This is a genomic window from Streptomyces sp. NPDC026246 (assembly GCF_055567995.1).
Genome location: NZ_JBVHPJ010000012.1, coordinates 1 through 230686, shown reverse-complemented (window position 1 = coordinate 230686; position 230686 = coordinate 1). Strand labels below are relative to the sequence as shown.

The 230686-nt window shown below is 68.9% G+C and carries 194 protein-coding genes and 7 pseudogenes (1 of these 201 cut by a window edge); 96 read left to right on the top strand and 105 right to left on the bottom strand.

Features of this window, described 5'->3' with window-relative positions; translation table 11 throughout:
• Positions 1–912 carry the 3' portion of a glycoside hydrolase family 125 protein gene (locus tag ACZ4M5_RS27670; RefSeq protein ID WP_467740571.1) on the top strand. 420 nt of this gene lie to the left of the window's left edge, so 912 of the gene's 1332 nt are visible here — the last part of the coding sequence; its start codon lies beyond the left edge, outside the window; the stop codon is at positions 910–912.
• Positions 913–1090: 178 nt separating this feature from the next.
• On the opposite strand, the gene ACZ4M5_RS27665 is transcribed toward ACZ4M5_RS27670, so the two are convergent.
• Positions 1091–1552, bottom strand: coding sequence for a hypothetical protein (locus ACZ4M5_RS27665; protein WP_467740569.1), 462 nt, complete (start codon positions 1550–1552; stop codon positions 1091–1093).
• Between the two features lie 472 nt (positions 1553–2024).
• On the opposite strand from ACZ4M5_RS27665, the gene ACZ4M5_RS27660 reads away from it, so the two are divergent.
• The gene (locus ACZ4M5_RS27660; protein WP_467740567.1) at positions 2025–5669 is read left to right on the top strand and encodes a S8 family serine peptidase; all 3645 of its coding nucleotides are present in this window, start codon (positions 2025–2027) and stop codon (positions 5667–5669) included.
• 103 nt (positions 5670–5772) lie between these two features.
• On the opposite strand, the gene ACZ4M5_RS27655 is transcribed toward ACZ4M5_RS27660, so the two are convergent.
• The 5 genes from ACZ4M5_RS27655 to ACZ4M5_RS27635 all read right to left on the bottom strand — a co-directional run bounded on the left by ACZ4M5_RS27655 (position 5773) and on the right by ACZ4M5_RS27635 (position 11404).
• Entirely contained in the window at positions 5773–6564 is a 792-nt protein-coding gene (locus ACZ4M5_RS27655; protein WP_467740565.1) for an amino acid ABC transporter ATP-binding protein, read from the bottom strand.
• Positions 6561–7394, bottom strand: coding sequence for an amino acid ABC transporter permease (locus ACZ4M5_RS27650; protein WP_467740563.1), 834 nt, complete (start codon positions 7392–7394; stop codon positions 6561–6563). The genes ACZ4M5_RS27655 and ACZ4M5_RS27650 overlap by 4 nt, the downstream gene beginning before the upstream one ends.
• Positions 7391–8236: a transporter substrate-binding domain-containing protein gene (locus ACZ4M5_RS27645; protein WP_467740561.1), complete on the bottom strand. Its 846-nt coding sequence runs from the start codon at positions 8234–8236 to the stop codon at positions 7391–7393. The genes ACZ4M5_RS27650 and ACZ4M5_RS27645 overlap by 4 nt, the downstream gene beginning before the upstream one ends.
• Positions 8237–8373: 137 nt before the next feature.
• Positions 8374–9828, bottom strand: a complete 1455-nt coding sequence (locus ACZ4M5_RS27640) for an MFS transporter (protein ID WP_467740559.1) — start codon at positions 9826–9828, stop codon at positions 8374–8376.
• A gap of 124 nt (positions 9829–9952) precedes the next feature.
• Complete coding sequence (locus tag ACZ4M5_RS27635) at positions 9953–11404, bottom strand: aldehyde dehydrogenase family protein (RefSeq protein WP_467740557.1); 1452 nt, start codon at positions 11402–11404, stop codon at positions 9953–9955.
• 340 nt (positions 11405–11744) lie between these two features.
• Here ACZ4M5_RS27635 and ACZ4M5_RS27630 point away from each other — a divergent pair, with 340 nt between their 5' ends.
• Both ACZ4M5_RS27630 and ACZ4M5_RS27625 read left to right on the top strand, forming a co-directional pair.
• Positions 11745–12248: a cupin domain-containing protein gene (locus ACZ4M5_RS27630; protein WP_467740555.1), complete on the top strand. Its 504-nt coding sequence runs from the start codon at positions 11745–11747 to the stop codon at positions 12246–12248.
• Between the two features lie 192 nt (positions 12249–12440).
• Positions 12441–13304, top strand: coding sequence for an alpha/beta fold hydrolase (locus ACZ4M5_RS27625; RefSeq protein WP_467740553.1), 864 nt, complete (start codon positions 12441–12443; stop codon positions 13302–13304).
• Between the two features lie 141 nt (positions 13305–13445).
• On the opposite strand, the gene ACZ4M5_RS27620 is transcribed toward ACZ4M5_RS27625, so the two are convergent.
• From ACZ4M5_RS27620 to ACZ4M5_RS27605, 4 genes are all read right to left on the bottom strand, one after another.
• Entirely contained in the window at positions 13446–13832 is a 387-nt protein-coding gene (locus ACZ4M5_RS27620) for a fic family toxin-antitoxin system, toxin component (RefSeq protein WP_467740551.1), read from the bottom strand.
• Positions 13829–14125 carry a type II toxin -antitoxin system TacA 1-like antitoxin gene (locus ACZ4M5_RS27615; RefSeq protein WP_467740549.1) on the bottom strand — a complete coding sequence of 99 codons (297 nt, stop codon included), beginning with the start codon at positions 14123–14125 and terminating at the stop codon, positions 13829–13831. Before ACZ4M5_RS27615 ends, ACZ4M5_RS27620 begins: the two co-directional genes overlap by 4 nt.
• A 54-nt stretch (positions 14126–14179) precedes the next feature.
• Positions 14180–14956 carry an NPP1 family protein gene (locus tag ACZ4M5_RS27610; protein WP_467740547.1) on the bottom strand — a complete coding sequence of 259 codons (777 nt, stop codon included), beginning with the start codon at positions 14954–14956 and terminating at the stop codon, positions 14180–14182.
• A gap of 125 nt (positions 14957–15081) precedes the next feature.
• Positions 15082–17259, bottom strand: a complete 2178-nt coding sequence (locus ACZ4M5_RS27605) for an alpha-galactosidase (protein ID WP_467740545.1) — start codon at positions 17257–17259, stop codon at positions 15082–15084.
• A 177-nt stretch (positions 17260–17436) separates the two neighbouring features.
• Between ACZ4M5_RS27605 and ACZ4M5_RS27600 the strand changes: the two genes are divergently transcribed.
• The 10 genes from ACZ4M5_RS27600 (at position 17437) to ACZ4M5_RS27555 (ending at position 32499) form a co-directional block, all read left to right on the top strand.
• Positions 17437–18612 carry an ROK family protein gene (locus ACZ4M5_RS27600; RefSeq protein WP_467740543.1) on the top strand — a complete coding sequence of 392 codons (1176 nt, stop codon included), beginning with the start codon at positions 17437–17439 and terminating at the stop codon, positions 18610–18612.
• 18 nt (positions 18613–18630) lie between these two features.
• Entirely contained in the window at positions 18631–19944 is a 1314-nt protein-coding gene (locus ACZ4M5_RS27595; protein ID WP_467740541.1) for an ABC transporter substrate-binding protein, read from the top strand.
• Between the two features lie 22 nt (positions 19945–19966).
• The gene (locus ACZ4M5_RS27590) at positions 19967–20878 is read left to right on the top strand and encodes a carbohydrate ABC transporter permease (RefSeq protein ID WP_467740539.1); all 912 of its coding nucleotides are present in this window, start codon (positions 19967–19969) and stop codon (positions 20876–20878) included.
• Positions 20875–21801 carry a carbohydrate ABC transporter permease gene (locus ACZ4M5_RS27585; RefSeq protein WP_467740537.1) on the top strand — a complete coding sequence of 309 codons (927 nt, stop codon included), beginning with the start codon at positions 20875–20877 and terminating at the stop codon, positions 21799–21801. Before ACZ4M5_RS27590 ends, ACZ4M5_RS27585 begins: the two co-directional genes overlap by 4 nt.
• Before the next feature lie 48 nt (positions 21802–21849).
• Positions 21850–23685 (top strand): alpha-galactosidase D, encoded by a 1836-nt coding sequence (locus ACZ4M5_RS27580; RefSeq protein ID WP_467740535.1) that lies wholly within the window; start codon positions 21850–21852, stop codon positions 23683–23685.
• A 65-nt stretch (positions 23686–23750) separates the two neighbouring features.
• Positions 23751–26120, top strand: a complete 2370-nt coding sequence (locus ACZ4M5_RS27575; RefSeq protein ID WP_467740533.1) for a glycosyl hydrolase family 95 catalytic domain-containing protein — start codon at positions 23751–23753, stop codon at positions 26118–26120.
• Positions 26117–27334: an SGNH/GDSL hydrolase family protein gene (locus tag ACZ4M5_RS27570; protein WP_467740531.1), complete on the top strand. Its 1218-nt coding sequence runs from the start codon at positions 26117–26119 to the stop codon at positions 27332–27334. The genes ACZ4M5_RS27575 and ACZ4M5_RS27570 overlap by 4 nt, the downstream gene beginning before the upstream one ends.
• Before the next feature lie 375 nt (positions 27335–27709).
• Entirely contained in the window at positions 27710–31525 is a 3816-nt protein-coding gene (locus tag ACZ4M5_RS27565) for a S8 family serine peptidase (protein ID WP_467740529.1), read from the top strand.
• Positions 31526–31809: 284 nt separating this feature from the next.
• The gene (locus tag ACZ4M5_RS27560) at positions 31810–32232 is read left to right on the top strand and encodes an Ohr family peroxiredoxin (protein WP_467740527.1); all 423 of its coding nucleotides are present in this window, start codon (positions 31810–31812) and stop codon (positions 32230–32232) included.
• A gap of 87 nt (positions 32233–32319) precedes the next feature.
• On the top strand, positions 32320–32499 hold the full coding sequence (locus ACZ4M5_RS27555; protein WP_467740525.1) for a hypothetical protein: 180 nt from the start codon (positions 32320–32322) through the stop codon (positions 32497–32499).
• 291 nt (positions 32500–32790) lie between these two features.
• Here the strand turns inward: ACZ4M5_RS27555 and ACZ4M5_RS27550 are convergent, their stop codons facing one another.
• The 6 genes from ACZ4M5_RS27550 to ACZ4M5_RS27525 all read right to left on the bottom strand — a co-directional run bounded on the left by ACZ4M5_RS27550 (position 32791) and on the right by ACZ4M5_RS27525 (position 42570).
• The gene (locus tag ACZ4M5_RS27550) at positions 32791–33255 is read right to left on the bottom strand and encodes a MarR family winged helix-turn-helix transcriptional regulator (protein WP_467740523.1); all 465 of its coding nucleotides are present in this window, start codon (positions 33253–33255) and stop codon (positions 32791–32793) included.
• Positions 33256–33717: 462 nt separating this feature from the next.
• Positions 33718–37116 (bottom strand): S8 family peptidase, encoded by a 3399-nt coding sequence (locus tag ACZ4M5_RS27545; protein WP_467740521.1) that lies wholly within the window; start codon positions 37114–37116, stop codon positions 33718–33720.
• Between the two features lie 204 nt (positions 37117–37320).
• A complete protein-coding gene (locus ACZ4M5_RS27540; RefSeq protein WP_467740519.1) occupies positions 37321–38058 on the bottom strand; it encodes an alpha/beta fold hydrolase in 738 nt (245 codons plus the stop codon).
• A 592-nt stretch (positions 38059–38650) separates the two neighbouring features.
• Entirely contained in the window at positions 38651–40018 is a 1368-nt protein-coding gene (locus tag ACZ4M5_RS27535; protein WP_467740517.1) for an MFS transporter, read from the bottom strand.
• A 108-nt stretch (positions 40019–40126) separates the two neighbouring features.
• On the bottom strand, positions 40127–41608 hold the full coding sequence (locus ACZ4M5_RS27530; protein ID WP_467740515.1) for an NAD-dependent succinate-semialdehyde dehydrogenase: 1482 nt from the start codon (positions 41606–41608) through the stop codon (positions 40127–40129).
• A gap of 161 nt (positions 41609–41769) precedes the next feature.
• The gene (locus ACZ4M5_RS27525; protein ID WP_467740513.1) at positions 41770–42570 is read right to left on the bottom strand and encodes an IclR family transcriptional regulator; all 801 of its coding nucleotides are present in this window, start codon (positions 42568–42570) and stop codon (positions 41770–41772) included.
• A 210-nt stretch (positions 42571–42780) separates the two neighbouring features.
• On the opposite strand from ACZ4M5_RS27525, the gene fae reads away from it, so the two are divergent.
• Genes fae through ACZ4M5_RS27500 form a run of 5 tightly spaced genes read left to right on the top strand, consistent with a single transcriptional unit; the run spans position 42781 to position 48130 of the window.
• Positions 42781–43320, top strand: coding sequence for a formaldehyde-activating enzyme (gene fae / locus ACZ4M5_RS27520; RefSeq protein WP_467740511.1), 540 nt, complete (start codon positions 42781–42783; stop codon positions 43318–43320).
• Entirely contained in the window at positions 43317–44429 is a 1113-nt protein-coding gene (locus tag ACZ4M5_RS27515; protein WP_467740509.1) for a mandelate racemase/muconate lactonizing enzyme family protein, read from the top strand. The genes fae and ACZ4M5_RS27515 overlap by 4 nt, the downstream gene beginning before the upstream one ends.
• Positions 44426–45946, top strand: coding sequence for an aldehyde dehydrogenase (locus tag ACZ4M5_RS27510; RefSeq protein WP_467740507.1), 1521 nt, complete (start codon positions 44426–44428; stop codon positions 45944–45946). The genes ACZ4M5_RS27515 and ACZ4M5_RS27510 overlap by 4 nt, the downstream gene beginning before the upstream one ends.
• A 50-nt stretch (positions 45947–45996) precedes the next feature.
• The gene (locus ACZ4M5_RS27505) at positions 45997–46935 is read left to right on the top strand and encodes an NAD(P)-dependent oxidoreductase (protein WP_467740505.1); all 939 of its coding nucleotides are present in this window, start codon (positions 45997–45999) and stop codon (positions 46933–46935) included.
• 34 nt (positions 46936–46969) lie between these two features.
• Positions 46970–48130 carry an iron-containing alcohol dehydrogenase family protein gene (locus ACZ4M5_RS27500; RefSeq protein ID WP_467740503.1) on the top strand — a complete coding sequence of 387 codons (1161 nt, stop codon included), beginning with the start codon at positions 46970–46972 and terminating at the stop codon, positions 48128–48130.
• A gap of 404 nt (positions 48131–48534) precedes the next feature.
• Here ACZ4M5_RS27500 and ACZ4M5_RS27495 read toward each other — a convergent pair whose 3' ends face one another.
• Positions 48535–49185: a cytochrome b/b6 domain-containing protein gene (locus ACZ4M5_RS27495; protein WP_467740501.1), complete on the bottom strand. Its 651-nt coding sequence runs from the start codon at positions 49183–49185 to the stop codon at positions 48535–48537.
• Positions 49136–49801: a molybdopterin-dependent oxidoreductase gene (locus ACZ4M5_RS27490; RefSeq protein WP_467740606.1), complete on the bottom strand. Its 666-nt coding sequence runs from the start codon at positions 49799–49801 to the stop codon at positions 49136–49138. The genes ACZ4M5_RS27495 and ACZ4M5_RS27490 overlap by 50 nt, the downstream gene beginning before the upstream one ends.
• Positions 49802–50159: 358 nt before the next feature.
• Here ACZ4M5_RS27490 and ACZ4M5_RS27485 point away from each other — a divergent pair, with 358 nt between their 5' ends.
• Positions 50160–51152: a helix-turn-helix domain-containing protein gene (locus tag ACZ4M5_RS27485; RefSeq protein WP_467740499.1), complete on the top strand. Its 993-nt coding sequence runs from the start codon at positions 50160–50162 to the stop codon at positions 51150–51152.
• A 110-nt stretch (positions 51153–51262) separates the two neighbouring features.
• Here ACZ4M5_RS27485 and ACZ4M5_RS27480 read toward each other — a convergent pair whose 3' ends face one another.
• The 3 genes from ACZ4M5_RS27480 to ACZ4M5_RS27470 form a co-directional block, all read right to left on the bottom strand.
• Positions 51263–51661 carry a PGPGW domain-containing protein gene (locus ACZ4M5_RS27480; RefSeq protein ID WP_467740497.1) on the bottom strand — a complete coding sequence of 133 codons (399 nt, stop codon included), beginning with the start codon at positions 51659–51661 and terminating at the stop codon, positions 51263–51265.
• Positions 51662–52098: 437 nt separating this feature from the next.
• The gene (locus tag ACZ4M5_RS27475) at positions 52099–52863 is read right to left on the bottom strand and encodes an SDR family NAD(P)-dependent oxidoreductase (RefSeq protein WP_467740495.1); all 765 of its coding nucleotides are present in this window, start codon (positions 52861–52863) and stop codon (positions 52099–52101) included.
• Positions 52864–52979: 116 nt separating this feature from the next.
• Positions 52980–53597 (bottom strand): ester cyclase, encoded by a 618-nt coding sequence (locus tag ACZ4M5_RS27470; RefSeq protein ID WP_467740493.1) that lies wholly within the window; start codon positions 53595–53597, stop codon positions 52980–52982.
• A 278-nt stretch (positions 53598–53875) separates the two neighbouring features.
• Between ACZ4M5_RS27470 and ACZ4M5_RS27465 the strand changes: the two genes are divergently transcribed.
• From ACZ4M5_RS27465 to ACZ4M5_RS27455, 3 genes are all read left to right on the top strand, one after another.
• Entirely contained in the window at positions 53876–54493 is a 618-nt protein-coding gene (locus ACZ4M5_RS27465) for a TetR/AcrR family transcriptional regulator (protein ID WP_467740491.1), read from the top strand.
• Positions 54494–54870: 377 nt separating this feature from the next.
• Complete coding sequence (locus ACZ4M5_RS27460) at positions 54871–55587, top strand: SDR family NAD(P)-dependent oxidoreductase (protein ID WP_467740489.1); 717 nt, start codon at positions 54871–54873, stop codon at positions 55585–55587.
• A gap of 86 nt (positions 55588–55673) precedes the next feature.
• On the top strand, positions 55674–56543 hold the full coding sequence (locus ACZ4M5_RS27455) for an oxidoreductase (RefSeq protein WP_467740487.1): 870 nt from the start codon (positions 55674–55676) through the stop codon (positions 56541–56543).
• 228 nt (positions 56544–56771) lie between these two features.
• Here ACZ4M5_RS27455 and ACZ4M5_RS27450 read toward each other — a convergent pair whose 3' ends face one another.
• Complete coding sequence (locus ACZ4M5_RS27450; protein WP_467740485.1) at positions 56772–57617, bottom strand: alpha/beta fold hydrolase; 846 nt, start codon at positions 57615–57617, stop codon at positions 56772–56774.
• Positions 57618–57825: 208 nt separating this feature from the next.
• On the opposite strand from ACZ4M5_RS27450, the gene ACZ4M5_RS27445 reads away from it, so the two are divergent.
• Both ACZ4M5_RS27445 and ACZ4M5_RS27440 read left to right on the top strand, forming a co-directional pair.
• Positions 57826–58317: a MarR family winged helix-turn-helix transcriptional regulator gene (locus tag ACZ4M5_RS27445; RefSeq protein ID WP_467740483.1), complete on the top strand. Its 492-nt coding sequence runs from the start codon at positions 57826–57828 to the stop codon at positions 58315–58317.
• 589 nt (positions 58318–58906) lie between these two features.
• A complete protein-coding gene (locus ACZ4M5_RS27440) occupies positions 58907–59734 on the top strand; it encodes a helix-turn-helix domain-containing protein (protein ID WP_467740481.1) in 828 nt (275 codons plus the stop codon).
• Positions 59735–59974: 240 nt separating this feature from the next.
• Here ACZ4M5_RS27440 and ACZ4M5_RS27435 read toward each other — a convergent pair whose 3' ends face one another.
• The 7 genes from ACZ4M5_RS27435 to ACZ4M5_RS27405 all read right to left on the bottom strand — a co-directional run bounded on the left by ACZ4M5_RS27435 (position 59975) and on the right by ACZ4M5_RS27405 (position 67382).
• Positions 59975–60622 carry a DsbA family oxidoreductase gene (locus ACZ4M5_RS27435; RefSeq protein ID WP_467740479.1) on the bottom strand — a complete coding sequence of 216 codons (648 nt, stop codon included), beginning with the start codon at positions 60620–60622 and terminating at the stop codon, positions 59975–59977.
• A 242-nt stretch (positions 60623–60864) separates the two neighbouring features.
• Positions 60865–61764 (bottom strand): alpha/beta hydrolase, encoded by a 900-nt coding sequence (locus ACZ4M5_RS27430; RefSeq protein ID WP_467740477.1) that lies wholly within the window; start codon positions 61762–61764, stop codon positions 60865–60867.
• A gap of 121 nt (positions 61765–61885) precedes the next feature.
• On the bottom strand, positions 61886–62704 hold the full coding sequence (locus tag ACZ4M5_RS27425) for an enoyl-CoA hydratase/isomerase family protein (RefSeq protein WP_225651894.1): 819 nt from the start codon (positions 62702–62704) through the stop codon (positions 61886–61888).
• Positions 62705–63087: 383 nt separating this feature from the next.
• Positions 63088–64365, bottom strand: coding sequence for an MFS transporter (locus ACZ4M5_RS27420; RefSeq protein ID WP_467740475.1), 1278 nt, complete (start codon positions 64363–64365; stop codon positions 63088–63090).
• Positions 64366–64630: 265 nt separating this feature from the next.
• Positions 64631–65116: a lipocalin-like domain-containing protein gene (locus tag ACZ4M5_RS27415; RefSeq protein ID WP_467740473.1), complete on the bottom strand. Its 486-nt coding sequence runs from the start codon at positions 65114–65116 to the stop codon at positions 64631–64633.
• A 62-nt stretch (positions 65117–65178) separates the two neighbouring features.
• Positions 65179–66756 (bottom strand): aldehyde dehydrogenase (NADP(+)), encoded by a 1578-nt coding sequence (locus ACZ4M5_RS27410; RefSeq protein WP_467740471.1) that lies wholly within the window; start codon positions 66754–66756, stop codon positions 65179–65181.
• The gene (locus ACZ4M5_RS27405) at positions 66753–67382 is read right to left on the bottom strand and encodes a cysteine hydrolase family protein (protein WP_467740469.1); all 630 of its coding nucleotides are present in this window, start codon (positions 67380–67382) and stop codon (positions 66753–66755) included. Before ACZ4M5_RS27405 ends, ACZ4M5_RS27410 begins: the two co-directional genes overlap by 4 nt.
• A gap of 175 nt (positions 67383–67557) precedes the next feature.
• Between ACZ4M5_RS27405 and ACZ4M5_RS27400 the strand changes: the two genes are divergently transcribed.
• The 5 genes from ACZ4M5_RS27400 to ACZ4M5_RS27380 all read left to right on the top strand — a co-directional run bounded on the left by ACZ4M5_RS27400 (position 67558) and on the right by ACZ4M5_RS27380 (position 70945).
• Positions 67558–68148, top strand: a complete 591-nt coding sequence (locus ACZ4M5_RS27400) for a TetR/AcrR family transcriptional regulator (RefSeq protein ID WP_467740467.1) — start codon at positions 67558–67560, stop codon at positions 68146–68148.
• Positions 68149–68675: 527 nt separating this feature from the next.
• Positions 68676–69089 (top strand): SsgA family sporulation/cell division regulator, encoded by a 414-nt coding sequence (locus ACZ4M5_RS27395; protein WP_467740465.1) that lies wholly within the window; start codon positions 68676–68678, stop codon positions 69087–69089.
• Positions 69090–69264: 175 nt separating this feature from the next.
• Positions 69265–69825: an NADPH-dependent FMN reductase gene (locus tag ACZ4M5_RS27390; RefSeq protein WP_467740463.1), complete on the top strand. Its 561-nt coding sequence runs from the start codon at positions 69265–69267 to the stop codon at positions 69823–69825.
• A gap of 473 nt (positions 69826–70298) precedes the next feature.
• Positions 70299–70667 carry a DoxX family protein gene (locus tag ACZ4M5_RS27385; protein ID WP_467740461.1) on the top strand — a complete coding sequence of 123 codons (369 nt, stop codon included), beginning with the start codon at positions 70299–70301 and terminating at the stop codon, positions 70665–70667.
• A gap of 86 nt (positions 70668–70753) precedes the next feature.
• Positions 70754–70945: a hypothetical protein gene (locus ACZ4M5_RS27380; protein WP_467740459.1), complete on the top strand. Its 192-nt coding sequence runs from the start codon at positions 70754–70756 to the stop codon at positions 70943–70945.
• Between the two features lie 110 nt (positions 70946–71055).
• Here ACZ4M5_RS27380 and ACZ4M5_RS27375 read toward each other — a convergent pair whose 3' ends face one another.
• From ACZ4M5_RS27375 to ACZ4M5_RS27355, 5 genes are read right to left on the bottom strand one after another with little or no spacing between them, the layout of a single operon-like run.
• Positions 71056–71949, bottom strand: coding sequence for a Gfo/Idh/MocA family protein (locus ACZ4M5_RS27375; RefSeq protein WP_467740457.1), 894 nt, complete (start codon positions 71947–71949; stop codon positions 71056–71058).
• 32 nt (positions 71950–71981) lie between these two features.
• The gene (locus tag ACZ4M5_RS27370; RefSeq protein WP_467740456.1) at positions 71982–73181 is read right to left on the bottom strand and encodes an ROK family protein; all 1200 of its coding nucleotides are present in this window, start codon (positions 73179–73181) and stop codon (positions 71982–71984) included.
• Between the two features lie 17 nt (positions 73182–73198).
• Positions 73199–74083, bottom strand: coding sequence for a carbohydrate ABC transporter permease (locus tag ACZ4M5_RS27365; protein ID WP_467740455.1), 885 nt, complete (start codon positions 74081–74083; stop codon positions 73199–73201).
• Positions 74080–75099: a carbohydrate ABC transporter permease gene (locus tag ACZ4M5_RS27360; protein WP_467740454.1), complete on the bottom strand. Its 1020-nt coding sequence runs from the start codon at positions 75097–75099 to the stop codon at positions 74080–74082. Before ACZ4M5_RS27360 ends, ACZ4M5_RS27365 begins: the two co-directional genes overlap by 4 nt.
• A 30-nt stretch (positions 75100–75129) precedes the next feature.
• Positions 75130–76533: an ABC transporter substrate-binding protein gene (locus tag ACZ4M5_RS27355; protein ID WP_467740453.1), complete on the bottom strand. Its 1404-nt coding sequence runs from the start codon at positions 76531–76533 to the stop codon at positions 75130–75132.
• A 125-nt stretch (positions 76534–76658) separates the two neighbouring features.
• Between ACZ4M5_RS27355 and ACZ4M5_RS27350 the strand changes: the two genes are divergently transcribed.
• From ACZ4M5_RS27350 to ACZ4M5_RS27330, 5 genes are all read left to right on the top strand, one after another.
• Positions 76659–77705: a zinc-dependent alcohol dehydrogenase gene (locus ACZ4M5_RS27350; protein ID WP_467740452.1), complete on the top strand. Its 1047-nt coding sequence runs from the start codon at positions 76659–76661 to the stop codon at positions 77703–77705.
• 42 nt (positions 77706–77747) lie between these two features.
• Positions 77748–78548 (top strand): sugar phosphate isomerase/epimerase family protein, encoded by an 801-nt coding sequence (locus ACZ4M5_RS27345; RefSeq protein ID WP_467740451.1) that lies wholly within the window; start codon positions 77748–77750, stop codon positions 78546–78548.
• Positions 78545–79909 (top strand): MGH1-like glycoside hydrolase domain-containing protein, encoded by a 1365-nt coding sequence (locus ACZ4M5_RS27340; protein ID WP_467740450.1) that lies wholly within the window; start codon positions 78545–78547, stop codon positions 79907–79909. Before ACZ4M5_RS27345 ends, ACZ4M5_RS27340 begins: the two co-directional genes overlap by 4 nt.
• Entirely contained in the window at positions 79906–81843 is a 1938-nt protein-coding gene (locus ACZ4M5_RS27335; RefSeq protein WP_467740449.1) for an amylo-alpha-1,6-glucosidase, read from the top strand. The genes ACZ4M5_RS27340 and ACZ4M5_RS27335 overlap by 4 nt, the downstream gene beginning before the upstream one ends.
• An 87-nt stretch (positions 81844–81930) precedes the next feature.
• The gene (locus ACZ4M5_RS27330; protein WP_467740448.1) at positions 81931–82932 is read left to right on the top strand and encodes a D-cysteine desulfhydrase family protein; all 1002 of its coding nucleotides are present in this window, start codon (positions 81931–81933) and stop codon (positions 82930–82932) included.
• A gap of 154 nt (positions 82933–83086) precedes the next feature.
• On the opposite strand, the gene ACZ4M5_RS27325 is transcribed toward ACZ4M5_RS27330, so the two are convergent.
• From ACZ4M5_RS27325 to ACZ4M5_RS27310, 4 genes are all read right to left on the bottom strand, one after another.
• Positions 83087–83743 carry a mycothiol-dependent nitroreductase Rv2466c family protein gene (locus ACZ4M5_RS27325; protein WP_467740447.1) on the bottom strand — a complete coding sequence of 219 codons (657 nt, stop codon included), beginning with the start codon at positions 83741–83743 and terminating at the stop codon, positions 83087–83089.
• 234 nt (positions 83744–83977) lie between these two features.
• On the bottom strand, positions 83978–85285 hold the full coding sequence (secY, locus tag ACZ4M5_RS27320; RefSeq protein ID WP_467740446.1) for a preprotein translocase subunit SecY: 1308 nt from the start codon (positions 85283–85285) through the stop codon (positions 83978–83980).
• 209 nt (positions 85286–85494) lie between these two features.
• Positions 85495–85950 (bottom strand): acyl-CoA thioesterase, encoded by a 456-nt coding sequence (locus ACZ4M5_RS27315; protein WP_467740445.1) that lies wholly within the window; start codon positions 85948–85950, stop codon positions 85495–85497.
• Positions 85947–86477, bottom strand: a complete 531-nt coding sequence (locus ACZ4M5_RS27310) for a winged helix-turn-helix transcriptional regulator (protein ID WP_467740444.1) — start codon at positions 86475–86477, stop codon at positions 85947–85949. Before ACZ4M5_RS27310 ends, ACZ4M5_RS27315 begins: the two co-directional genes overlap by 4 nt.
• A gap of 366 nt (positions 86478–86843) precedes the next feature.
• Between ACZ4M5_RS27310 and ACZ4M5_RS27305 the strand changes: the two genes are divergently transcribed.
• On the top strand, positions 86844–87542 hold the full coding sequence (locus ACZ4M5_RS27305; protein WP_467740443.1) for an SDR family oxidoreductase: 699 nt from the start codon (positions 86844–86846) through the stop codon (positions 87540–87542).
• Between the two features lie 256 nt (positions 87543–87798).
• On the opposite strand, the gene ACZ4M5_RS27300 is transcribed toward ACZ4M5_RS27305, so the two are convergent.
• Positions 87799–89139: an epoxide hydrolase family protein gene (locus tag ACZ4M5_RS27300; RefSeq protein ID WP_467740442.1), complete on the bottom strand. Its 1341-nt coding sequence runs from the start codon at positions 89137–89139 to the stop codon at positions 87799–87801.
• Positions 89140–89600: 461 nt separating this feature from the next.
• Between ACZ4M5_RS27300 and ACZ4M5_RS27295 the strand changes: the two genes are divergently transcribed.
• Together ACZ4M5_RS27295 and ACZ4M5_RS27290 are read left to right on the top strand one after the other, a co-directional pair.
• Positions 89601–90758, top strand: coding sequence for a sensor histidine kinase (locus ACZ4M5_RS27295; protein WP_467740441.1), 1158 nt, complete (start codon positions 89601–89603; stop codon positions 90756–90758).
• Positions 90759–90829: 71 nt separating this feature from the next.
• Positions 90830–91477, top strand: coding sequence for a response regulator (locus ACZ4M5_RS27290; RefSeq protein ID WP_467740604.1), 648 nt, complete (start codon positions 90830–90832; stop codon positions 91475–91477).
• Positions 91478–91946: 469 nt separating this feature from the next.
• On the opposite strand, the gene ACZ4M5_RS27285 is transcribed toward ACZ4M5_RS27290, so the two are convergent.
• Together ACZ4M5_RS27285 and ACZ4M5_RS27280 are read right to left on the bottom strand one after the other, a co-directional pair.
• Complete coding sequence (locus tag ACZ4M5_RS27285) at positions 91947–92792, bottom strand: prephenate dehydratase (protein ID WP_467740440.1); 846 nt, start codon at positions 92790–92792, stop codon at positions 91947–91949.
• Positions 92789–93610: a hypothetical protein gene (locus ACZ4M5_RS27280; protein ID WP_467740439.1), complete on the bottom strand. Its 822-nt coding sequence runs from the start codon at positions 93608–93610 to the stop codon at positions 92789–92791. Before ACZ4M5_RS27280 ends, ACZ4M5_RS27285 begins: the two co-directional genes overlap by 4 nt.
• A gap of 538 nt (positions 93611–94148) precedes the next feature.
• Between ACZ4M5_RS27280 and ACZ4M5_RS27275 the strand changes: the two genes are divergently transcribed.
• Positions 94149–95216 carry an alpha/beta fold hydrolase gene (locus ACZ4M5_RS27275; RefSeq protein WP_467740438.1) on the top strand — a complete coding sequence of 356 codons (1068 nt, stop codon included), beginning with the start codon at positions 94149–94151 and terminating at the stop codon, positions 95214–95216.
• A gap of 394 nt (positions 95217–95610) precedes the next feature.
• Positions 95611–97725, top strand: coding sequence for an AfsR/SARP family transcriptional regulator (locus ACZ4M5_RS27270; protein WP_467740437.1), 2115 nt, complete (start codon positions 95611–95613; stop codon positions 97723–97725).
• A 63-nt stretch (positions 97726–97788) separates the two neighbouring features.
• Here ACZ4M5_RS27270 and ACZ4M5_RS27265 read toward each other — a convergent pair whose 3' ends face one another.
• Positions 97789–98319 carry a sigma-70 family RNA polymerase sigma factor gene (locus tag ACZ4M5_RS27265; protein ID WP_467740436.1) on the bottom strand — a complete coding sequence of 177 codons (531 nt, stop codon included), beginning with the start codon at positions 98317–98319 and terminating at the stop codon, positions 97789–97791.
• Between the two features lie 455 nt (positions 98320–98774).
• On the opposite strand from ACZ4M5_RS27265, the gene ACZ4M5_RS27260 reads away from it, so the two are divergent.
• From ACZ4M5_RS27260 to ACZ4M5_RS27245, 4 genes are all read left to right on the top strand, one after another.
• Entirely contained in the window at positions 98775–99377 is a 603-nt protein-coding gene (locus tag ACZ4M5_RS27260; protein WP_467740435.1) for a hypothetical protein, read from the top strand.
• A gap of 305 nt (positions 99378–99682) precedes the next feature.
• The gene (locus ACZ4M5_RS27255) at positions 99683–100138 is read left to right on the top strand and encodes a MarR family winged helix-turn-helix transcriptional regulator (protein ID WP_467740434.1); all 456 of its coding nucleotides are present in this window, start codon (positions 99683–99685) and stop codon (positions 100136–100138) included.
• Positions 100139–100724: 586 nt separating this feature from the next.
• A complete protein-coding gene (locus ACZ4M5_RS27250) occupies positions 100725–101192 on the top strand; it encodes a MarR family winged helix-turn-helix transcriptional regulator (RefSeq protein WP_467740433.1) in 468 nt (155 codons plus the stop codon).
• A 240-nt stretch (positions 101193–101432) separates the two neighbouring features.
• Positions 101433–102146, top strand: coding sequence for an SDR family NAD(P)-dependent oxidoreductase (locus ACZ4M5_RS27245; RefSeq protein WP_467740432.1), 714 nt, complete (start codon positions 101433–101435; stop codon positions 102144–102146).
• A gap of 221 nt (positions 102147–102367) precedes the next feature.
• Here the strand turns inward: ACZ4M5_RS27245 and ACZ4M5_RS27240 are convergent, their stop codons facing one another.
• Both ACZ4M5_RS27240 and ACZ4M5_RS27235 read right to left on the bottom strand, forming a co-directional pair.
• Positions 102368–102970: a GPP34 family phosphoprotein gene (locus ACZ4M5_RS27240; RefSeq protein WP_467740431.1), complete on the bottom strand. Its 603-nt coding sequence runs from the start codon at positions 102968–102970 to the stop codon at positions 102368–102370.
• 237 nt (positions 102971–103207) lie between these two features.
• Positions 103208–104155, bottom strand: coding sequence for a LysR family transcriptional regulator (locus tag ACZ4M5_RS27235; RefSeq protein ID WP_467740430.1), 948 nt, complete (start codon positions 104153–104155; stop codon positions 103208–103210).
• Positions 104156–104467: 312 nt separating this feature from the next.
• On the opposite strand from ACZ4M5_RS27235, the gene ACZ4M5_RS27230 reads away from it, so the two are divergent.
• Positions 104468–105589: an AI-2E family transporter gene (locus ACZ4M5_RS27230; protein WP_467740429.1), complete on the top strand. Its 1122-nt coding sequence runs from the start codon at positions 104468–104470 to the stop codon at positions 105587–105589.
• 381 nt (positions 105590–105970) lie between these two features.
• Here ACZ4M5_RS27230 and ACZ4M5_RS27225 read toward each other — a convergent pair whose 3' ends face one another.
• The 7 genes from ACZ4M5_RS27225 to ACZ4M5_RS27195 form a co-directional block, all read right to left on the bottom strand.
• Positions 105971–106687 (bottom strand): NADPH-dependent F420 reductase, encoded by a 717-nt coding sequence (locus ACZ4M5_RS27225; RefSeq protein WP_467740428.1) that lies wholly within the window; start codon positions 106685–106687, stop codon positions 105971–105973.
• A gap of 9 nt (positions 106688–106696) precedes the next feature.
• Positions 106697–107737, bottom strand: a complete 1041-nt coding sequence (locus ACZ4M5_RS27220) for an LLM class flavin-dependent oxidoreductase (protein WP_467740427.1) — start codon at positions 107735–107737, stop codon at positions 106697–106699.
• Positions 107730–108779 carry an LLM class flavin-dependent oxidoreductase gene (locus tag ACZ4M5_RS27215; RefSeq protein ID WP_467740426.1) on the bottom strand — a complete coding sequence of 350 codons (1050 nt, stop codon included), beginning with the start codon at positions 108777–108779 and terminating at the stop codon, positions 107730–107732. The genes ACZ4M5_RS27220 and ACZ4M5_RS27215 overlap by 8 nt, the downstream gene beginning before the upstream one ends.
• Positions 108780–109384: 605 nt before the next feature.
• Positions 109385–109756, bottom strand: a complete 372-nt coding sequence (locus ACZ4M5_RS27210) for a nuclear transport factor 2 family protein (RefSeq protein WP_467740425.1) — start codon at positions 109754–109756, stop codon at positions 109385–109387.
• A 75-nt stretch (positions 109757–109831) separates the two neighbouring features.
• Positions 109832–110125: a muconolactone Delta-isomerase family protein gene (locus ACZ4M5_RS27205; protein WP_145828889.1), complete on the bottom strand. Its 294-nt coding sequence runs from the start codon at positions 110123–110125 to the stop codon at positions 109832–109834.
• A 257-nt stretch (positions 110126–110382) separates the two neighbouring features.
• Positions 110383–110994, bottom strand: a complete 612-nt coding sequence (gene wrbA, locus ACZ4M5_RS27200) for an NAD(P)H:quinone oxidoreductase (protein WP_467740424.1) — start codon at positions 110992–110994, stop codon at positions 110383–110385.
• A gap of 231 nt (positions 110995–111225) precedes the next feature.
• Positions 111226–111798: a TetR/AcrR family transcriptional regulator gene (locus ACZ4M5_RS27195; protein ID WP_467740423.1), complete on the bottom strand. Its 573-nt coding sequence runs from the start codon at positions 111796–111798 to the stop codon at positions 111226–111228.
• Positions 111799–112150: 352 nt separating this feature from the next.
• Here ACZ4M5_RS27195 and ACZ4M5_RS27190 point away from each other — a divergent pair, with 352 nt between their 5' ends.
• Positions 112151–113170 (top strand): alcohol dehydrogenase catalytic domain-containing protein, encoded by a 1020-nt coding sequence (locus ACZ4M5_RS27190; protein WP_467740422.1) that lies wholly within the window; start codon positions 112151–112153, stop codon positions 113168–113170.
• A 200-nt stretch (positions 113171–113370) separates the two neighbouring features.
• Here the strand turns inward: ACZ4M5_RS27190 and ACZ4M5_RS27185 are convergent, their stop codons facing one another.
• From ACZ4M5_RS27185 to ACZ4M5_RS27175, 3 genes are read right to left on the bottom strand one after another with little or no spacing between them, the layout of a single operon-like run.
• Entirely contained in the window at positions 113371–113772 is a 402-nt protein-coding gene (locus ACZ4M5_RS27185; protein ID WP_145828893.1) for a DUF6009 family protein, read from the bottom strand.
• A complete protein-coding gene (locus tag ACZ4M5_RS27180; RefSeq protein WP_467740421.1) occupies positions 113769–115295 on the bottom strand; it encodes a DNA primase family protein in 1527 nt (508 codons plus the stop codon). Before ACZ4M5_RS27180 ends, ACZ4M5_RS27185 begins: the two co-directional genes overlap by 4 nt.
• Entirely contained in the window at positions 115292–116401 is a 1110-nt protein-coding gene (locus ACZ4M5_RS27175) for a bifunctional DNA primase/polymerase (RefSeq protein ID WP_467740602.1), read from the bottom strand. Before ACZ4M5_RS27175 ends, ACZ4M5_RS27180 begins: the two co-directional genes overlap by 4 nt.
• 1927 nt (positions 116402–118328) lie before the next feature.
• Between ACZ4M5_RS27175 and ACZ4M5_RS27170 the strand changes: the two are divergent.
• The 4 genes and pseudogenes from ACZ4M5_RS27170 to ACZ4M5_RS27155 all read left to right on the top strand — a co-directional run.
• Positions 118329–118911: pseudogene (locus ACZ4M5_RS27170) on the top strand (transposase family protein); the annotation flags it as partial.
• 871 nt (positions 118912–119782) lie between these two features.
• Positions 119783–120541, top strand: a pseudogene (locus ACZ4M5_RS27165) (IS5 family transposase); the annotation flags it as partial.
• Between the two features lie 657 nt (positions 120542–121198).
• Complete coding sequence (locus tag ACZ4M5_RS27160; protein ID WP_467740420.1) at positions 121199–122461, top strand: ParA family protein; 1263 nt, start codon at positions 121199–121201, stop codon at positions 122459–122461.
• Positions 122458–123603, top strand: coding sequence for a ParB/RepB/Spo0J family partition protein (locus ACZ4M5_RS27155; RefSeq protein WP_467740419.1), 1146 nt, complete (start codon positions 122458–122460; stop codon positions 123601–123603). The genes ACZ4M5_RS27160 and ACZ4M5_RS27155 overlap by 4 nt, the downstream gene beginning before the upstream one ends.
• Before the next feature lie 225 nt (positions 123604–123828).
• Here ACZ4M5_RS27155 and ACZ4M5_RS27150 read toward each other — a convergent pair whose 3' ends face one another.
• Entirely contained in the window at positions 123829–124923 is a 1095-nt protein-coding gene (locus ACZ4M5_RS27150) for a DUF475 domain-containing protein (RefSeq protein WP_467740418.1), read from the bottom strand.
• Positions 124924–125623: 700 nt separating this feature from the next.
• Between ACZ4M5_RS27150 and ACZ4M5_RS27145 the strand changes: the two genes are divergently transcribed.
• Positions 125624–127555, top strand: coding sequence for an N-acetylmuramoyl-L-alanine amidase (locus ACZ4M5_RS27145; protein ID WP_467740417.1), 1932 nt, complete (start codon positions 125624–125626; stop codon positions 127553–127555).
• A gap of 222 nt (positions 127556–127777) precedes the next feature.
• Here ACZ4M5_RS27145 and ACZ4M5_RS27140 read toward each other — a convergent pair whose 3' ends face one another.
• Entirely contained in the window at positions 127778–128398 is a 621-nt protein-coding gene (locus tag ACZ4M5_RS27140; protein WP_467740416.1) for a TetR/AcrR family transcriptional regulator, read from the bottom strand.
• Between the two features lie 285 nt (positions 128399–128683).
• Here ACZ4M5_RS27140 and ACZ4M5_RS27135 point away from each other — a divergent pair, with 285 nt between their 5' ends.
• The gene (locus ACZ4M5_RS27135) at positions 128684–129856 is read left to right on the top strand and encodes a YbfB/YjiJ family MFS transporter (RefSeq protein ID WP_467740415.1); all 1173 of its coding nucleotides are present in this window, start codon (positions 128684–128686) and stop codon (positions 129854–129856) included.
• A gap of 295 nt (positions 129857–130151) precedes the next feature.
• Here the strand turns inward: ACZ4M5_RS27135 and ACZ4M5_RS27130 are convergent, their stop codons facing one another.
• Together ACZ4M5_RS27130 and ACZ4M5_RS27125 are read right to left on the bottom strand one after the other, a co-directional pair.
• Positions 130152–131609 carry a dihydrolipoyl dehydrogenase family protein gene (locus tag ACZ4M5_RS27130; protein ID WP_467740414.1) on the bottom strand — a complete coding sequence of 486 codons (1458 nt, stop codon included), beginning with the start codon at positions 131607–131609 and terminating at the stop codon, positions 130152–130154.
• 89 nt (positions 131610–131698) lie between these two features.
• Positions 131699–132142 carry a VOC family protein gene (locus ACZ4M5_RS27125; protein WP_467740413.1) on the bottom strand — a complete coding sequence of 148 codons (444 nt, stop codon included), beginning with the start codon at positions 132140–132142 and terminating at the stop codon, positions 131699–131701.
• Positions 132143–132523: 381 nt separating this feature from the next.
• Here ACZ4M5_RS27125 and ACZ4M5_RS27120 point away from each other — a divergent pair, with 381 nt between their 5' ends.
• The 4 genes from ACZ4M5_RS27120 to ACZ4M5_RS27105 all read left to right on the top strand — a co-directional run bounded on the left by ACZ4M5_RS27120 (position 132524) and on the right by ACZ4M5_RS27105 (position 135552).
• Positions 132524–133219, top strand: coding sequence for a type 1 glutamine amidotransferase domain-containing protein (locus ACZ4M5_RS27120; RefSeq protein ID WP_399705048.1), 696 nt, complete (start codon positions 132524–132526; stop codon positions 133217–133219).
• Between the two features lie 112 nt (positions 133220–133331).
• The gene (locus ACZ4M5_RS27115) at positions 133332–133877 is read left to right on the top strand and encodes a YbhB/YbcL family Raf kinase inhibitor-like protein (RefSeq protein ID WP_467740412.1); all 546 of its coding nucleotides are present in this window, start codon (positions 133332–133334) and stop codon (positions 133875–133877) included.
• 218 nt (positions 133878–134095) lie between these two features.
• Positions 134096–134854 (top strand): hypothetical protein, encoded by a 759-nt coding sequence (locus ACZ4M5_RS27110; RefSeq protein WP_467740411.1) that lies wholly within the window; start codon positions 134096–134098, stop codon positions 134852–134854.
• Positions 134855–134859: 5 nt separating this feature from the next.
• Entirely contained in the window at positions 134860–135552 is a 693-nt protein-coding gene (locus ACZ4M5_RS27105) for a DedA family protein (protein ID WP_467740410.1), read from the top strand.
• Between the two features lie 219 nt (positions 135553–135771).
• Here ACZ4M5_RS27105 and ACZ4M5_RS27100 read toward each other — a convergent pair whose 3' ends face one another.
• The 11 genes from ACZ4M5_RS27100 to ACZ4M5_RS27050 all read right to left on the bottom strand — a co-directional run bounded on the left by ACZ4M5_RS27100 (position 135772) and on the right by ACZ4M5_RS27050 (position 147186).
• Positions 135772–136284, bottom strand: coding sequence for a cupin domain-containing protein (locus ACZ4M5_RS27100; RefSeq protein ID WP_467740409.1), 513 nt, complete (start codon positions 136282–136284; stop codon positions 135772–135774).
• A 195-nt stretch (positions 136285–136479) separates the two neighbouring features.
• Positions 136480–137280 carry an enoyl-CoA hydratase/isomerase family protein gene (locus ACZ4M5_RS27095; protein ID WP_467740408.1) on the bottom strand — a complete coding sequence of 267 codons (801 nt, stop codon included), beginning with the start codon at positions 137278–137280 and terminating at the stop codon, positions 136480–136482.
• Positions 137281–137359: 79 nt separating this feature from the next.
• Positions 137360–137953 carry a TetR/AcrR family transcriptional regulator gene (locus tag ACZ4M5_RS27090; protein ID WP_467740407.1) on the bottom strand — a complete coding sequence of 198 codons (594 nt, stop codon included), beginning with the start codon at positions 137951–137953 and terminating at the stop codon, positions 137360–137362.
• 48 nt (positions 137954–138001) lie between these two features.
• A complete protein-coding gene (locus ACZ4M5_RS27085) occupies positions 138002–139348 on the bottom strand; it encodes an MFS transporter (RefSeq protein WP_467740406.1) in 1347 nt (448 codons plus the stop codon).
• A 139-nt stretch (positions 139349–139487) separates the two neighbouring features.
• Positions 139488–140099, bottom strand: coding sequence for an FMN reductase (locus ACZ4M5_RS27080; protein WP_467740405.1), 612 nt, complete (start codon positions 140097–140099; stop codon positions 139488–139490).
• Positions 140096–141196, bottom strand: a complete 1101-nt coding sequence (locus ACZ4M5_RS27075; RefSeq protein ID WP_467740404.1) for a CE1758 family FMN-dependent luciferase-like monooxygenase — start codon at positions 141194–141196, stop codon at positions 140096–140098. The genes ACZ4M5_RS27080 and ACZ4M5_RS27075 overlap by 4 nt, the downstream gene beginning before the upstream one ends.
• A gap of 199 nt (positions 141197–141395) precedes the next feature.
• A complete protein-coding gene (locus ACZ4M5_RS27070) occupies positions 141396–141635 on the bottom strand; it encodes a hypothetical protein (protein WP_467740403.1) in 240 nt (79 codons plus the stop codon).
• 455 nt (positions 141636–142090) lie between these two features.
• Positions 142091–142798 carry an NAD(P)H:quinone oxidoreductase gene (wrbA, locus tag ACZ4M5_RS27065; protein ID WP_467740402.1) on the bottom strand — a complete coding sequence of 236 codons (708 nt, stop codon included), beginning with the start codon at positions 142796–142798 and terminating at the stop codon, positions 142091–142093.
• A gap of 310 nt (positions 142799–143108) precedes the next feature.
• Positions 143109–144599: a flavin-containing monooxygenase gene (locus tag ACZ4M5_RS27060; protein ID WP_467740401.1), complete on the bottom strand. Its 1491-nt coding sequence runs from the start codon at positions 144597–144599 to the stop codon at positions 143109–143111.
• A complete protein-coding gene (locus tag ACZ4M5_RS27055) occupies positions 144596–146176 on the bottom strand; it encodes a class I adenylate-forming enzyme family protein (RefSeq protein ID WP_467740400.1) in 1581 nt (526 codons plus the stop codon). The genes ACZ4M5_RS27060 and ACZ4M5_RS27055 overlap by 4 nt, the downstream gene beginning before the upstream one ends.
• A 455-nt stretch (positions 146177–146631) precedes the next feature.
• Complete coding sequence (locus tag ACZ4M5_RS27050; protein WP_467740399.1) at positions 146632–147186, bottom strand: ester cyclase; 555 nt, start codon at positions 147184–147186, stop codon at positions 146632–146634.
• Positions 147187–147271: 85 nt separating this feature from the next.
• Between ACZ4M5_RS27050 and ACZ4M5_RS27045 the strand changes: the two genes are divergently transcribed.
• From ACZ4M5_RS27045 to ACZ4M5_RS27030, 4 genes are all read left to right on the top strand, one after another.
• Positions 147272–147886, top strand: a complete 615-nt coding sequence (locus ACZ4M5_RS27045) for a TetR/AcrR family transcriptional regulator (RefSeq protein ID WP_467740398.1) — start codon at positions 147272–147274, stop codon at positions 147884–147886.
• 121 nt (positions 147887–148007) lie between these two features.
• Entirely contained in the window at positions 148008–148286 is a 279-nt protein-coding gene (locus ACZ4M5_RS27040; protein ID WP_467740397.1) for a hypothetical protein, read from the top strand.
• Between the two features lie 124 nt (positions 148287–148410).
• The gene (locus tag ACZ4M5_RS27035) at positions 148411–149310 is read left to right on the top strand and encodes an ABC transporter ATP-binding protein (protein WP_467740396.1); all 900 of its coding nucleotides are present in this window, start codon (positions 148411–148413) and stop codon (positions 149308–149310) included.
• Positions 149311–149357: 47 nt separating this feature from the next.
• The gene (locus tag ACZ4M5_RS27030; RefSeq protein WP_467740395.1) at positions 149358–150311 is read left to right on the top strand and encodes an ABC transporter permease; all 954 of its coding nucleotides are present in this window, start codon (positions 149358–149360) and stop codon (positions 150309–150311) included.
• A gap of 102 nt (positions 150312–150413) precedes the next feature.
• Here ACZ4M5_RS27030 and ACZ4M5_RS27025 read toward each other — a convergent pair whose 3' ends face one another.
• Both ACZ4M5_RS27025 and ACZ4M5_RS27020 read right to left on the bottom strand, forming a co-directional pair.
• Positions 150414–151262 (bottom strand): methyltransferase domain-containing protein, encoded by an 849-nt coding sequence (locus tag ACZ4M5_RS27025; protein WP_467740394.1) that lies wholly within the window; start codon positions 151260–151262, stop codon positions 150414–150416.
• A 178-nt stretch (positions 151263–151440) separates the two neighbouring features.
• Positions 151441–154422, bottom strand: coding sequence for a S8 family serine peptidase (locus ACZ4M5_RS27020; protein ID WP_467740393.1), 2982 nt, complete (start codon positions 154420–154422; stop codon positions 151441–151443).
• Between the two features lie 274 nt (positions 154423–154696).
• Here ACZ4M5_RS27020 and ACZ4M5_RS27015 point away from each other — a divergent pair, with 274 nt between their 5' ends.
• Positions 154697–155707 (top strand): helix-turn-helix transcriptional regulator, encoded by a 1011-nt coding sequence (locus ACZ4M5_RS27015; RefSeq protein WP_467740392.1) that lies wholly within the window; start codon positions 154697–154699, stop codon positions 155705–155707.
• 108 nt (positions 155708–155815) lie between these two features.
• Here the strand turns inward: ACZ4M5_RS27015 and ACZ4M5_RS27010 are convergent, their stop codons facing one another.
• Both ACZ4M5_RS27010 and ACZ4M5_RS27005 read right to left on the bottom strand, forming a co-directional pair.
• Positions 155816–156535 (bottom strand): hypothetical protein, encoded by a 720-nt coding sequence (locus ACZ4M5_RS27010; RefSeq protein ID WP_467740391.1) that lies wholly within the window; start codon positions 156533–156535, stop codon positions 155816–155818.
• Between the two features lie 426 nt (positions 156536–156961).
• Entirely contained in the window at positions 156962–158104 is a 1143-nt protein-coding gene (locus ACZ4M5_RS27005; RefSeq protein ID WP_467740390.1) for an MFS transporter, read from the bottom strand.
• A 691-nt stretch (positions 158105–158795) separates the two neighbouring features.
• Here ACZ4M5_RS27005 and ACZ4M5_RS27000 point away from each other — a divergent pair.
• The 4 genes from ACZ4M5_RS27000 (at position 158796) to ACZ4M5_RS26985 (ending at position 161925) form a co-directional block, all read left to right on the top strand.
• Complete coding sequence (locus ACZ4M5_RS27000) at positions 158796–159515, top strand: SDR family oxidoreductase (protein ID WP_400005820.1); 720 nt, start codon at positions 158796–158798, stop codon at positions 159513–159515.
• Between the two features lie 66 nt (positions 159516–159581).
• Entirely contained in the window at positions 159582–160337 is a 756-nt protein-coding gene (locus ACZ4M5_RS26995; RefSeq protein WP_467740389.1) for an SDR family oxidoreductase, read from the top strand.
• 151 nt (positions 160338–160488) lie between these two features.
• The gene (locus ACZ4M5_RS26990; RefSeq protein ID WP_467740388.1) at positions 160489–160965 is read left to right on the top strand and encodes a winged helix-turn-helix transcriptional regulator; all 477 of its coding nucleotides are present in this window, start codon (positions 160489–160491) and stop codon (positions 160963–160965) included.
• A gap of 357 nt (positions 160966–161322) precedes the next feature.
• Entirely contained in the window at positions 161323–161925 is a 603-nt protein-coding gene (locus ACZ4M5_RS26985; RefSeq protein ID WP_467740387.1) for a GPP34 family phosphoprotein, read from the top strand.
• Positions 161926–161994: 69 nt separating this feature from the next.
• Here ACZ4M5_RS26985 and ACZ4M5_RS26980 read toward each other — a convergent pair whose 3' ends face one another.
• Together ACZ4M5_RS26980 and ACZ4M5_RS26975 are read right to left on the bottom strand one after the other, a co-directional pair.
• Positions 161995–163458 (bottom strand): dihydrolipoyl dehydrogenase family protein, encoded by a 1464-nt coding sequence (locus ACZ4M5_RS26980; protein ID WP_467740386.1) that lies wholly within the window; start codon positions 163456–163458, stop codon positions 161995–161997.
• Between the two features lie 225 nt (positions 163459–163683).
• Positions 163684–164127 carry a VOC family protein gene (locus ACZ4M5_RS26975; protein ID WP_467740385.1) on the bottom strand — a complete coding sequence of 148 codons (444 nt, stop codon included), beginning with the start codon at positions 164125–164127 and terminating at the stop codon, positions 163684–163686.
• 378 nt (positions 164128–164505) lie between these two features.
• Between ACZ4M5_RS26975 and ACZ4M5_RS26970 the strand changes: the two genes are divergently transcribed.
• A complete protein-coding gene (locus ACZ4M5_RS26970) occupies positions 164506–165126 on the top strand; it encodes a TetR/AcrR family transcriptional regulator (protein WP_467740384.1) in 621 nt (206 codons plus the stop codon).
• A 64-nt stretch (positions 165127–165190) separates the two neighbouring features.
• On the opposite strand, the gene ACZ4M5_RS26965 is transcribed toward ACZ4M5_RS26970, so the two are convergent.
• The 4 genes from ACZ4M5_RS26965 to ACZ4M5_RS26950 all read right to left on the bottom strand — a co-directional run bounded on the left by ACZ4M5_RS26965 (position 165191) and on the right by ACZ4M5_RS26950 (position 169841).
• Positions 165191–167452, bottom strand: a complete 2262-nt coding sequence (locus ACZ4M5_RS26965) for a SpoIIE family protein phosphatase (protein ID WP_467740383.1) — start codon at positions 167450–167452, stop codon at positions 165191–165193.
• A 65-nt stretch (positions 167453–167517) separates the two neighbouring features.
• A complete protein-coding gene (locus tag ACZ4M5_RS26960) occupies positions 167518–167922 on the bottom strand; it encodes a tautomerase family protein (protein ID WP_467740382.1) in 405 nt (134 codons plus the stop codon).
• Between the two features lie 22 nt (positions 167923–167944).
• Entirely contained in the window at positions 167945–168757 is an 813-nt protein-coding gene (locus tag ACZ4M5_RS26955; protein ID WP_467740381.1) for an MBL fold metallo-hydrolase, read from the bottom strand.
• A 145-nt stretch (positions 168758–168902) separates the two neighbouring features.
• Positions 168903–169841 carry a LysR family transcriptional regulator gene (locus tag ACZ4M5_RS26950; RefSeq protein ID WP_467740380.1) on the bottom strand — a complete coding sequence of 313 codons (939 nt, stop codon included), beginning with the start codon at positions 169839–169841 and terminating at the stop codon, positions 168903–168905.
• A gap of 251 nt (positions 169842–170092) precedes the next feature.
• Here ACZ4M5_RS26950 and ACZ4M5_RS26945 point away from each other — a divergent pair, with 251 nt between their 5' ends.
• The 9 genes from ACZ4M5_RS26945 to ACZ4M5_RS26905 all read left to right on the top strand — a co-directional run bounded on the left by ACZ4M5_RS26945 (position 170093) and on the right by ACZ4M5_RS26905 (position 178837).
• A complete protein-coding gene (locus tag ACZ4M5_RS26945) occupies positions 170093–171124 on the top strand; it encodes an NAD(P)H-dependent flavin oxidoreductase (RefSeq protein ID WP_467740379.1) in 1032 nt (343 codons plus the stop codon).
• 242 nt (positions 171125–171366) lie between these two features.
• Positions 171367–171987, top strand: coding sequence for an RNA polymerase sigma factor (locus tag ACZ4M5_RS26940; protein ID WP_467740600.1), 621 nt, complete (start codon positions 171367–171369; stop codon positions 171985–171987).
• Positions 171984–173042 carry a CU044_5270 family protein gene (locus ACZ4M5_RS26935; RefSeq protein ID WP_467740378.1) on the top strand — a complete coding sequence of 353 codons (1059 nt, stop codon included), beginning with the start codon at positions 171984–171986 and terminating at the stop codon, positions 173040–173042. The genes ACZ4M5_RS26940 and ACZ4M5_RS26935 overlap by 4 nt, the downstream gene beginning before the upstream one ends.
• 360 nt (positions 173043–173402) lie before the next feature.
• Positions 173403–173996: a hypothetical protein gene (locus ACZ4M5_RS26930; RefSeq protein ID WP_467740377.1), complete on the top strand. Its 594-nt coding sequence runs from the start codon at positions 173403–173405 to the stop codon at positions 173994–173996.
• Between the two features lie 392 nt (positions 173997–174388).
• Positions 174389–174787, top strand: coding sequence for a 6-pyruvoyl trahydropterin synthase family protein (locus ACZ4M5_RS26925; RefSeq protein WP_467740376.1), 399 nt, complete (start codon positions 174389–174391; stop codon positions 174785–174787).
• Between the two features lie 151 nt (positions 174788–174938).
• Entirely contained in the window at positions 174939–175700 is a 762-nt protein-coding gene (locus ACZ4M5_RS26920; RefSeq protein ID WP_467740375.1) for an MBL fold metallo-hydrolase, read from the top strand.
• Positions 175701–176508: 808 nt separating this feature from the next.
• Entirely contained in the window at positions 176509–177567 is a 1059-nt protein-coding gene (locus ACZ4M5_RS26915; protein WP_467740374.1) for a hypothetical protein, read from the top strand.
• 97 nt (positions 177568–177664) lie between these two features.
• Positions 177665–178141, top strand: a complete 477-nt coding sequence (locus ACZ4M5_RS26910; RefSeq protein WP_467740373.1) for an SsgA family sporulation/cell division regulator — start codon at positions 177665–177667, stop codon at positions 178139–178141.
• 147 nt (positions 178142–178288) lie between these two features.
• Positions 178289–178837 (top strand): CGNR zinc finger domain-containing protein, encoded by a 549-nt coding sequence (locus ACZ4M5_RS26905; protein ID WP_467740372.1) that lies wholly within the window; start codon positions 178289–178291, stop codon positions 178835–178837.
• Between the two features lie 117 nt (positions 178838–178954).
• Here the strand turns inward: ACZ4M5_RS26905 and ACZ4M5_RS26900 are convergent, their stop codons facing one another.
• From ACZ4M5_RS26900 to ACZ4M5_RS26885, 4 genes are all read right to left on the bottom strand, one after another.
• A complete protein-coding gene (locus ACZ4M5_RS26900) occupies positions 178955–179923 on the bottom strand; it encodes a hypothetical protein (RefSeq protein ID WP_467740371.1) in 969 nt (322 codons plus the stop codon).
• On the bottom strand, positions 179907–180932 hold the full coding sequence (locus ACZ4M5_RS26895; protein WP_467740370.1) for a 2-hydroxyacid dehydrogenase: 1026 nt from the start codon (positions 180930–180932) through the stop codon (positions 179907–179909). The genes ACZ4M5_RS26900 and ACZ4M5_RS26895 overlap by 17 nt, the downstream gene beginning before the upstream one ends.
• A 214-nt stretch (positions 180933–181146) precedes the next feature.
• Positions 181147–182007 (bottom strand): Bax inhibitor-1/YccA family protein, encoded by an 861-nt coding sequence (locus ACZ4M5_RS26890; protein ID WP_467740369.1) that lies wholly within the window; start codon positions 182005–182007, stop codon positions 181147–181149.
• A 204-nt stretch (positions 182008–182211) separates the two neighbouring features.
• On the bottom strand, positions 182212–183264 hold the full coding sequence (locus tag ACZ4M5_RS26885; protein ID WP_467740368.1) for an alpha/beta fold hydrolase: 1053 nt from the start codon (positions 183262–183264) through the stop codon (positions 182212–182214).
• A gap of 956 nt (positions 183265–184220) precedes the next feature.
• Between ACZ4M5_RS26885 and msrA the strand changes: the two genes are divergently transcribed.
• Positions 184221–184736, top strand: coding sequence for a peptide-methionine (S)-S-oxide reductase MsrA (gene msrA, locus ACZ4M5_RS26880; RefSeq protein WP_467740367.1), 516 nt, complete (start codon positions 184221–184223; stop codon positions 184734–184736).
• 317 nt (positions 184737–185053) lie between these two features.
• On the opposite strand, the gene ACZ4M5_RS26875 is transcribed toward msrA, so the two are convergent.
• Positions 185054–186574: a GMC family oxidoreductase gene (locus ACZ4M5_RS26875; protein WP_467740366.1), complete on the bottom strand. Its 1521-nt coding sequence runs from the start codon at positions 186572–186574 to the stop codon at positions 185054–185056.
• A 92-nt stretch (positions 186575–186666) separates the two neighbouring features.
• Between ACZ4M5_RS26875 and ACZ4M5_RS26870 the strand changes: the two genes are divergently transcribed.
• Complete coding sequence (locus ACZ4M5_RS26870; RefSeq protein WP_467740365.1) at positions 186667–187428, top strand: TetR/AcrR family transcriptional regulator; 762 nt, start codon at positions 186667–186669, stop codon at positions 187426–187428.
• Between the two features lie 505 nt (positions 187429–187933).
• Here ACZ4M5_RS26870 and ACZ4M5_RS26865 read toward each other — a convergent pair.
• Both ACZ4M5_RS26865 and ACZ4M5_RS26860 read right to left on the bottom strand, forming a co-directional pair.
• The gene (locus ACZ4M5_RS26865) at positions 187934–189631 is read right to left on the bottom strand and encodes a peptidase dimerization domain-containing protein (protein ID WP_467740364.1); all 1698 of its coding nucleotides are present in this window, start codon (positions 189629–189631) and stop codon (positions 187934–187936) included.
• A gap of 247 nt (positions 189632–189878) precedes the next feature.
• Positions 189879–190223 carry a hypothetical protein gene (locus tag ACZ4M5_RS26860; protein WP_467740363.1) on the bottom strand — a complete coding sequence of 115 codons (345 nt, stop codon included), beginning with the start codon at positions 190221–190223 and terminating at the stop codon, positions 189879–189881.
• Between the two features lie 320 nt (positions 190224–190543).
• On the opposite strand from ACZ4M5_RS26860, the pseudogene ACZ4M5_RS26855 reads away from it, so the two are divergent.
• Positions 190544–190797, top strand: a pseudogene (locus tag ACZ4M5_RS26855) (GNAT family N-acetyltransferase); the annotation flags it as partial.
• Positions 190798–190993: 196 nt separating this feature from the next.
• Positions 190994–191158, top strand: a complete 165-nt coding sequence (locus ACZ4M5_RS26850; RefSeq protein WP_467740608.1) for a hypothetical protein — start codon at positions 190994–190996, stop codon at positions 191156–191158.
• Positions 191159–191176: 18 nt separating this feature from the next.
• Here ACZ4M5_RS26850 and ACZ4M5_RS26845 read toward each other — a convergent pair whose 3' ends face one another.
• Positions 191177–191950 carry a FadR/GntR family transcriptional regulator gene (locus ACZ4M5_RS26845; protein WP_467740362.1) on the bottom strand — a complete coding sequence of 258 codons (774 nt, stop codon included), beginning with the start codon at positions 191948–191950 and terminating at the stop codon, positions 191177–191179.
• 80 nt (positions 191951–192030) lie between these two features.
• Between ACZ4M5_RS26845 and ACZ4M5_RS26840 the strand changes: the two genes are divergently transcribed.
• The 3 genes from ACZ4M5_RS26840 (at position 192031) to ACZ4M5_RS26830 (ending at position 195604) form a co-directional block, all read left to right on the top strand.
• Positions 192031–192900 carry a carbon-nitrogen hydrolase family protein gene (locus ACZ4M5_RS26840; protein WP_467740361.1) on the top strand — a complete coding sequence of 290 codons (870 nt, stop codon included), beginning with the start codon at positions 192031–192033 and terminating at the stop codon, positions 192898–192900.
• A gap of 45 nt (positions 192901–192945) precedes the next feature.
• Positions 192946–194310, top strand: coding sequence for an APC family permease (locus tag ACZ4M5_RS26835; protein ID WP_467740360.1), 1365 nt, complete (start codon positions 192946–192948; stop codon positions 194308–194310).
• A gap of 535 nt (positions 194311–194845) precedes the next feature.
• Positions 194846–195604, top strand: coding sequence for an enoyl-CoA hydratase/isomerase family protein (locus tag ACZ4M5_RS26830; protein ID WP_467740359.1), 759 nt, complete (start codon positions 194846–194848; stop codon positions 195602–195604).
• Between the two features lie 481 nt (positions 195605–196085).
• Here the strand turns inward: ACZ4M5_RS26830 and ACZ4M5_RS26825 are convergent, their stop codons facing one another.
• From ACZ4M5_RS26825 to ACZ4M5_RS26815, 3 genes are all read right to left on the bottom strand, one after another.
• Complete coding sequence (locus ACZ4M5_RS26825) at positions 196086–196898, bottom strand: alpha/beta fold hydrolase (protein WP_467740358.1); 813 nt, start codon at positions 196896–196898, stop codon at positions 196086–196088.
• Between the two features lie 147 nt (positions 196899–197045).
• A complete protein-coding gene (locus ACZ4M5_RS26820; RefSeq protein ID WP_467740357.1) occupies positions 197046–198083 on the bottom strand; it encodes a hypothetical protein in 1038 nt (345 codons plus the stop codon).
• 131 nt (positions 198084–198214) lie between these two features.
• Positions 198215–198625, bottom strand: a complete 411-nt coding sequence (locus ACZ4M5_RS26815) for a peptidase inhibitor family I36 protein (RefSeq protein WP_467740356.1) — start codon at positions 198623–198625, stop codon at positions 198215–198217.
• Positions 198626–199735: 1110 nt separating this feature from the next.
• On the opposite strand from ACZ4M5_RS26815, the gene ACZ4M5_RS26810 reads away from it, so the two are divergent.
• Positions 199736–200185: a peptidase inhibitor family I36 protein gene (locus tag ACZ4M5_RS26810; protein WP_467740355.1), complete on the top strand. Its 450-nt coding sequence runs from the start codon at positions 199736–199738 to the stop codon at positions 200183–200185.
• 233 nt (positions 200186–200418) lie between these two features.
• Positions 200419–204165: an endonuclease/exonuclease/phosphatase family protein gene (locus tag ACZ4M5_RS26805; RefSeq protein ID WP_467740354.1), complete on the top strand. Its 3747-nt coding sequence runs from the start codon at positions 200419–200421 to the stop codon at positions 204163–204165.
• Positions 204166–204775: 610 nt separating this feature from the next.
• Here ACZ4M5_RS26805 and ACZ4M5_RS26800 read toward each other — a convergent pair.
• Positions 204776–205888 carry an epoxide hydrolase family protein gene (locus ACZ4M5_RS26800; protein WP_467740353.1) on the bottom strand — a complete coding sequence of 371 codons (1113 nt, stop codon included), beginning with the start codon at positions 205886–205888 and terminating at the stop codon, positions 204776–204778.
• Between the two features lie 536 nt (positions 205889–206424).
• Here ACZ4M5_RS26800 and ACZ4M5_RS26795 point away from each other — a divergent pair.
• A complete protein-coding gene (locus tag ACZ4M5_RS26795) occupies positions 206425–206577 on the top strand; it encodes a hypothetical protein (protein WP_467740352.1) in 153 nt (50 codons plus the stop codon).
• A 94-nt stretch (positions 206578–206671) separates the two neighbouring features.
• On the opposite strand, the gene ACZ4M5_RS26790 is transcribed toward ACZ4M5_RS26795, so the two are convergent.
• Both ACZ4M5_RS26790 and ACZ4M5_RS26785 read right to left on the bottom strand, forming a co-directional pair.
• Positions 206672–208066 carry a homogentisate 1,2-dioxygenase gene (locus ACZ4M5_RS26790; RefSeq protein WP_467740351.1) on the bottom strand — a complete coding sequence of 465 codons (1395 nt, stop codon included), beginning with the start codon at positions 208064–208066 and terminating at the stop codon, positions 206672–206674.
• Between the two features lie 547 nt (positions 208067–208613).
• Positions 208614–209423, bottom strand: a complete 810-nt coding sequence (locus ACZ4M5_RS26785) for a TetR/AcrR family transcriptional regulator (protein ID WP_467740350.1) — start codon at positions 209421–209423, stop codon at positions 208614–208616.
• Positions 209424–209823: 400 nt separating this feature from the next.
• On the opposite strand from ACZ4M5_RS26785, the gene ACZ4M5_RS26780 reads away from it, so the two are divergent.
• From ACZ4M5_RS26780 to ACZ4M5_RS26765, 4 genes are read left to right on the top strand one after another with little or no spacing between them, the layout of a single operon-like run.
• Complete coding sequence (locus tag ACZ4M5_RS26780; protein ID WP_467740349.1) at positions 209824–210777, top strand: D-2-hydroxyacid dehydrogenase family protein; 954 nt, start codon at positions 209824–209826, stop codon at positions 210775–210777.
• A 25-nt stretch (positions 210778–210802) separates the two neighbouring features.
• Positions 210803–211285, top strand: a complete 483-nt coding sequence (locus ACZ4M5_RS26775; RefSeq protein ID WP_467740348.1) for a nuclear transport factor 2 family protein — start codon at positions 210803–210805, stop codon at positions 211283–211285.
• A gap of 55 nt (positions 211286–211340) precedes the next feature.
• Positions 211341–211640, top strand: a complete 300-nt coding sequence (locus tag ACZ4M5_RS26770) for a putative quinol monooxygenase (protein WP_467740347.1) — start codon at positions 211341–211343, stop codon at positions 211638–211640.
• 33 nt (positions 211641–211673) lie between these two features.
• Positions 211674–213845, top strand: coding sequence for a CocE/NonD family hydrolase (locus ACZ4M5_RS26765; RefSeq protein ID WP_467740346.1), 2172 nt, complete (start codon positions 211674–211676; stop codon positions 213843–213845).
• A 246-nt stretch (positions 213846–214091) separates the two neighbouring features.
• Here ACZ4M5_RS26765 and ACZ4M5_RS26760 read toward each other — a convergent pair whose 3' ends face one another.
• Together ACZ4M5_RS26760 and ACZ4M5_RS26755 are read right to left on the bottom strand one after the other, a co-directional pair.
• Entirely contained in the window at positions 214092–214247 is a 156-nt protein-coding gene (locus tag ACZ4M5_RS26760) for a hypothetical protein (protein ID WP_467740345.1), read from the bottom strand.
• Between the two features lie 202 nt (positions 214248–214449).
• Entirely contained in the window at positions 214450–214998 is a 549-nt protein-coding gene (locus ACZ4M5_RS26755) for a phosphatase PAP2 family protein (protein WP_467740344.1), read from the bottom strand.
• A gap of 471 nt (positions 214999–215469) precedes the next feature.
• On the opposite strand from ACZ4M5_RS26755, the gene ACZ4M5_RS26750 reads away from it, so the two are divergent.
• The 4 genes and pseudogenes from ACZ4M5_RS26750 to ACZ4M5_RS26735 all read left to right on the top strand — a co-directional run bounded on the left by ACZ4M5_RS26750 (position 215470) and on the right by ACZ4M5_RS26735 (position 218073).
• Positions 215470–215718 (top strand): DUF6355 family natural product biosynthesis protein, encoded by a 249-nt coding sequence (locus tag ACZ4M5_RS26750; protein WP_467740598.1) that lies wholly within the window; start codon positions 215470–215472, stop codon positions 215716–215718.
• A gap of 504 nt (positions 215719–216222) precedes the next feature.
• Positions 216223–216525 (top strand): annotated as a pseudogene (locus tag ACZ4M5_RS26745) (M55 family metallopeptidase); the annotation flags it as partial.
• Between the two features lie 59 nt (positions 216526–216584).
• Positions 216585–217070 (top strand): annotated as a pseudogene (locus ACZ4M5_RS26740) (Gfo/Idh/MocA family protein); the annotation flags it as partial.
• Positions 217071–217230: 160 nt separating this feature from the next.
• A complete protein-coding gene (locus tag ACZ4M5_RS26735) occupies positions 217231–218073 on the top strand; it encodes an SDR family NAD(P)-dependent oxidoreductase (protein ID WP_467740343.1) in 843 nt (280 codons plus the stop codon).
• Between the two features lie 691 nt (positions 218074–218764).
• On the opposite strand, the gene ACZ4M5_RS26730 is transcribed toward ACZ4M5_RS26735, so the two are convergent.
• Positions 218765–220201 (bottom strand): hypothetical protein, encoded by a 1437-nt coding sequence (locus ACZ4M5_RS26730; protein ID WP_467740342.1) that lies wholly within the window; start codon positions 220199–220201, stop codon positions 218765–218767.
• Positions 220202–220559: 358 nt separating this feature from the next.
• Positions 220560–220820 carry a hypothetical protein gene (locus tag ACZ4M5_RS26725; RefSeq protein WP_467740341.1) on the bottom strand — a complete coding sequence of 87 codons (261 nt, stop codon included), beginning with the start codon at positions 220818–220820 and terminating at the stop codon, positions 220560–220562.
• Positions 220821–221310: 490 nt separating this feature from the next.
• On the opposite strand from ACZ4M5_RS26725, the gene ACZ4M5_RS26720 reads away from it, so the two are divergent.
• Positions 221311–221658 carry a hypothetical protein gene (locus ACZ4M5_RS26720; RefSeq protein WP_467740340.1) on the top strand — a complete coding sequence of 116 codons (348 nt, stop codon included), beginning with the start codon at positions 221311–221313 and terminating at the stop codon, positions 221656–221658.
• Between the two features lie 389 nt (positions 221659–222047).
• On the opposite strand, the gene ACZ4M5_RS26715 is transcribed toward ACZ4M5_RS26720, so the two are convergent.
• Positions 222048–222305, bottom strand: a complete 258-nt coding sequence (locus ACZ4M5_RS26715; RefSeq protein WP_467740339.1) for a hypothetical protein — start codon at positions 222303–222305, stop codon at positions 222048–222050.
• Between the two features lie 298 nt (positions 222306–222603).
• Here ACZ4M5_RS26715 and ACZ4M5_RS26710 point away from each other — a divergent pair, with 298 nt between their 5' ends.
• Positions 222604–223413 (top strand): class I SAM-dependent methyltransferase, encoded by an 810-nt coding sequence (locus ACZ4M5_RS26710; protein ID WP_467740338.1) that lies wholly within the window; start codon positions 222604–222606, stop codon positions 223411–223413.
• A 219-nt stretch (positions 223414–223632) separates the two neighbouring features.
• Here the strand turns inward: ACZ4M5_RS26710 and ACZ4M5_RS26705 are convergent, their stop codons facing one another.
• From ACZ4M5_RS26705 to ACZ4M5_RS26695, 3 genes are all read right to left on the bottom strand, one after another.
• Positions 223633–223785 carry a hypothetical protein gene (locus ACZ4M5_RS26705; protein ID WP_467740337.1) on the bottom strand — a complete coding sequence of 51 codons (153 nt, stop codon included), beginning with the start codon at positions 223783–223785 and terminating at the stop codon, positions 223633–223635.
• 82 nt (positions 223786–223867) lie between these two features.
• Positions 223868–224194: a hypothetical protein gene (locus ACZ4M5_RS26700; RefSeq protein WP_467740336.1), complete on the bottom strand. Its 327-nt coding sequence runs from the start codon at positions 224192–224194 to the stop codon at positions 223868–223870.
• A 481-nt stretch (positions 224195–224675) separates the two neighbouring features.
• Entirely contained in the window at positions 224676–227249 is a 2574-nt protein-coding gene (locus tag ACZ4M5_RS26695) for a carboxypeptidase regulatory-like domain-containing protein (RefSeq protein WP_467740335.1), read from the bottom strand.
• Positions 227250–228049: 800 nt separating this feature from the next.
• Here ACZ4M5_RS26695 and ACZ4M5_RS26690 point away from each other — a divergent pair.
• Positions 228050–228181 (top strand): annotated as a pseudogene (locus ACZ4M5_RS26690) (alpha/beta fold hydrolase); the annotation flags it as partial.
• A gap of 162 nt (positions 228182–228343) precedes the next feature.
• Here the strand turns inward: ACZ4M5_RS26690 and ACZ4M5_RS26685 are convergent.
• From ACZ4M5_RS26685 to ACZ4M5_RS26670, 4 genes and pseudogenes are all read right to left on the bottom strand, one after another.
• Positions 228344–228511: pseudogene (locus tag ACZ4M5_RS26685) on the bottom strand (MerR family transcriptional regulator); the annotation flags it as partial.
• Positions 228512–228846: 335 nt separating this feature from the next.
• Positions 228847–229110, bottom strand: coding sequence for a hypothetical protein (locus tag ACZ4M5_RS26680; RefSeq protein ID WP_467740334.1), 264 nt, complete (start codon positions 229108–229110; stop codon positions 228847–228849).
• Positions 229111–229117: 7 nt separating this feature from the next.
• Positions 229118–229357: a hypothetical protein gene (locus tag ACZ4M5_RS26675; RefSeq protein WP_467740333.1), complete on the bottom strand. Its 240-nt coding sequence runs from the start codon at positions 229355–229357 to the stop codon at positions 229118–229120.
• A gap of 380 nt (positions 229358–229737) precedes the next feature.
• Complete coding sequence (locus ACZ4M5_RS26670) at positions 229738–230520, bottom strand: lysostaphin resistance A-like protein (RefSeq protein WP_467740332.1); 783 nt, start codon at positions 230518–230520, stop codon at positions 229738–229740.
• Positions 230521–230686 lie beyond the last annotated feature (166 nt).

Sequence of the window (230686 nt, the reverse complement as noted above, 5' to 3'; positions counted from 1 at the left end):
CCCCTCCTGCTGGCCCACCGCTTCTGGGCTGCGACCGGCCGGACCGACCACCTTCCCGAGACACTCCGGACGGCCCGCACCGTCATATCGGTGTGGCGCACGGAACAGGACCATGAGCGCCTCTCCCCCTATCGGTTCGTGCGTCAGGACGGACCAGTGAGCGACACCCTGCAGAACGCGGGACGAGGAACACCCGTCGCCCGGACCGGGATGACCTGGAGCGGATTCCGGCCGAGCGACGACGCGTGCCACTACGGTTACAACGTCCCCGCGAACCTGTGCGCCGCTGCCGCCCTCGACGGCACCTCCGAACTGGCACAGCTCATGCAAGACTCGGAACTCGCCGAGACCGCCGCACGGTTGGCGACAGAACTGCGCGAGGCCACGGAGCGGCACGGCACAGTGCTTCACCCCGACTACGGCGTGATCTACGCCTACGAGGTGGACGGCCACGGCAACGCGCTGCTGATGGACGATGCCAACATGCCCGGGCTGCTCTCGCTGCCCCTCGTCGCGAACGTCCCCACCACCGATCCCGTGTACCTTGCCACACGAGATTTCGTCCTCTCCCCGGCGAACCCGACCTGGCACCGGGGAACGGCAGCGGAAGGCATCGGCAGCCCTCACACGCCCGACGGGCACATCTGGCCCATCGCCATCGCCGTGCGAGGCCTCACCAGTACCGACACCACAGAGCGGACAGCGGCTCTGCGGACCCTGCTGGCCACGGACGCCGGCACGGGCGCCATGCACGAGTCGTTCCACAAGGACGATCCGAGCCGGTTCACCCGCCCGTGGTTCTCCTGGGCCAACGCGATGTACGCCGAACTGGCGTTGGACATCGCCGATCTCGGCACCCGGCCACTGTGGGGCTCTCCGCCCGACTCCCACGTGCGACGAACGCGAGCCTGACGGGACCGAGCATCGAAGCGGCCAAGGAGGCGGCTTCCAGCAGCTGCGACGCCGGGCCTTGGCCTCGCGCGAGAAGGCGTCACCCGGAGGCGTCACCTGTGCGTCGGCTCAGCCGGCACGGTCCGGCGCGTCGTCCAGTGATCCGTGGGCAGTCTCCGGCCCGTCACCCGCCCATTGCTCAATTGTCGCAGCCGACTCTGCCACCTCCGGAATACCTGGTGCCGTCGACCTCCACCCACCCGGTGACTTCAGCGCAGTAGGTGTTGGCGCCTGAGACGTAGACGCCTCCAGCGAAGGTCGAGTAGGAGCCCCTGTCGTACCAGGACGTCTGCCAGACGTAGCGGCGGACGCGAATCTCCAGGTTGTGCGATCCGGACCGGTTGTCGAAAGCCATCGCGCAGTAAGTACCACTGCCCGCATCGTCGTACCAGACCTGGAGGTACCCCACCCCGTCCGACAAAGGCATGCGTGTGACCGCAGTCCCCTTGCACGACGAGAACGGACCGGCATAGCCGGGGGGAGCGTCGGCCGGGTCGGTCGCCGACGCGGCACCCGACCCACCGAACACGGCACCCGCCACCAGCCCGCACACCGCGGCGACGGGTAGGGCTCGCCTTGTCATCATGTCGATCCAGCTCACCGGAAGCCCCCTGCTCTGTGTGGCCGACGGTCCATGGCGCCCGGTCAGGAGGAGGCGGACGTGGCATCCCCCGGCAGGGCCCGTCAATCCGTAAGTGACCGGCCTACCGTAGCCCAGCACTCCCGACGGCGGGTGCGCACTCCGGACAGCACGATGCCCCAGCACGATTCCCCGAGGCCAGCCTCCTCGCGCCGGCTCCCTATCTGAATATTATTGTCAAGTCAAGTACTTTACACTGTTGCTCCAGGGTGATCGGATCTGATCAATCATCAACTCTGGAGACCCCGTGCGCATATCCTCCACTCGAAGATCGACCGCATCGCTCGCCGCCGTCCTTGCGGCCACCATGATCACGCCTGTCACAGCACACGCCGCTCCTCCTCCCCGACCGAACACGGTCACGACGGCCGAGACCGACGGCCCGCAACGCGCGCCCCTCGAAGTAACGCTGATCACGGGCGACAAGGTGACGATGGCTCAGACGCCCCGGCGGACGGCCCCCTCGGTGGACGTCCAGCGCCCGCCCGGCGCACAGGGGTCGGTGCGCATCGCCACCGAGGACGGCGACACCTACGTCTACCCCGACGACGCGGTGCCCTACATCGCGACCGGCCGCCTCGACAAGCAGCTCTTCAACGTCACGCAACTGGCAGCACAGGGCTACGACGACGCCCGCTCCAAGGCACTTCCCCTGATCCTGACGCACACCACGAACTCCTCGACACCGAAGCGGGGTGTCACACCGCAGCCACCAGCCGCGCCCCACGCCGCGCTCCCGGGAGCCGAGACCACGATGAGGCTTCCCTCCGTGCACGGCGAGGCGGTCCGCACCACCCGGTCCAAGGCCGCGGCCTTCTGGTCCGCTCTGACGGGCAGCGGCCCGGTAACGAGCCGTTCCTCGGCGGGCAGGACCGTTGACGCCCCCGACGCCTCTGGCGCAGCACCGCGCTTCACCGCCGACGTCGACCGGGTGTGGCTCGACAGCAAGGCACGTGCGACCCTCGCCGACACCACTGCGCAGATCGGCGCCCCCGACGCGTGGGCCGCCGGAGGCACCGGCACCGGGGTGCGGGTGGCCGTCCTGGACAGCGGGGTGGACCCCACCCACCCAGACCTCGCCAAGCGCATCGTGGCGTCGCGCAGCTTCGTCCCCGGCGAGGACGTCGTCGACCGCAACGGGCACGGCACCCACACCGCGTCCACCGCCGTCGGCACGGGAGCCGCATCCGGCGGCAAGGAGCGGGGAGTGGCCCCCGACGCCGACCTGCTGGTGGCCAAGGTGCTCGGCGACTCCGGGTCCGGCGCCGTATCGGGAATCATCGCGGGTATGGAGTGGGCGGCCCTCACCCAGCACGCCAAGGTGATCAGCATGAGTCTCGGCGTCGGCGGCTGGCACACCCAGGACGATCCGATGAGCCAGGCCGTGAACCGGCTCAGCACGGAAACGGGAGCGCTCTTCGTCGTCGCCGCGGGCAACGACGGTCCCGGCCCGCACAGCCTCGCCGCGCCGGGAACGGCGGACGCCGCACTCACCGTCGGCGCGGTGGACACGGCCGATCGGCTCGCCGAGTTCTCCAGTGCCGGGCCGCGTATGAACGACGACGCCCTCAAGCCCGACCTGACCGCTCCCGGCGTGGACGTGCTGGCAGCGCGCTCCCAGTACATGACCTGGGGCGAGGGCTACTACCACTCGAACAGCGGCACCTCGATGGCCACACCTCATGTCGCGGGGGCGGCCGCCGTGCTGGCGCAGAAACACCCGCACTGGACCGGGCGACAGATCAAGGACACGCTGATGAGCACCAGCGTGGCCACCCCTCGATACACGCCCTACCAGGCGGGCACCGGTCGGGTGGACCTCGCCGCCGCCTACCGCCACGATGAGGTGATCGCGACCGGATCCGTCGACGCGGGACTCGTACCGTGGCAGCCCAACACGCAGCCCCAGCCGGTCAAGCGCGAGATCACCTACGCCAACACCACCGACCGTCCGATCGAGTTGCGTCTGTCCGTTGCCGACGGTGACTCGACGGCGGAGGTGTTCACGACCGTGACCGACCATGTCACGGTGCCGGCACGCGGAACCTCGACGGTCGGCATCGTGGTCGACCCGAAGGGACTTGGCGCAGGCCAGTACGCCGCACAGGTCACGGCACGGCACGCAACCGGTGCAGTGCACACGGCCGTAGGCATCTCCGTCGAATCCGAGAAGCACAATCTCACCATCGACCTGAAGGACCGCGACGGCCGACCCGTGAGCGGCGAGGTCGAGATCACGAGCGCGGACGGGCGCTCCACCTTCCTGTGGATCCCCGACGGGAGACACACCAGCCGCTGGGCGCCCGGTACGTACATGGTCCACTCCCTGATGGACGTCCAAGGCACCCACGGACGCCACTCCCTCGGGCTCGCGGTGCTCACGGCACCCGAAGTGGACCTGACCGCCGACCGGCTCGTGAACCTCGACGCCTCCCGCGCACGGCAGGTCAAGGTGGCGACACCTCACCCGACGACGGTCGCTCACAGCAGGGTCGACCTGTACCGCTCCTTCACCTCGAGCACTCCGACCCCCGGTGACGGCAGTGCCCTGCGGGAGAGGATCCGTCCCTCCGCCATGTACGACAGCCTGTGGGCGTTGCCGACCAGGGACAAGGTGACGAAGGGCAGCTTCGTCCTCGCCACCCGGATCCGGGCCGAACAGCCACCTCTTCAGGTGAACGCCCGGGGTTTCCACGTCGAAGACCCGGTCGTGCAGCCGGGGTCCCGGCCGATGGCCGACGGCACTTCGCGCCTGGACGCCGTCTTCGCCGGCACCGGGTCACCGGCGGAGTACGCCGGCTTGTCCGTCCGGGGCAAAGCCGTGGTCGTCCGCCGGAGCGACGCGGTGGCGCCCACCGATCAGGCAGCGGCGGCGCACGGCGGCGGTGCTGCGCTGCTCCTGGTGGTCAACGACGGCATCGGCCGCAGCAGCGACTGGTACGGCAGCCCCGACGGCGTCGCGAAGGGGCCGATTCCGGTCGCCTCGATGACACAGGACCAGGGCAGCGAGCTGATCAAGAAGATCGCCGCCGCACACAAGCACACCATCCGGCTGGCCGTCGAGGCGCACCCCGCGCCGAAGTACCTCTACGACCTCGTCGATCACCACGTCGGACGAGTGCCCGAGGACCCTTCCGCGACGACGGACCCCCGCAGGCTCGCCCGAATCGATCTGGACTTCGCACCTCCTCCGGGACGACAGGTCACCGAGTCGCGACTGGACTTCCCGGCTTACGACTACCCGCCGTACAAGGGCATGTCGCCCAACGCCCTGCCCGTCGAGGCGGTCGCCCCCGGGCGGCGCACCGACTGGGTGTCCGCCGGCGACGGCATCACCTGGCAGCAGTCCGCCGCCCTGGACGGCTGGGGACATTCCCAGACCGACCAGCTGACCTACCGGCCGGGCAGCGTGCACAAGGACCGCTGGTTCGGGCCCATCACACGGCCGCGCCTGATCAGCACCGACATCCCGTTCCGGGGAGAGAACGCACTCAGCGCCTACATCCAGGGATTCGGCGACGCGGGTTCCGCGCACAGCGGCGGTTCCGGCATGTACCAGGCGATCTCGTTCCACCAAGGTGACAGGCAACTGACCAAGGTCGAAGGCTGGCCCACGCTCAGTGTGGGTGACCTGGCACCCGAGAAGCGCGCCTACCGGCTGGTCGTCGACACCAAGCACGACGGCACGATCTCCCCCTACTCCACCAGGACCCACACCGAGTGGCGTTTCACCTCCGGCGCCGCCGAGGGCGTGCAGGCCGTCCCGCTCGTCCAGCTGGACTACGAAACGGTGCTGGACCGCGAGGGGCGGGCCGAGCGGACGGGACGCTTCGCCATCACGCCGGCAGTGCTCGGCAGTGACTCCCCGCATGACGCGGCGTCCTCGCTCGGGCTCGAGATCTCCTACGACGACGGCGCCACCTGGCAGCGCCAGGGCCTGAAGGAGAGGCAGGGCACGTGGCGCGCAGCCCTGAACGCGCCGCACCGGGCCGACTACGTGTCCCTCCGCGTCACCGCCGACCAGCGCAACGGCGGCGGCGTCGTGCAGACGGTCGTCCGGGCCTTCGGCCTCCGATGACCCACGGGGGGCCGGTGTCCGCGGCGCGGGTACCGGCCCTTTCCCGTGGGCGTCGTCCGCCGGCGCGCCGACGGGCCGGGCCCTGTCGGCGGATCGGCGACCGCTATCCGGCCCTGTCCCCCGGCTGGACGGTGCCCTCCTCGACGTCCGCCATCGCGGGGTCGAGAAGACGGGACAGGAAGTGGCGGGTGCGTTCGTGGCGGGGACGGGCGATGACCTGCTCGGGGGTGCCGTCCTCCACGATCACTCCCCCGTCCATGAAGACCACCCGGTCGGCTACCTCACGGGCAAAGGTCATCTCGTGGGTGACCACCATCATGGTCATGCCGTCCCGGGCGAGCATGCGCATCACCGCGAGGACATCGCCCACCAGCTCCGGGTCGAGCGCGGACGTCGGCTCGTCGAACAGCATCACCTCCGGGCCCATCGCCAGCGCACGGGCGATGGCGACGCGCTGCTGCTGACCGCCGGACAAGGACGAGGGATAGGCGTCGGCCTTCTCCGCGAGACCCACCCGCGCCAGGTTCTTCGCGGCCACCTTCGCGGCCGCCGCCTTGTCCCGTCGCAGCACCCGGCGCTGCGGCAGCGTCAGGTTCTCGGTCACCGTCAGGTGGGGGAAGAGGTTGAACTGCTGGAACACCATGCCGATCCGGCGCCGTACGGCGTCGATGTCGACGTCGGGGTCGGTGATCTCCGTGCCTCCGACGAACACCTGCCCCTTCGTCGGCTCCTCCAGCAGGTTCACGCAACGCAGCAGCGTGGATTTCCCGGAGCCGGACGGGCCGATGACGCAGACGACCTCGCCCTGGTCGATCTCCAGGTCGATGCCGCGCAGGACCTCGTTGTCACCGAAGGACTTGTGCAGGGCGCTGACCCGGATCTCCGGTCGGCTCATTTCACGGCCTCCTGGGCCTTGGCCTCCATGCGGCGTACGACGAAGCCGAGCGGGATGGTGACCAGCAGGTAGCACAGCCCGGCGACGAGGATGGGCGTGGAGTTCGCGGTCTGGCTGGCCAGGTCGCGACCGAACTTGGACAGTTCCCGTTCTTCCAGGGTGACTCCGAGGAAGAGCACCAGCGAGGAGTCCTTGAACAGGAGCACCAGTTCGTTGGTGAGCGGCGGGAGGATGACCCGGAAGGACTGCGGGAGGATGATGGAGACCATGGCCCGGGCGTGCGAGAACCCCAGCGAACGGGCTGCCTCCATCTGCCCCTTGGGTACGGCCTGGATCCCTGCGCGGAAGGTCTCCGCCATGTACGCGGCTGCCACCAGGCCGAGCGCGAGGGCCACCTTGCCGTAGGTGCCGCCGATGATCTCCGTGCCGGGGAAGGCCAGCGGGACGGCCACACCGATGAAGATGAAGATCAGCAGGGCGGGCAGGCCGCGGAAGATCTCGATGTAGACGCCGGCCAGCCAGCGGTAGGGGCCGACGGACGACAACCGCATGAGTGCGATGACCATGCCGAGCACCAGGCCGACGGCGAAGCCGGACACCGTGTACAGCACGGTGTTCTTCAGTGCCAGCGTGATCACTTCGGGGAACATCTGCTCCGCGATGGCCCGCTGGGCGAACTGGTTGCGCAGCCGGTCCCAGTCGGCCGCTACCGCGAAGGCGATCACGGCCGCGACGAAGACGACGTACTGGACCCCGCGTGAGAGACTGCGCCGCTGACGGCGGGTGAGTCCCTTCCTCTTCGGCTGGAGCGCTGTCTCGGGCTGGGTCATGAGGCGGACGGGGAGGCGGCGGACTCGTCGTACGGACCGATCCACTGCTCGTACAGCTTCTTGTAGGTGCCATCGGCCTTGGCGTCCGCCAGCGCCTTGTTGATGGCCTCCCGCAGCTTGTCGTTGCCCTTCTTGACGGTGAAGCCGTACTGCTCGCCGGTGTTGATCTGCTCGGCGACCTTGAAGGCGTCGGCGTTGGCCTTGTCCTTCAGCCATCCCTGGACCACCGGGTAGTCGATGACGACTGCCTGGACCTGGCCGGTGCGCAGGCCGTTGAGGACGGCGTCGGAGGACTCGAAGGAGACCGGGTCGAGGCCCTTGCTCTTGGCGTAGTCCTCACCGGTGGTCTGCGCCTGGGCGCCCACCTTCTTGCCCTTCAGGTCGGCGAAGGACGAGATCCCGCTGTTCTTGTCGGCCAGGACGGCCTGGGTGGCCTGGAAGTAGGGGTCCGAGAAGTCGACGTTCTTCTTGCGCTCTTCGGTGATGGTCATGCCGGCGGCGGCCAGGTCACACTGACCGGCGTTGAGCGACCCGCCCGTCTTGAAGTTCTCGAAGGGCTGGTCGACGATGTCCTGCTTCACACCCAGGTCCTTGGCGACCAGGTCGACCAAGGACACGTCGAAGCCCTGCACCTTGCCGTCGATCTCCGACTGGAAGGGCGGGTAGGGCAGATGGGTGCACGTGGTGAGCTGTCCGGCCTTGACGAGCTCGACCCCGCCGGTGGCGGTCTTCTTGGCGCCGTCGCCGTCGTCGCTGGAGGTGCATCCGGCCGCCAGCACCAGCCCGGCCGCCGCGGCGGTGGCGGCCAGAAGACGGGCCCGGTACCTGAGGACGGTGTTCAAGGGGACCTCCTGTGAGGAATCGAGGTCTCCGATTATAAGGAGAGGTTTGAGGCGCTCAAAACAAATGGAGGCGTCTGAGCCGATCGGCTTCCAAGAAGTCCCCTTAGCCCGGTCTGGTCCCTGTGAGACGGGGACCCTCACGATGCGGGTGTCGTCGGCGCCGCTTCGGCGGGTCGCGACGATCGGTGCGCGGCCACACGGACACCACTGTCCCGGCTGGGCCGGGGCATCAGCAGGACGGCGAGCACAGCGATGAGGAGGGCTCCACCGAGCATGCCGAAGCCGTGGGTGTAGCCGGATTCCCGGGGCAGGCCCGTCGGGGCGAGATCGGCGGTGACGACGCTGGTCATCAGGGCGGCACCTATGGAGCCGCCCACGGTGCGGATGTTGGTGTTCATGCCGCTGGCGACACCGGTCTGGTCGGGCGGCACGGCACCTACGATGAGGCTGGACATCGCGGCGAAGGCGAGACCGAAGCCCCCGCCCAGGAGCCCGGTGGCGACGTAGAGTTCCCACTTCTCACTGTGCGCGAAGGTGAGCACGGCCACAGCGAGGAGGCTGGTCAGCAGACCGCACGCGATCACGGCTCGGCCGCCGATCCGTGCGGTCATCGAGCCGCTGGCCATGCCGCTGAGGAACATCATGACGGTGAGCGGAAGCAGGATCAGCCCCGACTGGGTGACGCCGGCACCGAAGCCGTAGCCGGAGGAACGGGGGGTCTGGACGAACTGCGGCACGAAGGCGAAGAGCGCGTACATGCTGACGCCCATGAGCAACCCGACCAGATTGTTGGTCCACACCGCCGGAAGCCGCATCATCCGCATGTCCACCAGCGGAGCCGCGGACCGCTTCTCGACATGGACCCAGCAAGCCGCGATGACCACGGCGCCGACGAGAAGGCTGACGGTTCTCCCTGAGGCCCAGCCCCAGCCCGGTGCTTTGCTGAGTGCCACGAGCAGGGCCACCAACCATGCCGACAGCAGCAGGGCGGGTAGGGGGCTGATGCGCCCGGGGGTGCGCAGTGAGGATGTCGGGATCACCAGGTGGGCGGCGACCGCGGCGACGGCGGTGAGCGCCATGGGGATCCAGAACAGCCAGTGATAATCCAGGGTGTTGACGATCGGCCCCGCGAGGACGACCCCGGTACCGGCCCCGACCGCCGTCAGGGAGGCGAGGGCCCCGACCGCCCCGGAGACCTTCTCCGGTGGGAACTCGTCCCGGAGCACTCCGAAGGCGAGGGGGAGGATCCCGCCCCCGATGCCCTGGATGACCCGGGCGGCTGTCAGCACTGCGACGTTCCAGGCCAGCGCTGCCAGCAGGGCGCCCAGGGAGAGGGCCACCAGGGCGGCCACGAAGACGGGCTTTTTGCCGAGGATGTCGCCGAGCCTTCCCATGATCGGGGTGAAGATCGATGCGGACAGAAGGTAGGCGGTCAGTACCCACGTCACCGTGGAGCGGCTGGTGTGCAGTTCTTCCTGCACGGTGACCAGCACGGGGGTGAGCAGCGACTGCAGGAGGGAGAAGGCCAGGATGCCCACGGCGAGCACGGCGAAGACGAACTGGTGGCGGGTGCGTGAGGTGGGCTGGGGCATGGAACGTTCTCCGAGCTGGTGGTGGGAGCGGCTGTCAGTGCTCGGCCGCGAAGGTGAGCCACCCCGGCGGTGCCGAGCCGGCCCTGGCACGGCACCCGTGCGGGACAGGAGGGCCGTGGCAGTGTCAGACGCTGATGGCCTTCGTCTCGAGGTATTCCTCGAAGCCGGCACGACCGTTCTCCCGGCCGTTCCCGGACTGCTTGTACCCGCCCCAGGGGGCCATGAAGTTGTACTGCCCGCCGTTGATGATGACCTGGCCCGCCCGGATCCGCCGAGCCAGGGCCAGTGCGTGGTCGTCGTCGCCGGCGATCGCGGCGCTGAGGCCGTAGACGGTGTCGTTGGTGATGGCCACGGCCTGATCGTCGCCCGTGTAGGGGATGACCGTGAGGACGGGCCCGAAGATCTCCTCCCGGGCGATGGTGGAATCCGGATCCACGTCGGCGAAGATCGTCGGCTTGACGTAGGCACCGGTTTCCAGGCCTTCCGGCCTGTCCGGGCCTCCGGCCACGAGCGTGGCGCCGTCGGCGATGCCCTTCTCGATGTACTCGTTCACCCGCCGGCGCTGGGCTTCGGAGGCCAGAGGGCCCAGGTCGGTCTCCTCACGAGTGGGATCCCCCGTCGTGTATGCGGCGGCGGCTTCCCGCAGCTTCTCCACCACCAAGTCGTGCGCCTCGGTCGGAACCAGCATCCGCGTCCAGGCGCCGCAGGCCTGACCGCCGTTGACCCAGGCATTGGCGAGGCCCTGGCTGACGGCTTCGTCCAGGTCGGCCTCGGGCAGGACGACGAGCGCGGCCTTGCCTCCGAGTTCCAGGGACACACGCTTGACGGTGTCGGCGGCGACGGCGGCAACGCGCTTGCCCGCCATGGTGGAGCCGGTGAAGGACACCATGTCGATGCCACTGTGGCGGGCGATCGCCTCACCCACGACGGCTCCTGTGCCGTGCACCAGGTTGAAGACACCGGCCGGAACGCCGGCTTGGGCGGTGACCTCGGCGAATATCTGAGCCGACAGCGGTGACACCTCGGACGGCTTGAGAACGACGGTGTTGCCCGCCAGCAGAGCGGGGACCACCTTGTTGACGACCTGCTGCAGGGGAAAGTTCCACGGCGTGATCGCTCCCACGACCCCGATCGGCTCACGCACGACGGTGGAGTTGCCCACCTCCTCCGACCACACGTATTCCTCGGCCACGGTGATGGCCGCCGCTATGGCCTCGGCGGGGAAGCCCGCGTGCGCCAGCCGGGAGAACGAGATCGGCGCGCCGATCTCCGCCGTGATGACGGTGGCGAGTTCCTCCTGCCGGGTCTGCAGGCCCTCGGCCACCCGGCGCATGAGCGCGATCCGGTGGGCGAGGTCGGTCGTCGACCAGTCGGCGAAGGCCGCCGTCGCCGCACCGACCGCACGGTCGACATCCTCTGCCGTGCCCTCGGGGACCGAGGCGATCACCTCGCCCGTGGCGGGGTTGACCACGTCAAGGCCGGGGCCGACCACCGGAACTGAGTGCCCGTCGATCCAGTGTGCGGGGACAGGGAGATGGGTCTGGGCCGAACTGTTTCCTGATGCCGTAGGCGACATGGGCAGGCCTCTCTGGGTGCGGACCTATGGGTGGCTGGCAGGCGATCATCGACTTGATTTACTTGCTTCAGCAAGCATCTAATCAGGATGATAGTTGCTACGTCAAGCACCTAGATGGATCAATTCTTCGTTCAGTACGGCGCGCCAGAACGACGGGAATCACCCCAAGGTTCGCGAAACATCGAACGACTGCGCCCTACTTGCCCCTTGACAACCCGCCAGACCCGAGTATTACTTGCTGAGTCAAGCAACGATCTGTCCGATGGCTCAGGCGTGACCACACCACGTCGGCGCCATACGTGTCCGCAACAGGCGGAGCGTGTAAGAGAGGACCATCACCTTGTCCGAGACAGGATCGAAGACGTACGACAGTGATGCGATGTACGTTCCCGAGAGCGACGGCACGGTCAAGTGGGTCGTCGGGGACGAGTACAACATCAAGCTCAGCGGTGAGCAGTCACACGGGACACTCAGTTTCGTCGTCGCCACTGTCCCGCCCGGCAACGGCCCCGTCGCGCACATGCATGAGAACAGCGACGAAGCGTTCTACCTCATAGAGGGTGAACTGGAGTTTCTGAACGGTGAGACGATCCTCACCGCGAAGGCCGGCGACTTCATCTATGTGCCTCGTGGCACACGGCACCGCTTCAAGAACCGGAGCCCTCGCCCCACCAAGATGGTCTTCCTGTTCACGCCTGCAGGGCCGGAGGAATTCTTCCTCCGGTACGGTGACGACCCGCTGCCGGGCCACGAGCCGGAACTGTGGACCGCCGAGCGCTTCACACCGCAGATGCTTGAGTTCTCCCGCAAGCTCGGCACTGTACAAGCGCCGGAGCGGGACTAGCCGCACACACCGCGAGCCGGCGGTTCCTCCTCACCGTTCCCGGACGGTCGAGCGAGGTCATGGACACCGGACGCATCGGCAACACACCTGCCGCGGACGACTGCGGCAGCAGGTCACGTCATACAGCCGTGCCCCTTTCGCAGCCGGACGCGCTGCGCGAGATCAACAGCAAACAGAACGGATGAATCCCCCATGGCCAACACGCCTGAAGGTTTCGAGCACGCGTACGCCGATGTCAACGGCACTCAGCTGCACTACGTCATCGGCGGAGAGGGGGAGCCCCTCGTTCTCATGACCGGCTACCCGCGCACCTGGTACTACTACCAGCGGGTCATGCCCAAACTCGCCGAGCACTTCCGCGTCATCGTGGTCGACATCCGCGGCATGGGGGACTCGGCGAAGCCCGAGTCCGGGTACGACAAGAAGAACATGGCCAAGGACATATACGAGCTGATCCGCTCCCTCGGCTACGAGCAGGCGTACGTCGAGGGCGAGGACATCGGCGGCATGGTCGCCTGGAGCCTGGCCATCAATCACCCCGAGGTGGTCAAGAAGCTGATCATCGCCGACGGTGTCCACCCCAACCCGGGCATGCACAACTTCTCGATGGTCCAGCCCCCCGAGGCGCGAGAGGTGATCTTCCCGTTCTGGTGGGTCATGGGTCAGATTCCGGACCTTCCCCACAAGCTCTTCGCCGGCAAGGCGCGCGAGATCATCGACTGGAACATCAAGAACATCGGCGGCGACCACCCCGAGGTGTTCACCGAGGACGTCCGCTCCATGGCCGCCGCCGGCTACGACACCGCCGAGTCCATCATCGCCACCAACAAGTGGTTCGACACGTTCTACCAGGACATCATCGACTTCGGCACCTACCCGAAGCTCTCCATGCCTCTGGTGTACTTCAGCGGCTATCTGCTGCCGGTCTCGAAGGCCATGGTGGATCCGATGGTGGACGACGTCACGTACGTCGAGTTCCCGGGGGCCGGGCACTTCCTGGCGGAGGAGCGTCCCGAGGAGTTCGTGGCCGAGGTGCTGAAGATCTTCGGCGCCTGACACACTCTCGACACGCAGCCGTGTAGCCGCGGAGGCGCCGGTCACGAGCGACGTGGCCGGCGCCTGCGGGGCGAACTGCCCTCCCCCTGATCACAGCCGAACGACCCCGCCCTTCGCGGATGTCGCGTCCGCACCTGGGGGTCAGGTGACGGTCCAGTCGCGTAGCTGCCGGGCGATTCCGGCGACTCCGAGCGCGCCTGAGACAGCGTCGCGGACAAGGGCGAGGGCCGCCTTGGGCGGGTACTCCAGCTCCCGTCCGTTGAGGAACAGAAAGGCCTCGCTCGCGTGCCAGGCGAAAGCCTCGTTGGAGTGTTCCAGACAGGGCAGCCTGGCCAGTGTCTGCAACAGCGCGGCGGCCTTGAGGTGCAGGGATCCGTAGATGTCCCGCTTCATGGCCTTGGCGTTCACCCGGGCTGCGGCGGCGTAGAGCGGTCCGTAGTCGTCGACTTGGGGATCCCCGGCGAGGATCTCGGCGGCGTGCAGCAGGAACGTGACGTCGATCGGGTGCAGCGGTTCCTGGTCGGTCACGCGGCGTGTCCCCGCTCGTGCTGGTCGATTTCCCGCTTGGCCTCACGCTCGGCCGCCCGCTGCTCCGGGCTGGGATCGGTGCTGCTCGGTTCGGCGGCGAAGGCGGCGCCGCTGCGGGTCATGGACGCCTTGAATCCGGCAAGGAACCGCTGCTCCACGGCGGTCGCACGGTCGTAGGCGGCAGAGAGGATGTACTCCTGCATGCTGACACCCGCCTGTTTGGCGGCCGCCGCGATGGCTTCCCGCTGCGCGGGGTCGGGAAAGCGCAGACTCATTGCTTTGGTGTCCGACATGGTATGGATGGTATCAGTGGTGTCGTCCTGGGGTCCCGTCGTGGCTCCTCCTTCTCAGGCGCCCGGGTCGAACGGGATCCCGGCGGGCTTGGACTGGGTGAGTGCGTACGCGAAGTCCCCGTCCTTGATCTTGATGGAGGCCGCGCCGAAGTCGGCGCTCATGAGCTTGTCGCGGTAGCCGGCCGGATAGCCGTTCCAGCCGACCAGGCGGGGATAGAACCAGCCGCCTGTCGCGTTCTCCGGAGGTTCGTCGTTGCCGTCGGCAAAGCGGAACGCATGCGTCGAGGCGCCGTCCTTGTGATAGACGATCTTGGGGTGGGTGCCGTCGAAGCGCACGGACGAGCGTGCCGCGATCACGTACGTGCTGTGGTGCGAGGCGGCGACATACCGGACTTCGTCGTCGCTGATCCACACCACGACGTGCTCCCAGTCGTGGGTGTGTCCGATGGCCAGAGGTCCGAGGGTAGCCTGGTCCTTCTCGAAGTAGCTGGCGTACACGACGGCACACCAGCCGTTGTTGCACTTCTCGCGGGAGTAGGTGTTCGCGTTGGCCAGCTGGGCCTGGTCGTGACACTTGCCGTTGACGTCGCCGCCCAGCGGCAGACCGGGATTGACGGTGCCGTCGGCGCCGATGGCGGCGGTCGCGTAACAGCCGTCGGTGTCGTAGTCGTAGGCAGGAGAGAAGGTCTGCTCCAGGCCGTCGGCGTTCTGGGGCAGGAGTTGCAGGACGCTCGCGTGGGCCGGGGCGGGCGAGGCAGCCACCAGCGCCATCGCGCCGAGGACGCCGGAGAGGGCCGACCACCGCGTCCGCCGCGTCCGTCGTGCGCGCATGGTGCGCTCGTCCGATTCAGCGTGCCGTGTCGTCGAGCGTGTTGAGTTGCGCACGTCAGCTCCTCATCCAGGGCGGAGGGTAAAGCGGTGCTGCGGCCCGGGAGACCGGCTCCCGGGCCGTCCGTTCAGATGTCGTCGTGTCCGGCGAACCGGGACCGCCGCCGACGGGGCAGGTCCTCGGGCACACGGGTGAGGTGCACGGCTGTGCTGGCCCAGTCCCCGGCCGGCAGGTCGAGACGCAAGCCGTACTCGGTGAGCACCGTCGAGTGGTGGACGGCACCGGTGCGGCTGTCGCGGTACCGCGCACCGGCAGGCAGGGCGGCCAGCCGCACCGGCAACCTGGGGCTTCCGTGGCGCGGCCCGCGCTGCCACGCGAGGATCAGCACCTCGCCGGCGTCCTCGGCCACGTACTCCACGACGGTGGGGGTGTCGTCCAGCGGCGGCGCGGACAGCCGGTACAGCGCACCGTGCTGCACGAGGTGCCGCACCTCCTTGTACTCGGCGACCAGCGCCGCCCCCTCGGCGAGTTCTTCCTCGGACCACGCCGTGAGATCGCCGCCGATGCCCAGCAGCCCGGACATCGCGACGTGGAAGCGGAAGCGCAGCGGAACGGACCGGCCGGTCAGCTGGTTGGGCACATCGGTCACCCAGGCGGACATCGCACGCGCCGGATACAGCTGGGTGAAGCCGTGATGGATGGACAGCCGGTCGACGGCGTCGGTGTTGTCCGACGCCCATGCCTGGTCGGTGCGGGCGAGGATGCCCAGGTCGATCCGGCCTCCACCGCCGCTGCACGTCTCGATCCGCAGGTCCGGGTGGTCGGCACGCAGCCGGTCGATGACGTCGTAGAGATTGCTCACGTAGCGGGTCCACAGCCGGTCGGCGCCGTCGGACTGTCCCGGCCAGCCGGCTTCTCCGAAGGACCGGTTCATGTCCCACTTGAGGAAGTCGATGCCGTGGTCGGCCACGAGACGGGTGAGCCAGTCGTAGGCCCAGTCGGCGACGTCCTGGCGGGCGAAGTTGAGGACGAGCTGGTTGCGCAACTCGGTGCGCTGCCGTCCGGGGATGTGCAGGACCCAGTCGGGGTGGGCGCGGTACAGGTCGCTGTCGGGGTTGACCATCTCGGGCTCGACCCAGATGCCGAAGCGCATCCCGAGGTCGTGGACGGCTCGGGCCAGGGGGCCGAGTCCATCCGGAAAACGGTCGGGGGCGGGGGCCCAGTCGCCGAGGCCGGCGGTGTCGCCGCGGCGGCCGCCGAACCATCCGTCGTCGACGACGTAGAGCTCCACCCCCAGTGCGGCGGCCCGTTCGGCGAGCGCCTTCTGGCCGACCTGGTCGACGTCGAAGCCGGTCGCCTCCCAGGAGTTGTACAGCACCGGGGCCGTCTCGTGGGCGTGGGGCATCACGTAGGTGCGGATGTAGGCGTGCCAGGCGCGGCCCGCCGCGCCGAATCCGCCGTCCGTGTACAGCCCGGCGAAGACCGGAGCGGTGAACTCCTCCCCCGGCGCGAGAGGTACGGGGACGCCTTCGTGGCCGGCGCCCCCGGTGAGGCCGACGCGGCCGTCGGGAGTGCGCTGCACGGTGATGCGCCAACTGCCGCTCCACGCCAGGGCGGTGCTCCACACCCGGCCGTGCTGCTCGGTCGCTTCGCCGGAGTCCAGCATCACCCAGGGGTTGGCGTGATGGCTGGTGACACCTCGCCGGCTGGTCAGCACGGTCTCGCCGTGCGGCAGCCGGTCACGGTGCAGCCGGCTCTCGGCCGACCACTGGCCGGTGACGTGGCTGAGGCGGTAGTCCGGCAGCGGGGGCAGGGCCCAGGCGGCGGAGTCGGCGCGCAGCAGGCTCAGCTGCTGGTCCCCGCCGTTGCGCAGTACGGTGCGGCGCTCGATGACGTCGGTGTCGTCGCGCACGCGGTAGTGGAGGGCCACCTCCAGCGGGTACAGCCGGTCGCGGAATTCGAGGATCAGCTCGGCGGTGCCCGCGCAGGGTTCGACGACCGTGTGCCCGGTCGGCTGCCATTCGAACGCGCGGGTGCCGTCCTCGTAGCGGATCTGCAGCGAGGGGGGCCCGTAGCGGGTTCCGCCGTCGACGGGCAGTTCCTCACCCACCGGCGGCCGGCCCTCGAAGCTGCTGGCCGACGGGCCGGGCGGGGTGAGGAGTTCCTCCGCCTCGTCCAGGGTCAGCCGCGGGCCCCAGGCCACGTGGCAGGGCGCGCCGCTCTCGTCGATCCGCAGCGCGTACGACGTGCCCTGGGTGTTCAGCAGCCACGTCCCGGTGTCGGGGGAGCGGGAGATCAACGGCATGGGGCCTCACGTTCGGGCTTCGGGGATGCTGCGGCAGAGACAACCGCGACCTTGGATCATGTGTCAACCCCCCACGCCTGAAGAGGATTTGCATGCCTAATACGGGCCCGAGCTTCACATCGAGCGATCTCTGCTTCTTTCATTGACAGCAGAAAATAAGCAACATAGGTTCCGGCCATGCAACCCGCCCTCCACCCCGAGACGTTCCCGGTGAACACACCGGCCGCCTCCCAGATCTTCACCACCGTCCTGTCGCACGGCCCCCTCACGCGCCTCGAAGTGGGCCGCCGAGCCGGGCTGTCGCCCGCCGCCGTCACCAAGGCGGTCCGTCCTCTGATCGAGGCCGGTTACCTGGTGGAGGGGGCCGACGAGGACGCCCGTCCCTCGCTCGGGCGGCCGGCGAACCTGGTCCGGGTCGACGGTGGGCGAGCGTTGTTCGTCGGCCTGAAGGTGACCGGTGACGAGATCATCGGTGTCCTCACCGACCTGTGCTGCCGGATCCTCGTCTCCCGTCACACTCCGCTGGAGGGCCGGGACCCCGGATCGGTCCTGGCCTCGGCCGCCGACCTGGTGCAGGAACTGCTCGCCGAGGCGGCCGGCCTCGGCGTCGGGGTCCTGGGCCTCGGCGTCGCCGTGTCCGGAGACGTCGACCGCGGGGAGGGCACCGTCCGCTACTCGCCGTTCCTTGAGTGGCACGACGTGCCGCTGGCCGAACTGGCCGCCACGATCACCGGTCTGCCGGTCACGGTCGACAACGACGTGCGCGCGCTCACCGTCGCGGAACAGTGGTTCGGCGCCGGAGCGGGCCTGTCCGACTTCGCTGTCGTGACGGTCGGCGCGGGCATCGGCTGCGGACTCGTCGTACACGGCCGGGTCGTCGCCGGTGCGCACGGTGTGGCGGGTGAGATCGGCCATGTGACCGTCGATCCGGCCGGCCCACCCTGCCATTGCGGCAACCGCGGCTGTGTGGAGGCGATCGCGTCGGACGCCGCGATCATCCGCCGTATCCGGGAGGCGACGGGGGCCGAGGTCGCCGATCCGCTCCACGCCGTCGAGCTCGCCCGGCAGAACGTGGCCGGCGTCCGGAAGGTGTACGCGGCTGCAGGTGACGCCATCGGCCGCGGCATCGCCACGGTCGCCAATCTGCTCGGCCCCGAGCGCGTGATCATCTCCGGTGAAGGGCTCGCCGCCTACGACCTGTTCGCCGAGCAGATCCGCGACGCCTTCACCGCGGCCGCCTTCGGGTCCGCCGCCCGGTGCGACGTCCGGACCCGCCCCCTGCCCTTCGAGGAATGGGCCCGCGGGGCCGCGGCCACCGCGATCCAGTCCTTCATCAGATCAGACACGAACTAACACGCACGAGGAGCAACGATGACGCAGCAGAGCCGCACTCCCCTGGCTGCGCAGGGTCCCGGCCGTCGCAGAGTCGTGGGCGGGCTGTTCGGTCTCGGAACCGCCGTCCTGTCCGCCCCGCTGCTCACCGCATGCGGCGCAGGAGCGGCAGCCGACCCCAAGACGGTCACGTTCGGCTCCAACGGAGCCGACGCCACGCCGAAGTCGGCCTACGCGGCCGTGACCAAGGCGTTCACCCGGGACTCGAACCTGAAGGTGTCGACCAACACCGTCGACCACGACACCTTCCAGAAGAGCATCACCAGCTACCTGCAGGGCACCCCGGACGACGTCTTCACCTGGTTCGCCGGCTACCGCATGCAGTACTTCGCCAAGAAGGGCCTGTGCGCTCCCGTCGACGACGTGTGGGACACCATCGGCGGCGGATTCAGCGAAGCCACCAAGCAGCTCTCGCGCGGCGAGGACGGCAAGTACTACTTCGTCCCGCTGTACAACTACCCGTGGGCGGTCTTCTACCGCAAGAGCGTCTTCGAGGAACGCGGCTACGAAGTGCCGCGTACGTGGGACGAGTTCACCAGGCTGGCCAAGCAGATGAAGAAGGACGGCCTGGCGCCCATCGCCTCCGGTTACGGCGGCGGCGACAGCTGGTCCGTGCTCGGTGCCTTCGACTACCTGGACCTGCGGGCCAACGGCTACGACTTCCACATGCAGCTCATGCGCGGCGAGGTCTCCTGGACGGACAAGCGGGCCGCCCGCGTCCTGGACCTGTGGCGTGAGGTGACCCCGTACTACCAGAGCGGCGCCGGCGGGCGCTCCTGGCAGGACGCCGCACAGTCACTGATCGACAAGAAGTCGGGCATGGCCGTCATCGGGCTCTTCCTCGGCCAGCAGGTGACCGACGAGAAGATACGCGCCGACATCGACTTCTTCCCCTTCCCGGAGATCGACGGCAGCCATGGGCAGGACGCCGTCGAGGCGCCCACCGACGGGTTCATGCTCAGCCGCAAGCCCAAGAACGACAGCGGCGCGCGGAAGTTCCTGGAATTCCTCGGCGGCGCCCGGGCCGAAGAGCTGTACATGGGCGTCGACCCGAGCAACCTCGCCGTCAACAGGCAGGCGTCCACCGCCTCTTACAACGACCTGCAGAAGAAGTCCGCCGAACTCATCGCCTCCGCCAAGCACATCAGCCAGTTCGCCGACCGCGACAGCGACCCCGGCTTCATCTCCACCGTCGTCCTGCCCGGCCTCACCGAATGGCTCGGCCACCCCGACGACGGAGCGTCGACGCTGAAGAGGATCGAGTCCCAGCGCTCGCGCTTCTTCTCCGCCTGACCAGGACCGGAAAGGCCCCGCCGTGTCCTCCGCGACCTCCCCCTCCCGGCTGAGCAAGGGCGACCGTCTCTTCCTGACGGCCGCCATCGGCCTGCCCGTCCTCGCCCTGCTCGTCTTCGTCTGGCTGCCCGCACTCGCCTCGGTCGGGCTGTCCTTCACCACCTGGGACGGCATCCACCTGAGCGACATCCACTGGACGGGCACGGAGAACTACCAGCAGATCTTCACCAACTACCCGCCGTTCTGGCCCGCCGTACGGCACAACGTCGTCTGGCTGCTGTTCACGGCGCTGCTGCCGACCCCGTTCGGCATCTTCCTGGCCTACCAGCTGGACAAGAAGATCCGCTTCACGCGCTTCTACCAGACGGCGATCTTCCTGCCCATGGTGCTCTCCCTCGCCGTCGTCGGCTTCATCTGGGAGATCATCTACAACCCGGACACCGGCCTGCTCAACAGCCTCCTGGGGGCGACCGGTTCGGCCCACCACATCGACTGGCTGGGCAACCCCGACCTGAACCTGTGGGCCGTCCTCGTGGCGTCCGGCTGGCGGCACACCGGCTACATCATGATCCTCTACCTGGCCGGCCTGAAGAGTTTCGACCCGGCTCTGAGAGAGGCGGCCTCACTCGACGGCGCGAACGGCCGCCAGACGTTCCTGCGCGTGGTCTTTCCCGCGCTGAAGCCGGTGAACATCATCATTCTGGTCGTCACCGTCATGGAATCCCTGCGGGCCTTCGACATCGTCTACGTCCTCGGCGGCGGCATCGGCAGCAAACCCGGTATGGAACTGCTGTCCCTGCTCATCACCGACAACATCATCGGCGAGTCGAGTCACATCGGATACGGCTCCGCCCTCGCAGTCGTCCTGCTCCTGGTCTCCCTGGCCGCCATCGGGGCGTTCCTCTTCCAGACGTTCCGCAAGGAGGACCAGTGACCACGACCGCCCCCCGGCCCGCTCAGCGGTCCCGGCCGGCGCGCCGGCCCGAGCCGCACGACGGCCCCTCCCGCCCGCCCCGCAACCTGGGCCGCCACCTGCTGCTCGGCGGCGTCTCCGTGCTGTGGCTGGTCCCCCTGCTGTGGGCCGTCTACACCTCCTTGCGCTCCTACGGCGACACCTCCGAGCACGGGTACTTCTCCCTGCCGCACAGCTTCGGCCTGGAGAACTACAGCGACGCCTGGAACGAGTCCGGGATGCCGCACTTCTTCTGGAACTCCGTCCTCATCACCGTCCCCGCCGTCCTCGGCACGCTCCTGTTCTCCGCGGCCGTCGCCTTCTTCGTCGCCCGCTTCGACTTCCGCTTCAACATCGCCCTGCTGATGCTCTTCACCGCGGGCAACCTGCTGCCCCCGCAGGTCCTGATCACCCCGCTGTACCGGCTGTACCTGCAGATCCCGCTCCCGCCGTGGATGAGCGACTCCCTGCTGCTGTACGACTCCGCCTGGGGCATCATCGCCATCCACATCGCCTACCAGTGCGGCTTCTGCACCTTCGTCCTCAGCAACTACATGAGGACGGTCCCCAAGGAGATCTTCGAGGCCGCCGTCGTCGACGGAGCGCAGGCCTGGCGCCAGTTCTTCCAGATCGTGCTCCCCCTGTGCCGCCCGGCCTTCGCCGCCCTGGCCACGCTGGAGTCGATCTGGATCTACAACGACTTCTTCTGGCCCCTCCTCCTGATCGACACCGGTGACAAGCGCCCCGTCACCTCCGCGCTGGCCAATCTCCAGGGGCAGTACTTCACCAACCCCAATCTGATCGCGGCAGGTGCGCTGATGACCGCGATCCCCACCCTGCTGGTCTACTTCGCGCTCCAGCGCCAGTTCATCAGCGGTCTCACCATCGGCTCGGGCAAGGGCTGAGCCGCCCCGCTCCCCCGACGGAAACCGAACCCACAGGAGGCACGACCCATGCGGTCATCCTCGTACACCGTCCTGCCCGCACGCACCCTCAGAGCCCTGGTGGTCCTCGCCCTCACCGCGGGCGCCACCACCGCCGTCGCCCCCACGGTCCACGCCGGGACCCGGACGACGTCCGCCGCGGCCTCCACCCCTGCCGAGGTCTCCTCCTCCCTGGCCGCCAAGCCCTACATGGGCTGGTCGAGTTGGAGCATGCAGTCCTCCAAGTACCCGGGTCTCAATCCCGACGGCGACTACAGCTACCTCACCGAGGCCAACGTCCTGAAGCAGGCCGACGCCCTGGCCGCCAAGCTGAAGAAGTACGGCTACGAGTACGTCAACATCGACGCCGGCTGGTGGCGCGACAAGACGTGGAAGCCCGAATTCGACCAGTACGCCCGGCAGAAGGCCGACCCCGTCCGCTTCCCGCGCGGCATGAAGGCCGTCGCCGATCACCTCCACGCCAAGGGCCTCAAGGCGGGCATCTACCTGCCGGCCGGCCTGGAGAAGGAGGCGTACAACGACGGCAGGACGCCGATCTGGAACACCGACGACTGCACCACCGCCGACATCGTCTATGACGACCTGCGCACCACCAACGGCTGGGACAGCTCCTACAAGCTCGACTTCTCCCGCCCCTGCGCCCAGAAGTACATAGACTCCCAGGCCCAGCTGTTCGCCGACTGGGGCTACGACTTCCTCAAGCTCGACGGCGTCGGACCCGGCTCCGGCAAGAGCGGCGAGCAGTACGACAACGTCGCCGACGTCGCCGCCTGGCACCAGGCCATCGCCGCCACCGGCCGCCCCATCCACCTGGAACTGTCCTGGTCCCTCGACATCGGCAGGATCGCCGACTGGAAGAAGCACTCCCAGGGCTGGCGCATCGACACCGACGTCGAGTGCTACTGCAACACCCTCGTCAGCTGGGAGAACTCCGTCGACGACCGCTGGGACGACCTCCCGGCGTGGACCCGGCACGCCGGCCCCGGCGGTTGGAACGACCTCGACTCCCTCGACGTCGGCAACGGCGAGATGGACGGCCTCACCAAGGCGGAACGGCAGAGCTACGCCACCCTGTGGGCCATCGCCAAGTCGCCCCTGTACACCGGTGACGACCTCACCCGCCTGGACTCCTACGGCCTGTCCCTGCTGACCAACCGCGAGGTCATCGCCCTCAACCAGGGCCCGAACCCACCCGCGCACCCGGTCACCCCCTCCGACCCGCAGCAGGTGTGGGCGTCGAAGAACCCCGACGGCACCTACACCGTCGCCCTGTTCAACCTCGCCGCCAAGCCAGCCTCGGTGACCGCCGCCTGGGCCGCCCTCGGCTTCACCGGCAAGGCCGCGGTCCGCGACCTGTGGAACCACGAGAACCTCGGCACCTACAAGGACAAGATCACCCAGGCCCTGCCCGCCCACGGCTCGCGCCTGTTCACCGTCGACCCCAAGGGCGAGGCCCTGACGACCACGGCCTACGAGGCGGAGCGATCCGCCAACACGCTCGCCGGCAACGCCTCGGTCGCCGACTGCTCGGCCTGCTCCGACGGCAAGAAGGTCGGCAACCTCTACCAGGGAGGCAAGCTGACCTTCAACGACATCGTCGTGGCCAAGGCCGGCACCTACCAGGTCAAGATCGCCTACATCAGCGGTGACGCCCGCTCCGCGCAGGTTTCCGCCAACACCGGCGGCGGAACCGGCCACAAGTTCCCCTCCACCGGGGACTGGGGAACCGTCGCGACGGTCAGCGTCCCGGTGACGCTCAAGGCCGGCAGCAACACCATCACGATCGACAGCGGTACCGGCTACGCCCCGGACATCGACCGGATCGACGTACCGAAGACGCTCTGACACCCATGAACACGGGGGCCCGGCCACCCGCCGGGCCCCCGCCCGACGTCCCCGGAGCCGCCCCCATGAACCTCCGCCCGTCACACCCCAGCAGAAGAACCCTGCTCTCGCTCACCGCCACGGCCGGCCTCGCCGGAGCGCTCGGCACCCTGCCCGCCTTCACCGCCTCCGCCGCGCCGCAACGCCCCACCGACGCGCCGTCCCTCCCCGCGTCCCCGGCCGGACGTCTGTGGTGGCAGGCCCCCGCCGACGACCACTCGATGATCGAACAGGGCCTGCCCGTGGGCAACGGCCGCCTCGGCGCCCTCGCGAGCAACGACCCCGGCCGCGAACTGCTCCTGATCACCGACGCCACGATGTGGACCGGCGGGCTCAACGACGTCCTCGACCAGGACGGCCAATTCCCCTACGGCCGTGACGACTTCGGCTCGTTCACCCTGCTCGCCCGCCTCACCGTCGATCTCGACGGCCACGATCTGTCCACCGTCTCCGGGTACCGCCGCACACTCGACCTCGAGCGGGCCGTCGTCACGACGTCCTACGAGCGCTCCGGTGTGACCTACCGGCGGGAGATCTTCGCCAGTCGCCCCGACGACGTGATCGTGCTGCACTTCACGCAGAGCGGCGGCGGGCGCTACAGCGGCACGGTCACCCTGGCCGGGACACACGGCGAGGACGCCGCGACCTCCTTCGGCGCCTCTTTCCCCAACGGACTGCGCTACGGCGCCGCGGTCACCGCCCGCGGCAAGGGCGGCCGCGTGACTGCCGACGGCAAGCGGGTCTCCTTCGCCGGCTGCAGGGAGCTCACCGTGGTGGTGAGCGGCGGCACCAACTACAAGCCCGACGCGGCCACCCACTACCGCGACGCGTCCCTCGACCCCGAGCGCCTGGCCCGCGCCAAGGTCCGTGCCGCCGCCGCCCACACCGTCGGCGCCCTGCTGCGGACCCACGTCACCGACTACCGCGCCCTGTACGGCCGCATGGACGTCTCCCTCGGCACCTCCACCGCCGAGCAGCGCTCCCTGGACACCTGGGAACGCATCCGGGCACGCGCCCGCAACGGGACACCCGACCCCGAACTGGAAGCCGCCTTCCTCCAGTTCGGCCGCTACCTGATGATCTCCGGCTCCCGGGGCAGCCTGCCGCTGAACCTCCAGGGACTGTGGCTCGACGGCAACGACCCCGACTGGATGAGCGACTACCACACCGACATCAACATCCAGATGAACTACTGGCTGGCCGACCGGGCCGGCCTGTCCGACTGCTTCGACGCGCTCACCGACTACTGCCTCGCCCAGTTGCCCTCCTGGACCGACCTCACCCGCGAGCACTTCAACGACCCGCGCAATCGCTACCGCAACTCCACCGGCAAGATCGCCGGCTGGACGGTGGCCATCTCCACCAACCCCCACGGCGGCAACGGCTGGTGGTGGCACCCGGCGGGCAACGCCTGGCTGTGCAACTCCTTGTTCGAGCACTACGAGTTCACCGCCTCCCGCGCCCATCTGGAGCGCATCTACCCCCTCCTCAAGGGCGCCTGCGAGTTCTGGGAGGCGCGGCTGCTCACCACCACCCTGCCGGGCAGCTCGAAGGAGGTGCTGATCGCCGACAGCGACTGGTCACCCGAGCACGGCCCGCTCGACGCCAAGGGCATCACCTACGCCCAGGAACTCGTATGGACCCTGTTCGGCAACTACTGCGCCGCGGCCGCCGAGCTGCGCAAGGACGGCGCCTACGCGGACACCGTCGGCACCCTGCGGCGAAAGCTCCACCTGCCCGAGGTCAGCCCGAAGACGGGTTGGCTCGAGGAGTGGATGTCCCCCGACAACCTCGGCGAGACCACCCACCGCCACCTCTCCCCGCTCGTCGGCCTCTTCCCCGGCGACCGCATCCGCCCCGACGGCTCCACCCCGCCCGCCATCGTCGAGGGCGCCACCGCCCTGCTCACCGCACGCGGCATGGAGAGCTTCGGCTGGGCCAACGCCTGGCGCGGCCTGTGCTGGGCCCGCCTGAAGGACGCCGAGACGGCCTACCAGCTGGTGGTGAACAACCTGCGCCCCTCCTCCGGCGGCAGCAACGGCACCGCCTTCAACCTCTTCGACATCTACGAGGTCGAGAAGGGCCGCGGCATCTTCCAGATCGACGCCAACTTCGGTACCCCGGCGGCGATGATCGAGATGCTGGTGTACTCCCGTCCCGGCCATGTGGAGCTCCTGCCCGCCCTGCCGAAGGCATGGGCCGAGTCCGGTTCCCTCACCGGGGCAGGCGCCCGCGGCGGCTTCGTGGTCGACCTGGAGTGGCGGCAGGGCAGGCCCACCGAGGTACGTGTCCGCAGCGTCGGAGGCCGGACCACGACGATCGCGCACGGGGGTAAGTCCCGCACGGTGTCTTTGAAGCCCGGTGACTCGGTCACACTCAAGGACTTCACCCGATGACGCGCCGGCTCATCCGCGCCGGCGGGTTGACGGCCGCGGTGCTGGCCGCCGTCGCCCTGCAGCCCTCGCCGGCTCCCGCGCAGGCCGCGGGTCAACGGGACGACGTGGTCACCTGGGCGGCGAGCGCGGACCGGATGGGCGAGGCCGTTGCCGACCGGAGCTACCGCCTGGTCGTGCGCACCAGCGTCGCCGGCACCGATCTGCGCATACGGCTCTCCAACGCGTTCGGGGACCGCCCGGTGTCCTTCGACAGTGCCTACGCCGGCCTGCGGGCGGAGGGCGCCGCGCTCGTGCGGGGCAGCAACCGGCGGCTGACCTTCGGCGGAACCCGCTCCGTCACCGTCCCCGCCGGAAAGAGCGTGCTCAGCGACCCCCTGCCCGGCAAGCTGCCCGCCGGGAGCGACCTGGTCGTCAGCATCCACACGCCCGATGCCGCGGGCCCGGCCACCGGCCACGGCATGGCGATGCAGACCTCCTACGCCGCGAAGGGCGACCACACGGCGGAGGCGGGCGCCGAGGCATGGACGGACACGATCGGTTCGTGGTTCTACCTCGACGCGGTCTCGGTCCGCCCACAGGCCGGCACCGGAGCCGTGGTGGCGCTGGGCGACTCGATCACGGACGGCTGGCAGTCCACGACCGACCTCAACCGACGCTGGCCCGACTACCTCGCCCGCCGCCTCCAGAAGGCAGGCACTCCCGTCAAGGGCGTCGCCAACGAAGGAATATCCGGCAACAAGGTCCTGGCCGACGGCGCCGGGCAGAGCGCCCTCGACCGCCTGGACCGGGACGTCCTCTCCCACCCCGGCGTGCGCACCGTGTTCCTGTTCGAAGGTGTCAACGACCTCAAGGCCCACACCGGCGTCACCGCCCAGGACCTGATCGCCGGATACCGGCAGATCGCCGACCGCGCGCACAAGGCGGGCAAGTGCGTCGTCGGAGCCACCGTCGCTCCCTTCAAGGGCTGGTCCGAATGGGACCCGGCCGCCGAAGCCGTACGCCAGGAGGTCAACACCTACATCAGGACCAGCGGCGACTACGACGCGGTCACCGACTTCGACCGGGTCCTGCGCAGCCCCTACGACCCGGAGCGCCTCCTGCCCGTCTTCGACGGCGGTGACCATCTGCACCCCAACGACAAGGGCATGCAGGCCATGGCCGACGCGGTCGACCTGGACCGCCTCGACTGCGACCGCCCGCGCCGCACCGGCTGAACACGCGGTGCGCAGCAGGGCTGGTAGCCGAGCACCAGCCCTGCCACGCCGCGTGACGTGCCCGGCTCGACGCCCACCGGGTGACCGCGTCATGGCGGCTTTCGCGCCATGTCCGTTCATCGGTGCTGCCCGTGGACGACCCGTCGCCCGCCGGAAGCCCGGACGGTGCCGGCCGGACCGGGCCGGCCTGCTTTCCGACCGCACGGATGCCGGGTGACTGCCGCGACGAGCGGCTGCACAGCGGCGGCGGTCCACCGGCCTGTCGCCGTTGCGACATGTCACTTCTACGCCAGCGGATGGTGCTGACATGCCCGCCGTGTGCACGGAGTCTGTCCTACACACGTGATCTCGTGTTGTGCGAAAGGCATTCGACTGATGGCATGGTTCCGCTTGTCCGCGGCGATATCGACGGTGCTGGTGGTGACACTCGGCGGCGTGGCACCCGCCTCGTCCAGCACCGGGGCGAACGAGGCGAAGGAGTTCACCGGCGGCCACGAGCAGGTGGCGTCCGCCACCGTGCGGCTGTTGACCGGTGACCGGGTGACCGTCACCTCCCTGCCCGGGGGGCGGCGCACCGCGTCGGTGCAACCGGGCCCCGGTCGTGAGCGCATCTCCTTCCGGACTCTTGAAGGCGATGACAAAGCGCTGATCGTCCTGCCCTCGGACGCCGAGGCTCTGGTGACCTCGGGCACCTTGGACCGTCGGCTCTTCAACGTGACGGAGCTGGTGGCCCAGGGCTACGACGACGCCCACATGTCCGCACTGCCGGTGATCGTCTCCTCGCGGCCCTCCCCCGACGGGGCCAGGAGCGCTGCGGGGGCGGCGAAGACCGCTCGGGTCACCGCGGACCGGCTGGTGGCGCTGCACACGACAACGGCTCCCACGCGCAGGCTGAGCAGTATCGGAGCGCGGTCGATGCGCATCGCCGGTGACGATCTGGGCCGCTTCTGGAAGACCCTGAACACTGCGGGAACGGACAGTGCCCGTGCGGCCGTCACTCCGCAGATTCTCCTGGACGGCAGGGTGCGGGCCGTACTGGACCGCAGCACGGCGCAGATCAACGCGCCTGCCGCCTGGAAAGCCGGCTACGAGGGTCAGGGCGTCAAGGTGGCCGTCCTGGACACCGGAGTCGACGCGAACCACCCCGACCTGGCCGGTCGCATCATGGAGACCAGGAACTTCTCCACCAGCGTGGACACGAGGGACGTCTTCGGCCATGGCACACACGTGGCATCGACCGTGGGCGGCACCGGTGCCGCGTCCTCGGGAACCCGGCGGGGTGTAGCGCCACGCAGCGGCCTGCTGATCGGCAAGGTGCTGGGTGACGACGGTTACGGCAGTGAGTCCGCCGTCATCGACGGCATGGAGTGGGCCGCCGCGCAGCACGCCGAGGTGGTCAACATGAGTCTCGGTTCGGACGGGCCGGCCGATGGCACCGATGCCATGAGCCGGGCCGTCAACACTCTGACCGCCTCCACGGACACCCTCTTCGTCGTCGCCGCCGGCAACGCGGGTGAGTCGGGTCCTTCCTCCGTCGGGTCGCCAGGCGCGGCCGACGCGGCTCTGACCGTCGGCGCGGTCGACCGCGACGACTCCCTCGCCTCCTTCTCCAGCCGTGGCCCGCGCCTCGGCGACGGTGCGGTCAAGCCTGACGTGACCGCGCCCGGCGTCGACATCGTTGCCGCCCGCGCTGCCGGGACCACCATGGGCAAGCCCTTCGACGCCTACTACACCGGTGCATCCGGCACTTCGATGGCGACTCCCCATGTGGCCGGTGCTGCCGCGCTGCTCGCGCAACAGCACCCGGACTGGGGAGCGCGGCAGCTCAAGGACGCTCTGGTCAGCACTTCCCGCACCGTGCCCCGCACCAAGGTGACGGAGCAGGGCGGCGGACGCGTGGACCTGGCCGCCGCCATGGGCTCCCTGTCAGCCACCGGATCCGTCGCCCTGCCGCCTCTCGAGGCCGGCAGCGGGGGCGGCGAGCAGAAGCCGGCAGGCACCATTCGCTACACCAATGGCGGTGACCGACCCCTGGTGCTGACGCTGTCGGTCCGGCTGGCCACCGATTCCGGGCGCGCGCTTGCGGATGACGTCGTCCGCCTCGGGTCCAGGACCGTGGTTCTGGCGCCCGGCGCCAGAACCGAGGTCCCCGTGCGGGTCGACGCCGCGAAGGCCCCCCGGGGCCGATACTACGGATACGTCACCGCCACGTCGGCTGACGGCAGCGTACTGACGCACACCACGGTGTCCCTCGCCGTCAGGGGCAAGCAGCACAAGCTGACCGTCGTCTACCGCGACCGCGACGGACGCGTGGTGCCCGGCGCGCTACCGAACATATGGGGTGCCACCGAGGGGAACGGATTCGTGGAATACACGGACCGGGACGCGGCTGTCGCGGTCGTCGAAGAAGGTACCTACCACGTCACCTCCGGCTTCCAGGACGAGAGCACCGAAGGTGCCGAGGTGGGTGAGCTCGTCAGTCCTGACGTCGTGGTCACCAAGGACACCACGGTGACCCTGGACGCCTCCGACGTCACGGAGGTGAAGATCCGTACACCTCGCCCGGCCGAGCAGCGAGGCGTACTGGGGACCACCTTCTACCGGCGGATCGACGGTCGTGGGCTGATTCAGGGCCACTTGATGTTCGACCTCGTCAAGCACCTGTACGTGAGCCGTGTCGCTCCGGTCACCGACGGCACCTTCGAGTTCCACTCACGGTGGCAGATGACGGCCCCGCAGCTGCGGATGCACGTGTCCGGTCGCGCGCTCGGTCTCTCTCCCTACTACGACCAGGATTCCGCCGTCTTCGACGAACACGGCGCGCGCCTGACCGCCGTGGACGCGGGCACCTCGACGGCCCCCGCGTTCGGCGGCGCGCGCGGCAGAACGGCCGTGGTCCGCGTTCAGTCGATCGCTGATGACACCCGGAGGCTGGCGCAGAAGGCCGGGGCGGCGGGCGCCGAAGCCCTGTTGCTGGTGTGGCCCCCGGGTGAACTTCCCTGGACCAGGTGGCGTCCGGACGGCCCGCGGACGGCTGTGCCCACCGTGCGCATCTCGTTCGAGGAAGGCACCGCCCTGCTGGAACGGGCGCGCAAGGGCTCGGCCACGCTCGACGTCTCCGGCACCGTGCGCAGCCCGTACCTCTACGACGTGGCGCAGGTGTCGAAGGGGTTCATACCGGCGAACCTGGTGCACACCGTCTCCCTGCGCAACAGCGCCGTGGCTCACGTCTCCTACAGCCGCACGGGCCGTTCGACCTGGGGGAGTGAGCAGCGTTTCGCGTGGAGGCCTTATCAGGACACCGCCTGGAACCAGCACAGCCGCTATGTCCCTCTGGACGCGACGCGTGTCGAGTACATCAGCGGCGGGGACACTCTGTGGAGGCACGTCGTGCACCACAACATCATCGACCGGCCCGATGAGACGCTTCGTGTCGGGATGCAGGACCGTCCCCGCTCCTACCACCCGGGCCAGCGCGTAACGGAACGATGGTTCGGCGCCGTGATCCGGCCGTCGATCCCACGCGACGCGGCCTGGCCCTCGGTCCGGGTCGGTAACACCCTTTCTGTGTTCATCCCCGAGTTCACCGACTCCGGCAGCGGTCACTTCTCGCCGGCCGAGATTCCCTTCCTCGGCTCCCAGCCCGACGTGGCCACAGCACGGCTGTACCGCAACGGTGAGCAGATCGCCGCGTCCGACGAAGGGGCCTGGGGCGACATCGAAGTGCCCGCGGGTCACGCCGACTACCGGCTGGATCTCACCACCGCCCGCGACCCGAGCGACTGGTCCTACGGCGTCACCACCCGCACCTCGTGGTCGTTCCGGTCGGACACCACCCCGAGCGAGTCCCGGCTGCCGCTGCTCCAGCTCGATTACGACGTACCGGTCGACACCCGGAACGCTGTGAGCCGGGCCGAAAAGCACACCCTGGGGCTCTCCGTGCGCATGCAGGACGGCATGGCGCAGCCGCGTGGCGTGCACGTGAAGGTCGAAGCGTCGTACGACGGCGGGCGGTCCTGGGCCGCCGCCGTGACCGCGCGCAAGGGAAGCGGGTACACCGCCGCGGTGGAGCGTCCGGCACATCTGCGCGGGAATGCCTATGTGACGTTGCGCGTCACCGCCAGGGATGCCGACGGCAACACCGTGCAGCAGCAGGTCGATCGCGCCTACCTGCACCCCGGTCCTAGGTGAAGAGAGGGTTCTCCGTCTCCGGCCGTGGGTGACCGGAGACACGTCCTCGGCCTTGCCGCCGTCGTGCGGCTGGGCCGGCCGGGGCGGCACCCACGGCAGGGCCGACAAGGACCGTCCCGGCGTTGCCGACGGCGGTGGAGGCTCCGCCCAGCAGCTCGCACCAGTCACCCTCATCGTCACCGGCTTGACAGGTGACGACACGGTCCGCCAGTATGGCGTCACCGATCGAGACGGTGACGCGGCGGTGACGCTGCACTCCTCTCCCCTTCCCGAAAGGCCATTCCATGTCGAACGATTACACCGCCCACGTCAAGGTCACCGGAGAGGGCCGCAACGGCGGTCGCGCCAGGTCCGATGACGGCCTGCTGGAGACGGATCTAACGCTGCCGAAGGAACTCGGCGGCGCGGGCACGGCGACCAACCCCGAGCAGTTGTTCGCAGCGGGGTGGGCGGCCTGCTTCCTGGGCGCGGTCCGGCTCGCCGCCGCCGAGCGCAGGATCAGGCTGGCCAGCACGGAGATCGACACCGACGTGACGCTCCAGCACGGCGAGGAGGGCTTCTCCCTGGCCGCCGTACTCAATCTTCAGGTGGGGGGCGTCAGTCAGGAGCAGGCCGAGGAGCTCGCTGCCGCAGCCCACCAGATCTGTCCCTACTCCAAGGCGGTGCGCGGCAACATACCCGTCACCATCCACGCGGTCGCCGTCTGACCACCCCCGGGCCCGGTTCGATCGGGCCCGCTGTGCGGCAGACCCTTCGGCCGCGCAACCTCTACCGCGCTCAAGGAGATGTCGAAAATGGAGCACGAAGGCGAATCTGCCGATGCCGCTCAGGTGCGACGCAACCCGCGGTTCTCGAAGCTTCCGGAGCCCATTCGGCTGGAGGACACCACAGAGGAGCGGCCGGCCACGCAGCACGATACGGCCAGCGGGGCCTACAACCCGGACTGGTGGCTCATCCGCATGGGAGGGCTGTGACCTGCGGATTCCTCGTCGATCGGGTCGACGGACCCACTGGGGAACGCGGGTATGGCGGCAAGACACGACTATGAACACCCGGCGCGCTGAGGTTCGGCTTCACGGCGCTTCACGAAAGAGGTGCGCTCTTGCAGCCCCATAGGCTCATCGTCAAGCTGACATCGATCGCCGCCGCCGGCGTGGTGACGATCGGGTGCTTCCTGCACATCTTCTGACAAGCCGGAAGTCGCGGACGCCTTCCCGAAGGTCGCCCGGCGCGGGAAACCGCGCCGGGTCGAGGCTCGGCGGGCGTCACGTAGCGATGTTGCGCAAGGCGACTGCGAGCTTTTTCAGGTCCAGTCCTGTGAGGTGATCCAGGAAATGGCGGCGCACGGCGGCCAAGTTGGTCGGCCACGCCTTCTCGAGACGGGCAAAGCCTTCATCGGTGAGGATGGCGTGGTAACCGCGAGCGTCCTCGGTCGACCTCACGCGCCGAATCAGGCCTTGGGCCTCCAGCCGGCTCGCCAGGCGCGTGATGCCGCTGAGCGACATGTCGATGGCGGCAGCGAGATCGCTCATGCGCAGTTGCCTGTCCGGAGCCTCGGAAAGATGCGCCATCGCCAGGTACTCGATGAGCGAGAGCCGTTGCTCACGGATCATGTCGGCGTCGATCGCGCGAGGCAGCGTGTAGATGACACGGCTGAGCGATCGAACGACGGCTTCTTCGTCCGGACTGAGCGGCTTCGGCGCTTCCGGCTGCGGTACGAGGCGTGACATGACCCCTACTTTACTTGCTCCGTAAAAGATCTTTACCGGACACGGCCGACTTGGGCCGACTCTTGGACAATATTGCTGAGCGAAGCAAAATGATGCCACGGTGCACTGCTGGCTCCAGGAGGGCGACGTCTCGTGCCGCGCAAGGGCACGCGCGCACGCTTGCCGGACCGTCGTTTGTTTGCTCAACTATATGCTTGGTGGTGTCTGCCGCTTCTGTCGGCGGAAGCGGCAGGCACCCTGAAGCAATGTGTGAGTCGCGGCTCAACGGCCCCCCGTCCGTTGGGCCGCATCACATTTCGTCGTGATCCGGCGGCGCGACGGCCGTCGTCAGGGTCCCCCGTGGACGGCTCCCCGTCCTGGCACCTCCGGCCTCGCCGGGTTGCGATGAAGGCCGGGCCGAGGCACATGTGCCTCGGCCCGGCCTTCACGGGCTCTACCCCTCCGCGCTCAGGGCGCCGCGGGTCACTTCGTCAGATAGGCGTCGATGATGGTTTCGTCGACCGTGTTGCCTTGTCGGTCAACGGCCTTGGCTTTGAAGGAGACACTGCCCCCGGCCTTGGGGTTCACAACCTGGACGCTGCCGTTGTGCACGCGCAGTTCCCGCCAGTGCTCTCCCCGGTCATAGGAAGCCCACACGGTCAAGGCCCCGAGGTTCCGCCCCGCGGCGGAGCCCTTCACAGTCACAGGCACGCGCACCCTGACCCCTGCCTTGCTCGTGTTCTCAAGGGAGAGCGCGGGAGTGAAGCGCACGACGGAAGTGGGGATCTCCGTCCGTCCCGGCGCGTACTCGGAGGTGAACGTCCAGCTCGTGGTCAGGCTCGTCGATACGTCCGCCACCCCCCCGCGGTCGACCGTCACCGTGACCCGGTAGTCGGCGCGCTCGTGGTCGGCGATGTAGAACAGGTCCATCGGGTAGATGCTCGTCCTGACCAGTTCGCCGTCGCGGTAGACGGAAGTACGCGAGCTCTCGATGGGCGATTGGTTGTCACTGCTGTTTCCTCTGCGATCCGAGAACAGCGGAAGGTCGCCGTCCAGTGCCTCGTCTGCGCGGAAGAGACCCGCACGGCCGTTCGGGAGGTCCGGTCCGAAGACACCGACGTTGAATTCCTGCTTGTAGGAATGGCCGGGCCGGAACGTGCGCGCGGGCGCGCCGTAGGCGGTTTCGTAGGCGCCGTTCGCGTCGATCTGCTTGAAGGTCATCCACCAGGAGGTGTCGGTCGACAGCAGGTGGAGGGTGCCCCGGTAAGGCAGGGGATGCTCCGCGCCATAGCCGGAACCGCCTTGCACGGGTGTCGGAGTGACGAAACCGGACTTGTTCTTGGCCGCGGCTCCCAGCGACTGCTCCACCTCCGCGTACTCCCGGGGCCTGGTGTGGTGGGTGAACCCCGTCAAGTACTCGTCGCCCTCCGGCAGATACACCAGGTGGTACTCGTCCTCACCCGTGGCACCGGTGGAGAACGACAGTGAGAGCTGCTGGCTCAGCTTGTCCCCGGGGTAGCCCTTCGGGCCGAGGTGAGCCGTGCGGAAGTCCTCGAAGGAAGCGGTCATGTACGAGAAACCGGCCATGGTTCCGTCGGGGAGATCGTTCGCGACGCCGTAGTGCCCCCAGGTCTGGTACGCGGAACGATCCGGGACAGTGACGTCGATGGGCTCGGCGGTCCGGGCGTCCACGGTCACCGTGATGTCCTCGGTTACCTCGAGGCTCGGCTGGTTGATCCAGTCCACGCCGCGGGTGGTGGCGCCCTGCGACTCCGACCGGATCAAGCTGTTGAGGAAGTAGCGGCCCTTGGGAAGGCGTACCGAGTCCCTCGCCGCGGACAGATCGGTGGACAATCCCCTGTCGGGTCCGGTCAGACCTGCCAGGGTCGCGGCCCAGGACGCGGCCGGCTTGCCTGTGCGGTCGAGCGTCTTGAGCGTGACCGTGTAGTGCTCCGACTCGCGCTCCACGGCCATCGCGGTGCCTACCGTCTGTCCCCCGCCGGTGGCTGTGATTCGTCCGGTGAACGCTCCGGTGACATCGCCGGTCCGCGTGTCCACGGTCACCTTCACCGTCTCTTGTCCGTGGGCCGGGACAGTGACCTGATCGTCCACGGTGAACATGCCGCGGGGAGCCGGTTCTCCGTCCGGGCCGGTGGCGTCCACCGTCAGCTTCAGGGTGACGGGAGCGTCTCCGGTGTTGCGGTAGGTGAGGTTCTTGGCAAGCGGTTGATCATCGGTGTGCGGCCACTGGGCGATACCGAACGAGAGCGATGCCTCACGAGCGAAGACGCTCTGCTCGATCGCCTTGTGCAGGTCGACCCGGCCCGATCCCTGCTGGAACGCCGAGTACTCCCCCGCAGTCGTCGAACCGACCAGGGCGGCCTTGAGGTCACCGCCGTCCCAGTCGGGGTGCTGCTGGGCCAGGACCGCTGCGGCACCGGCGACGTGGGGGCTGGCCATGGAGGTGCCGCTGAGTGCCACATAGCCCTCGGCGACATGATGGCCGTATCCCTCCAGACGGCTGCCCTTGGCGGAGGCGGCTCCGATGTCCACTCCGGGCGCCGTCAGGTCGGGCTTGATGGCTCCGTCACCGTTGCGCGGACCGACGCTGGAGAAGGCGGCAAGGTGGTCCTGCTTGTCGACCGCGCCGACGGTGAGAGCGGCGTCCGCGCTTCCGGGCGTGGTGACGGAGCCCGGTCCCTGGTCGCCGGTGTTGCCGGCGGCGATGACGAAAAGGGTCTCGCTCTCGGCCGACAATGTGTTGACGGCCGCCTCCATCGGATCGGTCTCCTGACCGTTGTAGTGACCGAGGCTGAGGTTGGCGATGTCCGCCTTCTCACCGACGGCCCATTCCATCCCTGCGATCACCTGCGACATGGTCCCGCTGCCGGTGTCGTTGAGGACCTTTGCGCTGAGGATGCGGGCTCCGGGAGCCACTCCCTTGTACTTGCCGTCGGACTTGGCGCCGGTGCCGGCCGCGATGGAAGCGACATGCGTGCCGTGACCGTACAGGTCCCTTGTATCCGGTGCATCGGAGAAGTTGCGCTCTGCGACCACTTGGCCGGCGAGATCCGGGTGGGTGGCGTCGACACCGCTGTCCAGGACGGCGATGCGTGAGCCGGTCCCGTCGAAGCCCGCCGCCCAAGCATCCGGGCCGCCGATCTGCGGCACGCTCTTGTCCAGGTCCGCCTGGACGACGGCGTCAAGCCACACCGATGCGATACCGGCCGCGACAGTGCGGTCGGTGGCGCGAGCCGGTCCGTCGGTGATCTCGGACCACAGCCGCGCGCTGCCGCTCGCGGGCGTGGTGATGGCGTCGGCGTTGATACTGGACAAGGTGCGGTGCACCTCTGTCCCAGGGACGGAGCGCAGTGCCGTCCTGACGACCGGACGAGCCGACTCGTACATCACGATGAGCCGTAGTCCGCCCTTCGCGTTGGCGGGTTCGCTCAGGGTGGTCACATCGAACAGCCGGCGATCCAGACGGCCGCGGGCGATCGAAGACCGTGCGTCCTCGGGTACGGCGTAGGTGTGTCCGCCGGTGGTCTCCACCCGCACGGGTATGCCTTCACGCCCTTTCGCAGGGCGCAGGGACACGACGTCGCCTTCGGCATCGACCGAGATCCGGTCACCGGTGATCAGCTGGATCCACCGGTGAGCCGAACCGTCGGGCGATCGGCCCGGGGCCCGAGATGCAGGTTCCAAGGTCGCAGCGGAAGCCGCCGTCTGGGTCGCCGCATCAGGGTCGGCACGTACCTCGGCCACCGCCGACGGGGTTCCGGCGGCGAGCACCATGCTCATCCCGATGACCGAACTGAGCATTGTGCTCATGGACTTGAGTTTCACATTTCCCTCTCGCTCTTCCACCTTGCGCCAACTCATGGGTCGCATGGTCGACTTGGTGGTGCGACTTCCTGCACCTCACGTCTATAGCAGTGGGTAGTTGCCCAATCAAGCACATGTGGCTCATGCACCCGTCATTGCCGTGGAGAGCAGCGCGTCCACCAAGCCGGAGAGCAGATGCCGCGATGTCGCCGCAGGAAGGGAGGATCGCTCACGCCGTGTCGGCCGTCGCGCCGGACCTGATCAGCGGACGATGTCCTGAGCAGCTTGTTCGATGATCCGGGCGACGACGTCGGGCTGTGAGACGGTGACGGCGTGGGACGCCTTGATCTCGACGGTGTGGGCGTCGGCGCGCTCAGCCATGAAGCGCTGGGCCGCCGGGGGGATGTTGCGGTCCTCGGTGGCGATGAGGCTGTAGGAGGGGATCGCCTTCCAGGCGGCGGCGGACGCTCGGGCTTCGAGAGCCGAGGCGGCCACCGGGCGCTGGGTGGCGGCCATCAGGCCGGCGATGCCGGTGGGGGTGTCGGCGGCGAACTGGTCGTGGAACCTGTCGGGCTTGATGTAGAGATCGGTTCCGGTGCCGCCGTCAGGCAGGGGGAAGGGGACAGCGTCCAGGGTGGGGCCCAGCGTGCTGCCCGGGTACATGTTGGACAGTTCCAGTGCGCTCTCACCCTGGTCGGGGATGAAGGCGGCGATGTAGACCAGGGCTTTGACCTTGGACGAGCCGTGTGCGGCTGCACTGATGACGGCGCCGCCGTAGGAGTGGCCGGCCAGCACGACAGGGCCCTGCACGTGCTCGAGGACGCTGCGTACGTAGTCGGCGTCGCCGGCCAGGTCACGCAGCGGATTGGCGACCGCCAGGACGGGATGGCCGCCCCGACGCAGGCGCTCGATCACACCGTTCCAGCTGGACGAGTCCGCGAAGGCACCGTGCACCAGCACCACCGTCGGCTTGCTCTGAGAGATGTTCTGACCACTCATCACTGCACTCCTCGAACGCTCGGGAACGAACGGTCAGGCCCTCGACGGGGCCGGGCCTCTTGCTCCGCAAACACTAGTGCGCGATTATCTTGTACGCAAGTTAATCTCCCGCGATGGTTTCTGTACCCATCCCCGCCCGCCGCCCGCCGCCTGCTCCCCGGGCCTCGCGAGCGAGGCGGCACACCGCCTCGCTCGCGACAAGGGCTGGTGCCCCTTCGGGACATCGGCTACCGACATGCCGGGCGCGGGTCACCACCGTCACTGCGGCAGGCACCACCCGGTCGGAGGAGGCGCCGCGCCTGCGACGGAAGGGGCAGGCCCGATTCGAGATGAGCTACGGCGTCGACGAGACGGCCGAGCCGCGCGCCTCGCTCGGCCCCATCCGCACCCCGGGATCGAACCCTGGGCAGACCCACTCGGAGCCGGGCAGCGCGATTCTCGCGGTACCGCCACCGACAGGCGCCGCACATCAGGGGGCGTCACGCGGACCGATCCCGAGGACCGGTAGGCGCAGCGTTCGGCAAGGCCGGCCGCCGTCCGGTAACCGCCGGCGTGGAAGCCGGGTCCTCCGGGCCGTTCGCAGGCCCGCGGGTCAGCCCTGCCCCTCAGCTCGCGCGACGCGAGCCGCCGTGGCCAGGTCCATGTCCGTCGTCTCGGGTGCGAGCCACTGGGACACCAGGCCGCCCAAGGCGAGGACACCGGCACCGACCAGAAGGACGAACTCCGCACCGAAGCGGTCCAGGCCCATCGGCAGCAGAAAGGTCCCGATGGCGGCGCCCACCCGGCTCATGGCGGTGGCGAAGCCCACGCCGGTGGTCCGCAACGACGTGGGGAACACCTCCAAGGGGTAGATCGCGGTCAGCGCGCTGGAGGCGGCGTTGAGGAAGATGAAGAACAGGAATCCGCCGACGACGACCGGGGTGGAGGACGGCCACACCGCAACCATGGCGAGACAACCCGCGGTGATCCAGAACGGTGGGATCAGCAGTCGGCGGCGCCCGATGCGGTCCACGACCAGGCAGCCCGCTGTCACACCGGCGACGGCCGTGAAGGAGTACACGAGCAAGGCGGCGACGGCGTTGTCCCCCATGTTCAGGGCCTCGAACACCGGGGTCCAGAAGGTGCCGATGGCGAAGTACGGCAGGACGAGCGCCGCCCAGAAGACACTGGCGAAGACGGTGCTGCGCAGGTGGCGTCGGCTGAACAGGGCCCGGAAGCCCTCTCGTTGCGGCTGTGCGGACTCCTCGATCTCGGCGTCGACATCGACTTCGATGCCGTACTTCCCGATCAGTGCCTCGGCCTCCTCCCTGCGTCCCCTGCTGAGCAGCCATCGGGCCGACTCCGGGACGCCGCCGCGCAGGGCCACGCACACCATGGCGATCACCGCACTGCTGGCGAGCGACCAACGCCAGCCTCCGTCGACGTCCGCGAAGAGGGCACCGACGACGGTGGCCAGCGCGTAGCCGACGTACCAGCTGATCTCCAGACTGGCGAGGAGCCGGCCGCGACCCTTGCGAGGTGCGTACTCCGACAGCAGCGGGGCGCCGATCGCGTACTCGCCTCCGATGGCCACGCCCATCACCAGGCGGATGAGGAAGAGCTGGAGTCCGTCGGCGACGAAGAACTGCAGGACCGAGCCGATCAGGAAGATCAGCATGTCGAAAAGGAAGACGGGGCGTCGCCCGAACCGGTCCGCGAGCCGACCGAAGAGCGGGCCGCCGATGAAGATGCCGATGAGCGGGGAGGCGCCCACCAGCCCCTGCATGAAGGTGGAGAGGTGCAGATCGGTGGTGAGGGCGGCCATGGCCATGCCGATGCCGCCGATGATGTACCCGTCGATGCCCTGCCCTATCTGGGTGGCCAGCTTCAGCTTCATGTGAAGGCGGCGGCGCTCACGGTGGTCCGCGGCAGCAGGCTGGGGGTCGCTCGGGTGGTGCCTGGTCGCAGGCGTCATTGCCATGTGCGGTCCTTTTCTGGTGGGTCTGCGGGCAGCGCGGACTGAACGGAGGTCCGTGTCGAAGGGAGCTGAGCGGCAGGCGGGAGTAAGGGTGCGGGGAGGAGTGGTCGTTCAGAGGGCCGTCGGCCAGTCGACGGCGATGTACTGCGTCTCGAGGAACGCCTCTATACCCTCGCGGCCGCCTTCGCGGCCGAGCCCCGACTGCTTGACGCCGCCGAAGGGTGCGGCCGGGTCGGACAGCAGGCCCCGGTTGAGGCCGACCATGCCGACCTCCAGACGCTCGGCGATGCGCAGGGCGCGTGCCAGATCGCGTGAGTAGACATAGGAGGCCAGACCGTGGACCGTCGCGTTGGCCCGGGTGATCATCTCCTCCTCGTCGGTGAAGGTCGTCAGCGGCGCCACCGGGCCGAAAACCTCGTCATGGAGGATGGCGGCGTCGTCAGGGACATCGGTCAGGACCATGGCGGCCTGGAAGTGACCCGGCCCGTCCGGGACTTCGCCGCGTGCGACGATCCGCGCGCCGCGGGCCACCGCGTCATCGACCAGGGAGCGGATCTTGTCGACGGCGGCCCGGTTGATCATCGGGCCGAGCTCGACGCCCGGCTCCAGTCCCGGCCCGGTACGGACGGCAGCCATGGCGGCACCGAACTTCTCGGTGAACTCGGCGGCGACGGAGGCGTGGACGTAGAACCGGTTGGCGGCGACACAGACCTCGCCCCCGCCGCGCATCTTGGCGTCCATGGCGCCGCGGACGGCGGCGTCGACATCAGCGTCCTCGCATACCACGAAGGGAGCGTTGCCGCCGAGTTCCATGGTCACGTTGACGACGTTCTCGGCGGCCTGCCGGAGCAGGACCTTGCCGGTGGCGGTGGAGCCGGTGAAGGAGAACTTGCGTACCCGTTCGTCGCCGAGCCAGACGGACACGACCTCGGGGGCGCGGTCGGTGGGCAGGATGTTGAGCAGGCCGTCGGGCAGGCCGGCCGCCGTGAGGAGCGTTGCGACCGCGAGGGCGGTCAGCGGGGTTTCCGGTGCCGGCTTGAGGAGGACGGGGCAGCCGGCGGCCAGTGCAGGTGCGATCTTGCGGGTGGCCATGGCGGCCGGGAAGTTCCACGGGGTGACGAACGCGGTTACTCCGACGGGGTGTTTGCGCACGACGTGGCGGTAACCGCCCGCCGGAGCGTCACCGAAGGAGGAACCGATACGGACGGCCTCCTCGGCGAACCAGCGGAAGAACTCGGCCGCGTAGCCGACCTCGGCGGCCGCGTCCCGGTATGCCTTGCCGTTCTCCAGGACGATGAGGCGGGCAAGGGTGTCAGTGTGCTCGCGCATCAGTGTGTACGCGCCGTGCAGGATCTCCGAGCGGCGCCTTGCGGGCGTCGCCCGCCACGCCGCGGCCGCGACCTGGGCCGCCTCGACGGCGGCACGTGCGTCGGCCGGTCCCGCTGCCGACACCTCACGGATCAGCTCCCCGGTGGCGGGGTCGAACACGGGATACGTCCGGCCATCCTCGGCGGCGCGCCATTGCCCGCCCACCAGGACATCGCCTTCGGCGAGCGGGGCCTTGGCGAGTGAGTCGATGCCGGCGAAGGTCATGAGCTGCTCTTTTCTCCGTTCCGGACGAGGGTCCGCCCGGTTCGCGGTGAATTTACGAGCGCGTCATACGGCCGACAAGGCTGCTTCCCGTATCGCAACGGGGGTTGCTGTGAGGGCAACTCGGTCGCGGGTGGCGATGGGTCGAGCTGCGCGCCGCGGCGTCACGTCAGCTGCGCCCTGCCCAGCGGTGTCCGCCGCGGCTCCCAGCCGAGAAGTGAGGAGACGCGGCCGGCAGCGGCGGAGGTGGCGCGGCCGGCCTCCTCCAGGCGTTCCCCCAGTCGGGCCTTGGGTGCCGAGATGTTGAGGGCGGCGACGACCCGGCCGCGGAAGTCGCGGATCGGAGCGGAGACCCCGACGAGGCCCGGCTCGAACTCCTCGCTCACCCGCGCGTAGCCGCGCCTCTTGGCCTCCTGGATCAGCGCCCACAGGTCGGGCACCGGCATCTCGCCTGCTGTGCCGAAGCGGACGTACAGCTCGTCGGGGGTGGCGTCGGCCAGCAGGACTCGTCCGGCCGAGGTCTGCCAGGCGGGCACCCCTCGCCCTTCCCAGCCGTGCACGCGGAAGGAATGGCCGGAGACGGACAGAAGGGTGAGCACTTCACGGTCGCTTAGCACGCACAGGTGACTGGTTTCCTCCAGGTCCGCCGACAGCGCGTGCATGACCGGCTCGGCCATGCGTACGAGGCGGCTCTCCGAGGTCCGTGCGACAAGGGAGAACAACCGCCAGCCGAGGCGGTACTCCAGGGTGTCGGGGTCGCGCTCGACGATCCCCTCCGCGGCGAGCACCTTCAGGGCCCGTGAGATCTGCGTCTTCTCGCGGCCGACCAGTTGGGAAATGCGTACGACTCCGAGGCCGCCGGCGTTCTGTGCCTCGTCGGAGGCGAGGGCCTCCAGCAGGTCGATGTCGCGCCGCAGGCCGTGGCCGCGCTGCGAGTTTGGTGCGGACGAGGGGGTCTGCGTCACGCACCTCATCCTAAGCTCATGTCCGCGGAATGGAACCGCAGGTCAGAGCCCTGGTTGCCAGCAGAGCAACCGGCATTTCGATTCTCGTCGGAGCCTTGCAGGAGGGTGCCGACCGACCTAGATTCGCCGCATCGAGCCGGATGAACTGCACGGATCGCGGCGTTCGTCCCGTCCCCGGTAGGCCCCCCCTTCCAGAGGTCCAGGAGCTTCATGTCCTCCCCCATTACCCCGACCGCGCTCATCGGCGAGTCCTTCGTCGGTGAGGGTGTCAATGCCGCGCACACGAACGTCGTCATCGGCCGCAAAGGCGGCCCGGTGGAGACGGCGTGGGCGACCGCGCTGGCCACGCCCAGCGTCGGTCACGTCCCGTTCATGACGGTCGTGCGCCCGTCGGTGCCGGTCAAGCCCTTGACGTTGTTCGTCAACAAGGCCGCAGCCGGCGGAGAGCTGCACCAGCGGGCCACCTGGGGCTCGGCGCAGGCAGGTCTGGCCCAAGGCGTACTGGATGCCGTTGCGGAGGATCTGCTGCCCGCACAGGAGGCGGACGACCTGCTGATCATCGCCGCCGTGTGGGTCAACCCGGAGGTCGACGACCTCGATGTCTCCTTCCGTCACCAGCGTGCCGCCGCCTACGGCGCCGTCCGCGCCGCCGTCACGGGTACGCCGACCATCCGGGAGGTCCGCGACGCCGCCCAGGACGGGCCCGCGAACCCGTTCTACACGCCCTCCGCGGAGGTACTCACCCGATGAAGATCACCGACATCAGCCTGGACCGGCTGCGCCTGGAACTGGACCCGCCGTTCCGTGCCGCCTGGGACCCCGAGCCGCGCCGCCACTTCGACGCCACGATCGTCCGCGTCCACACCGACGAGGGGATCACCGGCATCGGCTCGGGTGATGTGATGGACGGATTCGAGACGTACAGGCACCTGTTCGTCGGTGAGGACCCGCTCGACATCACCCGGCACGTCAGGGCGATCGAGACGGCCAACTTCCACGGGGCCTATTACTGGCCTCTGGAAGCCGCGCTGTGGGACGTCATCGGCAAGGTGCACGGCCGCCCGGTGTCGGAGCTGTTCGGCAACGCGACGCGCAGACTGCCCGCGTACGCGTCCTCCGGGGAACTCAAGTCCCCGCAGGAACGGGTCGCGACGGCGCTGAAGGTACGCGAGCTCGGCTTCCGCGCCATGAAGATCCGCATCGACCGGGACCGGGTCGACGAGGGCATCGCCGCGGTGCGTGCCGTGCGCGAGGAACTGGGCGACGACTTCGAGATCATGGTCGACCTGAACCAGTCCTGGCGGATGGCCGGCGACACGGCGAACGCCTCCGACCTCGTCAAGACCCGCAGGACCGTCGCACGCCTCGCCGAACTCGACGTCTTCTGGGTCGAGGAACCGCTTCCTTACGCGGACCTGGCCGGCTTCAAGCGGCTGCGCGCCGAGAACCCGGGCGTGCGCATCGCCGCCGGTGAGATGCACCACTCCCCTACCGAACTGCTGCGCTACCTGGAAGAGGATGCTCTCGACATCTACCAGCCGGACGTGGTGCTCGCGATCGGGATGCACCGCGCGCGCACCCTGGCCGAACTGGCACAGCTGAAACACCGGCACTTCACCCCGCACAGCTGGACCAACGGCATCGGCGTCCTCGCCAATCTGCACGTGTGCGCGGGCGTCGGCGGCGGGCCCTACTTCGAGTACCCCTATGACCCGCCCGGCTGGACGCCCGAGCGCCGCGACTTCATGCTCGCCGAGCCGGTGCGCGTCCATGCCGACGGCCACCTCGAAGTGCCGGACAAACCGGGCCTCGGAATCGAACTCGACGAGGACGCGATCGACCGCTGGAGAATCAAGTGACGTATGACGTCAATGAGTTGCTGGCACGCACGCACGACGAATGGCTGACCGCGGCCGGCAGACTGTCCTTCGAGACCCGGCTCTTCATCGACGGCTCCTTCACCGGCGCCACCTCGGGTGACAGCTTCCCGAGCATCTCCCCGCGCGACGGCACGGTTCTCTGCCAGGTGCAGGCGGCCGGCGTCGAGGACGTGGACCGGGCGGTGCGCTGCGCACGCGCGGCCTTCGAGGACGGCCGCTGGCGCGACCTCGCCCCCAGGGAGCGCAAGCGCGTCCTGCTGCGCTGGGCCGAACTGATCCTCGCCGACGCCGAGCAACTGGCCCTGCTCGACACCCTGGAGATGGGCAAGCCCATCACGGAGTCGGTGCGCATCGACGTGGTCAAGACCGCCGAGACCATCGCCTGGTACGCGGAGGCGATCGACAAGACGTACGACGAGGTCGCGCCGACGCCCGGCGACGCCCTGGCTCTGATCACCCGGGAACCGCTGGGTGTGGTGGCGGCGGTCGTACCCTGGAACTACGCGCTGCTGATCGCCGGCTGGAAGCTGGGACCGGCGCTGGCGACCGGCAACAGCGTGGTCCTGAAGCCCGCTGAGCAGACGTCCCTGGCAGCTCTGCGGCTCGCCGCGCTCGCTACGCGGGCGGGGCTGCCGGACGGGGTGCTCAACGTCGTGCCCGGCCGGGGCGAGGTCGCCGGACAGGCTCTCGGAAGGCACCACGAGGTCGACAAGATCGCCTTCACGGGATCGGCCGAGGTCGCCCGCCTGTTCCAGGTGTACGCCGGCGAGTCCAACGGCAAGCAGGTCGCGGTCGAGGCCGGCGGCAAGTCCCCGCAGCTCGTCCTGGCCGACGCCGACATCGAGGCCGCCGCGTCCGCCGTCGCCTGGGGCATCTTCTACAACGCCGGCCAGACCTGCAACGCCGGGTCGCGGGTCGTCGTGCACGCGTCCGTCAAGGAGCGACTCCTTGACGCGGTACGCCGGATCACGGCGGAGACCTTCCGCGTCGGTGACCCGCTCGACCCCACCACGGTGATGGGACCCGTGGTCGACGAGGCACAACTCGGCAAGATCCTGGGGTATGTGAAGCGGGGTGAGCAGGACGGCGCGAGGGTCCTGCTCGGCGGCCGCCGCATCCTGCCCGACTCCGGTGGCACGTTCGTCGAGCCGACCGTGCTCGACGGAGTCGCCAACATGTCCGTGGTCGGCCAGGAGGAGATCTTCGGGCCCGTCCTCGCCGTGATCTCGTTCGACGGAGACGTCGACGAAGGCATACGCCTCGCCAACGAGAGCGACTTCGGCCTCGTCGCCTCCGTCTGGACCCGGGACGTCACCCTCGCGCACCGCACCGCGCGGCGGCTGCGCGCCGGAACGGTCTGGATCAACACCTTCGACGCGAGCGACGTCGTCACACCATTCGGCGGGTTCAAGGCCACCGGCGCGGGTCGTGACAAGTCGCTGCACGCGCTGGACGCCTATACCGCGCTGAAGACCACCTGGATCAATCTGGCCTGAACGGCCACCACTTCCCCTGACTCACCTCTAGAGCCGTAGCGAGGACAGCGATGAGGATCGGTTTCATCGGCCTGGGCAACATGGGCCGCCACATGGCCCGTCACCTGATAGACGCGGGACACCTGGTCACCGTGCACGACGCTCGCCCCGAAGCCGCCGCAGAGCACCTTGAACTCGGGGCTCGCTGGGCGAAGACCCCGGCGGACTGCGCCCGCGATGCCGAAGTGCTGATCACCATGTTGCCCGATCCGCGCATCGTCGAGGACGTGCTGTTGCGCGGTGGTGCGGCCCGGGCGCTACCCGAGGGCGCCCTCTGGCTCGACATGTCCACTTCCACCCCGGCCGCCGCCGCGCGGGTCGCGGCCGAGGTGCTGGACCGGCGGGGAGTGCGCCGTCTGGACGCACCGGTCAGCGGGATGGCCCGTGGCGCCGAGGCCGGCATGCTGCAGATCTTCGTCGGCGGGGCGGTGGACGACTTCCGCATGTGCCTGCCCGTGCTCGAAGTCATGGGCGACCCCGACAAGGTGCTGCACGTCGGTCCCCTGGGTGCCGGTTACACCGTCAAACTGATGATCAACCTCCTCTGGTTCAGCCACCTCGTCGCCACCTCCGAGGTGCTCGCCATGGGCGTCAAGGCAGGCGTGGACCTCGGAGTGCTGCGCAACTCGCTGCTCGCCAGCCCGGCGGCGTCCAACTTTTTGGAGAACGACATCCTCTGCGTGCTCGCCGACGGCGACTACGACGACTCGTTCGCCATGATGCTCGCCTGCAAGGACCTGGGACTGGCCGTCGACCTCGGTCGCGACCTGGGCGTGTCCACCGAACTGTCCGCGCTGGTCGAGCAGATCTACCGCCGCTCCAAGGCCCAGCACGGCAACCTGGCCGGCGAGATGAGCCCGGTGCGCCTGTACGAGGCTCTGGCCGGGCGTGAGTTCCGGCTCCCCAACCCCGCCTCCACTCGGGACGACGCCGCTCTCAGCGCCGTCTGAGCCATCCCTTCGCCTCTCCGAGGAGCAGCACACCATGGGCGAGTCCCTCCCCAGTCAGCTGACCGTCGATCCGACCTGCCGCATCGAGTTCGGACCCGGCCGCGTCGACCACCTTCCCGACCTCATCGCCTCCCTCGGCATGGACCGCGCCTTCCTGGTCACCGACCGCGGTCTGCGCGCCGTCGGCGTCGTCGACCAGGTCCTCAAGGTTCTCGACGCGGCCGGGGTGGAGCACGCCGTGTACGAGGGCGTCGGTGCCAACCCGTCCACCACCAACGTCGACGAGGGCGCGACATGTGCGCGGGCCTTCGGGCCGGCGGTCGTCATAGCGCTCGGCGGGGGCTCGGTTCTCGACGCCGCGAAGGGCATCTCACTGCTGGTCGGCAACACCGACGCGCAGGCCGCCGACGCCGACAGTCTGTGGGACGCGCTCGACGGGCTGCCGCTGATCGCCGTGCCCACCACCTCGGGAACGGGCGCGGAGACCAACGGCTTCGGCGTCATCGAGGACACCGCCGCGCGCCGCAAGATCTACATCGGCCATCCGTCGGTCAGACCCCGGATCGCCCTCCTCGATCCGGTGCTCACGCTCGGTCTGCCCGCATCGATCACCGCTGCGACCGGCATCGACGCGCTGGTCCACGGCATCGAGTCGCTCGCCTCGCGCGGCGCCAACCCCGTGTCGGCGGCCTTCGCCGCGCAGGCCGTCGCCTTGGTCGGACGCTGGTTGCCGATCGCCCACCACGACGGGTCCGACCTGGAGGCCCGCTCGCAACTGATGCTGGGCGCCCACCTGGCCGGGCAAGCCCTCACCCTTTCCGGTCTCGGCCTCGTCCACGGCATCGGCCACTCCCTCACGGCCCACACCGGCACGCCCCACGGCGTCGCTCTGGCTGCCGTTCTGGAGGAAGTACTGGAGTTCAGTGCTCCGGCAGCCTCCGACGCGTACGAGCACGCAGGCCGGGCCCTTCGTCTGCCCCCGCCCGCCGACGGCGACTGGGGACGGATCACTGTGGGCGCGGTCCGGGAGATCAGCGGCGCCCTCGGAATCAAGCGGCCCCTGCGCGAACTGGGCGTGAGCCGCGACATGATGACAGCCATCGCCCGAGGGGCCCTCGCCGACGTGGTGACCCGCAACGCGCCGCTCCAGCCGACCGAGGAGCAAGTGAGGGACATCCTCGACAAGGTCTTCTAGTCACGGACGCCGGGCTCGGGCACGGGGTGCTGCAAACGGCTCCGGTCCGGGCGGTCTCCTGACCAAGGCGTGCGGTGGCCCCGGAACGAATTCGCCCGCCAGGCCGGCGGCCGGCCTGGCCGGCGGCCCGGCGGGCTCACGCCTTCAAGTCCGGTGTGCGCAGCCATCTCGGCGCGGCGGACTCCGCGCCGATCGGTCGGCGAGTCGCGGTCGCATCCCGGACATGACCCTCCGGGGTCGTGGGCATGCAGCATTCCCGGCTCCCCGCGCTCACCTCACCCCGTCGGACCGGGGAGATCGGCCACCCCTGCGAGGGCGACCACGGCTTCGCCATCGACCGCAACGCCCTCGAAGCTGCGTCGTCCCTCGCCCCCCGGGGACACCCGTACGGGCGCGCGATCGCACTATTCCCCCAGCCATCGGGAGTGCTCTCGCTCGGCCCAGGACCGACTGACGTACCCGGTACGCATCCCAAGGCGGGCCTCCGGGTCCTCGTACGCCTTGCGCATATGTCCGAGGACGGCGATGGTGATCGTCCAGGCAACCAGGTCGTGGACGAAGATGGCGCTGGTCCGGGAGATGAAGGGCAGCAGCCCCAGGAACCACATCAGCAGGCCGGTGAACATCATCACGAGCAAGGCACCGGCGATCCAGCCCGCGTAGATCTTCTGCCCGGCGTTGAACTTGCCGGCCGGACGCGCTTCGGGCTCCTTGCGGCGCCTGCGTACGGCCCGCAGCCACTGGCGGTCGTACACCGCGAACCGGTTCAGTCTGCGCAGGTCGGCCCGGAAGTCGGCGGAGAGCAGCCCGAGCAGGAAGGGAAGCGGGAGCAGGATGCCCGACCACTCGTGCAGGAAGATCATCACGTGCCGCCGCCCTACCAACTGGGCCAGCGGGCCGAGGTAGAGGCACGCGGCGGTCACCAGACAGACCAGCATCAGGTACCCGGTGGCCCGGTGCACCCAGCGCTCAGCGGTGCTGAACCGGCGCACCCGCCCGGGAGGGTCAGGCCGCCCCGTGCCGGTCGGCGCCGTCGAGCCAGCCGTCGATCGCATATCCGCGTTCCTCCCAGAAACCGGGGACGACCTTGTCGGTGACCGAGATGCCGGACAGCCACTTGGCCGACTTGTAGAAGTACATGGGCGCCACGAAGAGGCGGACCGGGCCGCCGTGTGCGTGGGTGATGGGTTTGTCCTGCATCTTCAGGGCCACCAGGATGTCGGAGCGGCGGGCCTGCTCGAGGGTGAGGCTCTCGGTGTAGGCGCCGTCGAAGCAGGTGAAGTGGACAGCTGTGCCCGGGGAGCGCACCCCGGCGTCGTCCAGGATGTCCGCCAGCTTCACACCTTCGAAGGGTGTGTCGTCCACGCGCCAGCCGTCCGTGCACAGCACGTCGGCGACGACCCTGGTCTGGGGCATCGCGCGCAGGTCGGCCAGCGTGTAGGTCTTCTTCCTGTCGACCAGGCCACCGACGGTGAGCGCGTAGTTGGTTTCATCCTTGCGCGGCACCGAGCCGACCACGCTGTAGTACCGGAAGCCGCCCGGATTGGGCAGCAGGCCGGTCAGCCCGGTCCCGTCGACCTGGGAGGCCGCACCTAGGGCGTTCTCCCAGCCGCGCTGAAGGTAGGGGGCGGTGGCCAGCGCCGCGGCGCCGGCGCCGAGCATGCCCAGCATCGCTCGTCGCCCCACCGGCGCACCGTGGTCTGCCCCTGGCTTCGGCTGCCGTCGTGCCATGGTCCGTGTGCTCCTCACCGTGGTGGCTCCCCGGTGACGTGTGCGGTTGCCGCAAGGGCCGCCCGCGTAGGTGAGTCCTGTCGAGCACAAGACACACACGAAGCAGAAATCACCGGTTCAACTGGTGACGATCCTGGCATGCGCTTCGTCCGGTGTCAACGGCGACGGGGGGCAGACTGCTGGATCGGGCAACTACATGGATTGCCGCCTCGGGCTGACGTAGGGTGCGCACGTCCGAAACCGACGCGGCGGAGAAGGCGCCCATGCTGATCGCTGAAGCGCCGGGGAAGGGTGCGCGATGCTCGAAGCGGTGGGCCTGTCCTCCTCGGAGGAGTCCGTCTACCGGCTTCTGGTGCGGTCGGCGGGCCTGACCGTCGCCGAGGCGGCCGAGCGTGCGGCGCTCCCGCCGGCCCGGGCGTTCCGGGCTCTGGAGTCATTGACCGCTCAGGGTCTCGCCGTGGCCGTTGATGGCGCCCGACGGGCGTACCGGGCCGTCCCGCCCGACGTGGCTCTGCTGGCGCGGGTCAAGAACAGTGCGGACGCCGTCGACCGGGCCCGGGCTGAGGCCGCCCGGCTGATCGAGGCCTATCGCGAGACGGTGCGCCGGCACGATGCCGGGCAGCTCCTCGAAGTGATCACCGGGGCGGAGGCGCTGCGCCAGCATCTGCGACAGATCCAGGACGGCGCGCAGCGCGAACTTCTGTGGTTCTGCAAGGCGCAGTACGTCGCGATGCCGTCCGGCACCAACGCCGAGGAGTACGCGGCGCTCGCCCGCGGGGTGGCCTACCGCGTGGTGTACGAGCGAGCGTTCTTCGAGGACGAGGGCGCGCTCGGCAACGTCGTCACCGGGGTAAGGGCAGGGGAACGGGCACGTATCGCTCCCGCGGTGCCCTTGCGGATGGCCATAGCGGACCGCTCCATCGCCGTGTTCCCCCTGGTACCCGGCGGGCCGGGTGGCGGCCCGGACGTGCCGACCACTGCCCTGGTCCGGGACAGCAACCTGCTGGGGGCGTTGGTCGCTCTCTTCGAGAGCTACTGGGAGCAGGCACTGCCCGTCGGACTGTCCGACGCCGGTCTCACCACCGAGGACGACGCCGAGGGAGAGCTGACCTCCGTCGACCGCGATGTGCTGTCCCTGCTGATCACTGGGGTCACCGACAAGGCCGTGGCCACCCAGCTCGGTCTGAGCCGCAGGACCGTCCAGCGCCGCATCCAGCGCCTGATGGGGTTGGCCGGGGCCGACACGCGTATGCAGCTCGCCTATCAGGCAGCCCGGCGCTGCTGGCTCTGACGGCAGCAGAGGCAAGGACCACGCACTTGGGGGAGGTACCCCCAACCGTACGCACACCGCACGAAAGCCGGACGGAAGCCGTACGTAGCGGGCGGCCAGGCACGTGACGTCTACTCTGCATTCCGGAGTCTATGACGGCTCCACACCAGCAGGGACAAGAGGATGAGACCGGACAGGATCAGTCCGGTTCCCGTGGCCCAGCCACCGAACGGCAGCGCCGGGATGATGCCCCACACCGCGCCGGCCGCCAGCAGCCCCGCCCCCGCCAGGACGGAGCCGGCCAGCCGCAACGGTGAGGCGACGCTGTCTGCGGCTGCACGCAAGGCGCGGTCTCGCACCGGGTCGACGTACCGGCTCACGGAGGGAAATTGCCGCGAGAGGACGACGAGTCCGGCGAGGACGAGCAGCAGTCCGGGCCCCGGCAGCACCAGCAGGGCCACGCCGGTCAGCAGCAGCACACCGCCCGCCAGCACGGTTGCCGCCCGGTTCACTGCGTTGTTCTTGCGCATGGAGCCCTCCGTACGGTTCGACGTGCTATTGTCCGACCACTTGCGTCACCAGTCAAGACGGTTACACGCCGGTCACCGGCAGCGATGCCGAACGACCGAGCAAACTGTGAAGAACAGTCGCTTCGGTCGCTTCGGTCGCTGGGCACTGCTCACCCCGTGGTGTGACCGAGCACTCGCCCAGCCTGGCCGAGTGACGCGAGGTCCGCACGGCCGACTGGGGAAGGGCCAATCCCTGCCCTCGGTCGCTTCGGTCGCTTCGGTCGCTGTCGCGGTCTGCTCCTGTGCGGGTGGTGATTACGACGTAATGGCCGAGCACCCCGGTGACAGCACGCTCGAGGGGGAAGAAGTGCAAGGCGGGGTTCGATGGAGACATCGAACCCCGCCTGACGTGGGAGGGCGAGCAGTGACCATGCCCGGACCCGGGCCTCTCTGCGGTGTCACCAGGCGCTGGCTCCACCGTCGACGGGGTAGTTGGCTCCGGTGATGTAGCCGGCGCGGTCGGAGGCGAGGAAGGCCGCGAGTTCGACGATCTCCTCCGGCTTGGCGAAGCGCTTGAGGAGGGTCTTGCTGATGATGGCGTCGCGTGCTGCCTGGTTGTCGCCGAGGTCGCGGTCGCTGGCGGGGGTGAGGACGGGGCCGGGGCTGATGGCCACGGCGCGGATGCCGTGCGGGGCGCCCTCGAGGGCGAGTTGGCGGGTCATTCCGATGACGCCGGCGTTGGCGGCGGTGTGGGCGACCATCGGAGGAGTGGAGCCGGCGATGAGACCGGCCTCGGAGGCGACGTTGATGATCACTCCGCCGCCGCGGCGGACGAGGTGGGGCCAGGTGTACTTGGAGACGAAGAAGGGGATGTCGAGTTCTCCCGCTTCGGTGGCGCGCCAGTCCTCGACGGAGAAGTCGGGCATGGCGCCGAAGCGCTGCATGGCGGCGTTGTTGTAGACGACGTCGAGCCCGCCGTAGGCCGCGGCGGCTCGGTCGGCGAGGTGGTGGACCTGGTCGGGGTCGGTGAGGTCGACCGGTGCGATGGCGGTCATCTCGCCGCCGGCGCGTCGGACCAGGTCGGCGGTCTCCTCATTGGCTTCGGTCTGGATGTCACATCCGACGATCTTCGCTCCCTCTCTCGCGAAGACGAGCGAGGCGACGCGGCCCATACCGCTCGCGGTGCCGGTGACAAGGATGACCTTGCCCTCAAGAATGCCCATGGAACGTCTCCTGCTTCCTGCGCTTGCATCTACTGGGTGCGGCGTCCCGCTCGTGCGGGACGCCCGCGGCGCGGCCTCGACCGGTCGGACGGAGAAGGCCGCGCCGGGTGTGACGCCTATGCGGCGTCAGGGGTGACGGTGCCGGGGGGCTCTTCGCCCCGGAGTTCATCGAGGAACACGCCGAAGTTCCCCTCCGACCAGTGCTCGACGGACTGACCGTCGATCACACGGTCGATCGAGATGCCGCTGAGCTGGACCGACCGCCCGGAAGCCGGGATGCCGAAGATGGTGCCCCGGTGCACACCCGCGAAGCTCCACCGGGTGACGACCTTGTTGCCCTCCACGATCTGGTCCAGCACGGTCATCTTGAAGCCCTCGAGCCCTGCCTTGATGTTGAGGTCGCCCTTGAGCCAGTCCTTGCGCTGTTCGGGGCCGTTGAAGCCGTGGAGTACCAGATTCTTGGAGATGTAGCGGTTGAATCCGGCCTTGAGGTCCCCGTTGTAGCTGGCGTAGAACGCCGAGGTGACCTGAAGCGGCGAAAGGTGCTGTCGCGCGGACTGCCCGGTCTTGGCAGCGGTCGGGCTCTGGTCCCGCGCCATGGCGGGGACGGCTGTGGCGGTCAGGGCGACGGCGACGGCGAGGCCGGTCACGACGCCGATCACCGTCCGGCGCTTGGACGGGTCGTGGTGGGCGGTTCGTGCGGATGCGGTCTCGCTGTCGTTCTCGAGCGTCATGAGAGCACCTCTGCTGAACGGGTCGATGGCTTGCCGTCATCGACATTTACTTGACGCGTCAAGTAGTAACTCTCGGCCTGACACTTGTCAAGCGGTGGAGAAACGCATTCCGCGGGTGCGGTCGGCAGGTGTGGGAGACTGGCGTCTGCCCGCGTGGGCCCCACCTGGTGATCGGCCCCTGGCGCGGTTGTTGCACGCGAGCTGGTGAGGACGATGCCGACGTGACCGACAGCAGACCAAAAGCTGCGAAAGCGCCGGGCCGCGGGAAGTACGCCCCCGTGCAGCTGGATGAGAGCGAGATCCTCAGACGCGGGCTCGACACCTTCGCGGAACTCGGCTACGCCGCGACGACGATGCGGGAGCTGGCCCGACGGCTCGGCGTCAGCCACAACTTCATCAACGAACGCTACGGCTCGAAGGAGGGGTTCTGGCGCGCGGTGGTCGACTTCGCCCTGCTGGGCGTCCAGTCGGAATTCGACCTTCGGCTGACGGAGGCCCGCGACGATGCCGATCGGCTCAGAAGCGTCGTCGTGCAGATGTACCGGCTGTCCGCCAGCGCCTCGGCGGTGAACCGGCTGGTCGCCGACGAGTCGACGCGTGACTCGGCTCGCCTGGACTATCTGCACCAACGGTTCATCCAGCCCCTGTGGGACAGCATCGAGACGGCCGTCGACAACCTCGTCGCGGCCGGACGCATACCGCGCGTGCCGCCGCACATCCTGTACTTCGCCATCACCGGCCCCGCGCTCGCCCTGGCACAGGACCCGATCGCCGACCGGCTGAACCCGACGGCCGCTCCGGTGTCGCAACAGCACACGAGCGGCATGGCCGACATGCTCTCCAGCCTCGTCCTGAACGGTCTGCTCCCGAACGGAAACGGGCACACCTCGGCTTGACCTCCGGCCGGTGCGCATGGCCGCCTCGACAACCCTCCGACCACCCAGGACACGGTCCGAGGTCCGCAGGGTGACGGCGCCGAGGACCGCGTGACCCGTGGGCGGCCCCACCTGGCACCGCCCGCCGACGGCTCACCCGGCACCTCACGCGGCGACCTGCCCGGCCTCCATCGAGGGATCTCGGAGCGGCCCGACGGCCGAGAGGCGGGACCGTGACTGACTCATGTGCTCCCACCTGATAGGCCGAGCCTCCCGATGCAGGTAGGGGCAGTCGCACGTCCGACACGCCGATTCTCGACCACTGGAATTTTGTCGACCGGTCGTCTAGTTTAGAGAGCGGACGCAAGACACCGCTCGATCCCCCTGGAGAGACACCCATGAGCACCTCCGGCCAGAAGAAGGTCGCCATCATCACCGGCGCGTCGCAGGGCATCGGCGCCGGCCTGGTCGACGCCTACCGCAAGCTCGGCTACGCGGTCGTCGCCACATCCCGTGGCATCGCTCCCTCCGAGGACCCGGACGTCGTCACCGTTCAGGGCGACATCGCCGATCCGGCCACCGGCGAGCGCGTGGCACGTGCCGCGATCGAACGCTTCGGCCGCATCGACACCCTGGTCAACAACGCCGGCATCTTCGTGGCCAAGCCCTTCACGGACTACACGCCCGAGGACTACGCCGCGGTAACCGGCGTGAACCTGGACGGCTTCTTCCGCATCACCCAGCTCGCGGTCGAGCAGATGCTCCGCCAGGGCAGCGGCCACGTCGTGCAGATCACCACCAGCCTGGTCGATCACGCCAACTCCTCCGTCACCTCGGTCCTCGCCTCACTGACCAAGGGCGGTCTGCAGTCGGCGACCAAGGCCCTGGCCATCGAGTACGCCACTCGCGGCATCCGCAGCAACGCCGTGGCCCTCGGCATCATCAAGACGCCGATGCACCTGGAAGAGCACCACTCCACCTTCGCCGCGCTGCATCCGGTCGGCCGGATGGGAGAGGTCAGCGACATCGTCGATGCGGTCGTCTACCTGGAGAACGCCCCCTTCGTCACGGGCGAGATCCTGCACGTCGACGGTGGCCAGAGCGCCGGTCACTGATCTCCGACTCCCCCGCCCACAGGGTGGGCCGCGGGCTCCAGGCGTGTCCACGCGGAGCCCGCCCCCCTCCCATGACTGGAGCACTCATGAGCAGAACCTTTCTGATCACCGGCGTCAGTACCGGCCTGGGGCGCGCTTTCGCCCGAGAGGCGCTGGCAGCCGGTCACCGGGTCGTCGGAACGGTGCGACAGGCGCACCAAGCAGCCGAGTTCACCGACCTGGCCCCGGGCCGCGCCGTGGGGATGCTCCTCGACGTGACCGACGAGCACGCCGTCGACGCGGTGGTCCAGAGGATCGAGGAGGAGACGGGACCCATCGACGTACTGGTCAGCAACGCCGGTTACGGGCTCGAGGGGACCGTCGAGGAGTCGTCACTGGCCGATCTGCGCCGGCAGTTCGACGTCAACGTCTTCGGGACCGTGGCGGTCGTCAAAGCCGTCCTTCCCCATATGCGGCGCCGGCGCAGCGGCCACATCGTCACGCTGTCGTCCATGGCGGGGCTCACTGCGCTGCCTGGTGTCGCCTTCTACGGCGCCAGCAAGTTCGCCGTCGAAGGGTTCTCGGCCTCCTTGGCACAAGAGGTGGCTCCGTTCGGCATCCATGTCACCTCACTCGCCCTCGGATCGTTCCGCACGGACTGGGCCGGACGCTCCATGGTGCGTGTCCCTCGCACCATCTCCGACTACGACACCGTGTTCGATCCCATCCGGGACGCCCGCAGGGGCAAGGACGGCAAGCAGCTGGGTGACCCGGAGCGTGCCGCCAAGGCCCTGATGACGGTTCTGGAGGCGGAAGATCCGCCCGTGCACCTTCTGCTCGGCAGCGACGCGCTGCACCTCGTCCGGAAGGGCCGCCGACAGCTCCAGGAGGACATGGACGCCTGGGCCTATCTGACGGCCTCCACCGACTTCCCGGCCGATGAGCCCTCCCCGGCAACCGGCCCCGGTGCGACCTGACCGAGAGGATCGGGCGCCCGCGTCCATGCCGCGCCGCTCGCCTTGGAGGTCGTGGCGGCGGTGCCCCGGGCCCACCGCACAGCGGGCCACCTGCCTTGCGGACCTGCCGGCAGCGTGTCGCACGGCGGGCGTGGAAACGGTCCCCGCGGCGCCCACGGCCCGTCGAGGGCCGCGGGCGACCGTGCCGCGCCGCGGGCACCGCGTACCTGCGGTGTCCTGGTGAGCAGTTCAGTTACCGGCGGTGGCGCGTGCGGCCTGTTCGATGACCCGGGTGACCGCGTCCGGGCGGGAGACCGTGACGGCGTGGGAAGCCTTGATCTCCGTGGTGTGGGAGTGCGCCCGCTGGGCCATGAACCGCTGTGCGGCGGCCGGGATGTTGAGGTCCTGGGTGGTGACGAGGTTCCACGAGGGGACGGTCTTCCACGCGGCGCCGGTGGCCGGCTCCTCCAGGGCGGAGGCGGCCACGGGGCGCTGAGTGGCGGCCATCAGGTCGCTGACCCGGCTGGGGACGTCGGCCGCGAACTGCTGACGGAACTTGTCGGCCTTGATGTAGAGGTCGTTGCCGGTGCCGCCGTCGGGCAGCGGGAAGGGCACGGTGTTCAGGGTCGGTCCGAGCGTGCTGCCCGGGTACTTGTTGGACAGCTCCAGGGCGCTTTCGCCCTTGTCGGGGGCGAAAGCGGCGATGTAGACCAGTGCCTCCACATTCGGTTCACCCTCGGCGGCCTTGCTGATCACCGCACCGCCGTAGGAGTGGCCCGCCAGGACGACGGGGCCCTTGACGCTCTTCAGGAAGCTCTTGACATAGTCCGCGTCACTCGTGAGGCCGCGCAGCGGGTTGGCCGGGGCGACCACGGGATAACCGTCCCTCTTCAGCCGCTCGACCACGCCGTTCCAGCTGGAGGAGTCGGCGAAGGCACCGTGCACCAGTACGACGGTCGGCTTCTTCTCCGGGGCGTGGTGCGCGGTCGTCGCACCTGCCGGCGCCAGGTTGGACAGTGCGAGCGCGGCGGCTCCCGTCAGTACGCCGACGACGGCGACGCGCTTGCGGGTGGGGCGGAAGAGAGAGGCGTTCATCGAGATCTCCTTCTGAGCGTGTACATGAGGCGGGTCAAGTGCCGTCCGGTGGCCTTGGCCGCTGGCGACGAAGAGAAAGCTAGCGCACTATTGTCTCGTGCACAAGTTAAGTGGAGGCGAGTGTATAGTGTTCACCGGAAAACGCGTCAATGTCCGAATTGCCGCAAGAGAGGCCGATCGGGCCGATCCGAGAGACGAGGACGGAAAGATGACCGACGACGTGAGCGCGCCTGAGCCGGCACACTCCGCTCCCGTGCTTGAACAGCATCTCTGCTTCACTCTGTACGCCGCCTCGCGCGCGATCACCGGCGCCTACCGGCCCCTGCTCGATCCGCTGGGGCTCACTTATCCGCAGTACCTGGTTCTGGTCGCCCTCGGCGAGCACGGCACCATGTCCGTCAAGGAACTCGTCGCCGTACTGCAGTTGGACTACGGAACGGTCACGCCGCTGATCAAACGCCTCGAGACGAACGGGCTGCTCAAGCGGGAGCGCCGGGCCGACGACGAACGGGTCGTCCAGATCGCGCTCACCCCGGAAGGCCTGGCGCTCCATCAGCACCTGTCCAGCGTTCCGCCCGCGATCGGCGAAGCCGTGGGGCTCGCGCCGGACGAGATCGCCACCATTCAGGAACTCGTGCGGCGGCTGACGGTCAATGTCAACCGGCACAACCACGCCATGGCGGCCCAGCGGACGGCCTGAGGCCACGCCGGTCCGACCTGTGCGGCCGAAACGGCCGTGCTGAGACATAGGTGCTGTCCGCGGTGACGGTGACGCACTCCGCGCAGTCATGCGCTCGGGCCCGGGCGGTCGCGCCGAGGCTCACCGATCAGGCCCCGAATTCGTGGTCGGAGCTCCGCACCGAAGTGCCGCCGGCCTCCGGTCGCTGCCCACTCCCCCGGCGCGGCAGCAAGGGGGCGTGAGTAGACCTCGTCGCGGCCACCGGCTTGCCCCTCTGGCCGGCCGGTGGCCGGGAAGTGTCGCCGTCCATGGTGGTGCCTGGCCTCCCCGCAGACTCTGCGTCGTGACGAGCTGTCAGGGCCGTCCGTGAGGCACAATCGCGCGGCCCATATCCATTTCCCTCCCACCGACGCCGGCGGGCGGTCACCCCACGGACTTATACGCAGTGCGCACTTGACCAGCAGTGAGGCGATTTCACCGAGCCGCCGAGGTGCAGACCGATCGCGTCAGCTTCGGCGGCGCTCGGAACAAGGGCTCAACATAATTGATTTGGCAAAAACCGGAGACCGAAGAATACGACCACACATGCGCACGCATTACAGTGGAGGTTATGAGTAGTGGTGCGCACCCCGGGGAACTGGGTGCCTTTCTGAAGGCCCGCCGGGCAGCTCTCAGTCCCGCAACCGTCGGACTACCCGACAGCGGAGGCCGTCGTCGTGTCAGCGGACTCCGGCGCGAGGAGGTCGCCAATCTGGCGCAGATCAGCACGGACTCGTACATCCGACTGGAACAAGGCCGCAGCCAGGCGTCAGCGCCGGTGCTCGACACACTCGCGCGTGTCCTGCATCTGGACGACGAGCAGCGCACTCACCTGTACAACCTCGCCGGACGGATTTCCGACCGCCCCGTCCGGCGGGCTACGCAAAAAGCGCACCCCCGACTGCTTCGCATTCTCGGCGATCTGAATACCAGCCCTGCGATGATCCTCGGTCGTCGAATGGACATTCTCGCCTGGAACCCACTCGCCGCAGCGCTGATCACCGACTTCTCGGAGATACCGGAGAAGCACCGGAACTACGCAGTATTGCTTTTCACCGATCCGGCCGTGCGAGCGCTGTACGTCGATTGGGAGGGCGTTGCCCGAGCCTGCGTGGCCCAGCTGTGTATGGAGGCCGCACGCGACCCCCACGACACGCGCCTTTCGGCTCTCGTAGGGCAACTGTCGGTACAGGACCACGATTTCCGTACCTGGTGGGCCGCCCGGCATGTGTCGGTCCACGGCGTCGGGACGCAGACACTCGATCATCCGGTCGTCGGCGAGCTGACCCTCGGCTGGGACACTCTCACCTCGACCACCAGTGGCGAGCAGCAACTCGTCGTCTGGTCCGCCGAGACCGGCACCCCGTCCCACGACAAGCTGCTCACGCTGGCTTCGTGAAGCGGGGTGCCGGACCGGCAGCGCACTGATTCCAGTACGCGCGACTCACCGCCCGAGTGCCCCCGAACGATCAGCCCTTATAGGGGCGGTTGCTGCCACCGAAGTTCAGGGAGCGTCGACCACGACGCGGACATGTCCCGGGCGACATCATCACTTCGACCGGTCGCTTTCGCCGCGGCACGCATGGGGGCGCACCATGGCATCACCGACGGCCGAACCGCGGGCAGCCGGAGGGACGCGTCACGCGGCCGGACGATCCGCCCATGCCTGCTCCAGCGCCTGCGTGAACATGCCGGGCGACTGAACCCCGCTCACGCCGTAGCGCCGCTCCAGCACGAAGAAGGGCACACCGTTGGCGCCCAGTTCGGCGGCCAGTCGCTCGTCGGACCGCACGTCCTCGGCGAACGCTTCGGGATTGTCGAGCACGTCGCGCACTTCCGCCTCTTCCAGCCCCACCTTCACGGCCAGGCCCAACAGGGTGTTCCGATCGTAGATCGACGCCTCTTCCGCGAAGTTGACCCGGAAGGCTTCGTCCAGGAATTCGCCCTGCAGGCCGTGCGTCCCGGCGAAGTGCGAGAGGCGGTGCACATCGAAGGTGTTGCCGAAGACGCGTCCACCGATGCGGAAGTCCAGCCCCACGGCGTTCGCCATGGCCGCGGCCTGCTGCTCGCGCGCGACCTGCTGCTCGCGGGTGCGGCCGTACTGGGCCGCGACCGCGTCGATGATCGGCACCGTGCCGTTCTCGGCCTTGGGGTTGAGCTCGAAGGACCGGTGCACGACCTCCACCTGGTCACGATGCGCGAAGGCCGCAAGCCCTTCACTGAAGTGCTTCCTGCCGACGTAGCACCACGGGCAGGCGACATCGGTCCACATCTCGACACGCATCATCTGTATCTCCTAGGGGTGGAGGTGGCTGGCATCCGGTGGCCGGCCGCTCGGTCGTCCTGGCGATGACCCCTTGGCCGTCACCTCGCGGACCCTTCTCCACCATAGTAGACGACCGACCGTCTTGCGCGCGTTCCCCGGTGAGGGAGCCGTGTCACACCGCGGCGGTACCGGCTCCAGCAGCGGTGCCGCCCACTGGACGAGAAGGGCAACGGCGGCCGGCCCCCGCACTCGAAGAGAGCCGTTCAGGACAGATGCTTCCCGAACCATTCGACGGCCGCCGCGCGGGCTGAGTCGAACTCCTCGAGGTAGGGCGCGAAGTGCCCGCCGGGGATCAGTTCGAGCCGCTTGGGTTCGAGAGCACGCTCGTAGGCCGCGAGCGCGATGTCGGTGGGGGTCATGGTGTCGTGAGTGCCGACGATCATCAGCAGGGGTGTCGGGGACACCTTGTCGATGTAGACCCCGGGCTCGTACATACGGCTGTTCCGGCTCGACCGGAGAGTCAGCTTGTTCTCCCACGGGACGTCCGAGTCGTACGGCCGCAGGTAGAAGTCGACGACGTCGGGGTCGCGGTAGAGGGCGGGGACATCGGGGTCCTTGCTGACGATGGTGACCGTCGCCGGTGCGCTGCCTCGCAGCTGGGCGCGCTCGTCCTCGTCGTAGCGCCGCTCGACCGCCGCCTGGTGCTCGGGGAGAGCGCGACGCTGTCCGATCTGCAACCCGCTGATCATGGGAACCTGCGCCACGACGGCACGCAGCCGGCGATCCGTCGCGCCGAGGACCAGCGCATGACCACCGGCGAAGCTCGTACCCCACAGGCCGATGCGCCGCTCGTCGACCTCGGGACGCGACTCGAGGTAGGAGATCGCGCGGCGCCAGTCGGCGACCTGCTGCCACGGGTTCACGTCGTGCCGCGGGGTACCGCTGCTGGCTCCGAAGGTGCGGTGATCATGGGCCAGCACGACGTAGCCCTCTTCGGCGAAGGCCCTGGCGAAGGGTTCGAGCCCTTGATCCTTGATCCCACCGAGGCCGATGGTCATGGTGATGGCCGGCAATGGCTCCTCTGCACCATCGGGTATGAACAGCCATCCCCCCAGGGTCGCGCCCTCGGCCGGTATCTCCACGTCACTTCGCGTGAACGTCACGCCCTCTGCCCTTCCGCGTCAGCCAGCACTGCGGGGCCCTCGGGTACTGCTGGACGGTCGCCGCGGGCCCCCTCGTGGCGGCGACCGTGATCCAGCCGGACGGGTCTGCGCCCGCCGCCGTTCACTCGGCCAGGCGGCGGCCGAGGTCGAGCTCCACCCCGTCGGGACGCTGGAGTCCGCGCTCGAAGAGGGAGCGGACGCGGTGAGCGTTCTCGGGACGTCCGGAGGTCTGGAAGAAGGCCTGCAGACTCGCGCCGTACGACTCCTCCGTCGGCAGGGACTCCACGTCCACCAAGGACTTGATTCGGGCCACGGCGACCTTGTCGAAGCCTGCGATGCGCCTGGCGAAGCCGTCCACGAACTGCTCGAGTTCGCCGCCGGGCACCACACGGTTCACATAGCCGTACGCGGCAGCGAGGTCGGCGGGGAAGTCGTCGCCGCCGAGCAGGATCTCCAGGGCCCGCCCCCGGCCCACGAGCCGGGGGAGGCGGCCGGTGGGATTGCCGCCGGGTACCGCTCCGACGCCCACCTCGAACTGTCCGAGGACGGCGCCCGGCCCGGCGAAACGGATGTCCGTCGCCAGGACGAACTCACTGCCAGCCCCGCGAGCACGGCCGTCGATCTCGGTGATGGTGGCGGCCGGAACCCGCGCGAGCCGGTACAGGTTGTCGGCGAAGGGGTGCAGTCCGGAGGGCGCGGGCTGCATGGCGGCGACCCGGGCGCGGTCGGACTGCATGTCCCAGTGCGCCATGAAGAAGTCCGGGTTGGCACTGCGGAAGACGACGGCCGTCAGCTCGGGTGCCTGCTCGATGCGGGTGATCAACGCGGCGAGCTGCTCGATGGTGTCGGGGTCGATCAGGTTGATCTCCCCGTTGGAGAAGGTCACCCGCCAGTAGGAAGGGCTGATCTCCTCGACCGTGAACTGGTCCTGGGCACTCATGTGGATCTCCTGACGATCGCGCGGGCGGGTCGCGCCGCGGGCCGGTGATGAGGGGGGAGGTGGTTGCAAGCGGACGCCGGTGATGAGCGCCGACCCGGCCGAGCCGGGCAGGAGAGCCGCTCCCGCGTCGCGGTCAGCGGACGCCTGAGCTGGAACCTGTAATCCAATCTAGCACCTGGATGGGAAAAAGAGTCTCAGGGTGGGCAGCGTGCCCAGCATGAGCAAGGTGCAGTCGCCGGACACGCTTCGTTCCCTCGTCCGCGTCGTGGACTTGACCGGCCATCGCCGGAGTCCGCGGGCCCGGACGCTTGGAAGTCGTAAGGCAGCTGTCGCTGCATACACGCGAGGAGCGCCCGTCCCGCGGTCACGTCGGGGTGTCGGCGTCACCGGCCACCGACCCGCGCCGTGCCGCTGTCGGTCACGGCTTCCCGGCCGGACGCGGCCTCGGCGGGCCGACCGGCCGGGCCGGGGCCGGTTCGCTTCGTGTGCCAGGTGAGGGCGATCGCCGCGAGCAGGAGGAAGCCCAGGCCCGTCGCCACCACACCGGCCCAGCCGAACGTGGAGAAGGCCGCCGCCGCGACGGAGGAACCGGCGGCACCTCCGGCGAACACCGAGAACATGTAGACGGTGTTGAGGCGAGCCCGGATGGCCGGCTGTGCGGCGAAGATGCGGGCTTGATTGGCCACCTGACTGCTGGTCGTACCGAAGCCGAGCAGATTGCAGCCGACGGCCAGGATGACCAGTGACCGGTCCGCTACCGCGAACAGGACGAACGCGAACGCCGCCGAAGTGAGCGCCAGGACATTGACCCGCAACGGACCCCACCGGTCGGCCAGTCGCCCCGAGTACCGCGCGGCCAGGGCACCCGGGACACTGAACAGACCGAACAGCCCGATCACGGCGGGTCCCAGTCCGATCGGGGGCGCGGTCAGGTGGAAGGCGAGTGAGGACCAGAAGGCGGAGAAGGCCGCGAAGACGGTCGCGCCCAACGCCGCCGAGACGCGCAGCGACGCGTGCTGGGTGATCAACGGGGGCAGGGAGCCCAGCAGACGGGCGTACCTCACCTTGTGCCTGACGAGTGCCGGTGGGTCAGCCGGCATGTAGCGCGGCAGCACCAGGAGAAGGGCGCCGGTGGCCAGGGCCGCGACGGCGTACCCGGCTCGCCAGGTTCCCGTCGCCTCGGCGATGAGCCCGGCGGCGGTGCGAGACAGCAGGGCACCCAGAGTGAGCCCCGTACCCACCGCCGCGAGGACGCGCCCCGCGTTGCCGGCGGAGGCCATGGACACGACGGTCGGCATGATGACCTGCGGCAGTACCGTGCTGGTGGAGAGCACGAGGGCCGCCAGACTCAGGAGGGCGACCGAGGGAGCGAGCGCAGCCGCGAGGAGGCCCACGGTCGTGATCACGAGCAGCACGGTGGACAACCGGCGGAGCCTGGCTCCGTCGGCGAGCGGCACGACGGTGACGATGCCCAGCGCGTAGCCGATCTGCCCCGCGGTGGACACCAGCCCGGCGGTGGAGGCCGAGGTGTGGAAGCTGTGCGCGATCTCGTCGAGGAGCGGCTGGGCGAAGTAGATGTTGGAGACGGTGAGTGCGGTCGCCGTGGCGAAGACCGGGATGGTCCCCCGCTTGACGCCCGGGCGGGTGGCTGCGCTGGACATTGTTTCCTCATGAGCACGGTTCGGGGTGGGCGGGAGGAGGCGTCGTGGCCCTGCCGGGACGCCGACGCGTCCTCGTGCGGAGGTGACGGCACCGGGCGACGCGACGTTGGGACCGGGACAGCCGGGGCCGAGCCGTGGTACCGGCCGCGACCGGAGTTCCGATCACCTCTGTGGCCGCCCGGGCCGGCGCCGGCTCGTTCGAGGAGGACGGCGGCGGCCGGGGCCGGCCAGGACGCTCACCTGAGACCTTCGAGTGGACTGCTCGTCAGACGAGCCGGTTCCAGGTCAGCTCGGCCGTACGTTCGGCACCCCAGATGCGCGTCGGAGTGCTGACGCCGAGTCGCAGGAACGAGCCGGCGAACCGCACCGTGCGCACCTGGGTCCGTCCGATCCAGTTCGGGAAAAGACTCGTGGTGACGTGGTGCTCCACCGTGTGCCGATCGACCACCTCGAACGGCCCGCCGTAGGCCACGTATGCGGCGGCCGCCCCGGCGAGCTCGTCGGGGGTGGCCTCCTCCAGCCGTGGCGTGCTCAGCGGGAGCCGGTCTCCGCGTCCCAACTGGGCCGACATGTACCCCTCCGGGGTGTAGACGATCAAGCCGTACGGGGTGCGCCCGAGAGGGTGGATGACCTCCCCGTCGGCGCCGTGGGCCGTGTACGAGACGAGCTGCCACGCGCCGAGCAAGTTCATGCGGACGTCCTCGCGCGCCCGACGCTCGTCGTCTTCGGCGGCCGGGTTCCTTGCGGTCATGGAGTGCTCCAGTTCTCACGGAGGGGCGGGTCCCGCCCTCAGGGGCGGGACCCGTGCCGGGGTCAGCGTCGGGTGAGTTCTCCGTCGACCAGACGCCAGAGGCCGAGGGGGTTGTCCTCGCGCAACGACTGCGGCAGGAGGTCGTCCGGGAAGTTCTGGTAGGTGACCGGACGGATGAAACGGTCGATCGCCCCCATGCCGACCGAGGTGAAGCGGCTGTCGGAGGTGGCCGGGAAGGGGCCGCCGTGGGTGGACGCGTACGAGACCTCCTGGGGAATCGAGAAGGCGTTGAACACGATCCGCCCGGTACGGCGTTCCAGGATCGGCAGGAGTCGTTCGGCGACGGGACGGTCGGCGCTGTCGGCGTGGAGGGTGGCCGAGAGCTGTCCGCGGAAAGCCCGGGCCGCTTCGAGCAGTTCCTCCGTATCGGCGACCCTCACCAGCAGGAGGGCGGGACCGAAGACCTCCTCGCGCAGGGTCGGTTCGGCGAGCAGCTGCTGCCCTGTGACCTCCAGCAGAAGAGCCTGCCCGTCCGCCTCTCCGACGGGGCCGGCTCCTTGACCGAGCCGGATGGCGCCGTTGTCCTCGTGGCGCTGGGCGTTGTGCGTGTAGGCGTCGTGTATGCCGGGGGTGAGCATGGGGCGTGCGGCCCACTTCTCCACCTCGGCGACGGCCGCGTCGCGCAGTTCGGCGTAGCCGGGCCCCTCGACGGCGAGGAGGATCGCGGGCTTGAGGCAGGCCTGGCCGACGTTGTACATGCCGCGCTGCACCAGGCCGGTGCCGATCTCGGCGGCGCGGGCCGCGAGGGCGGCGGGCAGGACGAACGTCGGGTTGACGCTGGTCATCTCGGTGAAGACCGGAATGGGGTCCGGGCGCTGCTGGGCGCGGCGGTACAGGGCCATGCCGCCGGCCTCGGACCCGGTGAAGGTGACCGCCTTGACGAGCGGGTGGTCCACGAGCGCTTCGCCGATCTCGTTGCCCGGGCCGCGTACCAGGGAGAACACGCCGGGGTGCAGGCCGGATTCGGCGACGGCGTCCTGAATGATGCGGCCTTCGATCTCGGCGGCCCCCGGGTGGGCGTTGTGGGCCTTGAGGACGACGGGGCAGCCCGCTGCCAGAGCTGAGGCGGTGTCACCGCCGGCCACGGAGTAGGAGATCGGGAAGTTGCTGGCGCCGAAGATCACCACGGGGCCGAGGGCCACCTTCTGCAGCCGGTGGTCCTGGCGCGGGGTCGGCTGCCGATCCGGTTGCGCGGGGTCGATGGCCGCCTGGAGAAAGCGTCCTTGGCGGACGACGGCGGCGAACTTGCGGAAAACTCCGGCGCTGCGCACGGCCTCACCCTCGAACTGCGCGGCGGGCAGCCCGGTCTCCAGTGAGGTCCGCGCCGCGAGTTCCTCCTTGGCCGCCTCGAGCTTGTCCGCGATGAGTTCGAGGAACGCCGCTCGCTCTTCCAGTCCGGTGCGGCTGTAGGTGTCGTACGCCTCGTCCGCGAGGCGCAGGGCACGGTCCACCTCGGCGGGTCCGCCGAAGGCGAACTCGGGCTCGATGAGCTCTCCGGTGGCGGGGTTGAACGCCTTCATCGTGCCCGCGGTGGCGGGCACACGGCCTCCGCCGATGAGCAGGTCTCCGGTCAGTGTCATGCGCTTGCTCCTTCGAACGCGGCGATGAGCTCGTCGGTGGTGGTGATGGCGTGGGCGTAGGTCGGCCCGTTCAACTCGTGGGCGGCGTGCATCATTTCGGGCAGGAAGGCGGCGGTGGCGTCGCGCACCAGCGTCACGTGGTAGCCGAGTTCCATGGCGAAGCGGCCGGTGGACTCGATGCAGGTGTTCGCCAGCAGGCCGATGAGCACGACGTGCGTGATCTCGTGCTGCTTGAGCTGGAAGTCCAGGTCCGTGTTGGCGAAGCCGCTCTGCGCCCAGTGCTCCGCGACGACGATCTCGCCGGGCTGCGGCTGGAAGTCGGGGTGGAACTCCCCGCCCCAGGTGCCGCGGGCGAAGGTGTGACGCTCCATGATGCCGAGCTGGGTGGGGTTGGGGTGGCTCCACGTCTCGTAGTCGCCCTTTTCCCAGCGGCGGTGCGGGACGAAGACGAGGCGCGTGCCGGTCTCGCGTGCGGTGGTGACGACGGCGCGGAGGTGATCGAGCAGGCCGATCTTCTCCGCCAGGGGTTCGAGGCGCGGCCAGATCTTGCCGCCCTCGGACAGGAAGTCGTTGAAGGGATCGACCAGCAGTACGGCCGTGTGGCGTGGGTCATAGGTGTGGGTCATGGCGTCCGATCCGGTTCAGGATTACTGACATCATCCTGATTCAGGATTACGCTCATCATCCTCAAAGTCAATCGAGGGCATCTGCAATCCGCCCATCAAGGGCAAAGGTGTATGATGCGTGTCATCCAGATGCGCAGTCCCCCCGCTGCGCCGCCGCACGAAAGGCAGGATCGTCATGGGTCACTCGCAGGCGGAGAAGGCGGCGACCCGCGAACGGGTACTGCGGATCACGTCGCGCCGGATCCGCGAGGACGGCGTCGATCGACCCGGCGTCGCGGAACTCATGAACGAGGCCGGCCTGACGCACGGCGGCTTCTACAAGCACTTCGACTCCCGGGACGACCTGATCAACCAGGCCGCCGCATTCGCCCTGGCCGAGGGAACGGCCAAGATGGAGCGCTCGGCGCGCCGGAACGAGCAGAACGCACGAGCCGGCCTCATCGACGCCTACCTCGCCAAGCAGCACCGGGACGGACCGGCCACCGGATGCGCCCTGGTCACACTGGGCGCCGCCGCCGCACGCGGTGAGCGGGACGTCAAGCAGGCCTACGAGAAGCAGGTCCGCACCTACCTGGACCTGATCGCAGGCCTGGACGACGACAGCACGGACGCCGGACCCGAGGCCATGCTGACACTCAGCGCGCTGGTCGGCGCCGTGCTCATCTCCCGGGCGGTGGCCGACAAGACGTTCTCCGACGAGGTACTGGAAACCGTCGCCGAGCAGCTCGTGCACCGCACCGCCCGCGACGTATCAGCCGACGCCTGACGAAGGCGTCCGTGGGCGAGGCCGACCCCCGGGGCGCACGACCGCTGCCCCGAAGCGCCTTGCGCCTGTCCACGCGGGCGCGCGATCGGCGCTACCCCCTTCAGGGGCGGGTCGGCGCAGACACACTCCCCTTTCAGCGCCGGATCGGCACGGACGCGGTACCACCTGCGGCCGGGTGGTTGTCCGCGGCCGAGTTCGGTTCGTGCCGCCGCCGTCCGGCACCCCTCCACATGCGGCGCCCCACGGCGACCACATGTGAGTGCTCCCATGCCCCTCCCTCGCCTGCTGAACCTGTCGTATCCCCTGACGCGCAGGAATTAAGTCGACCGGTCATCTGTTTTCGATGTCGTCTACGGATCCACCGAACAGGCCCCGGGGCATCGGCGCGGGCTTCACGCGCCAGGCACATCCGTCCGGCACTGCGACGAAAGCGAGACGAGCGCTCCATGAGCCATCACGCCTCCCCCGGTATCGGACCAGCTCCCGCACCGGAACCCGACGTGTCCTGCCGGTGCGAGGGATCCGCGATGCTGGAAGGGCCGGTCACCGTGCCGGTCACCATCGCTTTCCGCTACACCGCCGCCGATCCCTACGCGGTGCGGATGATGGTGGAGACGGGTGTGACACCGCCGGTGCAATGGGTGTTCGCCAGAGATCTGCTGACGGAAGGCCTGTCCAGGCCGGCCGGACTCGCGGATGTACAGGTGTGGCCCGTACCGCGCAGGCCACGACGCCTGGGGATCGGCCGGGGTGCCGTACGGATCCGGGTGAGCTCACCGGGAGGGACCACCGCCCTGACGGTACGGGCCGCCTGTCTGCACGCGTTCCTGGACCGGACCCTGGAGAGGGTCGCGGCCGGCACCGAGAGCACCGAGCCGCACCTCGACGACGCCCTGGCCTCCTGGCTGGGCATGCAACGACGGGACGACGGGGTGGTGTGACCCGTCCCGGCGACGATCGAGCACCTGGTTCGGATGCACGGGATGCCCCTCCCGTACGCCGGGGCGGCTGCCTTCTCAACGCTTTACTTGACTGCGCAAGTGATTCTGGTAGGTTACTTGTCGCAGCAACTACATCTCGTGCGGTTCTCGGGATGAACTTCAAGAAGGGCTCAGCATGACCAAGATCGGCATTATCCTCGGCAGCACCCGTCCCGGCCGTAACGGCGAGGCTGTGGCCCGCTGGGTGCTCGACGTCGCTGCCAAGCGCGGCGACGCCGAGTACGAGCTCGTCGACCTGCTCGACTACAAGCTTCCGCACCTCGACGAGGCCCTTCCGCCGTCGATGGGCCAGTACTCCCAGCCGCACACCCAGGAGTGGGCGCGCAAGATCGCTTCCTTCGACGGCTTCATCATGGTGACGCCCGAGTACAACCACTCGACGTCCGGCGTGCTGAAGAACGCGATCGACTACCTCTTCGCGGAGTGGAACAACAAGGCGGTCGGGTTCGTCAGCTACGGCGCCATGGGCGGTGCCCGCGCGGTCGAGCACCTCCGTCTCATTGCCGGCGAACTGCAGATGGCCGACGTGCGCGCCCAGGTCGGGCTGTCGCTGTTCCACGACTTCGAGAACTTCAGCGTTCTCAAGCCGGGCGACCACCAGGTCGACGCCCTGGGCGCCACCCTGGACCAGGTCGTGGCCTGGAGCAAGGCCCTCGCCCCGCTGCGTGCCGCCTGACGGCTCCATCGAATGCCGAAGCCCGGCGGCAGGCGGGACGCGTTTCCCCGCACATCCGGGTGGGGAGGGCCGTCTCACGAGGACGGCCCTCCCGCGGTGCGGGAAAGGGACGTCGAGGGCACAGCCGTTCAGCCCGGGAGGCCGGCCCGCCCGCTCCGCTGTTCGGTCAAGGCTGGGCATGCCTTGACCGGCCGTGAGATTCCGCCGGCGCACTTGCCGGCGGGTGCAACATCGGGACCGTCACGCCATCCGCATCCTGCGCCGGCAGCGTGCCGCCCGCTCCGCCGCCAGGTCCCACACGGCCGGGAAGGGATCCGGCGCAGCGCCCGCTCCGGCAGGAACGGGCATCGACACCGCACACCACTGTGACCACAGCCCGTGGGCTGCACCGGACAGCCCGCCCCTCCCGGGCGAACGCCTTCACACCCGACGCGGCCACCTCAGCCGTTCGACTTCATCGACAAAGGACCACCGTGTACATCGCCGCTGTCATCCTCAGCGTTCTCCTCGCCCTTGCCTCTCTCGCCGCGGGCGCACCGAAGGCGCAGCTCAAGGGCAGTGTGCCGGACGAACTCATGGCCAAGGGCCTCAGCTCCGGTCTCGTCCGGCTCATCGGCGTGTCCGAGGTGGCCGCGGGGATAGGACTCGTCGCGGGCATCTGGTGGCAGCCGCTGGGCATCGCCGCCGCTGCCGGCATGCTCGTCGTGATGCTGGGTGCGATCGGGTACCACGTGAAGTGGGGCGACTACGCGGACGCCGCGTCACGTGGTGCCGCGACCGCCCCTGTTCTGTTCTCCCTCGTGGCCGTGGCGGCGGGCGTCACCCTGGCCGCCTCGCAGTGACCGTCTCGGATTCGCGGGCCTGACAGCCGTCACTCGAGCCCGCCACGAAGCCGGAGCTGTTCCGGAAGGGGCGTACGCCATCGCGCGTGCGTCCTTTTCGCGCGTACGCGCTGATCAAAGAGGTGTTCTTCCACTGCCTCGCCTCATTGCGGGCGAGCGTCGACGCCAGGTGGACCCGCTCCCCCTTCATTTCGTACGACTCGCTGCTGGTCGACGGCCGAGCTGCTGGAACGGGCCAGTGGATGAGACGCACCGGCTGCGCCCGCCCGACCGGGTGAGCGGCGGAGTCAGGCGGGACACCGAGTGCGCCTGCACCCGTCCGTGGCTGGAACCGCCCGCCACCGTGATCCTCGCTCACGGTGGCGGGCGGAGCTGATGGCCGGGGACCTCAGGCGAACACGATGCCGTCCAGCAGCCCCTGCAGGCGCAGTCCGTATTGCGCGTCCAGCTCGGCGGACGTCCCGGAGCGGACGGCGGTGGCGAACTCGCGGCGCAGGATCGGCCAGCACTCCTCGTGGTCGATCCCGGCCGTGTCGTACACCACGGGCTGTGCGGGGCCGAAGAGTTCGACCCGGGTGATGGCCCGCTCCACGTTGACGGACCCGGACAGCGAGGCCTGGCTCACGGCACCGTTGGTGTGTTCGCAGGTCAGCTCGACCCATCGGCGCGGATCGCCGGTGGCGCGGATGGTGGCGATGGGCCCGACCGCGGTGTCGAGGAGGTCGATCAGATGCGGTCCGAGGTCGAGGAGGGCGCCGTGTTCCAGGCGCCAGCCGGTGGCCATCTCGCCGCCGAGGAAGGCTCCGTGGAGGTAGCAGGAGCGGGCACCGGAGACGTCGGCGTTGCGTGCGGCCTCCAGGAAGGCGCGCGTCGTGGGGTGGTAGCGCTTGGTGAGGACGAACTGGGACACCACGCCCGCCTCGGCCACGGCGTCCGCCACGCGCCGGGCGGAGTCCAGATCGGGACCGAGGGGCTTCTCCAGCAGGACGGCCTTGCCCGCCTTCGCGGCCAGGGGGGCCAACTCGGCCTGAACGGCGGGCGGCACAGCGAAGGCCACGGCTTCGCAGTGCTCCAGCATGTCGTCGAAGCTCGCCGCCACATGCGCCGCGTAGGGCGCCGCGGTCTCCCGCGCCGCGTCGGAACGGCGGGCCCAGACGGCGGCCAGCCGCGTCTCGGGGCCGGTCGCGAGGACACGGGCGTGCATGGCACGTGCCCAAGGTCCGGCACCCACCAGGCCCACCTCGACGGGGCGGTGGGTCCAGGGCGAGTTGTCGGTCGTCACGGCTGATTCCTTCTTGGCTTCGGGTGGCGAGGTCACGGTGCGAGTCGGGTGAGTCGCTCGTCGGCGTGTTCCGGGGAGTAGAGCAACCTGACGACCATGGCGGCTGCGCCCACGAGGCCCGCGCGGTCGCCGAGTCGCGAGGAGACGATGCTGAGGTTGGCGGTGGTGCGCGGCATGGCCCGCTGGTAGAGGACCTCGCGCACGCCGCTGTTGAACGGCAGGCCGGCGAGGTCTCCGGCGATCATGAGAACGCCGGGGTTGAGGAGGGTGACGACGGTCGCCAGCACGGCGCCGACCAGGCGTCCGGCCTGCTGGGCGAGCTGGATCGCCTCGGGGTTGCCGTCGGCGAGCAGGCGTCGGACGTCGGAGCCCGAAGCGGTCGGCAAGCCCCGTTCGGACAGGGCCCGTGCAAGGGCCCGGCCGCTCGCGACCGCGGCCAGGCAGCCGTGGGAGCCGCACATGCACAGCGCGTCGGAATGATCGTGCATGCGGATGTGCCCGATGTCGCCGGCGCCTCCGTCGATGCCCCGGTACACCTCGTCGCCGATCATGACACCGGCTCCGATGCCGGTGGAGACCTTGACCAGGACGAAGGAGCCGCAGTCGCGGTGGTTGGCCTGCTGCTCGGCCAGCGCCATGAGATTGGCGTCGTTGTCGACGAAGACGGGCACCGGTCCCGGTTCCGCGCTGTCGCCCACGTGCTGGGCGTATGTCTCCTGCAGACGCTCGCGGATGGGGTACTGGTCCCAGCCGGGCATGATGGGCGGCTGCACGACGCGGCCCGTCTCCCAGTGGACGGGGCCCGGCACGGACAGACCGATGCCGCAGACGGCGGCCGGGGTGGTGCCGGCCGCCCGGATCAGGTCGGGCAGCCGGCCGGCCACCCGGTCGAGGACCTCTTCGGGGCCCCGGGCGATGTCGAGGTCTCCGGTGTGCTCGGCCAGGACGTTCCCCGCGAGGTCCAGGACCGCCGCGCGGGCGTGCCGGGTCTCCAGGTCGACCGCGATGACGGACGCGTGGCCGGGGTCGAACTCGATCTGGTCACAGGGCCGGCCGCCTGTGGAGGTGCCGGTGGTGTGGCGCAGCCAGCCGGCCCGGTTGAGCAGGTCGAGACGCTGTCCGACGGTGGAGCGGGAGAGCCCGGTGGCACGCTGGAGGTCGGCGCGGGTGTTGGCCCGGCCGCTGCGGATGAGCTGGAGCAGCCCGCCCGCGCTGACCTGATTCGATGTCATCGGCTCTTCCTCACGGCTCAGCTCTTGTCGGCGCCGCTGGTCAGGCCCTCGGTCAGGAGGCGTTCGGCGGCGAAGAACAGCAGTACCACGGGGATCGTCAGCACCACCGAACCGGCCATGAGGACGGTCTTGGGCACCTCGATCCCGTTGGACAGCTGGGCCAGTCCCAAGGAGACGGTCCACTTGTCCGGGTCGGCGGCGAGGAACAGCAGGGCGAAGAGGAACTCGTTCCAGGCGATCATGAAGACGTACAGGCCCGTCGCCATCAGCGACGGCAGGGCGAGCGGCAGGATCACCTTGCGCAGGGTCTGCAGCCTGGAGGCTCCGTCGAGCGCCGCGGCCTCCTCGATGGAGGCGGGGATGGTGACGAGGTAGTTCTTCAGCATGTAGATCGTCACGGGCACGGTCTGGGCGACGTAGACGATGGCCAGGCCGACCAGGCTCGAGGACAGTCCGATCTTGGCGAAGACGACGAAGAGCGGGACGGCCAGCAGCGTCGTCGGGAAGAGGTACACGGCCAGGAAGATCGCACTGATCTGGCGGTGCCCGAAGAACTTCAGCCGGCTGACGGCGTAGGCGCCGGGCACGGCGGCGATGAGGGTGAGGATCACGGTTCCCAGCGACACCAGCGCCGAGTTGAGCAGGAAGTTCAGGAAGCCCTGTCCGCCGTCCTCGGTGGAACGCAGGACGTCCTGGTAGGTGGTGAGGGTGAAGTCCTTCGCCGAGATCCACAGGGAGCCGGGGTCGAGCAGGAGCGCGTCGATGGGCTTCAGCGACAGCAGCACCATGTAGTAGAAGGGCAGCACGGTGATCACTACGAGGAACGCGATGACGAACCAGCGCAGGACACCGAAGAACCTGTCCTCGAACCGGGCCCGGGTCAGGGCCGTCTTGCGGGTCACGCTTCCTCCTGGACCTTGTTGCCGAAGAACTTGAAGTAGAGGCCCAGCAGGATCACCAGACAGGCGGCCAGGACGAGTGCCTGGGCGGCTGCGGCTCCGACGTCGTAGCGGGCGGTGAGGAAGTCGTAGACGCGCACGGCGGCCACGTCGGTGCCCGCGCCGCCCCCCGTGAGCAGGTAGACGTCGTCGAACTTGTTGAAGGTGAGGATGAATCGCAGCACGGACAGCAGGGCGATGACGGGCATCAGCTGGGGCAGCAGGATGTGCCGGAAGCGCTGGGTGGGGGTGGCGCCGTCGACCAGCGCCGCCTCCTCCAGGCCGTCGGGTACCGCTTGCAGCCGGGCCAGGATGAACAGGAAGGCGAACGGGAAGTAGCGCCAGGTCTCGAAGGCGATGACGGTCAGCAGCGCCAGCGGGATGTCGAAGTGCAGGCCCAGCAGGTGCACGTCGTACGCGCGGGTGGACAGGAAGGCGATCGGGTCGTCCCAGCCGAACAGGCGCCGCCCCCAGTCGTTGACGATGCCGTACTGCGGGCTGAGCGCGACCTCCCAGACGAAGGCGACGGCCACGACGGGCGCGCAGTAGGGCAGCAGCATGGCCGCGCGCAGCAGTCCGCGTCCCCGGAAGGGCTTGCGCAGCGCCAGCGCGGCGATCAGGCCCAGGGCGATGGAGCCGAAGGTGGCGCCCGCCGTGTAGAGCAGGGTGGTCCAGAGGCTGGACCAGAAGCCGGCCGAGTCGAAGACCTGCGTGAAGTTGTCCAGGGACCAGTTGCCGAGCAGGCCCATGCCCTGGATGTCGACGAGCTTGGCCTTCTGGAAGGCGAGCAGCACGGTCCAGGCGATGGGCAGCACCACCACCACGAGGACCACGAGGAAGGTGGGTGAGACGAACGCGATGCCCGCACGGTTCTCGCGGCGGCTGGCGGTCATCGGACGCCGGGCCGCGGGCGCGGAGCGCGCCGCGGACCGGGGGTCGGTGTCCCGGCGCTGCGGTGCGCCGGCTGGGGCTGTAGTCATGAGGGACCTTCGTGAGGTGCAGATGGGCGGCTACTGCAGGGACTTCTTCAGGGCGGCGACCTCTTCGTCGGCCTCGTGCGCGGCCTGCGAGGGTGTGGTCTGCCCGCCGGACATCGCGCCGATGGCCTTGGGGACGGGCAGTTCGCCGTTGGTGGCGCCGACCAGTGCGCCCTCGCCCTGGGTGATGCCCCAGCGGCGCATGTTGCTGACGCCGTCGGCCAGCTGGTCCAGCAGGCTCTCGGGGAAGACCTCGTCGAACGGCTTGCGGGTGTCCACGCCGATGTCGCTGTGGCGCCAGGCCTCGACATAGCGCTCGGGGTCGGCTGCCGTGCCCTTGCGGACGGGGATCTTGCCTTCGGGCGCCAGACCGATCCAGGACTCGTAGCCGGTGCCCATCATGTACTCGATGAACTGTCGCGACGCCGCGGTCTCGGCGGTCTTGGTGGTGACCCAGGAGGTGATCTCACCGAACTGGGCCGCGTCCTTCGCGTCGGGCCCCCGCATGGCGGTGACGATGCCGCTGTGGTCCGAGAGGTACCGCGGGTCCTTCTTGCACTCGGGGCAGCTCGGCAGGGCGTCCTTGCGCAGCCCGGCCAGCTCGTCCAGCAGGAACGAGGACCAGATGATCATGGAGGACTGGCCGGCGAAGTAGTTGGCGCGAGTGGAGTCCACGGTCTGGGTTCCGGGAGCACCGTAGTCGCGGGTGAGCCGGTCGTAGGTCTTGAAGGCGGTCTCGCACTGCGGGGAGTCGAGGGCGACGTCGTGCCGGTCGTCGACCAGTTGGCAGTCGTTGGCGAGGGCGATGCTCTCGAAGCTCTGGGAGGTGAAGGCGTCGCTGGGGTCGGTGGCGGCCGAGATGCCGTCGTGGCCCTTGGTGGTGAGCGCCTTGGCGGCGGCCAGTGTCCTGGCGTAGGTGTCGGGGGTGGCGAGGCCCTTCTTCTCCAGCTGGTCCTTGCGGTAGACCAGCAACTGGAGCCAGGCGTCGGAGGGCACTCCGAGGCTGGTGGAGCCGTCGGAGGTCAGCTCCAGTGCGTTGGCGTTGAAGGTGTTCCGGCCCAGCTCGTCGACGATCCGCTTCGGGATGTCCGTGTTCAGCAGCCCGTTGCTGTACATCTGCCAGACCTGGCCCATCGGCGCCGCACCGATGACGTCGGGCAGCTTCCCGGAGGCCGCCGCCGACATGATCAACTGGGGCATCTGCGCCTCGTCGACCCCGACGAGGTTGACCTTGATCCCGGTCTTCTTCTCGAACCCGTCGATGACCTTCCGCGTCGCCGCGACACGGTCCGGGAGGTTCTCCTGGGACCAGACGGTGATCTCGCGGTCCGGCTTGCCCGGTCCGGTGCTGCCCGCGCAGCCCGACAGCAGCCCGATCCCCAGGGCTGCCGTGATGCCGGCCGCGGCCGTCCTCGACCTCAGGGTCCTGTTGCGCATCGCATGTCCTTCGCTCCCACTTATGCCGATCAGGAACGCATCACAGCATCTGTTTTGCGTGTTGACAAGACATAACTTCGAGATATTGTCGCCACAACCTGTTTCGCAACCTTCCGGAGCCCCCCGTGGAACGCGTCGTCCAATTCACCGGTCCCCGTCAGGTGGAGGTGGCCGAGCACATCAGTGCCGAGCTGCCGCCCGGCCACCTGCGAGTCCGCACCCGCTACTCGGGGATCTCGGCGGGCACGGAACTCACCGCCTACCGCGGCACCAACCCCTACCTGACCCGGACCTGGGACCCCGAGGCACGGCTCTTCCGCGACGGCGCGGCCGGCATCGAGTACCCGGTCGCCGGCTGGGGCTACTCGGAGGTCGGCGAGGTCCTCGAGGTGTCTCCGGAGTTGGCCGGCACCCCGGGCCTGCCCTCCCCCGGCGACTTGGTCTGGGGCATCTGGGGCCACCGCAGCGAGGGCATCGTCCCCGTCGAGCGCATGATCGGCCACACCCTGCCGGCCGGGCTGGAGCCACTGGCCGGCGCCTTCGCCCGGGTCGGCGCCATCGCCTACAACGCGGTCCTGGCCGGTGACATCCATGTCGGCGAGGACGTGGCCGTCTTCGGCCAGGGCGTCATCGGACTGCTCACCACGCGTCTCGCCCAGCTGAACGGCGCCCGCGTCACCGCCGTCGACGCTCTCGACGGCCGCCTGGAGACCGCCAAGCGCTACGGAGCCCATCACACTCTCAACGCGCGCAACGACGCCGTCGCCGAACGGGTCCGCGAGGCCACCGACGGCCTCGGCGCCGACCTGGCCATCGAGATCAGCGGTGTCTACCCCGCCCTGCACGAGGCTCTGCGCTCGGTCGCCGTCGGCGGCCGGGTGGTGGCGTCCGGCTTCTACCAGGGCGACGGCATCGGGTTGCGCCTGGGCGACGAGTTCCACCACAACCGCGTGCAGCTGATCTGCTCCCAGATCGGCGGTGTGCCCCCGCAGCTGTCGAACCGCTGGAGCGTCGATCGCCTCCAGCGGACCTTCCTCCGCCTGGTCGCCGAGGGCCAGGTCGACGTGTCGGCCCTGGTGAGCCATGTGGTTCCGGTCGCCGACGCCGCCGACGCCTACGTCCTGCTGGACGAACGCCCCGCCGAAGCCCTGCAGGTGGTCCTGGAGTTCTGAGACCGCACGATCAAGACCGCACCCCTCACGAAAGGCCCCCTCATGCTCAAGACCGCGGTCCAGGAACAGCTCCTGCCCGGAGACACCCTCCAGGCCAAGTGGGACTTCGCCCAGCAGGCCGGTTACGACGCCATCGAACTGCGCGGCAAGGGTGACTTCCACTTCGCCTCCCGTCTCGACGAGCTCCGCCAGGCCCGCGAGGACGGGGTGGTCATGCCGACCGTCTGCGTGGACATGCTGCACTTCCTCGGCGCCTTCGACGACGACCTGCGCCGCGACGCCGTCGCCCAGATGAAGTCACAGCTCACCGTCATCGCCGAGATCGGCGGCGTGGGCGCCCAGACCCCCGCCTCCTACGGCATGTTCTCCCGACGGCTGCCGCCCTTCGAGCCGCCGCGCACCGAGGAGGAGGACCGCGAGGTGCTCCTCACCGGCCTCACCGAGCTGGGCGAACACGCCCGCAAGGAGGGGGTCACGCTCTTCCTGGAGCCGCTCAACCGCTACGAGGACCACATGGTCAACCGCCTGGACCAGGCCGCCGAGCTGATCCGCGCCGTCGGACTGGACTCGGTGCGGATCGGCATCGACAGCTACCACATGAACATCGAGGAGACCGACCCGGCGGCGGCGATCCTCGCCCACGCCGATGTCATCGGCCACGCCCAGGTCTCCGACTCCAACCGCTTCCAGCCTGGCGCCGGCCACCTCGACTGGCCCGCCTGGCTCGGCGCCCTGCACACCATCGGGTACGACGGCCATCTCGCCCTGGAGTGCCGCCTGACCGGTGACCCCCTCGAAGCCGTCCGCTCCGTCCCCGGCTTCCTCAAGAGGTCCGGCGCGTGAACTCGCTCGAGGGCCTTCTCGACCGGCCCGTGCCCGCCGCGTCCGCAGCCCTGACACTGCGGCGCGGCGCGGCGCGGGTCCTCATCGACAACTGGACCGGTACCTCCACCGTTCCCTCCCGCACCCTCTACCCCCACCAGTGGAGCTGGGACTCGGCGTTCATCGCCATCGGCCAGCGCCACGTCTCCGCCCGCCGGGCCCAGCGCGAACTGGAATCCCTGCTGGCCGCGCAGTGGGCCGACGGGCGCATCCCGCACATCGTCTTCAACCCGGCCGTGGCCGCCGACGCGTACTTCCCCAGCCCCGACTTCTGGCAGTCCTCCCGGGCCGGCCGGGCGGCCGGTGCCCCGCCGGCCCCGCAGACCTCGGGCATCGTCCAGCCGCCGGTGCACGCCCTGGCGGCCTGGCTCGTGCACCTGGCCGACCCGGCCGAGTCCCGCCGCAGGGGCTTCCTCGAACGGGTCCACCCACGTCTGACGGCCTGGCACGACTACCTGCTCACCCGTCGCGACCTCGGTGGGCACGGGCTGGCCGCCGTCGTGCACCCCTGGGAACCCGGCATGGACAACAGTCCCTGCTGGGACCGGGCCCTCACCCGCGTCGAACCCGCCGACCCGAGCACCTTCCGGCGCGCCGACCTCCACCACGGCCACCCTGCCGACCGGCCCACCGACCTCGACTACGGCCGTTACGTCCGCCTGGCCGCCGACTACCGCGCGGCGGGCTACGACGACCGCGCCGCACGCCATGCCTTCGCCATGGAGGACCCGGCCTTCAACGCGCTGCTGATCGTCAGCGAACTGGCCCTGGCCGCCATGTCCCGCGAGCTGGGCCGGCCTCACGAGCGGCACACCCGGCGGGCCGACCGTCTCACCCGCACGCTCGTGGAGCGGCTGTGGGACGAGGAAGCCGGCCTGTTCCGGGTGCGCGACCTGCACGACGACGCCCTGGTCGACGAGAGCAGCGTCAGCGGGCTGATCCCCCTCCTCGTCCCGCACCTGCCCGCGGACACGGTCCGGCGCCTGCGCGCCACGCTCGTCGGCCGCCGCTTCAGCGCCCCGGCCACGGAGCTGGTCCCGAGCTACGACCTGACCGGCCACGCCTTCGACCAGCACCGCTACTGGCGCGGGCCGGCCTGGTTCAACACCGCCTGGCTGATCCACCGGGGCCTGCGCACCCACGGCCTCCAACCGGACGCCGAGCGGATCCGCGCAGGCTTCCTCGACCAGGCGAAGCACTCCGGGTTCGCCGAGTACATCGACCCCGCCACCGGCAAGGGGCGCGGCACCCGGCACTTCTCCTGGACCGCCGCCCTCGCACTCGACCTGCTCTGCGCCGAACACGAGGAGCTTTGGCCATGACCGCCGACACCCGCATGCAACTGGTCCGGGACGCCACGTTCGTGCGCCTGACGGCCGACGGGTCGATCACCGGAAGCCGAGGCACGGCCCCCGACGGACTGTTCTTCCAGGACGCGCGGCACCTCAGCCGCTGGCAGCTCACCGTCGACGGCACCGACCCGGTCGCCCTGGTACCCGCCACCGCCGAGAGCGACGACACGGCCGTCTGCGTACTGACCCCCGAGGGCACCCGGGACGATCCGCCGGCCTACACGGTCTTCCGGCGGCAGAGCGTCACCGAGGGCACCTTCATCGAACACCTGCGGCTGGTCAGCAACCGGCCGGACGCGGTGACCGCCCGTGTCGAACTCACCGTCGACACCGATTTCGCCGACCTTTTCGAACTCCGGGCCGACGACCGCAAATATGAGAAGTCCGGCGCCGAGCACGGGATCCACGCCACCGGCGACGGCCTGCGCGTCTCCTACCACAGAGGGGACTGGCACGCCGACACCGAGGTGGTCTGCCGTCCCGCCCCCGACGCGGTCGCCCCCACCCGATCCGGTACCCGGGCCACCGCCCGGATGCTGAGCTGGCACCTTCCCCTCGACGCCCACGGCGAGACCGACCTGCACCTGACGGTCCGCGCCCGGCCCCATGGCCGGCCGCTTCCCACCTCCGGCCCGGAGCAGACCCCGCGGCCCGCGGCGGACACGAAGGCGCCGGGATCGGACGACCTGAGCCTCGCCTGCGAGCGGGGCCTCGCCGACCTCGACCTGCTGACCATCCCCGTCACCGGCGTCGACGGGGAGGAGGTGCGTGTCCCCGCCGCCGGCATCCCGTGGTTCCTCACGTTGTTCGGCCGCGACTCGCTGCTCACGTCGTACTTCCTGCTGCCGTACCGGCCCGCGACGGCGGCCGCCGTGCTGAGCGCGCTCGCCGCCGCTCAGGGCCGCACCCACGACCCCTTCAGCGGCGAGCAGCCCGGACGCATCGTCCACGAGACGCGGCACGGCGAACTCGCCCACTTCAAGCAGGTCCCGTACGGCCGCTACTACGGTGCCGTCGACGCCACGCCGCTCTTCCTGGTCCTGCTGCACGCCCACCACGAGCAGACCGGCGACCCGTCGCTCGCGATACGCCTGGAGGCACACGCCCGGCGCGCCGTCGACTGGATGCTCACCGACGGTGGCCTCGACGAGCACGGCTACCTCGTCTACAGCCCCGACCCCGGTGGACTGGTCAACCAGAACTGGAAGGACTCCGACGGCGCCATCTGCTTCCGGGACGGCACCCAGGCCGACGGGCCCATCGCCGTCTGCGAAGCACAGGGCTACGCCTACGACGCGCTCCTGCGCACCGCCGCCCTGGCCCGGCACCTGTGGAACGACACGCTGTACGCGCGAAGCCTGGAAGAACACGCGCACCGGCTGCGCGAGCGGTTCCTGACGGACTTCTGGATGAAGGACGAGGACTTCCCGGCGCTCGCCCTGGACGGCGGCGGCCGTCAGGTGGACGCGCTGGCCTCCGACGCCGGTCATCTGCTGTGGTCGGGCATCCTCGACGAGGAACGCGCCCTGCGCGTGGGCCGGCGGCTGCTGGAACCGGACTTCTTCTCCGGGTGGGCGATCCGCACCCTCGCCGCGGGCCAGCGGCCCTACCACCCGCTCTCCTACCACCGGGGCAGTGCCTGGCCCCACGACAACGCGATCATCGCCCTCGGGCTCGCCCGTCAGGGGCTCACCGATGAGCTGCGGACGCTCGCCGAGGGGCTCGTGGCAGCGGCGGCCGGGCACGGATACCGCCTGCCCGAAGTCCTCGCCGGCTACGCCCGCTCGGCCACCGCGGGTCCGGTTCCGTACCCCCACTCCTGCTCACCGCAGGCGTGGGCGGCCGCCACCCCCCTGGCCCTGCGCACAGCGCTGGAGCAGGAGCGAGACGACCCCTCGTCCTGATCGAGACGACCCCTCGTCCTGATCGCGTGAGACCGTCGCCGCAGCCGGCGGGTACGCGAGGAGCACCGAAGCAGCGATCATATGATCATGACCTCTCTGCGTGATGATGCTCGGCCCGTCCGGCTCGGCACCTGGCCGACCCCACTGGAGCCCATGCCGCGATTGGCCGAGTCACTCGGTCTCGGCGCCGAAGACCTGTGGATCAAGCGCGACGACCTCGTGGGGCTGGGCGGCGGCGGCAACAAGATCCGCAAGCTCGAGTGGCTGTGCGGTGCGGCGGTCGCCGAGGGAGCCACCCACCTGGTGACCACCGGCGCACCCCAGAGCAACCACGCCCGGCTCACCGCGGCCGCCGGTGCGCGTCTCGGCCTGGAGACCGTACTGGTGCTGGCGGGCACTCCCGACACGGCGGCCCGGGGCAACCTCGCTCTGGACGCGCTGTTCGGCGCGACCTGCGTGTGGGCCGGTGCCGTCGACGGTCCGGCACTCACCGCCGCGGCCGAGGAGGTCGCCTCACGTCTGCGGGCCGAGGGCGCCCTTCCGGCCGTCATCCCCTTCGGTGGCTCCAGCGCGCTGGGAGCCCGCGGTTACGCCTCCTGTGGTCACGAGTTGCTCATGCAGGACCCCGGCCTGGACACCGTGGTCGTCGCCGTGGGGTCCGGTGGCACCATGGCCGGTCTTGTGCACGCCCTCGGCCCTCGGCGGGTTCTCGGCGTCCACTGCGGTGCGGTGAGCGATCCCGCCGGAGCCGTGGCCACGCTGGTCTCCGAGTTGTCCGGCGCCTCCCCCGCGCCGGACTCGTTGCGGCTGCGCACGGACCAGGTCGGGGAGAGTTACGGCGCGCTGGCCGAACCGGTCATGGACGCCATGAACCGGACCGCTCGCGCCGAGGGGATCGCGCTCGACCCCGTGTACACGGGAAGGGCAGTCGCCGGCCTCATTGCGGCCGTGGCCGACGGCGACATCACACCCGGCCGGCGCACCGTCTTCCTGCACACCGGCGGTCTGCCGGGCCTGTTCGGGCACTCCGGCGCACTCGAGGCGACCGCGGCGGACCTCGCCGCGCGGAGTGTCACTCACACTCACTGACGCCGGCGCGTGCATCCGGCCGGCGGCAGGGGTGCGGGTGCCGGGGCCGGGTGGAGGAGGGTCCTCCCGGGCGGCGCACCGTCCGTGACCGGGCGGTGCGCCGAGCGTCCGGCACGGGCGCGCTGCGCGGACTCCCGAACGGCACCTGCGCGGATCAGCCGAAGTCCGGGCCGCCGGCCCGTGTGCGCTTGATCTCGTAGAAGCCCGGCGTGGAAGCCGCGGCGAGCACGCCGTCCCAGAGTCGAGCCGCCTCCGCTCCCTTGGGCGCGGGACTCACGACGGGCCCGAAGAACGCGACCGGGTCGCCGGCCTCATCGGGCCCGGGAACGGCGATGATCGGGCTGCCGACGTCCTGGCCGACCAGGGTGATGCCCCTGTGGTGGGAGGCACGCAGCTCCTCGTCGTACCGGTCCCCGTCACCCGCGTCGGCAAGGTCCACGGGCAGTCCCACCTCCCGCAGGGCGGCCTCCAGCGTCGCCCGGTCCTTGGGCTGCTGCTGGAGGTGGTAGCGCGTACCGAGCGCGGTGTAGAGCGGCTCGAGCACCTCGGGACCGTGCTGCAGTCTCGCGGCGGTCAGGACCCTCACGGGTGCCCATGCCTCACCCATCAGGACGCGGATGCGTTCCGGCAGCTCGTCCAGCCGGTTCTCGTTCAGGACGGAGAGACTCATGACGTTCCAGGACACCCGGACGGGCCGGAGCGCGGCCACTTCCAGCATCCAGCGGGAGGTCAGCCAGGTCCACGGACATACGGGATCGAACCAGAACTCCACGGTGCTGGGCGATGCGGAGGTCGTTTCGGCTGTGTTCAAGGCAAACTCCAAGGGCTGTTGCAGCACGTTTCTCGTCGCCCGGGCCCGGAACGGGCGAAGGCCTCGCAGGGTGTTCGGGCAGGGCGGTCCGTTCCCTTGCACCCGCATGACGGCCGTATGAGCGACTCCACGCCGCTGGGCCGAGAGGATGACCCCCTCACACTACCCCATAGGTGACCGGTCGGCTATCAGTTCGTCGCAGCGCGCCGGCAGTCTTTCACCGGGTACGCGCGCCTATCGCAGAAATCCCTCATACCGGTGCTGCTCGATCTTGCTGCTGATCTGCTTGACCGTCTCCAGCCCGACACTGACGATGATCAGAATGCTGGTCCCCGTCAGCTGATTGGAGCTGCCGAAGTTCCCGAGGGCCACCGTGGGCACGAGTGCGATCAGTCCGAGGTAGATCGATCCGGGCCAGGTGAGCCTGTTGAGCACATAACCCAGGTACTCCGCCGTGGCCTTACCGGCACGGATGCCCGGAACAAACCCCCCGGCCTGCTTGATGTTTCCCGCGATCTCTTCCGGGTTGAACGTGATCGACACGTAGAAGAAGGCGAAAAAGACGATCAGGAGGAAGTAGACCGCAACATAATAAGGGTGATTCCCTCTGGTGAGATTGTTGTTGATCCACGTCGACCACCCGGATCCCGACCCGGCGAACTGCGCGATCAGAGCAGGAATATAGAGGAGCGAGGAGGCGAAAATGACCGGAATCACACCGGCCTGGTTGACCTTCACCGGAATGTAGGTGGAAGTGCCTCCGTAAGCCTTACGGCCGATCATCCGCTTCGCATACTGAACGGGGATACGACGTTGCGCCTGCTCCACGAAGACGACCAGGCCCACCATGGCGAACCCCACCAGCAGGACGACGATGAAGGCGAGCCAGCCTCCGGCGATGGTGCTCTCCTGCTTGACGGCCCACAGCGCCCCCGGAAGCGTGGAGGCGATGGACAGGAAGATCAGCATGGACATCCCGTTGCCGACTCCGCGCTCCGTGATGAGTTCTCCCAGCCACATGACGCAGGCCGTGCCGGCCGTGATCGTCACGACCATGACCACGGTGGCGAAGACGGAACGCTCCGACACGATCTGCGAGGCTTCCCTGCAATTGGGGAACAAGGCGCCGCTTCGGGCGGTCGCCACTAGACCGGTGCCCTGCAGAACGGCGAGCGCGACAGTGAGATACCGGCTGTATTGAGTGATCTTCGCCTGCCCGGACGGACCTTCCTTCTTCAGCGCCTCCAGTCTCGGGATCACCACCGTGAGCAGCTGGATGATGATACTTGCCGTGATGTAGGGAAGGATGCCCAACGCGAAAATGGTGATCTGCAGGAGTGCGCCGCCGCTGAAGAGGTTGACCAGTCCGAGAATTCCACCCGATTCGGATACGGAATCGACGCAGGCTTGGACCTTCTGATAATTCACCCCGGGGATCGGCACGTGGGAGCCGAGCCGGAACAGCACGATGATGCCCAGAGTGAAAAGCAGCCTCTTACGCAACTCAGGAGTCTTGAACACATGCGTGAGTGCATTGAGCACGACAGTTCCTCTTTTGCAGACCAGGTAGAGACGGAAGGCGTACGCAAGGCCCGGCATGCCCAGCCGGTGGATGCCGGCTCACGGCTCCTTGAGCCCATGCTGCACGAAAGAGACACAACCGGCCCGTCCTGGTGACCACCAGGGGCGACGGTGGCCGTACAGTGCCGCGCTGCCGTCAGCGGCGGGAAACATCCCGTCCGCTTACGGCCTCACGAAGACGGCCGCGCGATCGTCTGGGCGAGAGCGCGGACCTCGGCGGACCACGGGGTCGGCTGCATCGTCGTGTCGTCGATGCGAACGGCGGTCCGGCTGCCGTGCGCGTACGTCGTGGCACCGTCGGCCGAGCACACTCGGAAACCGGCGGTCACCGAAGTGGTTCCCACCTTCTCCGTCCAGAGGTGCACGGCGTACTCGCCGGGCATCAGGATCGGCCGCTCGTGTTCGACGCTGAACGCCTTGACCACGTTGAAACTGTCCCCGGTGGGCCGCCCGGCGCTGATCAGACCGTGCCCCTGCCAGAATGCCACCCATGCCCGCTCCACGAGCACCTGGTAGCGACTGTTGTGCAGCATCCCCATCGCGTCCAGGTCGTCGAAGTGGATGCTCAGTGGTATCAGGGCGCCCCCCTCGGATGTCGGGGCGGCGGTCCGGTCGCTTACGGTCATGACGTTCCTTCGGGCAGTACGGAGCATGCGGCTTCCAGTCCTTCACCGCCGACGGGCGGCTCGTCCAGGTGTTCACCGGCGAGCAACGGCGGATGGGGAACCATGAGAACCTCGGTGTGGGAGACCGCCCGGCCGTCATCGTCGACGAAACCTACGTGGACGCGACGGCCGTCGCCGCGCGCGCGGCGCAGCACCGAGGGACCGGACGGCCGGGCGCGGTGACGGTCGCCCCACTGCTGGAGCGCCGCCAGCACCACCCTGAGTTCACGGCCGGCTTCGGTCAAGTGGTAACTCTGCCTCGGCCTGCTGCCCGGCTCCCGGTAGGTGCGCGTGCACAGGACGCCTGCCGCGACCAGCGACTTGAGGCGGGCGCTGAGCAGATTGGAGGCGATACCCAAAGACGTCTGCATCTCTGCGAACCGGTGCCTCCCGGCGAAGATCTCGCGGAGCACGAGGAGAGACCAGCGTTCGCCGAGGACCTGCAGACTGCGCTCGATGGAACACGCCGGCTCGTCCTCACCGCTCACGGACCGATGCTGCTCGGCAGCCAACACCCACCTCCCGGTCGTACGGGGGCGGCACGTCTCCCCGCTTCTCAGGCCACCTGAGTGTACGCCTTGGCTTGTCTTTTGCAATTCAGATGGTTCCGCTTCGTCCAGGAGGGGACTACTGTCGTCATGTACTTGACTTGCGAATATAAATCCAGGTGTTAGCCTGGCCCACGCAGATTCGGCGCCCACATGCCTAGGGGCCGAACCGCGGCCGCCAGTCTCACCGCTCATACCGGCCACAACGGGCGAAGGCACCGGCCACACCCGCACTCCACTGTCGGGGCCGGTGTCAACACATGTCGAGCGCACGTCCAGTTCGAACGTGCATCAAGGGGACGAACCATGGAGATCAAGGGAGCAGTCGCTCTGGTGACGGGAGCCAATCGCGGCATCGGTCGCGCCTTCGCCCGGGCTCTGCTGGACCAGGGGGCCGGGAAGGTGTACGCGGCTGCGCGAAACCCGGCCGCCGTGACGGACCCCGACGTCGTGCCGCTGCGCCTGGACGTCACCGATGCGACCAGCGTCGCCGCTGCCGCGGAGATCGCGGACGACGTGTCCATCGTCATCAACAACGCGGGTGTCGGTGCGCCCGGCACCCAGCTTCTGACCGGTCCTTTCGACGGCGCCCGACAGGCCATGGATGTCAACTACTTCGGCACCTGGGCGGTGGCCCGGGCCTTCGCACCCATTCTGGCCGGCAAGGGAGGGGGCGCGGTCGTCAACATGCTCTCGCTGGCGTCCTGGGTCGGTCAGCCCCAGTTCCCCGGTTACGCGGCCTCCAAGGCCGCGCAGTGGTCCCTGACAGACGCTCTTCGCAAGGGCCTGCATGCACAGGGCACCCTCGTGATCGGAGTGCACACCGGGTTCGTGGACACGGACCTCAGCGCCTGGACCGACGCCCCGAAGATCAGTCCTGAGCTGGTGGCCGCCTTGACCATGGACGCGCTGAAGCACGACCGGCTCGAAGTCCTGGCCGACGAGCAGACCCGAGCCGCCAAGGCCGCTCTCTCGTCGCCCGTGGACCAACGATCGGACCGCTGACAGAACAGTTCCGCGAAGGGCGGGCACGGCACCGGATGAGCCGGACCAGACGGGCGCCCGGACCACAGGGGCCCGGCGCGTGCGGCCCAACGCCACTCCCGCGGACCGGCGTTGCACGTCACTCCCGGCCGGCTCGCCCCGCCTTCGCTTCCCGGGGAAGGGGCGATGGCCCGGCTCATCAGGATGGGCAGGGCGCTCGGCATGTCCTGCGGCCACCGTGCGCCCCGTGCCATCTCCCGCCTTCCCGGGGCGACCGCTAACGCAGTGACCTGAAGGCTGTGCGGATCTCTCGCGACAGCAGCTCCGGCTGCTCCCATGCGGCGAAGTGGCCACCCTTGTCGACTTCGTTCCAGTGCACGAGATTGCCGAAGGCCTTCTCGCCCCAGCTGCGGGGCGCGCGGTAGATCTCGCCCGGGAACACCGTGACCGCGACGGGCAGGGTAGGAATGTCGAAGGCGTCGAAGGGCCCACCGCCCGCCTGCGCGCCCTCCCAGTACAGCCGCGACGAGGACGCTCCGGTGTTGGTGAACCAGTAGAGCGAGATGGCGTCGAGCATCTCGTCGTAGGTCAGGACCTTCTCCGGCTTGCCACCGGAGTCGGTCCACTCCGCGAACTTGTCGTAGTAGTACGCCGCCATCGCGACCGGAGAGTCGGCGAGGGCGTACCCGATGGTCTGCGCACTCTGGTTCATCATCGCGGCGTAGCCGAAGCCGTCGCGGTAGAAGTGCAGCAGCCGGTCGTAGGCGACCTTTTCGCGGTCCGAGAGGCTGCGGGGCGCCGGGTCGAAGTTGCGAAGGTGCCGGAGCACGTCCTGCGGCACCGTTCCGGGCATGTTGATGTGGATGCCCAGGAGTCCTTCCGGGCGCTGGACCGCCAGCAGTTCCGAGATGATGGCACCCCAGTCGCCTCCCTGGGAGACGTACCGCTCGTAGCCGAGGCGAAGCATGAGCTCATGGAACGCACCCGCCACCCGGGCGGGATTCCACCCTGTCGTCGTCGGCTTCTCCGAGAAGCCGTAACCGGGCAGCGTCGGAAGGACGAGGTGGAAAGCGTCCTCGGCCCGTCCCCCGTGGGCCGTCGGGTTGGTCAGTGGACCGATGACCTTCAACAGCTCGATGATCGAGCCGGGCCAGCCGTGCGTCATGAGCAGCGGAAGGGCGTTCGGGTGGGGTGAACGAATGTGGGCGAACTGGATGTCCAGACCGTCGATCTCGGTGATGAACTGCGGCAGGGCATTCAGTCTGGCCTCGACCTTGCGCCAGTCGTAACCGTTGCCCCAGTACTCGACGAGCGGGCGCAGCCGGGCCAGTTGAGCACCCTGGGATCGATCGCCGACCGTCTCCCTGTCGGGCCAGCGGGTCGCCTTGACCCGGCGCCGGAGTTCGTTGATGTCTCGCTGCGGAACCTTGATCCGGAAGGGACGGACCCCGGGGACCGGCTTCGGCGTGCTCGCCGCAGCACCGTCGAGCCCGCCTCCCGCCACTGCGTGGGCCTGGCCGCCCAGGCTGATCTGCGTAGCGGCCACGGCGCCTGCCGCGATTCCGAGGAAGCGGCGCCGGCCGGCGTGGTACTGACCGGTGCCTTCGGTTGTGCTCATCGGGAACTCCTCTGCTCACTCGCGAAACGCGTTTCGTCTCACGATGGGAATGACTGGATCGGGCACTCGGTCCGCATGGGAGACGAGCGAACGCACTCCCCCGGCCTCGGGGTCGTGTCGATCTGCTCTTCGCACCGGATCGGGCCGACCGGCTTGGGGCGACCGGCAGCCGGTAAGCCCCGACAAGCGTGATCTCCAGAGGCCTGGCAGCGGACACGCCAAGGAGTGAGCGGCGAGTGATTCGCCGCCTCGCAGCTGCACATCGATCATGACACCGACTTCGTCACCGGTCAAGACGGTGACGTGACGCGACCGGCGCGAGCTCGCCGATGTGAGAGCGGAGCCCTATACCTTGGTCTAGATGTGGCCGTGACCCCGCGGAGCGACTGGCTCCGGTGCAGCGGTCCGTCGTAGGTTGCGTAGTCGTGCATCAGAAGAAACCAGGTCGGCGCGGACGGTCCGTGCTGCGTGACTCGGCAGTGACCGGCGCCGCCATGGCGGCGACCGCGGTCAGCGCGCTGTACGCCGACCGTGTGGGCTTGCGGCTGTACCCGCAAGTGTTCACGAGCCGAGAAGTGAACCTCGCACCCGGAGGGACGAGCCTGTACCTCGGCGTGCCGTTGCTTTCCGTCCTCCTCACCGGCGTGCTGATCTGGTGGCGGCGCAGCCGCCCCGTGATGGTCGCGGTGGCCCTGGTGGGACTGTGCATCCTCTTCCCCGTCGTTCCGGCGGCGGCGATCGCCCTCTTCACGGTCGCGTCCCGGTGCGACACCCGCACGACACGGGTCACAACCGCAGTGGGCCTCCTGCCGATCCCGCTGTGCCTCGCGGCGGAGGGGGCGTTCGACTCACCGCACATGGCCGCGGCGATCAGCGGTGCTCTGGTGGTTCTTGGATCGGTGGGCTGGGGTCTGTTCATGCGCACCATGCGCGAACGCGCCCTGCGAGCCGAGCGGGAGTCCGAGCTGAACGCGGCCCGGGCCCGGCTTCGTGAGAGGGAAGCGATCGCCCGGGAGATGCACGATGTCCTCGCCCACCGCCTCTCCCTCCTGAGCGTTCACGCCGGAGCACTGACGTTCAATCCCCACGCACCGGCCGAGCAGATCCAGCAAGCGGCCGAGGTGGTCGCCGTCAGCGCCCGCCGGGCCGTGGAGGATCTCCGGCAGGTTCTCGGCGTGCTGCGCACCCCGCTGGGCCCGGACACCACCGACCGCGCGGAGCCACCGCAACCGACCCTGGGCAACTTGGAGCACCTCCTGGCGGAGAACCGGGGGGCCGGCATGGACGTCGAGATGGACATGCGGCTCACCCAGGCGCCACAGCCCGACGACTTCACCAGTCGCACCGTCTACCGGATCGTCCAGGAAGCCCTGACCAACGCCCGCAAGCACGCTCCGGGTGAGAAGGTGCGGGTCACACTGGCCGGCGCGCCCGGGGAGGGGCTCACCCTGGAGATCGTCAACACTTTGCGTGAACCCACGCCCCGTAGCGCACCCGTGGGGGCGGGCCTGGGCCTCATCGGGCTGGCGGAGCGGGCCGCTCTGGCGGGCGGACAGCTCACCCATGGCGCGGCAGCGGGCCGATTCTCGGTACTGGCTCATCTGCCATGGACCGCGTGAACGCTGTGGAGAGCGATGTGATCCGCGTACTCCTCGCCGACGACGACGCCCTGGTCCGCGCCGGGCTGCGCATGATGCTGGGGGCCGCCGAGGACATCACGGTGGTGGCCGAGGCGTCCGACGGCGACGAGGTACCCGGCCTCGTCGATGCGCACTCACCCGACCTGGTCCTCATGGACATCCGCATGCCCACCCTGGACGGCATCGAGGCCACCCGGATCCTGCGAGCCCGCCCGGACGCCCCCGAGATCATCATGCTCACCACGTTCACGACGGACAGCTATGTGCTGCGCGCCCTGCAAGCCGGCGCGACGGGCTTCCTGCTGAAGCACACCTCGCCGGAGGACATCGTGGCCGCGCTGCGCAAGGCGGCCGGCGGTGAGGCCGTACTCTCGCCCGACGCGCTCCGACAACTGATCGCGGCGGTCACCACGGCACGGACGACGCCCGCGGAGCCGGCGGGACGCAGCGGTGCCGGAACCCCGCCCCGCGATCACGTGGGCACCCGCCACGCCAGGGAACTGCTGGGTCGGCTCGGCCCCCGCGAGCACGAGGTGGCCGTCGCCGTCGGCGAGGGGAAGACCAACGCACAGATCGCCGCCGAACTGTACATGAGCGTGCCCACGGTCAAGGCGCATGTGTCACACATCCTGAGCAAGCTGGATCTCAACAACCGCGTGCAGATCGCCCTCCTCGTCTACCGCAGCGATCCGAAGTAGACGTTTTGCGGCCCCGTGATCAACCACGGCCGGCACCGTTGTAGTACGAGGTCGCTCCGCCGGTCACCGCGGAGGGCGGAGGGACCGGCCGCTTCGGTCGCGGGGCAGACCCGTGAGGTTCGGGGTGACGTTCCGCGCCTCCGGGGCGGACCTCCACCGGTGGAGAGCCGCTGCCAAGCGGTGGGCTCGAAGTACATGCCCACCGCGAGGCACCATGACGGCGCCACCCGTTGCACCAAGCACCGCGTGATCGCAGCGGTTCCGCCGCCACATGGGCGAGTCGGACCAGGCTACGACAGGACCACAGAGACAGGGTGGGCATGACAGCTTCGGCTGGATTCGACGGCATCGGCTTGCCCGGGGCTTCCTTCCGGGTTCTCGGAACCCTTGAGGTGGGCGGCGAACTGGGCGCCGTGCACGTGACACCGGGACGATCCGGCCGTGGCTGTGACACGCCTCCCAAACTCGTTCAGGTCACGCGCAGTCGCCGCCGGTGCGCGTGAGCCGGGTACACACCGAGGACACGCACCTCTGACGAGAAGAAGCGCAACTCCTGCAGGGCGAGTTTCACTCCGGGCTCCTCGGGGTGCCCCTCGATCTCCGCGTAGAACCGGCTCGCCTGCAGACCCGCACCCACCTGGTAGCTCTCGATCTTGGTGAGGTTCACGGCACTGCTCGCGAAACCGCCGAGCGCCTTGTAGAGAGAGCTGGGAATGTTCCGCACGCAGAAGAACACACTCGTCATCGTCGGCTCGTCCGTGTACGGCGCAACCGCACTCTCCCGCGAGAGGACGACGAACCGCGTCGTGTTGTCGGGTTCGTCCTCCACCCCCGACCGCAGAACCTCCAGCCCGTACATCTGCGCGGCAGCCGGCGGGGCGAGGGCCGCGTGCCGAGGATCGTCCAGTTCGGCCACCTCTCGCGCCGCCCCTGCGGTGTCGTCGCTGACCAGGGCGCGCCAGCCACCCTCTCGGAGCACCCTCCGGCACTGCCCCAGCGCGTGTACGTGACTGCGTACGCACTCCACTTGGTCGAGGGACGCGCCGGGCACGCCCATGAGGTCGAAGTGGATGGCCAGGAAGTACTCGGCGACGATGAAGAGTCCGGATTCCGGCAGCAGGTGATGTACGTCCGCGACGCGCCCTGCCACTGAGTTGTCCACCGGAATCACGGCGACGTCGGCGGCACCGTGGATGACCGCGTCCAGTGCCTGATCGAAGCTCGGACAGGCCAGTTCGCTGCCCGCCGGGTACAGCGCATGCGCGGCCATCGAGGAGTTCGACCCGGGTTCACCCTGATAGGCGACGGTTGTCATGCCGGCCCTTCCGTTCGATGGTGGTGCCGGCCGGTCGTGAAGTCCTCGACGAATCGCGTGGCCTGCAGGATCGGTGTCGCCGCCTCGATCAGGTAGCCCAAGGGGTGCCGGCCGTCCTGCCCGACGAGCGTGATGGCCCCTTCGTAGGCGCCTGCCACCACATGTCTGGCCACGCTCAGGGCCCGTGCCAGTGGACCCACCGCACGGGCGGTGCCTCCGGGTGCGTCTCTCAAGCCGTACAGCGTCGACCTGAGGGTTGCCTGCTCGCCGTGCATCAAGGCGGCCAGATCGGCTGCGGGGACGGCGGCGGCCGGGGCGGCGTCGGCCAGGCGGGCCAGCACATAGGTGAGGCGCCGGGCCGCCCCCAAGGCCATGGCCGTGACGGCGACACTGAGGAAGTCGGCGTCGCTCTCCTTGAGGGGCACGCCTGACCGACTGGTGGTCAGTCCGGCAGGTATATACGCGTCGACCAGGTCGAGGAGGCCCGCCGGCGCGCGCGTTCCGGTCTGTCCGGACAGCAAACGCGCCCTGCCGGACATGACGAAGAGATCGACTCCGCCCGCGTGCACCGTGCGCTGAGTGGCATGCCCGGCGGGAACCATGGAGAGGGCCACCCAGTCGGGCTGTCGGTTCGAGGTCAGGTGCCAGCGACCGGAGACCCAGAAACCTCCGTCCACGGGCCTGACCAAGGGACCGATACCAGGTTCGACGACAGGAAAGGCGACAGCCAGCGAAGCAGCCCAGTTCCACGTGCGAGTGAACACGTCCCAGGTCGTGGACGCATCCCGGTATGCGGCCGAGTCGAAGTGGTCGTGCACGTCGAGCAGATCCGAGCCCGGTCCAGTCGTATGCGGGCTACCGCTGAGCGGGGCCTGCTGCGCATTTCTGATCAACTCTCACCTTCACACGGACGTCGTCGGCACGAGTCCCACGAGAACTGCCGTCCCCGGCTGCCGCCGCCGGTACGCGTCCTTGGTCGGGCGATGACGACGAGCGGACGACTCGCGCGTGGCAATCCGGTTCCTTCCACTGACGCCACGCATGGGCGGGGCACCAATGTTCATGTGAGTACCGCCACAGGCGCCGTCCGGCTGGCCGCTTGAGTCTGAATCGGGTTGCGCGGCAGCCACCGTCCGTGTGACGGCAGGGCACACCAACGGCATGTGGCGCACATGTGTTTTACCGGCGAATCAAGCGCCGTGTGCGGTGTGCTCCTTGCGGACACAAACACAAGCTTGCATCACCAGCTTGACCGGTGATGGTGGGGTATGGAAATGTCATCGCGCAGAAGCGGACGTCCCCGGGAAAGACCGTCGGAGCGCCGCCACCCGACAGTCCACTCACGATGGAGATCCCATGATCAACAGGCGTACCTTCACCAAGGCCGCCGGCCTCGGCAGCGGCATGGCCGCGGTCTCACTCGCCGGGTTCCCGGCCAGTGCGAAGGCCTCGACCGACCGCCGGAGCGGTGCCGGTGGGCCTGCGCCGACAGTGCCCACCGTGACTCCCGGGACGCACACCTCGTTCGACCGGATCAAGCACGTCAGGGCCGGAGTGCTCAACGTCGGCTACGCCGAGGCCGGGCCGGCGCACGGCCCCGTCGTCATCTGCCTGCACGGCTGGCCCTACGACATTCACAGCTTCGTCGATGTCGCCCCGCTGCTGGCGGCACAGGGGTACCGGGTCATCGTGCCCTTCCTGCGCGGCCATGGCACGACCCGCTTCCTGTCCGCTCGCACCTTCCGCAACGCGCAGCAGTCGGCCATCGCCCTGGACATCATCGCCCTGATGGACGCGCTCAAGATCGATCAGGCCCTGCTCGCCGGTTTCGACTGGGGCACGCGCACGGCCGACATCATCGCCGCCCTGTGGCCGGAGCGGGTCAAGGGACTCGTGTCGGTGAGCGGTTACATCATCACCAACGTCGAGGCCCAGAAGCAGCCCATCCCGCCCAAGGCGGAGTACGCCTGGTGGTACCAGTACTACTTCGCGACGGAGCGGGGCCGCCTCGCCATGGAGAACAAGACGAACCGGCACGACCTGTGCCGTCTGGTCTGGGACACCGTCTCCCCCACGTGGGACTTCGACGACGCCACATTCGAGCGCACCGCCGCCGCGTTCGAGAACCCCGACTACGCGGCGATCGTGATCCACAACTACCGCTGGCGGCTCGGTCTCGCCGACGGAGAGGCTCGCTACGAGCGCTATGAGCGACAGCTCGCCACCCGCCCCGTCATCGAAGTGCCCACCATCACCCTCGACGCCGAGCGCGATCCGTTCACCGCCCCCGGCAACGGTGCCTCGTATCGCGACAGGTTCACGGGCAAGTACGCCCACCGAACGCTGACCGGTATCGGTCACAACCTGCCGCAGGAGGCTCCCACGGCCTTCGCGCAGGCGGTGGTCGACGTCGACCACCTGTGAGGTGTCGCGCGGGGGGGGCCTCCGCCTACCGTCCTCACGCGGGCCACTGTGCGTCCTGAGTGCCGTTGCGGACGAACGCGCACAGGCAGCTCCCTCGGATCACTGAATCCGATGAACTGAACCCACCGCTCTGGGCATCCCGGTAGGTAGGTCCATGACCCCCGGTCCAGATGACGTCCAACGGGATGCCGACTGCGAGGCAACGGATATGCGTATTTGACAGGTCAAGGTTACCCTCTTTTACTTGGGTTACGTCAGGTGATCGGCTACTCGTGAAGTGGCTCAACGACGGCCGCCCGGACAATCCGGCCGCGAAGCAGCAAGTGTGCCAGAGGCCGGAATCGCCCGGTCCCCAGGCGTTGTCCGACCACTGCTGAGGAACGGCGACTGCTCCATGGACGCCAAGGTGTACTACTCGGTTCTCGGCACCGTGCGCGCCATGCGCGGGCACACCCGGCTCGATGTGGGCCCCCCCAAGCGTCTGGCACTACTGTCTCTGCTGGTGCTCCGGGCGCCCGGCCCGGTCTCCCTGCGGGACGCGGTCGATGTCCTTTGGGACGACGAGCCACCGGTCAGCGCCGTCAACATCGTCCACCGGAACATCAGCGCACTGCGCAAACTGCTGGAACCCGGATTGAGCAACCGCGCCCCGGCCGAACGCCTGTCGCGGTCCGCCGACGGATACCGCCTCCTCCTCGACGCGTCGACATCCGATCTACTGCGCTTCCGCGAGCTCCGCACCCGGGCACAACTCGCGGCGAAGGACGGCGACGCCGCGGAAGCCGCCCTGCACTTCACCGATGCCCTGCGGCTCTGGCGCAGTCCGGTGGTGGCCGACGGCACGTACGTCTCCCAGCACCCCGCGTTCACCTCGGTGGGCCGCGAATTCGTGGCCGCAGTCAAGGAGGCGGCCGATGTCGTCCTGACCGCGGCCCCGGCATCGACGGAGGAGGTGCTGATGGCCCTGCGGCGGGCGGTGGAGGGACACCCGTTCGACGAGGCGCTGCATGCCCACATCATCACCGCCTTGGCCACCACCGGCCGGCAGGCCGAGGCCCTGGAGCAGTTCGAGCGTATCCGTCGCACCCTGGCCGATGAGCTGGGCGTCGAGCCCGGTTCCGCCCTGCGTTCCGTCCAGCAACGTTTCCTGCGCAAGCGCCGGCAGAGCTCCACGCCGATGCGCCAGACCGGACCGGTGGCCCTCGAACCGGTTCATCTGCCTCACACTTTTGTGCCCTTCGTCGGCCGGGCCGAGGTCCTGAACCGCTGTCGGCAATTCCTGCCGACAGCGGCTCTTGGCAGCTCCGCGGCTGCCACGGTCGTCGCGGTGGGCGGCATGGCGGGAGTCGGGAAGACCACCCTGGCCGTGCACTGGGCTCGCCAGAGCACTGAACACTTTCCCGACGGGCAGATCCATGTGGATCTCCAGGGTTACCACCCCACACGGGCCCCCCTCAGTGCCGCGCAGGCCATGCGCGCGGTGCTCGATGCCCTCGAAGTCCGTCCGGCAGGGGAAGACCACGACGAAGCAGCGCTCGGCTCCGTCTACCGAAGCGCACTCGCCCGACGGCGGTTGCTCCTGCTCCTCGACGACGCGCGGGAATGCGAACAGGTACGTCCTCTATTGGCCGCGGCAGCGGGCAGCCTGGTGATCGTCACCAGCCGACGGCGCTTGGAGGGACTGGCGGTAACCCATGACGCGCGCCTCGTCACCCTCACCCCCATGACTCGTGAAGAGGGCGTTGAACTGCTCGGAAGCCGCATCGGAATGGAGCGGGTGCGCGCCGAGCGGGCCCACGCGGACGCGATAGCCGAGCGCTGCGACGGGCTGCCCCTGGCGCTGGCCATGGCGGGCACCCGTGCCTCGATGCGTACCAGGTTCTCCCTCGCCTCTCTCGCCTCGGAGCTGCGGGAGGGGCTGGTGGCCCTGTCCAGTCACGACGCCCGCACCGATACGGCCACCGCGTTCCGACGTTCGTACGACGCGCTGAGTGCCGACGCGGCAAGGCTCTTCCGCCTGCTCAGTCTGCACCCGTCCCGCGAATGCACCCTCGGAGCCGCCGCCAGTCTGACGGGAGGCGGCCTGCGCACGGTACGTGAGAACCTGGCGGAGCTCCTCGATCACCATCTGCTCGCGGAAGTGGCTCCTGACCGGTACACCCAGTATGAGCTGCTGCGCTCGTTCGCGGCCGACGTCAGCGCGACCGTGGACACGAGTGAGGTGCGCTCCGCCGCTCGTGCCCGGATGCTCGAGCACTACCTCTACAGCGCCGATGCCGCCACCGCCCTCCTCACACCGCACCGGAGAACGGTGATCCTGCCGCCGCCACGCCCGGGCGTCCGGCCCCAGGAATTCGACGGGCGCACCGACGCCGCCGACTGGGTCGTCGCCGAGAGGTCTCTCCTGCCGACACTCGACCACCACCTCCGCCATCATCCCCAAGGGCAGTCGTTCAGGTCGCACTTGAAGGCCATGCTGGCGACGCCCTTCCCTGCGGGCCGGCGTTGAGCGTTTTCCGGGCCCCCGGGGTGCGCCCGTGCCGACGCACCCGGGGGCACCGCCCCGCGCCGCTCAGGCTGCGCCGGGCTGAAGCACGCGACGCAGCTGGCGCAGAGCGTTGTGCTGCCGAGACTTGACGGTGCCTGCGGGGATACCGAGGAGGGCGGCCGTCTCCTTGATCGTGCGATCGCAGAGGTAGATGTGCACGAGGACAGCCCGATGCTCCGGAGACAGCAGGCGAAGCGAGGGCCGAGTCACCATGGCGTCGTGCACTGCTTCGAGTCCCTCACCCATCGCCGGCGGGTCGTGGTAGGAGGCGCCTACGACTTCCTTGCGAATGTGCGGCTTCCTCACCCAGTCGACCACCAGGTGACGTGTGACGGTGAACAGCCAACCACGTAGGGACCCGTCCCTCGTCAGCAGCCGGTCGGTGTTGCGCCAAGCGCGGATGAGTGTCTCCTGAACGATGTCCTCGGCCAGTCCTCGGTCACCCAGCATCTTCTCGGCGTATGAGACGAGGGCGTCCCGATGTTCCCTCATGATGAACCCGAGCAGATCCGGCCGGGGCGTTTCTGTGGGGGGCGTAGCCATGATCTGAGCCATCCTGCATTTCTGTTCATGCTGATCGGAGGCCGGTGGGGTGCCTCCTCATGCGCACCGTAGGCATGACCGGGTGCCTGAAAACTGTCGCTTTTATGACGCTTCAGTGATCTCGCCGGCCGGAAGGGGACCGGGGACTCCGTCGGACGCTCTCAGCAGGCGCGACGCCCGCCGAGAGCGTCCCACACGAGCCGGTCCACATGGCAACACGAGACGGCGGCGGCTCCGGTTCACACCTTCGGGGAAATTCGTGACCACCCGCATGCGGACTGGTGCCGATCGGCGCTCTCCCTCGGTGCCGCAAGGCGGGAGTGTGGTGGGTGCCGAGAGCCGCCATTCGAGCCGGAGACCGCGCCGCATATCTGAGCGGAAGGTCACCTCGATGACATAGGTCCGTCTCGGACGCAGCGGCATGGGTACGATGCGGCAAAATCATCCATGTAAGGGAGTGAACGGTTGTGACCAGCCAATCAACCGACACGCTCCGGTCGCGGTATGTTGAACGGGCCGCGTCGGACTTGGAAGAAAACCGACATCAGCAGGAGGAACTGGCCAAGGCTCTCGTGCGGTTGAAGCACGAGGAAGCCCTTCTGGTCGACATCCTGAGTCTCGCTGAGCGTCATGAGGGCCTGCTCGGAACAGCGGAATTGCCCCCTCAGAAAGGGTCCGGGACAGATATTCCGGCCGGACGGCCTGTGCAGCCTCCGGAGCAGCAGACGACGCGACGCTCGGCGCACCTGAGGGAACGCCGGCTCAAAAGGGTCCTGGCAGAGTCGGGCGCGAAGGGGAAGTCGCGTCAGCCTCTCGGGGAGATTTTGACGGCACTGCTTGGTGCCCACGCGGAACCGCGCCTCGCCAAGGAGCTGCACGCTGAGCTGACGGCCAAGCACCCTGACCGGTCGCCGACGCCACAAGTGGTGCGGAACACCTTGGAGTCGCTCGTCGCCAAGGGGCAGGTCCAGCGCCACAAGCAACAGCGTTCGGTCATGTACACCCTCGCGGACGATGCACGCGGCGGCGTTCCGGCGGAAGAAGGCGACGCCGGAGCCACGGAAAGCTAGACCTTCCGGACGTGACCCGGCGGCCGGAAGCGTTCCGGGAGCCCCGGGCCGGCCGGATCCTCGCACCGCCGCTCGCCGACAGCGCGAAGGAACAGTCCGCCTCTCCTGGCTCGCCGGGTCACCAGAAGCCTCTCCCGCATTCGACACACGTGTTTCCGAGTTAAGACGAATGGTCATCTCAGGCAAGCGGCGGATGGGGAACGGGCGCGGCCATTCAGCCACTCATCTGCGGTCAGTTCACGCGGAGCCAACAAGACCATATCCATGCGTCTTCGGGGAACGAACTCGCCCATTAGACTGCGTCCATGGCAGACGCGACGACGATCAATCCCCTCAACGCGGACGAGGAGGCCTTCCTTCGCGCTCTGGGCAGAGTAATGGCGGCGCTCCCTCGAGTCGTCGATGCGGACATGCTCGAGGAACATCCGATCACCAGTACCGAGTACACGGTCCTGGTGCATCTCTCCGAGGTCCCGCACCACCAGATGCGCATGAGCGAACTGGCCACGATGTGCGGCCTTTCGCTCAGCGGCATGACGCGGGTTGTCAACCGTCTCGAAGCGCAGTCACTCGTCCAGCGCCAGCGGAGTCCGGAGGACGGGAGGGCCTGGCTGGCCATTCTCACCGACTCCGGATGGGAAATGCTGCGGCAGGCATGGCCGACGAACCTCGCCAGTGTGCGCCGCCACATCTTCTCCCGACTGGAAGGCTGTGACGTCGCGGCTGCCGCCGAAGTGCTGGAACGCATAGCGGCCCCCTGACGCGCGGTGGACGAGAGTGGAACCGGCCGGGGCCCCATGGGTCGGGCGGCCGGCTCTCAGCATCGGGAAGCTTTTCGGTAGCCCAGGCCGGCGGCCGGAGGGGCCGTGGGCTCCGACGAGCATGACCGCGGTCCCAGGGCACGGCTGAGTGAGGTTCTTGTCCAGTGCAGCGCGCCCCGGCGAGCGGGCTTGTCATCGTCTCGAAGGACTCGCCACCGCGTCACCACCGGGGCGCCCCGGACTGGCGGTCCGGCCGCTGCGGCCTTGAACTTCCCCGGCCCTTCGGTCTCGACGGCGGCGAGCCTCTCCCCCACCCCGGTCGGCGGCTTGAGTCAGGTTTTCGCCGATCAGGGCGTTGCCACCGAAGCAGGCTCGTAATCAGCAGACCTCCCCGGGAAAATTGCCCGTGCAAGCGGTAGGTCGTAAGATTGCTTCGTCAAACAATCTAAGAGTGGAAGGAGCCGACAGCACAGTCGGCGCTCACGGACCGAGATCCGGATCGCACTGCCAACGGTTCGAAGAATCGGATGCGGACACCGAAAGGGCTCGGCCGATCGGCTCCTTCTGCCTGAACAGGAGCCTTCTGATGACGTTCCAGCCGACGCCGGCCAAGGACGCGGTGCGACCACTGAACGCGGACGAGGAGGCCGTCGTCCGATCCCTGCCCCACCTGATCTACGCCCTGCCACGCTCCATCGACGCCGACATGATGCAGGAACAGCGCATGTCCGCCACGGAGTACCTGACCTTGATGCATCTGTCAGAGGCACCCAAGCGCCGTCTGCGCATGGGCGACCTCTCCACAGCGTGTGAAATGTCGCTCAGCGGCACGACCCGCGTCGTCCACAGGTTGGAGAAGGAGGGCTTCATCCAGCGCGTGCGGTGCGATCAGGACGGCCGCAGCTGGTATGCGGCCCTGACCGAAGCCGGCTTCGCGAGACTGGAGGAGGCCTGGCCGACGAACCTGGCGGCCGTGCGTCGCCACTTCCTCGATCACCTCGCCGGAATAGACCTGAAGTCACTTGCCACCGCGCTGCAGAAGGTCGCCATGTGATCACGCTCGCCCTCCCCCACGGTGCCCGCGCCGCCACGGAAGGAGCCGGCGGTTCGTTCACATCGTCGGTGGCCGTGGGTTGATCACGACTTCCTCTTCGGGGCAGGTCATGTCGGGCCGGCTCCGTCCCCATAGCCGGTGCGCCACTCCATGTGCGGCGAGGGTTGACCAAACTAGACCGGTCGTCTATCTTCAGAGGACCGGTCGACTAGCGTGCCGGAAAGTGACCTGAGGAGCATCATGAGCAACACCGGGCAGAAGGTCGCCGTCATCACAGGCGCATCGCAGGGTATCGGCGCGGGCCTCGTGGAGGCCTACCGCAAGCAGGGCTGGGCCGTGGTCGCCACCTCGCGGACCATCGCCGAATCACAGGACGACCAGATCCTCACCGTGCAGGGCGACATCGCGGACCGTGCCACCGCCGAGCGGGTCATCGCCGCCGGCCTGGAGCGGTTCGGGCGCATCGACACGCTCGTGAACAATGCGGGCATCTTCCTCTCCAAGGAGTTCACCGACTTCACCGAAGCCGATTACGACGCGGTGCTCGGAGTCAACGTCGCCGGCTTCTTCCGGATCTCACAGCTCGCGGTCGAGCAGATGCTGAAACAGGGAGGCGGCCACATCGTGCAGATCACCACCAGCTTGGTCGAGCACCCCAACTCGAACGTCCCTTCCTTGCTGGCCTCGCTCTCCAAGGGAGGTCTCCAGGCCGCCACCAAGGCCCTGGCCATCGAGTACGCGTCCAGGAACATTCGCTCCAACGCGGTGGCCCTCGGCACGATCAAGACCCCCATGCACCCGGAGGAACACCACGAGACCCTCGCGGGTCTGCACCCGGTCGGTCGCATGGGTGAGATCGGCGACATCACCGATGCGGTGCTCTACCTGGAGAACGCTCCCTTCGTCACCGGGGCCATCCTGCCCGTCGACGGTGGCCAGACGGCGGGACACTGACCGCCGGAATCCCTTCGGTCGGACACGCCCTCCCGATGCGACCGACTCGCCCGACCCGCTCGCAGAGGGATCTCCATCCCTCTGCGCACGACGGATACGGACCGGGTGAGCGGACGTGTGCCCCGCACCCGCACTCCTGCCACAGCCGCCGGCCGTGGGTGCTCAATGCGCATGAGTGAGCTGGGCGCAGCAGGCATGCACTGGGCTTCTCCCCTCGGAGGTCAGAACCCACGCCAGAGGGTGTCGAACCCCCCTCTCTCGACCGACCGGCGTTGCCGTTCGGCGGCCAGTTGAGTGATGGCCTGGTGGACGTCGGCAAGGACGGCGATCTCGTCCTCATCGAGGCCGTCGAGCGCGTCTTCAGGCGGCGGTTCTGCGATTCCCGCAGCGGCTGCGAGGTGGGTGAGAACGGGATCGCCCGCGACCAGCCGGTCGGTCGCACTGCACAGCACGTGAGGGCCTACAACCGGGGCTGCCTGACGGAAGGGACGTCGGTAAGCCCGCGCCTGTGGCTCCGGCAAGGTCGCGCGGAGAGCGATTCGGTAGCGCGCGGCGAGGTCACGGCCCCGGCGCCACAGCCACCTCTCCACGGTTTCGTGGGGGGCGTCCCGAGTGATCTCCGAGGCGGCTTCGATCAGCATCGGATTCTCTGTTCGTGGCGCGGCTGCCGGCACGATCCGGTCGCGCATGAGGACGACGGCGTGCAGATCTGCGAGGTCGATGAGTTCGGCTCCTGCCAAGGCCAGCGACAAGTCGCCCTGCTCGAAGTCCGGCGCGGCGCCGGGAACGGCAGCGAGGGCCGCCAGGTGCAGGGCTGTTGCCACGTACGACTCCAGATGGGGCTGGAAGACCGCCGCCGGTCACGGCGAGGGCCGGCCTGACACGCATGGGATACCCGAAGCGAGCCCATCGCCGTTCCTCACCGGAGCTTCCTCCGCTCAAGGTAAACACGGCGGCGGCTGCGGCGCTCCTTCCCCGCCCATGGTCGTCGTTCGGAGGGGTGAACGCCTCCGGTGGCCCGGTTGCCCCGGCGAGACGCCGGGCGCGGCCGGGGAAGGCGGTCACGCTGATGCAGCCCCGCCCGGCGCCCGGCGCCCGTGGGGATCGTCGCCGGGAAGCCATGCAGCCGGGCCGTCGAGCCCCAGCTCGGCCGGTTCCCGGCGCAGTGCTTCCGCCACGGCTCGGACTTCGGCACGGTCGTCGTCAGCCCGCCACACCAGGGACCACGTCCAGTAGATGTCCGGGGCGACGACGGGCACTCGTGTCAGGTCGGAGGGAAGGTCGGCGTCGTGGTTCTTCGGGTTGTCGACGACGGGACGGCGACTGCGACGGACGCGTTCGAAGAACGCCTGCCCGGTGAGGCTGCTTCCGGAGACCCGGACCGCTCGGGCTCCGGTCGCGCGGGACACCTGCTCGGCGTAAGTGTTCCACGACTGCCAGGTGGGGTCGTCGTCGAGGAGGAGCAGGGTGTCCTCGGCAGCCACCTCGCCCAGGTCCTTCTGCGAGGTGACAGCGTGCAGTCGATGGGCACCGACGAGCGCGGCCCGCAGTCCGAGCGTCTCCAGGTCACCGGTCCGCACCCAGCACACGGCGAGGTCGAGACTGCCGTCCGCCACCCGGGCCGCCTGGGTGTGGGAGGGTGCGACCCATGGGTCGGTGTGCACCTGAGCCACCGCGGAAGTGCGGGCGCTCAGGTCGGGCGGCAGCCACTGGACGTAGGCCAGCCGCAACGGCTTCGAACCGGACAACTGCCGGGCACGATGCTGCAGACCGTCGGCTCGGGACACGAGATCCCGGGTCTCGGGAAGCAGGGAGGAACCGGCTTCCGTGAGGGTGACCGAGCGGCGGTCGCGGTTGAACAGCCGCACACCCAGGTCGCGTTCGAGGGCTTTGATCTGCTGCGACAAGGACGGGCCGGCGATCCGCAAGCGGGCCGCGGCCCGTGCGTAGTTGAGTTCCTCGGCAACAGCAACGAAGTACCGCAGTTGGCGCAGCTCCACGGTCGTCATGCTACTCCGGGGCTGCTCAGCGCCTTCTCGGACGGAGGGCTGAGCCATCGAGGTGATCTATCGGGCCGGTCGCTCCCCGGGACGGGCACCGGGGCAAGGGTCGGTAGGAGACGTCGTCTCCGCGTCGAGGATGCCCGGACCGTCCGCCCGCTCAGGAACGACGTGCACCGGGTCAGTGCTTCCACCCGAGGAACAAGCGTGGTTGTCCGATTCGGAAGATGGTTCAGGCGTTCCCGCGGCGGGAGACGAGGCGATGTCGGCCGGCCGGCGGCACAGCCACAGCAGGCACAGGACGAGACACCCCCGGCTCCGGTGGCCAATGCCGCCGGCGTACCGGATCCGGTACTGGCCGTCCCGTGGGGGATCCGTGTGGCCGCGGAGGTGATCTGGCGCCTCCTCGTCATCGCCGCCGGTATCTGGGTTCTCGCGCGAGTCCTGGGCTCGGTACGCGTCCTCGTGTTCGCGTTCGTCGCTTCGCTGCTGATCAGCGCGCTGCTTCAACCCACCGTCTCCCGGCTTCACCGGCACAGGGTGCCGAAGGGACTGGCGACGGTCTGCACGGCGCTGTGCGGTTTCCTCTTTCTGGGGCTCGTCGGTTGGTTCGTGGTCTGGCAGGTGATGAGCAATCTCGGTGAGCTGTCCGATCGCCTGCAGGACGGCACCGAGGATCTCAGGCGCTGGCTGGCCGACGGGCCGTTCCACGTCACGCAAGCGCAGATCGACGATTTCACCGAGATGCTGCGCGACGGCTCCGGCGCCGGCGGGCAGAACCTCACCGATGTCGGGATCCACGGCGTCACCCTCGTGGCCGAACTCGTCACGGGCGCTCTGCTGGCGCTGTTCTCGACGCTCTTCCTGCTCTACGACGGACCACGTATCTGGAACTGGAGCCTGAAGCTGATTCCTGCATCAGCGCGACCCGCGCTTGCGGGAGCCGGCAGTCATGCGTGGCGCACTCTCACGGCCTACGTCCACGGCACGGTCGTCATCGCTTTCATCGACGCCCTCTGCATCGGTCTGGGCATCTTCGCGCTGGGTGTGCCTCTCGCCCTGCCGCTCGCCGTCGTCATCTTCCTCGGCGCGTTCGTCCCGCTGGTCGGCGCCGTGATCTCGGGGGCACTGGCCGTGGTCATCGCCTTCGTGACAGAGGGCCTGTTCACGGCGTTGCTGGTGCTGCTCGTCGTACTCGGTGTGCAACAGCTCGAGGGGCACATCCTTCAGCCCTTCATCCTCGGCCGCGCCGTACGGGTGCATCCGCTGGCCATCATTTTCTCGGTGGCGGCAGGCGGTCTCGTCGCCGGTGTCGGCGGCGCTGTCGTGGCCGTGCCTTTGGTGGCGGTGCTCAACACCGTGGTAGGCGAGCTGAGGCACCACGACCCGGCCCGGAATGCCCAAGCCCCGCATCCGGTGCCCGCCGCCGAGAAGGACCGGTGAGGGCGGGCGGCGGTAGGACGCGGACAGGATCCGGTGCTCTTCGCGCGGGACGCCCGGGCACCGGGCACCCCGTCGCCGCCTGGCCGAAGCCGATCGCCGCGGACACCCGGCCCAGGCAAGACCGTCGCCTGGCTCAGCGATCGGCTCGGGCATGCGGTGGCCGCCCACGCACACCGGGGAAGTGCGTGCGGGGCGACCACCTTCCTGCCGGCAGGACCAGCCACAACTTCCCTGCGGCAGGAGCTTCGGATCGCACCGACCGGCCTCGCAGGTCCGGCCTCGGTCCTGCGAGCCGAACCGATCAGGCCCGACCGACGGCTGCTGGGAGTCGGGGTGCTGGGTTCGGCCGCGCCGTCGGCACGGCTCGTGAGGCAGCGGTCCTCAGCGGCCGTCGGCGGTCGGCGTCAGTGCGACGGCACGGGCCTCACGGACCAGGCGGCCGCGTTCCGTGGCCGGGAAGCGGTTCAGCATGGCCGCCAGTTCCTCGGCGCCGACATTGGCCCCGAACGGCTCCGTTCCCGGCTGAAGGCGCACCCCCTCCGAAAGGGGACCCGCCTCGACCGGGTCGAAGCCGAGCTCGTCGACCAGGCGGGTGACGCGGCGCAGGGCTTCCGGATCGTCGGCGGCCACGGCGATCGCCTTGCGTCCGGCTGCTCCAGCCGGCGCGGCCCCGTCCTCGAGGTCGTGGTAACCCATGTGGTTGAACGCCTTGACCACCTTCGACTCGGTCAGGAAGTCCTGTACGAGTTCACTGGTGGAGATGCGTGGATCGGTGAAGTCGTCGCGCACGCCGTCGACCTCCCACCAGTAGTTCATCGCGTCCACGACGAGCTTGCCCCGCAAGGCGTCGACGGGGACGGCCCGGTACTTGCTCAGGGGCAAGGCCAGAATCACCACGTCCGCCTGACTCGCCGCCTCGGCCGCGGTGACCGCGACGGCTCCCGGGGCCAGGACCTCGACGGTGAGGGCGATCCTGTCGGGGTCGCCCGAGCCCGCGACGAGTACGTGATGGCCCGCGGCGACGGCCAGCCTGGCCAGCACCGTTCCTACTTTTCCGGCGCCCAGGATGCCGATCGTGGATCCCTGTTCGGTGCTCATTCCCTCTCCTTACGCACGCCGGTCGGCGAGGATGTCGCGGACCATGGGGATGACCTTCGTGCCGTAGAGCTCGACGGAACGAAGGCGGTCGCTGATCGACTGCGTGCCGGCGGTGTAGATGAGGTCGAACCGGCCGACACCGAGTTCCCGTACAGTGCCGGCGATCTTGCGCGCGACCGTCTCGGGCGAACCGATGTACAGGGAGCCGTGTGCGATCTCGGCTTCGTACTCCTCCCGGCGTATCGGCGGCCATCCGCGCAGCTCGCCGATCCGGTCACGGATCGCCCGGTAGCCCGGCCAGTGCGCCTCGCGTGCCTGCTGGTCGCTGTCCGCGACGAAGCCGGGCGAGTGCATGGCGACCGGGTGGGCCGTGGTGCCGAACTGCGCCGTGGCGCGTTCGTAGAGGTCGATATAGGGGGCGAAACGTGTGGGGGAACCGCCGATGATGGCGATCATCAGAGGGAGACCGTGACGAGCGGTACGCACGACCGACTGCGGCGAACCACCGACGCCCACCCAGGTCGTCAGGTGCCCCGACTCGGTCGTCGGATAGACCTCCGCGTTGTCGAGGGCGGCTCGCACGGTGCCCTTCCAGGTGACGGGCTCCTCCTTCAGCAACTGCACGAAGAGGTCGAGCTTCTCCTCGAACAGCACGTCGTAGTCGGCCAGGTCGTAACCGAACAGAGGGAACGACTCGGTGAAGGAGCCGCGGCCGAGGATGACCTCGGCCCGCCCGTTGCTGAGCGCGTCGAGTGTCGCGAACCGCTGGAAGACCCGCACGGGGTCGTCGGAACTGAGGACCGTGACGCCCGAGGACAGTCGGATGCGCTTGGTTCGGGTGGCGATGCCGGCGAGGACGGTCTCGGGGGTGCTGACCGAGTACTCCGGGCGGTGGTGCTCACCGAGTGCCAGGACGTCCACGCCGAGGTCGTCGGCGAGCACGGCCTCGGTGACGGTCTGCCGGATGGACCTGGCATGCGAGACGAGCGCACCCGAGTCGTCCCGGGGCACGTCACCGAACGTGTCCAGACCGAATACGAGATCAGACATGTGTGCGTTCCTTACTGAGTATCTCGCGCACCCGAGGGGCGACCTCACGGCCCAGCAGCTCGATCGTGCGGGCCCGGGCCTGGCGGGGCAGGTGCATGACGTCGTACTTGAGGTCGAAGCGGCTCAGATGAAGGTCACGGGCCACTGTGGCGATCTTGCGTGCGACGCTCTCCGGGGATCCGACGAAAAGCGCCCCGTGCTCGAGCTCGGCCTCGTAGCGTGCCCGGTCCGGCGTGTAGAAGCCGCGTTCCTCCGAGAGTCGGCGCACCACCGGCTCCCAGTACCGCCACCAGGTCTCGACCGCCTCCTCGTCGGTGTCGGCGATGAGCCCCAGCGAGTGCTGCCCGATCGGTTGCGGATCGTGCCCGGCCTGTTGGAGCCCTCGACGGTAAAGCTCCACGTGACTGCGGAAACGCCGGGGGCGTCCGCCGATCACGGCCAGCATCAGGGGCAACCCGTAGCGGGCGGCCCGGACGACGGAGCTGGGGCTGCCGCCCACACCGATCCAGGTGGGAATCCCGCCCGGGCGCATCCGCGGCCGCAGGACCTGTTCGGTGACCGGGGGCCGGGTCGCACCGGTCCACGTCACCTTCTCCTCCCGCTGCAGACGCATGAACAGTTCGAGCTTCTCGTCGAAGAGTCGCTCGTAGTCGGTGAGGTCGTAACCGAACAGGGGGAAGGATTCCGTGGCCGAGGCACGCCCGAGAACCAGCTGGGCGCGGCCGTTCGACACCGCGTCGAGCGTCGCGAACTCGTGGTAGAGCCGCACCGGATCGTTGGTGCTCAGCACGGTGACGGAGGTGCCGAGGCGCAGGCGTTCCGTGGCGGTGGCCATGGCGGAGAGCAGGACGGGGGTGGCACTGTCGACGTGGCCCGGCCGGTAGTGCTCACCGACACTGAAGACGTCCACCCCGGAGTCCTCGGCCAGCCGGGCCTCCTCGACGAGGAGACGGACGGTTTCTGCGTCATCGAGCGTCCGGCCGTTGTCGGTGGCGACCTCTCCGAAAGAGTTCAGCCCGATCTCGAAGGCGTTGGCTCCCATGGCTCCTCCCGGGGCTGCTCCCAGCGGTCAGCCTGAGAGCTATTGCTTGACGCGTCAAGCATACCTCTTTTGCTTGACGCGTCAATTAGACCGGGGTAGTCCACTTCACGATGCCGGGCTTGGGCTTCGGCTACCCGAAGCCCCTTGACACTGGCCCTACGCGCCCGGCCCGCCCGCTGGGCGCCCAGGTCTGTCGTTTGGATCAGGCCGGCTGCTCGGCTCGGCTCGGCTCCTGTCGCCGACCCGAGCGGGCCTGGTGCGTCCAGATGCAAGGCGGAAGAGGGCGCCAACGCGGAGCGTCGGCAACCGACCACAACACCACAGATGGGCGCGCCAGGCCGCATGCTTGGATCCCGCAGGGTGGACATGCGTGCGCAACGCGTGAGCGGCCCGCCGGCCGGGCGTCGCCCGCGACGCCGGGATGCTCCGAACGACAGGCCCCCAGGCGCCACGCTTCGTCAAGTTCTCAGCCGACCGCACGACGCGCCTGTCGGAGGCCGCCCGAGATTGCATCGATGGCCCGGACCGCGGCCAGCCACTTGAGTGACGTGTACGGAAACGGCGCCGTGAAAAGGCCGATCCCCGAGAGTCACCCCGTCTTTCTCTCAGCCGAGCTTGGAGACCTGGTAGTGGCCGATCAGCCACTCCCCGTCAACGCGCCTGAGCACGATGCTGAGATTGACGGAGATGGTCGGGCGGTCGACGAAGGAGAAGTCGACAGCGAGGTATCCGAGGAGCACGTCGTCGGCCAGCTCGCGGGTCTCAAGGACCTCGTAGGCCGCCGTCAGGCCCAGCGGCTGGGATTCGTAGTACTCAGCGACGCCCGGGCGTCCGACGCTGTACGGATGCAGCCCCTGGAAGATCGCGTCCTCGGTGAAGCATGCGGCTACTTCCTGCGGCGCGTGCGTGTCGACCCCCGCCTTCCAACGGTCCATGACACCGCGCAGGATGCTCCGATGTGTCTCTGTGCTCTGCATCAGGTACTCCTGTTCGTCGAGGCGGAACTGGCCACCTCTGGATCGGTCCTGGCGACTGGGGCCCCGCCGAGGAGGTCAGGCGGCGCGGCCCGGATCGTTCGGGTGGGACTGCAGTGGCGTGATCACTGCGCTCATCCAGGGCCACAAGGGCAGGCTCCCGAGAACGTTCGCGCGCAGATCCGCTTCGTCGTCGGCGAGCCAGATGCCGACGCTGCGAAGCTCTCCCACCGGGCGCCACAACCGGAACAAACGCCCCTGAGCTGCCAGCTCCCCGGCACGTACTGCTTCGGCGGCCCGACGCCGGTCAACCTCCGCCGGGTCGGTCCCCTCGGGAACGACAGTGGTCAGTTCGACCATGAACTCCTTCATGATCTGTTCCTCTCTGATCTGGTGACGGCGGTACCGAGCACGGGCACCGGCCACGGAGCCTCACCTTGCCTGCCGCCCGCACCGGGGTGGCTCGGCACCTACATGATCCGCCCGTTCTCTCCGGTCGACACTCGAACCGGCGCCGGGCGGGCGTCGGAGTACTCACGAAGTGAGCCTCCGTACGCCCGATGACCTGAAAACCCAGGTTCCGCCGGCTAAGGCGGACCAACCATGGCCGACACTGACACGGTCCGGTGTCAGGCAGCTTCCTTGATCGCACTCGCGATCTTGATGACACGCTCGGCCTGAATGCGGGCGGCGGTGCGCGTGACATCGTCCACCGGGTTGGCGCCCTGCGCGTCGACGTGCGACGTGCCGTAGGGGTTTCCGTCGGTGAACTTGTTCGGGTCGGTGAAGCCCGGCGTGACCGTGAGGCCGCCGAAGTGGTGAATCGAGTTGTAGAGGGCGAGCAGGGTCGACTCCTGGCCGGCGTGCGCGGTGGCGGAGGACACGAAGCCGCTGTAGATCTTGTCGGCGAGCTTGCCCTCGGCCCACAGACCACCCAGCGTGTCGATGAACTGCTTCAGCTGCGAGGAGACGTTGCCGAAACGGGTGGGCGTGCCGAAGATGACGGCGTCGGCCCACTCGATGTCGGCGGCGGTGGCCTCCGGAATCCCGGCGGTGGCGGCGTGGTTCGCGGCCCAGGCGGGGTTGGAGTCGATGGCGGCCTGAGGGGCCAGTTCGGCGACCTTGAGGAGACGGACATCGGCGCCGGCCTTCACACCGGCGTCGTGGAGTTCCTTGGCGATCTCCGTGATGGTGCCGGTGGAGGAGTAGTAGACGACAGCGAGCTTGACGGGAGTGGACATGAAGACGTTCCTTCGACGAGTCGGGCCGACCACCACTAGGTGACCGGTCTCCTAAGCTAGACGACCGGTCGCCTAACGTCAAGTGTCGATTTTCAGGGGTCCCAGATCTTTGTCGCGAGGCGCCGTTTCATAGGCCGCAGACGTCGGCCGGCTTCGTCTCGCTCCTCCAGCCCCCGGGGGGCGAGTGCGATCCGGGGCAGGGCGGTCGCCGACAGGACGGCGACCGCGTGACTAGCGCAGGACGACCTCGAAGACTGTCCGGAAGAACGCCTCCACAGGCGCCGCAGACTTGTCGACTCTCGCCGCGATCAGCGTCCCTTCCCAGGCGCTGAGAATGAACAGCGCGGTTGCCTCAGCATCGAGGGAATCCTTGAGGTCGCCGGCCTCCTGCGCCTCGGTGAGCAGCTGCCGCAACCGATCGGCCCACCCGTCGAAGCCCCTCTTCGCCGCGGACCGGATCTCCTCGCTGTGATCAGCTACCTCCGCGCCGAAGTTGCCCACCAGGCAGCCGCGAACGAACCCGTTGTCCAGGACGTCTCGACTCAAGAACTCGAAATGCGCGCGAAGCCTGTCCAGCGGAGGGCTGCCCGGCGCTGTGAGCATGTCGAAACGCAGCGTGTCCGCGTACCGGCTCAGCGCCTCCAGGGCGCTCTCCTCCTTGCTGGAGAAGTGGTTGTAGAAGGAGCCCTTGGGCACTCCCGCGGCCTTGGTGATGTCGTTGATCCCTGTCGCGTTGAAGCCCCGTGCGTGGAACTGCTGGAACGCCGCCTCGGCGATCTCCTCACGCTTGGACGCTCGCCCCATTGCTCTGGCCTCCTTGGAATCCCGCATTGTCACGTCGTGCGTGCCACCGCGCCCCGAGGGCACGACGCCGAAGACAGGCCGGACCTGGAACCTGCAAACGCTGAGATGACCGACCACATAAGTCTACTCGTGCACCACCTCTGATTGTGCCGCGTTGTCAGCAGGGGCTCCCTCCGCCGCCCCTCCCCCAGCCCGGTGGGAGCGGCACGATGGGATAAGGTCCAAGTCGACTGGTCATTTTGTATGCCGTCGTCAACGGAGGCGGCCGCACGCTCATCGTGATGTGCTGAGAAGCCACATGCGAGACCGGTTCACCTCTACGTATCTGGCCGAAGCAACATGAGGAGCGAGCATGTCGACATACCGGGCTTTCGAAGCGACCGGCGTCCACAACCTTCAACTTGTCGAGCGCGAGCTGACCGATCCGGGACCCGGGCAGGTGCGTCTGCGGGTCGAAGCCTGCGGAATCTGCCACACCGACGTCCTGGCCATCGAAGGCCTGCGCGAAGACCCGTCCCGTCCCATCGTCCCGGGGCACGAGATCGTGGGCGTCATCGACGCGGTCGGCGCCGGAGTCTCCGCCTGGCAGCCCGGGGACCGCGTCGGCGTCGGTTTCCTGAACGGGCACTGCTGGGAATGCGAGCCGTGCCGACGGGGTGACTTCGTCAATTGTGCCAACCAGGAACAAACGGGCACCACGGTCGACGGCGGATACGCCGAGGTCGTCCACGCCCGAGCCAGCGGGCTCGTGCGCATTCCCGACGGCATCCCCACGACGGACGCCGCTCCCCTGCTCTGCGCGGGTTTGACCACGTTCACCGCGCTCCAGCAGGGCTTCACCCGAGCCGGAGCACTCGTCGCCGTGCAGGGCATCGGGGGTCTGGGCCACTTGGCCGTGCAGTACGCGCGCAGCCTCGGCTACCGTGTCGTCGCGATCGCGCGCGGTGAGGAAAAGGAGACGTACGCCCGGCAGCTGGGCGCCCACGAGTACATCGACAGCTCCCGTACCGACCCGGGGGCAGAGCTCGCCGCCCTGGGCGGGGCTTCGATCATCGTCGCCACGTCGTCCAGCGGCGCGTCCATGAACCCTCTTGTTCGGGGCCTCGCCCCGAACGGGAGGCTGGTCGTGGTCGGGGCAGCACCCGACCCTCTGACGATCGCCACCCCGGACCTGATCTTCGGCACCCGCACGGTCATGGGCAGTCTGACCGGATCCTCCATCGAGAACGAGGACAACCTCGCCTTCAGCCTGGCGCACGACATCAGGCCCAGCGTCGAGGTCATCCCCTTCACTCAGGCTGCAGAGGGCTACGAACGCATGCTGTCGGGCAAGGCCCGCTTCCGCGTCGTGCTGGACCTCACAGCCGCCTGAGCGGCGGCCCGGGCCGGTGAACCGAGGTTTCCGGCCCCGTCCAAGCACTGCCCGCGCAGGGCCACAGGGCGACGGGACCACGTCCTCCGAATACGTGGTCCCGTCGGTATCCTCGGGCTCGTCGTCGGGGCTTCAGGGATGCCGTGAGGTACCGGGGTAGGCCCCTCGTCACTCCGCGTGGCAAAGGTCGCCGGCCCTCGTCACAAGGGCAGCGTTATGCCCAGCTGCTGCATGGCACTGGACGGAGGACCGCCTTCGGAACGCTCGGTTTTGTAACCCTTCACCCGCGGCTCCAACGTCCGGGGGTCGACCGCTTCGGCGGGAGCGCTCTTCGCGTACAGCCCGTCCGGTTGGCTGTCACGATCATGCGGCAGAAGCCAGAAAACCCGGCGGCGAAAGGTGCCGGAGGCGCGGGACGCCTTCGCCGTAGTGTTCAGAAGTGCGTAGCCCACCATGCGGCCGTCACGGTGATAAGCGGGTTTGCCCTTGCGGGTGGGAAGCCTGTCCAGGCTCTGACGGACGTAGTCGAGGTCGTTTACGTCTTCCAGCCAGACGAGCTGTGTTTCGTGGCTGATCTCGTCCTCAGTGATCAGGGAGCTCATGCGCCTGCAGCCCTTTCCTGGTCGTCGAGCAGTCCGATGCCCGGGTAATGCTTGCGCTGATTGGACAGGATCATCTCCTTCGGCGAAGCCAGTCCTACGAGTTCCCGTGTACGAGCAGCGAAGGCCCTCGAGGTCATGACCGGCGCCCCTTCATTCTGGCACCACGTCTTGTAGGCCGCGTAGAGCGCCGTCTGCTCTGCTCTCAACTCGGAACCGAGTACACAGCATTCCTCGTAGAACCGACCGGTGTGGTCCTCGGTTTCCGCGTAGGCGGTGGTGGCGATACGGACACGTTCGGGGCCCGTGAGATCGCGGTCACCCGCGAGGTAGCGGCGTGCACCGTCGATGAGCCAGCCCAGGATCCCCGGCCCCTCCTCCGTGACAAGGATGTCCGCGAGATTGTCGATCTTCCGGTGATCGGGAACGACCCGCTCGAAGGGGATCAGACGCATGCGTCGCCAGAACGCAAAACCGCCGGTGCCGACTTCAGGACGGTGGTTGCCCAGCAGCCACAGTTTGTGGGTCGGCTCGAAGCTGAAGAAGTCCTGGCGCATACGACGGGCCTTGATCCGGTCCCCGCCGGTCAGCAACTTGACCCGGGCCTCGTCGAACTTGTCGCCGGGCTTGACCTCCGAACACACGATGACGCGCCGGCCGTGCAACTCGGCCAGGTCGGTGGGGTGGCCCTCGTACGGCCGCGCCATGAGAAAGCCGGGAGGGGCCGCGTCGGCGTAGTCACCGAGGAGTTTCATCAGAACGTCCAAAAGGACCGACTTGCCGTTCTTGCCCGATCCGAAGAGGAACGGCAGGACCTGACCGCCGACATCACCCGTGAGCGAATAGCCAAGCAGCAGTTGCAGGTAGTCGATCATCTCCCGGCCCTCGGCGTCGTCGCCGAAGGTGTCCGTGAGGAATCTTTCCCATCGAGGCGTGACGGTGTGCAGGGGCCCCACAGTGGTGGAGCGGGAATGGAAGTCCTTGTTGGGATCGGGCGTCTTCAGCATCCCGGTGCGCAGATCGACGATGCCGACCGGGGTGCACAACGCGTAGTGATCGGCGTCGAGGCGGGCTGCGTTGAGGACCATACCGGGAGCGGATTTGGCCTGCGAGAGCATGGCGTTGATCCCGGTGGTGGACAGCGCACGACGACGGTGGTTCTGCAGGGCACTCGTCGTGAAGGTCCCCCGAGGGTCATGAGTGGCAATGCTCTCCGCCAGATCACCGGCCGCCCAGAGGACGGTGTCGTCCTCATCGATCTGCCAACGCGTGGTGTCCCAGCGGTACCAGCCGATGCCGGGCACGTGCCGGTAGTCATTGGCGTACAGCTTGACGAACAGCTTGGCATTGCCTCGGTCGGAGAGGGTGTCGGGAAGCAAACCGTCAGCCGTCGCCTCACCGACCAGGGTCCTACCCGCCTCGGCTTGCGTGGGCCGGGGCACGGCGGCGGTGCCCTGGGCTCGGATTTGCGCGGCTACGGCTTCGGGGTCGAATTCGAAGAGTGCCTCGGGCCGGGGCGCCGTCATGGGCGCCTCCCGTTGTCATAGAGCGGGCGTTTGAGACCTGCGGTGAGACCACTGCGAACGATCTGCTCGATGCGGTGCTCCTGTCCGGGGCGAGCTGTGATCGCCGTTTCCTTGAGAACGCGCTCGGCTTCTTCCTGGGCCAAACGGCCCGCCGCGATGAGCCCGCCCAGGGTGTACGCAGCCCGGTTGAGCGCATCCGAGAACCCTGCGCCTTCGGTCACCTGCCCGCAGCTCTCCACAGGAGCCAGGATGGAGGCAAGGAGCTGAGACTCTTGCAGTCCTCCAGCAGCCAGCACGGCCTGTCTGGCTCGAGGGGGGACGGGTCGGGGGGCAGGGATGCTGGGAGCGGGCAGGTGGCCGGTCCTCTCCAACTCCTGGCTCAGCCAGAGCGGGAGAGGTGCCGGCTCACGGACGTCGCCGACGGGCCTGTATGCACCCTGCTGCGTCATGGTGCCGGGAGCGATGATGTAGCTCCCATGGGCTCGAACGTCCACCTGCCAGGCCAACGCCCGGCCGGAGCTGGAACCTACAGACGACTGCCAGCGTCGATGGTCCCCGGCGCGGTACCAGACGTGCAGGCCTCCTGACGGGGTGCGCACCCTCAACGTGGATGTGTCCTCCGCCGGGCTTGGCTGCCCCCGTAGAGCGGCCAGGACGGCAAGCGTGTGGAATCCGTTGGACAGCCCGGTGAGATCGATGTGGTCGGCAATGGGGATGCCGGGAAGAATCCGGTCCCGTGTGGGGGGCTGGACCAGGTGCGCGTCGATGTCGATGACCACCAGCCCCGCTCGACCACACGAAACGCCGATGCCGAACTTCGGGTTGGCCCGCCACCACCGCTGGATACGGTCCTGGTCAAGAGTCGCGGAGTGGAAGCCATGACACCACCGGCCTGCCGGGATGCAGGGGCAGAGGGACGGTGAATGGGGATGTGCGCGACAGTCGCTGCAATTGGCGGCCGGAGTCTTGCGGCCCGGGGCGAGCGGATGAACGGGCCAGCCACGGCGCGCACACCAGCGCGCAGTGGCAAGGGCAAGGTCAGCGACTGAGTGCCGCGGAGCGAGCTCGCCTGAGTCGCTGCGAGAAAACCGCAGCTCAGCGGGCATTTGTTCCCCAATCAGCGACCGAAGCGACTCAACGATGAACATAGCCTAGCGAATGTGGCCGGTGAGGTCATGGAGCCCGTGCGCAAGACCTGCTGCACCGTGTCGGCGAACCGTCCTGAAGGACAGCCAGCAGCGACCGTACCCGGGGGGCAGCGACTGAGAGCACTTCAGTCGCTGCTCTTCAGTCGGGAGTAAAACCCCAGGTCAAGCAGCATACAGCTGAACCAACAGCGACTGAAGCGACTGAAGGTTGCTATATATGACACACACGCGCACACGCGAATGTCTTCATATACCCGGAACTTGAGTCGCTTCAGTCGCTGTTGCGTCTTGATCATGCCTCTGACCTGCATGTTTATTGAGACCGACGGTAGCGACTGAAGAGTCGCTGAGTCGCTGTTCTTCAGTCTCAGGGCCGAATGCATCCCAGCGACCGAAGCGACCAAAGCGACCGAAGGTCGGGGATTGCCTCGTGAGGACCGCTGGTCTGGTTCCTTCAGTGGGGCACAAAGACGTAGCGACCCTACAGTCCGACCCGGAGTCCTCTCCTCGGTGAGTCTGCGTGAACGAGTGACCCAGGTTTCTCCGCAGGCCGTACTGGTCTCACCGCAGGGGGTGGGTACCCCCCTGGGGGAGGTTCGAGCCCGCACGTGCGGATCCCGAGCCCTCGCCGGCAGTCAGGCAGAAGTCTTCGACGTCGTAGTGGGAACCCGTGCGAGGCCTACTGCGGCTGTGTTGGTGTGCTTCCGTTTGCATGCCTCCGATGAAGTCGACTTCGATGTGGCCCTGCGGGACCATGACGTCCTGCGGTAGATGGGCTGCTTTCCCGGCGGTTGGCTGGGTGAATGCCCCGAAGTCGGGTCGGCAAGCTCTCGTCGAGTGAAGCCTCGTTAGGAGCCGGTAAGTCCCACGCCAGTCCAGCGCCTCTCCCCCACTGCGGTGCGCTGGTCGCCGCAGCCACGGAAGCAGTCACGTCGTCCCTGCTGGTGAAGGTCGGTAGTTGTCGTCGACGAAGATGTGGGGACCCGAACATCCAGCACCTGATAACCCATCAGATTCTTGTCCAGAAACGATTCTGCGGACGCTCTTCAGTTGGGGATCGACTCGGTGATTCCAGGAGGCCGTGCCTGCTGACTGCTGTGTCGCTCGTTTCGCCCCATTCGTGTCCGACGCCTCGGGGTAGCGGGAGCGTCGAGTTCTGGCCGGGCGATCATCTTCAGCGCGTTGCCGTTGCCCGGCGAGTGCTCTGCCCTTGATCTTCAGGACTGACGAGGGCAGGGAGCAAGAACAGAACCTGTTGTCGTCTGACCCACCCTGACTCGGGTCACTGGCATTACGCATGGGGACATCGCTCTAGTTCGTGCCGCGAATGGGAGCCCTCCGCTCCAGACAGCCCGGGACCCGTGCTGTCACGAAGAGTCCTGCAGCGTCACTGCACTCCCCCGCTCTGGTCACTGCATCAACGGGCGAGGTGAAGGCTGACGTTGCATGGTGAGTGGCGATACGCCAGGTCTGAGCGACTCTCGAGGCGAGCTATTACGTCGTAATACGCGAAGAGGGAGGGGCCCCCTGATCTGACGAGACCCCTGTCCAAGCGCAGAGAGGGTGCAGTAGGTCGGCCCGGCCTTGACCGATTGCAGCCATTCACCTGGCCGACTCCCCCGTAGCAGGCAGCCCTTCCGTGGTTCACCGGGCGATCCGCTAGCTCAAATCCCATTGTGACCACTCGAAGTGCTGCTCAGCCGAGCGAAGGCTTCGGTCGATGTGGGCTGTGTCGCCGCTGTAGCCCAGCTGTACGCGACCTGGCGGACCAACGATCTCAAACGATCTCAAGGGTGAGACTGTACAAGTACTCCTCAGACTTGAGGGGACCAATGTTCCGTGAGGCTCGTCTTGAAACAAGCAGCGCTATCCCGGCTGACTGCGTGTCCCAGACCGGGCAGCCCTCCCGGGAGTATGTACGGGTTGCGAACCGGTGTTGCCTGACGCGACCTCCCTGCGGAGGCACTGGGCTGCTCCGGGGTGACCGCGTGGCGTCGGCTGCGCGACTCGACCAAGGCAGACGTCCGGCCGAGGTTGCACGCCACCCTGTTGTCCGAGCTGCGCCGCGCGGCTCTGCTGGACCTGGATGACTGAGCCGTGGACGGCTGGCACGTCCGAACTCTGAAAGGGGGGATCGCGTCGGGCCCTCGCCTGTCGACCGCGTGCGTCCTGGCTTGAGGCACCATCTGATCGTCGACAGGCACGGCACCCAATTCTCCGTCACACTCACCGGTGGCAACTGACGCGACGTCACCCAGCTTTTGCCGCTGCTGGACGCGGTCCTACTGATCCGGGGCGTGGGAAGACGGTCTCTTCGCAAGCAAGGTGCGCTGGGTTGTCGAGCGCACCTTGCCTGGCTGTACCAGTTCAAGCGACTCCGTATCCGTGAGGAACGGCACGCTGACCTCCACGTCGGTCTGCTACAACGCGCCTGCAGCGTCATCTGTCTGCGTCGACTCCGCACACCAGATGGAGACAGGGGCAGGGTGGTGGGCTCTGAAGGCCAGTCGAGCGCGGTGAGTTCGGGTAACTGCTGTCGCCAGCGGGCCGTCTTTGTCTCGCACACCTCGCGCGGAGCAAGCCCTGGAACGATCAGTAAGTCGGAGCAGCGACAGGCCGGCATCGGGGTCGAAGTTGGCGTTGAGACGGTCCAGCGCTGTCCAGCGCTGCGAGGAACCTTGTGCGACCGGTGCGGCGCCAGTGTGAGAGCTCACCCGATCCGCGAGATGTTTGACTGCGCATTCCCGTGGCTGCGGCCATCAACCTTGTTCCATGTGCGGACCGTGTCGGCAACGATCCGCAGCCAGCGGGACACCTCCATGATTGAGTGGCCTTCGGCGCCCTCCAGCACTGCCTGCCTGGACGACTCATGACCGGCTACGACGAATCTCGGACTCGCGTCACTAGTAAGGGATACAGGGATCAGGCTGTCGATGTGCCACCGGTTCTGCCGGTCATTACGACGTAATGACCGGCCGGGATGAGCCGAGTCTGGCGTCTACGGTCTCAATGACCCTCTCAGCCATTACGCCGTAATGGAGTGGGCACGCTCGTGGGACTTCGCAGCCCGAGCCTTGACGCCCCTCAGGGCTACTCCCCCGCTGTCACAGGTACCTTGCTCGCCGAAGGCTGGTCTATTACGTCGTAATAGACCCCGGCCCTGGGAAGTGATCGAGCGGTGCGGCCCCCCGAACGCGGTCTGAAGGTTGTTGCCGACCACTGATCAACCAGCTGGACCGGCTTCGAATCCACGCCCGAGGGGCCCACCAGCATGCGGTCGAGACAAGGAAGGAGTCAGCCCCGGCTAGGTTGTGTCCGCGAAGTGTGGTGGTCGGTTGAATGGTTCGTGGTGGTCGTCATGAGCTGCCTGACGAGTCGTGGGCGGTGATCGAGCCGTTGCTGGCCCCGCCGCGAACGGGCCGGCCGCGGGATCGCCGTCATGTGGTCAACGGAATCCCGTGGAAGCTGTCCACCGGGGCGGCCTGGCGGGACCTGCCCGAACGCTACGGCCCGCGGAAGACGGTCTACGAACGCCTCCGCCGCTGGTCGGCCGACGGCACCTGGCACCGACTCCTTGCCCACGTCCAACAGCACTCCGACGCCGTCGGTGCCGTCGGCTGGAGCGTGCATGCGTCGACTTAACGACCGTAGGGGCTGACCAGCACGCGGCCGGGGCCCGAAAAGAGGGCTCTGACCGGGGACGAGGCGATCGGCCGGTCCCGCGGCGGGCTGACCACCAAGATTCACCTCGCCTGCGATGGACAGGGCCGACCGCTCGCCTTCACGATCACTGCCGGCAACGTCAACGACTGCACCCAGTTCGATCAGGTCATGGCCCGCATCAGCGTCGGCCGATGCGGGCCATGACGGCCCAGGACGCGACCCGAGCCGGTCGTCGCGGACAAGGGCTACTCGTTCACGAAGATCCGCTCCTACCTACGCAGGCGAGGCGTCAAAGTCGCGATCCTGGCATGGATCGACCAGATCAACGGCCGCACCGGACGCGGAGTAAGCCGTTGCCGACTCGACCGGGCCGCCTACCGGCGCCGCAACCTCGTCGAGCGTTGCTTCAACAAGCTCAAGCACAACAAGGCCCTGCCATCATCAAAGCCAGACTTGGTTGTCGGGATCGGTTCCCCGCACCGGCCTCAGCAGTCTGTTTGCCTCCGTCTCCCGTCCCAGCCTGAGCGTTGAGTGTCATGGGCTGCTGCTGGCCCGCAACGTCGATCGGCAGAGTCCACAGCGATGTCCCCCGGTTAGGTCCGCTGTTGAGGCCCGTCAGGTGAAGCGCGGCGGAGCGCGGACCAAGTCAAGTGATGCCGGTTTTGTGGCAGCACGGCCAGCTGACTCACTAACTGACGATCCATCAGATTTTTCGTCAGGAGCGATTTTGCGCTCAGCGGCTTCTGCTCGTCGGATCGGCCTGTCCGTCTCGCAGTCGCTGCGGCAGTTGGGGCGTGACGCTGTGTCGATCTATTACGGCGTAATAGCAGCAGCCCTCTGACTCACGCGAGTTGGTTCACCCGCGCGACCCAAGCCGGGATGGCGGATGGTGAGGAGGGGGGGGAGAGGGTGCGGCCGGGGGAGAGGAGGGGGAATCGCGCTGACCTCTATTACGTCGTAATAGACGGGCGGGAGCATCACGGTGAGCCTGTGCCAGATATGCCTGAGTATGTAGAGATTGTCACCCTAGTCTTCCTGGTTGCTAACGTGTCGGTGCAGCGATGAAGCGAATGCGTTAGTAAGGTGTCTCCTATGAGTTCGCCAGCCACGTCCAGCGACCGCGAGAAGGTCGTCTCCAAACTGCCGGGATGGCTCCGGCAGAACCTCAAGGTCAGAGCCGCGCAACGCGGTGTCGAGATTCAGGCAGCCGTCGAACAGGGCATCAGGGATTGGTGCGGCCTGGCTTCCACCACGACTCCTGTCGACACGTCCGGCGCCGACTCCTTCTCCACTTTCCTTCCGCCGGGCCAGTGGGAGGACTTCCGGCAGGTGGTCGCCGACCGTCGTATCTCCCTTATTCAGGGCCTGGCTCAGTCCGTTCAGCTGTGGCTCGACACGCATCCGGCGCCCGACGTCGAACGCCCTGAGATCACCCGGCGCATCATCGTGTGCAACCAGAAGGGAGGAGTCGGGAAGACCGCCATTACCGCCGGCCTTGGTGAAGCGCTCGCTGAGGACCCCAATACGCTGCACAGCGTGCAGATCGCCAAGGCATTGGCCAAGGCGCTGCGAGCCAGTGAGGTCGAGCAGGGCGACCAGCTCACCGGGGACCCCCTCGACATTGAGAACCTGCCCGGTCTGGGTCTTCGCGTGCTCCTCGTCGATTTTGATCCGCAGTGCCATCTGACCAACCAACTCGGCGCGAGTCCCCTGCCCATGAACGGTGACAGCCTCACCAACCACATGGCGGGTGATCCCAAGGGTGACTTGCGGGACCTCGTCGTCTCCATCGACGACGCCACTTTCGGGGGCCGACTTCACCTGCTGCCCGCGTGCAACGACGCCTTCCTCCTCGATGTCCGACTCTCCGCAGTACGGGCTCGGGAGGCCGCGCTCGAGCGCGCTCTGGCACCGCTCGAAGCCGACTACGACGTCATCCTCGTCGACTGTCCGCCCAGCTTGGGTCTGAGCATGGACGCGGCTTCCTACTACGGGCGCCGCCGGGAGGGTGAAAAGCCCGGGCAGTCGGGCGCCCTTATCGTCGTGCAGGCGGAGGACAGTTCGGCGGACGCTTACGAGCTGCTCACCACGCAGATCGAGGACTTGCGCGGTGACCTGCAGATCGACGTCGACTACCTCGGCATCGTCGTCAACCTGTACGACTCACGACGCGGCTACATCGCCACTTCCTCTCTACAGGGATGGGTCGACATAAAGGATCCGCGTGTCGTGGGGCTCATCGGAGATCTCAAGGAACAGAAGGAAGCGGTTCGCATGAAGCAGCCACTGCTCTCATACGCTCCGAGGTCTCAGCAGGCGATCGGCATGCGCGCACTGGCCAGGGAGATCGCATGAGTAAGGCCGACCAGCTGGGAGCCGGCCGCTTCGGTGGGGGAGCGCGGCCCGTCAGCGCTCGCCGTCAAGCGGTCGCTGCCGCTACCGGGGTACCCACTGATGGCGTCGCTCCGCCATCAGTACTTCCTCTCGACCGCATCAGCACCAATCCCGACAACCCCCGTTCCACTCTCGGCGACCTGACTGACCTCGCCGGAAGCTTGAAGACGCATGGTCAGAAGCAGGCGATCACCGTGATGAACCGTGACGCCTACCTCAAGGCCAATCCGGACCGTGAAGCAGACCTCGAACCCGACACCACCTACGTCGTGATCGACGGCAGCAGCCGACTCGCGGCGGCCCGCGAAGCAGGGCTCACCACGATCAAGGTCATGGTCAGTGACGACGAGGGCACCACATCCGAGGAACTGCTCGAGTCGGCTCTCGTCGCCAACATCCACCGGCAGGACCTTGAAGAGCTCGATGAGGCTCGAGCACTGCAGCGGCTTCTGGCCATCCACGGCAGCCAGACTGCTTTGGCCAAGCGGCTACACCGCTCGCAGGGATGGGTGTCTCAGCGACTCGCCCTGCTGAATCTCACTCCCGAGCTTCAGGCACGGATCAGTGAGGAACCCATCGATCTTCTGCGAGCGGTAGGGAACAAGCCCCCGGAGGTCCAGCAAAAGGCCCTTCAGGCTCTGAAGGACGAGCGCGCCAGAAAAGAGGCAGCGAAGAAGAAGGACCGCAGCACCCCACCCTCGGTCGAGGAACCCCCTGCCGCAACCGTGCATGACGCCGTAGTAGCGGCGATCGGCGTCACGGATGCCGGGGGCGAGGCGGAGTCGACGGTACCGGAGGAGACGGAAGGCGCGACAGAGGCTCGGCCGTCCGCCAAGGCTGTGCCCGAGCCGCGGGCAGACACCGTGACTCCGGCCGCGCGGTCGGATGCCCCTGCTGCGGGCGGTGACGAGCAGCGTGCCCGGCGGGTCCCATATGACGAGCCGGGTGCTCTCGCGATGCTCCTGGACCACAAGATCGAGAGCGATGACGTCTTCTTCAGCCTCCTGCGCTTCCTGAGCATGAAGGCAGCCAACCGGGACCCGGAACGGCTGGCCGAATTGGTGCGATCCCTCGCGGAGAGGACCATCACCGAAGCCGGATAGCACTGACCGGCCGCTCGATTCCTCTTGCGCCGGTGAGGGCGTGTCCTGACGTCCATCGCCCCCACCGGCAGCCACTGCCCTACCCGGTCCAGCGGGAGGAGCAGCCCATGAGGGACGCTCTCTTCCTGGCGCAGGGGGAGTGGGGGAGTGGGGAAACCGGGGTGGAATGTCCTCACAGACGGCGCTTCTTGCGGGGGCAAACGGCCCGGCCCGTGGGTTGTGGCTTCAGGAGACGCTTGCCAGTGCCTTGTTGCGGCGGACGGAGGACCAGAAGGAGGCGCCGATGAGGACGACGCCGATGAGACCGGTGATGATTTCGTTGATCTCGTACTGGATGGTGACCAGCAGGATCGTGGCGAGCGCGCCGATGGCGTAGTGCGCGCCGTGCTCCAGGTAGACGTAGTCGTCCAGGGTGCCTTGGCGGACCAGGTAGACCGTCAGCGATCGGACGTACATGGCGCCGATGCCCAGGCCCAGGGTCATCAGGACGATGTCGTTGGTGATGGCGAAGGCGCCGATCACGCCGTCGAAGGAGAAGGACGCGTCCAGGACCTCCAGGTAGAGGAACATGAAGAACGCGGCCCTGCCGACGAGTGCAACGGCCCCCGTGGGTCCGGTGCGTGTGCGCTGCGCGGCCTGGTGTTCACGGATCTCCTCTTGTTCGAGGCGTGCTTCGAAGAAGCCCGACAAGCCGCCGACGACCATGTAGGCGATCAGACCTCCGATGCCGGCGAACAGCACTGTCTCCGCCTTGTCGGCATGGGTGCCGCCGTGCTGGTGGGCGTGGGCGCCGAACGTGATCGAGGCCATCAGGAGGACGATCAGGGCGATGCAGACCGACAGCATGTCGACCTTGCCGAGCTTGACCAGCGGGCGCTCCAGCCGGCCCAGCCACTTGATGTCCCGGTCCTCGAAGATGAAGTCGAGGAAGATCATCAGCAGGAACATGCCACCGAATGCGGCGATCGACGGATGCGCGTCGGTCACCAACTCCTCATAGCGACCCTTGTCGTTGAGGGCGAGATGGACGGCTTCGATCGGTCCGAGCCGAGCGCTGATCGCCACGATTGCCACGGGAAACACCAGTCGCATGCCGAAGACGGCGATCAGGATGCCGACAGTCAGAAAGATCGTCTGCCAGTAGGCGCTCATCTTCTTCAGGATCCCGGCGTTGATCACCGCGTTGTCGAAGGACAGTGAGACCTCGAGCACGGCGAGGATGACCACGACCCCCAAGGCGGTCCATCCCTCGTACAGCACTCCGGCCGCCAGACCCAGAGCGGTGACAGCGAAAGCCCATCGGAACGTCCGCAACAGCATGGGCCGGTCACTCCTGTTGTCGGTGCGGTCCCAGAACGTGGCGTCTGCACCACGCGGTCCCGCCGATATCGATGTCTACCTTGGTCATAACCTGATACCGGATGAGAGTGTGTGCGCCGCGCGGGTTGTGTGGGAACGGAATGTGAAGGGGCGTCTCGTGTGCTCAACAGGCGCCCAGCCCTGTGCAATACTTGACCCAACAACAAAAGGTGGGGTCGTGCCTATGAGCCCGCTCCATCCGAAAGCAGTGGCGACCTCCTGTGCAGGGCAACCAATGACATGAGAGACGTCCAGCTTGGCGCCTGCGGTGCCGTGCGAAAGACGTAAGGTACCTGGGCATTGGACACCGACTGTGGCGCGAGCCCCCGCTATCAGCGGAGGCCGGGCGGCAGTTGACGCCGATATCGGGCCCGGGTCGGACCGTCTCGGGGTCTGGTCACGGCACCGGGTGCGGGACACGGTGTGAACGACGTGACCGACGATCCGGTGAGGCCCGTCAGCCGGGAGGCGCCCGGGGGAGCGGCGTACGGCGTTGCTCCTGCGGACCGGCACCGGCCGTCCGCTGTCGCGTCGCCCGAGTGCTCCCGGGGGGACCGAGGACAGGCATCTTTCGCCTCGGGCCGGGTTGCACCACGTTCCCCTCGACGACCAGGTCGCGGCGTAGCCGGCGACCGTCCATCTCCGTATAAGGATCAGCACTTTGCACAAGAGAAAGAGGCGGCTGCGACTCCCCATGGCCCTTGCGGTGGGTACGCTGGTCGCAGGCGGTCTGGCCACCGTGCAGTTCACCGCCCTTGCCGACACCGGAGCAGACGCCGTCCCCGCCGCGCGACAGCAGGACTTCGCCGCCGCAGCGGCAGAGTACGACGTTCCCGTCAATGTCCTGCTCGGCGTGGCCTATCAGGAGTCCGGTTGGGACGCCCACGGTGCGATGCCCAGCGCCGACGGTGGCTTTGGCCCCATGCATCTCACCGACGTCACGCCGGAGATGATGGCCGGCGGCGACGCCGGCGCAGCGGGCCGCGCCGACCTCGCATCCCTGGCCGCGAACCCCGCTCTGCACACGCTGCAGACCGCCGCGAAGCTGACCGGCATGTCCGCGGACCGGCTTCGCCGGGACCCGGCGGCGAACATTCGCGGCGGTGCCGCCCTGATCGCCTCGTATCAGAAGCAGGTGACCGGCAGCACGCCCGCCGACGTGTCCCAGTGGTACGGCGCCGTGGCCCGCTACAGCCAGTCGCCGCAGAAGCGGGCCGCGGTGGCCTTCGCCGACCGCGTCTTCACGATGATCGGCAAGGGCGCCGCCGGTGTGACCCAGGACGGTCAGCGCATCCGACTGGAAGCCACGCCCTCCGTCCGCCCGGCCACCTCGCAGGTGGACCGGCTGCACCTCAAGGCGTCGGACGCGGCCACCACGGAGTGCCCGCCGACGGTGCAGTGCACCTTCGTGCCCGGCTCGCCGGCAGGTGTCCAGGTCGCCGACCGGCCCGCCAATGGCATCCGGATCGACACCATCGTCATCCACGACCTGGAGACCACGTACGACGCCGGTGTCAGGGGACTGGCCCAGCCCACCAACTCGGCAGCGACGCACTATGTGATGCGCTCTTCCGACGGTGCGGTGACCCAGATGGTGCCGACGAAGGACATCGCCTTCCACGCCGGCAACTACTCCACGAACCTGCACTCCATCGGCATCGAACACGAGGGCTACGCGGCGCAGGGCGCCAAGTGGTACACCGAGGCGCAGTACGAGGCCACGGCCGAACTGGTGAAGTACCTCGCGGCACGGTTCGACGTCCCGCTGGACCGGCAGCACATCGTGGGGCATGACAACGTTGCCGGACCGGCCGACGCCTATGTGTCCGGTATGCACTGGGACCCGGGCAACGGCTGGGACTGGGGCCACTTCATGCAGTTGCTCGACCGCCCGATCAGCGGCTTGCACGGGGTCCCCGCCGTGGGTTCGGTGGTGACGATCGCTCCGACGTTCGCCGACAACGTGCAGACCGTGCAGGTCTGCCCCTCCGACGACCCGACCGGTGAGACGACCGCTTGCACGGACAAGCAGCAGGCGTCCAACTTCGTCTATCTGCGGACGGGTCCGAGCGAGACGGCGCCGCTCTTCGGCGACCAGGCCATCCACGGTACGGGCGCCGGCACGAACCGCATCAACGACTGGGGCAGCACTGCCCAGTCGGGCCAGCAGTTCGTCGTCGCCGAGGTCCAAGGGGACTGGACCGCCATCTGGTACAGCGGCGCGAAGGTGTGGTTCCACAACCCTGACGGCATGAACGCCAAGCGCAGCTACGGCGTGAAGATCATCCGGCCCGCCGCCACCGCCCCCGTGGCGGTCTACGGTCAGAGCTACCCGGACGTGTCCGAATATCCGGCTGGTCTGAGTCCGTCCAAGCAGGCTCCCCTCAGCATGTATTCCGTCCCGGCGGGCCAGGCGTACGTCGCCACCCAGCCCCCGGCCGTCACCGACGACTATTTCAAGAGCAGCGGAACGGTCGTCCTGGGCGCCAAGAAGATGTACACGATCCAGTACAACCACCGCGTGGCACTGGTCTACGCGAACGATGTCACGGCGACTTCCGTGACCCAGCACTGGGAGAACGGCGGCTCCTGACCGCCTGCTTCCGGACCACGAGGGACCCGTCGCGCAACATCGGCAACGGGTCCCTCGCCTGTCGGGCTCGATCTTCAGCACGTTCCCTGCTCCGTACTTCACGGCGGCGTCTGGGGACCGTTCCTCGATCAGGCCGCGTCGGTACGGCCTTCATGCTCATCTTCGTTATGGCGGTCATCGATCTGCGCAATCCGGCGGTGCGAGTCTTCGTCGGACCCTTGGTCATGCCCGGGCGGCTGTTGCCTGATCGTCGTGAACGCCCAGGAGCGCGCGGCAGCTCTGCCAGAGGGTGTCGAGCTGGGAGGGGTTGTTGTAGAGCTTGGCGAAGAGCACCTGCCCCTCCAGCTGAGCGACCACGGAGCGGGCCGTGTCCCGGGTGTCGCTCAACGTCACCTCGCCGCGTTCCTGAGCCTCCCGGATGACCGCGTCGACCATGTCCACTTCGGCCTCGAAGATCTCCTGCAGGCGCAACCGTATGGCATCGGCCTGATTGCTCATCTCCAGCGAGAGGTTTCCGAACATGCAGCCCAGGACGGCCCCGTAACTGCCCTGGCCTTCCCGCTGCCGCGCTTCCGTGGCCTCCAGCAAGTGCCGCAGCCGCCGCAGGGGCTCGTCGTCGGCTTGCAGGATCGACTCCCAGTCGTGCCGCTCGGCGGCCCAGTGCATGTCGATCACGGCCAGCGCCAGAGCTTCCTTGGACTCGAAGAAGTAGTAGAAACTTCCCTTCGGCACCCCCGCTGCTTTGCAGATCTCGGCGACACCCAGGCCCGAGTAGCCGCGCTGCCCCAGCAGTGACTGGGCCGCGAGGAGGATCTTGTTCTTGGCTTCACTTGTACGTCCCATATCACGAGTATACGACCGACCGTCTATTTCTGCCGAGACCGTTCGCGACAGCGACTGTGAGGTCAGGACTCCCAGCAGAGAGGAACATGGTCCTGGAAACCCGCACAGCGGCGGGCGCAGCCTGTCTGCATGGGAAGCAGGCGAAACAGCAAGTCGGCGGACGGTGGCCCGGCCCGTGGTCCCGCCGCCGCACCCCGGCCCTACGGACCACCACGTGCTACGGGAAGATCTCAAGGCTCACCGTGGCGGCACGTTCTCCAGGCCGCCGCTGCACTCGCCGCGGGCATGGGCGTCGGCCGTTTCGTCTATACCCCCATCCTCCCGCTGATGCACACCCAGGCCGGACTGTCGGCCGGCGCCGGTGCCGATCTCGCGACCGCCAACTACGTCGGCTATCTGATCGGTGCCCTGGCCGGCACCCTCGTGCCGCGGCTGGTCGGCTCCTCCACCGTGCTGCGGAGCTCCCTCCTCGCGCTGGTGGCGTCCCTGGCCGGAATGGCACTCACACAGAGCACCGCAGTCTGGCTCCTCCTGCGGCTGGGAGCGGGCGTCTTCAGTGCGATGATCTTCGTCATCGCCGTCAGTGCGCTCCTCAGCCACCTGCGGGAACACCCCGCCCACCTCCCCGGCTGGGCCTTCGGAGGTGTCGGAGCCGGCATCGCGCTGTCCGGCCTGCTCGTCCTGGTGCTGCGCACGGTGGGCACCTGGCGGAGTGCGTGGTGGGCCTCCGCTGTCCTCACGGTGTTGCTGACGCTGGCCGCCTGGGGCCTTCGCCCGGAGCCAGCCGTCCAGCGTAGGCCGACGGCGTCGGGTACGGAGCCTCGGCCGAGCGGGCCGCGGAACCACCGCTGGTTCAGCGCGTTGTTCGCGTCCTACACACTTGAGGGCATCGGCTACATCATCGCCGGTACGTTTCTGGTCGCGGCCATCAATCAGACCCTGCCTGGCTCGATCGGCAGCGGCGCGTGGGTGCTGGTGGGGCTGGCGGCCATCCCGTCCTCCGCGTTCTGGGCCGGTTTGGGACGCCGCTGGTCCCGGCCGGACCTCCTGCTGGCCGCCCTCGGCGTGCAGGCGGTGGGCATTGCCCTGCCCGCGCTGGCCGGGGGAGTGGCGGCCGCGTTGATCTCGGCGGTGCTGTTCGGCGCCACCTTCATCGGCGTGAGCACGCTGGCCCTGGGAACCGGAGCCCACCTGCGCTTCCCACGAGCCGTGGCCCTGCTGACCGCCGGATACTCGGTGGGTCAGATCCTCGGCCCTCTGGTCGCGTCGCCTCTCTTGCGCCACGGCTACCACCAGGCTCTGCTTCTGTCGGCTGCCGTGGTGCTGGCTGCCGCCCTCGCCGCGTTCCTGCTGCGTATCGGCTTCCCGCACGCGATGCCAGAAGAGACGGATCCAGCCGGCGGTGACCGCCACACGGCGCCAGGCGCCGTGCAGGCCGGCAGCGGTTCCCCTTCCTGAGGTGGGTGCTCCGCTGAGGCATGAGGAACCCGGGAGGCGAGGGAGCCGTCCGCACGTGCCTCGCAAGCCTGCACGGTGTCAGCGAGGCACGGCTCGGCCGGGGAGGAGACCCGTCCGGACACGCGGGCCGGGCGCGGTGGTGCACAGGCCCCCTGACCTGGGGGCGACCGCGGTTCACCGGCCGCCCGCAGGGGCTGCGGTACACCGCCCCTCCTCCGCAACCGGCTGCCTGTGCACGTCGCCGTCGCCGTCGCCGTCGACCAGAGGCCTTGCGTGAGGGGCCAGGATGCCTGTGCTACAAAGGCCGGCCACCCTCGTCCCGGTAGGTCTCCAGCAAGCGCAGCCAGACTTCACTGATGGTGGGAAACGCGGGCACGGCGTGCCACAGCCGGTCCAAGGGCACCTCGCCCGAGACGGCGATGGTCGCGGACTGCAGGAGTTCCGCCACGCCCGGTCCGGCGAAGGTGACGCCTGCGACGGTGCGACGGTCGGTGTCGATCAGCACGCGCGCTCGTCCCCGGTAACCCTCGGCGTACTGCTGCGCCCCCGCGAGGAGGGACAGGTCGTAGTCGACCACCTCGACCCTGCGGCCCCTCCGGCGCGCCTCGTGCGTGGTGAGACCGACCGAGGCCACTTCGGGCGTGGTGAACACGACCTGCGGCACGGCCAGGTGATCGGCGGTGCCCGTGTGCGCGCCCCAGTCGGAGACGTCGAGCACCTCTCCCGCGGCGCGGGCGCCGATGATCGCGCCGGCGATCCTGGCCTGGTACTTGCCCTGGTGAGTCATCAGAGCCCGTCGGTTGACGTCACCGACGGCATAGAGCCAACCGCCCGGCACATCGGTCACCTGGTAGGTGTCGTCCACCGTGAGCCACGTGCCCGGGGTGAGACCGACCGTCTCCAGACCGAGGTCGGCCGTCCGTGGAGCACGGCCGGTGGCGAACAGGATCTCGTCGGCCTCCAGTTCCGCACCGTCGGCCAGGGTGATCCGGACGGGACCCCCGGTGCCGTCCGGGCGCTCGACGGAGGCGACCTCGACACCCGTCCGGATGTCCACTCCCGCCTCGCGGAGCTCCGCCGCGACCAGTTCACCGGCGAAGGGTTCCATCGCCCGCAGCAGCCCCTCTCCACGGACCAGCAGCGTGACGTGGGCGCCGAGTGCCTGCCAGGCCGTGGCCAGCTCGACACCGACCACGCCACCGCCCACCACGGCGAGGCGTCCGGGTACCAGGCCGGCGCCGGTGGCCTCGCGGTTGGTCCAGGGCCGTACGGTGTCGATCCCCGGTATGTCGGGCAGGGCGGTACCCGTGCCGGTGCACAGGACCACGGCGTGCCGTGCGGTCAGCAGGACGGTGCGGCTGTCCGGAGTGTGCACCGCCACCTGCCGGGGGCCGGTGAGCCTGGCGTGACCGCGGACGAGGTCGACGCCGACCGAGTCGAGCCAGGTGACCTGGTCGTCGTCCTTCCAGTGGCCGGCCATCCTGTCGCGGTGCGCGAAGACCGCGTCCAGGTCCAGTGGCGCTTGCGCGGCGCGCCACATACCGGGAACGCGGCGCGCGTCGGCACGGGCCATCACGGGTCTCAGCAGCGCCTTGCTGGGTTCGCACGCCCAGAATGAGCACTCGCCGCCCAGCAGTTCGCGCTCCACGATCACGGTGCTGAGCCCGGCGGCGTGAGCGCGGTCGGCCACGTTCTCACCGACCGGGCCAGCACCGACGACCACCACGTCGTAGGCGCGAGGGGCCTCGTTCATTTCTGTTCCTGTCCTCGTGGGGCGCGTGGGTCCGTGTGGAGGGCTGACGTGCCCGTCCCTGCTGCCGTCCGGCTCCCCGGACGGCATGCTCACCGTCCGGGGAGCCGGGTGGTGACTTCCTGCAGCGCCCAGCCGTTGCCGTCCGGGTCGGTGAAGGTGGCGAAGGAGCCGTAGCTGGCGCGGCCGGGGGCCAGGCCGCTGACGCGACCTTCCTCGGTGCCGCGGTGGAAGACTCCGCCCGCGTCGTGGAAGATCTCGCTCATCTCGACACCGCGATCGACGAGTTCGGCGTGGGCTGCCTCGATGTCGGAAACGACGAGGTGCAGGCCCTGCTGCGACCCGGGCGCGGCGGTCGTTACTCCAGTGCCGAAGAGGATCGAGCACTGGGAGCCGGGGGGCGTCAGGTGCACCACGCGGTAGCTGTCGTCGGCGATGTAGTCGACGTCCAGGCGGAATCCGGCCTTCTCGTAGAAGGCCTTGGCCCGGTCGACGTCGGAGACGGGCAGCACCACAACTTCGAGCTTCAGATCCATTTTTCGCTTCTCTTTCGTGGACGCGGGAGTGCGTAGACCGGATGAGTAACCGGTTGAACAGGTGAGATCATTGCAACCAGTTGCGTCACCTGTCAAGGCGGTTACGCGGAGTGGATGTCCGGGTTGGCCGGGGTCCGAGCCCTGGCTGTGCGCGTGAGCTGCGCGGGGGGCCGGTGCCGCCTGCCCGGTGCAGGTGCGTGTGCGTGAAGTCCGCAGGGGCGCCGCTCAGAGGCCCGAGTCGCCGTCGCCAGGCGCTGGGCGTCGCAGTGCGGTGGCGATCCCGCCCGAGGTGCGCCCGAATGGAGCAGGCCTTACGGTGCTTATGTCTCAAATGTGCTATGCCATCGCCCGCATTGATGAGGGACAGAGAGGTCCATTCACATGGCGAAGATTCTTTTCGTGGTGTCCGGTGCGACGTACTGGGTGCTCAAAGACGGTACGAGGTACGCGACCGGCTACTGGGCCGAGGAATTCGCGCTGCCCTACAAGAAGGTCACCGAAGCGGGACACGAGGTCGTGGTCGCCACGCCGAACGGCGTGACGCCCAACGTCGACATGATGAGCCTGCGTCCCTCCATGGCCGGAGGTGAAGAAGGGGCCCTCGAACTGGAGTCGATCATCCGTTCCGCCGAAGTCATGCGCCGCCCCCTCAAACTGTCGGACGTCCGTCTGGAGGACTACGACGCGGTGTATCTGCCCGGCGGTCACGGTCCGATGTCGGACCTGTGGGAGGACGCCGATGCCGGGCGCATCCTCACCGCGCAGCTCGCGTCGGGCAAGCCCCTGGCGATCGTGTGTCACGCTCCTGCCGCCCTGTTGTCCACGAGGATCCACGGGGAGTCGCCGTTCAAGGGCTACCGGGTCACGGGGTTCACGAACGACGAGGAAGAAGCCGTGGGGCTGGCGTCCAAGGCGACGTGGTTGCTGGAGGACGAACTGAAGGACAAGATCGGCGTCGACTTCAGCCGGGGCGCGATGTGGGAGCCGTACATGGTCGAGGACCGCAACCTGATCACGGGTCAGAATCCGCACTCGGCCGCGATTCTGGCCGACCGGTTGCTCGAGATCCTCTCCTGAGGCGAGACCTCTCCGCGCCTCTGCAGGCGGAGACGGACAGCGTGGCGGGGCGACGCGGAGTGGCTGGGGCCTGCCGCGTCGCCGGTCCGCGCGACGCGGTTCGGAGGACGGCATGAGGCCACGTCAGGACCCCTATAGCACGTTGCCCGCAGTTGCGCCCTTCCAGCTTCGCAGTGAGGACATCGCCGACGGGGAGAGCCTGGGTGTGGCTCAGACCAGTGCTATTTTCGGTGGCCCTGGGCTGGACCGTTCCCCGCATCTGGCCTGGGACGGGCACCCGGCCGGCACGGCGAGCTTCGCCGTCACCTGCTTCGACCCGGACGCCTTGACGGTCAGCGGCTTCTGGCACTGGGTCCTCTACGACCTGCCCGCCTCCGTGACCGAGTTGCCCGCCGGGGCCGGGGACACCGGCGGGAGCGTGCTTCCCCCCGGTGCCAGGACGCTGCTCAACGACGCCGGTCGGCGGGGCTATCTCGGCGCCGCCCCATCTCCGGGGGAGGCCCCGCACCGTTACATGTTCGTCGTGCACGCACTGGACGTTCCGACGCTGGAGGTGGCCCCGGACGCGACCCCCGCCTGGCTGGGATTCCGTCTCGTCGCCCACGCCCTGGGGCGAGCCCGGCTCTCACCGGTGTTCGGACTCCCGCAATCCCCCTGAGCCGTCGGGTGGCCCTGCCCTCGGGCAAGTCGCTCACCGCACATGCCCGGTCGGCCCGGCATCACAACTGCCCGCGCACGGCGTGCCCGTGGAAGCCCTTCAGGAGTGCTGTCCGGCCCCTTGGGGGAGAGGCAGGACAGGCTTCGAGTGACCTTAATTGCTTGACGCATCAAGTAGATGATATGCTTGCTTTGTCAACCAAGTAAGGGGGGTGTGTCATGAATACCCACGCCATCACGACGCCGGGTACCGCAGCCCAGGCGTCCGTTCATCCGATCGCCGGCCGCCGCGCGACAGCCCGAAAGGCGCGTCTGACCCGGCTGCTGCGCCAACTGGCCACGGGGGCGGCTGCAGCCTCGATGCTCCACGCGGCCGTCCTCGGGGTTTCCTCCCGTCGCGAGGCGTATCCCGAACTCGCCTGGACGGACACTGCCGAGGCGGTGACCTCCCTCCATGTGCTCGTACCCTGGCCACTCACGGCGCTGGTCCTGCTCTGGCTGGCGAACCAACGGCCGGTGCTCTACGCCCGTACCGCACTCGCGCTGCTGCTGACCGGCGTGGCCGGACTCGCCTACGTCGGCCGGGTGTCCCTCGCGGACCTCCCCGCGCGCGAGGGCAGCCTCTTCAGCGACTACGTGGCGCTGCCGGGCGCGCTCACCGGCTGGTACCTGCTGACAGCGCTCGCGATGGCGGCAGCCGTCCCCTCACCCCGCGCACGGATCCTCGTCGTGACGGCAGGGCTGGGTGGCGTGGTCATCTCCGTCCTGACCTCCGCCGACCCTGTGCTCGCCGCTTCGTTCGCTGCCGGAGTTCCCCTGTCGGCCTGGTATCTCGCGAGCCGCCTGCCGGGACAGCGGGGGACGCGCCACCGGCCTGCCGACGCCTGGGACCCGCAGGGGCGAGTGGTTCCGCTCCACGAGCGTGCCCCGGCACGCGCCCATACTCCGGCACGCGCGCTGATGCGGCGGGCGGGCTGAGGGCCGTGCACCTGAACACGGTCATCGAGACGGCCGGATGGTGGACCTACCTCATCGTGTTCGTCCTGACAGCCGCTGAGACCAGCGCCTTCGTCGGCCTGCTGGTGCCGGGGGAGGCGGCTGTCCTGCTGGCGGCAGCCGTCGCAGGGCAAGGCGGACTGAAGGCCCCACTGCTGGCGGCCGTGGTGGTCGGAGGCGCCGTCACCGGCGACAACCTCGGCTTCGCCCTGGGCCGCCGGTGCCGGCGACGCCCGGGCACCCGCTGGACACCCAAGGTTCCGGGCCGTCACCGTGATGGACGGGGGAAGGCCTTCCTGGCCGACCACAGTGGTGCGGCGCTCTTCACGGGCAAGTTCATCGGTTTCGCCCGGACGTTCCTGCCCTACGCCGCCGGTTCGTCCGGCATGCCGTACCGGCGCTTCTTCCTCTACAGTGCCGCCGCCTCCCTCGTCTGGGGCACCGGCACGGTACTCGTCGGCTACTTCACCGGCTCGGCCGCGATCGAACTGCTGCACAGAGCGGGACTGATCGGTGCCGCCGTCCTCGCTGCTGCGATCACTCCGATCGTCGTCACCTCGCGTATCCGGGCGCGCCGTCGACGACGGGCCACCGGTTCCAGCGTCGTGGCGTCCGGCGGGCCGAGGCATCGGGCAGCACAGAATGACGCGGCCGACCCCACGTATGCCCGACCCAGTTAGCCATGCGCTGACGGACGCCGCCGAACGGCGGCAGGTCTGCCAGGGCCCCACGCGCAGTGCGGTCTGCTGTTTTGGGAGCAGGTCGGCCACTGCGGCGGCAGGGGAGCCGGGCGCCCGGATCGCACCGGGCGAGGCGGACGGTACTGCCTGACGCGACGGCACGGCGGCGAGCCCCCACCGGCCGTCGGTGTCCACGCCGCTCGTGCCGAACCGATCGAGTCAGGGAAGCATGATCGTCTTGGACTTCCGGATCACCTGCTCGGCGCGGGCGGTCATGTCGTCGTCGATGGGCGCGGGGGTCTCGCCGGGGCGGGCGGGTGTGCTGTGGTCCAGCATGAGCTGTTCCAGACCGGGCGGCGTGTAGATGAACAGCAGCCTGGCGGCGTGCATGCGCTTGTTCTTGAACCCGTGGCGGATTCCCTTCGGCACGTGGATGAAGTCGCCGGCGACGGCCGTGAACTCATGGTCGCCGTCGGTGAACTCCAGCTCGCCGTCGAGGACATAGAACGTCTCGTCCTCCTCCGTGTGCGCGTGCGGGATGGGACCGCCACCTGCCGGGACGGTGGCCTCGATGAAGCCGATGTTCCCGTTGGTCTGCGCACCGGTGGCCTTGACCGTGTAGATGTCGTCCGCCGCCCAGACGGTAGGGCCCTGACCGGACGGCACGTAGAGCGCGCCGCGCTTGTTCCACGAGGGGTCGTCGGGTGCGACGTCGCCCAGCAGAAAGCTCATGAGGTCTCCGATGCTTCGTGTGGTGCGGGCCGCTCCCGTCCCGGACAGGCCCCAGGGGCCGCCCGATGAACAACTGACCCGTCACATTGCTTGTCATAGCAAGTATATGGCGTGAGTGGGCAAGTGTTCCGTGATTCGCACGAAGCGATGACTCGGGGGAAGAGCCGTGCCGGTCTCCGGCGACAACCGCGCCCGTCACCTCTCGGCGATGCGTTCTCCCAGGCGGTACTCGACATCGCCTCGCTGCTGCATGCCCCGCTCCAGCAGCCGGCTGATCCGGACATGCGCCTCAGGGCGAGTCAGCGAGGCCCGGAAGGTGTCCTGGCCGGCCGTCAGGTCGGCGTCGGACGGGAGGGTGGAGCGATTGATCAGAGCCTTGATGTCGGCCAGCGGCCGCCGGTCGAAGGAGGCGATTCGCGTGGCGAGGCGGTCCACGTGAGCGTCGAGCTCGGCATCGGGCAGCGCCCGGTTGATCCAGCCGTACCGCTCGGCTGTCTCGGCGTCGAAGTCGTCCGCCCCGGCGATGATCTCCAGGGCGCGCCCTCGGCCGACCAGCAGCGGCAGGCGCTCCGTGGCTCCGCCCCCTGGGGTGATGCCCGCGCCGACCTCCGGCTGTCCCAGGACGGCCTTCTCCTTGCTGGCGAAACGCATGTCACAGGCCAGGAGGAACTCGTTGCCCACCCCGCGCGCCCGGCCCCGGACCGAAGCGATGGTGATCACACGGGATCGGGCCATGCGGGAAGCGACGTCCAGCCATGAGGGCCCCGTGTAGGGCTGCTTCGGCGGCAGCAGATCGAAATGCGCGAGGAAGAAGTCCGGGTCCGCGCTGTCGAAGACGACGACCTTCAGGTCGTCGGCGGCGTCCATGCGGTCCACGAGGTCACCGAGCGCCGCGAACGTCTCGAAGGTCACCAGGTTGAGGGGAGGGGAGTCGAAGGTCACGCGCCAGTACGAGGCGGACCGCTCTACCACTCTGAACGGAGGAGTGTCAGTCATGAGATGAAACTTATGCCTTCATGTCGGGTTCGTGCCCACCCACGTGGTGAGCGGGAGCGGTACGCCGCCACCAGGGCACCTAGTGGCGGCTCTCCCGCAGAGGTGCCGCATCGAGGAGGGCCGCCGCTGCCTGTCGGGCGCTGGTGGCGGCGGACGGGTCGCGGTCCATCCGTGCCGCTTGCTCCGCGCCGTCGTACAGCAGGCGCAGCCGACGGGCCAGTTCCTCCGGTTCGGCAAAGCCGGAGGCGTCGGCCAGCTCGGTGAACAGTTCGAGGATCCAGGTGCGGTACTTCTCCGCTGCCCGACGCACCGAGCTGTCCTCGGGCGCCTCCGCGGTGGCCCGCACGAAGGCGCATCCGTTGTACGCGGGGTCGGTGAAGGCCTCACCCTGCGCGTCGAAGACACCGAGAAGCCGCTCACGCGGTGAACGGAAGCGGGTCAGCGTCCGGGTGATCCGATCACGGCTCCGCTCGTGCCGCGACTCCAGATAGGCGCAGACCAGCCCTTCCTTGCTGCCGAAAGTGTTGTACAGGGACGCTTTGGCCACCCCCGCGTGCTCGATCACCCGGTCGATGCCGACGACCTGCACGCCCTCGCCGTAGAAGAGCTCGTTGGCCGCCTGGAGCAGCCGCTCTCGTGCCGGCGTCCTGGTTCCGTTGTTGAAGCTCGCCATTTCGCCACCTCGATCAGACAGATCTGTCCAGTGTAGACCCCGCGGACGTCACCGCCGTGCCGGTTCCCCTGCCGCGGGCACCGCCGGGGCGGGCAGGTCGGCAGACCGGACCACGGCCACACGCTCGACACGGCGACCGCTGCGCACCAACCCGGCCAGTGCCGCGAGGGCCAGCAGGACGACGGCCCCGCCGTATTCACGGGCGGTCGGCACGAGACCGCCGCCGTGCACCACCAGGAACCCGCCGATCACGGCCGGAACGCCCAGGCCCACGTAGCAGATGACGTACAGCAGGGACAGGACGCCCGCACGCTCGTGCGGCTCGACCAGCGGGACGACCAGCCTGATGCCCCCCTGGAAGCCGCCGCCGAAGCCGAAGCCCGAGATCGCGGCACCCACGAAGAACGCGATCACCGCGAGCGTCCCGCCGCTCCCCGAGGCGACGGAGGCGAGGGTGATGAGCACACCGGCGACCAGGGAACCGATGCCGATGTACATGACCTTGCGGGTGGGCGTCCTGCGCAGCAGCACCACGGCCAGACCTGCGGCGGAGGCCAGCACGAAGAGGGGCAGTCCGCCCCAGACCACGGAGGAGGAGTGCACCAGGGTCCGGATGATGGCCGGACCCAGTGCGGCGTACAGGCCGGTCAGGGCCCACACCGCGAACATCACCGGGGCGGCGATCGCCACCGCCGAACGCGCCGTCCTGGGCAGCTTGAACTCGGGAGCCATGCTGGCCAGTGCTCCGCGCTGGCGCGAGACCGTCTCGCGCATGGCGAGCACGGCCAGTGCCTGGAGGACGAACACACCCAGCAGCACCAGGTAGACCAGTCGGGTCGGGGCCGGCAGGTACTGGACGAGGAGCCCGGAGACCATCGCGCCGCCCGCGGTGCCCAGCGTCGGTGCGAGGGAGTTGAGGAATCCGCCCCGGCGCGCGTCGATGTCGAGCATGCCGGCGCCGAGCGCACCGACCGCGGCACCGGTGCTGACCCCCTGCAGGACGCGCGCGGCGAGCAGCGCGCCCACCCCGCCGGCCTCGACGAACAGCACCATCGCCAGGGCCTGGCCGAGCAGGGCGACGAGCAGGACCGGCCGCCGTCCTACGTGGTCGGAGATCTTCCCGAAGATCAGGAGCGAGAGGAGCACCGCCACCGCGTACACGCCGAAGACGACGGTGACGGTGATGGGGGAGAAGCCCCAGTGCTGCTGGTAAATCGCGTAGAGGGGGGTCGGCGCGCTCGACGCGGCCAGCAGCGACACGAGGATCGAGGCCAGCACCCCGATGGAGGCGGCAGGACCGAGCCGTCCGCGCCGCGGGGCCGCGTGCGCGGGGGACCGCTTCGTATAGGCGCTGCCCGGTGGGACGGCCCGAGGGGTTCGGAGTGCGGAAGTCATGCGGTCACTTCCAGTCGGCATGGATGGGTTCCCCATACTAGACAGGTCTGTCTAATAATGGGGCGTGCCGAAGCGTGAGAGATCTCGCAGGGGGTTTCGTTTCCGCCGGGAATACGGTCGCCTCAGCGACGGGGCTCGGTCACCGGCCCTCCAGCAGCCGCTCGAACGGCACCGGATCGCCGTAGGGGTCGGGTACACCGGGTGACGGACGGCGCCGCATCTCGTCGGCCAGTTCACCCGCGGCCCGCTCGATGCGCCGTACCAGCGGCTCGCCGGCGTCACCGCCACCCCATTCCTCCGTGGCGGCGAACACGGCGGTGGGCAGTGTCACGGCACGCAGGTAGGCGAACATCGGCCGAAGGGCGTGTTCGAGGACGAGGGAATGCCGTCCGGTCCCGCCTGTCGCGGCGATGAGCACGGGTTTGCCCACCAGTGCCGTGTCGTCGAGGCAGTCGAAGAACATCTTGAACAGCCCGCTGTACGACGCGGTGAAGGTCGGCGTGACGGTGATCAGCCCGTCGGCCGCCGAGATCGTGTCGAAGGCGTGCCGGAGTCCGTCCGACGGGTAGCCCGTCGTCAGGTGAGTGACCAGGTCGCGCGCGAGATCGCGGACCTCCAGGACCTCGACCTCGACCTGTTCCCCCTGCTGCTCGAGGAGTCGCTGCGCGGAGCCGGCGAGCCGGTCCGCCAGCATGCGTGTCGACGACGGCAGCCGCAGGCCCGCCGAGACGACGGCGAGTGTGCGCGTCATCGTCGGCCTTCCCCGGAAGCCGTCCGCTCCTGGGCGGCGGCGGTGAGCGAGGCGTGAGTGGGTGCGTCGGGGACGTGGGCCGGCCGGTCCCGTGCCAGCTCCTTGCGGAGCACCGGAACGATCTCGCCCAGCAGCTCGATCTGTTCGAGCACGCTCCTGTGCGGAACACCGATGCCGTCCACGACGAACAACTGGCGCTGGTAGTCCCCGGCCGCGTGCTCGCGGTAGCCGAGCACCCGCTCGATCACTTCCTGGGGACTGCCCGCGATCACCGCGGTCTGCTGCATTGTCTCCTCCAGGGAAGGACCGCCGCCGTACAGGGAGTTGTCGAAGTAGGGGCGGAACTCGCGCACGGCGTCCTGCGAGTTCGGCCGGATGAATATGTGCGCGGCCAGGCCGACGATGCCCTGGTCGGCCCTGCCGTGCCCGTAGTGCTCGAAGCGGCTGCGGTAGAGCTCCACCAAGCGCCGGACGTGCTCCTTGGGCCAGAAGAGGTTGTTGTGGAAGAAACCGTCGCCGTAGTAGGCGGCCTGTTCGGCGATCTCCGGGCTGCGGATGGAGGCGTGCCACACGAACGGCGGAACGCCGTCCAGCGGGCGCGGGGTGGAGGTGAAGCCTTGCAGCGGTGTGCGGAACTTCCCCTCCCAGTCGACGACGTCCTCACGCCACAACCGGCGCAGCAGGGCGTAGTTCTCCACTGCCAGCGCGATGCCGTCGCGGATGTCCTTGCCGAACCAGGGATACACCGGCCCGGTGTTGCCGCGGCCCATCATCAGGTCGACGCGGCCGTCGGCGAGGTGCTGGAGCATCGCGTAGTCCTCGGCGATCTTCACCGGATCGTTCGTGGTGATCAACGTCGTCGAGGTGGACAGCAGAATCCGCTGGGTACGGGCCGCGATGTGGCCGAGCAATGTGGTGGGCGAGGACGGTACGAAGGGCGGGTTGTGGTGCTCGCCCATGGCGAAGACGTCCAGGCCCACGTCCTCGGCCAGCTTCGCGTACTCCACGACGGCCTTGATCCGCTCGTGTTCCGTGGGGGTACGTCCCGACACCGGGTCGCGGGCCACGTCCCCCACTCCGAAAATCCCGATCTGCATCGTGTCCGTCCTTCTGTCGTGTCGGTCTTTGCGTTCGTCTCTCCGGCCCGATGGCGGGGGAGGGCGGCGGTTCGGTACGGGGCAGGGTGGGGCGACGCCGCCCGGTGGCGGCATGACCGTGCGGCTCTGCCGTACGCCGTGCCTTCTCCGCACGACGACCATCCGCTCGGCGGGCGCGGCCTTCTCGAGGCCCGCCTTCTCAGTTCCGCACGCCCTGCCCGGCCGGCTCACCGAGGGAGGGGATACCGGGTGTGACAGCCGGCCGCGCCGACATGACGCTCGTCGTCCTGCGGTGGCGGCCGTGGCCGACCGTCTCGATTCCGGTGGCCCACATGTCCCCGGCGGCCCGACGGCCACGGTGCCGCCCGGTGCCCGCGGTCTCGAGGGCACTCGTGCTTCCGAACTGGTCGGGCTGGATGTCGGTCAGGGTGGAGGACACGTGTTTTCCCTTTCGAGTGGGGTCTGGGTGTGGCACGGGGGTGCGTCGCACACGGGACTCGTCAGCAGTAGTTGCTGTGCGAAGCAAATGTAGCACCCGGTAGGTGTCGTGTGGTGTCGAGGAGCAGCAGGATCCGGGGGTACGGGCAACGACCCGCTGACGGGGGTACGGACAACGGCCCGCCGAGGAGATCGACGGGCCGTTACTGACGGTCAGGCATCACACGCCGCCCGAACGCATCGCAGCGGTGGGGGAGGCGGACGCGCCGGGCCGCCCCAGCGCTTCGGTGCACAGGCGTGGGCTCGGCGGCGGGGGGTCGGGGTGCGGGTGGCCGGTCCGCCGCGACAGGCCCCCACACGCGGATCGGCCGTCCAACCCCACACGTGTCGGATCGGCCGCGCGGCGACACGCGTCTTCCCGGGGTGCCGCCGCGACCCGTCCGAGCGCTGAGCGCGCTACTTGCGGCGGCGCTGCCACCAGCGCCGCGGGCTTTCCGCCTCGGTGGGCGGCTCGGCCTCGGTGTCGAGCCCGGCGTCGGCGTGGGACTCGGCCTCGGCCGCCGCCTTGAGCTTCGCGGCCATCGCGATGACGCGCTCGGCCTGGATACGGGCGGCGGTGCGGGTGGTGTCGTCCACGGGATTGGTGCCCTGGCCGTCCGCGTGGGAGGTGCCGTAGGGGTTGCCGTCGACGAACTTGGCCGGGTCGGTGAAGCCTGGGCTGACGACGATGCCACCGAAGTGGTGGACGGAGTTGTACAGGGCGAGCAGAGTCGACTCATGGCCGGCGTGAGCTGTGGCGGTGGAGACGAAACCGCTGTAGACCTTGTCGGCGAGCTTGCCCTCGGCCCACAGGCCCCCCAGCGTGTCGATGAACTGCTTCAGCTGCGAGGAGACGTTGCCGAAACGGGTGGGCGTGCCGAAGATGACTGCGTCCGCCCACTCGATGTCCGCAGGACTGGCCTCGGGGATGTTCGCGGTGGCGGTCTGGTTGGCGGCCCACGCGGGGTTGGAGTCGATGGCGGCCTGAGGGGCCAGCTCGCCCGCCCTGACGAGACGCACCTCGGCGCCTGCCTTCACGCCCGCGTCGTGCAACTCCTTGGCGATCGTCGCGATCGTTCCGGTGGAGGAGTAGTAGACGATGGCGAGTTTCACGGGGGTGGTCATGATCGGCGATCTCCGTTGGCTTGTGGTCGGGGAGGGCGATCGGAGTGATCGGTTAAAACGACCGGTCGCCTATGCCAAAGTAGACGACCGGTCTAGAAAAAGTCAAGCGTGGGTGCCCACGGTCGGGGAGGCGGGATGATCCGGCGGGGGATGCAGGCGGGGTCGAGCCATCGGGCGCCGCACCGCGCACCGGGGAAGCCGATTGCCGAGCGGTCCGGCGGGGACCAGGCCTCCGCCCGCGCACGCCGGGAGTGCCTCTGCCCGCGCACGCCGGGCGTGCCGATGCTCCGCCGAGGCCGTGTCGCCGGGATCAGGGCCGGTGCAGGAGGTAGTGCTCCGCCCGGATGCGGCGGGTCCGGCGCCGGAAGGCGACCACGGTGCCGGGCCACAGGACGGTGTTGCGGCCCGATCGCGGGTCCTGGTACCAGCTGCGGCACCCGCCGGTCTGCCACACGGTGTCGGCCATGCGGCCGTCGATCCAGTCGTTGAAGGACCGCTGCACCTCGCTACGCACCTCGACCGTCCGCGCGCCGCGCCGGCGCATGAGGCGCAACAGGGCGACGACGTGACGTGCCTGCGCTTCGATCATGCAGATCTGCGAGTTGTGTCCCAGTCCCGTGTTCGGGCCGACCATGAGGAACAAGTTCGGAAAGCCGGCCACAGTGGTACCGAGGTAGGCCTGGTTGCCACCCCTCCAGGCGTCACTGAGCGCGAGGCCGTCGCGTCCGGTGACGTCGAACCGGACGGGGTTCTGCGTGTCGAAACCGGTGCCGTAGACGAGCACGTCGGCGGGGGTCTCATGACCGTCGTCCCCAACGACGGCGCCGGGACGGAGCTCCCTGACGCCACCTTGGCGGATGTCGACGTGCGGCAGGGACAGGGCGGGGTACCAGTCGCTGGAGATCAGCACCCTCTTGCAGCCGATGGCGTAGTCGGGTGTGACTGCGGCGCGCAGCACCGGGTCGGAGACCTGCTTGGCGATCAACCGGCGTGCGAGAGCCGCGGTCGCCTCCATGGCGTGCGGATCGCCGACGAAGCCGGCGACGCGGGATTCGTGGATCCGGAAGAGCCGCTCACGTACCCACCAGCGGTACGGAGGGAACCAGTGGGCCATGCGGCGGCGCCGGTCGTCGAAGGCCCTGTCGGTCTTCGGCAGGATCCACGGCGGCGTGCGCTGGAAGACGGTGAGTGCGGCGACTCGGCCCGCGATGGCGGGAATGAACTGGACGGCGCTGGCGCCCGTCCCGATGACCGCGACGCGTTTGCCCGTCAGATCCACGTCGTGCCGCCAGGCCGCGGAATGGAAGGCGGGTCCGCCGAAGGACTCACTGCCGGGCAGTGAGGGGACGACGGGATGGTGCAGCGGACCGACCGCGGAGATCAGGAACCGGGAGCGGAAGCGCGTCCCCGCTGCGGTCACCACCTCCCAGCGGCCGTCCGCCTCGTTCCACCGAGCGCCGGTGACGCTCTGCCGGAACCGGATACGGCTGAGAAGCCCACGTCGGCGGGCCACGTCGCGCAGGTACTCCAGGATCTCCGGTTGACTCGCGAACAATCGGGTCCAGTCGGACTTCTGGTGGAACGAGTAGGAGTACAGCGGTGAAGGGATGTCGCAGCCGCACCCGGGATAGGTGTTGTCGCGCCATGTTCCGCCAAGATCGTCGGCGGACTCGAGGATCAGGTACGAGCGAACACCGGCCCTGTCCAGCAGTGCCGCGACTCCGAGCCCGCTGAACCCGGCGCCGACGATCACGACGTCGGCGTTCTGATCCGGGGAGGGGGCATCGGCGGCGAAGCTCACGTGAGTCCCCGCAGGGTGGTGGCCGTCGTGGTCGGCGACCCTGCGGGCACCACGGCCCCGTCGGCGTCCGTGTCGGCGGCGAGCCGGTGTTTCAGCACCTTCCCGGACGGGTTGCGGGGCAGTTCCGTGACGAAGACGTACTCGGCGGGCCTCTTGTAGTCGGCGAGGGCCACCGCTGCATGGGCGTGCAGTGACTCCACCGTGGGCGCATGCCCGGGCCGGGGCACGATCACAGCGCGTACCCGCTCGTCCAGCACCGGATCGGGCACACCGACCACCGCCACGTCGGCGACCCCCGGGTGGTCGGCGAGGACGCTCTCGACCTCGATGCTGTAGATGTTCTCACCACCGCGGATGATCATGTCTTTGAGGCGGTCGAGAATCCGGACGAAGCCGTCCGTGTCGACGCTGCCGACATCGCCGGTGTGCAACCAGCCCTCCACGAACGTGGACGCGGTGGCCTCCGGGTTGTTCCAGTACCCGGCGGTCACCACAGGGCCGCGGACGCACAGCTCACCGACGGTGTCCCGCACATCCCGTGGAGGACCACCGTCGACGGAGACGGCCACCTCCAGCCCGTCGACCGGCCGGCCCACGGTGCCGGGACGGGCGCGGTACTCGTCCCCGTCGGTGTACGTCACGATCGAGGTGCCCTCGGTCAGACCCCATACGTTGCCGAGACGGAGGCCCGGCACGTGGCTGGCGACCTCGGCGGGAAACCCCTCCGGAACCGGCGAGCCGCCCATGACGAACAGGCGCAAGGCCGACAGGTCACGGGCGGTGTCCTGCGCCTTGAGCAGGATCAGCCTGAGCATGGCCGCGACGCCCGCGAAGAAGGTGACACGCTCGCGCACCATCACTTCGACCACGGTCTCCGCCTTGAACTCCGGCACCATGACGCAGCACGCGCCGGCAGTGAAGAATCCGATGAACTGCGAGACCACACCTGTCGCGTGGAACATCGGGGCGGCGATCAGCGTCCGCTCGTCCGGCGCCGCACCGAGGCGCTCGCGGACCGTTCGGGCGTTCGCCAGCAGGTTCGCGTGAGTGTGCATCGAGCCCTTGGGCCGGCCCGTCGTACCCGATGTGTAGAGCAGATGCGCCACGTCCCCGGGAGCGCGGAGACAGCCGGGCAGGGTGCGCGGATCGGCTTCGGCGAAGCCGGCCTCCGGCTCGGCGACCAGTACGTGGGCCGACACGCGGCGTGCGGAGTGGCGGGGCGGGATCCGGGTGCCCAAAGGGCCGTCTGCGGCGTCGGTGACGATGACCGCCGCACCGCTGTCGCCGAGGACGTGGTCGAGTTCCTGTCCGGTGAGCCGGGTGTTCACCAGGACGGTGATGGCGCCGGCCAGCTGCGCGCCGATGTAGACGACGGCGTACTGCCAGCAGTTGGGCAGCAGGATGGCGACACGGTCGCCCGGCTCGACGCCACGGTCGCGCAACCGGTGTGTCACGGCCACGGCCCGTCGCAGAACCTCCGAGTGGGTCAGCCGGACCGACTCGTCCACGAGGGCTTCGCGGGCCCCGTGCCGGGCCGCGACCTCGATGAACATCTCGGGGAGGGTTTCCGCGCGCATCACAGCTCCGTAGTGGTCGAGAACGCCGGTGCACGGTGCCCTCACCGGGGATTGCCCCGGTACCGGAGCCGAGGCCGCGGTCTCTGAGAGCGGGAGGCAGGCGGGTGCACACGTACCCGAGCACCGTTCGGAACCACCCTACATGTGAACGTCCGTCGACCATGTGTGAGTTGACGCGCTATCACCCCCGGACGGACTCGCGCCCGCTGTCTGCGCCGACGGTTGTAACGCGTATGCGGACGCCGGGGGAGGTCCGAACCCCTCGAGGTTTGCCATGCGAACCCGCACAGGCGCGCATGCCGGAAGGAGGTCCGTGTCTTTCCGCCGAGCGTCCTTCTTGCAGCGAGTGGCCGGGCCCGGCTGAGGCCGCGCTACGCCGGTTCTTCGGACCTGACGTCGAGGCGGACAGGGCTGTTGTCGCAGCCTCGTTTCGGCGCTGGAAAGTGACGGGGTCGCTACACCGCGGCGGCCGCGGAGGCCGCTTGTGCCGTCACCTGCTGCGCTGCGCGCTTGGCTCGGCCTGTCAGCCGCCACATGACCATGCGCAGCATGCCGGCCGGCTCCGGCGGGAACACGCCCAACTGCCCGAGCATCGTGACGTCGTCACGGACCGCTTCGTGCGAGACGACCTTGCCGTCGCGGAGGCCGAGTACATGGATCTGCTCGAAGTCGATCTCTCGGCCGGTCGGCGGCACAGCCTGGTCGAGGGCGCCGTCACGGAAGCGGACGAAGGCCCCCGTCTGGCGGCCCTGCATACGCAGACGCACCCAGACCTGGTCTTCCTCGTGGACGGTCCCGGTGACGGCGAAGCGAAGGTCGCTGAAGGCGGAACGCATCCACGCGCCTGACGCCAGGACTCCCGCGGGTCCCGGGATGGAGCAGGCCTGAGGCGAGACGGAGGACTCGCGGTTGCGGAAGTCCTGGTGCACGACCTCGGCGGCCAGCTCCCGGTCACCCGTCTCGAGGATGCGGAAGAGGCCGTGGCCCAACTGCACAGCGTCCATTCCCATGATCAAGCCTTTCATCGGCGCCGCGCCTGCGCGCAGCATTGAGGTAATGCCATGCCTAATGAATTCATGATGCTAGCATGCAATCATGTCGTCCAAGCGCCCCTACGTGTCCCCGCTTCGTGAGCAAGGCGCGGCCCGCACGCGGGAATTGATCCTCGGCCAGGCGACGGCGCTGTTCGCCGAACGCGGCTACGGGCGCGTGGCCGTCGCCGACATCGCCGCTGCTGCCGGCGTCGCGCCGAAGACGGTGTTCGCGAGCGTGGGGAGCAAGGGCGACATCCTCAACCGGATCGTCGACCGGGGCGTGGCGGAGTCGGGTTACCGGCAGGCCACCGAGGAGATACTCGGTATGCGCACGCCCGAGGCGGTCATCACTGCGCTGGCCCGGGGGACGCGAGCGGGCAACGAGAGTCAGCACGCCGTACACGAAGCCATCCGCAAGGCACTCCCGGTCCACGAGGACGGCGAGGCCCTCTGGGACCGCGCCACGGCGGCGTACCGGGACGTGCTGCGGGCCGTCGCCGGTCACCTGCACTCGCTCGACCCCTCGCCTTCCTGCCCGCTTGAGGAAACGGCCGATCTCCTCTGGTACTGGTTCGGGCCTCTGGGCTGGCACACGCTCGTGATGGAGAGCGGCTGGACGTGGGAACGCGCCGAGCAGGTCCTGAGCAGGACCGCCATGCTCACGCTGTTCGGCTGACATCACGTCCCAGGGCGCCCGCTTCCACATCACCCACCCACCGACCGATACTTTGGTCACCGGGCATCGGCCGACTTTCGGCCGATGCCCGCACGGGCCGCCCGGACCTAGCGTCGGCGTCATGAACCGATCCACGCACGAGACCACTGCCCTCCCCTTCCAGCAGCCCGCGCGGCTCACCGCGGTCGTGACCGCCACACTGCTCCTCCTCATCGGCGGCGTGCCCATGGCCGAGCGTCTTGTGGCCCACCTGACGGTATGGAACGCAGGTGCGCCCGTGCCCGGACTGGCGTGGCTGGTGCCGTTCGCCGCAGGCGCTTCGGTGCTGGTCCTGACGCTGGTCCGTCGCAGCGGCACCGCGGGCGAGGCGCATGCGCAGAAGGGATCACCGGGAGCCTGAGTGAGCCGTACGGCACCGTCGTACGGCCGCACCCCCTCGTCCCGCACTCCGCAGAAAGATCACACAGGTTCCTCACGTCATGACAGACCGCATCACGGACCTCCGAGCCACTTCCGCCCCTGCCTTGGAAACTCATGGGCTGGGCAAGCGTTACCGCCGCGGGTGGGCCCTGCGCGACACTTCCTTCCGGCTGCCCGCAGGCAGCACGTGCGCCCTTGTCGGACCCAACGGCGCCGGCAAGACCACCCTGCTCTCCCTGGCCGCGGACCTCCTCGAACCGACGACCGGCACCATCACGCTGTCCGGGCATGATCCAGGGAGCGCCGAGGCCCGCCGGAGCACGGCCTTCCTCAGCCAGCGCAAGGCGCTCTACCCGCGTTTCAGCGTGCGGGACATCCTGCGCATGGGGCAGGAACTCAACCCCACCTGGCACCAGGAGACAGCCGAATCGGTCATCGAAGCCGGCGGCATCCCGATGCGCGCTCGTGTCGGAACACTTTCCGGAGGCCAGTCCACCCGGGTCGCCTTCGCCCTCGCCCTGGGCAAACGGCCCCGGCTGCTGCTCCTGGACGAACCGATGGCAGACCTCGATCCGCTGGTGCGCCGGCAGATGACCGACCTCCTGCGCGCCGAGGCGCGGACGAACGGAGCCACCGTGATCATGTCCTCCCACCTGGTGTCCGAGCTGGCGAGCGCCTGCGACCACCTCGTTCTCATCAACAACGGCCGGGTCCGCCTGGCCGGCGAGGTGGACCTCCTCCTGGACCGGCACCGCCGCATCACCTCGACGGCGGGCGCCCGCCGTCGGCCTCCGGCGGGATCGGGTGCGTACGACGTCGTGGCGACCACCGGCACCGGTGGTGAGAGCACCTCCCTGGTGCGCCTGCACGACACATCACCTGCCGGTGACGGCCATCGTGCGCCCACTCTCGAAGAGCTGGTGCTCGGCTATCTCGGCGCCCCCGACGCGTCTCCGGTCCTCACCGCCGGCGCTCATGTCGACGGAAGCCAGGTGTCGGCGTGAGCACCGCGACCACCCGTGCCCGGGCGAGCGTCCGATACGGCCCGCGTGTGCGAGGGCTGACATGGCTCATGTGGCGGCAGAACCGGGCCGCCTTCGTCATCGGGCTGGCTGTCGCCGCGGCTGTGGCCGTCTACGCCGCTGTGCAGCATCAGCATGTGACCGAGGCCATCACCGCACGGCACCTCGACGCCTGCCGCGGCACCGTCGAGTCCATCCAGTGCACGCGCGACCTCCTCAGCTTCGGCAAGGAGTACCAGTACCCGCTGCGGCGCCCTCTGCAGCTCGTGCCCGTACTGCCGTTCCTGTTCGGCGTGTTCCTCGGTGCGCCACAGTTCGCCCAGGAGCTGGAATCCGGTACCTACCGCACCGTGGCCACCCAGTCCGTGACCCGGCTGCGCTGGTTCGCGGCCAAGCTGGGCGTGCCGCTCGCCATGACCGTGGTCGTCAGCGGGCTCCTGTCCGCCGCCATGACCTGGTGGTGGCACCCGGTCGCCGACGTCATGGGCCCGCACTTCCCCTGGCACGACTGGTACCCGTTCTACGGTGTGGGACCGATCGTGGTCGGGCTCAGCGTGCTGTTCTTCCTCCTGGGAGCCACGCTCGGCCTGTTCCTCCGGCGCACGGTCGCGGCCATGGGCACCGCGCTCGTCGCGGGAGCCGGGTTGTTCGCCCTGCTCGAATGGCTCCGTCCGCACCTGTGGCCGGTCAGTACCTCCGTCGCCCGGAACGCCGCGGAACCTCGGGTGCCGGGCAACGCCTGGCTGCTGGCGGATGGTCCGTCGACCGCGGATGGACGACGCGCCCCCGAAGTCACCGACTGCCTGCCTCAGGACAGTTACGCGCAGTGCCTGAAGTCGCACGGGCTCACCGGCCGCTGGGCCGAGTACCACCCGGTCTCCCATTTCTGGAGCCTCCAGTGGACGGCGACGGCCCTGTGTCTGGCGATCGGCGCGGCGCTCGTGGCGCTCTCGGTGTGGCGGATGCGAAGGCACCCCGCCTGATCACCCGGCTGGGGGCGCCCGTAGCGGAGCCGGCGGTCGGACGACGATCGCAGGAGTCGCACGGGGGGCTTCGCCGGGCGGCTCTGAACCTCCGTCCCCCGGTCAGGCGCCCGCCACGCGCCCCATGGTGATCCACATGGTGAACGCGAACAGGAAGTCCCCGCGCCTGGCCGACTCGTGGACGGAGTCGAGGAACCGCCTCCGCAGGTCCGGCTCCACGCATATCTCCAGTGCGTAGGGATCGAAGAACGGCACCACGGAGGCTGCGTCCTCGGGTGCTGTGAAGCGGAGCGTCACCGGCAGGGCGGAGGTGGCCAGCAGGCCGGCCCGGACCATGCGGGCACGAGCGGATCGACCGGCTCCGGGGTCCGGGAACGGGAAGTGCCCGGCCACTTCGCTCATGTGGTCGAATCCGTCCCAGGCGTAGGACAGCCAGTCGGTGTCGATGACACAGACGCGTCCACCCGGCCGCGTCACCCGGATCAGCTCCCTGATCGCGGCATCGGGATCGGGCAGGTGCTGCAGCACGCGTTCGCAACGAACTCCGTCGAAGTGGCCGTCCGGGGCGTCGAGAGACGAGATGTCCCCGACGGCGTAATCGACCGGCGTGCCGTCATGCCGGGACGAGGCGACGGAGACGGCCAGGGTGGACCGGTCGACAGCGGAGACGTGGCCCTCCCTGCCCACGCCGGCCCCGAGCTGGCGGGCCACCTCACCAGCGCCGCACCCGACGTCGAGCAGCCGTTCGCCCGGAGCCGGGGCGAAGATGCCGAACGCGGCGGAGCGCATGCGCTGTATCTCGTGGTGGGCCGCCGCCGCGTCGAGATAGCGGATCACATGGGACTGGGCTTCCTCGACGGCACCGTCGAGGTGGGTGAACGGATTACTGGGCTCCCGCGGTACTTCACCGCCACGGAGATCTTCGGCCCGATGAGTGCTGTGCGTGTCCATTGTGATCCACCGGTCGCTTCGCTCGCCAAAAAATACTTGTCAAGTAAAGCAGATGTGCGTCCAGCCGTCCGGTCGGCTTCGACGATTCAACGACCCCGCTTCGTCTCGTCGAGCCGTGCGAGCCGGAGTGACCGGCCCGCACGGCTCGACGCGAGCACCCGGCTCTGCTGGGCCCGCGTCAGTTGAGGCTCAGCACCGTGCCCGCACCGTTCGGGTATTCGATCCAGGCCGTGGACCGGTCGCTCGTGACGACCTCCGACCATGAGGCCGACACCTCCAGCGCGACTCCCACCGGGCCGTCGTACGACGTGGGCGTGACCGTGACCTCACCGGCCGGACTCGCCCCGGCACCGACGCCGTTCGTCTGCAGTGTGAAGGAGGTCGAGGTCGTTCCCTCCGCGTCGCCCAGCGTCACCACCGCCACGCGGTACTCACTCACCTGCGGCCTGGGCAGCGTCACCACGGCGTCGTTCGTCGGCAGGACCACGTCTCCGGACGACGCGGGCCGGCCGTCGACCAGAGGCCACACGACCAAGGCGACCTGCGCGTCCGGGGAGTTCGTCCGTGCCGAGATCTCTACGGCCTTCGTACCTGCGGCCACCGGGACGGTGAAGTACTGCTCGCTGTCCGTGGGACCACCGTGGCTGGTCACCGAGCCGGGTACGCGATCGCCCCGTACGGGTCCGTACGCGGTGGCCGTGAAGGGTGTCACGGCGGGCGTCGCCGTGAAGGACACGTGTCCGGAGGCCCCGGCGGCCGTGACACGCTCGGGCGCCCGGACGCTCTGCGGGGTCACGACCATCGGGCTGCGCACGCTGTGGTGTGCTCCGCTCCAGGTGAGGGAACCGGTGATGGGCGTTCCGACCGTCGCGGTGCCGACGGCGAAGGTGATCTCGAACGTGCGGCTCTGGCCCGGCTTGGTGAAGTGGAGCTTCGAGGGGCTGACCGTGGCCTTCACCCCGCCCATGGAGGAGACGCGCGCGGTGTAGGTGCCGGGGGTGACAGCGGTGACCGTGCGGGTCACCGTCCGGCGGCCGAGCAGGTCGTTCACCGCGATGGACGGATAGTTGAGGTCGCTGGGTTCCTTCGCCTCGACGTCCGTACCGGTTTCGATACCCAGCCCTTCGAGGTAGGCGAGCCAGTCCTGCTCCGTGGAGTCGTAGACGAGGCCGGGGTGGAGCATGGCCGACGGATTCACCTCACCCGCGCCCTGCGCGAAGACATCGGTCTCCTCCGCGCCGGAGGAGGTCCTGGTAGGGGTCGTGGTGGTCATCATGGCGGACTTCACGCGCATCGGCGACCAGGTGGGGTGTTCGCTCAGGTAGAGCGCGGCCAGGCCGGACATGTGGGGTGCCGCCATGGACGTACCGGACTGGAAGGCGAAGGCGTGGCCGCCGTTGGTGGGTGGTGCCACCGCCGCGAGGATGGACACACCGGGCGCGGTGATGTCCGGTTTGATGAGGTTACCCGCGTTGGCCACGGACGGTCCGCGTGCGGAAAAGGACGCAACCTGAGGATAGGGGGTGTCGCTGCCGCCGGTCGTCAGAGTGGCACGGGCCCCGTCGGTGAGGGCGTAGTCCCGCACGGTCTTCGCATCCGTGCCGTTCAGGTGAACGGTCGGGACGGCGTGCAGATCGGCGTCCATGCTGGAGTCGCTCGGGTTGACGAGAACCATCCCGACCCCGCCGGCACGGGCGACTTCGGCGGATTTGGCAGTCCGCGCGTTCACTCCGCGGTCGCAGACCACGATCTTCCCGGCAGCCTGCGCGGCGTCCAGCGTGTCCTCCGCGCACAGGGAGGCGTCAGAGCCGGACACCCCGGCCGCCTTGACCGCCTCGGCCCGCACGAGGGGTTTCGGCCCCAGCGCTTGGGTGACGGTCGTGCTCACACCGGTGTAGCGCCTGCCGTCGCCTAGGACGACGGTGCCGTTGTGCGGGGCCACGGTTCCGGCCGCGACGGTGGTCACCCACGGGGAGGTGTTGTCGAGCGTCTTCGCAGCGGGACCCTCGTTGCCCGCCGCGGCGGAGACGAAGACGCCGGCTGCCGCGGCGTTGCGGAACGCTGTCTGGATCGGATCGGTGAGCGACGACTCGATCAGCGAGCCGACCGAGTAGTTGATGACGTCGACGCCGTCCGCGACGGCCTGGTCGACCGCGGCAACGATGTCACTGGTCATGCCGCCGGATTGTGATCCGTCCTTGCTCTCCCACAGCACCTTGTAGACGGCTATCTTCGCGCCGGGCGCCACGCCCGACACGGTCCCCAGGTCCCGGCCGTCCACCGACGCTCGGACGCCGAAGTTGCCGGCGGCTGTGGTGGCGGTGTGGGTGCCGTGGCCCTGGCCGTCCCGCGGGGAGACGTAGTCGGCGCGATTGGCTTCCGGGACCGTGTCCAGCCAGGTCTTCCCGAAGTAGCGGGCGCTGATCACCTTTTGGTTGCAGTCATCCGCGTCGAAGCGCTCGCCGGTCTGGCAGGTCCCGGTGAACGTGTTGCCGTCCGCCTTGCGCATCACGGTGGTGGTGCCGCTGCGGTAGGGCCGGTACGGGTCCGAGGCCGGGGGGCGGTGCGTCCGCAGAGGGGCGGCGTCGAGCGAGTCGCTCTCGGGCCAGATGCCCGTGTCGATGTCGCCGACGACGATGCCGCGGCCGGCCGCCTCGGCACCACCGAGCGCGGACCACAGACCTTGGCGGCCCGACAGGCGCAGGAAGTCCGTCGAAACCCGGTCGTCGGCGGCGCGGTGCAGCACGTCCGGTACCACGGAGGCGACCCCGGACGTCGCCTTCAACCGCACCACCTGGGTTGCCGTCAGGTCGGCGCTGAACGCGCTGGTCGTGACCGCGTAATGGCGCCGTGCCGTGGTTCCCACGCTCCGGGCGACCCTGTCTTGCCGCTTCTCGAGATGCGTGCGGTACCGGCGGGCGGCTCCGCTGGTCACGTCGACCTTCGCGTCCTGGGCGGGTTTGGTGGCGGAGAACCCGGCCACGCCACCGTCGTAGGTGGCGATGGGCCGGTCGACCAGTGTGACGACAAAGCGACCGGCTTCTGCGGAGTGGCTGCCGGCCGGTACGGCGAGGGCTGTGGGCGCGGTGAACGGCAGGAGCGCTGCTACCAGCGACCCCAGTGCGACGCCGGTGCCGACGGAGCCACCGCGGAGCCGCAACCTTATTCTTCGTGACGTGATCGCCACAGAGTCCTCCCCAGCGTGCGGGAATCGGGAGCGAGCAACCACTCGCCCGTGGAGTAGGAACCCGGTGCATCAGGACAGCCACGAGCAGCTCGGCACGGGATCCGCCAGAAGTGAACGTCGGCTCCACGGGGCGCGTCCAGATGCTTTCGTGGCGTCTTCGGCCTCGATGGCTGTACACGCCACGGCAGTTGTGCGTCCGTCGTGCTTCGGTGTGCGGATGTCGCCCGTGTCGCAAGAGAGGTGAGCCTTGCTCGACGTACTGGGCATCAGTGCCTTCGACGAGGACGTCTACCGCGCGTTGCTCACCCGTGTGGGCAGCGACGCCGCCGCGATCTCACACGCCGTCGGATCCACGCCCCGACGTGTCACACACGCCCTGCGTCGACTGGCGGCGCTCGGTCTGGCACACCGCGAAACACCGGGTCGCTGGGAGGCGGCCGGACCCCAGTCCACACTGACCGCCCTTCTCGGCAAGCGCCGAGCCGAGCTGGCATCGGCCTTCGCCGAGGTCGAGGCCGCCGTGGACGTCTTGCACGGCATGTACCGGACGGGACGGTTCGACAACAATCCCGGCGATCTGGTCGAGGTGCTCACTGGCAAGGAGAACGCGGCACGGCGGGTGACGGAACTGAGCGAGTCGCTCAGTTCCCATCTCTGGATACTGGACCGCCCGCCCTATCTCGACCGGTTGAACGGTCAGCCGCACGACGGCTCCACGGAGACGGCGGCCACACGTGGCTGGCTCGACCGAGGGGTCGACATCCGGTCCATCTACTGCCCCGATTCCATGGCCTACCCGGGCCGCTTCGAGACGGTGCTGAAGCTCACCGCGCTGGGTGAGCGGTCGAGAATGCTCCCCCACCTGCCGTTCAAGTTGCACATATTCGACCGGCGCACCGCCATCATGCCGCTCACCGGGGGTGTGTACGACAGCATCGCCGTGGTTCACGCCTCAGGCCTTCTCGACGCCCTCATCGAGTTGTTCGAGGCGTACTGGAGCAAGGCCGAACCCTTGCTCGGCGACGACACTCCGGCCGGCTCCGACGGGCAGGCCGCGGAGGAATTGCCCAGCAAAGCGGACGTGTTGCTGTTGCGTATGCTGCACCACGGTTTGAAGGACCAGGCGATCGCGCGGCAACTGGGCGTCAGCCAGCGCACCGCGACCCGGCGTGTGGCCGCACTGATGGAGCGGCTGGGGGCTCGGACCCGCTTCCAGGCGGGCGCCAACGCACGGAAGAAGGGGTGGCTCGAACTGTGAGGCCCGTGCGGCTCCGGTCCGGTGCTGCCTGAGCGCGTGTGATGTCTCCCGCGCCCGTGAACGGCCCGGGCCGTTCACGGCGTCGCAGGCGGCTCGTGCCGTGGGCGCTCAGACGAACAGGGCGCTCTCGATGTCTATGGTGACCAGTTCCAGCTCACGGTTGACGGTTCCGTCGGCGGCCAGCGGGTGGACGCGCCTGCGGGTCGGCACCATGATGCCGTCGAACTCCTGGTAGTCGGAGGAGTAGTGCGCGACGGGGCCGGCGTTGAGGACGTCGGCGGTGTAGTCGTGCCTGCGCAGGAGCCCGTGCTGGTCGAAGTGGAAGATCTGCTCTCGGCTGTGGGTGGCGATGCGGTCGGGGAAGGTGACCTTCAGGCGTCGCAGGGTCTGCCCGTTCTCCGTCGACGAGGGAAGCTCCTCGGTGCGGACGTCGGAGGCGGCGAAGATGAAGGGCGCCGTGAGGTAGGTCCACATCGCGTAACCGGCGAAGTAGGCCACATGAAGGTCGTCCCAGGGGGTTTCGAGGGTGTGGCCGGCGAATGCCGCGCGCGGGTCGAGGCGCTCCGCCTTCACCTCACCGTCTTCGGTCTCCACGGCCACCCGTTCCGCCGTCACGGACGTGCGCAGATGGGGTGCGGTGAAGGGGTGGTGGCTGGCGTGCTGGCGGTGCAGGTCCACTCGCACCGCGGCGTGCTCGAACACGCCCTCCTGCTGCTTGAGGCCCCACAGGGCACCGCCGGAGCGGAAGTGCGCGGTGACCGAATTGAACCCGTTGTAGCGCTCGAGGCCGCCGTGGGCCTCTATGGCAGTGCTCGTGAGGTCGCTCATGACATTCTCCTGTGGGGATGAGGCGGCCGCTATATACGACCGGTCGTCTTAATTGGTTCGTATAAGTCGTCCGGCCTGGCGGAGCTTCCCCGTCCGGAGCCGGCGGTGGCGTGATCCTGGACACTTTCACCACCGCTCGCCCGCGCCGAGGACCAGGTCCGCGATCCGCCGATGCCCGCACCGTCGGGATCGCCGTCGCACCTGCACCCCGGCCCGCTCGGAAGCTGCACGAGCGGGCCTGCGCCTGCGCCCCCGGCCTTGCTGCCGGCGCGCGGACGAATCAGCCTGGGCGCCGCCGCGACGCACGACACCGCGTCGTCCGGGTGACTCGCGCCCGCGTCAGCGGCTGGGGCGGTCGTCCGAACGCCCGCGTCCCGGCCGGGCGCCAGTGCGCGCGGGCACGGCCCGGGGCGACTCGGCAGGGCCTCATCTGCGGTGCTTGCCGCGGCGGGACCGGGTGCCGTAGGTCAACGCACAGGCCAGGCCGAGGCTTTGCAACATCGCGCAGACGGTGATCAGTACGGGGAGGTCCGCCGGATCGGTGACGGCGAGGAGGATGCCGGCGAGCGGGTAGGGCAGAAGCAGGAGCAGTACGGTGACGGACAGGGTGCTGCCGAACACCTCGGCGGGGATGAGCAGGGAGCGGATGGTGCGCAGTACGACACTCAGCACGCTGTCGCCGGCCATGAAGACGGCGATCAGTGTGAGGTAGGCCACGTAGGAGTCGGCGAGCGGGATGAGGAAGCAGGGCACGCTCGTCACGAGCGCGGCCCAGCGGCCCACCGTCGTCAGCCCCCACCGGTCGATCACCGTGCGGCAGATGGCGACCGCGAGCAGCGAAGCGGCGGCCGCGCAGGACCACACCAGGCCGACCGAGGCACTGGAACGGCCGAGTTGCTTCACCACCAGCACCGGCGTCGCCGTCTCCAGCAGGCCGAGGGCCAGATTGGACAGTGCCAGGCCGGCTACCAGCCATGCGAGGGACGGCAGGGAGCGCAGGGTGGACCAGCCCGTGCGCCAGCCGGCCGCCGCTGGTGCGCTCCCTTCGTGCGCCCGTAAAGGTGCCTGCTGTGACCGCGGGGCGGCTGCGGCCGACAGCAGGGACAGACCGCCGAGCACGACGAGCATGCCGCTGGGACCGTGCCATTGCAGGAGGAGACCGCCCGCGGCGGGGCCGGCCAGGGCGGCCGCCTGGTCGATGCCGAGGAGGACCGACTGGACGCGGTGTGCCGCGTCGCCCGCGTCCTTGCTGGTGACCACGCCGACGCTCTCGGCCGCGATGAAGCTGAACTGTGTCAGGCACCCCGTGCACACCGCCAGGAACATCACGAGGCCCAGAGCCGTGCTGCCGGCGGTCATGGCCAGGGCGGCGGCGGCACACCCGGTGAGCACGGCCCGGGTGGCGGCGGCCAGCCGGAAGACCCGTGCGGGCCCGTAGCGGTCGACGGCCGTGCCCGCGAGAGCGAACGTGCAGAGCCGGGGCGCCCAAGCCAGCATGAAGGAGATCCCGGTCCACGAGGACGAATTCGTCGCTCCCAGGACCAGTAGGGGGATTCCGTACGTGGCCATGGAGGATGCGACCGCATCCGCGAGACGAGGCAGGTAGACACCCCGGACCCGGCCGTGGGCGACGGTGCGGGCGTGCCGGGGTGTGGTGGACCGGACTTTCGTAGGTATCAAGTGAGCGTGCTTCTCTTCCGTGAACCTGAGGCAGCCGACGAGCGGCCGAGACATGGGCAGGTGCAAAACCTGACAAAACGAGTTCTCGGGGGACTCCTTCCTGCATGAGTGAGGAAGGCCGCATTCCGGACCATGACCACAAAAGAGCGGGACCTGCTCCGGACGGGCCGGACGCAGGCATCCCCTGCCCGCAGACCACGACTTGTGCTCGACTCGCCGCGCAACACCGATGACCGAGCGGACACTTAGACAGCGTGATCAACTCACGGGATGTCACGCCTGGTCAGCAGCGGTCGGGACCGAACGGCAGATTTCGTCTGACATCTCCGCCCGTCACCCAGCTGCCGTTCCGGTCGGAGGACGGGGCGCGAGGCGTGCTGAGCGGGGCCGGGCTTGTGTACTCCTCGGATGTGAGGCGCCGCCACTGAGGGCGGGATCGCCGGCGCCCCTCCCGCGGACGGCGGGCCGGCGTCGGGTGGTGGCGGAATCCGCAGCGCTATAGCTTGGAGGGGACCGCTGTGGACTGTCGCATCGCGACCCAGGTCTTTCAGCCCTCGCCCTCTTCCGGAAGGGTCCACGCATGAAGGTGGATGGATCAGTCGCGTTCGTGACCGGTGCCAACCGCGGACTCGGTGAGCAATTCGTGCGAGCGCTGCTCGAAGCGGGTGCGGCCAAGGTTTATGCCGGAGCCCGCGATCCGGCGAAGGTGACGGTGCCCGAAGCCGTGCCCGTCGCCGTGGACATCACCGACCATGCCTCGGTCCTGGCCGCGGCCGAACAGGCGCCGGACGTGACCCTCCTCGTCAACAACGCCGGATCCACGACCCGGGCGCACATCCTCACCACGGAACTGGACTCCTTCCGTACGGAGTTCGAGACGCATGTGCTCGGCACCCTCGCGATGAGCAGGGCTTTCGCCCCGATTCTCGGCCGCAACGGCGGCGGGGCGATCGTCAACGTGCTCTCGGTCCTTTCCTGGGTGTCGATCACGGCCAGTGCCGGGTATGCCGCGGCCAAGTCCGCGGAGTGGTCGATGACCAACGCCCTGCGGGTGGCCCTGGCGGAACAGGGCACACAGGTCACCGCCCTGCACGTGAGCTACCTCGCGACAGACATGGCCGCGGCCGTCACGGGGCCGAAGGCGGACCCTGCCGCAGTGGCCCGCGCGACCCTGGAGGGAGTCGAGGCGGGGTGGCCCGAGGTTCTCGGCGATGACGTCAGCCGGCGCGTGCAGGCCGCGTTGTCCCAGGGACCTGAGGCGCTTTACCCGCAATTGCGCGGCGGCTCGTCCCTCGTGTGACCGCCTCGGGGACGGTCCGCCCCCGGGAGCCCTTGGTGCCGGATAGCCCGCCCGTGGGAGGTTCCGATGAATGACAGCATGCCACCGCACGACGCCGCCGGCGCCCTCGCAGGCCAGACCGTGGTGGTGATCGGCGGCAGCGCCGGCATGGGGCTGGCCACCGCTCGCCGTGTGCGCGCGGAGGGGGGTCAGGTCGTGCTGACCGGACGTGACCCTGAGCGGCTGCAGCAGGCCGCTCGGGAACTCCAGCCCGCGGGCACGGCGGCCTTCGACGCGACCGACACCGACCGCCTCGAGCGGTTCTTCCGCGAGCTGACCGGCCCGGTCGACCATGTGATCCTCACGGCCGGCCGCCCCTTCTACATGCCGCTGAGTGAGATGGACCTCGCCCAGGCCCGGCGTCACTTCACCGAGCGTATGACCATGAACCTCGCTGTCGCCCTGTGCAGCCGCGAGAAGGTCCGCCCCGCGGGAACGGTGTTGTTCATCGGAGGCACGGGCGCGCGACGCCCGGCCGTCGGCCTCTCCGTCACCGCCGCGATGACCGCCGCTCTTCCCGCCCTCACCGCGAACCTCGCCCTCGAACTGGCGCCCGTCCGCGTGAACCTCATCGCCGCCGGCTTCGTCGACACACCCCTGTCCGCGTCCCTCCTCGGCGACCAGCTGGAAGCGCGCCGTGCGGAACTGCGCGCCTCGTTGCCCATCGGCCGGGTCGTCGGCGCCGACGACGTCGCCTCTCTGGCGACCCACATCATGTGCAACGACGCTCTCACCGGTGCCACGTACGACATCGACGGTGGACAACAGCTCCTCGGGCATTGAGCGAGCGCGGACTGTCGTGCCGACCGCATGGGACGCCGAGACGCGGGCGAGGCCGGGCGCCGAGCCGTCCCAGGCGGGTGTGCTTCCGCCCGGCCCCTGCGCGGCCGGTCCGGCATGGTCTGTATTTCCAACCCAGCGATATCCTTGAGGCATGACGAAACGCATAGCGTCGACCGCGGAGAGCGGACAGCGCTGCTCGATCGGCCGGGCCCTGGAGGTCGTCGGAGATCGATGGAGTCTGCTGATCCTCAGGGAGGCGGTGCAGGGCGTCACGCGCTTCTCCGAGTTCCGTGAGCGTCTCCAGGTGGCCAGCGACGTACTGACCCAGCGGCTCGGTGTGCTGGTGGACGCGGGCGTGCTGGAGAAACACCCCTACCGCGAGGGCGGAGCCCGCACGCGCATGGCCTATCGCCTGACCCCGGCCGGCTGGGACCTCATCGTCGTCATCGGCGCTCTTCAGCAGTGGGGCGACCTGCACCGGCCCCATCCCGAAGGCCCTCTGGTGCACCGGGCGAGCCGATCGACCGGACGTCCCCTCCGGGTCGCCTTCATCGACGACGAGGGAAACGAATCGCCGCTCGACGACGTCCACCTCGCCGCGCGGTTCGCACCGTCGCAGGGGATGTGACGGACTTCGGGGATCGGCGTCACCAGCAGGGTCGAGGACCCGTCCGGGCACGCCGGACAACGGGTGCGCACAGGCAGCCGCGCACAGGCAGCCCGAAAGGCCCGTGAGTCCCTGCGCTCTCCTCAGGCGCGGTCGTTCCGGGAGGCCCCAACCTGATCCTGCGCCTATCGTTGTCGGAGCCATCCGCTAACCCCGTGTGCATCCACCGCAGCCCGCATCAGCACCCGACAGACGTGCACGAGGTCCTCCGCCGACGCCGGATCCTCTGCACACCGAATCGTCAGCCGGTGAGGGCGGTCGACAGCCCAGGTGCCGAACGCCGACCCTCCGTTCCTTTCGTCGCCCTTGGAGTTGACCATGACCACGGCCCGGGACCTGGCGTTGATCGCTGCCGACCCGCAAACCGACTCAGTGGTGGAACAGGGGGAGCTGTCCCTCGCTCTGGCGGGGGCCGAATTGGTCGACCTCATCGACACCGGGGCCGTCACGCTCGACGGTGACCTCCTGATGTCCGGCGGGACCGCACCGGCCGCAGACCCCCTGCTCCGCGAGGCCCTGTCACTCCTCGGACCGGGGGTACCTCGCACAACCGTGGAGGATTGGCTGTGGCGCCGGGGCCGCGAGCTCGCGGCGCGCTATCGCACCGCACTGGAGGACGAGGGACTCGTGGCAGGCGCGCGCCCCCACCGCAACCCCCTGCGCCGGAGCCGGCAGGCACCGGTGGATCCCACTGCCCTCCTCTCGGCAAGAGACCGCTGGGCGTCGGGTGAACCCGTGCTCTCGGGCTTCGCGGCTGCCGCGGGGCTGAGCGACGTACCGGCGGACGCGGCCGCCGGTCTCATCGACGAGCACGACGCCGTGCTGGCCGCCGTCCACCAGGCGGTCACGGAACTCGCCGCCGAGCGGCAGCGCCGGTCCATCGAGGCCGCCGCCTTCGACAACATCTGGCGCGGCGACTGACCCAGGCTCGACCGCCCGGGCCCCGCCGAGGAGACGAACGCCGTGCCGGCCGGGCCCGGTTGAGGGGTGTCAGCCGTCCTGCCCGCCCGCGCCCCGGTCCCGGTAGGTCTCCAGCACGCGCAGCCAGACCTCACTGATCGTCGGGAACGCGGGGACGGCGTGCCACAACCGCTCCACCGGCGTCTCACCGGCGACCACCACCGTCGCCGAGTACAGGAGCTCCTGTGTGCCGGGACCGACGAAGGTGGCACCGACGACCGTGCCGCGCTCGGCGTCGATCAGCACCCGGGCCCTGCCCCGGTAGCCGTCGGCGTACTGCAGCGCGCCGGCGATCCAGCTGAGGTCGTAGTCCACGACGTCCACCCGGCGGCCGGTCCGCTCGGCTTCCTGCGTGGTCAGCCCGACGCTGGTCACCTCGGGTTCGGAGAACACCACCTGCGGCACGGCGGCACTGTCGGCCGTCGATGCGTGCCTGCCCCACGGGCCGTCGTCGAGTGGCTCCCCCTTGGCGCGCGCCCCGATGACTGCGCCCGCGATCCGGGCCTGGTACTTGCCCTGATGGGTCATCAGGGCCCGGTGGTTGACGTCGCCCACGGCGTAGAGCCATCCGTCGGCGACGTCCGTCACGCGGAACGAGTCGTCCACGGTCAGCCAGTCACCGGGGGAGAGGCCGATGGTCTCCAGGCCGATGTCGGCGGTGTGCGGTGCGCGGCCGGTCGCGAAGAGGATCTCGTCGCCGACCAGCGAGCTTCCGTCGTCCAGCGTGACGTGCACGGGACCGTCCGAGCCGTCCTCGCGGGCGACCGCGCTCACCGAGGCGCCGAAGCGCACGTCGGCTCCGGCGGCGCGCAGGGCGTCGGCCACCATCTCGCCGGCGAACGGCTCCATCCGGTTCAGCAGCCCGTCCCCGCGAACCAGCAGCGTCACCCGGGAGCCGAACGCCTGGAACGCGGTGGCCATCTCGACGGCCACCACTCCGCCCCCCACCACGATGAGCCGATTCGGCACGTGCTGTGCGGCGGTCGCGTCACGGTTGGTCCACGGACGCACCTGCTCCAGTCCCGGCAGATCCGGGAAGGCGGTGACGGTCCCCGTGGACACCCCCACGGCGTGCCGGGCGGTCAGGCGTACCCGTCCGCCGTCCGGGGTCTCCACCACCACCTGGCGCGGCCCGTCCAGCCGACCGTGGCCTCGTACCAGGTCCACGGACACCGAGTCGAGCCAGTCGACCTGGTCGTCGTCCTTCCAGTAGGCGGACATCTTGTCGCGGTAGGCGAAGACGGCGGGAACGTCCAGGGGCCCCTCGACCGCTCGTCTGAGTCCGGGGACCCGGCGGGCGTCGGCCCGCGCCACCACCGGGCGCAGCAGGGCCTTGCTCGGTTCGCATGCCCAGAACGAGCACTCGCCGCCGAGCAGTTCGTTCTCCACGATCACTGTGGTGAGCCCGGCCGCCCGGGTGCGTTCGGCGAGATTCTCTCCCGCTGGACCCGCACCGAGAACCACCACGTCGTAAGCGCGGGACGTGTCGTCCATACCTGCTCCTGTCCTTGCTGGGCATGGTGCGGCTGACGGGAGCCCGGAACGGGAACGCCACGGTGTGACGCCGGCTGGGCGTTCGATGCCGCGACAGCGCCTTTCCAGTGTGCTCCCTCGGCCGATACGCCGCCCGGTGTGCGAAGGGCCGCGTACCGCGGCCCTGCACCGCGCGGGCCACCTCGCCCGAGGCCGGCGAAGGATCCCACGCCGGCGCGTACTGCCTCAGCGGCCCGGCAGCCGTTCGGTGACCTCCTGCACGACCCAGCCGTTGCCGTCCGGGTCGGTGAACGAGAGGTAGGAGGCGTAGCTGCCCCGCTGGGGGTCCGGGCCGGAGACCCGGGCCTTCTGGCCCGCGTGATGGAAGATTCCGCCGGCGTCGTGGAAGACCTCGCTGACCTCTGCGCCGGCCCGTGCCAGTTCCTCCCGCGCCGCCTCGATGTCCGAGACCACGAGGTGGAGCCCTTCAGCAGACCCCGGGGCCGCAGCGCTGACGTCGTGACCGAAGATCACCGAGCATGCCGACCCGGGCGGCGTCACCTGCACGACGCGCAGGCCGTCGTCGGCGGTGAAGTCGGCGTCCAGCCGCCAGCCCAGCCCTTCGTAGAAGCTCTTCGCCCGGTCGACATCCGCCACCGGAATCACGACGACTTCAAGTTTCATGTCCATTGATGAGCCTTCCTGAATCGCGGAAGTGAGGGGACGGACCGGCCGCTCCCCGGTGCTCGGCGGGCGCACGCCCGCACGGCTCGGCAAGATCGGACCGCAGGACGGCGCGGGAAGTGTCGGACCCGGTCCCCGGCGCGTTCGTGCCGGTCACGATCACAGCGGAGCGTGCGACCTGCAAGGGGACCTCCCCCATGTACGGGGAACGAGCGACGGCCGACCGTCTCTCGTGATGGGGTGCGACGGCATCCGCGGCCACAACGAAGCTATCGCGCCGGGCTGCGGGCCACCACTCGAAGTGTCCGGTCCCGGCCTGTGCTGTACCCGTTCGGAGAACCGGCCGTCCCCGCATCGCTAGTCGAATGGTCGTATACTGGCTGCATGGGGCGTACTAGTGATGCCAAGGAAAAGATCCTCGATGCGGCGCGGTCTCTCATCGAACTGCGGGGCTACTCGGCGCTCGGTGTGGCCGAGATCTGCAAGACGGCCGGCGTGCCGAAGGGCAGCTTCTACTACTTCTTCGAGTCCAAGGAAGCCCTGGCCCTGGCCGTGATCGACGAGCAGTGGGCCACCCAGCGCGAGAACTGGAAGCGCGTCCTGCGCGGCGACGAGGAACCCCTGCTCCGCCTCCGGCAGCTGTTCGAGGAGACCGCGACCGCCCAGCGCGCCGGCCAGGAGACGTGCGGCACCGTGTCCGGATGCATGTTCGGCAACCTCACGCTGGAACTGAGCAACCAGACGGAGGCCATCCGCGGGCGCCTGCAGGAGATCTTCGAAGCCCAGGTGGACATGGTCCAAGAGGTGATCGAAGCCGCCGTGCAGCGCGGTGATGTGAGGGTCGCCGACACTCGTGACGCCGCGCGCGCCGTCGTCGCTCAGCTGGAGGGCCAGGTGCTGTTCGCCAAGCTCTACAACAACACCGCCCAGCTCGACGTCCTGTGGGTCAACTGCCTCGCCCTTCTGGGAGCGCAGGCACCCACGAAGGACGCGGCCGCAGTGTGATCGCTGACCCCGGGACCGGCCCGGCCGACACGGGCGGGGACCGCTGATCGGTGCGAGGTGCGGCTCAGGCCGGGACGTGCAAGGGCATGTCGACGACGACGTTCTTGCCGCGGCCGTTCGGGAAGCTGTTCCACGCCCCGCCCAACGCGTCGACGATCAGCAGACCACGTCCGTGCTCGGCGTCGGCGTTGTCCTCCTCGGACAGTGCCAGAGGTGACGGCACCGGCGGATTGCTCCGGGAATCGCGCACCTCCAGCCGGACGTGGTCGTCGAACGCCCGAAGCCGGACGTCGACGTCACTGCCCGCGTGGATCAGAGCGTTGGTGACCACTTCCGAGGTGATGAGCTGGAGCGAGTCCGACAGTTCCGACAGTCCCCAGGTGTGCAGCCGGTCGTCGACGAAGGCACGGGCCGTCCTCGCACCCAGCAGATCGCCACGCTGGATCAGCATGCCCCCGGTCCTCGATGCGGCGTGCTCCCCGGCGTTGCCGGCCCCCTCGTACCGGGCCATGAGCAAGACTGCGTCGTCACGCCGTTGAAGGGGCCCCGAGACGTCTGCTGAGACGTGGTCGGCCCACTGCTCCAGGTCGGAACTCGTCGCGACGCTGCCTGAACCGAACAGCTCTCGCGCCCGTCCTTCCGGCGTGGTCGTTCGCCAGTCCACCAGGCCATTGGTGTAGAGCATGAGAGTGCTGCCGGCGTCCAGCCTGTGCTCCCGACCCTGGCAGGCGTCGGTCATGGTCACACCGAGCGGCACGTTGGCAGGAGCCCGGAGGGCGCGGACCGTCCCGTCGGCGTCCCGGACCAGCGGATCCGGGTGGCCCGCCAAGGCCACCTCGGCGGTGCCGTCGCCGGTGTCCAGTACGACGAGGCAGCAGGTCACGGTCAAATCCGAGCCCGACGTGGCCAGAAGGCGCCCGACACGGTCGATCACCGTGGCGGGCGGATGGTCCTCACTGGCGTAGGCCGCCACGGCGGTGCGGACCCGCCCCATCAGTGCGGCGCTCTCCATGGAATGACCCTCGACGTCTCCGACGACGAGCGCCAGGCGGTCGCCGGGGAGGGGGAAGACGTCGTACCAGTCCCCACCCACCCTGGACGTCGCGGTGGCGGGCCAGTAGCGCGCCGCGGTGGTCACCCGCGGCAGATCCGGAAGCGTGGCGGGCAGAAGCGTGCGCTGCAGGCACTCGGCGACCTCGCGCTGCCGTGAACCGAGCTCCACCCGTTCGGTGGCCGCCCCCAGCGACTGCGCCATCATGCCGAGCACGGCCTTCTCCTCGGTCGAGAACGTGCGCAGACCCTCGAAGGACAGACAGCTCACGCCGATGACGCCCTGCTGCTGACCGGCTTCGAGATCGCCGAGCGGTGCGCTTCCCGGCAACGGCAGATAGACCTCGGTATGGGGCTTGCCGTCGGCACGGCCGGAGTCGGCTGCCGGGGGACCGGCTGCGGCAAGGAACTGTGGAATCCCGCGCAGCGCGCCGGTCACCGGGGACTCGGCATCGGTTCTGGCGCCGTGGAGATGGCGGACCATGCCGGACGAGACGCCACTGTGCCCCAGCACCCACACGTGGTCCTGGTCCGCCCTCACCATGACGAGCGCCCGGGCGTCGAAGGGAGCCATGATGCACTCCTGGGCGGCTTCGACGATGTCGTCCGCCGTCGTCGCCCGATTGAGCATCTCCGTCAGACGTCGCACCGGATACATCATGCTGGTGCCCGCAGAGCCGGGCGCGCCGGAGACCCCCCAGCCGGGGGCCGGTCGGCCGGCAGGGGAGTCCGGCCACATCGGTACGAGTGCGGGTACGGGGCCGGCCAGGACGGCCGTGCCCCGCTCCGCGAGTCCGGCGAGAGTGGCGGCGAGCCGGTCCGCCGTATGGTGCAGGAACTGCCGTTCCGGCCGGCCGTGGCCGTCGGAGGTCTCCGGCCGGAGCACGGTCATGGTGCCGAAGCGCGATCCGGCAGCGGCGACGGGAACGGAAAGAGCCACATAGGGGTGGGGGAGCGCGAACTCCTGCCCGCTGACGGCGGCGTCCGTCCGGGGAGGGGCCGATGCGTCGTCGACGGAGATGGCCCGGGCGCAGGGGTCGGCCGAGTCGAGGCGGATCCTGCCCGGCAGCATGAACAAGGACGGCGGGGCGCCCCCCACCAGCGCCAGTTCGAGCCATGTGCCCTCGTCGTCGAGCAGGTGGACACCTGCGGCCACGGCGCCGTCCAGGCGGCCGAGGGCCTCGCGAGCGGCGCCGTGCAGGGCTATCCCGAGATCCTCGTCCAGGATCTCCGCGGGCCTGCTCGGCCGTGCACTGTGCGGACGGCTGGTGGACACAGAAACTCGCCTCCAGCAGCAGGATAGGCGCGCGGGCTGGAAGGCGCGCCATGGAGCGGGAGCGGTCAGCTTCCGGGCACGGGAAGGTCGCCCTGGACGTACTGGGCGCGGCCGTCGGCGAACGACCAGTCGTCCGGGCCGTTCTCGAAGTAGCTGATGAACAGATCCGTCCCGTCGACGCCGGCTTCGGCGAGCCGGGAGGCGAGCGCCTCGTACAGCCGCTGTTTGTCCTCGGTGCTGCGGCCGCGCTGGGTGAAGATGTGGACGATCACCGTGCCGGGGGTGCGCTGGAACCCGAGTCCCGCATCGAGGGCGATGATCTCGTCCGGCTCGTGCTGGGTGACGATCTGGAAGCGGTCGCGCTCGGGCACCTTCAGGACGTCGACGAGGGACCGCTGGACGGCGTCGGCGATGGCCCTGACGGCCTCGGGGTCGCGGCCACGGACGAGATCGATGCGTACGAGAGGCATGGCGGGTCCTTGGTGCGTGGGTTCAGGGCCTGAGGGGGAGCCAGGTGCCGAGATCGGCGATCGCCAGGGTGGACGCGAGGCCGGCGTCGTCGAAAGCCCGCTCGATGGACTCGCGGCCTTCGGTGAAGTGGGCCCAGCCGGTGTAGTGGGCGGCGATGGTGACGGGAGCGCCGAGAACGGCGGCGGCAGCGGCGGCGGAGACGCTGTCCAGGCTGACGGGCCGTTCGCGGAACTTGCCCTGGACGCGGGCGGCACCGGCGTGCAGGACGGCCACGTCGATACCGGCAGTGCGCCGGGCGATCTCCGCGACGGTGCGCAGCGAGGCGTTGTCGCCGCTGATGTAGACGGTAGGTACGTCGTCCCCGGTCAGCACGAAGCCGATGACCTGGCAGTTGACGTTGCCGTCCACGTCCCGCTCACCGTCTTCCGGGCCGTGCACGGCGGGCACGGCGGTAACGGTCAGCTCGCCGCCGTCCGGGCGCTGGAGCGTGTGGGTGTGCCAGGCGGCCAGACCCTTCGCAGGGTGGCCGAGACGCTCGGCGCCCCCGGTCGTGGTGAGCAGCAGTGGGGCGGCGAGGGCGAAGGCGCGGCCGCGGTCGTCGAGGTTGTCCGCGTGGTTGTCGTGGCTGACCAGGACCAGGTCCACATCCGCGAGCCGGTCCTCGGCGACCGCGGGACCCTCGGTCTTGGTCAGGTAGCCGTACGGGCCCGGGGCGTCGAAGGTCGGGTCGGAGACGATGCGCAGTCCACCGAGGTCGATGACGGTGGTGGGGCCGCCCACCACCATGGCCGAGCCGTCGTGACGAGGAAGAAGAGGGGAAGAGGACGATCCCATGGTGCCGGGGCTCCTTGGCGTGAGCTGAGAAGAGGGGCGGGGCCGATGTTGCCGGGGCGCACCGGATCGTCCGGTCGCGCCACTCCCTCCGCGGTCGACCGTAGGCAGCTTGTGCCGCAGGGCGGAAATGCCGCTCCGGTCGAGCCTATGCCTCACCTGCATGGGCGCAGGTCGAGGCCGCGTCCAGGGCCGCTTCGAGGAAGCGGCGCACGAGGGCCGGCACCGCTCCCGTGTCCTGCCGGTAGACGAGACGGACCGGGCTGGGCGGCGCGCCGGTCACCGGCAGGTAGCGCAACGCCGGGTGGTGGATGCGGCGTTCGGCGACCTCGGGGACGATGCCGATGCCGCGCCCTGCGGCCACCGATTCGAGCCACTCGTCGAAGTTGGCGGTCTCCACATACCGCCGCGGCCCACCCCCGTTCGGCCAGCACCAGGGGCCCGTCGTGCCGCTGACGGTGTTGACGACCAGGGTCCACTCGGGGGCGTCCTGCCAGGCCAGAGCCCCGGCCGTGGCTCGACGGCCGCGGGCATCCTCCCGTCCGTCGCCCGGGGCCGCCGCGCGGGCCTGTACGGCGACGCGCTGCTCGTCGTACAGGTGGAGCGTGCGCACGGTGGTGCCGACCGGTCTGTCTCCGCGCGCAAGGGCGACGTCCACGGTCTGGCGGTGGAGGGCGTCGAGCGGGTCGTCGCAGCGCACGAGTTCGACCCGCGCGTCGGTGTCGCGCTCGAAGGCGCCGATGGCGCGCTGCGCCCAGGGGTCCGGCAGCAGCCAGCTGAACCCGAGCCGCAGGACCCGCTCCCGCCGGGCCGCGGCCACCGCCCCGTCGAACGCGGCAAGGGTGCGTTCGGCGTGGAGGAGGAACTCGGCACCCGAATCGGTGAGTTCGACGCGGCGCGAGGAGCGGTCGAGCAGGCGGATCCCGAGGCCCGCCTCCAGCTGGGCCACGGTACGGCTGAGCGCGGGCTGTCCGATCAGCAGATCCTCGGCGGCCCGGGTGAACGAGCGCTGACGCGCCACTGCGGCGAACGCCCGCAGGTGCCGCAGCTCGATGCCGGACGCACCCGCGTGGCCGGAGGCCGTCATCGCTGCCTCGCTCTATGCCGGGGACACATGAATGCAGATTAACCGGCATTTCCCGCCGCCGCGCAGCTGGGCTAGCGTCGACCGTGGGCCCTGCGCACGGGGTGGCGGGAACCGGGCCGGGCGGGCCTCGGAGGGCCTCCTCGGCGTAGAGCGCCGTCCATGGGGCAGCCGCCTGCCGTGTTCGTCGTCGCCGACCTCTCGTGCTGTGCCCACCGCCCGAGACCTCGACCGCCCTCCCGTAGGAGTCCGCCATGGTTCGCGACGTGACCGACCTGAGGACCGATCTGCCCGTCTGGGCAGCTCCCATGGCGGGCGGCGCCGGCACTCCCGCGCTCGTCACCGCCGCGGCCCGCGCCGGAGGACTCGGCTTCCTCGCCGGCGGTTACAAGACGGCGGCCGGCCTTGCCGAGCAGATCGCCGCAGTCCGGGCCGACACCGCGGTCTTCGGCGTCAATCTCTTCGTCCCCCGTCCCGTCCCCGTCGCCCCACAGGCGTACCGCTCGTACGCGCGTGCTCTCCAAGCAGAGGCCGACCGCTACCACCTCACCCTGGCCGCCGACTCCATGACCGAGGACGACGACGCCTGGGCGGACAAGATCGACCTCCTCCTGCGGCGGCCCGTCCCGCTCGTCTCCTTCACGTTCGGTCTGCCCGACACCGACATCGTCCGGGCATTTCAGGACGCGGGCACCCTCGTCGCGCATACCGTCACCAACCCCGCCGAGGCCCGCTCCGCGGCGGAGACCGGCGCTGATCTGCTGATCGTCCAGAGCCCCGCCGCCGGCGGGCACTCCGCCACCTTCACCCCCGAGCGGCCCCTCACCCCCATCCCACTGCCCGACCTGCTCAGCGATGTCCGGAGCACCACCCCGCTGCCTCTGATCGCCGCCGGCGGCATCGCCACCCCGTCCGACACTTCTGCCGCCCTGGGCGCCGGCGCCCAGGCCGTCATGGTGGGCACCGTCCTGCTCCGCACCCATGAAAGCGGTGCGTCCGCCCCGCACAAGGCCGCCCTGGTCGACCCCGCGTTCACGGACACCACCCTGACCCGGGCTTTCACCGGCCGCCCCGCCCGCGGGCTGCGCAACCGCTTCACCGACACCTACGAACCCCTGGCCCCGCTCGGCTATCCCGCGCTGCACCACCTCACCGCCCCACTGCGCAGAGCCGCCACCGCCGCGGGAGACACCGATCTGATCCATCTGTGGGCGGGCACCGGCCACCGCGAGGCGCGGGAGGAACCCGCCGCCCGGACGCTCACCCGCCTCGCCGCGCACGGGTGACCGCGGCGCGCTCCTGACTTCCGTCTTGCGGCCCGTGCCCGGTGAGCCCCCGTCCCGGCCGACCGGGCATTTCGGCCGGATGCGAGCATGAGAGTGCGGCGCGACCCCCGCGATGCCGCCGCACAGGACGGCGCCGCCGGCCGGAAGCGTGACGGACGACCGACGGTGTGGCGCACGACACGGGAACGCGACCGGGCCCGTGGAGAGAACCAGATGTGAGTCCTACAGAACCCAGTGAGTCGTTGCGGGCGCGAGTACGGGCGGGGGACCGTGCGGCGTTCGCGGACCTGTACGACCAGAACGCCCGCGCCGTATACAGCCATGCCCTGCGGCTGACCGGCAACTGGTCGGAAGCCGAGGAAGTGATGTCCGAGACCTTCCTCGGTGCCTGGCGTACCCGGGAGTCGCTGGAACCGGAAGGCGGTTCCCTCACACCGTGGCTGCTCGGCATCGCGACGCACAAGGCGCACAACGCCAACCGCGGTCTGCGCCGCCGGCTCGCCTTCCTCGCGCGCACCCCCCAGCCCCGGTCGGTGGCGGACTTCGCGGACGAGACGGCCGGCCGGATCGACGACGCTCGCCGCCTGGCCTCGGTCCACGACGCCCTGCGTCAGCTGAGTCGTCCCGACCGCGAGGTGATCGCCCTGTGCGTGGGCGCCGGGCTCGACTACCGGCAGGCCGCCGAGGCGCTGGGCATTCCGGTGGGCACCGTGCGGTCCCGGCTCTCCCGTGCCCGGCAGCGACTGGCCCGGTACAGCGCCGGTCCGGCGTCCGGAAGAAGCGCGGAACCGCGTGAGTGTCGCGGAGAGAAGGAAGGTGAGGCCGCGATCGCGGCCCTGTATCTGCAGGAGGAGACCCGATGAATGCCGACAACCTGCCCGCCGGCCCTGCCCTGAGTGAGGCGGAGGAACTGCTGGTGGCCTCGGCCGACTGGGACCTCTCGCCGAGTCGCCGTCTTCACCACAAGGACCTTCTGATGCAGCAGATCGACCGCGACAACAGCGCTTCCGGCGCGGGCTCGTTCGCCCCTTCCCGCCGCGGGGTGCCGCGCCTGGCTCTGGCGTTGCCCGCCATGTCACTGGCCCTGGCCGGTGCTCTGGCCGTCGCGTACTCCGCGGGCGACCACGGCTCCGTACCGGAGGCCGGGCACACCGCTTCGGCACCGGTCCGGGCCAATGCCGCGACCGTCACTCTCGGCCGGATCGCCGCCGCGGCGATGAAGACGGACGCGACGCCGGTGAAGGAGGACCAGTTCGTGTACGTCCAGCGCCTGGCACGCGAGAACAAGGGAACCTTCGGCGGTCGTGCGGTGCTCGGTGCGGCGCACAAGGAAGAGATCTGGACGGCTCAGGAGCCGGGACGCGCGGCGACGACCGGCTGGCTCCGGTCGAGCGGTGAAGACGCCGTGATGCCCGGTCAGCTGATTCCCCTCACGTCCGCGACACCCGTGGGCCCCGGTCTGTGGTACCCGACCTACACGTGGCTGGCCTCACTGCCCACCGACCCGGACGGCCTGCTCGAAGCGCTGTACGACCAGACCACGGTGGAGAAGGGCGAATCGGAGGACGAGGCCGTCTTCAGGACGATCGGCGATCTGCTGGGCAGCGTGATCATGCCGCCCGAGACCGCTTCTGCCCTGTACAAGGCCGTCGCCCGCATCCCCGGCATCACCCGGATCTCCGACGCCGTCGATGCGGCCGGGCGTCACGGCATCGGCATCACCCACAGGGACCCCGCCTCCGCCACCCGGTCCGTGCTGATCTTCGACAAGGACACTTTCGCCTACTTCGGCTCGCAGGCGTACTTCACCCGGAAGGCGGGGGACGCCGGGGACGACGTGCTGTTCGGCACCGACGCCGTCATGCAGCGCGGGGTCGTCGACCGGCAGGGGGATGTGCCCGCCAAGACCGCCGGCTGACGCCCGACGCGCAAGGTGCGGGGGCGGGCGGTCTGCCTGCACGGGTGGGGCGTTCGGGCTCGTCCGGCACAGCACCTCGTGACCGGACGGCCGGTGCCTCCTCGGTCATGCGTCAGTCCGGCCGGCCCCGCGAAGAACGCGCGTCCGCGTGCAGGGCGGGACACCATCGACATGTGAAGCGTCGGCGCGGTCGGACCGAACACTTCTTGGAGATGTCCCCTGGAGAACCGGCACGTCGTGCGGGACGGCATGTGCGGCCACGTGTTCCGGGGGCCGTTCAGGGCTTCGCCGCTTGACTGCACGTGCGCCTCGGCATGGGTAACATGCGCAGCGACATCCATTACGAGGGAGTGAACGGTTGTGACCAGCCAATCAGCCGCCACCCTCCGGTCGCGGTACGTAGTACAGGCCGCGTCGGATCTGGAAGACAACCGTCGCCGCCAACAGGAACTGGCCGAGAAGATCAAGATGTTGGAGCAGGAGGAAGCCCTCCTGGTGGACATCCTGACTCTGGCCGAACGGTACGAGACCTCGTCGGACCGCTCACCCCTGCCCGAGCAAACCCAGGGCGAACCCGTGCTCACACGGAAGCCGGGCCCTCGCGCCGTGTCCAGGGGCAGAGCCGCCCGACGTGCGGCGCGGACCGGCAGAGGCCCGGCTGGGGGTGCCGCGAAGGGGAAGTCGCGGCAGCCCCTGCTCGGCGACCTGCTGATGGGTCTTCTCGAGGGCCATCACGAGCCGCGCCTGGCGAAGGAACTGCGCGACGAGTTGCTGCAGAAGCACCCGGACCGGAACCCCACGCCGCAGGTCGTGCGCAACACTCTGGAAGCGCTGGTCGCCAAGGGGCGCGTCCGGCGCCACAAGCAGCAGCGCTCGGTGATGTACACCCTTGCGAAGTCGACGGCACGTGCGAACGCCGGCAGCGGGGCCGACGCGTCGGACGACGCCCGCTGACTCACCGGTCGACGATGACCGGCCCCACGAACACATGGACGCGCCGCGTCGGGCCGTCGTCCCGGCGGGGCGTGTCGACTCCCGGTCCTCGTCCGCGCGGCGCGGCCCGCCGCCAGCCACCGGCCCCTGGAGCACCGTTTCCCTCAGACTCGTCATCTGTTCGATGGCGCCACGAGCCGGATCGATGAGGAGTCCGTCGGCTCCGGGTCCTTGACGCGGAGACAGCGAAGCTGAGGCGATTGACGCCGTCGCGTCCCTCGGTGCATCGCGCTTGGACCCGTAAGGGGACCCGCCCCGGGAGACTGCGGGGATGAGCGGTAGCTTACGGCTTGGTCCGCGCGGCGCACGTGGCCCGGACCACCGTCCGCACACGTTCCGACTGGAGTCCGCACATGTTCAGCATCACCGTTCGTGACCATCTGATGGTCGCGCACAGCTTCCGCGGAGATGTTTTCGGCCCCGCTCAGCGGCTGCACGGAGCCACGTTCCTCGTGGACGCCACCTTTCGTCGTCCGGAGCTGGACAGCGACAACATCGTTGTCGACATCGGTCGGGCCACCCAGGAGCTCGGTCACATCGTCGAAGCATTGAACTACCGCAATCTCGACGACGAGCCCGACTTCGAGAACGTGAACACCTCGACGGAGTTCCTCGCCAAGGTGATCGCGGACCGTCTCGCCGACCGCATCCACAAGGGAGCGCTGGGTGAGGGCGCACGGGGTATCACCTCCGTCACCGTGACCCTGCACGAGTCGCATGTCGCGTGGGCGTCCTACGACCGGGCCGTGTGACACACGCGGGACATGTGCCCGAGCCCACTCTGCCCGAGGAACCATGTGTGTCCTGTGCGGTTCACCTGCGGGACACACATGTTGCTAGCCTGTCTCCGCCCGCCGGAGAGGTCACCGCCAGGCACACAGCAGCGCAGACGGGAGAATCGGTATGGGCAGTGTCCTGCGAGACAACGCTCTCATCAGCATCGACGACAGCGTGCACCTGGTTTCAGGCAGCAACACCAACTGGGTGATCGTCAAGGACGGCGACAACTGCACCCTGATCGACACCGGGTATCCGGGCGATCGGGACGCGGTGCTCGCCTCCCTGTCCGCCGTAGGGCTCGCTCCCGAGGCCGTGAGCGCGGTACTGGTGACACACGCTCACAACGATCACATCGGAGCCGCCGAGTATCTCCGGGCCGCCTACGGCGTCCCGGTCCTGATGCATGAGCTGGAAGTCCCGCACGCCCGCCGGGACTTCCTCGATCAGGTGACCGTCGGGCAGGTGCTGCTGAGGGCCTGGCGGCCCGGCGTGCTTCCTTGGGCCCTGCACGCCCTCCGGGCGGGCGGCACCGCTCACGTACCGGTGGAAGAGCCGGCGGTCTTTCCCTCGCACCGGCTCGACCTGCCCGGCGGGCCCGTGCCGGTGCACACACCGGGTCACACCGATGGGCACAGTGCCTATCTTCTGCCCGGCAATGGCATCCTGGTGAGCGGCGACGCACTGGTCACCGCTCATCCGACGTCGCGGATCAAGGGTCCGCAGCTCCTGCCCGCGATGTTCCACACCGACCGTACCCGGACTCTCGAATCACTGTCCGTCCTGGAGTACCTCGACGCGGACACCGTGCTGCCCGGCCACGGGCCCGCTTATCGCGGGACGGTCAAGCAGGCAGTGGGATTGGCGCGTGACCGCGCCGTGCACTGAACCGTCGGCCGGCCGACACAAGGCTCCGTCCGAGTTCTCCATAGGCTGGGACCACTGATCCGCAGCGGAGCTGTGTGTGCAGTACGGGTCCCCGTGTGGGCTTCCTCGCCGGACCTCACGTCCCGGTGACCGCAATCGGCGGTAACCGCCTTGACCAGTGACAGACTTCGAGGCATCATGCTCGTATAACCCGTTGAAGAGGTTACTCCGGGGTCTCCCTGACCGCGGGTCCCGTGCTTCCCCCGGCGCGGGACCCGCACCCCGGCCGTGCCGTCAGGACGAACGCAAGGGACGTGACCGACTCCGATGACACTTCCTGACGAGCACGGCATGGCGCACTCCGCACATGCGGCGGCTTCTCGCGCGGCGCTCACCGGCCCGGCCGGCCCGGCATGTGGCCACCCGTGGCCCGACGCCACGGACGTATGGACCTGGTCGGGCACGGTGGTGACAACCGGGTACAGGCCAGCGCCTTCCGACCTGTGGTGACAGTCCCGTGGCCGGTTCGCGAGGGCAATCCGTGTGAACCTGTCGGCCGGGCTCCTGCGTTTACCCAGTGTGTGCCACCCGCGCTTCGATCACGAGGCAGCGGGACATGAGCTGTACCACGTGGGCGCGCCGGTCAGGCGTCTTCGGGCTCGGCATGATGTCCGGTCCCGACCCGCCGAGGCGAGGACGGCCTCCGGCCTGCTGTCGCCGACTGACCGCCTCTGTGCTGTGAAGGGTAGGGAAGACGATGGCCGGGCTGAACCACCGGCAGAGGATTGACGAAGCCCTGCGGGACGGTGCGGCGGAAACCGTGCTGGACGTGGCAGTGGACGCGTTCCACGTCTGCTCCGGGGATCTCCTCGGGCTGTGGGGAGGGATGGTGCAGCATCTGGGACGTCAGCCGGCGGCGTCCCGGTCGCGGGTACTGCAGGTGCTCCCGGCTCGGTACGCGCGGACCGCCGCCTCCTCGCCGCTCCGGCTGGGCCTGCTTCACCTCTGTGCGGTCCTGGACCGTGGTCTGCCGGTCGAGTGGATGGTGGCGGAGCGCCGGCAGACGGTCGCCACGCTGGAGACCCGCTGGGTGGTCGACGACCACGCCCTGCTCTTCCTCGTCCGCGCCGAGCGGGCCGCAGGCCGTCCGCTCAGCCCTGCGGTCGTGGCCACAGTGCGCAGATCGGCGCAGGTGACCGGTGATCCGGCGTGGTTCGCCCTGGCCGCCCGGTGGACCCAGCCGGCGCTCAACCCGGGGGAACGGTGGGCCGATCTGGCACTGGCCGACGTCGCGGAAGCCGGGCCCGCCTGGCACGCGCTCCTGACACACGCGGCGACCGTACGCACCAGCACGCCGACGGCAAAGTGGAAGCGGGCGGCCCGTGACATGATCACCGGCCTGGGCGAGGAGAGGGTGCGACGACGCGTGCTGTCCTGGCTGTCCGCAGTCGATGCGGGGCGCAGCCCTTCGCCTGCCGTGGTCGGGACCGGACGGTGGGCACGTGCCGAGGATCAGCTCGATCCCTTCAACGCGCACGCCGTGCGAGGCCTCGTCTGGCTGCTCTCCTGCACCCGCTCGCATGAGGACACCGTGGCGACTCTGGGCGGGTTGGTCACCACCTGCCTGCAGCAGGTCACCGGGCGCGGGCCACGCAACGCGCGCGTGGCCAACACGGCTGTGCGGGCCCTCGCCGACCTCGGTGACCGGTCCGCCCGGGACGAACTGTGCCGGCTGGCCGGGCGCACCCGGAACCGTGTGACCCTGCGGCTGATTCGCAACGCGCTGGCAGCCGCCGGCGGGCCCTCCGCCGAGGGGGTGGCCGAGATCCCGGCGCCCGCGCCCGAGCGCCGGGTATCACCGGAGTTCAGCTACGGGCGCCACGGGTGACGACGGCGTCGCCACCCACCGTCAAGTGACTGATGCCGCCGGGCGCACCGGTGGGAATCAGTCGTTACCGACACCTCGCACTGCGGAGGGGAATTCCGTGACGAACGGCGAACAGTCCGGCTTCGGGATACGCCGGACAGCGCTGCAGAAACTGCCCGCACTCGTTCTGAGGGTGTTCCGCGTGGTGGACGGCCTGCCCCAGCAGCCCACGCGAGCCGAGTTCCGTTTCGACGCGTCGACGCCCATGACCGTCTCTGTCACCCTCACGCCGTGGCGGGGGCCGAGCGTCACCTGGCACATCGGCCGTGAACTGCTCTACCGCGGGCTGTTCGAGGAGAGCGGCGAAGGTGACGTCCAGGTGTGGCCCATGCACTCCGACGAGGGGGAGGCGGCCTGGCTGCTGCTCGAGTCGAAGGACGCGAGCGCCGTGTTCGAACTGCCCGCCGCCGAGGTGGCGGAGTGGCTCGACGCCAGTTACGGCATCGTGGCGGCCGAGGTGGAGATGGACGCCCTGGACTGGGACGCGTTCATCGAGTCGGTGCTGGACGACCCGGAGCCCGACCCGACCGCGTGAAGCAGTCCGTCTCGCGGCGCCCCAGGGCTGCCCACGCGACTCCCCCGCCCGTCACCGGCCCGGTGTCCCCGGTGACGCATTCCGGCCGGCGGCGCGGTGGGCCACCAGGGGGTTGCGCATTCGGCAGTCACTGGCCAGAATGGTTACGTGAATCATGCCTTTCCCTGCGGGACGTTGCCCCTCGACTTCGTCGGCACGCTGCGCGCACGACGCAACGCCGCGCCGGGGGAGAAGCTGGCTTCCCCCGAGCTGCTCGACGACTGGTTCGTGGAATCCGGAATGGTCGATCTGCCGCCGGGCGCCGGCGAGGCAGACCTCGCCATCGCCGTGGAGTTGCGTGAATCGATCTACTCCCTGGTGTCCGCCCGTCTCTCGGGGGAGCCGCTGCCTCCCGAAGCGGTCACAGAGGTGAACCTCCACGCTTCCGGACTGCCCGTGACACTGCGGCTCGGACCCGACGGCGTGACGCGTACGGGCTCGGTCGCACAGGGCCTCGCCGCACTCGCCCGCCAGACGATCGAGATCCTCGGCGGTGACGACGGGGCGCTGTTGCGCGAGTGCTCCCGCCCCGAGTGCACCCAGGTCTACCTCGATCGTTCCCGCGGCCACCGGCGGGAATGGTGTGCCATGAAGACCTGCGGCAACAGGGTCAAGGCCGCCGCCTACCGGGCTCGCAAGCAGGAATCGATGAGCTGATCCGGTGGCTCCGGGCCGGTTCCGTGCCGGCCCGGAGCCACCGGATCAGTGGCCGTAGCGCCGGGCCGCCGCCGACGGGGCGAGTGCCGGGTTTGCCGGGCATCGCCCTGACGGTGATCACCGATCGTTGCCTTCCAGGCGACTGCCGTCCGCAGTCTGCGGGAGCAGATCCACCGTGTTCCGCAGGTGCTGGAGGACGGCGCCGCTGTCCGCGACGAGAGACTCCAGGGGATGGCGCCCGTGTGCACCGGGGAACAGGATCGCCCTCTCGTAGGCCCTGGTGACCACGTGCTGGGTGAGCAGGGCGGCCCGCCGGATCCGTACCGCCAGCGGATCACGCGCCGCGAGGACGACGAGCCGCCCGCGGCCGGGACCGTTGTATCGCTCCGCCGTGAACGCCAGCCGTTCGTGATGCAGCAGTGCCGACAGTTCGGCGGCCGCCCTGGTGGGGGAGAGGACGGGGATGGCCGACGGGTTCGAGCCGAGGGAGGCCAGTTCGTCGGTCAGGCGGACCGCCGCGCCCACCGCCATGCCGGCGGCGGCTGTCCACAGGAAGGAGGCGTCCTGGTCCAGCAGCGGGGTGCCGCCGTAGCAGGCGGTGAAACCGGCCGGTACATGGACGTCGTCCAGGTGGAAGACGGCGCGCGGGGCGACCGGCGCCGACACCACGCGCAGGCCTGCGGGCCGCGGCAGGACCTTCGAGGCGATCACGAAGACGTCGGGTCGATCCGGTGACGCTGCCGCGGATCGTCCGGAGTGCGCGGGCCATCGACCGGCGAGCGGCAGTGCCAGCCACCGCCCGACCGGTGTACCCGGCGGCAGGCGCCACGTCCCGGACAGGGAGTACCCGCCCGGGGCCGGCCGGGCGATGGGCAGGCCGCCCGGACCGTCCTGTGCGACGGCGTGGGGCAGGGGAGCGGCCCAGTTCCAGTGGGAGGTGAAGGATGACCATGCCAGGCCGGGAGCGGAGCGGCCCGCGCGTTCGTACCCCTCGAAGACCGCGGCCGGGGCGAGCCAGGGGCCGATCGCAGGCCGCGGTCCGTCCGCGTTCCCGGTCGCCGTCGTCCGCCTATGCGGCTCGGTCATCGCTCGCGAGCCCTGCTTCCCCCGTCACATGCTCGTCTCCGGCACGCGTGCCGCCCGTCACTCGGCCGTGGAGGGTGAGCACGACGTTCTCCATGGCCTCTCCCGCGGCGAACCGGTGCAGCTGCCGGACGAGGAACTCCTCGGTCATACGGGGAAACGCATCGGTGAAGGCCGCCACGTGCGGAGTGATCAGCGCGCCGGGCAGCGTCCACAGCGGGTGGCCGGGCGGGAGGGGTTCAGGAGCGGTGACGTCCAAAGCGGCCCGCAGCCGTCCGTCGCCGACTTCGCGGGTGAGCGCATCGGTGTCCACGAGTTCACCGCGGCCCACGTTCACCACGTGCGCGCCGTCCTTGAGCAGGGCCAGCTCCGCGGGGCCGAGCATGCCGTGCGTCTCGTCGGTCAGCGGCGCACACAGGATGACGGCGTCCGCCGCCGGCAACAGGGCGGGCAGTTCCGCGACACCGTGCACGCGGCCGGCGGCGGTGGTGCGCGCGCGCCGGGCCACGGGGAGTATCTCGCATCCGAACGGGCGGAGCCTGGCGGTGACGGCGCGACCGACGGAACCATGGCCGACGACCAGAACCCGTTTGCCCAGCAAGGTGCGCCAGACACCGCGCGCCCAGCCACCCTCGGGCTGTCGGCGCACGAAGTCGTCGATGCCTCGTGACAGTGTCAGCAGCAGAGTGACCGCCAACTCCGCCGTCGCACCACTGTGCACACCCCGTCCGGTGGAGACACGGAGTCCTGACGGCAGGCTCTCCACCAACGGCACGATGTGCTCGTAACCCGAGCTGAGGAGCTGCAGCACTTCCAGGCGGGTGGTCAGCTGCAGCAGGTCGCACAGCTGTTTCTCCGTGCCGGGCGCGGTCGGTCCCACCAGGAACCGCACATCCGCCGGATCACCGGGCAGGCTCGGCGAACCGTCCCAGTAGTGGTAGGTGAGTCCGTCCGGGAGGCCGGCGATCCTCTCCGGACGATAGGGAAGCCAGACGGTCCTGCCGTCTTTCATGGTGCATCAGCTCTTCTGGTTCGGCCTTCGCCGGTGCGCGTTCACGACCATCACGCGGGCGGAGGGCGCGGGGTTCACGTGAAGGCGGTCACAGCGGCCCGTGGCCCCGGCCGTCGTCGCAGTGCCCGGACCGCTCCGAGCATCCCTGCAGCCGCTGCACTCCGCACCTGTGGGAGCCCGCGTGTGCGGGCTCCCGTTCGCCAAGGCGAGTGCCTCAGTCGTCCGACTGGAAGATCGACAGCACCCGCAGCGCCTCCAGGTAGATCCACACCAGCGTCATGGTGAGACCGAAGGCCGCAACCCACGACTCATCGCGCGGGGCGCCGTAGGCGATGGCGTCCTCTACCTGCTTGAAGTCCAGAGCCAGGAAGCACGCTCCGAGGAGGATGCCGACGACACCGAAGACCACGCCGAGACCACCGCTGTTGAAGCCCAGCCCGTCACCGGCACCGAACGCGGAGAAGAGAAGGTTCGCCACCGTCAGCAGCAGGAAGCCTGTCGCCGAGGCCAGAACGAACCCGTAGAACCGTCGGGTGACACGGATCCAGCGCATCCGGTAGGCGATCAGCACGCCGGCCGAGACGGCGAAGGTGCCCAGAACGGCCTGGACGACCACGCCCGGTGCGATGTAGGTGGACGTCGCACTCGAGATGACGCCGAGGAAGACCCCCTCGAAGGCGGCGTATCCGAGGATGAGCGCTGGCGAAGGGCTGCGCTTGAACGCCTGGACGAGTGAGAGGACGAAGGCGACCAGGGCGGCGGCGACGGCGATGCCGTAGGAGCGGCCGATGCCGGCCTCGTCGACGGGCAGAAGGAGCCAGGACAGCACGGCGGTCAGTGCCACCGTGCCGAGGGTGGAGGCGGTGCGGACGACGACGTCGTCCACGGTCATCGTGACCCGGTCGGCCGTCTCGTCCTTGACCAGGCGTATGCGTCCGTCGGCCGCGTAGGGGTTGACCGTGTGGTCGACGGTGGAGCCGACGCCGGTCGGCTGCAGCCGGTCGGCGTCGGTGTACGCGCGATCCGGGGAGCGGGTGAATCCGCTCCGGGCGAAGATCGGGTTGCTGGACTTCACGGCATTCCTCCTAGTCCGCCGCGCGCGGCGGCCTGTGTGGTGCGTTCCGGCCGTCGTGCCTCGGCTTGTCCGCGGGAGGCGCCCCGGGGGTTCGCGGTACCGATCGACTGGACGCGTCACCATTCTGACTGGTGACGAGGAATGGCGCAAGGGGTATCACCGGTTTAAAGGGTGACGATTGAGTGCGTCCGGAGTGTGAGGCTCTCAGCGCAGTGCCCCCACTTCCAGGACTGCCGACGCAAAGGCCCCGGGAGCCTCCTGGGGGAGGTTGTGTCCGGCACCCGGAACCACGTGGTGCACCCGGGGCCCCGTGAAGTGAGCGGCCGAAGGCGTCCCGTCGGTGGGCGGCGTGACGCCGTCGGCCTGGCCGTCCAGGGTGACGGTGGGGACGGTGATGGGCGGTTGCCCGGCCAGTCGCCGCTCGATCTCGGCGTAGCGGGGGTCGCCCGGCGCGGCTCCGAGCCGGTGACGATAGCTGTGGATCACGACGTCCACGTAGTCGGGGTTCGTCCACAGAGCCGCCGCCTGGTCGAGCTCGGCCTCGGTGAACCGCCACTGCGGCGAGTTGCGGTGCCACACCACCCGCGCGAACTCCTTCGGGTCCCTCTGAAGGCCGAGCCGGCCGCGCTCGGTGAGGAAGTAGAAGAAGTACCAGTAGCCGGACTCGATGGCCGGCGGCAACGGCTGCTGCGCCTTGGCGATGTCCTGGATCAGGTAGTTGTTCACGGAGACGAGGCCCAGGCAGCGCTGCGGCCACAGCGCGGCGGCGACATCGGCCGCCCGCCCGCCCCAGTCGTAGCCGGCGAACACGGCCCGGTCGATGCCCAGGGCATCCATGAAGTCCATGTGGTCCTTGCCCAGCGCGCCCTGCTGCCCCGACCGGAACGTGTCCTTGTGCAGGAAGCGGGTCCCGCCATGGCCGCGAAGGTAAGGGACGTAGCACCGGTACCCGTGCCGAGCCAGGGCGGGGGCGACCTCTGCGTACGAGCCCACCGGGTCGAACGGCCAGCCGTGGGAGAGGATCACCGGTGTGCCGCGGGCAGGGCCGACCGCGTGATAGGCGATCTCCAGCGTGTCGGTGCGGACGTGACGGATCCCTCCGAGCCCCGTCGCAGACCGGATCCGGCCCGCGTCCCTCGTCGGTGCCGGGGCATGCCTTCCGGTGACCGCCGAAGCCGGCCTCGCCGCCGCCGTCGCGAGGGTCGCTCCGGAGGCCATAGCGGTCATCGCGTACGCAAGTGCTCGCCTGCTGATCATTGCGGCTGTCCCGCTTTCCTTCGAGGCGCCCGGGAGTACGGAGAGTGCAGGGCGCGTCACCGGTTGGAATGGTGACGAGGTTGGCTGATCGGGCTTCGGCTGTCAAGCGGAACCGCGTGGACGCAGCGCGGTCGCGGGGAAATCGCCTGCACGGGCGGAAGTGTGCAGCGGGAGGAGAGGCAGGACGCGCTGTTCCGCCCTCGATTCCGAAAGCGGAACAGCGCGCCGGCCGCGAATGGCGTGTGCACCCCGCCATCCGGGCGTTGCCGGCGCGCCCACAGAGGTAGCCGGCCAATCGGCCTGGTAACCGTCCCCACGCCCGGGCCGACCCGCCCGGCCGCCGGTCCAGTGGCGCCGAGCGGGGCTGAGGAGGCGGCCTCCCCACATCGGGGAAGCATGTGCGGAGGCCGCTGTCCCGCCACCGACCCAGCCAATGAGCACTCGGCGGCGGGAGTCTCCAATCAGACAACGGGACAGGAGGGCGGCAGGGTTCACGGTCGGCTGGAAAATGATCCGCGGCCTGGTCGCTTGTGGACCGGCAGGGCACCGCTCGAGCGCGAAGCACTGTGGAGGCGCAATTCGGCTCACTTCACGAGGCCGGCGCCCCGCCGCGGCCGATCCGGCTCACGGGCCCGCCTTGCCGTCCTGTCGTGACGAGCGCCGGCTCGAGCATGAACGAGCCGGATGGCGACGGCGGTGAGTTCGTCGAGAGCCAGCGGCGCCGACCGGCCGCGTCATTGCCCGGCTCGACCTGCGTCTCGATGGTGGCCGGGCTTCCACGTTTCGGTCGGCCGTCGTCGTGCCTCGGTCGGCCGTCGTCGTGCCTCGGTCGGCCGTCGTCGTGCCTCGCCAACGTCCCGGTCCGCAATGGGGCCCGACCGATGATACGGTTGCCTGTCACGCTATCACCTGTCAAGATGGTGACGAAGTGTGAGTCGGCAGAAAGGTGATGCGCCATGAGTGACGTCGAGGAGCGGGCGCTGCTCGCCGGTGGCTGCTTCTGGGGTATGCAGGAGCTGATCCGGTCGCTTCCCGGTGTGGTGCGCACCCGGGTCGGCTACAGCGGCGACAACGACAAGCCGCACCCCACCTACCGCGACCACGGCCGGCACGCCGAGTCGATCGAGATCGTCTTCGATCCCACGGCCACCGACTACCGCGCGATCCTGGAGTACTTCTTCCAGATCCACGACCCCACCACCAGCAACCGCCAGGGCAACGACATCGGGGTCAGCTACCGCTCGGCCATCTTCTACCTCGACGAGGAGCAGCGGCGGGTCGCGCAGGACACCATCGCCGACGTCGAGGCGTCCGGGCTGTGGCCGGGGCCGGTGGTGACCGAGGTCGTCCCGGCCGGCGAGTTCTGGGAGGCCGAGCCGGAGCACCAGGACTACCTGCAGCGCTACCCGGACGGCTACACCTGCCACTTCCCGCGCCCCAACTGGCGGCTGCCCAGGCGCGCCGAGGCTTGAGGAACGCGGCGGGACCGGGGAGGGCTACACCTGGCCTTTCCCGGTCATGCCGTCCTGGTGGCTGCGGCGCGGGCACCGGAGGGTGAGGGTTCGGCGACCGCATACGCATCGCCGGCGCTCGCAACTGCTCTGCTGATGTCCAGGCTGTCCTCGCCGCCCGAGCCGCCGTCTCGCGCTCCCGGTGCCGGGGGGACGGAGCTGGCACGCGGCACCGAGGCGGTGCCGCGCCCGAGTCCGTCATCGACGGGGTCGCGGCTCCGAGCCGCCCTCGCCACGTCGATCGTCGCATCACCCGCGCCTGCGGGTGATGCGACACCTCACGGGCGGCGGAGCAGGTCGGCCGCCCGCTCGGCGATCGCGTACACCGTGGCGTTGGTGTTGCCGGACGGGATCGACGGGATGACGGAGGCGTCCGCCACGCGCAGTCCTTCGAGTCCGCGCACGCGCAACCCGGAGTCGACCACGGACACCTCGTCCTCCCCCATGGCGCAGGTGCCGACCGGATGGCAATAGGAACCGAAGTACTTCTTGGCGTAGTCGCCGATCGACTGGTCGTCCACGGCGTTGAGACCGGGGCTGACCTCCTCGATGCCCCATTCGGCGAGCGCCGACGACCAGGCGATCCTACGAGCCGTCGCGATGCCGGACAGCACCGCCCGTACGTCCTCCTCCTCGGCGAAGTAGGCGGGGTCCAGGACGGGTGGCGCGTACGGGTCGGCGGACGTGATGCGCAGGCTGCCGCGGCTGACCGGACGCATGGGGGAGACACCTATGGTGAAGCCGTTGGCCACCGGGGCAACCGGATTGGGCAGGGGGATGTCGATGAAGATGATCTGCACGTCCGGCCCGTCCAGCTCGGGCCGGCTGCGCAACAGGCCGAGGATCTCGCCGTGGTTGTTGTGCGGCGTGGGCACCTGCCGCTGCGCGCTGTAGACGAGGTTGGCCCGCGGGTGGTCGTGCAGGTTCCTGCCGACACCGGGCAGGGGATGGAACACCTCTACCTGTGCCGCCCGCAGGTCCTTCTCGGGGCCGACGCCGGACCGCAGCAGCAGGTGTGCCGAACCGATGGTCCCGGCGGCGAGTACCACTTCCCCGGAGGCCCTGGCGGTGTGGGTCCGGCCGTCGACCTCGTACTCGACGCCGGTGCACCGGTCACCCTCGAACCGCAGACGGTGGGCGACGGCGTCCGTGACGACGTGCAGGTTCGGCCGCCCCAGGACGGGAAGCAGATAGGCATCGGCCGCGCTTTGCCGACGCCCGTCGACGATGTTCAGGTCGACCGGGGCGAACCCCTCCTCCAGGCCGCCACTGATGTCGAAGGCCCTGCGGTGACCAGTTGCCACCGCACCCGCCAGGCAGGCCAGCAGGACGTCGTTGGGTTCGATGGCGGGCCCGACGATCAACGGCCCCTCGGTCCCGCGGCCCGGAGCGCGGCTCACCGCGGTCTCGCTGCGCTGGAAGTAGGGCAGCAGGTCGTCGTACGTCCAGTTCTTCGCGCCGTGGTCGCTCCAGCTGTCGTAGCTGGAGCGATGGCCACGGGCGAACACCATGGCGTTGATCGCCGAGGATCCGCCCAGCCCGCGGCCACGGGGCAGGGGCACGGGCGCGCCGGATGCGCCCTGGACCACTGTCCTGTCCCCCCAGTTCGCGGTTGATGCGACGAGCGAGGGCCAAGCGGGAGGACTGGCTACCGCGTCCGGCAGGCCGGACGCAGCGGTACCCGCCTCCAGGAGCAGGACCTCGGCATCCTCGTCCTCCGACAGCCGTGCCGCGAGCACGGAACCGGCCGTACCGCCACCGACCACGATCACGTCGTAACCCGTTGCGTGAGAGGCCATGTCTTGTCGTCTCCTTGCGTGGATCGTTGGTCCGCAATCGAGCGTAACACTGGTTCGAATCAGTGATATGCAAAAATTGATATCGTTGAGTCATGGTTGCTGACGACGGAACCGAGCCGACCTCCGGGCCACTGCGGGCCCGGATCGTGCTGGCCGCTGCCGGACTGCTGGAGAGCGAGGGCCTGGACGCGTTGTCCACGCGCGCCGTCGCTGCCCGCGCCGATGTGCCACCTCCCACGATCTTCCGGCTCTTCGGCGACAAGGACGGTCTGCTCGAGGCCGTCGGCGAGTACGGCTTCGAGACCTATCTGAAGTTCAAGGGGCAGCTCTCCGCGACCGGGGATCCCGTGCAGGACTTGCGGGTGGCGTGGGATCTGCACATTCGCTTCGGGCTGGTACAACCCGCGTACTACACGCTGGTCTACGGTCAGGCCCGCCCCGGTCATCTGCCTCGGGCGGGACGGCGAGCCGTGGCCGAACTGCAGAAGATGATGACCAGGGTCGCCGCTGCGGGGCGGTTGCGCATGAGTGTCGAGCGCGCGACGACTGTCATGCACGCCGCCGGCATGGGCACGATCCTGACGATGATCAGCGCTCCGCCGGAGACCAGGGATCTGGAGACCGCGGATGCCGCACGGGACGTCGTGATCGCGGCCATCACCACGCCCGCCACCCCACACGCCGGGGACGACGACAGGCGGCACGACACCGCCGCCGCGGCGATGGCGTTGCGCGCCGCACTCCATCGCGACGGCACCCCCGCGCTCAGCGCGGCGGAGCAACCCTTGCTGATCGAGTGGCTCAACCGGCTTGCCGACAGTCGGCCGGAGGGGGCGGCGCCGCCTGCGGGCTGAGATGCACGGGTGCTCAGCAGGGCCGGGCGGACGGGGTGCGGGCGGCGTTCGGAAGGACGGAGGCGGACTCCGGCGGGCCGTCGCGCGCCCGGTTCCGTCCGTCCTTCGCGTCTTGGCGGTCCTGCTTCCGGGGCGGGGAAGCAACCATGGTCTTCTCCTGGCGTGGAGATACGGAGACCGGCGCCGCCCGGGCGTCACCATCTGAACCAATGATCATGAACAAGCCCACGTCACCGGTCAGGATGGTTACTCAGTGTGAGGTCCCAGCCTCGGCGTCGCCGACGCGGCGTCACCGCCGGCATGCTGGTGCACATCCGCCGGCCCCGGGTCGTGCCGCGCGTACGACGTCACCAGCAGGACCTTCGATTGACCGGTGGCCCCCCGGAAAGGCAGTGGCCCCCGCGTACGATCAGCAGCCGCTCAGCCGTGTGTCACACCGCAGGGGAGGGGAACTCACGAACGAACTGCCGGAACGTCGTGAGGAGTTGCCCCCGCGGGCCGGAGCTCAGGTCACCGGCCCGAGACTGGGGCCGGTGGTGCCCAACTGCTCGGTGGAGACCACCGGCGGCACCGGCCAGGTCACTCCTTCCGGTGGCCAGCTCTGTCCGGTCGCCTTCAGGAACGCGGCCGGAGGCTCGTACAGCGGCGGCTGGTTGCCGTCCGGGATCAGAGAGGCCCACTCGACACCTGCGGTACGGTCCTCGAACTCCTGCTTCATCGCGTCCAGCAGGTCCGGTTGCTCGATCAGATCGATCGCCGCTGCCGCCAGGTAGCGCGCGGCGGACAGCAGCGCCTGGTGGCCGATGTTCGTGGCGGCCGTCGCCGTGGCGCCCCAGTTGTGGTTCGGGACACCGGGCGGGTAGGCGGCGGAGAGGAGCACGGCCGTGGGCGTCTGCCAGCTGATGTCGGCGGTGTCGGTGGCCAGACCGCCGGTGTACGCCGCCGCCGGGGGAGCGAGGGGGGTCAGGTCGGTCGGCATGCCGACCTCGGGCTTGCCCAGCGATTTCTGCACGGCCTTTGCCAGCGCGTGATCGGCTTCCGTGAACTTCGGGGCACCGATCTGCCGCATGTTGTCGTTGAGCAGCTCCGCACCGGCCTTGTTGGCCAGCAGGTTCCACGTCGCGGAGTGGAACTTGTGCACCAGGCGGGTCTGGCTGGCCTGTGCGGCCGCCTTGCCGCACTCCACGATCTTGTCGTACAGCACCTTGGCGCGCGCCGGGCTCCCCTCGCGGACGAAGAACCAGACGGAGCACATGTCCGGGGTCACGTTCGGCGCGCCGCCCCCGTTGATGACGGCGTAGTGGAAGCGACCGGACGGGGCGACGTTCTTCTCGCGCAGGTACTCCGACATCGTCGCCATCAGCAGGGCGCCGTCGAGGCCGCTCTTGTTGCCCAGCGGGGCGCCCCCGTGGCCGGAGGCGCCGAGGAAGGTGAACGTGGCCGATATCAGCGAGCTGGTCGTGTTCCAGAAGGGCACCGTGATGTTGAACGGGTGCCAGTCCAGGAACGCGTCGAGGCCGTCGTAGACACCGTCCTTGACCGCGTACGCCTTGCCGACGAGTTGTTCCTCGCCGGCGCTGCCGAACAGATTGACGCGGGCCTTGAGCCCGTTGGTGCGGATCGCCCGGGCGACGGCGATCGCGGCGGCTGTGCCGCCCGCGCCCAGGGCGTTGTGAGCGTCACCGTGACCCGCTCCGTAGGTGGGGCCGTACGCGTCGTAGTGGTAAACCAGGGGGTCGTGCCGGCCCACGCCCTTCTTCTGGGACAGGCCGGGCAGGGCGTCGTACTCGGCGTTGAAACCGAGGACGGGCCCCTCGGTGCCGTAGGAGGCGACGAAGGCCGTGGGGAAACCGGCCGGGCCCCACTCGACGGTGAAGCCGTTGTCCTTCAGCAGCTTGGCGTGGGCGAGGGAGGATTTCCACTCGCGCAGCGACAACTCGGCGTGCTGCCACACCTCGTCGCTCAACCTGGTGATCGCGTCCTCATTGGCGCCGATCCAGGCCAGTGCCGCCTGCTTGGCCGCGGTGCTCTTGGCCAGGCCCTCAGGAGCCCTGTAGGAGGTGGGGGAGACGCCGGCCTTCTCGTCGTAGCCGAGGGTCGCGGCGAGCACCGGGTCGGCCTGGAGAACGGTGGCGGTGGTCGCGGTGGCGCTCAGCCCGAACATCTTCAGCAGTCGCCTGCGACCGGGGTGGACGTCGTTCATGTCTGTCTCGTTCTCGAAGTGTGAGGGAGGAGCCGGTGCGGCGGTTGCCTGACACGCAGTCATACATGTGCCTACAGCGATGATACGTACCTCATCCCGGGCTGGGGCGATCCGTCCCACGACCACTTCGCTCGCCGGAACCCACCGAGCCGGTGCTTGACTGACGAGCGAAGCGATCCGTTGGGGCTTCCACCCCACCTGCCCGTCAGTCAGTGCACGCTTTGCGGCGAAGGTGCCCGGACCAGTACTAACTCCAGGAGGAGCAGACCGGAGTCGGGAAGTTGGTGCAAACCTGGATGGTTCGCACGTCCTGGTTCAGGCTGGCGGTGGCGGAACTGTAGGTGCCGGTGGCCGTGAGCTCGTGCCTGCTGCCGTCGTTGAGGATGTAGGTCAAGCGTGCCTCGGAGTTGTCACCGGTGTAGACCCAGATCCAACTGGCGGCTCCGTTGCCGGGGTTGTTGTCGTACCGGCCCTCTGCGCCCCAGACGGACACGTACGTGGCGGCCGAAGCGGTGCCCGCGTTGAGGCCCAGGACCACGGTTGCCATCGCCATGGCGGTAACGGCCGACCTGACGATCCTCTTCATCTTCATCCCGGTTTCTCCCTGTTGAGAACATGGCGTGACAGAACGGGCGTCGGCACGCCGAACAAGTACTTGACTGTGCAAGTGTATATCCAAAAGTGTTGACCTGTCAGGTCACTTCACACAGTTGGTTGCGGGACGGCGGTTGTCGCAGCGGTCACCGCGGCGTGCGTACGGTGTCCTTGAGGGGACCATCTCGGAGAGTCGCCGCATCGCCGGGTGCCGGCAGGTGACCGCTCTCAACTGCCGCACGGAAAATCTCAGAACGCGAACCGGCAGTCAGCCCACCGGACAGCGATGCCCGGAAGGTCGCCCACGTCCGCATCCACGTGCACGCCTATCTGGCCATGCGCGGCGACATCCCCGTTGCGTGCGCCGGCACCGTGGCAGCCGGGGGCCGACACTCCTTCCTCCTGGTCGCCACGGACCCGCCGTGGCAGCGGGCCATGGGGAAGCAGCCACGCGCAAGGCACTGTACGAGGGCTCTCGCGCCACCGGCCTGACCCGCGCCACACTGCACGCGACCGTTGCCGGCGCACCCGTCTACCCTCGTATCGGCTTCAGGCCGAGCCACAGAGCGCGAACAGCGGCAACCCGGTACCGGGCCTCGCGGACGTGCTCTTCCTGGAAATCGACGTCAAAGCCCCGTCCGACGTCAGCGAGACCCTCACCGTCCACGGGGCGTCGAAGTCGACGGCTACCGCATCCTGCGCGCCCAGGCCCCGGCCGCACCCAACGCCATCGCCGCCGTCCTGCTCACCCTGCGCGACGCCACCGGAGTGCGGCCGCACTGCTACTTCTCCTGGGACGAGGGCAGCCCCCTGAAGCACATGTTCCGCTACTTCCTCCTCGGCCGCGGCGACACCGCCCCCGTCACCCGTGAGATCATCCGCAGCAACGAACCCGACCCCGACCGCCGCCCCGGCATCCACGTCGGCGGCTGACGGAAAGGCAGGACAGGCTCACCGGTCCCTGCGGTCCGCCGCCTCCAGTAGACCGACGAACATGGTGTGGTGGAGTTCCTCCACATGTTCGCGGGCGACGTCGGCTGCTGCTGCCGTATCGCCGTCGCGCAGGGCCTCGATCAGAGCGTGGTGCTCGCGGTTGGACTGTCGCAGAGCCTCCATCGGGTAGGGCAGGTAGTAGCGGTACAGCTGGCGGAGCACGCGGCTGTAGGTCTCGGCGGCTGCGGGGACGCCGGTGGCGGCGGCGAGGGTGAGGTGGAACCGCTCGTCGCAGCCGTGGAACTCCGCCCAGGTCGGGATCTGGTCCATCTCGTCGGCCAGTTGCTGGAGGCGCGTCAAGGCAGCCTCGTCGGCGTTGCGGGCCGCCAGGTGGGCGAGGCCGCATTCCAGGACGAGTCGTTGGTCGATCAGTGCGTGCACCTCGGTGTGCTGCGCTCGGTAGGCATCCGCCGCCTTCACAACTCCCCGCGTCGGCCGGTCGGCGACGCGGGTGCCCCCGTTGCGACCGCGGCGGCGCTCCAGCACGCCCTCCTGACACAGCGATGACAGGGCGCGCCGCACGGTGATCTCTCCGACGTCGAGGGCCGTGGCGATCTGGTCGGTGGGCGGAAGCCTTTCGCCCGGGGCGAGCAGTCCCAGGTCGACGGCGAGTGCGATGCGGGCGCGCACCGTGTCCAGCGCGGTGAGCCGGCGGATGCCGTCGAGCGCGGGGGCGGTGAAAGGCAGGGCGGCCGTGTCGGCCGGCCGCGGGCCATCCTGGGGGTGAGCCATGACCGTCAATGTAGCGAGTCGGATAACAGATCAAAGTGAGCCCATTGATTAACATCTCAACTTGAGTTAATTTCCTCGCCATGTCCCGCCCCTTGCCCATCGCCCTCGTCCAGGCACTTCCCCGCCCGGCGACAGCGCCCTTGTCCGGATTCGCCGAAGATGTCGAGGGGTTGCTGGCTCGCTTTCCGCAGACCCGCCTTGTTGTCCATCCCGAGCTGCACCTGTGCGGCGTCGACGCCTCGGCAGCGGTGACCGAACAGCTGCAGGATGCAGCCGAGCCGATGGACGGACCTCGATCCCGGCAGCTTGCCGCGCTGGCCGGAGACCTCGGCATCTGGCTGGTTCCGGGCACGGTGTGCGAGCGCGGCGAGCGGGGCGAACTGTTCAACACGGCGCCGGTCTACTCACCCGACGGCCGCCTCGCCGCCTCGTACCGCAAGATCTTCCCCTGGCGGCCGCACGAGCCGTACGACCCCGGTGACCGCTTCGTCGTCGTGGACCTGCCTGACGTGGGCCGCATCGGCATGTCGATCTGCTATGACGCATGGTTCCCCGAGGTCGCGCGCCACCTGGCATGGATGGGCGCCGAGGTGATCGTCAACCCCGTCATGACCACCACATCGGACCGCGCCCACGAGCTCGTTCTCGCCCGTGCCAACGCCATCGTCAACCAGGTCTTCGTCGTCAGCGTCAACACCGCCGGCCCCGTCGGCACCGGCCGCAGCCTCGTCGTCGACCCCGAGGGGCGGGTGCGGACCGAGGCTCCCGACTCCGGTGTCACCGTGCTGACCGACGTACTCGACCTGGACGAGGTCACCCGCGTCCGCACGTTCGGCACGGCCGGGCTCAACCGCATGTGGAACCAGTTCACCGACACCGACGCCCCGATCGCCCTGCCGCTGTACGGAGGCCGCATCGACCCGGGCCGCTGGCACCCCGCCACCGGCTGAGCCTCCTGCTCACCGCTCGCCCGTCCCCCCGTGGAGCCCGTCATCATGGAGAACACCCCCACCCAGGGTTTGACACGCGCCCTGACGCTCAGATCCGTCGTCCTGTTCGGTCTCGCCTACATGACCCCGCTGATCGTGCTCGGCACCTTCGGCATCGTGGCCGACACCACCGGCGGCACCGTCCCCACCGCCTATCTGCTGGCTCTGGTCGCCATGCTGTTCACCGCACACAGCTACGGAAAGATGGCCGCCGCCCACCCCGTGGCCGGGTCCGCTTACACCTACGTCCGCCGAGCCGTCGACTCCCGGGTGGGCTTCTTGATCGGCTGGGCCACCCTGCTCGACTACTTCTTCCTGCCCATGGTCATCTGGCTGATCGGCGGGGCCTACCTTCAAGCCCAGTTCCCGGACGTCCCGTTCTGGGTCTGGATCATCGGCTTCATCGTCCTGACCACCGCCCTGAACGTGCGAGGCATCAAGACCGCCCAGCGGGCCAACGACCTGCTCATGGCCTTCCAGGTGCTGGTGATCGGCATCTTCGTCGCGCTGTCCCTGCGGCACGTACTCGACCTCGGGGGCGCCGGAGCGTTGGCGAGCACCGCCCCGTTCGCCAACGACGCCACCACGCTGGCGGGCATCTCCGCCGGGGCGGCGATCGCGGCGTACTCCTTCCTCGGATTCGACGCGGTCACGACCCTCACCGAGGAGACCATCGAGCCCCAGCGCACCATGCCCCGAGCCATCCTGCTGATCGCCCTGATCGGAGGCGGCATCTTCGTGGCCGTCGCCTGGGCGACCCAACTGGCCCATCCCGGCAGCGCCTTCGACGATCCCGGTTCGGCCGCCTTCGAAGTCGCCAGGACCGTCGGTGGCGACCTCTTCTCCTCCCTCTTCCTGGCCGGCCTGGTCGTCGCCCAGTTCGCGTCCGGCATCGCCGCTCAGGCGAGCACCTCCCGGCTCCTGTACGCCATGGGGCGCGACTCCGTCCTCCCGCGGCGTATCTTCGGCCACGTCCACCCGCGCTACCACACCCCGGCTGTCAACATCCTCCTCACCGGCGCCGTCGGACTGATCGCCCTGCACCTGAACGTTGCGACGTCCACCTCCTTCATCAATTTCGGCGCCTTCATCGCCTTCACCTTCGTCAACCTCGCCGTCATCGCCACCTACTTCCGCAAGCGCCGGGCGGGCGAGCAGCCCGGCCTGCTGGGCTACGTGATCGCCCCCACGATCGGCGCCGCAGTGGACCTCTGGCTCCTGGCCAACCTCGATGGCAAGGCCCTCGTTCTGGGAACCACCTGGCTTGCTCTCGGCGTTTGCTACCTGGCCTACCTGACCCGAGGCTTCCGCAACCCTCCGCCTGAACTCACCTTCGAGGAAGAGCCCATCGTCACCGCCGAGTCGGTGTGAGCGGTGCGACGGAGGCGCGCCCATTGCGCCCGCTTCCGAAGCACCGGCGCTGACTCGTAGCCGGTGGTGACGCCCGGCGTCCGTGGGGCAGGAGGAGGCAGGGCCGGAGGAGGCCCGGGGCCGGCGTGCCTGCGCCTCCTGCTCATGATCCGCTCGGCGCAGGTGCCGACGCCTTCGGCGCGGCCGTTACACCGGGTCCGGTCAGGCCCCGCCGACCGGGAGTCTCCGCGCATCGAGTGTCGATCATCCAGCAATCCCTATGTGATGGAAGTCAAGATGCAGCGTGCTTGCGGACGACTGAAGGATTGTTGTTAAGTCAAGTACTTGTATCGGTTTGCCGCCAGTGGACTCCCGAGCCGTAGGGGTAGCCGCCGGCGTCGCCCATCGTGCGCTGTCCCGAGTCGCGGGACGTACCGCCGGACGACGCCCGCGCTGTGTGGCTCAGGGCGTGATGTGCCTGAGACGCGACCCAGCGAACACCTTGGCCCCTTGGATGTCTCCGGACATCTCAGCGCAGCACTCGACAGGAGAAAAAGTGAACAGTTGGACAGTTGAGTATCACGATGCGATCGCCCTCTTGACCTTCACCAGAGAACCGGACAACGTCTACGTCGCGCAGTCGCTGTTCGAGCTCGAGGAGATCCTGGACAGCATTTCCCGAGAAACTGACCGGGTGAAGGTGGTTGTCCTCGCCGGCGGACTCGACGGGTATTTCATCAATCACGGAGACATTTCAGATCGCCCGGATTTCATCAAGTTCGGGGCCGACGGCCGACTTCGCTCGCGCGAGTTCGAGGCCTGGCTCGACGTATTCAATCGCATCGAGGACATACCGCAGCCGACCATCGCGGCCATCGACGGCCTTGCGGCCGGCGGCGGGAGCGAGATGGCACTTGCCTGCACCATGAGGGTCGGGTCACCACGTGCGCGCCTGCAACAGTCCGAGATCACCAGCGGAATGATCGTGGGCGGCGGGTCGAGCGTCCGGCTGCCCCGGCTGGTGGGACCAGGTATCGCGGCCGAGGCGATCCTCACCGGCAGGGTGTTCGAGGCGGATGAGGCGCTGCGCGTGGGGTGGTTGAACGCCGTCCTGCCCACTGAGGGATTCATCGATCACGCATTGAGATGGGCACACGGAGTGGCCAGGCATTCCAGCCTTTCACTGTTCGCGGTCAAGGAACTGCTGCGAGAAAGTGCGAGGCTTCCCCTCGCGGACGCCCTGCGGCGAGAACGGGAGATATTCCTGGGGTATCTCAGCGACTCCGGAGTGATGTCCGGCCCGCCACAGGAATGACCGAGCCGCCGTGGGCCGTTGATGCCGGCGTACGAGATCGGCTTCTCACCACAGGTCCGTCTCCGGGGCGGTGCGGCGCCGTCTTCCGACGCCATTTCAGTTGCGTGCGAAGGCCCGGCGTGCGGTTGGAGGGACGCTCTGCTGTGGCTCCGCCGGCACCGCGACGGAATGAGAAGCCCAGTGCTACCCCATTCACGTTCACTCGGGGTCAGTAGGCATGGGTCGTGCCGACGGGTATCGGACACCGCCCACGCCTTGTCCCGCGCGGAGGTTGCCGCCATCATCCAGGCGCGGGTGCGTCACGTCCTCGCCCTGACGCGCCGGGTGCGGCGTCAGGGCGAGGAGACTCCCGTGGTACCCCTCGCGGTACAGCGTTCCCTCAAGGACTGATCGACGGGCACCGTGTGGCAGTCCGTCGGGAGCCGCGCCTGCTACCAGGACCCGTTCCGGCAGAACCTCGGCACAGCAGGTCTCGGAGGGCTCAGCCCAGGTCGTCCATGAACTGGCCGAGCACGTCCGCGAAGCGCTCCGGTGCCTCGAGATGCGGCGCGTGCCCGACACCGGGCAGAACCTGTACCTCGCCGCGCCAGAGCGTGGGCAGGGTCAGACCGCGCAGGTAGTCCAGACTGACCAACTGCTCGTCCTCGCCGTGCAACACCATGAGCGGCCGGTCCAGTGTCGCCGCGATGGCCACCTCATCGGCGAAGTTCCCCGCCTCGATGCTCGCCAGGAGGCCGGAGCGGGCCGCTCCGTCGGTAGCCAGGATGTCGGCGACGAGATCGTCGGTCGTCAACGAGGAGCCCGGCGCCAAGAAGCTTGCGGCGTAGGAGCGGGCCGCCGCTGCGTCGAGCCCGGCGGTGAAACCCACGTTCAGGGCAGGGGTCGGCAGGAACGCCCTGCCGAAATCGGCCGGACCGCTGACGGGCGGGGTGCCGAAGAGGACGAGGCCGGCGGCCCGGGGCAACCGCTCGGCCGCCTCGAGGACGACGTGTCCGCCCAGGCTCCACCCGACCAGCACCGCCTCGTCGGCATGTGTCTCCTCGACGAAGCGGGCGACCCGTGAGGCGTAGCTGGGAATCGCGTAGTCCTCGGGGCCGTGACCGCGGGCCGAGCCACCGTGACCGGGGAGATCGAGTGCCAGGCAGCGGAACCGCCGCCCGAAAGGGCCTTCCAGCAGGGGACGCCAGACCCGGGCGGACGAGGAGTTGCCGTGGACCAGGACGACGGTCGGTCCGGTGCCCTCCGATGTGATGCAGGCGAGGTCCTGGCCGGCTGCGCTGACCTGTTGGCTCACAGTGCTTCCTTCCCCGTACGAGGACCGAACGGAGTTCGGTACGGCCGTGTGGGTGATCAAATTACTAGCATGCCCGCCCCGCACCTGGTGACGACCGAGCCTGAGGCGTTCGGCCGGCCGGAGACTGGCGGTGGTGCGGTCGAGCGATCAGTCGCTGGCCTTCTGCCAAGCCGGGTCGAGGGCCATGTCCTGCAGCTGCCGCATGGTGAGGACCGGTGTGGCACGGCCGGCTGGAAGCAGGTACGCGGATGCGTTGACGGCTGAGATCACCACCCGCAGTCCGTCCGGGCGGAGGGTGTCGGCGGTCCATTGGACAGTTCCCTTCCCCCCGTGCTGGGGGGCGGCCTTGGTCAGGTTGACACGTGTTCCGTCGGGCAGGGTCTTGGCGTCCGCGAAGAGCCGGGTCATGCTGGGGCGGTCGGCCTTCCATCGCTGTACGTTCACGGCGATCAGGCTCCCACCGTGACCGTCGTCGGCCACGACGTGTCCGAAGCCGCTCTGGCCACCTTTCCGTGCGACGCGCAGGTCGGCCGGCAGCAGCTCGGTGACGAGTGCGCTGATCTGGGCGCCGGTCATCCGGGAAACGGAATCGACCTGGGTGCCGGAGGCGCGTGGCGCGGGCAGGGCGGCCAGGGCGGGCCGCCAGGCCGCGGAGGTGGCGACAGCGGACAGTCGCTCCAGGGACAGACCGAGCGGCGCGTCGGTCGTGGCCGGTCGGCCCTGCGCCCTACCCGCTTCGAAGACGGCAACCTGGCGGCCATCCTTGTAGGTCACCAGTGCCGTGTATTGCCGGGGCCCGTCAGGCCTGTCCTCGGATCTCGGTGAACGGTCGAGGACCAGCCGCGCCCCGTCCGGCAACTTGACCGTGGTGCAGCGGCTGTAGGGGTGATAGGCAGTGTCGGGACACTCCGAGACCTGCTCGGGCACCGGGACGGGGTACCAGCTGAGACGCACTTTCACGTCCACCGCCCGGGCGCCGTCCCCGAACACCACCTCGGCCGAGGGCGCCCCTTCGCTCCGCACTCCGGAACTGTGCTCTCGGGAGATTTTCCCTTTCGGCAACAGTGTTTTCAGGACGCGCACCATGGCCGGGCCCGACAGGGGGTCCTCAGGCGCATGATCCCGGCCGCCGTCGTGCGAGGAGGCGCAACCGGCCAGCAGAGCCGTCAGCAACCCGATGGACACCGCCGCCGCGGGAGAAGACGGTAGCGCGGCACAGCGCCTGCGCTCACGGGTCGGGCCGGCGTCGTGGTCCCTGGGCAGGGCGTTCGCGCGAGCGCTCGATGGGGCGGTCGACGTTCGAGGCTCGGTGATTACTAGCACTTTTCCACTGAGCTGATCGAGTCTTGGTACGGATAGCTCAGGCTCGACCAGGAGTAGTTGTTCTGCCAGGTGCCCTTTATGCCGGTCCACCTGTTATCGGTCCAGGTGCACCAGGACCGCCCGGAGTAGTTGCTGACGGAGGACACGGCATCGTTCCACCCCGACGGCATCGAATCGAGGCCGGGGCTGTAAAGGGTGAAACTCAGATTGTCACCCTGCAGACCGGCGTCCCGGTAGAGAACGAACGTGGCGCCTGCCGTCTCGTAGTCCGAAGCGGCGGGCAGCGCTGCCACGCTTCCCGCTACCGCAGGAGTCGTAGGGGCGGCCTGGGCGGGAACCGAGGCTCCCAGACTCACCCCGGCAAGTAGTGCGGCGCCTGCGGCTGCCTTGAGCACATTTTTCATACGCATGATGGCGTGCAACCTCTTCCGAACTTCCAACCTGGACGCGCCCCTCGGGCGAGCGCGGGACCGGGGGGAATGCAACCTTGGACAACGGACAAAATAATTGTCGAAGCAACCATACGAAGAGCAGGGATCGGACGTCAACGCCTACAAGCTTGCGCGCACTTGCGGTGCAAGTGGAAGACGCATACGTGCGGACGTGAACTCGACCTGGCCAGGTGTGAGTTGTGCTGGTCGAAGCGCCGTACGTATCCCACCCTGCGCTACCCGTCCGGCTCGTCGAAAGCGTGATGCGGGGCGGAGTCCGGCCAGAGCTCGGAGAGCATCCCTGGGGCGACGACCCGGGACCGCATGACCAACTACTACCCGGCGCTTCGCGCATCCGGCCTCGACTCCGTCGAAGGGGTCCGGTCCCTCCTGCGACGCGGCTGGCTGCCGAACGTCGCCTTCTGCACCCCTGATCGCTCGACCAGCACATCCGGCTCGACCTGCGACACATCCGGTACCGCAAGGACCTCACAAGGGCTGCCCCGTTGACACCGACCTGACCATCAGGGCCCACCTGGATATCCTAGGAACACCACGAGCTCGACCTCGGCGACGAAGCACTTATGACCGTCGGAAGATGCTCGAATGCCAGGTTGAGTCGCAACAGGCAGCCAACCGAGCACCTGGCTCGAGGCATCCAAGGACGCTCGCCGGCGCTGCCCTGGCACTGGGTACGAACCCGGGTACAGCAGCGGCTGTCCGGGCGAGCACGGCGCCCAAGTGCAGTCAGCCGACACCATATTGACCGTGGCGCCCGGTCTTCAACCGTCGAGTGCGGATCATTTGACTAATCAAGGACATTCTGGTTGACTCGGCTCAGCTGGCCACAACTGACACGGCACTGCCTCGGGTTCACCTGGTCATTCACGCTCGAAGTCAAAGAGGACTCGAAGCAGGTTGATGAACTCCGTTACCCAGCTGTTGATTTGTACAGTCCGTAGCCTCGGCTCCGATCAAGCGGGTCGAGGTGGACGTGTTGTGCGCGAGCTGGGTCGAACGGCCGAGATGGTGTGTCGTCGACCTGCCTGCTCAATGCTGAAGTCACTCAGAAAGCGGAGTCCCATGAATCACAAAGCACGTAGGCTCCTGACTGCCGCGGCCGCCACTGCGGTCGCCGGGACGTCGCTGCTCTTCTCTGCGCCGTCCGCTACGGCGCAGAACGCGCCATACGCCGACTGCCCGGGATGGGCGCTGTGCCTCTATCAGGATGGAGGTGGAGCGGGCTCGAAGGTCATCCTCACCCCTCCTCCGACCGGCAGCCCCTCGCAGATGGTCTACCTGATCGGCAAGCACTTCCTGAACGGTCAAGCTGCCGACAATCAGACGTCGTCCTGGTTGAACAACTCCCAGTGCGGGATCGAGTTCTACGACGATCCCAACGGGGATCTGCACCCCTCGCTCATCGACACCGCTCCGTCCTGGAACTGGGGCCTCAAGCACGACTACTCCTACGGGACCCCCCAGGCATACCTGAACGACAGGGTCTCTTCCCTCAGGTTCTACAACTGCTAGGAAGCTGCTGGGATCCACCCGATCCTCCAAGTCCGTGCTCCTGGGCGAAGGCAATCGCGAGGCCTCACGCGCCTGAACGAGGCCGCAACCGCCCCGGGCCGGCACATGCCCCGGTTCCGCCAAGGAGCCGGGGCAGTTCTCATTTTCGTGCCGCTCCCAGGAGCCGAGCGACACGATGACAAGAAAGAAGTCACGTGAAACGGTTTCGACCAGCAGCCATTCTTCTGTCTGGCATGCTGCTCGCACTGTCATTGCCAGAGGCCGCAGCAGCGGCGCCGGCGTCTCTCTTGACGGCACCCGTCGCGGCGGCCGAGGACGGGCCGACGGAGGGGCCAGGAGCTGAGGGACCGGATCTCAGTAGCGCAAATCGTACTGCCTCGGCCCCCGGTCTCCCGGACTGGTCACGCGTGGGATACCGGGGCGGCGCGCCGCTGCCCGGCGGCGGTGAGGTGACCGACGACGCCTCCTGTCGCATCACTCCGGAACGACTCTCCTCCAAGTACGGGGTGACCGCGGATGACGGGACCGACGACACCACCGGACTGCAGAACGCGATCGACGACATCAAGAGCCAGTGCTCGCCGTCGGCCAGCTTCGACCGGCTCTCGCTGATCTCCTTGCCCTCCGGGCGCATCGATCTGTCCCGGCAGATCTACGCCGACGCCAGCTTCCTGATCGTGCGCGGGCAGGGCTCCGCCGACGGTGGCACGAAACTGGTGTTCCGACCGGATCTCAACACCCGCTACGACACGGTGGTCAACGGGCGCTGGGACCAGGACAGCATGACGGCCGGCAGCGGCAGCGACGTCGGCACGGGTGGCTGGATGTGGCCGGGGCGCGGCATGTTCCGGGTACAGACCCGGGACGTCGCCGATCGGTACAAGGACGACTGGGCGGCCGCCGCGGCCAACCGCAAGGACATCTTCGAAGGCTCCGTCAACCAGCACTGGGCCTCCGGCATCAAGGTGGCCGCCAAGCCCTACGACGCGGGATACGCGGCCCGTCGGGGCGACACGGTGGTGCAGCTGGTGTCGACGGCCACCATGTCGAAGTTCACCTCGGGCGGCTACGTCTGGGTGGGTGCGGCCAACAGCGTCAAGTTCTACGAGCAGCAGGGCGTCGCCGACAAAGGCGTGATGGACGACCTCCACATGCGCCAGCAGATGTTCCGCATCACCGGCGTCAACGCCGATGCGAAGACCGTCACGCTGGACCGCCCACTGCAATGGGACCTGCCGGTCGACTCCACCTCGGACGGCTCGGAGTCGCTGGGTGAAAAGCCGTATGCCAGCAAGGTGACCCCCTTGCAGATCGTCGAAGGCGTCGGGTTCGAGAACTTCGCCTTCACTCAGGACATGAACGGTCTGCCCAAGCTGGGCGGCGGCACATATCAGCTGACCCCCGAGCAGGCCGTGCACAACTACGGCAACATGGCCCCCGAGTACGCGATGCACGGCATCGTCTACAAGTGGGCCGCCAACAGCTGGGCGCGCGGGCTCAAGGCCACCATGACCGGCTCGCACCCCATCGTCACGGAGAACGCCCTCCACCTCCAGATCGAACGCAACAGCTTCGACGGGGCCTGGAACAAGGGCAAGGGGGGCAACGGCTACCTGCGCGGCAGCCGTGTGTGGAACTCACTGTGGGCTTACAACCTCAGCCGCAACCTGCGCCACTTCACCTTCCAGTGGTCGGCCGGCGGCAACGTCGCCTTCCGCAACAACCTCGACTCCGACCTGAACCTGCACGGAGGCTGGGAACACAACAACCTGTTCGAACAGAACACGGTCAGGGTCCCTTACGAACACCGCTCGGCCAACTGTCAGACGAACTGCGGCGGTGAAGGCGGCGAGATCGACGAGGGTACTTGGTACCCCATCTGGTGGGCGGCCGGCCCCAAGGCGGTCAAGTGGTCCGGCTCCTCCGGCCCGCAGAACGTCTTCTACAACAACACCCTCATCAAGCAGACCACCCCCGGTGGGCCTTTCGAGCCGTACACGCCGTACGGAGCGCAGTCCGGTACCGCCTTCCAATTCGGCTCCACAACCGGTGCCCCGGACAAATTCGAGCCACTGAGCCATGACGGGCAGTCGATCCCGGACTGGACCGGCCGGGAGACCCTGGATTACCAGGGACACGGCGTGGTGCCCCTCGCCCTGGGGAAGCGACCCTCCCTGTTCCTGAGCAACACCGGCGGCGAACTCGACCCTCGCGCCGGAAGTAAACACGCGATCGTCAACTGGAACATGCAGGGCGCGCTGTCGGACGCAGGGCGGCACAATAAGTACGACGATCTGCGTTACCTGATGGAGGATACTGGAGGTCGAGGCGCCCGCATTGTACTCATTCAGGAAGCCGGAACTCCACCGACAGGTTCCCGCCTCGAGTTCATAGAAGACCACCCTCAGGACGTCTGGCGACACCCGGACGGCACCTATCCCCCGATCCGGGAGTACCGACTCCTGGGCACCGGAACCGGTGCCAGCACCAGCACCAGTACGAGCAGTGGTTCTCGGACGACAGGGTATATCTACTGGCTGCACACGAACAGCGGAACAACCAATGACGGTCGCGTCAACCTTGCCATCGCCAGCAGAACTCGGGTCGCTGCGCAAGATCTGCACGTCATCGAGCCAGCGGACTATGATCCGGTGCTCGGGATAAGTTATTCCCGGCCTGCACTTGGTGTCACCGTCGGCGGCGTCGGGTACTTCACCATACATGCGCGTGCGGACAACCAGGGCCGAGACGCTCCCGAGCTATTGGCTAACATCAGATATGCGATGGCACATTTGGGGCCCAACCAAGACGAGGTACGGCCCTGGATCGCGGCCGGCGACTTCAACCGTGAGCCGAGTAATCTGCTGACAGAGCTCCCCGCTCGCAGCTACTACTTGGGTGACACCGCGGATGCGACACATCCCACGTCTGGTACAGGCACGCCCCGCGTCCTCGACTACGCGGTCACTTCCAGAGACGCCCCTGTCGAAATTCTCGGATCGGCGCGGCTCGACGACTACACCGACTCGGACCACTATCCCGTCTGGCACTACCTCACTAATTTGCCGGACGTTGCGCCGCCGCCGTCGAATGTGCCGACGCTTCCGCGGAACAACGTCGTCGTGATGAGCGCCCACACCGTCAACGTGGCAGGATTGCCCGTCGACGGCAGCAACGTGATCGGTGATGTGCCGTTCGATTACAAGAACCCCGCCTCGAACTTGAAGTTCGATCTGAAGGAGTCTTCCGAACACCCCGGCTATGTCAACCTGCTCTCCAAGGACCCGGACTTCTACAACCACTATTTGGGACAAGAGGGCGGGAAACCCGACGGAAAGATAGTGCTCTGGAAGAGCCCGGCGCTCGATCAGCTCTGGAAACCGCACTACCAGGGTGACGGCACCTGGAGCCTGGAGAACTTCAAGACCAAGCAGTACCTCACGGCCGATATCAGGAACGGCACGCTCTTCGCTCACGACGAAGTCGGTCAAGCGCCCAACCAGCGCTGGTTCCTCAACGACGCCAGTGAAGTGGGTACTCGCAACGAGGTTCTGCTGAGGTCGAAGGACGGTCTGCCCTGGATCCTCAATACCGGGGACGACGCCACCGGTGAGGTGATCCTGGACGAGGACGACGATGCTCCCGAGGAGCGGTTCACCACGATCCCCGCGGGCCGGACCGGCTCGGACGAGTGCTTCTATCTGGCCAACGGCGGGCGGTACGTCACGTCGACCGGCGACACGGAAGAGCCCTTCAACGGCAACCAGGTCACGATGACCGAGTTCGTCGCCAACGCCGACAGTTACCTGTGGTGCCTGCAGCCGGCCCAGTACGGCTTCCTGCTGGGCAACCACACCGGTCCTGGTGAATATGATGAACCTCTGTACCTCACGGGTGCCGAGTTGCACGGACGTGTGACCGTCAGAGACCGCCCTGATTACAGCGCGGACGTATGGGATTTCAATCCGGTCACCGAGTGATTCTCTCGGGGTCACCGAGTGATTGACGCGGCCCGGTGGGCTCCGTTCCCGGTCGGACACGGACCGGGTCCGGCCTGCTCCTCAGGGCCATGAGTGACGGCCTGCTGGTTCTTCCAGCAGGCCGTTTCGCATGTTGGCGGGCGCCTGGGCAGCCGACGGCTGGAGCGCGTCACAATGACCACACCCGTGTGGCACTCGGCCCTTCCCGGTACTGGTGCGCCCCTACCTGCGGCATCTGTCACGTCGTCGGTGTAGGCGGACGCAGTGCGAGCGTGACCGAGACATCTCGGGATGCGCGGCGCCGGCCACGCAACCGCCCGCAGTGCCCTGCCGATCACCGACGCACACAAACCCGGGGTCCACCTCCGGCCGGTACACGCGACATCTTCGGCTGCCCGTCCGAGGCTCCGAACCGGCGGGCAGAAACCCTGCCCGCCGGAAACGACAGCGGCGCCACTGGCAGACCGCAGCCAGTCCGGCCGGCCGTGGCCCTGCACGGCGCGCCCTGCCCGCGGCCGACTGGACCACCGTGCGCGGTGGCGTCGGGACGGGTCTTCCGGGACGGCGGCGCCTTCACCGCCGGAGCCGGCCACCTCACCGGGGCACCGGGCTACCGGCCCTGCCTCGCGAGGTTCACCGCCGTACGGACGCCGGTAGCGTACTCAGAGGGGCGCTCCCAGGCCGCGAAGTGGCCGCCGGCGGATTCCTCTGTCCAGGCGCGGACGTCGAAGAAGCGTGCCGCGAACTCGCGGGGCGCGTTGACGAGGTCCTTGGGGAAGATCGTGAATGCCGTGGGGACGTCGATGCGCTCGGTCGGTTTCGCCGCGTTCTCGACGTAGGGGGTGAAGGAGGTGCCGACCGTGCCACTGACCCAGTACGCGGTGATCCACGTGAGCAACTCGTCACGGGTGAAAACCGTTTCCACGTCGCCCCGGCAGTCGGTCCACGCTCGCAGTTTCTCAAGGATCCAGGCGGCCAAGCCCGCCGGCGAGTCACCGAGCGCCACCGCCAACGAGTGGGGCTTGGTGGCCTGTTCGTGCATGTAACCGCCCTCCGCGGCCTGCCAGTGATGACCGTGCCGGACGTACGAGCGCTCCGCGTCGGACAGGTCTTTCGGCGGGTTCACCAGAAAGCGGTACTGCGACACGTCCGTCAGATGCAGGGCGGTGACGCGGTCGGGGTGAGCAGCGGCCAATGCCTCGGCGACGTCGCAGCCCACATCACCGGCGGACACGACGTAGCGCTCGTAGCCGAGCTCGGTCATTGCGTTTGCGATCGCTTCGGCCATGCCCCGGGACGACATGCCGAGGCGGGCGACAGGAGCGGCGAACGGGAAGCCAGGAAGAGCCGGGACGATCACATGGAGGTCGGACAGCAAGGGCCAGACTTTCTCGAACCGCAGGACTGAGTCGGGCCACCCGTGCAGGAGTACCACCGCCACCGCGTCGGTGCGCGCCGCTCGCAGATGCACCGCCCGCACCGGTGCGTCGCCCGGACCGGCGAGGGCCCACGGGAGGGCGCGGAGCCGGACTTCGTGCTCGCGCCAGTCGTAGGAGCGGGCCCAATAGGAGACCAGGTCCGCGAGGTAGTCGCCGTCGACACCACGCGCCCATCCGAACCCGGTGGGGACGTCGACTCGGCGATAGCCGCGCAGGCGCAGGCGCAGGTCGTCGAGCACCGACTGCTCCACGACAGGGGGAGTGGCCTGTTCCGCGTTGATCATGCCCGTCGTCCTCTCGTTCACGGCAACCTGTCTTGTGTCCGTGTCCTTGGTGATGCCCGGTACGCCCTCTGAGAGGCGTCGGCCCGGGAGCGTGTACGGCGACGATCGACCATCCGGGCCCGGACGGGGCGTTGTGACATGCCGAGCCGTGTGCGGGCCCTCTTTCCGTAGCCGGGCCAACTCCGCACCCACCACCGTCAGCGGTCCGGGCTCTTGGGTCCCGCGGTCAACCACCGCCGCCAGCGGTGGGGCGGGTGACGGTCGTTGGGCCGGCTCCCGCCGGTCGGTCCCGCGTTTGTCCAATGACTGTACGGTCCGTTCGGCCTGCGGGAGGACCCTCACCGTGGGCGGCGCGCTCGGCGGCGCCCTCCTCGGCGGCCGTTTCCGGGGTGCCGCCGCGATGGGCGGAATCGCCCTCCCCTCGCCGGATCGGTCTGCACCCGCTTCGGGTCTCGGAGCCGGACCCCCTTCGGTCACGGTCGGCCCGCCTCCGGACGACCGGCCCCGCACCAGTCGGCGAGGAGCCCCTTTGTCAGGTGATCGACGCGCTCGGGGCTTCCCAGAACCATGATCGGCGTACCCCCTCGCCGCCGTCGGATACCGGCAGGTTCCCCATGCCGTACTTCGAGGGCCGCGATGGCGCCGTTCGTCACCGCGACACCAACCGCACGTTCGGCGCGTCTTTCTGACCTGCCGGATGGAACGGCGCGAGGCGCGGTTTTCGGCGCCGCCGGATCCGAGAGCGAAAGATCGCATCAGGATTCGGCGGCCGAATCGGGGTTCTCAGTAACGGAATTGGCTCTGGAGGGTGGAGTTGCCGCTCAGCGTTTCGTCGGAGGTCTCCCCGATCGTCTGGGCGGCCTGGTCGGTGACGATCAGCGGCCATTGGGTCTCGACGATGAACAGCAGCCCGTCCGTCTGGAACGGCGTCTGGTCACCGTTGGTGCCGGCCTCCCAGGCATCCGCGCCAGGGCCGTGCGGGTTCATCGAGTTGACGATCGCCACCATGCCGTCCACGTAACCGTCCGCGGCTGCACCGAGGCCGGCGGTGACATGCTTCGCCTGCTCGATGACGCCGACGAGTTCGGCGTTGACGTTGCGGTGGTAGTACGGCGGGCGGAAGGCGTCCGTCACGACCCACTCCGGCGGGACGGCACAGAAGTCGATGGCGTTCAGACCCGGTGTCGCGGTGGTCGACGTCAGGGCCGTCAGCAGCGAGGGGTCGCGGTGGTCGAAGTTGACCGATGCCAGCACCTGGAAGTCGCGAAGGTTGTAGACGTAAGGGACGCTGTTGCCGTGCCAGGCGACCACGTCCAGCGGCGAGTGGTCGTACGTCGACGTCCAGAGGTTTCCGGCGACCTTGTGGATCACCTGGAACGGCCCCTCCGAGTCGTCGTAGGCGGCGGTCGGCGCCCGGAAGTCGCGCGGGTTGGCCATGCCGCTCTGGCCGACGAAGCCCAGTTCCGGGAGGGAGAACGGCGTACCGAAGTTCTCGAACACGTAGCCGCGCACGAATCCGGTGCCGTCCTCGTCACCGGGCGCGCCGATGATCTCGACCCTGAACTTCATGGACCGAGGGATCAAAGCAATGTGACCGGGCTCCACGGCCAGCAGGCCGAGTTCGGTGTGGATGAGCAGACCGCCGCGCTCTGGGACGATCAGCAGTTGGCCGTCGGCCGTGCTGAACACCCGGTCCGTCATCGACACGTCGGCTGTGTAGAGGTGGACCGCCACGCCGTTGCGCTGCAGGGGGTCACCGTTGCCCGCGAGCGTCCACAGACCCGCGACGAAGTCGGTTCCGCGGGCGGGAGCCGGCCGCGGCGCCCAGTACAGCGAGTGCGGATCCACCACGGGCGTGTTCGTGAAGGGCGGGGTCAGCAGCGTCCCGTTGTCCATGCGCTCGAGGCGCGGACGCACGACGGATGGACGGATGCGGTACTGCCAGGTGCGGCGGGTGTTCGAACGGGTCTCGGTGAACGCCGTCTCGGACAGCAACTCCGTGTACAGACCGTGGGGCGGGCGCTGAGGGCTGTTGATCTTGGGCGGCAGCGCCCCGGCCAAGGCCTCACTGCTGTGCTCGTTGCCGAAGCCGGAGGAGTACGTCAGTGAGGCGGCTCGCTTGCGGGCGCGCTCGCGTACGGCTGCCTCAGCAGCGTCCTGCTCGATGTTGGTCGTCATGGTCAGGCCCTTCTCCGTTGAAAGACTTGCTCGCCACAGCCGACTCTCGGATGGAGTCTGCGGCGTTGGGTCTGCTCATCCGCTCTCGCTCGTCCGACCCCGGAGAGCAGTGTGGCGAACAACTGATAACTCTCTATCGGTTCGTGTCGCACTACGCAAGTGATAGGCGGCTATCAGTTTCGTGTGCCACGGACCTCGGGCGCCCTGTCCGTCCATGCATGGAGCGCTATGGAGAGTCAAGTGACGACGGATTATTACGATTTGTCGCATTGAGCTGCGTGCGACTCCGCCGCCCGGGCGCCCTCCTCGCCTCCGTCGACGGTCGGTCGATCGCGTGTCAGGCGGGCTCCCGATGCTTCACCGTACGAGCGAATGCCCGCACAGCCCGAATCAGGCATATGGGAGATCTCGAGCAGTGACCTGTACAGCCCCGCCGACGGCGGAGCTCATGTGGTGCCGTCAGGCGAACACGTTCCGCGGCAGGGAAAAGCCGCCCGGTGCGTGAGCACCGGGCGGCTGCCGACGTTCAACGACGCACTTGCGTCAGTCACCTGTGCCGAAATGGATCGACGACGGCTTCCGCCGGCGGAAGAGGTCCGGTGGATGTAAGTTGCAGCGATTCCATGACAAGCATCAGATAACGCTGCCAGCCCTCGCTTTCCGCATCCAGAGTGGGCACGACGCTCAAGAGCATGAGAATAATCCGGAGCGTGTCCTTCTCGGGGTCCAGATCGGCTCGAAAAAGGCCCTGCCGCTGACCTTCCCTCATGATCCGGCTGACCGGCTCCACGAAAGACGACTGGATAATGTCCAGTGTCATCCCGGCCGGGTGAGTCACTCCGGCGCGGGCCGCGGCCCTCAAGGCGGCGTCGAAGGCGACGCGAACCCCTTCTCTCGGGTCCGGCTCGTTCACCGCCTTCACCAGGGCCGGAGCCAAGTCTGTGGCGAAGAGGTCCCAGACGACACCGCGCAGCAGGTCTTCTCGCGTGGGAAAGCGACGATAGACAGTTGCCACCCCGATCCCGGCCGCTCCGGCGATCTCCACTGCGGACGCCTGTGGGTTCTTTCGGAGCGCCTCACGAGCGGCGTCCAGAATGCGGCGGGTATTCCGAGCGGCATCACCACGCGCTTTGGGTCGGCCTGCGCCTGTACTTTTCGGATTCTCCATTTCCCCGGGCATGTGCGAGAGGTTATCAGAGGCCGCATGATCGGCGTCGTCGGCATCCGGGGTCTGCGAACCGCCGTACAAGCGGCACCCCCGGGCCACTCCCGTCGGGCGCGGCGGGGCGTCCTGGTGCCGAAAGTCGCTCGGGATACCGGCATCGACCTTCTCCTGGCATTTCCGCGGTGCGTCCATTCATCTCCCTTCCGTATGCGCTGGGCCGTACGGACCGGACCGTTGTCGCGGTGGAGGCGGCCCTCGGAGCGCGCCGACGGCCGTGCGCAAGTCGCGTCGCCGCCGCCGCGCCGGAGGTGTCGTGCACCTCGGATGACGGCCGCGAAGCGCTGCGGACGACTGTCTCGAGGCTGCGTCGCGCCGCGCCCGTACGGGACCGCTGCCGACAATCCCTGACCGTGCGAGACCCAACGAGTGATAGCCACCTATCACTTGCCTATGTGCCGGGCTAACTGATAGACACCTATCGCCAAGCCTGTGGGCAGCGGCGCGGGTCGACGTCGGCCTCGCTCGGCCGCAGCCCCGGATCAACGATGGTGGAGGACCTCGGGACCTGCCACGCATCTCCGGAGGAGCCGAATTGAGTAATCCGCGCATCGCTGTGCTGGATGACTATCAGAGTGTGGCCAGGAATTATGCCGACTGGGATTCCCTCGACTCGCACGTGGAGTTCTTCCACCACGCGTTTCCCGATGCCGACGCAGTGGTATCAGCACTGGCCGATTTCGATGTGGTGGTGGCGATGCGGGAGCGCACCCGCTTTCCCGCCGACGTACTGAGCCGCCTCGAACGACTCAAGCTGCTCGTCACTACGGCGCCGGCGAACGCCGCCATCGACGTCGCCGCCGCGAACGCCCAGGGTGTCGTCGTCTGCGGTACGGGATACCCCGACGTCGCCGCCGCCTCGGAGTTGACGTGGGGGCTGATACTCGCCGCGGTGAGGAATCTGCCGAGCGAGACCCGGCGGGTGCGCGAGGGTGGATGGCAGGCGACCGTCGGCACTCGGCTGGAAGGCAAGACGCTGGGCCTGGTGGGTCTTGGCCGGCTTGGTGCCCGTGTGGCCAAGGTGGCCAAGGCGTTCGGCATGGAGACCATCGCCTGGAGCCAGAACCTCACCGCCGAGAAGGCCGCGGTGCACGGCGTGACCGCGGTGAGCAAGGAGGAACTGTTCAGGTCTTCCGACGTCGTGTCCGTGCATCTGATCCTCAGTGAGCGCACGCGCCACCTGATCGGTGCGGCCGAACTCTCGTCCATGAAGCCCACCTCCCTGCTGGTCAACACCTCGCGTGGTCCCATCATCGACGAGGACGCCCTGGTCCACGCCCTACGGGAGGGCATGATCGGAGGGGCGGCTCTCGACGTGTTCGCGACCGAGCCCCTTCCGCCGCAGCACCCGCTCCGGACGCTCGACAACGCCACGGTGACCCCGCACATCGGATATGTGACCGACGGCAATTACAAGGTCTTCTACGAAGAGGCCGTCGAGGACATCGCGGCGTTCATCGCCGGTAAGCCCATCCGCATCGTCAAGTAGGCAACGCATCCCGGGAGGTTCTGTCATGACTGACAGGCACGAGGTGACCGAGGTTCTCGCACGCTATGTCCGTGCGCTCGAAGAGCGTGACGCGAAGGCCGTCGCGGCGTTGTTCGCGCCGGACGGCGTGTTCGAGATCGTGAGCCGGTACGGCCGCGAGGACTACACGACCCGGGCCACCGTGGTGGGCCGCGACAAGATCCAGACCCTGATGGAGAGCGGTGCACTGCCCCCCGGCCGTGGCATGCACTACCTCACCACCGACCACATCGTGGAGATAGACGGGAGCGAGGCGCGCATGGACGCCCAGTTCCTGGCGATCGAGTCCAACGCCGACAGCACGTCCGAGGAGAGCTGGACACTGGGAGCGGCCATGCTGCAGGGAACGCTGGCTCTCACCATGGCCGGCCACTACGCATCCGTACTGCGCCGGATCGACGGGCACTGGAAGCTGACCTCGCATCGCGTGAAGCACAACCTCCCCCTGGCTGTTCCGCCGGCCAAGTAACCGCCCCGCCGACCGCACACGAGATTCCTTCTCGTCACTCGAAAAAGGAGAGAACATGGCTGTCTGGGAAGTTGCCCGGCTCGCGGTTGCCGAGGGCACGGAAGAGGACTTCGAATCCACTGTGCGGTCGCACGTTCCGCTTCTGCGCGACGCCGAGGGCTGTCTCGACGTGAAGCTGCTCCGTGCCGTCGACCAGGACGGGACGTTCCTGCTTCTCCTCCAGTGGCTCTCCGTCGATCACCACATCGAGTACACGAAGACGGAGGACTTCGCCGAGTTCGCCGGTGCGGTGGGCCCGTTCTTCACCGCGCCTCCCGACACGTTCCACGCCGGCACCGTCATCGAAGGCATGTAGACCCATGCAGGAAACGAACTACCGGGTGGAGATATGAGCGACTCCGGCATCGCCGCTCGCGAACCGCTCAGCGGAACCTTCCTGGACGGCCCCTTCATCGGTCTGGGATATCGCACGCCGACCTGTGAGGGTGTCACCGACGAGCACGGGGCCTTCCTCTACCGGCCCGGCGAGAACGTGACCTTCTCCATCGGCAACCTCGTCATCGGGAGCGCGGCCGCGGCCACGCGTCTGACGCTGGCCAGTCTGGGAGACGGTGGAACAGCGGGGGGCCCCGATGTCACCCGCCCGGACACGGTCAACCGAGCTCGATTCGTCCAAAGCCTGGGACGTGAACTCGACCTCCGTGACGGAGTGCTGATCGACCAGCGCATCCGGGACGTCGTCGACGCACACGCGGACGGCATCTCCTTCGACCGCGACGTCGAGTCCTTCGAGCAGGCGGACTCCGTCCGCGCGGTCTTCAGCGAGAGCGGGCTCCGCTTCCGCGGGGCCGCCGAGGCCCGCAACCACGTGCGGCGCGCCCTCGCGGGCATCAGGGTGATGCGGGACGTGCGGATCCCCGTCCGTGACGGGAGCTACCTCCTCGCGGATGTGTTCCGGCCCATCGAAGCGGGCAACTACCCCACCCTGCTCCGGCTGTCGGTCTACGGCCGGGCGTTCCAGGTGGGATCGATCCTCAGCGACGCCGATCACCAGGCGAGCGAGGAGCGGGAGGCCGCCTGGCACGAGGAGAGCCGAGACGGGATCTTCGCCTATTTCCGTCACTCGGAAACCGCCGTCAGCGCGAACGCAGGCGACTGGGTACCACGCGGATACGTCGTCGTGCGCGTGGACGGCCGCGGCGTGGGCCGAACGCCCGGGACCGCCAGTCCCTTTTCTGTGCAGGAGTCCCTCGACTACTACGACGCCATCGAGTGGGCCGCCGGGCAGCCGTGGAGCGACGGCAAGGTCGGCCTCTACGGCGCCTCGTACAACGCGACCGTCCAGTGGAACGTGGCATCCCTGCGTCCGCCGTCCCTCAAGGCCATCGCCCCGCTCGCCTCGGACGCGGACGCCTACCGTGACCTGGCGTATCCGGGCGGCATCCTCCTGCACGACTACCGCAAGTGGTGGTGGACGGAGATGGTGGGCGGTGCGAAGAACCCCGAGTCCGACGCCGTCGACTTCGTCGGCGGCCTGGTCGACCACCCGTGGGACGACGATCACTACCGCGGGGGCGGACTCCAGTCGGCCGACTTCTCCAGCATCGACATCCCGGTGCTCACGGCGGTGAGCCAGACCGCGCAGATCCATGGACGAGCCGGCTTCGAGGCTTTCGCGCAAGTGCAGTCCACCGAGAAGCAGTTGCTGGTCTGGGACGCCGAGTACTCGCATCACATGTACCACGACAGCCGCGCCGACATCGAGGCGTTCTTCGACCGGCACCTCAAAGGGCTCCAGCCCGACCGCGAGCCGTCGCCGGTGCGCATGGTCATCCGTACCGGTGACGGGGGAGCGCAGTGGCGGGACGCGGCCGACTGGCCCGTCCCCGGCACCGAGTACCGAGAACTCTTCCTCGACGCCGGTCGCGAAGGCGGCCCCGGTGGCGTCACCGACGAGCCGCCCGGGCGGATCTCCGCCGCCGAGTACTCCGCTGACGTCCGCGCGTCGGCGCCGAACCTGCCGATGGCCGTCTTCGAGACAGCCCCCTTCGCCGCGGACCTCGAACTCGCCGGGCATTTCCGGGCGACTCTGTGGGTGGCCTCCACGTCGTCGGACGCGGATCTCTTCGTCTCCCTGCGTGTCCTGGACGGTGACCGGGAGGTTCCCTACGGGACCCACGAGCCCAACCCGCTCGCGCCCCTGACCTGGGGCTGCCTGAAGGTCTCGCGCAGGGCGCTCGATCCCGGACGCAGCACCGAGGAACGCCCATGGCACACCCACCGGCGCGAGGACGCTCAGCCGCTTGCTCCGGGCGATGTCGTGAAAGTGGAAGTGGAGCTGCTGCCGGCCACCGCTCGCATCCCGGCGGGGCGTCGGCTGCGCATCGAGATCTCCCCGGCGGAGAAGGAGGGATCCGTCTCCGCGTGGGCACGCGCCTATGACGAGTCCTACCACCGTGGCGCCGTCAACCGCGTCTTCACGGGCGGGCCGCTGCCCAGCTCGGTCACCCTGCCGGTGATTCCCCGCCAAGCCGGCCAGGGGCTTTCTCACGGATCATGAGAGGAGGTTCGCTGACGCAGTTGGTGGTCCGCGAACTGGTCACCAATGCCCGCAAGTACGCCCCCGGCTCGGTCCTGTGTGATGGCCGTCGCCCAGGGCTTCGAGGTGCAGCGCGAGCCGGTCGCAAGCGCATCACGGTCCGCCTCGCGCCGACCGACGATCCCGGCGGCGCCGGGCCCCGCCGTAGGGTGCAGGCGGCCGGGTGCGGTGGTTGCCGGTGGGTGAGGTGCGGCCGTCCTGGGGCGGTCACCAGTGGTGTCGGCGGCCGGCGAACGCGTGGCCCATGGAGCCCATGATCCGCAGGATCGCGCCGATGACCGCGGGGACGGTGCCGATCGTCCGCAAGATGGATATGCCGGTGACCAGCCCGACGACCAGCAAGACGATGCCGAGGAGGAGCATGACGACCTCCGGTGTCCAGGCGCTGGTGCTTCCTCCACTGTGGCCCCACGCAGCCGTGCCGGGAAGAGCCCGGCGTGCCGCCGCGGCCGTGCAGGCCGATACACGCAGCAGGCGCACTCTTCGGTGAACCGTTGACCATCGCTCCCGCCACACCGGTGTGGCGGCCACTGCCGACGGTCCACTCCCTTACCGAACAGGGTGATTACCGCCATCGCCGTGTGAGCAGGTGCCGGGCGTGGTGAGTGATCCATGCGCTGAGCGCGCCGATGGCGGCGCCGGTGGCGACGTCGCTGGCGTAGTGGGCGCCGGACTGTACTCGTTCGAGGGAGACCATGACGGCAGGTGCGGCACAGGCGATGCCGGCGGCGGGCCATGTGGGCGTCACGGCGGTGGTGAAGGCGACAGCGGCTGCGGTGTGCCCGGAGGGGAAGGACGAGGAGTCGGGACGGTCGTCGACCTCGTCGTGCGGGAACCATTCCTTGGGCGGTCTGGGCCGGTCGCACAGCTGCTTGATGAGGCCGTTGGAGACCAGTTGAGCCAGCGTCAGCGCCGCCAGGCCGGCGACGGCCGCCTTCCGGCCCCGCCATCCGCCGAAGCCAGCCATCGTCACGGCCGCGCCGCACCACAGCTTGGAGCTTTCCGCCGCCTCCTCCACCGCTGACAGCACACGGCCGACGGGAGCGGGAATGCGGGTGCCTGCCTGCTGTGTCACGGCCGCGTCGGCCTCGTGGATCTCTGTTGGCACGTTCATGATGTGCACATGTCCCCCGTGAGGGCGAACCACACCCCGTCGTCGGGGCACGCGTCGTCGTCACATTTTCCGGTGTCACGGGGTTCGACATAGAGCTCGTCCTGGGGCGGTTGTCCGCGGTGAGGGCGCGCTGGCAGGAGATCTCGGCGCCGAATCCCACGCGGAGAAGGATGGCGATGTTGGTGATTCACAACCACACCAGGAAGACGATGGCTACGGCGAAGGTCCCGTATTCACCCGCCTCATACCCAGCCGCAACCCGCAGTATCGCGGTGTTGCCAGCCACGACACGCCCTGTTCCAGCCACGACACCCTCGCGCCCGGCTGAGGCCGCCGTGGATTGGGTAGCAGGTCCATTACCTAACGCCACAAAGGGGTGAGAGCGTGAGGAACGGAACGGAACACGGCATCGGTACGACAAGGCTCAGGAGGCGATGGGCGGCGCTGGTCGGCACAACGATTCTGGCCTTGATGACGACGTCCGGCCCTGCCGGTGCGGCGACGCAGGCCGAGCAGGCCCCCAAACCGTGCGGGTACTCCGAGTCCGGAGCCTACGCTTGGTACAACCACTGCACCACAGACGGATCGCGTATCCAGATTCGGCTAGACGTTGTAGGAGGCATCGACGCGAACAGGTGCGTCGGCCCCGGCGAAACCCTCCTCGGCTGGGCCTTCGAGTACCGCAACGCCTGGTATACCGGCAAGCTTTGCAGTTCCTAGCGTGCGGTGGGTCCCGGTAAGCCACTGATGGCCGGTGTCCACCGCGCCCTGTGAGAACCGACCATCCGCGGGATCGATGACGGCGGCCAGCGCTCTGGCCGCCGTCGGCCCACTGCGAGGCCTGATAACAGCTGCCGGGCGGGGAGACCGACACGTACGAGGCGCGCCGAAGGGGTCCGGGGCGGGCGGGCCTCGTTGAAGCTGGCGGTGTAGCAGCAAATAAGCACCCGCCGCGGTGAGGACGTGAGCGAACTCGACCGACCAGAAGTCGCGGTCGGCGATGATCAAGTCCGGGGCGGCGGAGCCGGCCAGCGAGTAGCGAGGCTGCGCTCGCCGTCGCGGTAGCCGCCGAGGTGAGCGTCAGGTTCTGGATGTTCACGGGATTGCGTCAGTGCCTGGGGGGGGGGCGATCTGGCCGACGGAGTCACGGGTTCTGTCGTGTGGGTCAGCCTGGTGCGCAGGACACGTAGGCTCCCGAAGTCATGACGATACTGATCTCTGGACATGGAGGGCATCTCGGGGATCGTGCATCCCACCGAGACGAAAGCGGACGGCTACGACTACGCCCGTGGTCGGGCGTTGATGACGGCAGAGGCGAACGCCGTGATCGCTGGTGTCCTGGACGCCGAACCCACCGCCGAGGTGCGGATCGCCGACGCGCACGGCTCCTTCCGTAACCTGTTGCCCGAGGAACTCGACCGTCGGGCGCACTTCGTCCGTGGCAGGCCGCGGCCCCTGGGCATGCTCGGCGGACTCGACGAACAGACCGACGCCGTCCTGCTGGTCGGCTACCACGCGCGCGCCGGCGGCTTCACTGCACGCGGACCAACGCAGCGCCTCCCGTCGAACCCCGCGCACCGGCTCAACAACCTTGCCCTGGCGGGGGATTTCTGCTGGACCTCGGTGTCCATCCGGTGTCCTTCGCCCACGACGTCCTGGGCGCCCCGGTGCGGGTCGTCGCGCACGGCACGCTGAGCGAGACCGGTGTCGATGCCTGCGTCTCGACGATCATGCGGCACGGCAACGACGCCGTCTCGACGTCGTACTCCTCCATGGAGACCATGGGCACCAACACAGCCGTGGTACTGGGGACCAAGGCCCGCATCGAGATCGACTCGGTGTGGTACTCGCCCGCGGTGGTCACTGTCAAGGACGTACAGGGTCAGGTCCTGGAACGCTTCGACAAGCCGGTGACCGGCAGGGGCATGCAGTACCAGGCGGCGGAGGCGGAGCGGCTGATCGCTGCGGGCGAGGTCGAGAGTCCGTTGATGACCCATCAGCAGTCGATCGCGGTGATGGCCACGATGGACGCCGTTCGCGAGCAGATCGGGGTGCGTTACCCCAGCGAGTAGCGCCGTCAGGCAGTCGGTGAGGTGGCCGGGACGGGCGAAGTCGCCGCCCCGGCGACCGTGAATCAACTCGCCGCTGGCGATCGAGGTCCGCTTCGGCGTGGTGCCGGGTTGACAGGTTTCACCTAGGACACATTTACTTGACTCTACAACTAGTCATGGCGTGATTGCGCTTGAACAACGCGTTTGGTCGGCGCTCAGGGACGGCAGCGCTTGTCTGCTGCCGCCTCCACACCACCCGGGAAAAGAGAACCTGATGAACGCTCAGTCCGGCTCAACTCGTGTCGCGCTGGTCACTGGAGGATCCCGCGGCATCGGCGCGGGAATCGTGCGCCGACTCGCGAAGGAGGGCGTGCACGTCGCCTTCACCTACATCTCCTCCGAGCAGCGGGCCAAGGAACTGGCCGACGAGGTGAGCGCGGAGTCCGGCGTGCGCGTGGAGGCGCTGCGCGTTGACGCCGCCAACGGAGCAGAGATGGCTCGCGCGGTCGACCACACCGCTGAACAGTTCGGTCGCCTCGACATCCTGGTGAGCAACGCGGGCATCTCCGTCACCGGGTTGCTGCAGGATCCCGAGCGTGACGAGGACACGGTGGTGACGCGGCAATTCAACACCAACCTGCACGGAGCCGTGGCCGCGGCCCGGGCCGCCGCGTCCCACCTCACCGAGGGTGGCCGGATCATTATGATCAGCTCTGTGGGCGCGGCCCGCAGCTTCGGCTATCCGGCCGGCGACTATGCCGCCTCCAAGGCCGGGCTGGAGGCCTACGGCCGCGCATGGGCCCACGAGTTCGGACCGCGGGGGATCACCGTCAACTGCGTTCAGCCCGGCCTCGTCGACACGGACATGATGGAAGCGGACACCGGCGACATCGCGGCCGCCATCCCGGCGCGCCGAGTCGGGCACCCGGAGGACATCGCCGCCGCGATCGCGTTCCTCGCGGGTCCCGACGCGAGCTACGTCAACGGAACCACCATCGTCGTCGACGGCGGCCTGTCCGCCTGACGTTGCCGCCCCTGACGGGAAGAGAATCCGTCCCGTACTCCCGCCGACGCCAGGGTGTGCGTCTACGCCAATGCACTGCCGGCGGGGCCAGTGCCGGGCCAGGCGGCGGTGCGGAGCCGTCGCAAGGAGCGCATCGACACTGAAGGCGTCGAGAGCGGCCCGAGCGATAGGGACCGCTTGCCTCGCCTGACGCGCCGACCCGCTCGGAACCTGCACGAGCGGGCCGGCGCCTGTGCACCCGGTTAACCCGCTCGTCCACCGTTCAACCCTCCCGCTCGGGCGGAATCAGTGTCCTGAACGATGCTCGCGTCCGCACCACGTTCAAAGGCCACATGCCCTCCGGCCGCTCGGCACGCGGCGCCTCCGGCTACGGCAGCCACGACACAGGCCCTCCGACCGATAGAAACGTCCAGCGTGTCTACCGCGTCGAACAAATCGGAAATGACGCACCTCTGCCACGCACCTATCGCGTACATGCAGCGTACGGATCGCGTACGTGCACCGTGCGGATGGTGTTGGGGGTGGAGCGTCCGGTCATCTGCAGGATGAGCCCACGGCTATGAGCGCATGTGCGCGATTAAAACAAGGCCCGCGTGCAGCCTCTACGGCTGGGCCGCCGCCTTGTCTACATCAGCGGCGGCCCAGCCGGCGTCCTGCCGGCGACACCGGGCAGGTGGGAGGCGCTTGTGGGTCAACCGTGCAGGGTCGCGCCGAAGGCCGGGCTGCCGGTGGTGGTGATGCCGAACGTCGTGGGACCGTAGCTACGTGCGGTCGACGTGGTCGCCGACTTCAGCCACCACAGGGCGCCGTCGCCGGCGTTCTCGGCGGGAGCGGCCGCCGTCAGGTCGGCCTTGCCGTCCTTCGTCGTGTCGGAGAGGACGATGCGGGCGCCGAAGCGGTCGCCCGACTCGGCCGTGCCCGGGACGCCGGCGGTGGACTGGGAGAGGCTGACCGCGCCGGTCGGCGACCAGCCGACGCTCATGCCGCGCAGCAGGGTCACCGTGCCGGTGTCCTCCGCGCCGCCGAAAGACTCGTACGGCGTTCCGACAGCCAGGTCGCCGTAGCCGTCACCGGTGAAGTCGCCGATCGCCACCCCGCTGCCGAAGCCGTCGCCGGACTCCGCGGCGCCGGGCACGCCGGAGGAGTCCTGGGTGATCGTCCCGATGGCGCGGGCGCTGACCCACTGCTCCTCGGGGGAGCCAAGCACGAGCGATACCTTGCCGCCGAGCGCTCCGGAGGGGTCGGCGGAGGGCTCGCGGTGGTTGCCGATCAGAAGGTCGGCGCGGCCGTCCTTGGTGACGTCGCCGACGGCGGAGACATAGCCGCCCGGCACGTACTCCATCCAGCCGAGGAAGTCCAGAACGCGCGTGTCGGCGACCGCCGTGAGGGCGTCGTCGGTGCCCTTCTTGCGGCCGTGGACGACGAGGCTGTCGAAGCCCTCGCCGTTGATGTCGCCCGCCGAGAGGTACTCCACGCCGTACGCGGGGTCGTAGGGCTTGGGCGCGTTCGCCATCGACGCGGCCCGCACACCTCCGTCCGCGCCGCCCGCCTTGGTGTACGGGCCCTGGAGGATGACGAGGTCGACGGCGCCCTTGCCGCCCGTCGCCACGTCGATCTTGTCGTTGTCGTCGAAGTCGCCGATGGCGACGGCCTGCCCGAGACGGTCGGTGTCGGCACCGCCGCCGGAGAGGGTGAGGGAGCCAGACAGGCCCGACGAGCCGCCCCAGACGACCTGGACCATGCCGTCGTCGGTGTCGCCGTTCCGGTCCTCGCCCGGTGTGCCGACGACCAGGTCCGCGTAGCCGTCTTTGTTCAGGTCGGCGGAGGCCACCGCCGTACCGAAGCCGTCGCCGGACTCGGCGCTGTCCGGCACACCGGTCGTGTCCTGGGTGAGGAGCTTGTACCTGGCCGTGCTCGGGCCCGTCGAGCCGCCGTAGACGACCGTGACCACGCCGGCCTTGGTCTTACCGCCGACCGTCGCGCCGGGGGCGCCGATCGCGAGGTCGCGGTAGCCGTCGCCGTTGAAGTCGTACGGGGCGGCCGGGCCAGCCGCGCAGGCGGAGGGCGCGGTCAACGCGAGCGTGCTGGTGAGCAGGCCGGCGGCCAGGAGGAAGGAACGAGTGCGCAAGGAAACTCCAGGAGGGAGCCAGGAGCCGCGGGTCGCGCCGCCCGGGCGCCGCCCAACTGCCCTGTGAGGTAGGACGTGAGAGAACTGCGAGTAGAGGACCAGCGATGGTACGGGAAGGTTGTACTGGAGTTCGGTGCACTTTCAGGGCAAGGCGCAGGGGCCTTCGTCAGCCGCCCAGTGCCTTGAACCCCAGTGCTCCCGAGGTCGACACTCCTAGCGCCGTCCGTGCCCCTGCAAGTTCCCCCGCCATGGCACGTTCACCCGACCGAGTAGCGCCATCACCGGCACCGGGCCCCGCCCCCGACACCTCCTCTGCCGTCGATAGGCGCTCACCCCTCGGAACCTGATGTGCTTCACGTCAGCGTCGTCGTCCGAGGGCCGCCCGTTCGTAGACACAGTGCTTGGTGACCGGATCCGAGACGGCGACCTTCAGCGGGCTCCGGGCGACTCCCACCGAACGTACGAAAAGATCAGTAAGGCTGCTGCCGTGGCGGGGATTGCTGAGCGACTGGTGCCGGATGAGCTGTGGGAGTTGTTCCAGCGAGTGGTCCTGGAGGCACAGTCGCGGCCGCAGGGTGGTGGCCGGCGTCGCCACAGCGACCGTGAGGGTCTTGCGCATCTGTATAAGCTTCACCGAGCCGCCGAAACCTACAGTGTTGGTGCGCCCGCTCGCCGGCGCGTGCTTGAGGGTGCGGCCTTCTCGCGGGCCTGCTCGCCAGGCTGTGACGTCGTCGGCTCCTTTCGACAGGGAACAAACGGGTCGCAGTGTCGGCAGGAGCCTCATGCCCACCCTGACATCTGTCGGGGGCGCGACGTCCCTGGCGTGCTCTACGGTACGAGGCGCTGACTCGGGGAGCTCTTGGCTGCTACGGCATGTGGAGCAGGAGATGTGAGCGCTCCGGCCGTGTAACAGCAGCAGCCGTGGTGACGACATCTCGCCGTTGGAATGGCTGCATCGGTTGCGACTACGGAGGAGATCAAATGAGGTTGAGGGCAACCAGACAACGGGCGGCCGCCATGGTCGTGGCGTTGATCGCCGCGGTCCTTGCTCCGCTGGCGGTGCAGGCACCAGCCCAGGCAACAACGAACGGTGCGACCGGAACAACCGCATGGACACCGCAGATCTACCCGTTGTTGTAGGCGAGTGGGTGAAGCGGGACGTGACGTCTGAGAATCGACGCGATGAGCTGATCTGGTGCTCGGCGGCCTCTGGCATCGCTTGCGTGGCGGTTGGTCAGGGCGATGGCAAGCACAGCATCTTCCACCTGTTCAAGTGCGATACGCGGTCACTTTCGAACTTCGTCGACGCGCTTTCCGTTCGCAACAACCAGACTGGCGGCGCCCAGGTCTTCCGTTTCTGGGGTCCCACGTACTCGTACTCCGCCCCGGCGGACGGCAACATCTGCAACTTCCCGAACTACGCGACGTACGACTTCAATCGCCTCGACATCTGCTAAAGGCAGATCGACCCGGGCACGCGGATCGTAGTGCCCGGGTCGGAAGCCTTTGCGGTGCCGGTGCGGAGTGACGACTGTCTGACGTACCGGGGTCGAGGCCCTGGTTGATCGCCCTGCGCCGGGCGATGGTCAACAGCCAGGCCTCCTCCGTGGCCGCATCCGCTACGAGGGCGCCTTCGCCGCGCTCGACCTCGCCGTCGACCTCGACCTCGCCGTCGACCTCGACCTCGCCGTCGACCTCGCCCTCGGCGTCCGACCACGCCCTCGCGGCGTGGCTGCCTGGCGACGCTTGCAGGTTGGTGGTGAGCCACCCGAAGTAACAGTCCCAGGGCACAGTGCTGGAGCACGCCGGCCGGGACATCGACAGAGCCTGACCTTCGACGGGTCAACTACACCAGCCTGGAGCGGAGCTCCGGCGCTGGTTCACCCAGCACGATGGCAGTGATCACCAACTTGAGCATGAGGCAGTCGTAGGCATCGTCGGTGCCTCCGTAGTGTTCACCATCGCGCTCTGCCACGGCACTGGCGATCCGCCATGCACCGCCCTCAACCGGTGCGAAGGTCGCCGCGAAGACTCCGTAACCGGTCCAGCTTCGATGGAAGAAGACGACCTCACCCTCTGTGAAGACGCCCCACTTCTCGTCCATGTCCTGCGCCCCGTAGCCACGTTGGATCCGCCCTCAGTTCGGCTGCACACGACACATGGACCGAGTCACACGTTCGTCAGCAGGCATGGTGTGAACTTACTGACGAGGTTGAGCGCGACTGTAAGCCGCTCGCCACCGTCATTGTGAAACGAGCTGTAAGCCGTCCAGGGTCTCAGAGCTTTCCGCCACGGTGCCGTGACGGAGTGATCCTGGACACCCTTGACCCCGGCGGGCGACCCGGGTTTGCTTCGCTAGTCAAGCATCCACGGGAAGCCCGGTGACTTGTGAGGAGCTCCGCATGACCCGCACGGACGAATCAGGACGTACCAGCTACGACGACGGTGTCCTGGGGCACGCCCGGCCCGGAGAACTGGATCGACTGGCGCTGCTGGAGGCCACGTGCGACCCCGCGACCTGTGCCGTGATCGCCGGTCTTCCCCTCGCGCCGGACGCGGCGTGCGCGCTCGTCGGCGCCGGCAACGGGCGGCTCGCTCGCCGACTGGCGCAGCGCTTCTCGGGTGGCCGCGTGATGGCTACCGACATCGACACGGCCCTTCTCGACGCCCAGGAGTGGCCCTCACCGGTGACGGTACGCCGTCACGACGTGACGCGGGAGGACCTCGCCCCCGCCGAGTGGGATCTCGTGCACGCCCGTGCGGTGCTCACGCATCTGCCCGGTCCCGAGCGGCTCGTGCACAGGATGGCCTCCTGGCTGACCCCCGGGCAGGGGTGGCTCGTCGTAGAGGACCCCACCTATCTCAAGCCCGTCCTGTCGGGAAGGCCGGAATGGGCGGCCCTGCTGGAGAACTGCGAGACCCTGCTCGCGACGACCCAGGGGACGGACGCCGGCTGGGCGGGCCGCATTCCGGCCGCCATGGCTGCCGCGGGACTCACGGACATCCGCGTCTCCGTGCGCGTGGCGACGGTCGGCGAGGGAGGAATCGAGGACCGGTACTGGCGCGCCTGCTTCGAACAGGCCCGACCCGCTCTGGTGGCTCATGGCCTCATGACGGACGAAGAGGTCGAGCGGGGAATGTCATGTCTGGACGATCCCACGTTCCGCGACATGGGGTGGACGATGGTGTCGTGCGCGGCCCGGCGGCCGTGACCCGCGGAGGCGCGGGCGGACCGGGGGTACTACCGTCGCGCGCAACCGTGCTGCGCGAAATTTCTTCACCCCGACTCATTCAGCGCCTCCGCTCAGCAGTGCTGGTTCGGTCAACAGGCCTGGAATGCCACGACGGCACGACAGCGCTGCACAGCAGAGACCCTGCCGACACCTGGAGCACGCCAGGCGGGACTGGGCCTCTGAGTATTCATCGCAGGGTCAGGCTCGCCGTTCCGACTGGTACTGCTCCTCGAGCAGGGCGCGATAGGCGTCAGGCTGGTGCTCTCGCAGGATCCGCAGCCACACACGAGCGCCCTCGGCGAACACCGCGGGCTCCATCTCGAAGTGCAGGTGCGTGACGAGAGAAGGCATCGTCGTACGGCAGCCGACGGGGCCGCCCGGTACAGCCTGCGTCGACTTGCCAAGGGCCTGCGGCTCCGAGGCATCAACGCCGTCAACGGAGAGCCGGTCGGCAGCGTCCGGCGCTGACCGCCGCCTCGGAGGTGTCAACGCCGTTGGCGGTCGACTCGACAGGAGCTGCCGACGCCCCCACAGCCTCAGGGGTATCGACGCCGTTGACGGTGGAGGCCTCGTCCGGTGTCGTCCTGGGGCGCCGCCGGCGCGGCGTCTTGGCGACCGCGATGGCTTTCTGCGCCTCGGCTGCCTGCTGCTCCTTGGGGAGCCGGCCGATCCGGCGAGCCGACTCCACCTTCCGTTCGCCCGCCTCCACCTGCTCTTGAAGATCAGGCGTGAGCTCCAGCAGCGCCAGACGCTGCGACACCCATGCCGGTGTTTCTCCCGTCTTCTGGCTACCTCGCTCTGTGACCCGTGGACCTTCGCCGGCTCCTGGATTGCCTTCGCCTGATCCATCGGCGGGACGTCCAACCGATGGATGTTCGCGATCGTCGCGGACTCCAAGATGTCCGCAGCGGAAGCGGCGAGATCGTCGTTGACGTCAACGTCCTCGTCCCGCCGACGGCGTCAGCGAGCGGCGGCCATGCGTCGCCGCCCGACACCCGGGAGTCGCCGCCGCGGGAGGAACCAGGGTTGAAGGCGCTCGGGGCCGCTCTGCCACCCCTGGCCTGAGCGCCGAAGCCGGGTAGTCCGTGCTGCGCCTTTTCGGGTGGAGGCCTTCGCGTCGGCCGCGAGGGCGGAAGCTTCGGGGGCGGTAATCCAGGGAGGAAGGCGATCATCCCGGCGGGCGAACGGACATCCCGCCCGGCCTGCCGTATCCGCGGGCCGGGCGGGACGTCTGCTGCACCTCAGCCGGACGTGAGGCGGAAGTCCTTGCGGACCGTGTCGTCCGTCCGCACCCTGGTCGTGCTGTCTGCGGTGGTGTGCCCGAGGGCGCTCGCCCGCAGCGTGACCTTGCCCTTGCCCGGGTTCGCGACGAACAGGGTGTAGAAGCCGTCGCCGATCGCCGGGTCGTCCGGCGTCGCGGTGGCGACCGCGGTGGAGTTCGGGTTCCGCACGTCCGCGACGGTGGCGCCGGTCAGCCCCGCGCCCGTGACGCTGTCGCGGGCCGTGCCGACGGCCAGGCCGCCGGAGACCGGCTCGAGATGGCGCGTGCCGACGTACACGTCGTCGACCGACCAGAAGTAGCCCCAGTCGGCGACGAAGTGGAACCGTAGCCGCACCGACTTCTCGCCGGCGTACTGCCGCAGGTCCACGTGCACCGTGCGATGGTCGGCAGCGCCACCGCCCGACGGGGACGAGGCCCAGGCCGTCTCCCAGGTGGTGCCACCGTCGGTGGTGACGTCCACGCTCATCCGCTGGTTGTTCGGGTTGTACAGATATGCGGTCTTGAACTCCAACTCCGCTGACTCGCCGCCGGAGAGGTCGTACACCGGGCTGACGAGTTCGCTGTCCTGGTGCGGGCCGATCGGCCAGTTGTCGCTCTCCACGACGGCGAAGGAACCGTCGCCACCCGTCATGTTGCCGCGCTGCAGCGGGTCGTCGAACTGCCAGCCGTTGTCGGTGCCGGGGGCGTCGGTCACGGTCCACCCCTGCGGGGCCGAGGTGGTGGAGTCGAAGGTCTCCGTCGTGCCGTCGCGCTCGAGCGTGTAGCCGACGGCCGTCGCGGCTTCGGGATCAGCGGTCAGGGCGAAGTCCCCGGTGACCGGGTGCCTGCCCACCGGGACCGTTCTCTCCGCAGGCTCATAGCCGGGGAGGTCGGCGATGACGCTCAGGGTGTACGCGGCGCCCCTGGGCAGGGACAGCTCGTAGCGGCCGGTTGCGGGGTCGGTCCAGACCGGGGCCTCGGGAGAGCCGTCGACCGCGACCTTCGCGTAGAGCGGCCAGCCGTGCCCGGAGCCGTCCTCGACCGTGCCGCGGACCTTCTGGCGCGGGATCGCGTCCAGCCGGAAGTCCCGGGTCAGCAATTGCCCGTCCGCGATCGAGACGGTCACGGGTGCCGACGCGGTGTAGCCGAAGGCGCGCACCGTCAGATCGTCGACGGTTCCCGCGGGCAGGTCGAGCTTGTACGCACCGTCGTTGTCGGTGGTGGCGACGTCCAGGCCGGAGCCGACGGTGGCATGGGCGACCGGTTCGCCGGTCACGGCGTCCGTGACCGTGCCGGAGAGCGTGCCGTGAGGGCCGCTGCGGAAGGCGGCCAGGCCCGCGGGGGTGCCGAGGCCGGTCGGGCCGTCGTAGCCGGGGCCGGCGGTGCACAGGTACCCGGTGTCGCAGGTGCCGTTGTCGCCGGAGGTGATGTCGTTCAGTCCGGCACCGCCGGCCGTGTACGGGTAGGCGGCGGGGTGGGTGCCGGGGCGGGGAGTGCCCGCGAGGGCGTAGATCGAGGCGATCAGCGGGGCGGAGACGCTGGTGCCCCCGTACCGCTGCCAGCCGAGGCCCTCGCTGCCGTACGTGTGGTAGACGGCAACGTTGTCAGCGACGGCGGAGACGTCCGCGACGCTGCGGCCCGTGCAGCCGGTGTCCTTCTGGTAGTCGGGCTTGGCCTGGTACTGCGCGCAGCCCGAGCCCGGCCCGTAGTTGCCGCGGGTCCACACCGTCTCCGTCCAGCCTCGGGCGGTGTCCGGGGCGGGGGTGAGGTCGGTGCCGCCGACCGCCGTCACGAACGGCAGCGTCGAGGGAAATTGGAGGCCGTACCGGTAGTCGCCAGTGGCCGCGACCACGGCGACGCCCGGATGGTCGTAGTGGGAGCCGTAGGCGGCCAGGTCGGAGGCGAGATCGCCGGTTCTGCCGTAGGAGTTGGAGACGTACTTGGCACCGAGGGCGACGGCCCGGTCGACACCGGCGGCGAGGTTCTCCAGGCCGGCGTTGTCCGTCTCGATCAGGAGGATGTGCGCGGCCGGGGCCGCCGCGGAGACCATGTCCAGGTCGAGGGCGATCTCCCCCGCCCACGAGGTGTTCGGCCGCGGGTAGTTCGTGCCGCCGCGCTGGTCGACCTTTCGGAAGCAGCCGTTCTCGGTGGTGCAGGGGGGCAGGCCGTACTGCGCGCGGTAGACGGCCAGATCGGCCTCGGCGTGAGGGTTGTCGTACGCGTCGACGATGGCGATCGTCTGTCCCGCTCCCCCGTCGGCGGGAAGGCTGTACGCGCTCTGGATGTCCCTCGGGCCCAGCCCGGGAGGAGTGGCCGTGGCGCCCAGCCGCAACAGCGGCGGTTGGTCGGCGGCGCGCAGGGCGAGGCAGGCCGCCTCGCCCTTGCCGGGAGACCCGCAGAGGGGCTCCAGGGGCGCAGAGTCGGAGGTGGCCGGGGCAGCCGAGGCCGGCGCCTGGACGCCCAGCACTGCCAAGGCCGCGGCGCCGAGGGTGGCGGCGCCGCGGCCGAGTATGCGGAAGACCGGATGGGTGCTTCTCGCGGATGATGTCGACACAGTTCACCGATTCGTACCGGGGACCCGCGAAGGGGTCCGATCGCAGCGGATGTGTGATCCGTCGGTGATCAATTACGTGACCGGTCCGGTTTCATGTCAATACATCCGGCGTTGCTGATGTGTTGCGCGGACGGCAGGGTGGATGCGATCTCAGGACGGACGGCAGGTGTGCACCACCTCAGGAGACGCAGACCGGCGAGGCCGGCACCGCCGACCACGGCCTGTGCCACCCACCCGTGCAGAAGCCGGTCCGGTTCAGGCCCAGTTTCTCGGCGACCCACCAATGGCCACACGTGGTCAATCACCATATGTGGCCAATGGTGCAAACCGCAGGTCGAACCACGTGGTACCAATGGGGTCCCCCTCCACACACACCGGTGGGGGGGAGGATTCCTCCCCCCACGAATTCCAGCGGGGCGCTTCCGTCACAGCGGGAGGAGGCGGGCGACTTTCACCCAGGAGGAAACCGCTGCCGCTGAGCGCTTCTTGCAGCAGATGACGCGCTGGCAGGCGGGTGTCGCCACAGCGCGCACGTGCGCGCCGCGGTAGCTGCGGGCGATGCGGGGCGCAGGGCCGGCCGGCGCTGACGCGGCTCCGTGGTCCCCGGCGGCGTATCGGCTCCAGGTGCCTCCGGCCTCAGACGCGAGCTTGGCTGTGGTGACCCTGTGATAGCCGAGAGCCTCAGCGACGACCGGCGCGGGCATTTCGAGAACGTGTTGCCGGATCGCGGCTGTGCGGCCAGCCGTGGTCAGGATGCCGATGTCGTTGCTGAGCGAGGCAAGAGCGTCGGGGTGCATCGGTTGTCCGGCCCGGGCACGGTAACCACCAATGGCGGCACGAGTATCTTCTACAAGGACTGGGGGCCCCGCGACGCTCAGCCGATCGTGTTCCACCACGACTGGCCACTCAGCAGTGATGATTGGGACGGCCAGAGCCCACCAGCCGGACATCTACCGACGCCAACCGGCTCCTCGCGTCCCCAGGCGCCTGGCCCGTGTTCGTTAGGAGTTCTAAGGCAGGCGTGTTGTCACCGGGAGTGGCCGTTGAGAGCGAAGCGACGCCAAGTGCCTCCGGCTATGTGACGAGGCGGGCGGTCAGGCTTCGGGGCGGATTCGGCCACCGGTTGCCCCTCGCAACGCGGCTTCCAGCCGGTCGCGGGCCTCGGTCTGGGCGGCGATCCGTTGGTTGAGGACCGCCAGCCGTTCCAGCGCGACCCGCAGGCCCTGGTCCGAGGGCGGTGCGGCAGCCACATCGCCATCCAGATTGCCGGCGTTGTTGACCAGCACGTCCAGCCGACCATGCCGCTCCAGCACGGCCTGGCCACTCCCGCACCGCTGCCATCCGCTCCGGTGCCAGGCCCTGGTGCTCGCCGGCGACCCTGAGGGCGAGGACGTCCGGCACGCCTCCGTCGGCCAGCTCTCCCTCACCTGCTGGGTGAACCGGCCCCTGCGCCGCCTGTCCGTCCTCACCATCACCTGACTCGGATAGCCACCGGTGACAACGCCCTGACCCCGGCATAGCAACTGCCGGGGTCAGGGCGTTCCGCATCGTAGCCACGGCCGTATCCACCGGTTGCCACCCGGGCGGCAACCGGCAGTCACCAGCTGCCGCGGGGCCGTTCGGCACCGAGCTGGACCTCGCGCCGGCACTCCGGGCAGTCCGGCAGGCCCTCAACCCGGCGCGGCCTGTCGCCCTTCACCCAGTAGAACCCGCACAGCGCCGTGTTCGAGTAGAGGTCCACCTGATCGTCCTCGCCGGCGTGCGAGCCGTAGCCCGGCACGTTCCAGGTGAACGTCGCTTGCCCGTCGTACGGTGCGCCCTCGGGCCAGTCGTAGACCGACTCGGTCGTGATACAGCGCATCCGCAGATCAGGCCCCGTCCAGCGCTTGCCGTACCGGATCTGTGAGAGAGCAGGCATCGACCGCGTCCGCGAGGCGCTCGAAGGACAGGTCGTAGTCCCTCATGTGTTCCCACGAGCCTGGCTTCTGCTCGCGCATCAGCGAGCGGAACATCAACAGCAGCCGCGCCAGGTCGTGCTGGTCGACCCGGACAGTCTTCGTCTCCGGGTCGTAGCCGTACGTCGGGTCGTGGGCGGGCTTCTTCGGCATCGATCCTCGTTCGCGTTGCCACGGCGGTCAGTGCCCCCCGGGCCTACGGTGCGGCCGGGTGCTCAACGACCCGGGCTCGCCGAAGCCACGCTGGGACGGAGCGCAGACATGGCTCGGGCTATCTGTGCCGGTCGATCTTGTTCGGTCTGGTGACTTCTCTGTCTGAATGATGTGGTCGGCGACCGCTAGGTAGGCCCGGCGAGTTGGTGACGGCCCCGTCGAAAGCTGTAGACCAAGGCGCGAGTTCATCTTTGCGGTCTTCCCGGGTTTTCGGGAAGGCGATGGTCTCGATGCTGCCCTCTCTTGCCTTCCCCGGATGGATGTCCATCGGCGGCATCGCGGGGCGGAGTCGTGCCAATGACGCAGCCCCGCGCAGACCGTCAGAGGTCGCTTTCTTGCACTTCAGTCCGGCTGGGTCCGCCCCGCTCGGAGCCGGCGTCATACGAGCGCGGCATGCCGGCCGGCGGCGGCGTGACAAACGGCTGGGGAAGCGGGTTCGGCAGCGGTGATGTGGGCGGCGTGGCCACTGCGGGTGCGAGGTGCTGCGGGCGGTGACGACGGGTCATGCGCAGGGTGATCGCGGCGTAGAGCAGGACGGTTGCCATGTCCGCGAGCGCGAGTTGCCAGGGTGCGTCGGCTGCGGTGTCGTCGGAGGACAGGCCGTCGACGACGGCGGCGGAGACGCCGAAGGCCAGCAGGTTGTTAAGGACATGCAGGGCGATGGTGGCTTCCAGGCCGCCTGTTCGGATGGTCAGCCATCCCGCTACCAGGCCGAAGAGCAGCAGGTCGATGAAGCCCCACGTGGTGCCCCAGCCGTGGGCGGTGGCGAACAGTGCGGCCTGGGGGAGTACGGCGAACCATGGGGAGCGCAGGAAGGCGCCGGCGGCCTGGGTCAGCCAGCCGCGGAATACGTACTCCTCGGCTGCGGCCTGCACCGGAACGAAGACGGCCAGGACGGCCAGGGAGATGAGGAACGACCGCACGCCCACCCACGTGGCCGGTTCTCCCGAGACGGAACCGTCGTCCGGCAGAAAGACGGTGGTGAGCGCCAGTAGGGTCACCGGCAGGAGTGCGGCCAGCAGGCACCAGGCCAGCCAGCGGACCCGCAGTCGCCCCGTGACCGAGGACAGGGTGCCGGCCGGACGCCGCTCGGTCCAACGCACGGCGAGCAGGATGAGGGGCAGGGCGATAGCGATGTACGTCAGGTCCAGTGCCGTGTTGCGCAGCGGGCCTAAGAGGTCCTAACAGAAGTTGTTGATCAAGTGACCGTCGGCTTGTCTGCTCGTTGGTCGCGTCGTGGGGAAACGTCAGTCGCGGCCGTGGATCGTG

Bases quoted from the DNA above. Each gene is read 5' to 3' on its own strand.
- ACZ4M5_RS26970 (WP_467740384.1), top strand. From the start codon at position 164,506: ATGGGGCGTACTAGTGATGCCAAGGAAAAGATCCTCGATGCGGCGCGG.
- ACZ4M5_RS27615 (WP_467740549.1), bottom strand. From the start codon at position 14,125: ATGTCGGACACCAAAGCAATGAGTCTGCGCTTTCCCGACCCCGCGCAG.
- ACZ4M5_RS26985 (WP_467740387.1), top strand. From the start codon at position 161,323: ATGACCACGGCCCGGGACCTGGCGTTGATCGCTGCCGACCCGCAAACC.
- ACZ4M5_RS27435 (WP_467740479.1), bottom strand. From the start codon at position 60,622: ATGATGCGTGTCGAGATGTGGACCGATGTCGCCTGCCCGTGGTGCTAC.
- ACZ4M5_RS27115 (WP_467740412.1), top strand. From the start codon at position 133,332: ATGAGGCCACGTCAGGACCCCTATAGCACGTTGCCCGCAGTTGCGCCC.
- ACZ4M5_RS27045 (WP_467740398.1), top strand. From the start codon at position 147,272: ATGTCGTCCAAGCGCCCCTACGTGTCCCCGCTTCGTGAGCAAGGCGCG.
- ACZ4M5_RS26725 (WP_467740341.1), bottom strand. From the start codon at position 220,820: ATGCGCAAGACCCTCACGGTCGCTGTGGCGACGCCGGCCACCACCCTG.
- ACZ4M5_RS26805 (WP_467740354.1), top strand. From the start codon at position 200,419: ATGCTGCTCGCACTGTCATTGCCAGAGGCCGCAGCAGCGGCGCCGGCG.
- ACZ4M5_RS27150 (WP_467740418.1), bottom strand. From the start codon at position 124,923: ATGCTGTTGCGGACGTTCCGATGGGCTTTCGCTGTCACCGCTCTGGGT.
- ACZ4M5_RS26840 (WP_467740361.1), top strand. From the start codon at position 192,031: ATGTCCCGCCCCTTGCCCATCGCCCTCGTCCAGGCACTTCCCCGCCCG.
- ACZ4M5_RS27570 (WP_467740531.1), top strand. From the start codon at position 26,117: ATGACGCGCCGGCTCATCCGCGCCGGCGGGTTGACGGCCGCGGTGCTG.
- ACZ4M5_RS27305 (WP_467740443.1), top strand. From the start codon at position 86,844: ATGGAGATCAAGGGAGCAGTCGCTCTGGTGACGGGAGCCAATCGCGGC.
- ACZ4M5_RS27660 (WP_467740567.1), top strand. From the start codon at position 2,025: ATGGCTCAGACGCCCCGGCGGACGGCCCCCTCGGTGGACGTCCAGCGC.
- ACZ4M5_RS27290 (WP_467740604.1), top strand. From the start codon at position 90,830: ATGATGCTGGGGGCCGCCGAGGACATCACGGTGGTGGCCGAGGCGTCC.
- ACZ4M5_RS26920 (WP_467740375.1), top strand. From the start codon at position 174,939: ATGGGCAGTGTCCTGCGAGACAACGCTCTCATCAGCATCGACGACAGC.
- ACZ4M5_RS27395 (WP_467740465.1), top strand. From the start codon at position 68,676: ATGCTGGAAGGGCCGGTCACCGTGCCGGTCACCATCGCTTTCCGCTAC.
- ACZ4M5_RS27600 (WP_467740543.1), top strand. From the start codon at position 17,437: ATGCAACCCGCCCTCCACCCCGAGACGTTCCCGGTGAACACACCGGCC.
- ACZ4M5_RS27135 (WP_467740415.1), top strand. From the start codon at position 128,684: ATGGGCGTCGGCCGTTTCGTCTATACCCCCATCCTCCCGCTGATGCAC.
- ACZ4M5_RS26790 (WP_467740351.1), bottom strand. From the start codon at position 208,066: ATGACGACCAACATCGAGCAGGACGCTGCTGAGGCAGCCGTACGCGAG.
- fae (WP_467740511.1), top strand. From the start codon at position 42,781: ATGTCCTCCCCCATTACCCCGACCGCGCTCATCGGCGAGTCCTTCGTC.
- ACZ4M5_RS26845 (WP_467740362.1), bottom strand. From the start codon at position 191,950: ATGGCTCACCCCCAGGATGGCCCGCGGCCGGCCGACACGGCCGCCCTG.
- ACZ4M5_RS27235 (WP_467740430.1), bottom strand. From the start codon at position 104,155: ATGACGACCGTGGAGCTGCGCCAACTGCGGTACTTCGTTGCTGTTGCC.
- ACZ4M5_RS27445 (WP_467740483.1), top strand. From the start codon at position 57,826: ATGACCGACGACGTGAGCGCGCCTGAGCCGGCACACTCCGCTCCCGTG.
- ACZ4M5_RS27125 (WP_467740413.1), bottom strand. From the start codon at position 132,142: ATGGATCTGAAGCTCGAAGTTGTGGTGCTGCCCGTCTCCGACGTCGAC.
- ACZ4M5_RS27095 (WP_467740408.1), bottom strand. From the start codon at position 137,280: ATGACTGACACTCCTCCGTTCAGAGTGGTAGAGCGGTCCGCCTCGTAC.
- ACZ4M5_RS27300 (WP_467740442.1), bottom strand. From the start codon at position 89,139: ATGAGCACAACCGAAGGCACCGGTCAGTACCACGCCGGCCGGCGCCGC.
- ACZ4M5_RS27140 (WP_467740416.1), bottom strand. From the start codon at position 128,398: ATGGGACGTACAAGTGAAGCCAAGAACAAGATCCTCCTCGCGGCCCAG.
- ACZ4M5_RS27635 (WP_467740557.1), bottom strand. From the start codon at position 11,404: ATGTCGCCTACGGCATCAGGAAACAGTTCGGCCCAGACCCATCTCCCT.
- ACZ4M5_RS26925 (WP_467740376.1), top strand. From the start codon at position 174,389: ATGTTCAGCATCACCGTTCGTGACCATCTGATGGTCGCGCACAGCTTC.
- ACZ4M5_RS27080 (WP_467740405.1), bottom strand. From the start codon at position 140,099: ATGACGCGCACACTCGCCGTCGTCTCGGCGGGCCTGCGGCTGCCGTCG.
- ACZ4M5_RS27410 (WP_467740471.1), bottom strand. From the start codon at position 66,756: ATGACACTGACCGGAGACCTGCTCATCGGCGGAGGCCGTGTGCCCGCC.
- ACZ4M5_RS27640 (WP_467740559.1), bottom strand. From the start codon at position 9,828: ATGCCCCAGCCCACCTCACGCACCCGCCACCAGTTCGTCTTCGCCGTG.
- ACZ4M5_RS26835 (WP_467740360.1), top strand. From the start codon at position 192,946: ATGGAGAACACCCCCACCCAGGGTTTGACACGCGCCCTGACGCTCAGA.
- ACZ4M5_RS26775 (WP_467740348.1), top strand. From the start codon at position 210,803: ATGACTGACAGGCACGAGGTGACCGAGGTTCTCGCACGCTATGTCCGT.
- ACZ4M5_RS26705 (WP_467740337.1), bottom strand. From the start codon at position 223,785: ATGCCTTCTCTCGTCACGCACCTGCACTTCGAGATGGAGCCCGCGGTG.
- ACZ4M5_RS26720 (WP_467740340.1), top strand. From the start codon at position 221,311: ATGGACACCGCAGATCTACCCGTTGTTGTAGGCGAGTGGGTGAAGCGG.
- ACZ4M5_RS27540 (WP_467740519.1), bottom strand. From the start codon at position 38,058: ATGAGTGGTCAGAACATCTCTCAGAGCAAGCCGACGGTGGTGCTGGTG.
- ACZ4M5_RS27490 (WP_467740606.1), bottom strand. From the start codon at position 49,801: ATGCTGGGCATGCTCGGCGCCGGCGCCGCGGCGCTGGCCACCGCCCCC.
- ACZ4M5_RS26710 (WP_467740338.1), top strand. From the start codon at position 222,604: ATGACCCGCACGGACGAATCAGGACGTACCAGCTACGACGACGGTGTC.
- ACZ4M5_RS26770 (WP_467740347.1), top strand. From the start codon at position 211,341: ATGGCTGTCTGGGAAGTTGCCCGGCTCGCGGTTGCCGAGGGCACGGAA.
- ACZ4M5_RS27575 (WP_467740533.1), top strand. From the start codon at position 23,751: ATGAACCTCCGCCCGTCACACCCCAGCAGAAGAACCCTGCTCTCGCTC.
- ACZ4M5_RS27185 (WP_145828893.1), bottom strand. From the start codon at position 113,772: ATGAGCTCCCTGATCACTGAGGACGAGATCAGCCACGAAACACAGCTC.
- ACZ4M5_RS26715 (WP_467740339.1), bottom strand. From the start codon at position 222,305: ATGGACGAGAAGTGGGGCGTCTTCACAGAGGGTGAGGTCGTCTTCTTC.
- ACZ4M5_RS26895 (WP_467740370.1), bottom strand. From the start codon at position 180,932: ATGAAAGACGGCAGGACCGTCTGGCTTCCCTATCGTCCGGAGAGGATC.
- ACZ4M5_RS27215 (WP_467740426.1), bottom strand. From the start codon at position 108,779: ATGGGAGCCAACGCCTTCGAGATCGGGCTGAACTCTTTCGGAGAGGTC.
- ACZ4M5_RS26810 (WP_467740355.1), top strand. From the start codon at position 199,736: ATGAATCACAAAGCACGTAGGCTCCTGACTGCCGCGGCCGCCACTGCG.
- ACZ4M5_RS27470 (WP_467740493.1), bottom strand. From the start codon at position 53,597: ATGACGCTCGAGAACGACAGCGAGACCGCATCCGCACGAACCGCCCAC.
- ACZ4M5_RS27210 (WP_467740425.1), bottom strand. From the start codon at position 109,756: ATGCAGAGCACAGAGACACATCGGAGCATCCTGCGCGGTGTCATGGAC.
- ACZ4M5_RS27110 (WP_467740411.1), top strand. From the start codon at position 134,096: ATGAATACCCACGCCATCACGACGCCGGGTACCGCAGCCCAGGCGTCC.
- ACZ4M5_RS27025 (WP_467740394.1), bottom strand. From the start codon at position 151,262: ATGGACACGCACAGCACTCATCGGGCCGAAGATCTCCGTGGCGGTGAA.
- ACZ4M5_RS27595 (WP_467740541.1), top strand. From the start codon at position 18,631: ATGACGCAGCAGAGCCGCACTCCCCTGGCTGCGCAGGGTCCCGGCCGT.
- ACZ4M5_RS26675 (WP_467740333.1), bottom strand. From the start codon at position 229,357: ATGCCGAAGAAGCCCGCCCACGACCCGACGTACGGCTACGACCCGGAG.
- ACZ4M5_RS27120 (WP_399705048.1), top strand. From the start codon at position 132,524: ATGGCGAAGATTCTTTTCGTGGTGTCCGGTGCGACGTACTGGGTGCTC.
- ACZ4M5_RS27400 (WP_467740467.1), top strand. From the start codon at position 67,558: ATGGGTCACTCGCAGGCGGAGAAGGCGGCGACCCGCGAACGGGTACTG.
- ACZ4M5_RS27450 (WP_467740485.1), bottom strand. From the start codon at position 57,617: ATGAACGCCTCTCTCTTCCGCCCCACCCGCAAGCGCGTCGCCGTCGTC.
- ACZ4M5_RS27000 (WP_400005820.1), top strand. From the start codon at position 158,796: ATGAAGGTGGATGGATCAGTCGCGTTCGTGACCGGTGCCAACCGCGGA.
- ACZ4M5_RS26960 (WP_467740382.1), bottom strand. From the start codon at position 167,922: ATGCCTCTCGTACGCATCGATCTCGTCCGTGGCCGCGACCCCGAGGCC.
- ACZ4M5_RS26885 (WP_467740368.1), bottom strand. From the start codon at position 183,264: ATGATCAGCAGGCGAGCACTTGCGTACGCGATGACCGCTATGGCCTCC.
- wrbA (WP_467740424.1), bottom strand. From the start codon at position 110,994: ATGTCCACTCCCGTCAAGCTCGCTGTCGTCTACTACTCCTCCACCGGC.
- ACZ4M5_RS26950 (WP_467740380.1), bottom strand. From the start codon at position 169,841: ATGACGGCCTCCGGCCACGCGGGTGCGTCCGGCATCGAGCTGCGGCAC.
- ACZ4M5_RS26875 (WP_467740366.1), bottom strand. From the start codon at position 186,574: ATGGCCTCTCACGCAACGGGTTACGACGTGATCGTGGTCGGTGGCGGT.
- ACZ4M5_RS27415 (WP_467740473.1), bottom strand. From the start codon at position 65,116: ATGACCGCAAGGAACCCGGCCGCCGAAGACGACGAGCGTCGGGCGCGC.
- ACZ4M5_RS27130 (WP_467740414.1), bottom strand. From the start codon at position 131,609: ATGAACGAGGCCCCTCGCGCCTACGACGTGGTGGTCGTCGGTGCTGGC.
- ACZ4M5_RS27055 (WP_467740400.1), bottom strand. From the start codon at position 146,176: ATGCGCGCGGAAACCCTCCCCGAGATGTTCATCGAGGTCGCGGCCCGG.
- ACZ4M5_RS26900 (WP_467740371.1), bottom strand. From the start codon at position 179,923: ATGACCGAGCCGCATAGGCGGACGACGGCGACCGGGAACGCGGACGGA.
- ACZ4M5_RS27500 (WP_467740503.1), top strand. From the start codon at position 46,970: ATGGGCGAGTCCCTCCCCAGTCAGCTGACCGTCGATCCGACCTGCCGC.
- ACZ4M5_RS27515 (WP_467740509.1), top strand. From the start codon at position 43,317: ATGAAGATCACCGACATCAGCCTGGACCGGCTGCGCCTGGAACTGGAC.
- ACZ4M5_RS27610 (WP_467740547.1), bottom strand. From the start codon at position 14,956: ATGCGCGCACGACGGACGCGGCGGACGCGGTGGTCGGCCCTCTCCGGC.
- ACZ4M5_RS27425 (WP_225651894.1), bottom strand. From the start codon at position 62,704: ATGAGTGCCCAGGACCAGTTCACGGTCGAGGAGATCAGCCCTTCCTAC.
- ACZ4M5_RS27190 (WP_467740422.1), top strand. From the start codon at position 112,151: ATGTCGACATACCGGGCTTTCGAAGCGACCGGCGTCCACAACCTTCAA.
- ACZ4M5_RS27335 (WP_467740449.1), top strand. From the start codon at position 79,906: ATGACCGCCGACACCCGCATGCAACTGGTCCGGGACGCCACGTTCGTG.
- ACZ4M5_RS26785 (WP_467740350.1), bottom strand. From the start codon at position 209,423: ATGGACGCACCGCGGAAATGCCAGGAGAAGGTCGATGCCGGTATCCCG.
- ACZ4M5_RS26755 (WP_467740344.1), bottom strand. From the start codon at position 214,998: ATGAACGTGCCAACAGAGATCCACGAGGCCGACGCGGCCGTGACACAG.
- ACZ4M5_RS27555 (WP_467740525.1), top strand. From the start codon at position 32,320: ATGGAGCACGAAGGCGAATCTGCCGATGCCGCTCAGGTGCGACGCAAC.
- ACZ4M5_RS27005 (WP_467740390.1), bottom strand. From the start codon at position 158,104: ATGGCCACGTACGGAATCCCCCTACTGGTCCTGGGAGCGACGAATTCG.
- ACZ4M5_RS26995 (WP_467740389.1), top strand. From the start codon at position 159,582: ATGAATGACAGCATGCCACCGCACGACGCCGCCGGCGCCCTCGCAGGC.
- ACZ4M5_RS27480 (WP_467740497.1), bottom strand. From the start codon at position 51,661: ATGCGCAAGAACAACGCAGTGAACCGGGCGGCAACCGTGCTGGCGGGC.
- ACZ4M5_RS27605 (WP_467740545.1), bottom strand. From the start codon at position 17,259: ATGCCGTTGATCTCCCGCTCCCCCGACACCGGGACGTGGCTGCTGAAC.
- ACZ4M5_RS27225 (WP_467740428.1), bottom strand. From the start codon at position 106,687: ATGAGCACCGAACAGGGATCCACGATCGGCATCCTGGGCGCCGGAAAA.
- ACZ4M5_RS27565 (WP_467740529.1), top strand. From the start codon at position 27,710: ATGGCATGGTTCCGCTTGTCCGCGGCGATATCGACGGTGCTGGTGGTG.
- ACZ4M5_RS26870 (WP_467740365.1), top strand. From the start codon at position 186,667: ATGGTTGCTGACGACGGAACCGAGCCGACCTCCGGGCCACTGCGGGCC.
- ACZ4M5_RS26815 (WP_467740356.1), bottom strand. From the start codon at position 198,625: ATGAAAAATGTGCTCAAGGCAGCCGCAGGCGCCGCACTACTTGCCGGG.
- ACZ4M5_RS27155 (WP_467740419.1), top strand. From the start codon at position 122,458: ATGAGTAAGGCCGACCAGCTGGGAGCCGGCCGCTTCGGTGGGGGAGCG.
- ACZ4M5_RS26750 (WP_467740598.1), top strand. From the start codon at position 215,470: ATGACGACGTCCGGCCCTGCCGGTGCGGCGACGCAGGCCGAGCAGGCC.
- ACZ4M5_RS27245 (WP_467740432.1), top strand. From the start codon at position 101,433: ATGAGCAACACCGGGCAGAAGGTCGCCGTCATCACAGGCGCATCGCAG.
- ACZ4M5_RS26935 (WP_467740378.1), top strand. From the start codon at position 171,984: ATGAATGCCGACAACCTGCCCGCCGGCCCTGCCCTGAGTGAGGCGGAG.
- ACZ4M5_RS27265 (WP_467740436.1), bottom strand. From the start codon at position 98,319: ATGGCTCAGATCATGGCTACGCCCCCCACAGAAACGCCCCGGCCGGAT.
- ACZ4M5_RS27550 (WP_467740523.1), bottom strand. From the start codon at position 33,255: ATGTCACGCCTCGTACCGCAGCCGGAAGCGCCGAAGCCGCTCAGTCCG.
- ACZ4M5_RS27535 (WP_467740517.1), bottom strand. From the start codon at position 40,018: ATGGCAATGACGCCTGCGACCAGGCACCACCCGAGCGACCCCCAGCCT.
- ACZ4M5_RS26860 (WP_467740363.1), bottom strand. From the start codon at position 190,223: ATGAAGATGAAGAGGATCGTCAGGTCGGCCGTTACCGCCATGGCGATG.
- msrA (WP_467740367.1), top strand. From the start codon at position 184,221: ATGAGTGACGTCGAGGAGCGGGCGCTGCTCGCCGGTGGCTGCTTCTGG.
- ACZ4M5_RS27330 (WP_467740448.1), top strand. From the start codon at position 81,931: ATGACCTCTCTGCGTGATGATGCTCGGCCCGTCCGGCTCGGCACCTGG.
- wrbA (WP_467740402.1), bottom strand. From the start codon at position 142,798: ATGACCACCCCCGTGAAACTCGCCATCGTCTACTACTCCTCCACCGGA.
- ACZ4M5_RS27255 (WP_467740434.1), top strand. From the start codon at position 99,683: ATGGCAGACGCGACGACGATCAATCCCCTCAACGCGGACGAGGAGGCC.
- ACZ4M5_RS27580 (WP_467740535.1), top strand. From the start codon at position 21,850: ATGCGGTCATCCTCGTACACCGTCCTGCCCGCACGCACCCTCAGAGCC.
- ACZ4M5_RS27440 (WP_467740481.1), top strand. From the start codon at position 58,907: ATGAGTAGTGGTGCGCACCCCGGGGAACTGGGTGCCTTTCTGAAGGCC.
- ACZ4M5_RS27405 (WP_467740469.1), bottom strand. From the start codon at position 67,382: ATGACCCACACCTATGACCCACGCCACACGGCCGTACTGCTGGTCGAT.
- ACZ4M5_RS26765 (WP_467740346.1), top strand. From the start codon at position 211,674: ATGAGCGACTCCGGCATCGCCGCTCGCGAACCGCTCAGCGGAACCTTC.
- ACZ4M5_RS27370 (WP_467740456.1), bottom strand. From the start codon at position 73,181: ATGACATCGAATCAGGTCAGCGCGGGCGGGCTGCTCCAGCTCATCCGC.
- ACZ4M5_RS27010 (WP_467740391.1), bottom strand. From the start codon at position 156,535: ATGAGCGACCTCACGAGCACTGCCATAGAGGCCCACGGCGGCCTCGAG.
- ACZ4M5_RS26990 (WP_467740388.1), top strand. From the start codon at position 160,489: ATGACGAAACGCATAGCGTCGACCGCGGAGAGCGGACAGCGCTGCTCG.
- ACZ4M5_RS27560 (WP_467740527.1), top strand. From the start codon at position 31,810: ATGTCGAACGATTACACCGCCCACGTCAAGGTCACCGGAGAGGGCCGC.
- ACZ4M5_RS27220 (WP_467740427.1), bottom strand. From the start codon at position 107,737: ATGTCTGATCTCGTATTCGGTCTGGACACGTTCGGTGACGTGCCCCGG.
- ACZ4M5_RS27100 (WP_467740409.1), bottom strand. From the start codon at position 136,284: ATGAGCTTTCTGCTGGGCGACGTCGCACCCGACGACCCCTCGTGGAAC.
- ACZ4M5_RS27530 (WP_467740515.1), bottom strand. From the start codon at position 41,608: ATGACCTTCGCCGGCATCGACTCACTCGCCAAGGCCCCGCTCGCCGAA.
- ACZ4M5_RS27650 (WP_467740563.1), bottom strand. From the start codon at position 7,394: ATGACCCAGCCCGAGACAGCGCTCCAGCCGAAGAGGAAGGGACTCACC.
- ACZ4M5_RS27195 (WP_467740423.1), bottom strand. From the start codon at position 111,798: ATGGGGCGAGCGTCCAAGCGTGAGGAGATCGCCGAGGCGGCGTTCCAG.
- ACZ4M5_RS27655 (WP_467740565.1), bottom strand. From the start codon at position 6,564: ATGAGCCGACCGGAGATCCGGGTCAGCGCCCTGCACAAGTCCTTCGGT.
- ACZ4M5_RS27360 (WP_467740454.1), bottom strand. From the start codon at position 75,099: ATGACTACAGCCCCAGCCGGCGCACCGCAGCGCCGGGACACCGACCCC.
- ACZ4M5_RS27250 (WP_467740433.1), top strand. From the start codon at position 100,725: ATGACGTTCCAGCCGACGCCGGCCAAGGACGCGGTGCGACCACTGAAC.
- ACZ4M5_RS27270 (WP_467740437.1), top strand. From the start codon at position 95,611: ATGGACGCCAAGGTGTACTACTCGGTTCTCGGCACCGTGCGCGCCATG.
- ACZ4M5_RS27625 (WP_467740553.1), top strand. From the start codon at position 12,441: ATGGCCAACACGCCTGAAGGTTTCGAGCACGCGTACGCCGATGTCAAC.
- ACZ4M5_RS27355 (WP_467740453.1), bottom strand. From the start codon at position 76,533: ATGCGCAACAGGACCCTGAGGTCGAGGACGGCCGCGGCCGGCATCACG.
- ACZ4M5_RS27160 (WP_467740420.1), top strand. From the start codon at position 121,199: ATGAGTTCGCCAGCCACGTCCAGCGACCGCGAGAAGGTCGTCTCCAAA.
- ACZ4M5_RS26680 (WP_467740334.1), bottom strand. From the start codon at position 229,110: ATGCGCTGTATCACGACCGAGTCGGTCTACGACTGGCCCGAGGGCGCA.
- ACZ4M5_RS27180 (WP_467740421.1), bottom strand. From the start codon at position 115,295: ATGACGGCGCCCCGGCCCGAGGCACTCTTCGAATTCGACCCCGAAGCC.
- ACZ4M5_RS27040 (WP_467740397.1), top strand. From the start codon at position 148,008: ATGAACCGATCCACGCACGAGACCACTGCCCTCCCCTTCCAGCAGCCC.
- ACZ4M5_RS26980 (WP_467740386.1), bottom strand. From the start codon at position 163,458: ATGGACGACACGTCCCGCGCTTACGACGTGGTGGTTCTCGGTGCGGGT.
- ACZ4M5_RS26760 (WP_467740345.1), bottom strand. From the start codon at position 214,247: ATGCTCCTCCTCGGCATCGTCTTGCTGGTCGTCGGGCTGGTCACCGGC.
- ACZ4M5_RS26955 (WP_467740381.1), bottom strand. From the start codon at position 168,757: ATGGGATCGTCCTCTTCCCCTCTTCTTCCTCGTCACGACGGCTCGGCC.
- ACZ4M5_RS27455 (WP_467740487.1), top strand. From the start codon at position 55,674: ATGAGCAGAACCTTTCTGATCACCGGCGTCAGTACCGGCCTGGGGCGC.
- ACZ4M5_RS27275 (WP_467740438.1), top strand. From the start codon at position 94,149: ATGATCAACAGGCGTACCTTCACCAAGGCCGCCGGCCTCGGCAGCGGC.
- ACZ4M5_RS27505 (WP_467740505.1), top strand. From the start codon at position 45,997: ATGAGGATCGGTTTCATCGGCCTGGGCAACATGGGCCGCCACATGGCC.
- ACZ4M5_RS27545 (WP_467740521.1), bottom strand. From the start codon at position 37,116: ATGAGTTGGCGCAAGGTGGAAGAGCGAGAGGGAAATGTGAAACTCAAG.
- ACZ4M5_RS27390 (WP_467740463.1), top strand. From the start codon at position 69,265: ATGACCAAGATCGGCATTATCCTCGGCAGCACCCGTCCCGGCCGTAAC.
- ACZ4M5_RS27075 (WP_467740404.1), bottom strand. From the start codon at position 141,196: ATGCAGATCGGGATTTTCGGAGTGGGGGACGTGGCCCGCGACCCGGTG.
- ACZ4M5_RS26975 (WP_467740385.1), bottom strand. From the start codon at position 164,127: ATGGACATGAAACTTGAAGTCGTCGTGATTCCGGTGGCGGATGTCGAC.
- ACZ4M5_RS26800 (WP_467740353.1), bottom strand. From the start codon at position 205,888: ATGATCAACGCGGAACAGGCCACTCCCCCTGTCGTGGAGCAGTCGGTG.
- ACZ4M5_RS27205 (WP_145828889.1), bottom strand. From the start codon at position 110,125: ATGAAGGAGTTCATGGTCGAACTGACCACTGTCGTTCCCGAGGGGACC.
- ACZ4M5_RS27315 (WP_467740445.1), bottom strand. From the start codon at position 85,950: ATGACCGTAAGCGACCGGACCGCCGCCCCGACATCCGAGGGGGGCGCC.
- ACZ4M5_RS27090 (WP_467740407.1), bottom strand. From the start codon at position 137,953: ATGGCGAGCTTCAACAACGGAACCAGGACGCCGGCACGAGAGCGGCTG.
- ACZ4M5_RS27345 (WP_467740451.1), top strand. From the start codon at position 77,748: ATGCTCAAGACCGCGGTCCAGGAACAGCTCCTGCCCGGAGACACCCTC.
- ACZ4M5_RS27050 (WP_467740399.1), bottom strand. From the start codon at position 147,186: ATGGGAATGGACGCTGTGCAGTTGGGCCACGGCCTCTTCCGCATCCTC.
- ACZ4M5_RS27285 (WP_467740440.1), bottom strand. From the start codon at position 92,792: ATGACAACCGTCGCCTATCAGGGTGAACCCGGGTCGAACTCCTCGATG.
- ACZ4M5_RS27085 (WP_467740406.1), bottom strand. From the start codon at position 139,348: ATGACTTCCGCACTCCGAACCCCTCGGGCCGTCCCACCGGGCAGCGCC.
- ACZ4M5_RS26865 (WP_467740364.1), bottom strand. From the start codon at position 189,631: ATGAACGACGTCCACCCCGGTCGCAGGCGACTGCTGAAGATGTTCGGG.
- ACZ4M5_RS27475 (WP_467740495.1), bottom strand. From the start codon at position 52,863: ATGGGCATTCTTGAGGGCAAGGTCATCCTTGTCACCGGCACCGCGAGC.
- ACZ4M5_RS27175 (WP_467740602.1), bottom strand. From the start codon at position 116,401: ATGCCCGCTGAGCTGCGGTTTTCTCGCAGCGACTCAGGCGAGCTCGCT.
- ACZ4M5_RS27420 (WP_467740475.1), bottom strand. From the start codon at position 64,365: ATGTCCAGCGCAGCCACCCGCCCGGGCGTCAAGCGGGGGACCATCCCG.
- ACZ4M5_RS26945 (WP_467740379.1), top strand. From the start codon at position 170,093: ATGGTTCGCGACGTGACCGACCTGAGGACCGATCTGCCCGTCTGGGCA.
- ACZ4M5_RS27495 (WP_467740501.1), bottom strand. From the start codon at position 49,185: ATGCGATCGACGGCTGGCTCGACGGCGCCGACCGGCACGGGGCGGCCT.
- ACZ4M5_RS27485 (WP_467740499.1), top strand. From the start codon at position 50,160: ATGCTCGAAGCGGTGGGCCTGTCCTCCTCGGAGGAGTCCGTCTACCGG.
- ACZ4M5_RS27460 (WP_467740489.1), top strand. From the start codon at position 54,871: ATGAGCACCTCCGGCCAGAAGAAGGTCGCCATCATCACCGGCGCGTCG.